This window comes from Actinopolymorpha sp. NPDC004070, from assembly GCF_040610475.1.
Lineage (GTDB): Bacteria > Actinomycetota > Actinomycetes > Propionibacteriales > Actinopolymorphaceae > Actinopolymorpha.
Genome location: NZ_JBEXMJ010000010.1, coordinates 114,152 through 326,420, shown reverse-complemented (window position 1 = coordinate 326,420; position 212,269 = coordinate 114,152). Strand labels below are relative to the sequence as shown.

193 protein-coding genes, 1 tRNA gene and 4 pseudogenes (1 of these 198 only partly in view) are annotated in these 212,269 nt (G+C 71.9%); 112 read left to right on the top strand and 86 right to left on the bottom strand.

Annotation, left to right across the window (positions count from 1 at the left end; genetic code table 11):
* Positions 1-181: 181 nt before the first annotated feature.
* Positions 182-3,205 (bottom strand): polysaccharide biosynthesis C-terminal domain-containing protein, encoded by a 3,024-nt coding sequence (locus ABZV93_RS20090; RefSeq protein WP_354938174.1) that lies wholly within the window; start codon positions 3,203-3,205, stop codon positions 182-184.
* A gap of 63 nt (positions 3,206-3,268) precedes the next feature.
* Positions 3,269-5,233 (bottom strand): hypothetical protein, encoded by a 1,965-nt coding sequence (locus ABZV93_RS20085; protein WP_354938171.1) that lies wholly within the window; start codon positions 5,231-5,233, stop codon positions 3,269-3,271.
* Positions 5,234-5,550: 317 nt separating this feature from the next.
* Between ABZV93_RS20085 and pssD the strand changes: the two genes are divergently transcribed.
* Both pssD and ABZV93_RS20075 read left to right on the top strand, forming a co-directional pair.
* Entirely contained in the window at positions 5,551-6,054 is a 504-nt protein-coding gene (gene pssD / locus ABZV93_RS20080) for a PssD/Cps14F family polysaccharide biosynthesis glycosyltransferase (protein WP_354938168.1), read from the top strand.
* A gap of 15 nt (positions 6,055-6,069) precedes the next feature.
* A complete protein-coding gene (locus tag ABZV93_RS20075) occupies positions 6,070-6,573 on the top strand; it encodes a glycosyltransferase (protein WP_354938165.1) in 504 nt (167 codons plus the stop codon).
* Between the two features lie 2 nt (positions 6,574-6,575).
* On the opposite strand, the gene ABZV93_RS20070 is transcribed toward ABZV93_RS20075, so the two are convergent.
* From ABZV93_RS20070 to ABZV93_RS20055, 4 genes are read right to left on the bottom strand one after another with little or no spacing between them, the layout of a single operon-like run.
* Complete coding sequence (locus tag ABZV93_RS20070) at positions 6,576-7,562, bottom strand: glycosyltransferase family 2 protein (protein WP_354938162.1); 987 nt, start codon at positions 7,560-7,562, stop codon at positions 6,576-6,578.
* Positions 7,559-9,010, bottom strand: a complete 1,452-nt coding sequence (locus ABZV93_RS20065) for a hypothetical protein (RefSeq protein ID WP_354938159.1) — start codon at positions 9,008-9,010, stop codon at positions 7,559-7,561. Before ABZV93_RS20065 ends, ABZV93_RS20070 begins: the two co-directional genes overlap by 4 nt.
* The gene (locus tag ABZV93_RS20060) at positions 9,007-10,260 is read right to left on the bottom strand and encodes a hypothetical protein (protein WP_354938156.1); all 1,254 of its coding nucleotides are present in this window, start codon (positions 10,258-10,260) and stop codon (positions 9,007-9,009) included. Before ABZV93_RS20060 ends, ABZV93_RS20065 begins: the two co-directional genes overlap by 4 nt.
* Positions 10,257-11,735 carry a hypothetical protein gene (locus ABZV93_RS20055; RefSeq protein ID WP_354938153.1) on the bottom strand — a complete coding sequence of 493 codons (1,479 nt, stop codon included), beginning with the start codon at positions 11,733-11,735 and terminating at the stop codon, positions 10,257-10,259. The genes ABZV93_RS20060 and ABZV93_RS20055 overlap by 4 nt, the downstream gene beginning before the upstream one ends.
* A gap of 328 nt (positions 11,736-12,063) precedes the next feature.
* Between ABZV93_RS20055 and ABZV93_RS20050 the strand changes: the two genes are divergently transcribed.
* The 3 genes from ABZV93_RS20050 to ABZV93_RS20040 are packed head-to-tail and all read left to right on the top strand — an operon-like array spanning position 12,064 to position 16,594.
* Positions 12,064-14,910 (top strand): PKD domain-containing protein, encoded by a 2,847-nt coding sequence (locus ABZV93_RS20050; protein WP_354938150.1) that lies wholly within the window; start codon positions 12,064-12,066, stop codon positions 14,908-14,910.
* Positions 14,907-15,650 carry a hypothetical protein gene (locus ABZV93_RS20045; protein WP_354938147.1) on the top strand — a complete coding sequence of 248 codons (744 nt, stop codon included), beginning with the start codon at positions 14,907-14,909 and terminating at the stop codon, positions 15,648-15,650. The genes ABZV93_RS20050 and ABZV93_RS20045 overlap by 4 nt, the downstream gene beginning before the upstream one ends.
* Positions 15,651-15,652: 2 nt before the next feature.
* Positions 15,653-16,594, top strand: coding sequence for a sulfotransferase (locus ABZV93_RS20040; RefSeq protein WP_354938219.1), 942 nt, complete (start codon positions 15,653-15,655; stop codon positions 16,592-16,594).
* Here the strand turns inward: ABZV93_RS20040 and ABZV93_RS20035 are convergent.
* Positions 16,555-18,123, bottom strand: a complete 1,569-nt coding sequence (locus tag ABZV93_RS20035) for an MFS transporter (RefSeq protein ID WP_354938144.1) — start codon at positions 18,121-18,123, stop codon at positions 16,555-16,557. The genes ABZV93_RS20040 and ABZV93_RS20035 overlap by 40 nt on opposite strands.
* Positions 18,124-18,470: 347 nt before the next feature.
* On the opposite strand from ABZV93_RS20035, the gene mfd reads away from it, so the two are divergent.
* The 3 genes from mfd (at position 18,471) to ABZV93_RS20020 (ending at position 24,324) form a co-directional block, all read left to right on the top strand.
* Entirely contained in the window at positions 18,471-22,115 is a 3,645-nt protein-coding gene (gene mfd / locus ABZV93_RS20030) for a transcription-repair coupling factor (RefSeq protein WP_354938141.1), read from the top strand.
* Positions 22,116-22,310: 195 nt separating this feature from the next.
* The gene (locus tag ABZV93_RS20025) at positions 22,311-23,261 is read left to right on the top strand and encodes a hypothetical protein (protein ID WP_354938138.1); all 951 of its coding nucleotides are present in this window, start codon (positions 22,311-22,313) and stop codon (positions 23,259-23,261) included.
* Positions 23,262-23,358: 97 nt separating this feature from the next.
* Complete coding sequence (locus ABZV93_RS20020; RefSeq protein WP_354938135.1) at positions 23,359-24,324, top strand: CAP domain-containing protein; 966 nt, start codon at positions 23,359-23,361, stop codon at positions 24,322-24,324.
* On the opposite strand, the gene ABZV93_RS20015 is transcribed toward ABZV93_RS20020, so the two are convergent.
* Positions 24,315-24,824, bottom strand: coding sequence for a GNAT family N-acetyltransferase (locus ABZV93_RS20015; RefSeq protein WP_354938132.1), 510 nt, complete (start codon positions 24,822-24,824; stop codon positions 24,315-24,317). The two genes, ABZV93_RS20020 and ABZV93_RS20015, sit on opposite strands and share 10 nt — an antisense overlap.
* 213 nt (positions 24,825-25,037) lie before the next feature.
* Here ABZV93_RS20015 and ABZV93_RS20010 point away from each other — a divergent pair, with 213 nt between their 5' ends.
* The gene (locus ABZV93_RS20010; RefSeq protein WP_354938129.1) at positions 25,038-25,868 is read left to right on the top strand and encodes an aldo/keto reductase; all 831 of its coding nucleotides are present in this window, start codon (positions 25,038-25,040) and stop codon (positions 25,866-25,868) included.
* Between the two features lie 113 nt (positions 25,869-25,981).
* Here ABZV93_RS20010 and ABZV93_RS20005 read toward each other — a convergent pair whose 3' ends face one another.
* Positions 25,982-26,569 (bottom strand): TMEM165/GDT1 family protein, encoded by a 588-nt coding sequence (locus ABZV93_RS20005; protein WP_354938126.1) that lies wholly within the window; start codon positions 26,567-26,569, stop codon positions 25,982-25,984.
* Positions 26,570-26,859: 290 nt separating this feature from the next.
* Here ABZV93_RS20005 and ABZV93_RS20000 point away from each other — a divergent pair, with 290 nt between their 5' ends.
* The gene (locus tag ABZV93_RS20000) at positions 26,860-27,255 is read left to right on the top strand and encodes a metalloregulator ArsR/SmtB family transcription factor (RefSeq protein WP_354938123.1); all 396 of its coding nucleotides are present in this window, start codon (positions 26,860-26,862) and stop codon (positions 27,253-27,255) included.
* A gap of 19 nt (positions 27,256-27,274) precedes the next feature.
* Here the strand turns inward: ABZV93_RS20000 and ABZV93_RS19995 are convergent, their stop codons facing one another.
* Together ABZV93_RS19995 and ABZV93_RS19990 are read right to left on the bottom strand one after the other, a co-directional pair.
* Positions 27,275-27,928 (bottom strand): response regulator transcription factor, encoded by a 654-nt coding sequence (locus tag ABZV93_RS19995; RefSeq protein WP_354938216.1) that lies wholly within the window; start codon positions 27,926-27,928, stop codon positions 27,275-27,277.
* Positions 27,929-27,933: 5 nt separating this feature from the next.
* Entirely contained in the window at positions 27,934-29,325 is a 1,392-nt protein-coding gene (locus ABZV93_RS19990; RefSeq protein ID WP_354938120.1) for a histidine kinase, read from the bottom strand.
* A 105-nt stretch (positions 29,326-29,430) separates the two neighbouring features.
* On the opposite strand from ABZV93_RS19990, the gene ABZV93_RS19985 reads away from it, so the two are divergent.
* The 7 genes and pseudogenes from ABZV93_RS19985 (at position 29,431) to ABZV93_RS19955 (ending at position 35,671) form a co-directional block, all read left to right on the top strand.
* On the top strand, positions 29,431-30,045 hold the full coding sequence (locus tag ABZV93_RS19985; RefSeq protein ID WP_354938117.1) for a SurA N-terminal domain-containing protein: 615 nt from the start codon (positions 29,431-29,433) through the stop codon (positions 30,043-30,045).
* A 19-nt stretch (positions 30,046-30,064) separates the two neighbouring features.
* Positions 30,065-31,126, top strand: a complete 1,062-nt coding sequence (locus tag ABZV93_RS19980; RefSeq protein ID WP_354938114.1) for a MazG family protein — start codon at positions 30,065-30,067, stop codon at positions 31,124-31,126.
* 100 nt (positions 31,127-31,226) lie between these two features.
* A complete protein-coding gene (eno, locus tag ABZV93_RS19975) occupies positions 31,227-32,516 on the top strand; it encodes a phosphopyruvate hydratase (RefSeq protein ID WP_354938111.1) in 1,290 nt (429 codons plus the stop codon).
* A 5-nt stretch (positions 32,517-32,521) separates the two neighbouring features.
* Complete coding sequence (locus ABZV93_RS19970) at positions 32,522-33,289, top strand: septum formation initiator family protein (RefSeq protein ID WP_354938108.1); 768 nt, start codon at positions 32,522-32,524, stop codon at positions 33,287-33,289.
* Positions 33,286-33,783 (top strand): annotated as a pseudogene (locus ABZV93_RS19965) (DUF501 domain-containing protein); the annotation flags it as partial. The gene ABZV93_RS19970 and the pseudogene ABZV93_RS19965, both read left to right, overlap by 4 nt.
* Before the next feature lie 24 nt (positions 33,784-33,807).
* On the top strand, positions 33,808-34,803 hold the full coding sequence (locus tag ABZV93_RS19960) for a Ppx/GppA phosphatase family protein (RefSeq protein WP_354938213.1): 996 nt from the start codon (positions 33,808-33,810) through the stop codon (positions 34,801-34,803).
* A complete protein-coding gene (locus ABZV93_RS19955) occupies positions 34,793-35,671 on the top strand; it encodes a uracil-DNA glycosylase (protein WP_354938105.1) in 879 nt (292 codons plus the stop codon). Before ABZV93_RS19960 ends, ABZV93_RS19955 begins: the two co-directional genes overlap by 11 nt.
* 38 nt (positions 35,672-35,709) lie before the next feature.
* On the opposite strand, the gene ABZV93_RS19950 is transcribed toward ABZV93_RS19955, so the two are convergent.
* On the bottom strand, positions 35,710-36,384 hold the full coding sequence (locus ABZV93_RS19950) for a hypothetical protein (protein WP_354938103.1): 675 nt from the start codon (positions 36,382-36,384) through the stop codon (positions 35,710-35,712).
* Between the two features lie 132 nt (positions 36,385-36,516).
* Here ABZV93_RS19950 and ABZV93_RS19945 point away from each other — a divergent pair, with 132 nt between their 5' ends.
* From ABZV93_RS19945 to ABZV93_RS19935, 3 genes are all read left to right on the top strand, one after another.
* Positions 36,517-37,923 carry an NAD(P)/FAD-dependent oxidoreductase gene (locus tag ABZV93_RS19945; RefSeq protein ID WP_354938101.1) on the top strand — a complete coding sequence of 469 codons (1,407 nt, stop codon included), beginning with the start codon at positions 36,517-36,519 and terminating at the stop codon, positions 37,921-37,923.
* Between the two features lie 110 nt (positions 37,924-38,033).
* Positions 38,034-39,329: a cyclopropane-fatty-acyl-phospholipid synthase family protein gene (locus ABZV93_RS19940; RefSeq protein ID WP_354938098.1), complete on the top strand. Its 1,296-nt coding sequence runs from the start codon at positions 38,034-38,036 to the stop codon at positions 39,327-39,329.
* A gap of 53 nt (positions 39,330-39,382) precedes the next feature.
* A tRNA-Leu gene (locus ABZV93_RS19935) sits at positions 39,383-39,460 on the top strand.
* Positions 39,461-39,813: 353 nt separating this feature from the next.
* Here the strand turns inward: ABZV93_RS19935 and ABZV93_RS19930 are convergent.
* Together ABZV93_RS19930 and ABZV93_RS19925 are read right to left on the bottom strand one after the other, a co-directional pair.
* Complete coding sequence (locus ABZV93_RS19930) at positions 39,814-40,797, bottom strand: zinc-binding dehydrogenase (protein ID WP_354938095.1); 984 nt, start codon at positions 40,795-40,797, stop codon at positions 39,814-39,816.
* A gap of 140 nt (positions 40,798-40,937) precedes the next feature.
* The gene (locus ABZV93_RS19925; protein WP_354938092.1) at positions 40,938-41,432 is read right to left on the bottom strand and encodes a nitroreductase/quinone reductase family protein; all 495 of its coding nucleotides are present in this window, start codon (positions 41,430-41,432) and stop codon (positions 40,938-40,940) included.
* A gap of 302 nt (positions 41,433-41,734) precedes the next feature.
* Here ABZV93_RS19925 and ABZV93_RS19920 point away from each other — a divergent pair, with 302 nt between their 5' ends.
* The gene (locus tag ABZV93_RS19920) at positions 41,735-42,538 is read left to right on the top strand and encodes a Bax inhibitor-1/YccA family protein (RefSeq protein WP_354938089.1); all 804 of its coding nucleotides are present in this window, start codon (positions 41,735-41,737) and stop codon (positions 42,536-42,538) included.
* A gap of 69 nt (positions 42,539-42,607) precedes the next feature.
* Here the strand turns inward: ABZV93_RS19920 and ABZV93_RS19915 are convergent, their stop codons facing one another.
* The 5 genes from ABZV93_RS19915 to ABZV93_RS19895 all read right to left on the bottom strand — a co-directional run bounded on the left by ABZV93_RS19915 (position 42,608) and on the right by ABZV93_RS19895 (position 46,434).
* Positions 42,608-43,018 carry a PPOX class F420-dependent oxidoreductase gene (locus ABZV93_RS19915; protein WP_354938086.1) on the bottom strand — a complete coding sequence of 137 codons (411 nt, stop codon included), beginning with the start codon at positions 43,016-43,018 and terminating at the stop codon, positions 42,608-42,610.
* A gap of 59 nt (positions 43,019-43,077) precedes the next feature.
* Entirely contained in the window at positions 43,078-43,308 is a 231-nt protein-coding gene (locus tag ABZV93_RS19910; protein ID WP_354938083.1) for a DUF4287 domain-containing protein, read from the bottom strand.
* A gap of 219 nt (positions 43,309-43,527) precedes the next feature.
* Positions 43,528-44,004 (bottom strand): PPOX class F420-dependent oxidoreductase, encoded by a 477-nt coding sequence (locus ABZV93_RS19905; RefSeq protein ID WP_354938080.1) that lies wholly within the window; start codon positions 44,002-44,004, stop codon positions 43,528-43,530.
* A gap of 67 nt (positions 44,005-44,071) precedes the next feature.
* Positions 44,072-45,313: an acetyl-CoA C-acetyltransferase gene (locus ABZV93_RS19900; protein WP_354938077.1), complete on the bottom strand. Its 1,242-nt coding sequence runs from the start codon at positions 45,311-45,313 to the stop codon at positions 44,072-44,074.
* A 131-nt stretch (positions 45,314-45,444) separates the two neighbouring features.
* Positions 45,445-46,434, bottom strand: coding sequence for an SGNH/GDSL hydrolase family protein (locus ABZV93_RS19895; RefSeq protein WP_354938074.1), 990 nt, complete (start codon positions 46,432-46,434; stop codon positions 45,445-45,447).
* 164 nt (positions 46,435-46,598) lie between these two features.
* Between ABZV93_RS19895 and ABZV93_RS19890 the strand changes: the two genes are divergently transcribed.
* Positions 46,599-47,969, top strand: a complete 1,371-nt coding sequence (locus ABZV93_RS19890) for a cystathionine beta-synthase (RefSeq protein WP_354938071.1) — start codon at positions 46,599-46,601, stop codon at positions 47,967-47,969.
* A gap of 36 nt (positions 47,970-48,005) precedes the next feature.
* Here ABZV93_RS19890 and ABZV93_RS19885 read toward each other — a convergent pair whose 3' ends face one another.
* Together ABZV93_RS19885 and ABZV93_RS19880 are read right to left on the bottom strand one after the other, a co-directional pair.
* The gene (locus ABZV93_RS19885; protein WP_354938068.1) at positions 48,006-48,338 is read right to left on the bottom strand and encodes an SSI family serine proteinase inhibitor; all 333 of its coding nucleotides are present in this window, start codon (positions 48,336-48,338) and stop codon (positions 48,006-48,008) included.
* An 18-nt stretch (positions 48,339-48,356) separates the two neighbouring features.
* Positions 48,357-49,058 (bottom strand): TetR family transcriptional regulator, encoded by a 702-nt coding sequence (locus ABZV93_RS19880; protein WP_354938065.1) that lies wholly within the window; start codon positions 49,056-49,058, stop codon positions 48,357-48,359.
* A gap of 113 nt (positions 49,059-49,171) precedes the next feature.
* On the opposite strand from ABZV93_RS19880, the gene ABZV93_RS19875 reads away from it, so the two are divergent.
* From ABZV93_RS19875 to ABZV93_RS19840, 8 genes are all read left to right on the top strand, one after another.
* Positions 49,172-50,389, top strand: a complete 1,218-nt coding sequence (locus tag ABZV93_RS19875; RefSeq protein WP_354938062.1) for an FAD-dependent monooxygenase — start codon at positions 49,172-49,174, stop codon at positions 50,387-50,389.
* A 153-nt stretch (positions 50,390-50,542) separates the two neighbouring features.
* Positions 50,543-51,949 (top strand): MFS transporter, encoded by a 1,407-nt coding sequence (locus ABZV93_RS19870; protein ID WP_354938059.1) that lies wholly within the window; start codon positions 50,543-50,545, stop codon positions 51,947-51,949.
* 87 nt (positions 51,950-52,036) lie between these two features.
* Complete coding sequence (locus ABZV93_RS19865) at positions 52,037-54,136, top strand: molybdopterin-dependent oxidoreductase (protein WP_354938056.1); 2,100 nt, start codon at positions 52,037-52,039, stop codon at positions 54,134-54,136.
* Complete coding sequence (locus ABZV93_RS19860; protein ID WP_354938053.1) at positions 54,133-55,581, top strand: FAD-dependent oxidoreductase; 1,449 nt, start codon at positions 54,133-54,135, stop codon at positions 55,579-55,581. Before ABZV93_RS19865 ends, ABZV93_RS19860 begins: the two co-directional genes overlap by 4 nt.
* On the top strand, positions 55,578-58,115 hold the full coding sequence (nirB, locus tag ABZV93_RS19855) for a nitrite reductase large subunit NirB (protein ID WP_354938050.1): 2,538 nt from the start codon (positions 55,578-55,580) through the stop codon (positions 58,113-58,115). Before ABZV93_RS19860 ends, nirB begins: the two co-directional genes overlap by 4 nt.
* Positions 58,112-58,486, top strand: a complete 375-nt coding sequence (gene nirD, locus ABZV93_RS19850; protein WP_354938047.1) for a nitrite reductase small subunit NirD — start codon at positions 58,112-58,114, stop codon at positions 58,484-58,486. The genes nirB and nirD overlap by 4 nt, the downstream gene beginning before the upstream one ends.
* The gene (locus tag ABZV93_RS19845) at positions 58,483-59,685 is read left to right on the top strand and encodes a uroporphyrinogen-III synthase (protein WP_354938044.1); all 1,203 of its coding nucleotides are present in this window, start codon (positions 58,483-58,485) and stop codon (positions 59,683-59,685) included. Before nirD ends, ABZV93_RS19845 begins: the two co-directional genes overlap by 4 nt.
* Positions 59,686-59,718: 33 nt before the next feature.
* Entirely contained in the window at positions 59,719-60,054 is a 336-nt protein-coding gene (locus ABZV93_RS19840; RefSeq protein WP_354938041.1) for a YnfA family protein, read from the top strand.
* A gap of 54 nt (positions 60,055-60,108) precedes the next feature.
* Here ABZV93_RS19840 and ABZV93_RS19835 read toward each other — a convergent pair whose 3' ends face one another.
* Positions 60,109-61,383: a helix-turn-helix domain-containing protein gene (locus ABZV93_RS19835; protein WP_354938038.1), complete on the bottom strand. Its 1,275-nt coding sequence runs from the start codon at positions 61,381-61,383 to the stop codon at positions 60,109-60,111.
* Positions 61,384-61,648: 265 nt separating this feature from the next.
* Here ABZV93_RS19835 and ABZV93_RS19830 point away from each other — a divergent pair, with 265 nt between their 5' ends.
* Positions 61,649-61,972, top strand: coding sequence for a hypothetical protein (locus ABZV93_RS19830; RefSeq protein ID WP_354938035.1), 324 nt, complete (start codon positions 61,649-61,651; stop codon positions 61,970-61,972).
* Here ABZV93_RS19830 and ABZV93_RS19825 read toward each other — a convergent pair.
* The 4 genes from ABZV93_RS19825 to msrA all read right to left on the bottom strand — a co-directional run bounded on the left by ABZV93_RS19825 (position 61,969) and on the right by msrA (position 64,310).
* Positions 61,969-62,640 carry a DUF6247 family protein gene (locus ABZV93_RS19825; RefSeq protein WP_354938032.1) on the bottom strand — a complete coding sequence of 224 codons (672 nt, stop codon included), beginning with the start codon at positions 62,638-62,640 and terminating at the stop codon, positions 61,969-61,971. The genes ABZV93_RS19830 and ABZV93_RS19825 overlap by 4 nt on opposite strands.
* Positions 62,641-62,749: 109 nt before the next feature.
* The gene (locus tag ABZV93_RS19820; protein WP_354938029.1) at positions 62,750-63,040 is read right to left on the bottom strand and encodes a DUF6247 family protein; all 291 of its coding nucleotides are present in this window, start codon (positions 63,038-63,040) and stop codon (positions 62,750-62,752) included.
* Between the two features lie 62 nt (positions 63,041-63,102).
* A complete protein-coding gene (locus ABZV93_RS19815) occupies positions 63,103-63,462 on the bottom strand; it encodes a YciI family protein (protein ID WP_354938026.1) in 360 nt (119 codons plus the stop codon).
* A 209-nt stretch (positions 63,463-63,671) separates the two neighbouring features.
* Complete coding sequence (gene msrA / locus ABZV93_RS19810) at positions 63,672-64,310, bottom strand: peptide-methionine (S)-S-oxide reductase MsrA (RefSeq protein WP_354938023.1); 639 nt, start codon at positions 64,308-64,310, stop codon at positions 63,672-63,674.
* A 199-nt stretch (positions 64,311-64,509) separates the two neighbouring features.
* Here msrA and ABZV93_RS19805 point away from each other — a divergent pair, with 199 nt between their 5' ends.
* From ABZV93_RS19805 to ABZV93_RS19775, 7 genes are all read left to right on the top strand, one after another.
* Positions 64,510-65,262, top strand: coding sequence for a hypothetical protein (locus ABZV93_RS19805; RefSeq protein ID WP_354938020.1), 753 nt, complete (start codon positions 64,510-64,512; stop codon positions 65,260-65,262).
* Positions 65,259-66,410 carry a cystathionine gamma-synthase gene (locus ABZV93_RS19800; RefSeq protein WP_354938017.1) on the top strand — a complete coding sequence of 384 codons (1,152 nt, stop codon included), beginning with the start codon at positions 65,259-65,261 and terminating at the stop codon, positions 66,408-66,410. Before ABZV93_RS19805 ends, ABZV93_RS19800 begins: the two co-directional genes overlap by 4 nt.
* A 167-nt stretch (positions 66,411-66,577) precedes the next feature.
* A complete protein-coding gene (locus ABZV93_RS19795) occupies positions 66,578-67,174 on the top strand; it encodes a hypothetical protein (protein WP_354938014.1) in 597 nt (198 codons plus the stop codon).
* A 151-nt stretch (positions 67,175-67,325) separates the two neighbouring features.
* On the top strand, positions 67,326-67,676 hold the full coding sequence (locus tag ABZV93_RS19790) for a nucleotidyl transferase AbiEii/AbiGii toxin family protein (protein WP_354938210.1): 351 nt from the start codon (positions 67,326-67,328) through the stop codon (positions 67,674-67,676).
* A gap of 31 nt (positions 67,677-67,707) precedes the next feature.
* Positions 67,708-68,067, top strand: a complete 360-nt coding sequence (locus ABZV93_RS19785) for a MazG nucleotide pyrophosphohydrolase domain-containing protein (protein ID WP_354938011.1) — start codon at positions 67,708-67,710, stop codon at positions 68,065-68,067.
* On the top strand, positions 68,064-69,527 hold the full coding sequence (locus ABZV93_RS19780) for a glutamate mutase L (RefSeq protein ID WP_354938008.1): 1,464 nt from the start codon (positions 68,064-68,066) through the stop codon (positions 69,525-69,527). Before ABZV93_RS19785 ends, ABZV93_RS19780 begins: the two co-directional genes overlap by 4 nt.
* A gap of 44 nt (positions 69,528-69,571) precedes the next feature.
* Positions 69,572-70,441, top strand: coding sequence for an LLM class F420-dependent oxidoreductase (locus ABZV93_RS19775; protein ID WP_354938005.1), 870 nt, complete (start codon positions 69,572-69,574; stop codon positions 70,439-70,441).
* A gap of 49 nt (positions 70,442-70,490) precedes the next feature.
* On the opposite strand, the gene ABZV93_RS19770 is transcribed toward ABZV93_RS19775, so the two are convergent.
* On the bottom strand, positions 70,491-71,333 hold the full coding sequence (locus tag ABZV93_RS19770) for a GNAT family N-acetyltransferase (protein ID WP_354938002.1): 843 nt from the start codon (positions 71,331-71,333) through the stop codon (positions 70,491-70,493).
* 225 nt (positions 71,334-71,558) lie between these two features.
* On the opposite strand from ABZV93_RS19770, the gene ABZV93_RS19765 reads away from it, so the two are divergent.
* The gene (locus tag ABZV93_RS19765; protein ID WP_354937999.1) at positions 71,559-73,739 is read left to right on the top strand and encodes a hypothetical protein; all 2,181 of its coding nucleotides are present in this window, start codon (positions 71,559-71,561) and stop codon (positions 73,737-73,739) included.
* A gap of 6 nt (positions 73,740-73,745) precedes the next feature.
* Here ABZV93_RS19765 and ABZV93_RS19760 read toward each other — a convergent pair whose 3' ends face one another.
* Positions 73,746-74,786: a hypothetical protein gene (locus ABZV93_RS19760; RefSeq protein ID WP_354937996.1), complete on the bottom strand. Its 1,041-nt coding sequence runs from the start codon at positions 74,784-74,786 to the stop codon at positions 73,746-73,748.
* Between the two features lie 157 nt (positions 74,787-74,943).
* On the opposite strand from ABZV93_RS19760, the gene ABZV93_RS19755 reads away from it, so the two are divergent.
* Positions 74,944-75,927, top strand: a complete 984-nt coding sequence (locus tag ABZV93_RS19755; protein WP_354937993.1) for an ROK family protein — start codon at positions 74,944-74,946, stop codon at positions 75,925-75,927.
* A 163-nt stretch (positions 75,928-76,090) separates the two neighbouring features.
* Positions 76,091-77,626, top strand: coding sequence for an AI-2E family transporter (locus ABZV93_RS19750; RefSeq protein WP_354937990.1), 1,536 nt, complete (start codon positions 76,091-76,093; stop codon positions 77,624-77,626).
* A gap of 94 nt (positions 77,627-77,720) precedes the next feature.
* On the opposite strand, the gene ABZV93_RS19745 is transcribed toward ABZV93_RS19750, so the two are convergent.
* The 3 genes from ABZV93_RS19745 to ABZV93_RS19735 form a co-directional block, all read right to left on the bottom strand.
* The gene (locus ABZV93_RS19745) at positions 77,721-79,331 is read right to left on the bottom strand and encodes an MDR family MFS transporter (RefSeq protein ID WP_354937987.1); all 1,611 of its coding nucleotides are present in this window, start codon (positions 79,329-79,331) and stop codon (positions 77,721-77,723) included.
* A 133-nt stretch (positions 79,332-79,464) separates the two neighbouring features.
* Positions 79,465-79,947, bottom strand: coding sequence for a MarR family winged helix-turn-helix transcriptional regulator (locus tag ABZV93_RS19740; RefSeq protein WP_354937985.1), 483 nt, complete (start codon positions 79,945-79,947; stop codon positions 79,465-79,467).
* Between the two features lie 37 nt (positions 79,948-79,984).
* Positions 79,985-81,478, bottom strand: coding sequence for a cytochrome P450 (locus ABZV93_RS19735; protein ID WP_354937982.1), 1,494 nt, complete (start codon positions 81,476-81,478; stop codon positions 79,985-79,987).
* Between the two features lie 75 nt (positions 81,479-81,553).
* Here ABZV93_RS19735 and ilvA point away from each other — a divergent pair, with 75 nt between their 5' ends.
* The 3 genes from ilvA to ABZV93_RS19720 all read left to right on the top strand — a co-directional run bounded on the left by ilvA (position 81,554) and on the right by ABZV93_RS19720 (position 84,553).
* Entirely contained in the window at positions 81,554-82,816 is a 1,263-nt protein-coding gene (ilvA, locus tag ABZV93_RS19730) for a threonine ammonia-lyase (RefSeq protein ID WP_354937979.1), read from the top strand.
* A 64-nt stretch (positions 82,817-82,880) separates the two neighbouring features.
* Positions 82,881-84,098 carry a hypothetical protein gene (locus ABZV93_RS19725; RefSeq protein WP_354937976.1) on the top strand — a complete coding sequence of 406 codons (1,218 nt, stop codon included), beginning with the start codon at positions 82,881-82,883 and terminating at the stop codon, positions 84,096-84,098.
* Positions 84,095-84,553 (top strand): DUF2089 domain-containing protein, encoded by a 459-nt coding sequence (locus ABZV93_RS19720; protein WP_354937974.1) that lies wholly within the window; start codon positions 84,095-84,097, stop codon positions 84,551-84,553. The genes ABZV93_RS19725 and ABZV93_RS19720 overlap by 4 nt, the downstream gene beginning before the upstream one ends.
* Positions 84,554-84,693: 140 nt before the next feature.
* Here the strand turns inward: ABZV93_RS19720 and greA are convergent, their stop codons facing one another.
* On the bottom strand, positions 84,694-85,200 hold the full coding sequence (gene greA, locus ABZV93_RS19715; protein ID WP_354937972.1) for a transcription elongation factor GreA: 507 nt from the start codon (positions 85,198-85,200) through the stop codon (positions 84,694-84,696).
* A gap of 282 nt (positions 85,201-85,482) precedes the next feature.
* Between greA and mca the strand changes: the two genes are divergently transcribed.
* Entirely contained in the window at positions 85,483-86,385 is a 903-nt protein-coding gene (gene mca, locus ABZV93_RS19710; RefSeq protein WP_354938207.1) for a mycothiol conjugate amidase Mca, read from the top strand.
* 91 nt (positions 86,386-86,476) lie between these two features.
* The gene (locus tag ABZV93_RS19705; protein WP_354937969.1) at positions 86,477-86,776 is read left to right on the top strand and encodes a hypothetical protein; all 300 of its coding nucleotides are present in this window, start codon (positions 86,477-86,479) and stop codon (positions 86,774-86,776) included.
* Between the two features lie 38 nt (positions 86,777-86,814).
* Here ABZV93_RS19705 and ABZV93_RS19700 read toward each other — a convergent pair whose 3' ends face one another.
* The gene (locus tag ABZV93_RS19700; RefSeq protein WP_354937966.1) at positions 86,815-87,621 is read right to left on the bottom strand and encodes a maleylpyruvate isomerase family mycothiol-dependent enzyme; all 807 of its coding nucleotides are present in this window, start codon (positions 87,619-87,621) and stop codon (positions 86,815-86,817) included.
* Positions 87,622-87,908: 287 nt separating this feature from the next.
* On the opposite strand from ABZV93_RS19700, the gene ABZV93_RS19695 reads away from it, so the two are divergent.
* From ABZV93_RS19695 to ABZV93_RS19680, 4 genes are all read left to right on the top strand, one after another.
* Complete coding sequence (locus ABZV93_RS19695; RefSeq protein WP_354937963.1) at positions 87,909-88,715, top strand: uracil-DNA glycosylase; 807 nt, start codon at positions 87,909-87,911, stop codon at positions 88,713-88,715.
* Between the two features lie 101 nt (positions 88,716-88,816).
* On the top strand, positions 88,817-90,718 hold the full coding sequence (locus ABZV93_RS19690; RefSeq protein ID WP_354937960.1) for a penicillin-binding transpeptidase domain-containing protein: 1,902 nt from the start codon (positions 88,817-88,819) through the stop codon (positions 90,716-90,718).
* A gap of 27 nt (positions 90,719-90,745) precedes the next feature.
* A complete protein-coding gene (polX, locus tag ABZV93_RS19685; RefSeq protein WP_354937957.1) occupies positions 90,746-92,551 on the top strand; it encodes a DNA polymerase/3'-5' exonuclease PolX in 1,806 nt (601 codons plus the stop codon).
* A complete protein-coding gene (locus ABZV93_RS19680) occupies positions 92,548-93,993 on the top strand; it encodes an RtcB family protein (RefSeq protein ID WP_354937954.1) in 1,446 nt (481 codons plus the stop codon). Before polX ends, ABZV93_RS19680 begins: the two co-directional genes overlap by 4 nt.
* A gap of 36 nt (positions 93,994-94,029) precedes the next feature.
* Here the strand turns inward: ABZV93_RS19680 and ABZV93_RS19675 are convergent, their stop codons facing one another.
* The gene (locus ABZV93_RS19675; protein WP_354937951.1) at positions 94,030-94,446 is read right to left on the bottom strand and encodes an archease; all 417 of its coding nucleotides are present in this window, start codon (positions 94,444-94,446) and stop codon (positions 94,030-94,032) included.
* 171 nt (positions 94,447-94,617) lie between these two features.
* Between ABZV93_RS19675 and ABZV93_RS19670 the strand changes: the two genes are divergently transcribed.
* Both ABZV93_RS19670 and ABZV93_RS19665 read left to right on the top strand, forming a co-directional pair.
* A complete protein-coding gene (locus tag ABZV93_RS19670; protein WP_354937948.1) occupies positions 94,618-96,990 on the top strand; it encodes a penicillin acylase family protein in 2,373 nt (790 codons plus the stop codon).
* Between the two features lie 59 nt (positions 96,991-97,049).
* Positions 97,050-97,502: a VOC family protein gene (locus ABZV93_RS19665; protein WP_354937945.1), complete on the top strand. Its 453-nt coding sequence runs from the start codon at positions 97,050-97,052 to the stop codon at positions 97,500-97,502.
* Between the two features lie 14 nt (positions 97,503-97,516).
* Here ABZV93_RS19665 and ABZV93_RS19660 read toward each other — a convergent pair whose 3' ends face one another.
* Genes ABZV93_RS19660 through ABZV93_RS19645 form a run of 4 tightly spaced genes read right to left on the bottom strand, consistent with a single transcriptional unit; the run spans position 97,517 to position 100,935 of the window.
* Positions 97,517-98,518: a GNAT family N-acetyltransferase gene (locus ABZV93_RS19660; protein WP_354937942.1), complete on the bottom strand. Its 1,002-nt coding sequence runs from the start codon at positions 98,516-98,518 to the stop codon at positions 97,517-97,519.
* A 32-nt stretch (positions 98,519-98,550) separates the two neighbouring features.
* A complete protein-coding gene (locus ABZV93_RS19655) occupies positions 98,551-99,357 on the bottom strand; it encodes an SDR family NAD(P)-dependent oxidoreductase (protein WP_354937939.1) in 807 nt (268 codons plus the stop codon).
* Positions 99,354-100,127 carry a hypothetical protein gene (locus ABZV93_RS19650; RefSeq protein WP_354937936.1) on the bottom strand — a complete coding sequence of 258 codons (774 nt, stop codon included), beginning with the start codon at positions 100,125-100,127 and terminating at the stop codon, positions 99,354-99,356. Before ABZV93_RS19650 ends, ABZV93_RS19655 begins: the two co-directional genes overlap by 4 nt.
* Complete coding sequence (locus ABZV93_RS19645; RefSeq protein WP_354937933.1) at positions 100,120-100,935, bottom strand: IclR family transcriptional regulator; 816 nt, start codon at positions 100,933-100,935, stop codon at positions 100,120-100,122. The genes ABZV93_RS19650 and ABZV93_RS19645 overlap by 8 nt, the downstream gene beginning before the upstream one ends.
* 133 nt (positions 100,936-101,068) lie before the next feature.
* Between ABZV93_RS19645 and ABZV93_RS19640 the strand changes: the two are divergent.
* From ABZV93_RS19640 to ABZV93_RS19630, 3 genes and pseudogenes are all read left to right on the top strand, one after another.
* Positions 101,069-101,440, top strand: a pseudogene (locus tag ABZV93_RS19640) (L-rhamnonate dehydratase); the annotation flags it as partial.
* Between the two features lie 82 nt (positions 101,441-101,522).
* Positions 101,523-102,101, top strand: coding sequence for an enolase C-terminal domain-like protein (locus tag ABZV93_RS19635; protein WP_354937930.1), 579 nt, complete (start codon positions 101,523-101,525; stop codon positions 102,099-102,101).
* Positions 102,102-102,162: 61 nt separating this feature from the next.
* Positions 102,163-103,323, top strand: a complete 1,161-nt coding sequence (locus ABZV93_RS19630; protein WP_354937927.1) for a phosphotransferase — start codon at positions 102,163-102,165, stop codon at positions 103,321-103,323.
* Here ABZV93_RS19630 and ABZV93_RS19625 read toward each other — a convergent pair.
* From ABZV93_RS19625 to ABZV93_RS19605, 5 genes and pseudogenes are all read right to left on the bottom strand, one after another.
* Positions 103,320-105,626 (bottom strand): heavy metal translocating P-type ATPase, encoded by a 2,307-nt coding sequence (locus ABZV93_RS19625; RefSeq protein WP_354938204.1) that lies wholly within the window; start codon positions 105,624-105,626, stop codon positions 103,320-103,322. The two genes, ABZV93_RS19630 and ABZV93_RS19625, sit on opposite strands and share 4 nt — an antisense overlap.
* Before the next feature lie 152 nt (positions 105,627-105,778).
* A complete protein-coding gene (locus ABZV93_RS19620) occupies positions 105,779-106,003 on the bottom strand; it encodes a heavy metal-associated domain-containing protein (protein ID WP_354937924.1) in 225 nt (74 codons plus the stop codon).
* A 125-nt stretch (positions 106,004-106,128) separates the two neighbouring features.
* Positions 106,129-106,404, bottom strand: a pseudogene (locus ABZV93_RS19615) (metal-sensitive transcriptional regulator); the annotation flags it as partial.
* A gap of 433 nt (positions 106,405-106,837) precedes the next feature.
* Complete coding sequence (locus ABZV93_RS19610) at positions 106,838-107,890, bottom strand: hypothetical protein (protein ID WP_354937921.1); 1,053 nt, start codon at positions 107,888-107,890, stop codon at positions 106,838-106,840.
* On the bottom strand, positions 107,887-109,020 hold the full coding sequence (locus ABZV93_RS19605; protein WP_354937918.1) for a DNA methyltransferase: 1,134 nt from the start codon (positions 109,018-109,020) through the stop codon (positions 107,887-107,889). The genes ABZV93_RS19610 and ABZV93_RS19605 overlap by 4 nt, the downstream gene beginning before the upstream one ends.
* 245 nt (positions 109,021-109,265) lie before the next feature.
* Here ABZV93_RS19605 and ABZV93_RS19600 point away from each other — a divergent pair, with 245 nt between their 5' ends.
* Entirely contained in the window at positions 109,266-111,242 is a 1,977-nt protein-coding gene (locus ABZV93_RS19600; RefSeq protein WP_354937916.1) for an ABC transporter substrate-binding protein, read from the top strand.
* Positions 111,243-111,756: 514 nt separating this feature from the next.
* Here the strand turns inward: ABZV93_RS19600 and ABZV93_RS19595 are convergent.
* Together ABZV93_RS19595 and ABZV93_RS19590 are read right to left on the bottom strand one after the other, a co-directional pair.
* Positions 111,757-112,275: an HNH endonuclease signature motif containing protein gene (locus tag ABZV93_RS19595; protein WP_354938201.1), complete on the bottom strand. Its 519-nt coding sequence runs from the start codon at positions 112,273-112,275 to the stop codon at positions 111,757-111,759.
* A 44-nt stretch (positions 112,276-112,319) separates the two neighbouring features.
* Positions 112,320-113,183 carry a pentapeptide repeat-containing protein gene (locus ABZV93_RS19590; protein WP_354938198.1) on the bottom strand — a complete coding sequence of 288 codons (864 nt, stop codon included), beginning with the start codon at positions 113,181-113,183 and terminating at the stop codon, positions 112,320-112,322.
* A gap of 853 nt (positions 113,184-114,036) precedes the next feature.
* Here ABZV93_RS19590 and ABZV93_RS19585 point away from each other — a divergent pair.
* The 3 genes from ABZV93_RS19585 to ABZV93_RS19575 all read left to right on the top strand — a co-directional run bounded on the left by ABZV93_RS19585 (position 114,037) and on the right by ABZV93_RS19575 (position 117,180).
* Positions 114,037-116,145: a thioredoxin domain-containing protein gene (locus tag ABZV93_RS19585; protein ID WP_354937913.1), complete on the top strand. Its 2,109-nt coding sequence runs from the start codon at positions 114,037-114,039 to the stop codon at positions 116,143-116,145.
* 36 nt (positions 116,146-116,181) lie between these two features.
* The gene (locus tag ABZV93_RS19580) at positions 116,182-116,517 is read left to right on the top strand and encodes a DUF5808 domain-containing protein (RefSeq protein ID WP_354937910.1); all 336 of its coding nucleotides are present in this window, start codon (positions 116,182-116,184) and stop codon (positions 116,515-116,517) included.
* A 63-nt stretch (positions 116,518-116,580) separates the two neighbouring features.
* Positions 116,581-117,180 carry a hypothetical protein gene (locus ABZV93_RS19575; RefSeq protein WP_354937907.1) on the top strand — a complete coding sequence of 200 codons (600 nt, stop codon included), beginning with the start codon at positions 116,581-116,583 and terminating at the stop codon, positions 117,178-117,180.
* Positions 117,181-117,216: 36 nt separating this feature from the next.
* On the opposite strand, the gene ABZV93_RS19570 is transcribed toward ABZV93_RS19575, so the two are convergent.
* Positions 117,217-118,296: an SAM-dependent methyltransferase gene (locus tag ABZV93_RS19570; protein ID WP_354937904.1), complete on the bottom strand. Its 1,080-nt coding sequence runs from the start codon at positions 118,294-118,296 to the stop codon at positions 117,217-117,219.
* A gap of 83 nt (positions 118,297-118,379) precedes the next feature.
* Positions 118,380-119,009 (bottom strand): MBL fold metallo-hydrolase, encoded by a 630-nt coding sequence (locus ABZV93_RS19565; RefSeq protein ID WP_354937901.1) that lies wholly within the window; start codon positions 119,007-119,009, stop codon positions 118,380-118,382.
* Between the two features lie 120 nt (positions 119,010-119,129).
* On the opposite strand from ABZV93_RS19565, the gene ABZV93_RS19560 reads away from it, so the two are divergent.
* The 7 genes from ABZV93_RS19560 (at position 119,130) to ugpC (ending at position 127,633) form a co-directional block, all read left to right on the top strand.
* The gene (locus ABZV93_RS19560) at positions 119,130-119,894 is read left to right on the top strand and encodes an isoprenyl transferase (protein ID WP_354938195.1); all 765 of its coding nucleotides are present in this window, start codon (positions 119,130-119,132) and stop codon (positions 119,892-119,894) included.
* Between the two features lie 372 nt (positions 119,895-120,266).
* Positions 120,267-121,697, top strand: coding sequence for a PhoH family protein (locus ABZV93_RS19555; protein ID WP_354937898.1), 1,431 nt, complete (start codon positions 120,267-120,269; stop codon positions 121,695-121,697).
* A 158-nt stretch (positions 121,698-121,855) separates the two neighbouring features.
* The gene (locus ABZV93_RS19550) at positions 121,856-122,881 is read left to right on the top strand and encodes a transglycosylase SLT domain-containing protein (RefSeq protein WP_354937895.1); all 1,026 of its coding nucleotides are present in this window, start codon (positions 121,856-121,858) and stop codon (positions 122,879-122,881) included.
* Between the two features lie 524 nt (positions 122,882-123,405).
* Positions 123,406-124,662 carry an extracellular solute-binding protein gene (locus ABZV93_RS19545; protein ID WP_354937892.1) on the top strand — a complete coding sequence of 419 codons (1,257 nt, stop codon included), beginning with the start codon at positions 123,406-123,408 and terminating at the stop codon, positions 124,660-124,662.
* A gap of 17 nt (positions 124,663-124,679) precedes the next feature.
* On the top strand, positions 124,680-125,612 hold the full coding sequence (locus ABZV93_RS19540; protein ID WP_354937889.1) for a sugar ABC transporter permease: 933 nt from the start codon (positions 124,680-124,682) through the stop codon (positions 125,610-125,612).
* Positions 125,612-126,427: a carbohydrate ABC transporter permease gene (locus tag ABZV93_RS19535; protein WP_354937886.1), complete on the top strand. Its 816-nt coding sequence runs from the start codon at positions 125,612-125,614 to the stop codon at positions 126,425-126,427. The genes ABZV93_RS19540 and ABZV93_RS19535 overlap by 1 nt, the downstream gene beginning before the upstream one ends.
* Positions 126,428-126,433: 6 nt before the next feature.
* On the top strand, positions 126,434-127,633 hold the full coding sequence (gene ugpC, locus ABZV93_RS19530; protein WP_354937883.1) for a sn-glycerol-3-phosphate ABC transporter ATP-binding protein UgpC: 1,200 nt from the start codon (positions 126,434-126,436) through the stop codon (positions 127,631-127,633).
* A 56-nt stretch (positions 127,634-127,689) separates the two neighbouring features.
* On the opposite strand, the gene ABZV93_RS19525 is transcribed toward ugpC, so the two are convergent.
* The 5 genes from ABZV93_RS19525 to ABZV93_RS19505 all read right to left on the bottom strand — a co-directional run bounded on the left by ABZV93_RS19525 (position 127,690) and on the right by ABZV93_RS19505 (position 132,672).
* Positions 127,690-129,252, bottom strand: coding sequence for a multicopper oxidase family protein (locus ABZV93_RS19525; RefSeq protein WP_354937881.1), 1,563 nt, complete (start codon positions 129,250-129,252; stop codon positions 127,690-127,692).
* On the bottom strand, positions 129,249-129,734 hold the full coding sequence (locus tag ABZV93_RS19520) for a hypothetical protein (RefSeq protein WP_354937878.1): 486 nt from the start codon (positions 129,732-129,734) through the stop codon (positions 129,249-129,251). Before ABZV93_RS19520 ends, ABZV93_RS19525 begins: the two co-directional genes overlap by 4 nt.
* Before the next feature lie 249 nt (positions 129,735-129,983).
* Positions 129,984-130,715 (bottom strand): DUF402 domain-containing protein, encoded by a 732-nt coding sequence (locus ABZV93_RS19515; RefSeq protein WP_354937875.1) that lies wholly within the window; start codon positions 130,713-130,715, stop codon positions 129,984-129,986.
* Between the two features lie 10 nt (positions 130,716-130,725).
* Positions 130,726-131,238 carry a nucleoside triphosphate pyrophosphohydrolase family protein gene (locus ABZV93_RS19510; protein WP_354937872.1) on the bottom strand — a complete coding sequence of 171 codons (513 nt, stop codon included), beginning with the start codon at positions 131,236-131,238 and terminating at the stop codon, positions 130,726-130,728.
* 33 nt (positions 131,239-131,271) lie between these two features.
* Entirely contained in the window at positions 131,272-132,672 is a 1,401-nt protein-coding gene (locus ABZV93_RS19505) for a class II fumarate hydratase (RefSeq protein ID WP_354937869.1), read from the bottom strand.
* Between the two features lie 51 nt (positions 132,673-132,723).
* Here ABZV93_RS19505 and ABZV93_RS19500 point away from each other — a divergent pair, with 51 nt between their 5' ends.
* The gene (locus ABZV93_RS19500; protein ID WP_354937866.1) at positions 132,724-133,998 is read left to right on the top strand and encodes a citrate synthase; all 1,275 of its coding nucleotides are present in this window, start codon (positions 132,724-132,726) and stop codon (positions 133,996-133,998) included.
* Between the two features lie 4 nt (positions 133,999-134,002).
* Here the strand turns inward: ABZV93_RS19500 and ABZV93_RS19495 are convergent, their stop codons facing one another.
* Positions 134,003-135,226, bottom strand: coding sequence for a citrate synthase/methylcitrate synthase (locus ABZV93_RS19495; protein WP_354937863.1), 1,224 nt, complete (start codon positions 135,224-135,226; stop codon positions 134,003-134,005).
* Positions 135,227-135,347: 121 nt separating this feature from the next.
* A complete protein-coding gene (locus ABZV93_RS19490) occupies positions 135,348-136,115 on the bottom strand; it encodes a hypothetical protein (RefSeq protein WP_354937860.1) in 768 nt (255 codons plus the stop codon).
* Positions 136,116-136,263: 148 nt separating this feature from the next.
* On the opposite strand from ABZV93_RS19490, the gene ABZV93_RS19485 reads away from it, so the two are divergent.
* Positions 136,264-136,878: a DUF1707 domain-containing protein gene (locus tag ABZV93_RS19485; protein WP_354937857.1), complete on the top strand. Its 615-nt coding sequence runs from the start codon at positions 136,264-136,266 to the stop codon at positions 136,876-136,878.
* Positions 136,879-136,944: 66 nt separating this feature from the next.
* On the opposite strand, the gene glpX is transcribed toward ABZV93_RS19485, so the two are convergent.
* The 3 genes from glpX to xseA form a co-directional block, all read right to left on the bottom strand.
* Positions 136,945-137,997 carry a class II fructose-bisphosphatase gene (gene glpX / locus ABZV93_RS19480; RefSeq protein ID WP_354937854.1) on the bottom strand — a complete coding sequence of 351 codons (1,053 nt, stop codon included), beginning with the start codon at positions 137,995-137,997 and terminating at the stop codon, positions 136,945-136,947.
* Positions 137,998-138,055: 58 nt separating this feature from the next.
* Positions 138,056-138,307: an exodeoxyribonuclease VII small subunit gene (locus ABZV93_RS19475; RefSeq protein WP_354937851.1), complete on the bottom strand. Its 252-nt coding sequence runs from the start codon at positions 138,305-138,307 to the stop codon at positions 138,056-138,058.
* A 70-nt stretch (positions 138,308-138,377) separates the two neighbouring features.
* Positions 138,378-139,679 (bottom strand): exodeoxyribonuclease VII large subunit, encoded by a 1,302-nt coding sequence (xseA, locus tag ABZV93_RS19470; protein ID WP_354937848.1) that lies wholly within the window; start codon positions 139,677-139,679, stop codon positions 138,378-138,380.
* A gap of 179 nt (positions 139,680-139,858) precedes the next feature.
* Between xseA and ABZV93_RS19465 the strand changes: the two genes are divergently transcribed.
* Positions 139,859-140,833 (top strand): 4-hydroxy-3-methylbut-2-enyl diphosphate reductase, encoded by a 975-nt coding sequence (locus ABZV93_RS19465; protein WP_354937845.1) that lies wholly within the window; start codon positions 139,859-139,861, stop codon positions 140,831-140,833.
* On the opposite strand, the gene ABZV93_RS19460 is transcribed toward ABZV93_RS19465, so the two are convergent.
* Both ABZV93_RS19460 and ABZV93_RS19455 read right to left on the bottom strand, forming a co-directional pair.
* Positions 140,754-142,556, bottom strand: a complete 1,803-nt coding sequence (locus ABZV93_RS19460) for a DUF6542 domain-containing protein (RefSeq protein WP_354937842.1) — start codon at positions 142,554-142,556, stop codon at positions 140,754-140,756. The genes ABZV93_RS19465 and ABZV93_RS19460 overlap by 80 nt on opposite strands.
* A 228-nt stretch (positions 142,557-142,784) precedes the next feature.
* Positions 142,785-144,029, bottom strand: coding sequence for a DNA recombination protein RmuC (locus ABZV93_RS19455; RefSeq protein ID WP_354937839.1), 1,245 nt, complete (start codon positions 144,027-144,029; stop codon positions 142,785-142,787).
* 123 nt (positions 144,030-144,152) lie between these two features.
* Here ABZV93_RS19455 and ychF point away from each other — a divergent pair, with 123 nt between their 5' ends.
* Genes ychF through ABZV93_RS19435 form a run of 4 tightly spaced genes read left to right on the top strand, consistent with a single transcriptional unit; the run spans position 144,153 to position 146,616 of the window.
* The gene (gene ychF / locus ABZV93_RS19450; RefSeq protein ID WP_354937836.1) at positions 144,153-145,226 is read left to right on the top strand and encodes a redox-regulated ATPase YchF; all 1,074 of its coding nucleotides are present in this window, start codon (positions 144,153-144,155) and stop codon (positions 145,224-145,226) included.
* Between the two features lie 36 nt (positions 145,227-145,262).
* A complete protein-coding gene (locus ABZV93_RS19445; RefSeq protein WP_354937833.1) occupies positions 145,263-145,625 on the top strand; it encodes a MarR family transcriptional regulator in 363 nt (120 codons plus the stop codon).
* The gene (locus tag ABZV93_RS19440) at positions 145,537-145,824 is read left to right on the top strand and encodes a DUF1905 domain-containing protein (protein WP_354937830.1); all 288 of its coding nucleotides are present in this window, start codon (positions 145,537-145,539) and stop codon (positions 145,822-145,824) included. The genes ABZV93_RS19445 and ABZV93_RS19440 overlap by 89 nt, the downstream gene beginning before the upstream one ends.
* 57 nt (positions 145,825-145,881) lie before the next feature.
* Complete coding sequence (locus ABZV93_RS19435) at positions 145,882-146,616, top strand: class I SAM-dependent methyltransferase (RefSeq protein ID WP_354937827.1); 735 nt, start codon at positions 145,882-145,884, stop codon at positions 146,614-146,616.
* Positions 146,617-146,628: 12 nt separating this feature from the next.
* Here the strand turns inward: ABZV93_RS19435 and ABZV93_RS19430 are convergent.
* Positions 146,629-146,772: pseudogene (locus ABZV93_RS19430) on the bottom strand (hypothetical protein); the annotation flags it as partial.
* Positions 146,773-146,843: 71 nt separating this feature from the next.
* On the bottom strand, positions 146,844-147,341 hold the full coding sequence (locus ABZV93_RS19425) for a hypothetical protein (RefSeq protein ID WP_354937824.1): 498 nt from the start codon (positions 147,339-147,341) through the stop codon (positions 146,844-146,846).
* 275 nt (positions 147,342-147,616) lie between these two features.
* On the opposite strand from ABZV93_RS19425, the gene ABZV93_RS19420 reads away from it, so the two are divergent.
* From ABZV93_RS19420 to ABZV93_RS19410, 3 genes are all read left to right on the top strand, one after another.
* On the top strand, positions 147,617-148,981 hold the full coding sequence (locus tag ABZV93_RS19420) for an extracellular solute-binding protein (RefSeq protein WP_354937821.1): 1,365 nt from the start codon (positions 147,617-147,619) through the stop codon (positions 148,979-148,981).
* The gene (locus tag ABZV93_RS19415) at positions 148,978-149,946 is read left to right on the top strand and encodes a sugar ABC transporter permease (protein WP_354937818.1); all 969 of its coding nucleotides are present in this window, start codon (positions 148,978-148,980) and stop codon (positions 149,944-149,946) included. Before ABZV93_RS19420 ends, ABZV93_RS19415 begins: the two co-directional genes overlap by 4 nt.
* A 70-nt stretch (positions 149,947-150,016) precedes the next feature.
* The gene (locus ABZV93_RS19410) at positions 150,017-150,853 is read left to right on the top strand and encodes a carbohydrate ABC transporter permease (RefSeq protein ID WP_354937815.1); all 837 of its coding nucleotides are present in this window, start codon (positions 150,017-150,019) and stop codon (positions 150,851-150,853) included.
* 29 nt (positions 150,854-150,882) lie between these two features.
* Here ABZV93_RS19410 and ABZV93_RS19405 read toward each other — a convergent pair whose 3' ends face one another.
* Positions 150,883-151,179, bottom strand: coding sequence for a 4a-hydroxytetrahydrobiopterin dehydratase (locus tag ABZV93_RS19405; RefSeq protein ID WP_354937812.1), 297 nt, complete (start codon positions 151,177-151,179; stop codon positions 150,883-150,885).
* Positions 151,180-151,304: 125 nt separating this feature from the next.
* Between ABZV93_RS19405 and ABZV93_RS19400 the strand changes: the two genes are divergently transcribed.
* The 4 genes from ABZV93_RS19400 to ABZV93_RS19385 all read left to right on the top strand — a co-directional run bounded on the left by ABZV93_RS19400 (position 151,305) and on the right by ABZV93_RS19385 (position 153,890).
* A complete protein-coding gene (locus ABZV93_RS19400) occupies positions 151,305-151,643 on the top strand; it encodes a hypothetical protein (protein ID WP_354937810.1) in 339 nt (112 codons plus the stop codon).
* On the top strand, positions 151,643-152,650 hold the full coding sequence (locus tag ABZV93_RS19395) for a hypothetical protein (protein ID WP_354937807.1): 1,008 nt from the start codon (positions 151,643-151,645) through the stop codon (positions 152,648-152,650). The genes ABZV93_RS19400 and ABZV93_RS19395 overlap by 1 nt, the downstream gene beginning before the upstream one ends.
* Entirely contained in the window at positions 152,650-153,288 is a 639-nt protein-coding gene (locus tag ABZV93_RS19390) for a pentapeptide repeat-containing protein (RefSeq protein ID WP_354937804.1), read from the top strand. Before ABZV93_RS19395 ends, ABZV93_RS19390 begins: the two co-directional genes overlap by 1 nt.
* Before the next feature lie 155 nt (positions 153,289-153,443).
* Positions 153,444-153,890 (top strand): YbaB/EbfC family nucleoid-associated protein, encoded by a 447-nt coding sequence (locus ABZV93_RS19385; protein ID WP_354937801.1) that lies wholly within the window; start codon positions 153,444-153,446, stop codon positions 153,888-153,890.
* 167 nt (positions 153,891-154,057) lie between these two features.
* Here the strand turns inward: ABZV93_RS19385 and ABZV93_RS19380 are convergent, their stop codons facing one another.
* From ABZV93_RS19380 to ABZV93_RS19370, 3 genes are read right to left on the bottom strand one after another with little or no spacing between them, the layout of a single operon-like run.
* Positions 154,058-154,822, bottom strand: coding sequence for a succinate dehydrogenase/fumarate reductase iron-sulfur subunit (locus ABZV93_RS19380; protein ID WP_354937798.1), 765 nt, complete (start codon positions 154,820-154,822; stop codon positions 154,058-154,060).
* The gene (locus ABZV93_RS19375) at positions 154,822-156,636 is read right to left on the bottom strand and encodes a fumarate reductase/succinate dehydrogenase flavoprotein subunit (protein WP_354937795.1); all 1,815 of its coding nucleotides are present in this window, start codon (positions 156,634-156,636) and stop codon (positions 154,822-154,824) included. The genes ABZV93_RS19380 and ABZV93_RS19375 overlap by 1 nt, the downstream gene beginning before the upstream one ends.
* 19 nt (positions 156,637-156,655) lie before the next feature.
* The gene (locus tag ABZV93_RS19370) at positions 156,656-157,450 is read right to left on the bottom strand and encodes a hypothetical protein (protein WP_354937792.1); all 795 of its coding nucleotides are present in this window, start codon (positions 157,448-157,450) and stop codon (positions 156,656-156,658) included.
* A 455-nt stretch (positions 157,451-157,905) separates the two neighbouring features.
* Here ABZV93_RS19370 and ABZV93_RS19365 point away from each other — a divergent pair, with 455 nt between their 5' ends.
* Positions 157,906-160,026 carry a GxGYxYP domain-containing protein gene (locus ABZV93_RS19365; protein WP_354937789.1) on the top strand — a complete coding sequence of 707 codons (2,121 nt, stop codon included), beginning with the start codon at positions 157,906-157,908 and terminating at the stop codon, positions 160,024-160,026.
* A gap of 58 nt (positions 160,027-160,084) precedes the next feature.
* On the opposite strand, the gene ABZV93_RS19360 is transcribed toward ABZV93_RS19365, so the two are convergent.
* Positions 160,085-162,226, bottom strand: a complete 2,142-nt coding sequence (locus ABZV93_RS19360) for a prolyl oligopeptidase family serine peptidase (protein WP_354937786.1) — start codon at positions 162,224-162,226, stop codon at positions 160,085-160,087.
* A 64-nt stretch (positions 162,227-162,290) separates the two neighbouring features.
* Here ABZV93_RS19360 and mshB point away from each other — a divergent pair, with 64 nt between their 5' ends.
* The 4 genes from mshB to ABZV93_RS19340 all read left to right on the top strand — a co-directional run bounded on the left by mshB (position 162,291) and on the right by ABZV93_RS19340 (position 166,338).
* Positions 162,291-163,178: an N-acetyl-1-D-myo-inositol-2-amino-2-deoxy-alpha-D-glucopyranoside deacetylase gene (gene mshB / locus ABZV93_RS19355; RefSeq protein WP_354937784.1), complete on the top strand. Its 888-nt coding sequence runs from the start codon at positions 162,291-162,293 to the stop codon at positions 163,176-163,178.
* 29 nt (positions 163,179-163,207) lie between these two features.
* Positions 163,208-163,642, top strand: a complete 435-nt coding sequence (locus ABZV93_RS19350) for a hypothetical protein (protein WP_354937782.1) — start codon at positions 163,208-163,210, stop codon at positions 163,640-163,642.
* Positions 163,632-164,210: a flavin reductase family protein gene (locus ABZV93_RS19345; protein WP_354937779.1), complete on the top strand. Its 579-nt coding sequence runs from the start codon at positions 163,632-163,634 to the stop codon at positions 164,208-164,210. The genes ABZV93_RS19350 and ABZV93_RS19345 overlap by 11 nt, the downstream gene beginning before the upstream one ends.
* Before the next feature lie 259 nt (positions 164,211-164,469).
* Positions 164,470-166,338, top strand: coding sequence for a VanW family protein (locus ABZV93_RS19340; protein ID WP_354937776.1), 1,869 nt, complete (start codon positions 164,470-164,472; stop codon positions 166,336-166,338).
* Between the two features lie 42 nt (positions 166,339-166,380).
* Here the strand turns inward: ABZV93_RS19340 and ABZV93_RS19335 are convergent, their stop codons facing one another.
* Complete coding sequence (locus ABZV93_RS19335) at positions 166,381-167,451, bottom strand: GNAT family N-acetyltransferase (protein WP_354937773.1); 1,071 nt, start codon at positions 167,449-167,451, stop codon at positions 166,381-166,383.
* Between the two features lie 79 nt (positions 167,452-167,530).
* Between ABZV93_RS19335 and fdxA the strand changes: the two genes are divergently transcribed.
* From fdxA to ABZV93_RS19320, 3 genes are all read left to right on the top strand, one after another.
* Entirely contained in the window at positions 167,531-167,857 is a 327-nt protein-coding gene (gene fdxA, locus ABZV93_RS19330) for a ferredoxin (RefSeq protein ID WP_354937770.1), read from the top strand.
* A gap of 61 nt (positions 167,858-167,918) precedes the next feature.
* Positions 167,919-169,022 carry a succinyldiaminopimelate transaminase gene (dapC, locus tag ABZV93_RS19325; RefSeq protein WP_354937767.1) on the top strand — a complete coding sequence of 368 codons (1,104 nt, stop codon included), beginning with the start codon at positions 167,919-167,921 and terminating at the stop codon, positions 169,020-169,022.
* Between the two features lie 252 nt (positions 169,023-169,274).
* Positions 169,275-170,564 carry a citrate synthase gene (locus ABZV93_RS19320; protein ID WP_354937764.1) on the top strand — a complete coding sequence of 430 codons (1,290 nt, stop codon included), beginning with the start codon at positions 169,275-169,277 and terminating at the stop codon, positions 170,562-170,564.
* A gap of 45 nt (positions 170,565-170,609) precedes the next feature.
* Here the strand turns inward: ABZV93_RS19320 and ABZV93_RS19315 are convergent, their stop codons facing one another.
* The gene (locus tag ABZV93_RS19315) at positions 170,610-171,797 is read right to left on the bottom strand and encodes a PrsW family glutamic-type intramembrane protease (RefSeq protein ID WP_354937761.1); all 1,188 of its coding nucleotides are present in this window, start codon (positions 171,795-171,797) and stop codon (positions 170,610-170,612) included.
* A gap of 151 nt (positions 171,798-171,948) precedes the next feature.
* Here ABZV93_RS19315 and ABZV93_RS19310 point away from each other — a divergent pair, with 151 nt between their 5' ends.
* Positions 171,949-172,626 (top strand): DUF308 domain-containing protein, encoded by a 678-nt coding sequence (locus tag ABZV93_RS19310; RefSeq protein WP_354937758.1) that lies wholly within the window; start codon positions 171,949-171,951, stop codon positions 172,624-172,626.
* Here the strand turns inward: ABZV93_RS19310 and ABZV93_RS19305 are convergent.
* Together ABZV93_RS19305 and dapD are read right to left on the bottom strand one after the other, a co-directional pair.
* On the bottom strand, positions 172,615-173,529 hold the full coding sequence (locus ABZV93_RS19305; RefSeq protein ID WP_354937755.1) for a hypothetical protein: 915 nt from the start codon (positions 173,527-173,529) through the stop codon (positions 172,615-172,617). The two genes, ABZV93_RS19310 and ABZV93_RS19305, sit on opposite strands and share 12 nt — an antisense overlap.
* A complete protein-coding gene (gene dapD, locus ABZV93_RS19300; RefSeq protein ID WP_354937752.1) occupies positions 173,529-174,470 on the bottom strand; it encodes a 2,3,4,5-tetrahydropyridine-2,6-dicarboxylate N-succinyltransferase in 942 nt (313 codons plus the stop codon). Before dapD ends, ABZV93_RS19305 begins: the two co-directional genes overlap by 1 nt.
* 149 nt (positions 174,471-174,619) lie before the next feature.
* Here dapD and dapE point away from each other — a divergent pair, with 149 nt between their 5' ends.
* Complete coding sequence (gene dapE / locus ABZV93_RS19295) at positions 174,620-175,681, top strand: succinyl-diaminopimelate desuccinylase (protein WP_354937749.1); 1,062 nt, start codon at positions 174,620-174,622, stop codon at positions 175,679-175,681.
* 204 nt (positions 175,682-175,885) lie between these two features.
* Positions 175,886-176,704: a TIGR00730 family Rossman fold protein gene (locus ABZV93_RS19290; RefSeq protein ID WP_354938193.1), complete on the top strand. Its 819-nt coding sequence runs from the start codon at positions 175,886-175,888 to the stop codon at positions 176,702-176,704.
* A 39-nt stretch (positions 176,705-176,743) separates the two neighbouring features.
* On the opposite strand, the gene folP is transcribed toward ABZV93_RS19290, so the two are convergent.
* Positions 176,744-177,604 carry a dihydropteroate synthase gene (gene folP, locus ABZV93_RS19285; protein WP_354938190.1) on the bottom strand — a complete coding sequence of 287 codons (861 nt, stop codon included), beginning with the start codon at positions 177,602-177,604 and terminating at the stop codon, positions 176,744-176,746.
* A 213-nt stretch (positions 177,605-177,817) separates the two neighbouring features.
* Between folP and ABZV93_RS19280 the strand changes: the two genes are divergently transcribed.
* Genes ABZV93_RS19280 through ABZV93_RS19265 form a run of 4 tightly spaced genes read left to right on the top strand, consistent with a single transcriptional unit; the run spans position 177,818 to position 180,138 of the window.
* A complete protein-coding gene (locus tag ABZV93_RS19280) occupies positions 177,818-178,249 on the top strand; it encodes a DivIVA domain-containing protein (protein ID WP_354937746.1) in 432 nt (143 codons plus the stop codon).
* Positions 178,246-178,881, top strand: a complete 636-nt coding sequence (locus tag ABZV93_RS19275) for a DNA-3-methyladenine glycosylase I (RefSeq protein WP_354937743.1) — start codon at positions 178,246-178,248, stop codon at positions 178,879-178,881. Before ABZV93_RS19280 ends, ABZV93_RS19275 begins: the two co-directional genes overlap by 4 nt.
* 4 nt (positions 178,882-178,885) lie before the next feature.
* Positions 178,886-179,305, top strand: coding sequence for a RidA family protein (locus ABZV93_RS19270; RefSeq protein ID WP_354937740.1), 420 nt, complete (start codon positions 178,886-178,888; stop codon positions 179,303-179,305).
* A 2-nt stretch (positions 179,306-179,307) separates the two neighbouring features.
* Positions 179,308-180,138, top strand: coding sequence for a GNAT family N-acetyltransferase (locus ABZV93_RS19265; RefSeq protein WP_354937737.1), 831 nt, complete (start codon positions 179,308-179,310; stop codon positions 180,136-180,138).
* A gap of 24 nt (positions 180,139-180,162) precedes the next feature.
* On the opposite strand, the gene ABZV93_RS19260 is transcribed toward ABZV93_RS19265, so the two are convergent.
* Both ABZV93_RS19260 and ABZV93_RS19255 read right to left on the bottom strand, forming a co-directional pair.
* Positions 180,163-181,005 (bottom strand): enoyl-CoA hydratase-related protein, encoded by an 843-nt coding sequence (locus ABZV93_RS19260; protein ID WP_354937734.1) that lies wholly within the window; start codon positions 181,003-181,005, stop codon positions 180,163-180,165.
* Positions 181,002-181,853, bottom strand: a complete 852-nt coding sequence (locus ABZV93_RS19255) for a PaaX family transcriptional regulator C-terminal domain-containing protein (protein WP_354937731.1) — start codon at positions 181,851-181,853, stop codon at positions 181,002-181,004. Before ABZV93_RS19255 ends, ABZV93_RS19260 begins: the two co-directional genes overlap by 4 nt.
* A gap of 318 nt (positions 181,854-182,171) precedes the next feature.
* On the opposite strand from ABZV93_RS19255, the gene ABZV93_RS19250 reads away from it, so the two are divergent.
* A complete protein-coding gene (locus ABZV93_RS19250) occupies positions 182,172-182,339 on the top strand; it encodes a DUF3117 domain-containing protein (RefSeq protein WP_092656719.1) in 168 nt (55 codons plus the stop codon).
* 312 nt (positions 182,340-182,651) lie between these two features.
* A complete protein-coding gene (locus ABZV93_RS19245; RefSeq protein WP_354937728.1) occupies positions 182,652-186,095 on the top strand; it encodes a S8 family serine peptidase in 3,444 nt (1,147 codons plus the stop codon).
* 265 nt (positions 186,096-186,360) lie between these two features.
* Here ABZV93_RS19245 and glgA read toward each other — a convergent pair whose 3' ends face one another.
* Positions 186,361-187,518, bottom strand: coding sequence for a glycogen synthase (gene glgA / locus ABZV93_RS19240; RefSeq protein ID WP_354937725.1), 1,158 nt, complete (start codon positions 187,516-187,518; stop codon positions 186,361-186,363).
* Positions 187,519-187,600: 82 nt separating this feature from the next.
* On the opposite strand from glgA, the gene ABZV93_RS19235 reads away from it, so the two are divergent.
* The gene (locus ABZV93_RS19235) at positions 187,601-188,023 is read left to right on the top strand and encodes an MmcQ/YjbR family DNA-binding protein (RefSeq protein ID WP_354937722.1); all 423 of its coding nucleotides are present in this window, start codon (positions 187,601-187,603) and stop codon (positions 188,021-188,023) included.
* Here the strand turns inward: ABZV93_RS19235 and ABZV93_RS19230 are convergent.
* Positions 187,996-188,541, bottom strand: a complete 546-nt coding sequence (locus ABZV93_RS19230) for a GNAT family N-acetyltransferase (RefSeq protein ID WP_354937719.1) — start codon at positions 188,539-188,541, stop codon at positions 187,996-187,998. The genes ABZV93_RS19235 and ABZV93_RS19230 overlap by 28 nt on opposite strands.
* A 48-nt stretch (positions 188,542-188,589) precedes the next feature.
* Between ABZV93_RS19230 and glgC the strand changes: the two genes are divergently transcribed.
* Positions 188,590-189,819 (top strand): glucose-1-phosphate adenylyltransferase, encoded by a 1,230-nt coding sequence (gene glgC / locus ABZV93_RS19225; RefSeq protein WP_354937716.1) that lies wholly within the window; start codon positions 188,590-188,592, stop codon positions 189,817-189,819.
* Between the two features lie 39 nt (positions 189,820-189,858).
* Here the strand turns inward: glgC and ABZV93_RS19220 are convergent, their stop codons facing one another.
* Complete coding sequence (locus ABZV93_RS19220) at positions 189,859-190,485, bottom strand: O-methyltransferase (protein WP_354938187.1); 627 nt, start codon at positions 190,483-190,485, stop codon at positions 189,859-189,861.
* A 452-nt stretch (positions 190,486-190,937) separates the two neighbouring features.
* On the opposite strand from ABZV93_RS19220, the gene sigE reads away from it, so the two are divergent.
* From sigE to ABZV93_RS19195, 5 genes are all read left to right on the top strand, one after another.
* The gene (gene sigE / locus ABZV93_RS19215; protein ID WP_354937713.1) at positions 190,938-191,615 is read left to right on the top strand and encodes an RNA polymerase sigma factor SigE; all 678 of its coding nucleotides are present in this window, start codon (positions 190,938-190,940) and stop codon (positions 191,613-191,615) included.
* Positions 191,612-192,262: a zf-HC2 domain-containing protein gene (locus tag ABZV93_RS19210; protein WP_354937710.1), complete on the top strand. Its 651-nt coding sequence runs from the start codon at positions 191,612-191,614 to the stop codon at positions 192,260-192,262. The genes sigE and ABZV93_RS19210 overlap by 4 nt, the downstream gene beginning before the upstream one ends.
* 4 nt (positions 192,263-192,266) lie before the next feature.
* On the top strand, positions 192,267-193,466 hold the full coding sequence (locus ABZV93_RS19205) for a hypothetical protein (protein ID WP_354937707.1): 1,200 nt from the start codon (positions 192,267-192,269) through the stop codon (positions 193,464-193,466).
* 59 nt (positions 193,467-193,525) lie between these two features.
* The gene (locus ABZV93_RS19200) at positions 193,526-195,022 is read left to right on the top strand and encodes a trypsin-like peptidase domain-containing protein (protein ID WP_354937704.1); all 1,497 of its coding nucleotides are present in this window, start codon (positions 193,526-193,528) and stop codon (positions 195,020-195,022) included.
* 153 nt (positions 195,023-195,175) lie between these two features.
* Positions 195,176-195,763 (top strand): sec-independent translocase, encoded by a 588-nt coding sequence (locus ABZV93_RS19195; protein WP_354937701.1) that lies wholly within the window; start codon positions 195,176-195,178, stop codon positions 195,761-195,763.
* A gap of 80 nt (positions 195,764-195,843) precedes the next feature.
* On the opposite strand, the gene ABZV93_RS19190 is transcribed toward ABZV93_RS19195, so the two are convergent.
* From ABZV93_RS19190 to ABZV93_RS19170, 5 genes are all read right to left on the bottom strand, one after another.
* Positions 195,844-196,998 carry a P-loop NTPase gene (locus tag ABZV93_RS19190; RefSeq protein WP_354937698.1) on the bottom strand — a complete coding sequence of 385 codons (1,155 nt, stop codon included), beginning with the start codon at positions 196,996-196,998 and terminating at the stop codon, positions 195,844-195,846.
* A 9-nt stretch (positions 196,999-197,007) separates the two neighbouring features.
* Entirely contained in the window at positions 197,008-197,574 is a 567-nt protein-coding gene (locus ABZV93_RS19185; protein WP_354938184.1) for a DUF1003 domain-containing protein, read from the bottom strand.
* Between the two features lie 247 nt (positions 197,575-197,821).
* Complete coding sequence (locus ABZV93_RS19180; RefSeq protein ID WP_354937695.1) at positions 197,822-199,078, bottom strand: CBS domain-containing protein; 1,257 nt, start codon at positions 199,076-199,078, stop codon at positions 197,822-197,824.
* A gap of 82 nt (positions 199,079-199,160) precedes the next feature.
* Positions 199,161-199,835, bottom strand: a complete 675-nt coding sequence (locus tag ABZV93_RS19175; protein ID WP_354937692.1) for a hypothetical protein — start codon at positions 199,833-199,835, stop codon at positions 199,161-199,163.
* 296 nt (positions 199,836-200,131) lie between these two features.
* Positions 200,132-201,265 carry a magnesium and cobalt transport protein CorA gene (locus tag ABZV93_RS19170; protein WP_354937689.1) on the bottom strand — a complete coding sequence of 378 codons (1,134 nt, stop codon included), beginning with the start codon at positions 201,263-201,265 and terminating at the stop codon, positions 200,132-200,134.
* 502 nt (positions 201,266-201,767) lie between these two features.
* Between ABZV93_RS19170 and ABZV93_RS19165 the strand changes: the two genes are divergently transcribed.
* Positions 201,768-202,259, top strand: a complete 492-nt coding sequence (locus ABZV93_RS19165) for a general stress protein (protein WP_354937686.1) — start codon at positions 201,768-201,770, stop codon at positions 202,257-202,259.
* Positions 202,260-202,266: 7 nt separating this feature from the next.
* Positions 202,267-202,842, top strand: coding sequence for a histidine phosphatase family protein (locus ABZV93_RS19160; protein WP_354937683.1), 576 nt, complete (start codon positions 202,267-202,269; stop codon positions 202,840-202,842).
* Positions 202,843-202,855: 13 nt separating this feature from the next.
* On the opposite strand, the gene ABZV93_RS19155 is transcribed toward ABZV93_RS19160, so the two are convergent.
* Positions 202,856-203,734, bottom strand: a complete 879-nt coding sequence (locus ABZV93_RS19155) for an alpha/beta fold hydrolase (RefSeq protein WP_354937680.1) — start codon at positions 203,732-203,734, stop codon at positions 202,856-202,858.
* A gap of 71 nt (positions 203,735-203,805) precedes the next feature.
* The gene (locus tag ABZV93_RS19150) at positions 203,806-204,213 is read right to left on the bottom strand and encodes an NUDIX domain-containing protein (RefSeq protein WP_354937677.1); all 408 of its coding nucleotides are present in this window, start codon (positions 204,211-204,213) and stop codon (positions 203,806-203,808) included.
* An 81-nt stretch (positions 204,214-204,294) separates the two neighbouring features.
* On the opposite strand from ABZV93_RS19150, the gene ABZV93_RS19145 reads away from it, so the two are divergent.
* From ABZV93_RS19145 to ABZV93_RS19130, 4 genes are all read left to right on the top strand, one after another.
* Complete coding sequence (locus ABZV93_RS19145; protein ID WP_354937675.1) at positions 204,295-204,930, top strand: DUF6758 family protein; 636 nt, start codon at positions 204,295-204,297, stop codon at positions 204,928-204,930.
* Positions 204,931-205,116: 186 nt separating this feature from the next.
* Positions 205,117-205,998, top strand: a complete 882-nt coding sequence (locus ABZV93_RS19140; protein ID WP_354937673.1) for a PHP domain-containing protein — start codon at positions 205,117-205,119, stop codon at positions 205,996-205,998.
* Positions 205,999-206,081: 83 nt separating this feature from the next.
* Positions 206,082-207,065, top strand: a complete 984-nt coding sequence (locus tag ABZV93_RS19135) for a PD-(D/E)XK nuclease family protein (RefSeq protein ID WP_354937670.1) — start codon at positions 206,082-206,084, stop codon at positions 207,063-207,065.
* 128 nt (positions 207,066-207,193) lie between these two features.
* On the top strand, positions 207,194-207,466 hold the full coding sequence (locus ABZV93_RS19130; RefSeq protein ID WP_354937667.1) for a hypothetical protein: 273 nt from the start codon (positions 207,194-207,196) through the stop codon (positions 207,464-207,466).
* On the opposite strand, the gene ABZV93_RS19125 is transcribed toward ABZV93_RS19130, so the two are convergent.
* Positions 207,455-208,345, bottom strand: coding sequence for an alpha/beta hydrolase (locus ABZV93_RS19125; protein WP_354937664.1), 891 nt, complete (start codon positions 208,343-208,345; stop codon positions 207,455-207,457). The two genes, ABZV93_RS19130 and ABZV93_RS19125, sit on opposite strands and share 12 nt — an antisense overlap.
* 129 nt (positions 208,346-208,474) lie before the next feature.
* Here ABZV93_RS19125 and ABZV93_RS19120 point away from each other — a divergent pair, with 129 nt between their 5' ends.
* Positions 208,475-209,248, top strand: coding sequence for a L,D-transpeptidase (locus ABZV93_RS19120; protein ID WP_354937661.1), 774 nt, complete (start codon positions 208,475-208,477; stop codon positions 209,246-209,248).
* 16 nt (positions 209,249-209,264) lie between these two features.
* Here the strand turns inward: ABZV93_RS19120 and ABZV93_RS19115 are convergent, their stop codons facing one another.
* A complete protein-coding gene (locus ABZV93_RS19115; protein WP_354937658.1) occupies positions 209,265-210,836 on the bottom strand; it encodes a DEAD/DEAH box helicase in 1,572 nt (523 codons plus the stop codon).
* Positions 210,837-211,188: 352 nt separating this feature from the next.
* On the opposite strand from ABZV93_RS19115, the gene ABZV93_RS19110 reads away from it, so the two are divergent.
* Entirely contained in the window at positions 211,189-211,911 is a 723-nt protein-coding gene (locus tag ABZV93_RS19110; protein WP_354937655.1) for a ferritin-like fold-containing protein, read from the top strand.
* Positions 211,912-212,089: 178 nt separating this feature from the next.
* Here ABZV93_RS19110 and ABZV93_RS19105 read toward each other — a convergent pair whose 3' ends face one another.
* Positions 212,090-212,269 carry the 3' portion of a GlsB/YeaQ/YmgE family stress response membrane protein gene (locus ABZV93_RS19105; protein WP_354937652.1) on the bottom strand. Its footprint extends 84 nt past the window's final position, so the window shows 180 of its 264 coding nt (coding positions 85-264); its start codon lies beyond the right edge, outside the window; its stop codon occupies positions 212,090-212,092.

Sequence of the window (212,269 nt, the reverse complement as noted above, 5' to 3'; positions counted from 1 at the left end):
TGCCTCACCCACGGCACCAGCTACAACGAAGCCACCGCCTGGCCAACCCAAGAAGCCATCGCCGCTTGACAGCTTAGAGCCGTGGGATGTCTAGGCCGCGCAGGATCTCCTGCCGACCGACGACCGACTGGCCCGACGCCCCGGGCGTGCGGGCCAGCGGCGTGCCTACTCCGGTGGGTCCCTAACGGGGCGCGTCGGCTGGACCCGCGCCCCGGATCCCGGCGAACAGGTGCCGGCCGTAGTTGTCGGCGTACGGCGCCACCGCGTCCTCGTCCGGCCCGAGGTCGACCACCCGGTCGAAGCCGGTGTGGGTGGTGAGGAAGCGGCCGACGTACTCGGTGTCCCAGCCGCGCAGCGACCGGGCGAACCACGCCTCGTGCTCCTGGCCGGTGTCGAGGAACAGCACTCGCCCGGTCACCGAATCCAGGAGTTCGGCCAGTTCCTCCGCGGACACGCTCGCCCGCCCGAGGGCGAAGTGGTGCAGGAGGCTGAAGCAGGACACGACGTCCCACCGCCGTCCGGCGTCGCGGGCCGCGCGAAGGAACTCCACCGCGTCGCCCACGGTGATCCTTTCCGGGGCCAGCCCGTAGACGCCGGCGGCGAGCCGCGGGGCCAGCGGGTCGCGTTCGATGCCCTCGGCGGCGAACCCGCGATCACCGAGCTGGCGGACGAACCATCCGTAGCAGCAGGCCACGTCGAGGTAGCTGTGCCCCGGGCCCTCGATGCCCTCGGCCGCCAGCCGGCGTTCCATCATCGCCAGCCGGTCGGTGCAGCGGCGTACGGTCGTCCAGCTGCGCTGCAGCTCCGGCGCGTCGAGCGGCTGGTACAGCTCCTTCTTCCCGCCGATCCAGCTCATCTGCCCCAGCAGGTCCTGCAGCGGCGTCGTCACGGGGACCCGCTTGACCTTGACCGAGGCGGACTCCGCGCCGCGGTGCGCGAGCAGGGCCAAACGGTGGTGGCCGTCGATCACCTGGAAGCAGTCGGAGTCGCGGATCGGCGCCACCAGAACCGGATCGGACGCGCCGCTCTGCGCGGCCCGCGGCGGCTCCCCGCCATCCGACGCCCTGGTCGGCGTCCCGGTCGACGTTCCGGTCGCCGGACCTGTCGTCCCTCCGGCCGACGTGCCGGTCGCCGGCACGGTGCCCGTCGTACGCTCGGTGGCGACGGCGGTTCCCACGGCGGTGCCGACCGCGACCGGTGACGGCACTTCCCCGGAGGAGTCGGTGGCGGCGCGGGCAAGGAACGACCGGGCGACCTCGACGATTCCGTGCTCGTCGGTGGCCCAGAAGTAGCGCCCGGTCAGCCGCAGGCAGCGCCGGGCGTGTTCGGCGTACGGCGAGGCGAGGACGGCCTCGTCGGTCAGCTCGCCGTGCTCGGCCGCCAGCCGCAGCAGGTCGGCGTGCGGACCCCGGGTGACGGGCGTGGACGCCCACAGCAGGTCGTCGAACTCCTCGGCGTAGGTGGACGCGGGTATGCCGTCCTGGATGCCGAGCAGCAGGCGGTCCATCGGTACCCGCGCCAGCCCGGGCCGGCGCAGCACCAGCGTGGACAGCGCGACCCGGGCACCGTGGGGGAGCGGCAACCGTCGCAGGGCGTTCACGCCCGTCAGCACCCCCTGCCCGGCGCCCTGCCGGGCCCGGCCGTGCAGGCGCCGGGCCGGAGCGCCGATCCTGCCCAGAGGTACGCCTGCCAGCGCCGACCGGAACGCACCGAGCTGCAGGTGGTTGCGGCCCTTCCACAACAGCGCGGCGTACAGCACACACATCGGGACCAGCCAGCCGATCACCACACCGACGTTCATCGGCGCCACGAGGCGCACCAGGAGCGGCACCACGCCGAAGCACAGGGCCGCCGCGGCCGCGACCCACAGCACGGCCGGGCCGAACGACATCACGCCGTACGCCCGCCGCACCTGAAGCATCGGCAGCGTGTTGCGGACCGCGAGCGCGGCCGCCCACGCGATCGCCGCACCGGTGATGCCGAGCCGGGGAACCAGGACGACGACGAGCACGAGGTCGACGACGAGGGCGGCGGCGTTGTTGAACAGGCTCTGCCGACTGCGCCCGGCCATCAGCAACACCACGTCCACCGAACCCGTGGCGGTGGTCGCCAGCATGGTGAGGGCCAGGATGACGACCGTGGCCTGGCCGGCTTCGTACCCGCCGCCGAAGACCTTCAACAGCACCGGCGCGGCGACCGCGCTGCAGAGGTAGATCGGCCACGCCAGTGCCATCAGCCACGCGGTCGACGTCGAGAACGACTCGCGCACCCCTGCCAGGTCCGCGCGGGCGAACAGCGCCGCCAGCTGCGGCTGCAGCACCTGCTGGATGGCCTGGACGCCGAGCTGCCCGAGGACGAGGAAGCGGGTCGCGGCGGTGTAGACGGCCGCGTGCCGCGGGGACAACAGCGCGGCGACCAGGACGATGTCGGAGCGCTGCAGCGCGACCTGGCAGACCCGGCCCAGCGCGCGGGGTGCGGTGAACCCCCAGAAGTCCCGGGCGAGGGTGGCCGGCGGGGCGGCGTCCTCGGTGCCCTGGCCGCGGACGTCGCCGGCAGGATGGGCGCGCAGTCCCGCGACGATCGAGCGGTACCACAACGCCACGCCGACCAGGCCGACGGCGTACGGCGCGACCCAGGCCACCGCGAGCCACACCGGACCCGCGCCGACCAGCAGCACGACCACGATGCACAGGATCTGCCCGGGCAGCCGGCCGAGCTTCTCCACGATGACGTTGGGCCGCATCGTCTGGTGTGCCTGGGTGGCGGCTAGGATCGTGTCGTACGCCGTGGCCATCGGCAGGCTCACTGCGAGCACGCGCAGCATCGCCGTCATCGTGGCGCCGTGCTCCGCGTTCGCACCGCCACCTTCGCCGGTGCCCAGCACCGTCGCGAGCCAGGGCGCCACGAACCACATCACCACCGCGGCGGCCACACTCAACCCGAGGACCGGGCGCAGGGCGATCCACACGGTGCGCACCGCGCCGGCGAGACTTCCCACGGCGAGCTGGCGCTGGATGGTGTGTGCCAGGCCGACGTCGGTCCCCAGGCCGGAGATCGCGGTGACGATCAGGAAGAACGACGTGGCCGTGAACAACATCCCGGCGACGTCCTGGGCGACGCCGTTGGCAACCACCACGACCAGGGCGATGCTCGCCGCCCCGCCGACGAGTGTGCCTGCCAGGTTGAGGATTCCGTTACGTGCCATCCGTTGAATGGAAGGCGTACTCGACGTACTGACCGTGCTCACCGCACTCACCGCGTGTTCCCCCTAGGACCGTGGCCGGTCGAGTGGTTCACCGACCGTGGTGTCCGCGGTCGGGTCGGACGACCAGTGGTCGCCGTTGGCCGGATGCGTCCCGGCCGCAGAGGCGGCCCGCGGGCGGGCCGTTCCGGGGTCTTCCGAAGCTGTTTGCCCGGACGCCGCCGGTCCGCTCGTGGGTTGCCCGGTGCCCGCCTGAACGGCGGACCGGGTGGCCGCCTGGGTGGCCGCCGAAGGTGGGCCGCTCGGCCTGATCCGTCGCCGCCGGGTGGTGTCGATCACCGGCGGCGCCTCGGCAGTGCCCTTCCTGGGCCCCGGTCTGGCCCGCGCCACACCCGCACCGAGGCCCTCGACCGTCCGGGCGGCCTCGGGTGAGCGGGTCGGCAGGGAGCGGCCGTGGGTTGACCGGCGGCCGCCTCCCCTGCGTTCGCGGCGCTCCTCCCGGCGCTCCTCCCGGCGTTCGGCGCGGCGGGCGTGCCCGCCCCCACTCCGGCGCGGCGACACACCCTCGACCATCACGACACCGAGCAGGTCGGCGTGGACGTGCTCCAGCGCCGCGGTCGCGACCATGAGCTCAGTGCGGGTGGTGACGCCGACCGCGCCGACGAGAACCACGCCGTCGGCCAGCGAGGCCAGTGCCTGCCCGTCGGCTCCGGCAGCCGGAGGTCCGCAGAGAATCAGGTAGTCGTACCACTCCCGCAACCTGCCCAGGGTTGCCCGCATGGGCTCCGACAGCAGTTGGTCCATCGTCTCCCGGGCGGGATAGCCGAGGGGGAGTACGACGAGGTTGTCCTCGGGCTCCACCAGCAGCTCGGTCAGGTCGGCGATACCGGCGAGGAGTTCGGACAACCCGGGAAGCTGCGAACCCCCGCCCACGAGCAGCCGGGACGTCTCGCCGGTGGTGTCGACGACCGCGACACCGAACCCCGCCCGGGCCAGGCCCACCGCGAGCCCGGCGGCTTCGGGGGCCGCGCCGATTCCGTCCGACATCCCCGTCACCGTGAGCGTCACCGGGGGTGCGTCGGCGCCGGTGATGACCGACGTACGCAGAGCGCGGTAGGGCTCGGACAGGTCGATCGGGTCGGTGGTGGACCGTCGCAGCCGCATTCGCCGCCCCCGGCCGACCAGAGCGAGTAGCCGGACGCCCAGATGCTCGACGTCGTAGGGGTGGTGCAGGCGCAGGTCGACCCGCGTCCGCAGCAGTGCGACGGCCACACCGAGCAGCAGGCCGCCGACCACGCCGGCGGCACCGAGGACGATCGCGTCGCGGAAGCCGGTGCCCGGGTCCGGTGCGGCCGAGCTGATCACCTGGCCGGGCCACTGGTCGCTGGCGGTCAGGGTGCTGGTCTCGGTCTCCAGGCTGGCCAGCTGCGAGGCCAGCGCGCTCAGGCGTTCGGCGAGATAGGCGCGGCGGGAGTCGCTCGTGTCCGAGCGGCCCATCTCGTCGCTCAGTTCGTCCAGCGACCGTTGGGTTCTGGCCTGCTGCTGGCGGATCTTGCCGAGCCGGGAACTGATGATCGAGTTCGCACGTCGTTCGCGGTAGGCAAGGTAGGAGTCGGCGAACGCCTGCGCGCCGCGGACCGCGTCGCGTGCGGAGCCGGCGGTGTACGACACCTTCAGCACCTGGGTGTTGGTGGGATTCTCCACGACGACGTGGGAGCGGATCTCCTCCACGCCCTGCGACAGGTGCAACCTGCGGCGCACGTCGGAGGCCACGCCGTTGGTGCTGACGAGCTGTGCCTCGGTCTGGAGGTTGACGAGTTGGTCGCCGCGGCCGTCGGGGGTGTACGGATTGCCCTGCAGAGGACTCAACAGGATCGAGGCGCTCGCGGTGTAGTGCAGGCCCTTGCGCAGCGCCACCCCGGCGCCGGCCGCGCCGCACACTACGCCGAGAACGATCAGGAGCGCGAGGTGTCGTCGGAGTGCGTCGAGAACGAACGACGTGAGCGCGGACGCGTTGTCGTCGTCGCGCATGAACCCCCCAACTCCCGTGCCGTGCTGGATCGACGGTAGACCAGCAGGCCGTCGTTTCGGTGTCGTTTGGAACGATTGTTGCCGGTCGGCAACAGTCGTGCGCGTCCGGGTGCTTTCCCCAATCTTCTGAGGAACAATTGGTTTACGACGCCCACAAGCGGTGGGTAGTACCTAGCATCAGCAACCATTCGGTCTTCCCGACCCTCTCCGCCACCACGAGGTCCAATCACAGCCCCGCCTCACCTCGGTACTTCACAAGATCAACTTTTTCGGACTTTTCACCACGCATCGTGCTCGGAATCGTCGGGGGGGCGAACATGCACGTGATCAACCAGGCCGCACCGGCCGAAGAGGCGGTCACCACGCACCCGCAGCGCTTGCTCCTGGTGGGGTCCAGCGGCGGCCACCTCGCCCAGCTCCTTGCCCTGAAGCCCTGGTGGGAAGGGCGGGAGCGAACCTGGGTGACGTTCGCCACCCAGGACGCCAAGGCGAGACTTCGCGACGAACACGTCGCCTGGGCCTCCTTCCCGACCACGCGAAACTTCCCCAACCTCGTACGCAACCTTGTGCTGGCCGTGCGCGTCATCACCCGTGAACGCCCCGAACTCGTGGTCTCCACGGGCGCGGGCGTGGCGTTCCCGTTCTTCCTGGTCGCCCGGCTGATGCGGATCCGAACCGTCTACCTCGAGGTGTACGACCGGCTCGACAGCCGCACCCTCACCGGGCGACTGTGCCGGCCGCTGTCATCTCTCTTCTGCGTCCAGTGGGAAGAGCAAGCCACGCTTTACAAGGGCTCCCACGTGGTGGGAACCCTCCTCTGAACCAGGCGGAGCAACATGCGAGTCCTCACCATGGTGGGCACTGACCACCACCCGTTCCACCGCCTCGTTCGCTGGGTCGACGAGTGGAGCAGACGGTTTCCCGCCGATGACTGCGTGATCCAGTACGGCACGTCCATGCCTCCCCGGCATGCCCGCGGCCTGGCCTACGTCGAACCCGACGAACTCAACGCCTGGATGGACCAGGCGCAGGTGCTCGTCTGTCACGGCGGGCCGACCACCATCGTCGAGGCCCGGCGTCTTGGTCGCCGTCCGATCGTCGTTCCGCGACGCTCGCGATGGGGCGAGCACGTCGACGACCACCAGTACCACTTCACCAACCGGCTCGCGCAGACCGGGCAGGTGCTCACCGCGTCCACGCAACACGAGTTCGAGATCCTGCTGGACGCGGCGCTGGCAGATCCGGCGACGGTCCGGCGCGGCGACACCGACGACGACCGGCAGACGGCCGCGACCGTTCAGCGCTTCGGCTCCCTGGTGGCCGGGCTGTTCCAGGCCTGACCCTAGATGCCGCGGCCGGCCGAGTTCGCCAGCCGCATCACCCGGTCGGCGGACGCCAGCCTCAGCGCGACCACGATCGCGGCGTAGGCGCGTGGGTCGCGCTGGTTGAGCCGCAGGGTGTGCCGGGCCCAGCGCAGCGCCGCGCGGCGGTCACCGATCGCGGCGTAGGCGAACGCCTTCCGCCCCTGCTGCCGCGCCTCGGCGACCGGATCGGTGCGCAGCACCTCGTGCTTGGCCAGGCCGTAGTCGATGGCCTCGATGATGGTCGCCCAGCGGTCGGAGAAGTACGACTGGCTGCCCCACAACACCTTCACCAGCGGGCGTTCGACGACGGCGATCGGTCCGGCCTGGGCCGCCCGCAGGATCCAGTCGAAGTCCTCGCCGTAACTGCCGGGGATCTTCTCGTCCACCAGCCCGATGCGTTCGCGCAGCGCCCGCGCCCGCACGAGAACCGTCGACGGGTGGGCCTCCATCACCCGGCGGCGGGCGATCTCGATGGCCACGACGTCGGAGGCGGCCGGGATCCGGGTGATCACGCGGTTCTCGTAGTGGACCTCGATGCCGGACACGGCCACGTCGGCGCCCGTCTCGGACAGGTGCGAGACCTGCAGTCGCAGCTTCTCCGGCAGCCACTCGTCGTCGTCGTCGCAGAAGGCGATCAGCTCACCGGCCGCGGCGTCGATGCCGGAGTTGCGGGCGCCGGCCAGGCCGGGCGTACGGACGTTGCCCACCACCCGGGTCGACCGCTCGGGACCCGCGTGCGCCGAGGCGTCCGCGTCGGTGGCGAGCGTCTGGTCGGGCGGCGTCTGGTCGAACACCACGACGCACTCGATCGGGCCGGCGTAGTCCTGGTCGTGGACCGCCCGCACGGCCCGGCGAAGGAGTTGGGGGCGGTCGCGGGTGGCGATGACGACCGAGACCAGCGGCATGGCCGGCGGTGCAGGTGGAGTGGCCGACGTCGCGGTGGACGGCGTGGACTGACTGTTCATCTTGGGTAGCTCCGTTCGGCACTGGTGTCCCGGTCGCTGACCGCGACGGTGATGACGCGCGGTCCCGCCGCCCGGGTCACCAGGCGGGCGCAGCGGTCGAGTTCGCTTCGGGTGCTGTGTGCGAGGTCGGCCACCAGCACCACCACGTCCGCGGCCCGGGCCAGCGCGAAGGTGTCCCTGTCGTCCGGACGGCTGGTGGGCACGCGGGCGTTCTCCAGCAGGTCGTCTCCGGCGGCGTCGCCCGCCACGGCCAACGCGGTGCGCAGGTGGTCGGCGAGCGCGGCGGTCACCTCGTCCGCGCAGGGACCGGTGACGAGAACGATCGGCGGATCGCCGGCCGGGCCGGTCGAGGTGCCGGCCGTGGTACCGGCCGAATCGGCGAAGGCCTCCGCGTCGAGGAGGAGGCGGACCTGCACGGCGAGCGGGTGCAGGTCAACGGCGTCGCGGTGACCCGCGGGACGGCGCAGTCCTCGCCGGTTCACGACGGCGACCGGAGCCAGGCCGGTGGCGGCGGTGACCTCGCCGACCTCGCGCACCGCCGGGCGAGCCCACTCGCGCACCGCGCCGACCGCCAGTCCGGCCAGCAGTCCGAGCATCAGCCCGGACATCGGCGGCACCTCGGAGTTGTGGCGTTCGGGCCGCTTCGGAAGGGTGGCCGACCGGACGACCGCCGCGGTGTTGGAGCCGGTGAGGGCGGTCTTGGTCAGGGCATCGTCGATCTCACCGATCTGGGCCTGGATCTGACCGCGCGGCACCAGGTTGGCCGGCGCGGGAGTGGGGTCGCCGGAGTCTCGGCCCTCGTTTCGTAAGCTGCCGGGCACCGGGAGGTCGTCCAACAGGTTCTGGAGGTACGTACGACGGGAGTCGAGCGCCGCGGCCACCCGCTCCGCGCGGGCGGTGAGGACCTTCGCCCGGTAGCGGGCGAACTCCACGGCCAGCACCCGCGCGCCCTGCTGGGCTCGCCGGGGGTCGCGATCGCTGAAGCCGATCTGGTACACCCGGGTGGTCGTGGGTACGGAGACCTCGATCCGGTCCGCGAGTGTGGCCGGGTCGGGGTGGCCGGGCAACTGCCGGGCCACCGCGGTGAGCACGGGCTGCGAAAGCAGCAGTGCGGCCTCAGTGTCCTGGGTCCACTCTCGTGGGTCCACGGCGGGCGCCGACGGGTCGACCGAGATCGCGAGGTAGGCCGGTGTCGCCGGCGCGAACACCTCGACGGTCGACCGGTAGCTCGCCGGCGTACGCAACGGACCGAGCAGCCCGATCGCGAACCCCACCAGGCCGAGCAGGCAGCACACCAGCCAGTGCCGGCGGACGAACCGGGAGTACCCCGCCGCCTCGAGCGTGTCCCGGGCGCTCGGCTCCGTGCCGAACGCGGGGTCCGACGCGGTGCCCGATGGAGCGCTTGATGAGGTGCCCGGTGCGGTGCCGGGCACGGTGGTGCCGGTCACCGGCCCACCAGCTCCCTGAGCAGCGCGATCAGCCAGGCGGTCCGAGCACGCAACGGCCTGCCCTCGACGGGCTGGCTGGCAAGCGCGTACCGGCGGGCGAGCTCGACGAGGTACGCCATCTGGACGGCCTCGGGATCGTCACCGGGCGCACATTCGCCGGCGGCGCCGGCGAGCAGTCCGGCACGCGCCCGCTCGGCCGCGGCCGCCTCCCCGTGTGAGCGCAGCACCGCCTGCAGGCGGTAGTGCGCCAGGTCGAAGCCGAGCGGGACGCCGACGGCGAAGCGTTCGAAGTCCCACAGCAGAACCTGGTCGCTGTCCCAGGCCATGTTCCACGGCGTCCAGTCGCCGTGCCACGCGCCGCACGTCAACGGCGTCGACCCGAAGCGCCGCTCCACGGTGGCGACCACCCGGGCGAGGGCGGCCGCCTGGTCCAGGTCGGTCAACGCGGGCGGACTGGCCCGGGCGCCTTCCCACACCAGGCTGCGTTCGAGGGGGCGCCGGCTCGTGCCGAGCCGGCCGCCGAGCTCTGCCATCGCCGCGGTGGGTTCGTCCGGACGGCTCCAGCGGGCGTGGCCGGGCAGCATGGGCTCGAGGACCAGCAGCTCCAGCGAGCGCCACCGGCCGTGGTGCAGCACGCGGGGCGCGTGGACGAGCCGGCCGGGCGGACCGGCCGACCAGTACGCCTCGAGGGCCTCGGCCTCGCCCCGGACGAGCTCGGTGGTCACCGGCCACAACCCCACCTTCACGAAGGCGAGGGTGCGGCCGTCCGGCGTGAGCACCTGCAGAACCGGCTTGCGGTTGGCCCGGGGCGGGCCGACGCCCACGGTGACCATCACCTCGCTGTCCAGCAGGTGCGAGAGGTGGTCCTCGATCGATTCGACCGGACGGCCGGCCGGCGCGCTGACGACGAGCCGGTCCGGAGCGAGCCGGGTCACCGCCCGGTTGCCGGGGCGGGTGGCGACCAGCCGGGCCATCGCGGCGCGGGTGTACCGCTCGCGGCGGGACAGTCCCTGGCTGTACTTCCGGAACAGCTCGGCGGCGACCCGGCGCGCGCCGACGGGCAGCGCAAGGCGAGGTTGACGCCGGTCCGGAAGGAGTGCGTACTCGCGTACCACTTGGTGCCCATGTGGCAGCGAACCCTCGACCCGACTGCAGGCGGGAGCGGGCCACAGCGCCCGGGTGGTCTCCAGCAGGGCTTCCAGCGTGGTCTGGTGGCGGTCCTCGGTGGTTGGGTACGGCAGCTCGCTCATCGTGCACCCACCGCCCTTCGTTCCGCCCGCGTCATCCGGGCCATCAGCCCGATCGCGATCATCACCGTGATCAGCGGGGCGTCCAGGGTGTCGTAGACGAACAGCTCGATGCCCCAGAAGATGAGCGAGACGCAACCCGCGATGCTCAGGGCCGCGTGATCGCGCCAGTGCGCGAAGAACCTCCGGGCGAAGAAGTAGAGGAACAGTCCCAGCCCGGCCAGGCCCTGGGAGAAGACCACCATCCACAGCTGACCCTGCGTGCCGAGCGGCGGCACGCCGCAGGCGGGACAGTCCGGTGTCGAGCCGCCGGCGATGGAGAAATAGCTGCCGCGCACCTTCCGGGTGGACCCGAAGCCGAGGACCGGCGACCCCTCCACCACGTTGCGTACGGTGTCGGTGGCGAGCTGCCCGCGACGTTCGTTGGAGTGCGGGGCGTTGAGCCGCGCCTGCACCATCGTGCCGAGCGGACTGGCGACGAACGCGATGGCGCCGAGCAGGATCGCCGCCACGATGGCCTGCAACGCCCACACCCTGCCCATCGCCGCGAGCCGCAGCGCGAGATAGAGCACGCCGACGCCCAGGGCGCCCCACAGCCCGCGGTTCAGCGAGTAGACCACGGGCACCAGGCTGAGCAACACGACGAACGGTGCCAGCCGGCGCCGCCAGCCCGCGTCGGGGCCGAACCACGCCAGCAGGAAGAACGGCAGATACAACGAATAGTTGGCTCCCCAGGAGTTGGCGAACGCGAACGGCGCGATCGGCCGACCCTCCTCGTACCCCAGGATGTTCTGGGTCTCGGCCGCGGCCGGATGGATCATCGGGTTGATGAAGGAGTTGCCGGCCAGCCCGTGCGGAAGCACCAGCTCCAGCACCGAACGGAACTCCAGCGACGGCGCCACGACTCCGAGCAGTCCGCCACACGTGGTGACGACGAACATGAACCCCAGCAACCGCAACACCCGCCGGGTCGGCAGCCGGCGCTCGTCGGCATTGACGACGTAGAGCAGGAAGACGGTCGCGGCGAGGTACATCGCGGCACGGAAGCCGAAGACCATCAGCCGCCCGCCCCCTCCGCCGCCGGGCTCGCCGGTGGGTGCGTCGCTCCACAGCATGGTCACCCCGGCCAGCGTCCAGGCGAGGAACAGCAGCCAGGTGCCGAAGCCGCGGGGTACGCGCAGGGCGCGCCGGCGGAGAAGCTCGACGGCGAGTGGCACCGCGAAGATGACGAAGGCGAACGTCGTGAGGCCGAACACCCACCACAACGGAAACAACAGGAACAACGCCGTCAGCGGCCATCCGGGCCGGAACACCTTCGGAGCGGTCCACGAGCCGACCGACCCGGTGCCCGCCGGAGGTGTCACCGTCGCGGTCGTCACCGTCGCGGTCGTCGCCGGTGGGTCGGCTGCCGGAGGAGGTGTCACCGGACGCGTCGCGAGCATGGCGTTTCGCGCACTCTCGTGCTGCTCGTCCCGCACCGGGTGACCTCCAGGGTGGCTCGCGCGAATGACCGACCGGTCCGCCGTCGGGAGCAGGGAAGTTGCACCGTCTCCACGCTGTGGGGAACTGCACGGATCTGCCCCCGATTATCCCCCGAGGATACGAGACCGGCCTGGGGGTCGGCGTCGTTCAAGAAGATTCGGTGTCGTTCAGAAAGATATGGTTACTTTTCTGGTCGTGGGGGACTTGTGCTGGCACCATGCACACATACGCGGCGTCGTGCCGCGCTGGCCGACATCCCACTTCGGACCCTGGGACGCCGGCGGGGGCTTCGTTCCTTGGGGGGAACTCGTGTTGCTGCGCCGCATGCGTGTCGCCGCTGCCCTGATGCTGGTCGCCCTCGCGACGGTCGTGTTGCCTTCGCAGGCGGCGGCCGTCCAGGTGCCGCAGTCGAAGGTCGTCAGTGCCGACCCCGTCAACTGGACGCCACACGTGCTGGACGGCCGGGTCATGTCGATCGTCCAGGTCGGCGGGACGATCATCTTGGGCGGGGAGTTCTCCCAGGTGAGTTCGGCCGACGGAAACACGATCTACAACCGCGCCAACCTGGTCGCGTTCAGTGCGACGACCGGAGCCGTCAGTACGACGTTCAATCCCCGCACCGACGGCGAGGTGACGACACTCATCGTGTCCGCCGACGGTTCCACGGTGTTCGCTGGCGGCTTCTTCAACACCGTCAACGGCCAGGCCGCGAAGAGCATTGCCAAGATCAACGTCGCCAACGGCCAGTTGACATCGGGCTTCTCCAGCCCGGCGCTCAACGGACGGATCAAGGACATGCGGTTGGTCGGCAACCGGCTGTGGATCGCCGGCACGTTCGCCACCGTCAACGGGAACGCCCAGCCGGCGCTGGCGACGATCAACGCCACCACCGGCGCGTACGACCCGTTCGACCGGGTGCAGTTCGCCGCACCGCAGAACGGCGGCGTGCTGCAGGTGTTGAAGATGGACATCAGCCCGGACCGCTCGACGCTGGTCGCCATCGGAAACTTCACCCTCGCCGGCGGGCAGTCCCGTTCGCAGATCGCGATGCTGGACATCGGGGGCACGGCGGCCTCGGTCACCAACTGGCGGACCGACTTCTATCCCATGGTCAAGAGTGACGGCACGCCGTACTGTTCGGCGTCGGTCGACTCCTACATGCGCGACATCGACATCTCCCCGGACGGCACCTACTTCGTGGTCACCACGACCGGGGCCTACGCAGGCGGTCCGCCCAAGTCCTGTGACACCAACAGCCGGTTCGAGACCCGTGCGCGCGGCACCGGCATCACCCCGACCTGGGCCGAGTACACCGGCGGCGACACGACGTACGCCGTGGCGGTGACCGGCGCGGCGGTCTACGTCGGTGGCCACTTCCGCTGGCACAACAACCCGTGGGCCGGGGACAAGGCCGGCCGGGGCGCGGTGAGCCGGGAGGGCATCGCCGCCCTGGACCCGCAGACCGGTCTGCCGTTCCGGTGGAACCCCGGCCGCACCAAGGGCGTCGGCGTGTTCGACATGCTGGCCACCTCCGCGGGACTGTGGGTGGGCAGCGACACCGACCGACTGGGCAACTGGGAGTACCACGCCCGGATCGGCTTCATGCCGCTCGCCGGCGGCACCACGCCGCCGCGGCCGACGGTCGGAACGATTCCCGGTGACGTCTACGCCGTACCCACGACCGCCACCCACCCGGTCGTCCGGGCCGTCACCGAAACGTCCTCCGGCCCCAACCGGGACGTCCCCGCCGGCGGCATCGACTGGACGAGCGTGCGCGGAGGCTTCATGCTCGGCGACCAGATCTACACCGGCTGGTCCAACGGGCTGTTCAACCGGCGCACCTTCGACGGCACGAACTACGGCACGGCCACGCCGATCAACCTCGCCGACCAGATCGTCAACGACGCGCCCTGGCACACCGACGTCGCGGCGGCGACCGGGATGTTCTGGAAGGACGGCCGGCTCTACTACACCGTCAGCGGCCAGACGTCGCTGTACTACCGCAGGTTCACCGTGGAGAGCTACGTGGTGGGCGCACAGCGGTTCACCGCCACCGGGAGCTCGGCCCAGATCGACTTCTCCAAGGTGACCGGGATGTTCTTCGCCAACGGCCGCCTCTACTGGGGCAGTTCGGTCGACGGCAACCTGCGCCGGGTGGACTTCGCGAACGACCAGCCGGCGTCCGGCACGGTCCGCATCATCAGCGGTCCCTCGGTCGACGGGCTCAACTGGCGCTCGCGGGCGATGTTCCTGTCCACCAGGGGTGCCCCGGCTGCCAACGACCCGCCGGTGGCCGTGGCCACGGGCGAGTGCCGGTACCTCGTGTGCTCGTTCAGCGGCGCGTCCTCGCGCGACTCCGACGGCACGATCGCCAAGTACACCTGGGACTTCGGCGACGGCTCCACCGGCGACGGCGCGACGGTCTCGCACACCTTCGCCACCGCCGCCGACCAGACCGTCCGGCTCACCGTGACCGACGACAAGGGCGCCTCCTCGACCACGAGCTACACCGTGACGACCACGACGGTGCCAACCGGCGTGGAGTTCGTCGGGGTGGCCGGAGCCAACGCCAACGCCACCACCCACCAGGTGACCGTTCCGGCGGCCGTCCGGGCCGGCGACCGGCTGCTGTTGCTGGCCTCGTTCAACGACGTGACGGCGACCGTGTCCGGGCCCACCGGCGTCACCGGCTGGTCCAACGTCGCGCCCCAGCAGACCAGCGGCATGGTCACCCGCGGCTGGCAGAAGGTGGCGGCGGCCGGCGACGCCGGAACGGCGGTCACGGTGACGACCTCCGCCTATGTCAAGGGCGACTTGACGCTGCTCGCCTACCGCGGGAACAACCTGGTGATACTCGGCGCCGCGGGCAGGGCGGAGACCACGTCCGGAACCACCCACACCACCCCGACGGTCCAGGTGCCGGACGGCACCGCGCCGCGGCTGGTCAGCTACTGGGCGGAGAAGTCCTCGGGCACCACCGCGCTGACCGCACCGGCCGGGCAGGGGGTACGCCGCAGCGCGACCGGCACCGGCGGCGGGCACGTCACCACGCTGGCGACCGACAGCACCGTCGCAGCCGGCACCGGCACGGCGGGCGGGCTGACCGCGACCGCCGACACCGCGAGCGCCCAGGCCACCATGTGGTCCTTCCTGATCGGAGCCCAGCCGTGATCTCCCACGAGAACATCGAGACCCCGCCGAGCCGGGGCAGGAGTGCCGGCGAGAAGGTGTGCGCCCTGCTGGCCGTCTCGGTGCTCGCCGTCGGACTCGGGGCGTGCTCGAACTCCTCCGGCGACATGGAGGCCGGGCGCCCGGCGAGCACCCCGGCCACGCCGACCGCCACGCCCGAGCCCACCGCGACGCCGACTTCCTCGGTGCGGGTCCGGCAGGTGTCGAAGGACGACGAGTCCGAGCCGAAGGCACCCCCGCGCAGACGTGAGCAGCCCGCGCCGACCACGGCTCCGAGCCCGGAGCCCGTACCCCCGCGGGTGTTCAGCGTGAAGCCGCGGACCAACACCAGCACCGCCCGGGCGCGGCTGGTCGGGCTCACCACCGCGCGGGGGCGCGGGATGGAGTCCGTGACGTTCCGCTTCGCCGACACCAAGGTGGTGCCGAGGTACGAGGTTCGCTACGTCGACGTCGTACGTGCGCACCCCGAGGACGACCCGATCGCGGTGGAGGGGAACGCCTTCCTCGAGGTGTCGTTCAAGCTGACCAACCCCAACGTCAGCGGCCGGCTGGCGGTCCCGTCGGACCTGACGCCCGGGCAGCCGCAGGTGCGCGAGATCCTGTTGGTGCACAACGTCGCGGGCAGCCTGAAGTTCGGCGTCGGGGTGAACCGCCGCGCGGAGTTCCGCCTGCACGAGAACAAGGGGGAGGCCAGCCTGGTGCTGGAGGTACGCGACCGGTGAGCATGCAGGGAACCGACACGGCCAGGAACCCGCTGCGCTCGTCCGCACCGCAGTGGGCGAAGGAGTCGGGCCGGAAGGTGAGCGTCACCCTCGGGCGGCTCACCGCGAGCCGGCGGTTGCTGCCCTCGTTCCTGGTGATCGGCGGCCAGCGGTGCGGCACCACGGCGCTGCACCGCGCGCTGATCGCCCATCCCGTGGTCGCCGGACCGGTCCTGCACAAGGGGATCAACTACTTCGACCTCGGCTACCACCACGGTCCGGCGTGGTACCGCGGCCACTTCCAGCTGCGGGCCACCGCCAGGCGGCGCGCGGCCGCCGCGCAACTCCCGCTTGCGGGCGGTGCGTCCGCGACCCCCGAGCCGCAGGCGATGGAGTCCAGCGGCTACTACCTCTACCACCCGCTGGCGCTGCCGAGGATCAGACACGACCTTCCGGACGTCCGCCTGATCGTCATGTTGCGGGATCCGGTCGAGCGCGCGTACTCCGCCTACAAGCACGCGGTGGCGCGCGGTTTCGAGACCGAGCCGACGTTCGAGGGAGCGCTGGAGCTGGAGGAGAGCCGGCTCGCCGGTGAGGAGGAGCGGCTGCGTACCGACCCGCGCTACGTGAGCCACTCACACCGCCACCACGCCTACCTGACGCGTGGACGCTACGCCGAACAGCTGCGGCGGCTGTACGACGGGTTCGACCCCGGGCAGGTGCTCGTGGTCGCGAGCGAGGACTTCTCCACCCGGCCCGAACCCGTCTTCGCGGGCATCCTCGACTTCCTCGGCCTGCCCGCCTGGCGGCCGGCGTCGTTCGAGCGGTACAACGCCCGGCCGGGCAGGCCGCTGCCCGAGTCGCTCCGCCGCCGCTTGGACGACCACTTCGCGCCGTACGACGAGGAGCTCGGTCAGCTGCTCGGTCAGCCGCCGGTGTGGCGGCGTCCGCCCGTATCGGCGTAGTCGGCGTAGTCGGCGGAACCCGGCGAGCTCGGCGATCCTGGCGGACCCGCGGGCTGACGTCCGCCGAAGGCCCGCCCGCGCCGTGGGAGCAGCACCAGCCCGGCGGCCGCGGCGGTGGTGACGGCCGCCGCTGCGAACGCCGGCCCGGTCGGCAGTGCGCTCAGCACGGCGACCCCGAGCGCGCCGCCCACCTGCAGCATGGTGTTGAGCACGGCCGACATCCCGCCGGCGTCGCCGGGCTGCACCCCGTCCATGGCAGCGAGGGTGAGGGGTACGAACGCGAGCTCACGGCACACGGCGATCAGCGTCATCGGGCCGAGCAGCCCGGTGAGGTAGTGCGTACCCGTGCCGGCCAGTGCGAGCCAGGCCATGCCGGCCGCGCAGCCCAGCCCGCCGAGCCCGCCCAGCAGCCGTGCGGGCAGCCTCCCGGCCAGGTGCGCGGCCAGTGGTGCCCCCGCCAGCAGTCCCAGACTGAACGGCAGGAACGCGATCCCGGCTAGCAGCGGTCCGTACCCCAGCAGGTCCTGCACGAACAGCGTGAGCACGTACGTCGTGGCCAGCAGGGCTGCGCCGGTCGCGAACATCATGCCGCAGACCGTCAGCCGATCGCGGTCGCGCAACGGGGCGTACGGCAGCAGCGATCTTGTGGACCGCGGGTCGACCCGGGCGAACACCGCCAGCAGGACGCCGGCCGGCCCGAGGAGGGCGTAGGCGCCCGGGTCGGTCCAGCCGTCGGTGGTGAGCCGGGACAGCGCGAGCAGCAGTGCGACCAGCCCGCCGACCGAGGTGGCCGTCGACACGAGCGGGGCGACCAGCGCGGAAGGCGGCGTCGATCTCCGCGCCGGACCGCGAGGGGGCGCGGCGGCCTCGGTGGGCAGTCGCGCGGGAACGAGCGCGACGGTGATCACGCCGAGCGGCACGGTGAGCAGGAGGGTCCAGCGCCAGCCGTACGCCGTCAGCGCTCCGCCCAGCACCATGCCCAGCACGCCACCCATTCCGGACACCAGCACCAGCACGGTGAACGCCCGGGTGCGTGCCGGTCCGGCCGCGAACCCGATGGTGACCAGCGCGAGGGCGGCCGGTGTGGCGACGGCGGCGCCGGCGCCCTGAGCGACGCGGGCGGCGATCAGCCATCCGCCGCTCGGTGCCAGCGCGCCCGCCAGCGACGCGGCCGTGCACGCCACCGCTCCGCTGACCAGCACCCGTCTGCGGCCGAGCAGGTCGCCGGCGCGACCGAACGGCAGCAGCAGACTTCCGAACGCGAGGGCGTACGCACTCAGCACCCAGGCCAGGCCCGCGGAGGACAGTGCGAGGTCGCGCTGGATCCGGGGCAGCGCGATGGTGACGGCGGTGCCGTCCAGGACGGCAAGCAGCTGGGTGGCGCCGATCAGGGCAAGCAGCCGGCGCTGACCGGGCAGGCCGGCCGGTGGTCGTGGTGGTGCGGACGACATGACGACTCCGGTCACGAGGTGGGGCGACGGGACGGAGTGGGAGGAGATGCGGCCGAGCAGGCCAGAGGAGTACGCCACGGAGGCGTACGGAGAGAAACACGGAGAGAAAGAAGACCGGTGCGGCGGAAGGAAGTGACCGGCGAGGCGGCGGCCGCGGTGATCAGGCAGTGATCCGGCGGTGATCCGGCGGCACAGCCCGGTCCTGCGCCCGACCCTAGGCCTCGGTGCGCTGTGCCCGCAAGCGGCCCGGACCCCGGCCCGGGGCCGTCACGAGCGGCGGCCGGGCTCCCGCCACGAGGATGGCTGTCGGTGGGCCGCGCTAGCCTGGACGGGCAACCCCGGTTCGCGTCGCGAATCGGGGCGTTCGTGGTGCTTCGTGCCGCCCTCAGGCGGCCGCGGCACCTCCTCCGCACGCGAAGGAACCCATGAGCCTCACCGGACTCGTCGAGCTCGTCGTCGCCGATCCCGCGCTCGCCGCCGCAGTGGAGAACGCCCGGGCGGGCGCCGGCGCACCGCTGGATCTGACCGCACCCAAGGCGCTGCAGCCGTTCGCGATCGCCGCCCTGGCCGCCGCACCCGACCACGGCGGTGCCGGCCGTACCGTTCTCGCCGTCACCGCCACCGGCCGGGAGGCCGAGGACCTCACCGAGACGTTGCAGAGCCTGCTCGGCGACGAGCGGGCCGCCGCCTACTACCCCGCGTGGGAGACGCTGCCGCACGAGCGGCTGTCCCCGCGGTCCGACACCGTGGGCCGCCGGCTGGCCGTGCTGCGCCGACTGGTGCACCCGACGGAGGAGACGCCGGCGCCGAAGGTCGTGGTGGCGCCCGTACGCAGCGTGCTCCAGCCGCAGGTGAAGGGTCTCGCCGACCTGGAGCCGGTGTGGCTGCACGTCGGTGACGAGATCGACCTCGACGACCTGGTGCGCCGGCTGGCCGCCGCCGCCTACACCCGGGTCGACCTGGTGGAGCGGCGTGGAGAGTTCGCGGTGCGCGGTGGCATCGTGGACGTCTTCCCGCCGACCGAGGAGCACCCGCTGCGGGTGGAGTTCTTCGGCGACGAGGTGGAGGAGATCCGTTCGTTCAAGGTCGCCGACCAGCGGTCGCTGGACAGTTCGGGGCAGCAGCGCCTGTACGCACCGCCGTGCCGCGAGCTGCTCCTCACCGACCAGGTGCGCGAACGGGCTGCCACGCTCGCCGCGGCCCACCCGGAGCTGGCCGAGCTGTTCGAGAAACTCGCGAACGGCCACGCGGTGGAGGGGATGGAGTCGCTGGCCCCGGTCCTGGTCGACGACATGGAGCTGCTGGTCGACCTGATGCCCGAGCGCACCCACGTCGTGGTGGCCGACCCCGAGCGGGTCCGCAGCCGGGCGCACGACCTGGTGGCGACCAGCCAGGAGTTCCTGGAGGCCAGCTGGGCGGCCGCCGCCGGGGGCGGTGAGGCGCCGATCGACCTCGGCCCGGCGGCCTACCGCTCCCTGGCAGACGTACGCCGGCACGCTTTGGACACCGACCTGGCCTGGTGGAGCGTGTCGCCGTTCGCCCTGGAGCCCGAGGACGCCCCGCCGACCGCGCCCCTGCGCACCGAGACCGGTGAGATCGTCGCGCTGGACGTCGACGTCGACACCGGCGCAGTGGAGTCGCACGCGATCACCGCGCGGGCGGTCGACACCTACCAGGGCGACACCGAACGCGCGCTCGCGGACGTGCGCGACTGGATCGCGCGGGGCTGGCGGATCGTGTTCGTCACCGAGGGCCACGGGCCGGCCAACCGGATGGTGGAGGTGCTGCGCGGCAACGACGTGCCCGCCCGCCTGGACGAACGCCTCGACCACACGCCGGAGCCGTCGGTCGTCCACGTCACCTGCGGCCGGATCGACCACGGGTTCGTGGCGTCCACCGCGCAGGCCGTCGTCCTCACCGAGGCCGACCTGGCCGGGCGGTCCGGCGCGTCCACCAAGGACATGCGGCGGATGCCCGCGAGGCGCCGGCGCACCATCGACCCGCTGGAGCTCACCCCGGGCGACTACGTCGTGCACGAGCAGCACGGCGTGGGCCGCTACGTCGAGATGTCGCAGCGCACGGTCGGCACCGGCCAGCACCGCACCACGCGGGAGTACCTCGTCGTCGAGTACGCCCCCTCCAAGCGGGGCCAGCCCGGCGACCGGCTGTTCGTCCCGACCGACCAGCTCGACCAGGTGACCCGCTACGTGGGTGGCGAGCAGCCGAGCCTGGACCGGATGGGTGGCTCGGACTGGGCCAAGCGCAAGGGCCGGGCCCGCAAGGCCGTGAAGCAGATCGCCGGCGAGCTCATCAAGCTGTACGCCGCGCGCCAGGCCACCCAGGGCCACGCCTTCGGCCCCGACACTCCCTGGCAGCGCGAGCTCGAGGACGCCTTCCCCTACGTCGAGACGCCGGACCAGCTGGCCACCATCGAAGACGTCAAGCTGGACATGGAGAAGACCGTCCCGATGGACCGGCTGATCTGCGGCGACGTCGGCTACGGCAAGACCGAGATCGCGGTGCGGGCGGCGTTCAAGGCGGTGCAGGACGGCAAGCAGGTCGGCGTCCTCGTACCCACCACGCTGCTCGTCCAGCAGCACTACTCCACCTTCGCCGAGCGGTTCGCGCCGTTCCCGGTGACGGTGCGGGCCCTGTCGCGTTTCCAGACCGACAAGGAGGCCGAGGAGGTCCTGCGCGGCCTGTCCACCGGGGAGATCGACGTGGTGATCGGCACCCACCGGCTGCTCGGCCAGGAAGTGTCGTTCAAGGACGTCGGCCTGATCGTGGTCGACGAGGAGCAGCGCTTCGGCGTCGAGCACAAGGAGAAGCTGAAGGCTCTTCGGGCCAGCGTCGACGTGCTCACCATGTCGGCCACGCCGATCCCGCGCACGCTGGAGATGGCGATCACCGGCATCCGGGAGATGTCCACGATCATGACGCCACCGGAGGAGCGGCACCCGGTCCTGACCTTCGTGGGGGCGTACGACGAACGCCAGGTGGTGGCCGCCATCCGCCGCGAGCTGCTGCGTGAGGGCCAGGTGTTCTTCGTGCACAACCGGGTGAACACGATCGAGAAGGCGGCGGCCCGGATCCGGCAGCTCGTGCCCGAGGCACGGGTCAGCGTCGGCCACGGCCAGATGGGCGAGCACCAGCTGGAGGAGGTCATCTCCGACTTCTGGGAGAAGCGCGCCGACGTGCTGGTGTGCACCACGATCGTCGAGGCGGGCCTGGACATCTCCAACGCCAACACGCTGATCGTCGAGCGCGCCGACCTGTTCGGGCTGTCCCAGCTGCACCAGCTGCGCGGTCGGGTGGGTCGTGGCCGGGAGCGGGCGTACGCCTACTTCCTCTATCCGGCCGAGCGTCCGCTCACCGAGACCGCCCACGACCGGTTGGCCACCCTCGCCCAGAACACCGAGCTCGGCGCCGGCATGGCGGTGGCCATGAAGGACCTGGAGATCCGGGGCGCGGGCAACATGCTGGGCGGTGAGCAGTCCGGGCACATCGCCGACGTCGGGTTCGACCTCTACGTCCGGCTGGTGGGCGAGGCGGTCGCCGAGTACCGCGGCGACAGCCCCGAGGAGGAGAACGACGTCAAGGTCGAACTGCCGATCGACGCCCACCTGCCACACGACTACGTCGACAGCCAGCGGCTGCGGCTGGAGATGTACCAACGCCTGGCCGCGGTCCGCGACGAGGCCGAGGTCGACCAGGTGGGGGAGGAGCTCGCCGACCGGTACGGCACCCTGCCCGAGCCGGTGGTCAACCTCCTGGAGGTGGCCAGGTTCAGGCTGCACGCCAAGCGGGCCGGGCTGACCGACGTGACGCTGCAGGGGAACCAGATCCGGTTCGCGCCGGTCGACCTGCGGGAGAGCCAGGAGCTGCGGCTGATGCGGCTGTATCCCCGCACGATCGTGAAGCGGCCGGCGCGCACCATCCTGGTTCCCCGTCCGGCCACGGCCCCGATCGGCGGGCTGCCGCTGCGCGACGTCGAGCTGCTGAAGTGGGCACACGACCTGGTCGAGGCGGTCCTGCTGGACGCCCCGGTGGGCGCGTCCTCGACCGGCTGACCGCGGCTGCGCCCGACGGCGGCACGGCCGACCGCGGACCGGCCGGCCGTGCCCGTTATGTCCGAGTAGTCCAGTTGTGACGCACTGTGCCCGGAAGGCGCCATTGCGGCAATCGGTTATGGTTGCGACGGCTTTGGACCCGTGGCCGTGGGGAGGACGGCCCCGGGGTATTCGTACCTTCCTGGAGTAGTGCCGATGCCTGACGACCATCAGTCCGCCTCGCGGCCGCACGACGACCTCGCGGGACCCGACGCGAGCGAGCTCGCCTCCGTGGAGAGCTCCGACCGGTGGCGGCCCGGCCGGCACCGTCGGCCCCGGCCGACGTTGGTGGTCGCCTCGGTGCTCTCCAGCGTCGTCGCCGCGGGTGTCGCCGCGACCGGCGTGGGGTGGTACCTCCTCGGCGGGGGCCACCACGATCCGGGTGTCCTGGCCGCCTCGACCCTCCGTCCCGGCGGGCCGACCGACAGGCCGGTGCCCACCAGAGCCGTACGAGACCCCCTCGGGTCCACCGCCCACACGCCGGGGTCGGGTTCCGGGCAGATGTTGCCGGCGCCGTTCCTGCCCGCCGCCCAGCGTCTGGGCGAAGCCGGCGTGAGCCTGGCGTTGCTGGGGCTGCCGGTCACGCTTCCGAACGCTCTTCCCAACGCCCTTCCGAACCCGGTTCCCGGCGCGCCGACACCGACGGAGATCCCGCTGGTGAAGTCGCCGTTCGTGCTCGCCGCCGGCCCGCCGGCCGCCGCGGGAGTGACCGATCCCGCCACCGTCGCGGCGCGCACCGAGACGCCGGGACCGACCCGGGCGCCCGGTGGCGACGACCACACCGGAGACCCGACGCCACCGGGCACGCCCACCCCCACGGGCACGGCGACCCCCACGGACGAGCCGACGCCCACGGACACGCCGAAACCCACGTCGACTCCGACGAAGGACCCCACGCCCACGCACGAGCCGACGCCCACCAGGACGCCGACGCCCACCTCGACTCCGACGAGGGATCCCTCGCCGACGAGTACGCCGACGCCGACGGGCACCCCGGAGCCGACGCGGTCACCGACCAGCGACCCGACGCCCACCCGGAAACCGTTGCCGAAGCTGCCGCTGCCGCTGCCGAAGTCGCCTACTATTCCGGTGCCGGACCTTCCATAACGTCCATACCCGCACATCCGGGACACCGGCCGCCCACCGGGCCGAAACCGACCGACCGATCATCGACCGCCAGCAACTCGAGGACCTGGGAGAAGCCGTGGCCCGCGACGAGCGAGACGTACTCCACCACGACGACGGACGCGACCACGGCCACTGGGACGAGGAGGAGGACCAGCCGCGCCACCGGGGCCGGCGGCCGCTCTCGCGCCGGCTGATGGTGCCGGCGCTGGTCGCCACCGGGGTGCTCGCTCTCGGCGGCGGTGCGGTCTCGCTGGCCGGCTACCTCCAGCCCGACGACCCGACTCCCCAGGCCGGCGGCCGGGAGCGCGTGGTCGCCGATGCGCCGCGGGGCGCCGACACGTCCCGGCGAGCCGCCGAGGCGCCGGCCGCGAAGCCGACCCCCACGCCGAGCAAGCCGGTGAAGGCGCGGCCCGCGGCCACGCCGGAGCGCACCGTCACTCCGAAGAGCGCCGCCCGGGCGGAGAAGCCGGCCGCTCCGGAGCCGCGCAGGGGCGAGGCCGCGGGCAACCCCGAGCCGAAGGCGGCCGAGAAGGCCGGGCAGCCCAGGTCCGAGCCCGACTCTCCGCGTCCCCGGCGTACCACCCTGCGCACGCGTGAGCCGGCCCCGCCCGCGCACACCGCCAAGCCGGACACCAACTCGGGGTCCACGACCACCAGCCGGGAGAGCTCCTACGAGGACCAGGTGGTCCGGCTGACCAACGAGGCCCGGGCGCGCGCCGGCTGCGCGCCGCTGCGGGTGGACGACCGGCTGCGGTCCGTCGCGCACGCGCACTCCTACGACATGGCCGCCCGCGGCTACTTCGGGCACGACACCCCGGACGGCAGGACCCCCTGGGATCGCATCCGGGCCGCCGGGTACGCCTACCCCGCCGCGGAGAACATCGCCCGCGGCCAGCAGACGCCGCATGACGTCACCCAGGCCTGGCTGAACAGCCAAGGCCACCGCGAGAACATGCTGAACTGCAGGATCAAGGCGATCGGTGTCGGTGTCCACATCGGATCCGGTGGCCCGTGGTGGACGCAGGACTTCGGCTACAACTGAGCCTCGCCCACCTGCTCCGGCACCGGTTCGGTGACCGGCAGCGACCTGGCGTAGCACCGGTTGCCGGGAGAGTCGCGGTGCAGACCGTACGACGGGATCGGCGTGTAACCCGCGGACAGGTAGAGCGCGATCGCCTCCGGCTGGGCGACTCCCGTCTCCAGGACCATCCGGGTCCTCCCGGCGGCGGCGGCATCGCGTTCCAGGGCGGCCAGCATCCGGCGGGCCAGGCCCCGGCCGCGCGCCTCGGGTGCGACGTACATCCGCTTCACCTCGGCGTCACCGGGCAGCAGCAGGGAGTACGGCGGAGTACGCCAGCCCGCGCAGCCGACCGGCCGGCCGTCGAGGTAGCAGACCAGGAACAACCCTCCCCGCGGGTCGAACTCGCGCGGGTCGATCGGTGAGCGGTCGATCCCGCCGTAGCGGACGACGTACTCCTGCTGCACCTGCTCGGTCAGCGTCTGGGCGTCGGGATGGTCGAAGCCGACCGTACGCAGCTCCACGCGGGCAAATCTAACCGGCGCGGGTCCGCCCACCGCCGCCACCCGCCGACCACCCGGCCCCCGGCCGCCCGCACGTGCCACCCGCCCAGGTCGGCCCCGACTCGCCGCTAAGTGGCCGCTGTGGTCTGATGTTTGGGATGCCCGGTCGGTCGTGACCCCACGTGAGGCCGACGCGACCGGCACACCAGTGCACTCCCATGGAGGTTCACGCGCATGTCCGCAGTACCCAACGTCACTTTGAACAACGGTGTGGAGATGCCGCAGCTCGGCTTCGGCGTCTGGCAGGTGCCCGACGAGGACGCCACCGCCGCCGTCCGCACCGCGATCGAGGTCGGTTACCGCAGCATCGACACGGCCGCGATCTACGGCAACGAGGAGGGCACCGGCAAGGGAATCGCCGAGTCCGGCGTCTCGCGCGAGGAGCTGTTCGTCACCACCAAGCTGTGGAACGGCGAGCAGGGCTACGACACCACCCTCGCCGCGTTCGAGGAGAGCCTGCGCCGGCTCAAGCTCGACTACGTGGACCTGTACCTCATCCACTGGCCGGTGCCGAGTCAGGACAAGTACGTCGACACCTGGAAGGCGTTCGAGAAGCTGTACGCCGACGGGCGGATCCGCTCCATCGGCGTGTCCAACTTCAACCCGCACCACCTGCAGCGGCTGTTCGACGAGACCACCGTCGTCCCGGCGCTGAACCAGATCGAGGTCCACCCCTACCTCATCCAGGAGAAGGTGCGGGCGTTCAACAGCGAGCACGGCATCGCCACCGAGGCGTGGAGCCCGCTGGCCCAGGGCGGCGAGCTGCTGAAGGACCCCAAGGTCGGCACGCTGGCCGAGAAGTACGGCAAGACCCCCGCCCAGATCGTGCTGCGGTGGCACCTCCAGGTCGGTAACGTCGTCATCCCGAAGTCGGTCACTCCGTCGCGCATCGCGGAGAACTTCGACCTGTTCGACTTCGAGCTGTCGGCCGGGGACCTGGGCGCCATCACCGCCCTGAACCGCGACGAGCGGACCGGCGGCGACCCGGACACGCTGGGTTCCTGATCCCTGGGCGTGTCCCGCTGGGGCACCGACGTGAGAACGGCGGCGGCCCGTCCGGTGAGGACGGGCCGCCGCCTGTTTCTTCCGTCGTGTCGTTCGCCGTGGTGGCGGGACGGTCAGCGCAGTTGGATGATCACCTCGACCAGCAGCCAGACGCCGAAGACGGCGAACAGGGCCGAGGCGCCGTACCGGATCGCGCGTTCGGGCAGTCGCCGGCCGAGCTGCTGGCCGATCACGATGGCGATGGCGTCGGCGACCACCATTCCGACGGTCGACCCGAGCCAGGTGCCCAGCCAGCCGTGCTGGGTGGCCAGGGTGATCGTGGCGAGCATCGTCTTGTCGCCGAGCTCGGCGAGGAAGAACGCGAGGGAGACCGCGACGACCGCGGACCGCTTCGCCCGGCGGGCCTTCTGCTCCTCGTCCTCGGAGAGGCTGTCGCCGCGCAGCGTCCATCCGGCGAAGCCGAAGAACGCCAGCGCGGCCACCAGCGAGATCCATGCGGTGGGGATGGTTTCGCCGAGGCTGTAGCCCACGCCCACCGACACCGCGTGCACCACCGCGGTCGCGAGGGTGATCCCGACGAGTACGGGGAGCGCGCGGTAGCGGGTGGCGAAGGTCAGGGCCATCAGCTGGGACTTGTCGCCCAGCTCGGCCACGAAGATGACGCCGAAGCTCAGGAAGAAGCTGGCCGTCAGGGCATCCATGGGAAGTGTCGCTCCTCGATCAGGCCGGACCGAGGGATGCGCGACCTCGACCCGGGCGTTTCGCCTGGTCGAAGGTCTCGCCCGCCTGATGGAGGCTGCCGGGCCGGGCGCCGCGCGAGGCGGCTGCCAGCGTGTCGACCGCGGCATTGGGGGCTACTCCCCTTCGCGTCGTACAGCATGGCGCGGACCGGCTCGATTGTCAACCAGTTGCGCAAGTGACGAACTATTGTGGGCCACCTCACATGCGGCCGTTCCGCTCACCTCGCGGATACGGAAGAATCGGCGGCGTCATGGTCAATCCAGCCGATCCGCCCGCGCAGACCGGGTCCTCAGAGCCGACCGGGCTGCAGGTGCCGTCCGGACCGCAGCTACGAGCGGCGGCGGAGACGTTCGACCTGCTGTCCTCACCCACCCGGCTGCACCTGGTGTGGCTGCTTGCCCGGCACGAGTACGACGTCGGCACGCTCGCGGAGAGCACCGGCGCCAACGTCGCCGCGGTCAGCCAGCACCTGGCCAAGCTTCGGCTGGCCGGTCTGGTGACGGCGCACCGGGAGGGCCGGCGGCAGATCTACGCGGTGGAGGACCCACACGTCCTCACCCTGGTGGACCAGATCTTCGAGCACATCGCCCCGGACGGCTCGCTGGCGCCGGACCCGCCGACGCCACGCCATCCGCGCCGCACCTGAGACGGGTTCGCCGCCACTCTCAGGGGATCGTTTCGCCTGACTCCCAGACCCACGCGGCGATCCCGACGCGGTTGCGTACTCCCAGCTTCCGCTGGATGTTCGCGGTGTGGGTCTTGGTCGTGCCCGCGGAGATGAACAGGTCGGCGCCGATCTCGGCGTTCGTCTTGCCGGCGGCGACCAGCCTGGCCACCTCCACCTCCCGGTCGGTCAGCGGCTCGACCGGGGGAGCGGTGCGGGTACGCCGCTGCTGGGTGACGTGACGCAGCAGGCGGACCGTGACCGACGGACTGATCAGCGTGTCGCCGGCCATCGCCGCGCGCACCGCCTCGACCAGCAGCGTCGGGCCGGCCCGCTTGAGCAGGAACCCGCAGGCGCCGTACGCGAGCGCGGTGTGGGCGTACTCGTCCAGGTCGAACGTCGTCACCACCACCACCCGCAGCGGGTCCGCGACGTCCGGCCCGGCCAGCGCCCGGGTGAGTTCCAGGCCGTCCAGCCGCGGCATCCGGATGTCGGCGACCACGACGTCCGGGCGCAGGTGCCGGGCCTGCTCCAGCGCCGAGACGCCGTCCGCGGCCTCGGCGACGACCTGCATGTCCGGCTGGGAGTCCAGGATCAGCCGGAAGCCGCTGCGGATGTTCTCCTGGTCGTCGGCGATGAGAATCCGGGTGGCCACGTCGATCATCGTTTCATCGTGTCGCCGCCCAGGTCACCCAGGCGGTCGGTTCGGCCGGCTCGGTCGGTTCGGCCGGTGCGGTCGGTTCGGCCGGTGCGGCCGGTTCGGTCGGTGCCCCCGGACGCCAGCGGGAGGACCGCGGTCGTACGCCATCCCGCCCGGCCGTACGGGCCCGCGGTCAGCGTGCCGCCGAGGGCCTGGACCCGTTCGCTCAGGCCGACCAGGCCGAGGCCGCCCCGGCGGTCGCCGCCGTCGACCGGCGTGTCCGTACGGTCCGGATCGCCCGGCTGGTTGGTGATCTCCACGGTCAGCGTCGGGCTGTCGTGGTCGCCGGCGCCGTCGCTCCTGGCGAGCGTGACGGTGACGGCGGAGTCCAGCGGTGCGTGCCGGCGTACGTTCGTCAGCGCCTCCACCACCACCCGGTGGACGGTGGAGCCGATCTCGCGGGGGACCGCGGCAGCCAGGTCGGGCGGCAGGTGCAGCCGGACCGGCCCGGAGCCGCCGGCTGTGAACCGGCCGAGGAGTTCGGGCAGGTCACCGACGCCCGGCGCGGGCGCCCGGCCGGCGTCCTGGGCGTACGACGACTCCGGGCCCTCGGCCGAATCCGTGGGGGAGCCCTCGTCGAGGTCGTGCAGCATGTGCACCGTCCGGTCCATCGAGGACAGCGCCGCGAGCCCCGCCTCCTCGATCCGCGCGAGCGCGTCGAGGACCGCCTCCGGCCGCTGTGCCGCCACCGCCCGCGCGGCCTGCGCCTGGACCACGATGCCGCTGATGTCGTGTGCGACGAAGTCGTGCAGGTCGCGGGCCAGCGCCAGCCGCTGCGTCCGGCGAGCCTCGCGAACAGCCCGCTCGCGGGTGCTGTCCAGCGACCGCAGGTAACCCCCGCCGAGCGCCGAGCACACCGCGCCCAGCGCCCAGAAGCCGACCGACCCCACCTGGTCCAGCAGGGACAAGCCGTGCACCGCGCGCAGGATCATCGTCGCCTGCGCGGCCGAGGCGAGCAGCCCGACAGCGAACGCCTGCCGGGCCGGTGCGAGCCGGACCACCAGGACGATCAGCCACAGCAGCCCGGCCAGTTCGAACAGCCCGAACCACTGGACGCTCGGCGGCAGCGACTCCGGGATGAGGAGCGTGGCGGCGAGGGAGACGAGCGCGGCGGCGACGGCGACCGGCACCAGGGCGGCCCGGTGCGCCGGCCCGGCCACCAGCAGTCCGGCCAGCCCGCCGGAGGCCACGCCCGCCGGGACGCTGACGAAGGGGCTGACGAGGAACGCCGCCGCACAGCCGGCGACAACGAACAGCCCGGCGACGGCGAGCCCCGCCCGGAACCTGACCGTGCTGGTTCCTGCTGGGCCGGTTCCGGCTGGGCCGGTTCGTTCGGAGATGGGGCCGGACATGGGACGAGAGTAGGGTCCGGCCCGTCGGGCCGCCGCCGGAACGGGCTGCGTACGATCGGGTGCGACGTGGCTGGTATCCGTTGCGAACGTGCGAGAAGAGGTCCCGTGGTCGGTCGAAGGCACGCTGGTCGAGTCGCCGCTGTCGCTCTGGTCGCCGGGCTGGCGCTGTCCGGCTGTGGCGCGGTCTCCAACCCCGGAGCCGCGGCCCAGGTCGGTGACCGGACGATCTCTGTGTCCTACCTCCAGAAGCAGTCGCGCGACATCCTGGCCAAGGCCGGGCGGTCCGATCTCGGCGACTCCGAGTCGACCAAGCTGCAGAGCGACCTGCTCCAGCAGCTCGTCGACGACGAGCTGATCGTTCCCACCGCCAGGCGGTCGGGTGTGAGTGCCAGCCAGGCCGACATCGACGAGGTCAAGTCGCAGATCAAGGCGCAGCGTGTGGTGATCCCGCCGGACATGCTGGACGGCTTCGCGCGGTGGGTCGTCCTGCGCCGCGGCCTCAACACCAAGCTGCTCGGCCGGGAGCCCTCCAGCCAGCAGGAGCAGGCCAAGGCCGACCAGCTGGTCGGGCGGGAGATGTCCAGGACCGCCGAGCAGGTCGGGGTCAAGGTCAACCCGCGCTACGGCACCTGGACGGGTTCGGCGGTGAAGCCGGGTGGCCAGCTCGTCACCCCGGAGCCGACCGCGCCCGAGGCTCCTGCCGTACCCCAGATGCCCTGATCCCACGGTGGCCCCGCAGATGACGGCCGGTCGTGTCGCCCTGCTGCTGACCAGCCCGCGGGTGGCGCCGGGCCTGCTCACCTGGCCGGCCTGGGAGCTGCTGCGCTCGGCCGACGAGGTGCTCACCGGCGACGCCGACCACCCGCAGCGCGCGCCGGTCGAGGCTGCCGGGATACGGGTCGCCGTCGTGGCCGATCCGCTCGCGCCCGGCGAGCTGGCCGACCTCCTCGTGACCAGGGCTCGCGCCGGCGCCGAGGTGGTGTGGCTGGCCTCCGACGACGGCGACCCGGCGCTCGGCCGGGCACTCGGCCACCTGCTGGCCACCGCCGCCGAGTCGGGCACGCGGGGCCTGCCCGCCCTGGAGGTGGTGCCCGCCTCCTACGACCTGCCAGGTGCCCGGCTGCTGGACCTGGTGTCGGTGATGGACCAGCTGCGCGACCGCTGCCCGTGGGTGCGCGACCAAACTCACCGGTCGCTGGTGCGGTACCTCGTGGAGGAGTCGTACGAAACCGTCGAGGCGATCGAGGCCGGCGGCCGGCAGCATCTGCGCGAGGAGCTCGGCGACCTGCTGTTCCAGGTGGTGTTCCACGCCAGGCTGGCCGAGGAGGACGCGGAGACGCCGTTCTCCATCGACGACGTCACCGCCGACCTGGTGGAAAAGCTGATCCGGCGTAACCCGCACGTCTTCGGCCCCGCCGCGGGTGGCCCGTCCGGGACCGCTGAGTCGACGGCGGCGGAGGTGGAGAACGTCTGGGACCAGCTGAAGGCCGAGGAGAAACAACGCACCTCCGCGGTCGAGGGCGTGCCGCTGGCCCTGCCCGCGCTGACGCTCGCCGACAAGCTGCTCGGGCGTACGGCACGGTCGGGTGTCCGGGTCGACGGGCCCGATCCGGCCGTACTCTCCGAGGTCGCCGGCGACCCCACGGCCGGGACCGAACGCCTCGACGCCGACCGGCTCGGCGCCGCGTTGCTGGCCCTGGTCGACCGCGCGCGGTCCGCGGACCTCGATCCCGAGCAGGCGTTGCGCGACGCCTGCCGGCGCTACGTCGACGCCGTTCGCGCCGCCGAGCGCACCCGTTGATCTCCAGGATCCGGGTGGTGCGCGGGTCGGTTCGCCGTACGCACAGGCGGCGCCGCTAGGCTCGGGGGGTCCATGACCTGAGTTGTCTGGGAGGCAGCACGTGGCAACGATCGAGGCCCTCACCGCCCGCGAGATTCTGGACTCGCGCGGCAATCCCACCGTCGAGGTCGAGGTGGGTCTCGACGACGGCACCATCGCCCGCGCTGACGTACCCTCCGGCGCGTCGACCGGCGCGTTCGAGGCGGTGGAGCTGCGCGACGGCGACGACAAGCGCTTCGTCGGCAAGGGCGTCACCAACGCCGTGCGCGGTGTGGTCGACGTGATCGCCCCCGAGCTGGTCGGCTACGAGGCCAGCGAGCAGCGGCTGATCGACGCCCGGCTGATGGACCTGGACGGCACGCCCAACAAGGCCAAGCTCGGCGCCAACGCGCTCCTCGGCGTGTCCCTGGCCGTCGCCCGCGCCGCCGCGTCCTCGGCCGACCTGCCGTTGTTCCGCTACGTCGGCGGGCCCAACGCGCACCTGCTCCCGGTGCCGATGCTCAACATCGTCAACGGCGGTGCGCACGCCGACAACGACGTCGACTTCCAGGAGTTCATGATCGCCCCGATCGGGGCGGCGACCTTCGCCGAGGCGCTGCGCTGGGGTGCCGAGACCTACCACGCGCTGAAGGCGGTCCTGAAGAGCCAGGGCCTGTCCACCGGGCTCGGCGACGAGGGTGGCTTCGCGCCCAACCTGCCGTCCAACCGTGCGGCGCTGGACCTGATCGCCACCGCGGTCGGCGCGGCCGGCTTCCGGTTCGGCACCGACGTCGCGGTGGCCATCGACGCCGCGGCCACCGAGTTCTACGACGCCGACACCGACCGCTACCGCTTCGAGGGTGGCGACAAGACGTCGGAGGAGATGGCGGCCTACTACGCCGAGCTCCGTGCGTCGTACCCCCTGGTGTCCCTGGAGGACCCGCTGGCCGAGGACGACTGGTCCGGCTGGGCCGGGCTCACCGAGACCCTCGGAGGGAAGGTCCAGCTGGTCGGCGACGACCTGTTCGTCACCAACCCCGAGCGGATCGCCCGCGGCATCGCCGAGCAGTCGGCCAACGCGGTGCTCATCAAGCTCAACCAGATCGGCACCCTCACCGAGACCCTCGACGCGGTGGACATGTCCCACAGGGCGGGCTTCCGCACGATGATCAGCCACCGGTCGGGTGAGACCGAGGACACCACGATCGCCGACCTCGCGGTGGCGACCAACGCGGGGCAGATCAAGACCGGTGCCCCCGCGCGCGGCGAGCGGGTGGCGAAGTACAACCAGCTGCTGCGGATCGAGGAGGAGCTGGACGACGCGGCCCGGTACGCCGGACGGACGGCGTTCCCGCGGTTCACCTCCGAGTAGGTCCGGTGAGCGACGCACGGGGTGGTCGCAACGCCCGGCCCGCAGGTCGCGGGCAGGGTCCTGGCCGGGCCAAGCCCGGCGCTTCCGGACGTGGCGCGCGGGGTGGTGCGGGTTCTTCCCGGACCACCCGCCGCTCCGCCGGGGCCGGCCCGACCCGTACGGCCGGCCGGGGCGAGGCGCGTCCGGAGGCGGCGGTCCGGCCCGGGGTGGCCCGGGCCACCACCGGCACGGTGCCGAACGCTCGCCGCGACCCCGGCCGGCCCGACACCGCCAAGCCCACCTCGCGGCGCAACGCCAACGTCACCGGCCGGGCGGCGATCCTGGCTCTCGTGATCGCGGCGCTGGTCATCTCCTACGCGTCCAGCCTGCGGGCCTGGGTCGAACAACGCAGCCAGATCGCCGCGCTGCGTACCGAGGAGACCCGGCGTACCGACCGCGTGGCCTCCCTGGAGAAGGAGCTGCGGCGCTGGCACGACCCGGCGTACGTCGAGGCGCAGGCCCGCGAGCGCCTGCGCTGGGTGAAGCCGGGCGAGACCGGCTACGTCGTGGTCGGCGAGGACGGCTCGGTCGCGAAGGCGCCGGCCGTCGCCGGTGCGGCAGCCGTCCCCACCGGGCCCCAGCAGGCCTGGTGGTCCAGCCTGTGGGGGAGCGTCGAGCGGTCGGGTGTGCAGCCGACGACGACGCCCGTCGGCAGGACACCCAGCACGCCGAAGCACGAGCCGCCGAAGACCATCGACCCCAGCCCCACCCAGACGCCGCGACCGAACCGATGACCGCACCCGAGCCCGAGGACCCTGCCGACTCCGGGGATCCAGTGGCCGCCGCCGACGTGGCCGCGGTCAGCGCCCAGCTCGGCCGGCCGGCCCGTGGCGTGCACGGAGTCGCGCACCGGTGCCGCTGCGGGTTGCCGGACGTCGTGGAGACCGAGCCGCGGCTGCCCGACGGTACGCCGTTCCCGACCACCTTCTATCTCACCTGCCCGCGTCTGGCCGCCGAGATCGGCCGACTGGAGGCGAGCGGACTGATGCGGGAGTGGACCGAACGGCTGACCACCGACCCCGACCTGGCAGCCGCCTACCGGCGCGCCCACGAGCACTACCTCACCGCCCGCGAGCGGCTCGGCCACGTACCCGAGATCGCCGGGATCTCCGCAGGCGGCATGCCCGACCGGGTGAAGTGCCTGCACTCGCTGGTCGGCCACGCGCTCGCGGCCGGGCCGGGAGTGAACCCGCTCGGGGACGAGGCGCTGGCGCTGCTGCCCGACTGGGCGGCGGAGGGGCGTTGTGTCGAGATCGACCCGCCGGTACGCGTGGCCGCCGTCGACTGCGGCACCAACTCCATCCGGCTGCTGGTCGCCGACATCACCACCGAGCCGGCCACCGGGGCGCGGGCCCTGCACGAGCTGGACCGCCGGCTGGAGATCGTCCGCCTCGGGGAGGGTGTGGACCGTACGGGCCGGTTGTCCGAGCAGGCCCTGGCGCGGACGTTCGCCGCCTGTGAGCGGTACGCCGAGCGGATCCGCGAGCTGGGTGCGGAGCAGGTGCGGTTCGTGGCCACCTCGGCCTCCCGTGACGCCGGCAACCGGGACGAGTTCGTGGCGGGTGTGCGAGACATCCTCGGCGTCGAGCCCGAGGTGATCATCGGCGCGGAGGAGGCCGACCTGTCCTTCGCCGGCGCGACCCGCGAGTTGGCCGGGCGCCGGATCCCGACGCCGTACCTCGTGTTCGACATCGGCGGCGGCTCCACCGAGTTCGTCCTCGGCGGCGCGCGGCCGGAGGCGGCGGTCTCGGTCGACATGGGCTGCGTACGACTCACCGAGCGGTACCTCACCGACGACCCGCCGACGCCCGCGCAGGTGGAGCAGGCCCGGGCGGAGGTCGAGCGCCGCCTGGACGAGGTGGCGGGGGAGGTGCCGCTGGAGCGCGCCCGTACCCTCGTCGGCCTGGCCGGCACGGTGACGACGGTGGCGGCGATGGCGCTGGACCTGCCGGCGTACGACCGCGACCGGATCCACCACGCCCGCATCCCCGCGGCCGAGGTGCACGCGGTCACCGACCGGCTGTTGTCGATGACCCACGCGCAGCGGAAGGCGCTGCCGTTCATGCATCCGGGCCGGGTGGACGTGATCGGCGCCGGCGCGCTGATCCTGGACCGGATCCTCGCCCGGGTCTCGCCCCACCTCGCCCGTGGCGAACTCGTGGTCAGCGAACACGACATCCTGGACGGCATCGCGTGGAGTGCCGCTTCGAGGTCGCGGGCATCCCGTCGGGACGCCGATGACCGCTGAGCGGCGTCCGCATCCGGTGACCGGTGCGGCGTTCGCCAGTCCGGTTCCGCCGGGCACCGGCTGGCCCGACGACCCGGCCGAGACGGACACACCGGTCGCACATGACGCCGCCGACGTGGAGCGGCTCGCGGCCACCGCGCCGGACCTGGAGGAACTCACCGCCCGGCAGTCGGTGTGCCGCGCCTGTCCCCGCCTGGTCGAGTGGCGCGAGGGCGTCGCCGCCTCGCCGCGCCGGTCGTTCGCCGGCCAGCCGTACTGGGGCCGCCCGGTGGCCGGGTGGGGCGATCCGGCGCCGGCCGTGATGATCGTGGGGCTGGCACCCGCAGCGCACGGCGGCAACCGTACCGGCCGGATCTTCACCGGTGACCGGTCCGGCGACTGGCTCTTCGCGGCACTTGCGCGGGTGGGCCTCGCGGTGCAGCCGACGAGCGTCTCCGCCGGTGACGGGCAACGGCTGCTCGGCGTCCGCGTGGTCGCCGCGGTTCGCTGTGCGCCGCCGGAGAACAAACCGCTGCCGGCCGAACGCGACGCGTGCTTCCCCTGGCTGCGCAGGGAGTGGGAGCTGTGCGCACCGACGGTCCGCTCGGTCGTCGCGCTCGGGTCGTACGGCTGGACCGCCGCCGTTCGTACTCTCGCCGCGCTGGGCTACCGGATTCCCCGCCCGCGGCCGAAGTTCGGTCACGGTGCGGAGGTGCTGCTGGCGCCGCCGGATCGGTCCGCGGCCGACTGGCCGGAGGTGCTCCTCATCGGCTCCTACCACCCGAGCCAGCAGAACACCTTCACCGGCAAGCTCACCGAGCCGATGCTCGACGCCGTCCTCACCCGCGCGGCCGACCACGCCGGCCTACCTCGCCTGCCGGCGAACTGAGCGTGCGCAACGGCGCTTCGTCAGCTCCAAGCGTTACGTCAGCGGCCGAGGAGGTTCGCGACGCGGATGACGGAGTCCACGGCGGGCAGCACCCGGGTGGGCTCCATGCGGCCCTGCCAGTACACCAGCAGGTCGGTGCCGTGCAGGCTCCAGTTCGGCGCCATGCCGGCCAGGTGGGTGCGCACCAGCGCGGGCCCGATCACCTGGCGTACGAGTTCGGGATGGGTGCTGTGGACGCGGAAGTCACGGTCGAACTCGTCGATGCCCACCTCTTCGGCCTGGTCCGGGCCGTTGAGCCAGCGCCACATGCGCGAGCCGGACCCGCGGCCGGCCACCTCGATGCCGGGGTAGGTGTAGGGGAGATGTACGACACAGGCGACGATGTCGTGGTGGTCGGTGGTGACCTGGGTTTGCCCGTTCACGTAGGTCGTGTGCGTGGTCTGGTACGTGTACTCCGCCATGCTCACGGGTAGTTCGCGATAGATGCCGGTGAACAGGCAGCGGACACCGCGTGGGTTCGCTCCGGGAAGGCGAGCGGTCCAGGGCACCTCGACGCTGCCGGCGTAGGTCGTCCACCCGATCGACGACGCCCAGGCGGCAAGCCCCTCGAGTCGGCGCTGTTCGCGGCGCTGGACGAGCGCGACGAGCGGCACGGTCAGCGCTACTGCTGCGACGACGAGGGCGATGAGGATGACAGCGAAGATCGCGCCCACGGCCCCTCCCTCGTTCATTCGAGCTTAGGGCGTGTCATGCGAATCGTGTGACGTTCCCGACAGCGGCGTTCGGTCCTTGTGAACGAATTCACGAGCGACTAGCCTGAACAACGACCTAGGAGGTGAACGGACGTGAACACACGGCACGTCCTCATCGCCGGAGGCGGCTACGTCGGCATGTATGCCGCCTTCCGGCTCCAGAAATCCCTTCGCAAGGAACTCCGTCGAGGCGAGGTCACGATCACCGTCGTGGAGCCCCGTTCGTACATGACCTACCAGCCCTTCCTCCCCGAGGCCGCGGCCGGCAACCTCGAGCCCCGCCACGTCGTCGTGCCTCTACGGCGGGTCCTGCCCGCCGTGCAGGTGATCACCGGGCGCGTCGTGGGCATCGACCACGCCGAGCACACCGCCCGGATCGAGCCGCGCGCCGGCGCCACGTACGACGTGCACTACGACGAACTCGTCGTCGCCCTCGGCTCGGTCGCCCGGACCCTGCCCATCCCCGGCCTCGCCGAGCAGGCGATCGGGTTCAAGCAGGTCGAGGAAGCCATCCAGCTTCGCAACCACGTGCTCGACCGGCTCGACGTCGCCGAGTCCACCGCGAACGAGGAGACCCGGCGACGGGCCTTGTCGTTCGTGTTCGTCGGCGGCGGCTACGCCGGCGTAGAGGCGCTCGCCGAGCTCGAGGACATGGCCCGCTACGCCTGCCGCTACTACCGCAACTTCCGCGCCGAAGACATGCGCTGGGTGCTGGTGGAGGCGGCCGGGCGGATCCTGCCCGAGGTCGGGGAGGACATGGGGCGCTACACCGTCGAACGCCTGCGCAAGCGGCACATCGACGTGAAGCTGAACACCCTGTTGGAGTCCTGCGTCGACGGGCACGTGGAACTCTCCGACGGCACCCGGCTGGAGTCCGACACCATCGTGTGGACCGCCGGAGTCAAGGCCAACCCGGTCCTCGCCGCGTCCGACCTGCCGCGCGACGACAAGGGCCGACTGCCCACCGAGCCCGACCTGCGGGTCGTCGGCGCCGAGCACGTCTGGGCGGCCGGTGACTGCGCCGCCGTGCCTGACCTGACCGGACCGCCGAACGCGGTGTGCAGCCCCTCGGCCCAGCACGCCGTACGCCAGGCCAAGGTACTCGGCGACAACGTGGCCCGCGCCCTCAAGGGCAAGCCGCTGCAGAACTACAAGCACAAGCACGTCGGCTCGGTCGCCAGTCTCGGCCTGCACAAGGGCGTGGCGCAGGTCTACGGCATCAAGCTGCGCGGCTGGCCGGCGTGGTTCATGCACCGCACCTACCACATCAGCCGGATGCCCACCCTCAACCGCAAGGTCCGCATCGTGGCCGACTGGACGCTCGGGCTGTTCTTCCCCCGCGAGATCGTCTCGCTGGGCAGCCTGCAGCGCCCGCGGGAGGAGTTCGAGCGCAGCGCCCTGCCGCGCCAGTTCTCCCCACCCGCGAGCAGGTCGCCCGAGCTCGAACCCGTTCATGCTGGTGGAAGGGCCGAGCCGAGGCCGGAGCAGGACGGGCGGTAGCGGAAGGGCGCACCCTGGTCCGGGCCGACCCAGGTCTGATCCGGCAGTGGCTCGATCGTCCCCGGGGCGGGTAGAACGTCTCGGGGACGACCGGACGAGAGGGGGGTGCCGTGGCCGGTCCCGTGGTCGCCGAGCGGCTGCACGACATCCTGCTGCGGTTGTTCGGTCTGGAAGCGCCCGTCCGCCTGTACGCGTGGGACGGCTCGATGGCCGGGCCGACCGAGGCCCCGGCCGTGCGCGTGCACTCCCGGCGCGCCGTCCGCCGGCTGCTGTGGCGGCCGGACGAGCTCGGCCTGGCCCGGGCGTTCGTCGCCGGCGAGATCGAGGTCGACGGACCGATCCTCACCGCCCTGGAACGCCTCGCGCCGTTCGGCCGCTCGATCGGTGCCCGCCCCGAGCTGACCGCCGCCGACCGCAGCGAGCTGATGCGGGCGGCAGTCTATCTCGGCGCCGTGGGCCCGGCGCCCAAGCCGCCGGAGGAGGAGATCACCGGGGCCGAACGCCGGCATGCGCTGGACCGCGACACCGCGCCGAGCGGGTCGCCGGACAACCCGGTCGGTACGCACTTCCTGGCGCGGGTGTTCGGCCGGAGGCTGATGCTGGGCGCGGGCTACTGGGCCGAGCCGGGCATGTCCCTCGACGACGCGCAGCGCGCCGGCCTGCAGCTCGCCTGCCGCAAGCTCGGGCTCGCCGACCTGGGTGCGGGAGAACGCGGCACCCGGGTGCTCGACGTCGACTGCGGCTGGGGGACGTTCCTCCTGTACGCCGCCGAGCACCACGCAGTGAGCGGGCTCGGCATCACCTCCTCCGCCGAACAGGCCGAGCAGGCGACCAAGCGGGCCGTCGACGCCGGCCTCGCCGGGCGGGTGGAGTTCCGGGTCGCGGACTGGCGTGAGGTCGAGGCGGACCCGTTCGACGCGGTCGTGGCGTACGGGCTGGCCGACTACGTGGGTGCGGACCGGCTGGGGGAGTACGCCCGGACGCTGCACGGCCTGCTGCGCCCGGGCGGCCGGCTGCTGGTCAACCAGGTCGGCCGGCGCGGGGAGCCGCTGGCGCAGGAGCGCTCCTTCCTGGACGCCTACGTCCACCCCGGGGCCGAACTCCTCCCGATCGGAACCGTCACCAACGTCCTCGAGAGCGCGGGCCTGGAGGTCCGCGACCTGGAGACGATGCGCGAGCACTACGCCCGCACCCTGCGGGCCTGGGTCGCCAACCTGGAGGATGCCTGGGACGAGTGCGTCCGGCAGGCCTCACCGGGGCGGGCCCGGGTGTGGCTGCTCTACCTCGCGGTGTCGGCGCTGGCGTTCGAGGCTGCCCGGATCTCGGCGTACCAGCTCCTGGTCGTCCGCCCGCACACCGACGGCCGGGCACCACTGCCCGCCACCCGGAGCGCGTGGCAGCACTAGACCCTAGGGTTACGTCGTGCGGTCAGGCGACGCCGGTCGGTCCTCCGCGCAGCGCCCCCGTAGCCCAACTGGTCGAGGCGGCCCACTTAAAATGGGTGTCAGTTTTGTGGGTTCGAATCCCACCGGGGGCACAGCGTGATCTCTCAAGAGATCGGAATGGCTTGAACCTGGGCCGGAAGCTCCGGCCGGTTGTGCCGGGTCGTCCGTGAGTCCCTGGTCATCGTGAACGCTCCTGCGGGGGTGGCTTCGCTGTGCGATCAGGTCGGCGATTGTCGTCCGTGACAGGTTGTTCCTCCAGGCGAGTTCGGCGTCGCGCATGATCTTGGCGATGCCACACGGCTGTTTGCACTGCGACGCCGACAACGGGACGGGGCCGCGCTGACGGATCTCGGTGCAGCGGAACATGCTGCGGCTCCCGTCGCGCTCATCCGCCAGGCGATCGGCATCGCGCTGCCCGCACTCTCCGGCTCGGGTCCCGCCATCCCTATGCCGGCGCCGGCTCGGGCCGCGCTTCCGGCCGCACTTCCAGCAACGTCTTGCCGACGGTGGCGCGCGCCTCGATCGCCGCGTGTGCCTCGGCCGCCCGGGTCAACTCGAACCGTTGGCCGATCACCGGTTTCACCCGGCCCTCGGCGGCCGCCCGCAGCACGCTCTCGGTGAGTTCGCGAACGCCCGCCGGGTTCAGGGCCGGCCGTAGCAGTCGTACCCCGCGCTGCCGCGCCTCCGCCTCCGGCACCTCGGTCCAGCTGCCGCTCGCCAGCCCGAAGCTGAGCATCCGGCCGCCCTCGCCCAGCAGGTCGAACGCCGACCTGCCCAGCGCACCCCCCACGCCGTCGAGTACGAGGTCGACCCCGCCGACGGCCTCGCGTACCCGATCGGTCCAGTCCGGACGGCGATAGTCGACGCCGACCTTCGCGCCCAGCCTCACCGCCAACGCGACCTTGCGGTCACCGCCCGCCGCCGCGACGACCTGCGCGCCGGCCGCCGCGGCCAGCTGCACCAGCAGGGTCCCCACCCCGCCGGCAGCGGCCGTCACCAGCACCCGGTCATCGGGCCGGGCCTCGCTCGCCCGGATCAGCCAGGTGGCGGTCCGGCCGTCGGCGAGCAGCGCCACCGCGTCGTCCAGCCGGAGCGTGGCCGGCACCTCCACCAGCCCGTCCGCGGGCACCGCGACGAGTTCGGCGTACGCACCCGAACCCCCGGTGCTGGTCACCACCCGCCGGCCGGCTAGGCCCGGATCCACGCCGGGGCCGACCGCGCGGACGGTCCCGCCCACGCCGTTGCCGGGGATGGTCGGCAGCGTCGGTGTGATGGGCCCGGTGCCGGACCGGAGCTGGGTCTCCACGAACGTGATGTTGGCGTACGCCACCTCCACCAGGACCTGACCGGGCCCGGCCTCCGGGGCCGGCGCCTCACCCGGCACCAGCACCTCCGGCCCGCCAAACTTGTGGACCCACACCGCACGCATCCGCCGACCTCCGGGCTCGTACCGACTATGGGTTCAGACGTCTGTGACCAGCCTGCGACCTCTACCGAGGTTCAGGTCAACAGCGGACGAACGAGGAGACGAAGTGCGGGCGTGGGTCACGAGCGGGGGGAGTGTCGGCTTCAGCCGTCACGCCGGGACAGCACGAACACCGGGTGACGCGGAGCGATGCGGGCGAGTTCCTCCGCGGAGGAGTCGGCGTTCACTCCGTCGAAGAACACCCCGACCTCGGCCTTCCACCGGCGAAGATAGGCGCGCAGTACCGCCGGCTTGTCGGCGTCGGCGACCTCGGTGGCCAGCCAGTGCTCACGCCGCCGGCCGAGGAGCAGGTCGAGCCGGCCGTCGGCGGCGCGCACGTTGCGTACCCACTGGGCCTGGCCGCGAGGCGCGACGAGGTACTGCCGACCCTCGTGGGTGAGCAGGTTGACCGGCACCTGACGGGGCTGTCCGCTGCTGCGCCCCTGCACCTCCAGCACCCGGCTGCCCCACACGCTCAGCCCGGCCCTGGTGGCCGCCGCCACCAGTGGGTTGAACACCCGGCGGGTGAACCACCCCGGCGCTCGGTAGTGGCTGCCACCCGGCGACCGCTCACCTGCCGGCTGCATGCTGTCCGCCATCGCGTCCCTCCCCGTCCTGGCCGATCCGGGCCGGTCGGCTCACAGCGAGTCCGACCGGTGCCCGGCCAGACGTCATCTTGCCCATCCTGCGCGGCCGCGCCCACCGGATTACAGGACAAGACCGGACATTCGCCTCGGAATCTCCGTTCGGGGAGGACAAAGACTTTGCCGAGTCATTACTATTGGCGTCACCGCCGCCGGCCTGACCGGCCCGGCGCTGTTGTGGACGATATTCCGCAGCAACCGGCCCGCACCCGCGGGCCGTCGACCGTCACCCGCCGCCGGCGGAGGAGGACCCCAGGATGCAGAGCAAGAACCCGGTGTTCCGGCGCAGCGACGCGTTCCAGTCGGCCGGCGCCGGCGCCGCGGGCCCGAGCGCCGACCAGTTGCGGGAGATGTACGACGCGCCGTCCTACTCCGGCCCGCGCCGCGACCGGATGACCATCGACGACGTGGTGGCCCGCACCGCGATGACGCTCGGCACCCTGATCGTGGTGGCCGGCGCGACGTGGTTCCTCACCGGACCGGTGCAGCCAGCGCACTTCGGCTGGCTGATCGGCGCTGCGCTGGTCGGAATGGGCCTGGGCTTCGTCATCGGCCTGAAGCACATCACCAACCCGGCGCTGATCCTCGGCTACGCCGCGGTCGAGGGCGTGTTCATCGGCCTGGCCAGCAAGGTCCTGTCCGCCTACGCCGGCAACACCGACATCGTGATCCAGGCGGTCCTCGGCACGATGTGTGCCTCGGCCGGCATGCTCGCGGTCTACAAGTTCAGGATCATCCGGGTGACCCCGAAGTTCCAGCGGTTCGTCGTCGCCGCCACTCTCGGGTTCTTCCTGATCGTGCTGGTCAACCTCGTCCTGCGCATGTTCGGCCTCAACCTCGGCGTCAGCGGCCTGGGCGGGCTGGGCCTGGTGTTCGCGATCATCGGAGTGGCGCTGGCCTGCTTCAACCTGCTGCTCGACTTCGACTACGTGGAGAAGGGCATCGCCGCCGGTGCGCCGAGCAAGGACGCGTGGTTCGCGGCGTTCGGGCTCACCGTCACGCTGGTGTGGCTCTACATCGAACTGCTGCGGATCCTCGCCATCCTGCGCGGCGGCGACTGACGAGCCGAAACGAAAGGGCCGCCCGAGACATCTCTCGGGCGGCCCTTTCACATGTCAGCCGTACGCGGGTCAGCCGGACACCGACGGGCCCACCCGGTCCATGCGGATCCGGATCAGGCAGCGACGGTCGCGTTCCATCGCGGCGCGGTAGTCGGCCCAGTCCGGGTGTTCGCCGGAGACGTCGCGGTAGTAGTCGACCAGCGGCTCCATCGCGTCCGGTAGCGACAGGATGTGCGCCTCGCCCTCGACCTGGACCCACTCGCCGTAGAACCCGTCGGGGAAGACGCAGAGGCTGGCCCGCGGGTCACGCCGCAGGTTTCGCACCTTGTACGCCGGCTCGCGGGTGCTGATCACGGCGTACCCCTCGGCGTCCACCCCGACCGTGACCGGGGAGAGCTGGGGCCGGCCGTCCCGGCGAAGCGTGCCGAGCACGGCATGATGATGTTCGCGCAGAAACGCCTGCGCTCGCGTCACGTCCATCGGTGCCACCGGCCCTCAGTGCCGGGACCCGGCCGCGACGCTCACCGCGTCGGCGGGGCTCACCCGAAGTTGCGCTGCGCGCGGCGGAGGTCCTGCTCGTGCACGATCGCGGTGGCGTGCCCGTGGGCGATGCCGTACTCGCTGCGCAACCAACTGACCCGATCCTCGAAGCGGAGGAAGGTGGGCCCCGCCTCCAGCACTCTGATCCACTCTTGGAGATCTCGTCCGGTCGCCTGCGCCAGCCGGGCGCAGAGGTTCTGATGGGTCTCTTCGGAGTGGTGCAGAGCCATGTCGCCCTCCCGAGATCGGGGACAGTCGGATCAGTGGTGGACCATGCCCCCGAGCCTGCCTGACGTGCGAGCCGTACACAACCCCCCGCGCGCACCTACCTCGGGCGTCCACCGGACCATCGGGAGAGATCCCTCATGATCGCCCCGTTTCCGTAACCCCGGTTGACGTCTCGCGTCACATCGGCGCGTTCGGGATGGTTCGGCGTACGGGCGGATGGGTCAGCTTTCGTCGGACTGGACCACCCGCGCGGGGAAGCCGCCGCGGGCGACCGGGCCCCACCTGTCGATCTCCATCTCGATCACGCACTTGCCCTGCCGCTGCATCGCCTCGCGGTATTCGTCCCAGTCGGGATGCTCGCCGCTGATGCACCGGAAGTACTCCACGAGCGGCTCCACCGCGTCGGGCAGGTCGATGACCCGGGCCGTCCCGTCCACCTGGACGTACGGGTCGGAGAAGCCCTCCGACATCACGCACACACTGACCCGCGGGTCGCGGCGGACGTTGATCGCCTTGGCCCGCTCGGGATAGGTGGACACGACGATCCGGTCGTCGGAGTTCAGGCCCAGCGTGACCGGCGAGATCTGCGGCCGGCCGTCGCGCCGGGTGGTGACGAACACGCCCTGGTGGCGCGTACGGAGGAACGACAGCAGGTCGGCGCGCTCGAGGCGCTCGGTGGTGGCGATGTACGGGCTCATGGCCGGTCAGCCTACGGCCACCGGGCCGGTCGTTCCGGAGGTGCCGGACGCGGACGGGTGTTCCGGGTCAGGACAGGCGTTCGAGGACGATCGCCATGCCCTGCCCGCCGCCGACGCACATCGTCTCCAGGCCGAACTGCGCGTCCCGGCTGCGCAGGCCGTTGAGCAGGGTGGTCATGATGCGGGCGCCGGTCATCCCGAACGGGTGGCCGAGCGCGATCGCCCCGCCGTGGACGTTCAGCTTGTCCCAGGGGATGCCGAGGTCCTCGGCGGAGGGAACGACCTGCGCCGCGAACGCCTCGTTGATCTCCACCAGGTCGATGTCGCCGATCCCCAGGCCCGCGCGGGCCAGCGCACGCCGGCTGGCCTCCACCGGGCCGAGGCCCATGATCTCCGGGGACAGCGCGGAGGCGGCGGTGGCGACGATCCGGGCGAGCGGGGTGATGCCGAGCCGGCGGGCCTTCTCGGCACTCATGATGACCACGGCGGCGGCGCCGTCGTTGAGCGGGCAGCAGTTGCCGGCGGTGACTGTGCCGCCGGGGCGGAAGACCGGGTCCAGAGCTGCGACCTTCTCCAGGGTGGTGCCGGCGCGCGGCCCGTCGTCGGTCCCCACCAGGGTGCCGTCCGGCAGCGGGTAGGGCGTGATCTCGCGGGCGAAGAACCCGCTGCGGATCGCCTCCTCGGCGAGGTTCTGCGACCGTACGCCGAACTCGTCCTGGACTGCCCGGCTCACCCCGCGCGCGGTGGCGACGTTCTCCGCGGTCTGGCCCATCGCGATGTAGATGTCGGGCAGCTGGTCGTCGGCGCGCGGGTCGTGCCAGACGTCGTTGCTCTCGGCGTACTTGCGAGTGCGCGCCTCCGCCTCGGCGAACAGCGGGTTGTGCGTCTGCACCGGGTCGACGCCCGCGCTGCCGAAGCCGGCGTACCGCGAGACGCACTCCACTCCGGCGGAGACGAACACGTCGCCCTCGCCCGCGCGGATGGCGTGGAAGGCCATCCGCGCCGTCTGCACGCTGGAGGCGCAGAACCGGTTGACGGTCACCGCCGGCAGAGTGTCCAGGCCGAGCTGTACGGCGACCCGGCGGGCCATGTTGCCGCCGTGCTCGTCGCGGGGTTCGGCGCAGCCGAGGTACAGGTCGTCGATCTCCGCACGGTCCAGCTGGGGGACCTTGCCCAGGGCCGCGTCCACCGCGAACGCGGCTAGGTCGTCGGGCCGGACGTCCTTCAGCGAGCCCTTGCCCGCGCGCCCGATGGGGGTACGCGCGGCGGCGACGATCACGGCGTCGTTCGGGGCGCTGACCTCGGACATTGCGGCCTCCCTGTCTGTTCCCGATCGTCCGGCCGACGTGGTTACCGGCCGGTAATCTCGAGGCTAGTACGCCCGGCCGCACCGGTGCCAGCGGTCCGCCCGATCGGGGCGTTCACGGGGAGCGCCACCGCTCAGCCGGTTTTCTCGCGCAGCTCCACCTGACGGTGCGGCCGCCGGCGCAGCAGCGCCCACCGGCCCCGCGGCCCGCGTTCGTGGCCGGCCACGTCGGTCGCGGCCACCTCGGTGCCGGCCGAGCGTGCGGCGCGCACGGCGGCATAGGAGATCGGCAGGATCTGCCCCTCGCCCAGCGGCGTGTCGGCGTCCTCGTCCTCGGGCCAGTAGCCGATCGCGGCGGCGATGGAGGGGAGCAGCGCCACGGCCGCGCTGGCGTACCCGGCGGCCGAGGGGTGGAAGCGGTCGGGGCCGAACAGCTCCCGCGGCGCCGCGGCGAACTCCGGCCCGAGCAGCGAACCCAGGGAGACGGTGCGGGCGCCGTTCTCCACCACGGCGATGGTCTGCGCCGCGGCCAGCCGCCGGCTCCAGGTCCGGGCGAGCTGGCGCAGCGGGAACGCCAGCGGCTCGACGGTGCCGAGGTCGGGGCAGGTGCCGACGACGACCTGGCAGCCGGCCTCGCGCAGCCGGCGGACGCCCTGCACGAGCAGGCGTACCGAGTCCGACGGAAGGGTCCGGTGGGTGACGTCGTTGGCGCCGATGATCACCAGGGCGACGTCGGGTTCGACCGCCAGCGCCTGGTCCACCTGGTCCTCCAGGTGCTGGGTCTCCGCACCGGAGAAGGCGGCGACGCTGAGCTGGACCGGCCGGTCCGACAGCGACGCCAGGCCGGCGGCCAGCAGCGCACCGGGAGTCTCCTCGGCGGTGTCGACGCCGAGCCCGCAGGCGGTGGAGTCGCCGAGGACGACGAACGAGATCGGGTCGCCGGCCCCGCCGCCGTAGATGCCGTCGGCGTCCGGCGCCTGGCCGGCAGGTTCGCCGATGGTGCGCTTGGCGAGCATCGCCTCGGCGAAGAGGATCGCGATCACGGTGCCGCCGAGAAGTCCGGCGCCGCCACCGCCCAGCGCGGCGGCGGCCGCCCACTTCCGTGCGGCGCGAGCCTTGCCCACCTGGACCTCCTCCGAGGTCTTGCCCGTCCGAGGGCCGGTCGAGGGACCGTCGGAGGGCTCCGGTTGTTGCTCCTACCCCGAGAGGAGCCGGAACTCTCCCGTTCGCACCGCGTGGCGATGGCGTCGGGATGCCTCACCCGGCCCCTACCACCTAGAGTGCACCCGTGCGGTATCACGAGTCCCTGCAGTCCCTTGTCGGCAACACCCCGTTGGTCCGGTTGACCCGGTCCGCCGAGGGTGTCCGTGGCCTTCTGCTGGCCAAGGTCGAGTACTTCAATCCTGGCGGCAGCGTCAAGGACCGGATCGCGCTGCGCATGGTCGAGGCGGCCGAACGCGAGGGCGCCCTGCGCCCCGGCGGGACGATCGTGGAGCCCACCAGCGGCAACACGGGTGTCGGGCTGGCCATCGTGGCGCAGTCGCGTGGCTACCACTGCGTGTTCGTCTGCCCGGACAAGGTGAGCGAGGACAAGCGCAACGTCCTGCGGGCGTACGGCGCGGAAGTCGTGGTGTGCCCGACCGCCGTCCCGCCCGAGCACCCCGACTCCTACTACTCGGTGTCGGACCGCCTGGTGAAGGAACGCGAGGGCGCCTGGAAGCCGGACCAGTACTCCAACGTCAACAACCCCCAGTCGCACTACGAGGGCACGGGCCCGGAGATCTGGGACCAGACCGAGGGCAGGATCACCCACTTCGTCGCGGGTATCGGCACCGGCGGCACGATCAGCGGTGTCGGGCGCTACCTCAAGGAGGTCTCCGACGGCCGGGTGCAGATCGTCGGCGCCGACCCGGAGGGCTCGGTCTACTCCGGCGGAACCGGCCGGCCCTACCTCGTCGAGGGCGTGGGCGAGGACTTCTGGCCGACCACCTACGACCGGACCATCTGCGACCGGATCATCGCGGTGTCCGACCACGACTCGTTCACGATGACCCGCCGGCTGGCCCGCGAGGAGGGCCTGCTGGTCGGCGGCTCCTCCGGGATGGCGGTGGTCGCCGCGGCCCAGGTCGCCCGGGAGGCCGACGAGGACGCCGTGGTCGTGGTGCTGCTGCCCGACGGCGGCCGGGGGTACATGTCCAAGGTGTTCGACGACGCCTGGCTCGCCCACTACGGCTTCCTGCGTGGGCAGAGCAACGACACCGCGGGCGACGTGCTGCGGCGCAAGACCGGGACGATGCCCTCGCTGGTGCACACCCACCCCAACGAGACGATCGCCGAGGCGATCGACATCCTGCGGGAGTACGCCGTGTCGCAGATGCCGGTCGTGCGGGCGGAGCCGCCGGTGATGGCGGCCGAGGTCGCCGGCGCGGTGCACGAACGCGACCTGCTGGAGGCGTTGTTCTCCGGGCACGCCAAGCTGTCGGACCGGGTGGAGCAGCACCTGTCCCCGCCGCTGCCCCAGCTCGGCGCCGGTGAGCCGGTCGCCTCCGCGGTACGCCTGCTGGAGAGCGCCGACGCCATTCTCGTCCTCGACGACGGCAAGCCGGCCGGCGTACTCACCCGGCAGGACCTGCTCGAGCACCTCGCAGCGGGGGCGTAGCGGCGAGCCGGCGCCCACTCTGGCTCCGGCCTGGGGTCACTCCGGGTCGAGGACCGCGCCGAGCGCCTTCCACCGGGCGATCTCGCACCCGTTCTTCTTGTCGTACGACGCGTGGACGCGCTGTCCACGCCACACGCCCTCGATGACCGCCCGCTGTGGCCCGCCGTAGATCTGGGTGCACATCGCGTCCCGGGGTACCGGCTCGAACGGCCGCGGCGCCGCCTCGATCGCGGCGACCGCCGCCTCGGGCCGCGGATGGGTGCCGGCCGGCGGGTCCTCGGTGAGCTCGAACCTCCGGGGCTCGGCGTCGGCGCTGTCCCACACGGTGACGGTGAGCCGGGTCTGGAACGGGGTCTCGGGTGTCGGCATGCGTCCCATTGAACTGCCCTACCGAACCAGGTGGGGGAGGACCGCGCCGAGGATCACCTCGATCCGCCGGCGGAGCTCGGCCTCGTCCACGCCCGGCCCGCCGCGGATGATCTGGTCGTGGAGCAGGCCGTCGAGCAGCGCGACCAGCAGCGGCCCGTCACGGTCGGCGTCGGCGGGAGGAGCGCCGGCGGCTGCCAGGAGTTCGCGCGCGCCCCCGACGAACTGCGCGCTCGCGGTGTCCAGCAGGTCGTGCAGTTCCGCGTGGTGGCGGCCCTCCAGGTAGAGCGCGTAGCGGGCACGCAGGCGCCGGCGACCGGGCCCGAGCCAGTGGGCGAACAGCCGGGCCCAGCCCTCGGCCATCCGGGTCAGGTCGGTGGCCCGGACCGATGCCTCGTCGTCGAAGGGGAGGTACGTCGCGGAGTCGGCGGCGTCCAGGTCGATCAGCCGCTGCAGGATCGCCTGGAGCAAGGCCACCCGGGTGCGGAAGTAGTAGCTGGTCGAACCCGCCGGCACCTGCGCCCGGGCGTCGACCGCGCGGTGGGTGAGGCCGCGCAGCCCGGCATCGGCGACCACCGCGATGGCCGCGTCCAGCAGCGCTTCGGCCCGGGCCGTCCGGGCGGGCTCGCGAGCGGGTCGTCGGCGAGCGGATCCCTGGCCAGGTCCCTGGGCAGCAGGTCCCTGGGAAGGTCCCTGGGCAGGTCGCGGTGAGTCGGGCTTCACGTCCGGAACCCTACCCACGGCCCCTCTACAGCTGTAGTGTGAGCACGGCACCTCTACAGCTGTAGAGGTGTGCTGGGACAGCCGATCGGTGAGCGCGGGGAGCGGAGGACCGGATGGGTACGCAGCGGCGCAGGGCGGTCGTGGTCGGCGCCGGTGTCGGCGGGCTGGCCGCTGCGGGCGCACTGGCCCGCGACGGCTGGCGGGTCAACCTGCTCGAACGCCGGCCGGAGATTCGGCCCGTCGGCGCCGGCCTCTCGCTGTGGCCGAACGCCCTGCGGGCGATCGCCGCCGTCAACCCGGCCGCCGTCGACAGGTTGCGCGGCCACAACGAACTGCAGGACATGGTCGGGCTGCGCAGGCCGGACGGTCGCTGGCTCAGCCGGGTCGAGCCCGGCGCGGCCGGAGCCGGGGCCGGAGAAGGTGGCGGAGACGTTGCCGCGGACGCCTTCACCGTTCCGCTGATGGTGACCCGGCCGAAGCTGTACGACGTACTCCGCGACCTCGTGCCCCCCGAGTCGCTCCACCTGGGTCGGACCGTGACTGGCGTGGACACCGGGCCGGCCGGCACGGTCGTACGCACCGACGACGAGGAGTACCCCGCCGACCTGGTGGTGGCCGCGGACGGCATCCACAGCCGGCTACGGACCCTGGTCGACCCCCGGACCCGGACCCGTGGCGCCGGCTACGTGACCTGGCGGGCCCTGATCCCGCCGGAGTCCGCCCCCACACTCCAGTCGGGCAGCGAGACCTGGGGACGCGGCCAGCGGTTCGGCTGCATTCCGCTGGCCGACGGGGGCATCTACTGGTACGCCACGCTGGCGCACGCCGACCCCCGCTACCGCGCCGACGGCATCGAGGACGTGCCCGGGCTGTTCGCCGACTGGCACGACCCCGTTCCCCGGCTGCTCGCGGCCACCCCGCCGGACCGGATCATCCGTACCGACATCGAACTTCTGTGGCCGCTGCCGCGCACGTTCGTCCGCGACCGGCTGGTGCTCCTCGGCGACGCCGCGCACGCGATGACCCCCGACCTCGGCCAGGGTGCGTGCCAGGCGCTGGAGGACGCGGTGGAGCTCGCGACCGTCGTCCGCGCCGCCGAACCCGGCGAGGTGCCCGCGGTGCTGCCGGAGTACGACCGGCTCCGCCGGGCGCGTACCACCGGCCTCGCCAAACAGGCCCGTCTGCTCGGGAAGATCGGCCAGGTGCGCAACCCGTGGGGCGCACGGCTGCGGGACCGGTTGGTCTCGCTGGTGCCGGCGAACCAGGCCAGCCGGAGCCTCACCTCGCCGACCACCTGGGAGCCGACGGAGCCGGCCTCCGTTCGGCCCTAGCGCCGCGCGATCCTCACCACGACGTCCGCCGCATGTGCGGGCTCTGTTACCGCGCCACGGCCTTCGGGTGACCTCGCCTGAAACAGGGCCTTCCTAGCGTCACCACGACCGGATAACCGTGCCCCGCACCGGGCGCCGTCGTGGGAGGACGCCGTGAGCACAACGCAGACGCCGACAGATACGTCAGCAGGGACGCCGCCCAGTACGCCGCCAACGGCCGAGGGCCGGCTCGGCGGTCGGTGGATCGACCGGTGGGAGCCGGAGGACGCGGCGTTCTGGCAGCGCACCGGCCGCCGGGTGGCGACCCGCAACCTGCTGGTGTCGGTCTTCGCCGAGCACCTCGCGTTCTCGGTCTGGCTGGTGTGGAGCGTGACGGTGGTGGCGCTGCCGGCGGCCGGGTTCGCGTTCTCGGTCGACCGGTTGTTCTGGCTGGTGGCACTGCCCAGCCTGGTGGGCTCGCTCCTGCGGCTGCCGTACACCTTCGCGGTGCCGAGGTTCGGCGGCCGCAACTGGACCGTGGTGAGCGCCCTGCTGTTGCTGGTGCCGACGGTGGCGATGGCGCTCGCGGTGAGCGACCCGGCCACGCCGTACTGGGTGTTCCTGCTCGTGGCCGCCGCGGCCGGGGTCGGCGGCGGCAACTTCGCCTCGTCGATGACCAACATCTCCTTCTTCTTCCCCGAACGCGCGAAGGGGCTCGGCCTCGGCCTGAACGCCGCCGGCGGGAACCTGGGCACCAGCACGGTGCAGTTCCTGGTGCCTGTGGTCCTCGCCGCGGGTGCGGGGACACTCGCGTACGCCGGACTGATGTGGGTGCCGTTGATCGCGGCCTCGGCGGTGCTCGCGTGGTTCTGGATGGACAACCTGACCGTGTCGAAGGCGCCGGTCCGGGGTCAGCTGGCGGCGGCCAAGCGCCCACACACGTGGGTGATGTCGCTGCTCTACATCGGGACCTTCGGTTCGTTCATCGGGTACTCGGCGGCGTACCCGCTGCTGGCGAAGACCGTGTTCCCGGACTCGAGTGCGACGAAGTACGCGTTCCTCGGCGCCCTGGTCGGCTCGCTGGTACGGCCGGTCGGCGGCTGGCTGGCCGACCGCTGGGGCGGCGCCCGGGTGACCTGCGCGGTCTTCGCGGCGATGGTGGCCGGGATGGCGGTGCTGCTGGTCGCGGTGAACGCGGGGTCGCTCGGGCTGTTCGTCACGGCGTTCGCGGTGCTGTTCGTCGCCAGCGGGGTGGGGAACGGCTCGACGTACCGCATGGTCCCGGCGATCTTCGCCCGGCAGGGCGAACGCGACGAGCGGGCTGGTGTCGCCGGTGCCCGGCGGGCGGCGCTGACCGAGGCCGGCGCGGCGGTCGGGATCATCTCCGCGGTCGGGGCGTTCGGCGGGTTCCTCATCCCGCGGGCGTACGGCGCCTCCCTCGGCGCGACCGGATCGGTCGCCACGGCGGTCGTCGCGTACGCCGCCTTCTACGCGCTGTGTCTCGGCGTGACCTGGTGGTGCTTCCTGCGCCGGCACCTGCTGACCGCCCGGATGCCGAGCCTCGCCGAGGCGGCGGTCTGAGCGATCCGGGGACCGGTGAGCGTGCGTTGACAGACTCGAAACAGAGGGGACCCAGGCGTGAAACGGTGGGACCGCAGGCTCGACGACATGTCCGATTCCGCTCCGGTGGCGACGCACTGTCCGTACTGCGCACTGCAGTGCGGGATGGGGCTGAGCGCGGTGCGGGCCGCGGGGGAACAGGGCTCGGAGAACGTGGTGGTGGCTCCCCGCGCACACGGGGACAACGCCGCCGCCCTGTGCCAGAAGGGCTGGACGGCGGCCGAACTCCTCTCCACCACCGACCGGCTGCGCACGCCGCTGATGCGGGCCTCGCGGGATGAGCCGCTCGCGCCCGCGTCGTGGGAGAGGGCGTTCGGCACCGTCGGCGCGGCGATCGCGCGGGTGCAGGCCGAACACGGGCCCGGTGCCGTGGCGGTGCTCGGCGGCGGGGGCCTGACGAACGAGAAGGCCTACATGCTGGGGAAGTTCGCCCGGACGGTCCTGCGCACGCCGAACATCGACTACAACGGCAGGTTCTGCATGTCGTCGGCGGCCGCGGCCGCCAACCGGGCCTTCGGGCTCGACCGCGGTCTGCCGTTCCCGCTGGGCGACATCGCCGCGGCCGACGTGGTCCTCCTCGTCGGTGGCAACGCGGCGGAGACCATGCCGCCGTTCCTGCGCGTGCTCACCGCATCGCGGCCGGACACCGGCGGGCTGATCGTCGTCGACCCGCGGCGTACGCCGACGGCCGAGCGTGCCCGGCTGCACCTGCAGCCCACGCCGGGCACCGACCTGGCGCTCGCGCTGGGATTGCTGCACATCGTGCTGGTGGAGGGGTACGCCGACAGCGAGTACGTCGCGGCCCGCACCACCGGTCTGGCCGACGTCCGGCCGATCGCGATGACCTACTGGCCCGAACGCGTCGAGCGGGTCACCGGGGTGCCTGCGGCCCAGCAACGGGAGGCGGTCCGGCTGCTGGCCACCGCTGACAAGGCGATGGTGCTCACCGGACGCGGCGCGGAGCAGCACGCCAAGGGAACGGACACGGTGAGCGCGTTCGTCAACCTGGCCTTGGCACTGGGGCTTCCGGGCAAGCAGGGTTCGGGGTACGGCTGCCTCACCGGGCAGGGCAACGGGCAGGGCGGCCGCGAGCACGGGCAGAAGGCCGACCAGTTGCCCGGCTACCGCCGCATCGACGACCCGGCGGCCCGCGCGCACGTGGCGGGTGTGTGGGGTGTCGCCCCGGACGACCTACCCGGTCCCGGGCCGAGCGCGTACGAACTTTTGGACTCCCTCGGCCGGCCGAGTGGGCCGAAGGTCCTGCTGGTGTTCGGCACCAACCCGGTCGTGTCGGCACCCGCGGCCACCCGGGTCGAGGAACGCCTGGCCGGGCTGGACCTGCTCGTGGTTGCCGACCTGGTGCGCTCGGAGACCGCCGACCTCGCCGACGTGGTGCTGCCCAGCGCCCAGTGGGCCGAGGAGGACGGCACCATGACCAACCTGGAGGGGCGGGTGATCCGGCGCCGCCGGCTGCGTCCGCCGCCGGCGCAGGTGCGCACCGACCTGGAGATCCTGGCCGGGCTCGCGGACGCTCTCGGCCGTGGACCTGCCGTGGAGACCGACCCGGGCCGGGTCTTCGCCGAACTCGGCCGGGCCAGTGCGGGTGGTCCCGCCGACTACGCGGGGATCAGCTACGAGCGCATCGACGCCGAGGGCGGGGTCTTCTGGCCGTGCCCGGGGCCCGCCCACCCCGGGACACCGCGGATGTTCCTGGAGCGCTTCGCCACACCGGACGGCCGGGCGAGGTTCGTGCGGGTCGACCACCGGCCAGCGGTGGAGGACGTGGACGAGGCGTACCCGGTCTACCTCACCACCGGCCGGGTGCTGGCGCAGTACCAGAGCGGCGCCCAGACGAGGAGGGTCCCGGCACTTGCGAAGGCGGCGCCCGGGCCGTTCGTGGAGGTGCATCCGGTGCTGGCCGAACGCCACGGCCTTGCCGAGGGCGACGACGTACGGGTGGTGAGCCGGCGCGGCGTCGCCGTGGCACCCGCCCGGCTGACCGAGACGATCCGGGTGGACACGGTGTTCATGCCGTTCCACTGGCCGGGTGCGGGCCGGGCCAACGTCCTCACCAACCCGGCGCTGGACCCGACGTCGCGGATGCCGGAGTTCAAGGTCTGCGCGGTCCGGCTGGAGGCGAGCCGATGAGCGTCGTGGTGGCGGGCAACGGGATGGCCGGTACGAGGTTCGCGGCCGACCTGCGCGCACTCGACCCGCACCGTCCGCTGGTCGTGTTCGGTGCCGAGCCCGGCCGGGCGTACAACCGGATCCTGCTGCCGGAGCTGCTGTCCGGCCGGCTCGCGCCGGACGACCTCGCGTTGCCCGAACCGTCCGGTGCGCTGGACCTGCGCACCGGGGTCTCGGTCACCGCGATCGACCCGGGTCGGCGCGTGGTGTACGCCGACGACGGGAGCCGGACGCGGTACGACGTGCTGGTGCTCGCCACCGGAAGCCGGCCGGTCGTCCCCACGGTGAAGGGGCTGTGCCACGACGACGGTTCGCTCGTGGAGGGCGCAGCCGTGTTCCGGACCCTCGCCGACTGCCGGCGGATCCTGGCCGCGGCGCGCGGGGCTCGCGACGTCGTGGTGCTCGGCGGCGGTCTGCTCGGCCTGGAGGCAGCGCGCGGCCTTGCCCGGCGGGGACTTCGGGCCCGCGTCGTGCACGCCCGCGGTCACCTGATGGAACGCCAACTCGACCTTGACGCCAGTCGCATCCTCACCGGAACGCTTGCCGAGTTGGGGGTCGAGGTGCTGGTCGAGGCGGCGACGGCGGCCGTCGTCACCGATGAGGACGGGCACGTGTGTGGCGTCGTACTGGAGGACGGCACCCGGATCCCGGCCGACCTGCTGGTGGTCGCGTGCGGCGTACGGCCCGACACCGGGCTCGCTGTCAATGCCGGCTTGCGCACCGGCCTCGGGATCGTGGTGGACGACCGGATGCGTACCTCCGACCCCGCGATCCTCGCCCTCGGCGACTGCGCCGAGCACCGCGGCCGGGTGTACGGCCTGGTCGCGCCCGCGTGGGAGCAGGCCAGGGTCGCGGCCAGGGTGGTCGCCGGGCACGGCGGGACGTACGCCGGGTCGAGGCTGGTCACCCGGCTCAAGGCGCCCGGCGTCGACCTCGCCACCATGGGCGATCCACACGTGCGCGACGAGGCCACCGAGGTGGTGACCTTCGCCGACCCGGCACGGCACGTCTACCAGAAGGTGCTCATCCGCGAACGCCGGCTGGTCGGCGCGATCCTGCTCGGCGACAACCCGAGCGTCGGCACGGTCACCCAGCTGTTCGACCGGGACGCGCCGGTGCCGGCGGACGCGCGGTCGCTGCTGTTCGCCCGCCCCGGCGCCGGTCCGGCCGCGAGCGGATCGGCGGGCGGGCCCGCCGCCGGCGACACGCTGTGCCGGTGCAACGGCGTCACCGCCGGCGGCATCGCGAGCGCGTGGCTGGCCGGTGCGCGTACTACCGAGCAGGTCGCGCGGGCCACCCGCGCAAGTACAGGTTGCGGTGGCTGCCGCGACACCATCGAGGGGTTCGTCGCCGCGCTGTCCGCGGGCCCGGCGCACGTCCCCGCGCCGGAGGAGGTGGTCGCATGAAGCTCGTCGTCGTCGGCAACGGCATGGTGGGGCAGCGGTTCGTGGAGGCGTTGCGCGCCCGGGACACCGAGGGCCGGTGGGAGGTGACGGTGCTCGCGGAGGAGAGCCGGCCCGCGTACGACCGGGTGGGCCTGTCGGCGTACTTCACCGGCACCTCGGCGGAGGAACTCTCCCTGGTGCCCGAGGGGTTCTACGACGACGCCGCGGAGGTGACCCTACGTCTGGGTGAGCCCGCGTTGTCGGTCGACCGGGACCGCCGGGTGGTCACCACCGCGCGGGGCGAGTACGCCTACGACGCGCTGGTCCTGGCCACCGGGTCGTACCCGTTCGTGCCCCCCGTGGCCGGCAGCGACCTGCCGGGCTGTTTCGTGTACCGCACGCTGGAGGACCTGGAAGCGCTCGCGGCCCACTGCGCCGGACGCCACGCGGGCGCGGTGGTGGGCGGCGGCCTTCTCGGCCTGGAGGCAGCGAATGCACTTCGCCTGCTGGGACTTCGCACCCACGTGGTGGAGTTCGCGCCGCGGCTGATGCCGATGCAGCTCGACGAGGCCGGCGGCGCGATGCTGCGCCGGCACGTCGAGGCGCTCGGACTCACCGTGCACGCCGCGACGAGGACCGAGCGGCTGGAGGCCGGGCCGGACGGCTGCGTGCGGCGGATGGTGTTCGGCGCGGATGATGTCGACAGCACCGACGAGCCCACTGTCACCGAACCGGGCATCGACGTGGACACCGTGGTCTTCGCGGCCGGCGTCCGTCCCCGTGACGACCTCGCCCGTTCGTGCGGCCTGGAAGTCGGCCCGCGCGGTGGCGTCGTCGTCGACCGGACCTGTCGTACGTCCGATCCGGACGTGTACGCGATCGGGGAGTGCGCGAACGTGGACGGGCGGGTGCACGGCCTGGTGGCACCCGGCTACGCCATGGCCGAGGTGGTGGCCGGTCGACTGCTGGGCGGCGACGATACGTTCGCGGCCGCCGACACCTCGACCAAGCTCAAGCTGCTCGGCGTGGACGTGGCGAGTTTCGGCACACCGGCCGGCGAACTGGACGTGGTCTACTCCGACCCCGCGCACGGCATCTACGCCAAGCTCGCGCTCACCGACGACGCGCAGACTTTGCTCGGCGGGATCCTGGTCGGCGATGCCTCGGCCTACGCCGTGCTGAGGGCCAGTGTCAACGGCCCCTTGCCCGGGAAGCTGGCGGACTTCCTCGGCTCCGGGGAGGTGTCCGGCGACCTGCCCGGCGGTGCGCAGGTGTGCTCCTGTCACGCGGTCACCAAGGACGACATCCTCACCGCGGTGGGGGACGGGCACAGCGACGTCGCCGGGCTGAAGGCGTGCACCCGGGCGGGCACCGGTTGCGGGTCGTGCGTACCCCTGCTGAAGACGCTGCTCACCCAGGCGGGCGTGGAGCAGTCGAAGGCGATGTGCGAGCACTTCTCGCACTCCCGGCAGGAGCTCTTCGACCTGGTGCGGGTGCGCGAGCTGCGCACCTTCTCCCGGATCGTGGCGGAGTTCGGCACCGGGCGGGGATGCGACGTCTGCAAGCCCGCGATCGCCTCCATCCTGTCGAGCCTGGGCAACGGGCACATCCTGGACGGTGAGCAGGCCGCGCTGCAGGACACCAACGACCGCTTCCTCGCCAACCTTCAGCGCAACGGCACCTACTCCGTCGTCCCACGCATCCCGGGTGGTGAGATCACGCCGGACAAGCTGCTGGTGATCGCCGAGGTCGCCCGGGACTTCAACCTCTACACGAAGATCACCGGTGCGCAGCGCATCGACCTGCTCGGCGCCCGGGTGGAGCAGCTGCCGCTGATCTGGCGCCGGCTGGTCGACGCGGGGATGGAGTCCGGGCATGCGTACGGCAAGGCGGTCCGGACGGTGAAGTCCTGTGTGGGCACGACCTGGTGCCGCTTCGGCGTACAGGACTCGGTGAGTCTCGCCGTCAACCTGGAGTTGCGCTACCGCGGTCTGCGCTCCCCGCACAAGATCAAGGCGGCGGTGTCGGGCTGCGCACGCGAGTGTGCCGAGGCGCGAGGCAAGGACGTCGGCGTGATCGCGACGGAGAACGGCTGGAACCTCTTCTTGGGCGGCAACGGCGGCTTCCGCCCCAGGCACGCGGACCTGTTCGCCACCGACCTGGACACCGAGACTCTCGTCCGCACCATCGACCGGTTCCTGATGTTCTACGTACGCACGGCCGACCGGCTCCAGCGCACCGCCGCCTGGATCGAGGGCATGGACGGCGGCCTGGACCACCTCCGGTCGGTGATCGTCGACGACGCGCTCGGTATCTGCGCCGATCTCGACGCGGCCATGGAACGCCACGTCGGCAGCTACAGCGACGAGTGGGCGGCGACCCTGAACGACCCGGAGAAGCTCGGCCGCTTCGTGTCGTTCGTCAACGCGCCCGGAACGCCGGATCCGTCGATCGAGTTCGTCACCCAACGCGGCCAGGCGGTACCCGCCGACGCGCCCGTCCTCGTCGCCGGCCCCACCCTGGCGACGCGCACGCAAGGAGAGGTTGACAGATGACAGCAGTGCTGAGCGAACCCGCGGGAACGACGTGGAACCACACCTGGGTCGCGGTGTGCGCCGAGTCCGACCTGGTGCCCGAACGCCCGGTCGCGGCACTGGTCGGCGGGGAACAGGTCGCCGTCGTCCGCACCCACGACGGGCAGGTACACGCCGTGGGCAACCGCGACCCGTTCTCCGGTGCGTACGTCCTGTCCCGCGGCATCGTCGGCAGCGCCGGGGAGGTTCCGGTGCTCATCTCGCCGATGTTCAAGCAGGCGTTCGATCTGCGGACCGGGCAGTGCCTCGGCACCCCGGGGGTTGCCGTGCCGACGTACGCCGTCAACTGTGACGGCGGCGTGGTGTCGGTCGCCCTCGGGGACCGGCGATGACACCGATCCGGCAGGGCGAGGCCCCGGCCGCGGGGTTGCCGCCGCCGGCGGCGGGGGCGAGCGCCGAACCGCCGCGGGCCGCGGAGGTCTCCACGGAGCTGCGGCCGCTCACCGGCTTCACCGTCGGGGTGACCGCGGCCCGCCGCCGGGAGGAGCTCGTGGCGTTGCTCGAACGCCGGGGAGCGCGGGTCGTCGAGGCCCCGGCCATCCGGATCGTCCCGCTGGCCGACGACCGGGCGCTGCAGGCGGCGACGCGGCTGTGCCTGGCGCAGGGCATCGACGTCGCGGTGGCCACGACCGGGATCGGTTTCCGGGGCTGGCTGGAAGCCGCGGAGAGCGCCGGCCTGGCCGACGGGCTGCTGGCCGCGCTGGCCGGTGCCCGGTTGCTCGCGAGGGGGCCGAAGGCGCGTGGTGCGATCCGCGCGGCCGGGCTGACCGAGACCTGGGCGCCTGAGTCGGAGTGTTCGCAGGAGGTGCTCGACCACCTGCTGGCCGGCGGCGTACGCGGTCTGCGGATCGCGGTCCAGTTGCACGGCGAGCCGCTGCCGGATTTCGTCGCGGCGCTGCGGTCCGCGGGCGCCTCGGTGGTCGAGGTGCCCGTCTACCGCTGGGTGCTGCCCGAGGACGTGGCTCCGCTCGTCCGGCTGGTGGAGCTGGTGAAGCTCCGCTACGTCGACGCGGTCACGTTCACCAGCGCGCCCGCGGCGGCCGCTCTGTTGGAGGTCTCGGGTGCTGAGGAGGGGGCCGTACTCGAGGCGTTCCGGAGCGGGGTGCTCGCCGCCTGTGTGGGCCCGGTGGCCGCCGGTCCGCTCGCCCGGCGCGGCGTGCCCACGCTGCAACCGGCCCGGGCCAGGCTCGGCGGACTGGTACGCACCCTGACCGACCGGCTGCCCGCGCACCGCACCCGCCACGTCGCGGTGGCCGGTCACCGGCTGGAGATCCGCGGCCATGCTGTCGTCGTGGACGGGGAGATGCGGATGCTCGCCCCGGCCCCGATGGCCGTGCTCCGGGCACTCGTCGAGCATCCGGGCCGCGTGGTGTCCCGGGCCGACCTGCTCCGCACCCTGCCGCGCAGCGCGGACGGGCACGCGGTGGAGATGGCGATCGCGCGGCTGCGGGCCCGGCTGGGGGATTCCCACATCGTCGGAACGGTCACCAAACGGGGATATCGCCTCGCGGTCGACCCGGACGGCCGGTGAGCGGCACCACCGCGGTGCCGTAGCGTCCGGTGGGTGACGGTGGCACGGTCCCTGGTCCTGTTCGTGGTCGCGGCGCTCGCCGAGATCGGCGGCGCCTGGCTGATCTGGCAGGGCGTTCGCGAACACCGGGGCGTGCTCTGGATCGGCGCCGGCATCGTCGCGCTGGGGGCGTACGGCTTCGTCGCCACCCTCCAGCCGGACCCCAACTTCGGCCGGATCCTGGCCGCGTACGGCGGAATCTTCGTGGCCGGCTCACTGGCCTGGGGCGTCGTCGTCGACCGCTTCCGCCCGGACCGGTGGGACCTGCTCGGCGCCGCGATCTGCCTGGTGGGCGTGGCGGTGATCATGTACGCGCCGCGCGGCCGCTGACCCTGGCCGGCCGGCGCTGACCTCGGCCGGCCGGGCGCTGACCCGGCTGACCGCTCAGTCGTCGGACAGCGGAGTGCGCGCGATCACCGCGGCCGCCAGCAGCTGGGCGTCGGCCGGCCGGCCCGGGTCGAGCCTGGTCAGCTTCGCCACCCTGTTCAGGCGGTAGTCGAGGGTGTTCGGGTGCACGTGCAGCTCGGCGGCCGCCTGCCGGCGGTTGTGGCCGCTGCGCTGGTAGGCGAGCAGCGTCTCCACCAGGTGCGGGTGCCCGTCCAGGCAGTCGAGAATCCGGGCCAGCCGGTCCCGTCCCCGCCCCGGCCGGGTGAGCTGGTACTCCAACAGCACGTCGGAGAGGACGTACGCGCCGGGCGGGCGGCCCAGGCCGTACGCGAGGTGGGCGATCTCGTCGGCCTGGTCCACCGCGTCCGGGATCGCTGCCAGCTCGACCGCGCGTTCGGCGCCGACCAGGACCGGGGTGGTGAGCGCCGCGCCCAGGCGCTCGGCCAGGGACACGAGGCCCAGCTCCAGCGACGGCAGGGCGTCGCCAGGTGCGGGGACGAGCGCGACGCCACGCCGCCCGTCCAGCACGGTGAGCACAGGGGACCCGGCGTAGGCGTCCAGCTCTTCCTGGATCAGGTGGCCGACCTTCTCGGGGGCCACGTCGTCCGGCCCGCTGATGGTGAACACCAGCACCAGGTGGTTGGTGGTGAGGCTGATCCCGGCGCGTTCGGCGTGGGCCGAGGCGGGTTCGCCCGCCAGGAGCGCCCTGGTGAGCGCCCGCCGGGCGGTGTTCTCCTCGTCGTTGAACTGCTGGTGCCCCTCGACGTAGCCGCTGGACACCGCGCCCGTCACCGACCGCACGTAGGCCAGCAGGTGGTCGCTCCACCGGCGCAGCTCACCGGGGTCGTCCGCCGAGACGACCTCCTCCCAGCCTGTCCGGGCGCTCAGGTGGTACGCGGCGAGCAGGTCGGCGATGGGGATGTCCGCGCGGGCGTGGCGGGCGGCGTCCTCGCGTACCTCCGCGAGCTCGGCCCGGCTGGGCAGCCGGTGCTCGTCCGCGGCGCGGAGGTAGCGGTCCACGTTTTCCCTGATCACTGCCGCGAGCGCGTCGTACGACCCCTCTGCGGGCGGCGGCGACCCGGGCGCCGGCGGGTCGGCACCGGCGGCCTGGGGCGGGCCGTGCTGGCGTGCCCGGGGCCGGGCCTGCGCCGGCGAACCGGTGTCCGGACGCTCGAAGACGACGGTCGGAACCTCGGCGGCCAGCTCGTCCAGGGCGCGCCGGGCCGCCGCGGGTCCCCGCGATGTCCACCGGTCCTCCGGCGTGCCGTTCACCAGGTGATTGTCATGCGTCACAAAGGGGCCGTGCAAATCAGGCGATTCGCGCGCGGCGTCGGCGTATTGTCTGCATACTGATCACCGTTGCGGTGAACCCGACTGCCGGCCGGGCGGCGACGGGGATCACGTGACGCGGTAGGCACATCCACGACGAGAAGCAGTGCGGCGGCGGATGGGTCGCCGGAACCGGCCTGGTGCCGGTCACGCCGACCCGTCGCGCAGGGAACAGGGATCCGCGGCCCGCGCCTGAGGAGACCACGGCATGAAGGTTGCACACGGAGACCGAATACGCACCACGGTCGAGATCCGCAGCGGTTTCCAGGTCATCGAAACCGGGACCGAGGGAGTCGTCTTCGACACCCACGACAAGCCCGACCGGTCCTATCTGATCGACCTCGGCGCGGACAGTGACGTCCGTTACACCGTGCTCTTCCCCGGGGAGTTCGAGGTGACCGCGAAGGCGGCGAACCCTGGTTGCCCCGAGGCCGAGGCGCACGCAGCGGAGGCGGCTGGTCAGGCCGGCAAGGACTCCGAGACGGGCAAGCCCGCGGAGGCACCCGTTCCCGCAGCGGCCGCCCGCCGCTAGCAGGCCGGTTCTCGGCCGGCGGCGCCTGATCGGTGCCATCGTCCAGCCCGCGCCAGGCGTGGACCGGATGAGATCGTGACCCGCCTCAGCCCGTACGGCTGGGACATCCGGCGCCGAAGTCGTTGACCTGCCGCGCCCGGGCCGGATCGGTCGCCTGCCACACCCGTCCGGGGAGAGGACTCTCGCCAGCTCGCCGTTGGGTCAACTTCGTCGAGGCAACTGACTGGCCTGGGCTCTCTCGCACGGCATCCCGTGGGTTCTCCAGCAGTTCCATCAGGCGTTCCAGGAGGGCGCCGTTTCGCACGCCGATTGGCAGCCGCCCGTTCAGCTCGTAGAGAGCCCGCGTGGAAGCCGTCGAACTTGTAGGTCACAAGCCGGCCCGCCCAGTCGGGTGGGATGTAGCGGACAAAGGCGTCTTCCCGACCTTCGACACCGTCCTGTATGGCCTCCCGATATCCGGGCCGGGCGTAGGCCATCGCCCGCAGGCGCCACTGCCGCAGGAGAGTCCTCACCTGCGTGAACCGGGCAAGGTCGTGTGCCGCATCGAGGGCTTGGTCGTACTCGGCACGGAACTGGGCGCGATGTGACGCCGGAAGCAGTTCGAAGATAGCGGCCGGATCTTCCCCAGGGTCCGGCGATCCAACGGGTTCCGGGGGACTGGCAGTCATGCGCTCAACTTACAGCTGCGACCAGCGCCCGAGCAGGGAGCGCCACAGTCGTGCGTGGCTACGTATCGGAGAACTCGCGTCGGCCAAGACAGTGGGGATTTCCCGGCAGTCACCTGCAGTCGGGCCATCTCGGAGACGCATCGTCCATCGGAACGAACTCGCCGCGCCGGTCCTCGCGTACGGCCCGCTCTGCCACCTCGAAGGCAGGCCTGGAGACCGCACCTGCATGCAGTCCCCAGGTCCGCAACATCTCCTGAAGCCGCGCGAACCGAGTGAGATCATGCGCCGCGTCGAGAGCGGCGTGGTACTCGCTCAGGAACTGCGCGTGCCACTTCTCCGGGAGCGCCCGCAGGATCTCCGCCGGGTCGTCCGCGACCCTGTGAACCGGTTCGACAGGCATGCGCCGAACCTAGGGCACAGCTCAGACATGCTCCTCCGGGCATCGCCGCGCCGACGGGGTCCTCAGAAGACCGGCCGTCGTGGCTTGAACCGACGAACCTCCTGGGGCCAGCCGCAGGCTTCCGCGACCTTGCCGGCCCACAGCTTCGCGGCCTCGTCGTCGGCCACGTCCACCACGGTGAACCCGCCCAGGAACTCCTTGGTCTCGACGTACGGCCCGTCGGTGATCATCAGAGTGCCGCTGGTCGCGTCGGCGCTGAACGCCTTCTCGGGTTCCTCCTCCAGCCCACCACCGAACACGTACACGCCGGCGGCCTTCATCTCGTTCACGACCGCCATGGAGAGGGCCCCACGCCCGCGGTACCACTCCTCGGGGTGGTCGCCGACCCACTGCTGGTTGAAGAAGATGAGGTACTCGGCCATGTCTGCTCCTCCCGCCGTGGCGGACCGGGTGCCCGCCTGCACCCCCTCGACGATCGGCGAGAGGCGAAATCGACACGATCATGCGGCAGCGGCGGAGGTGGCACGCCATCGGGTTCCCAGAGTTGTCTGACGTCCACGCGTCGTCGTCGTACTCCGGATGGCCACGGTATGCGCCGGCGATGGGACGTCGCTCCTCGGTCCCCGGCGCTCTATGCGGGGAACGGCACTCCGGTGTTGGCGTGGCAGCGGTAGCCGTGCGGATTCTTCGCCAGATACTGCTGGTGCCCGTCCTCGGCGAGGTAGTACGTCGGCGCCGGCGCGATCTCGGTGGTGATCTCGCCGTACCCCCGGTCGGCGATCGCCTTGCCGTACGCCGTGCGCAACTGCTCGGCGACCTCGGCCTGCTCGGGCGTCGTGTAGTAGATCGCCGAGCGGTACTGCGTGCCGATGTCGTTGCCCTGGCGCATCCCCTGGGTCGGGTCGTGCACCGTGAAGAACGTCTTCACCAGATCGGTGTACGACACCATGGCCGGGTCGTAGACCACCCGTACCGCCTCGGTGTGCCCGGTGCGGCCGGAGCAGACCTCCTCGTACGTCGGGTTCGGGGTGGTGCCGCCCGCGTACCCGACGGAGGTCGACCACACGCCCGGGGTCTGCCAGTAGATCTCCTCCGCGCCCCAGAAACAGCCCAGGCCGAACAGCGCGACCTCATAGCCCTCGGGCACCGCGCCCTCCAGCGGGTTGCCGAGCACGAGATGGCGCGCCGCGACGGGGAAGGGGCGCTCGGGCCGGCCGGGCAGGGTGTCCTGCGGGCTGGGCATCTCGGTCTTTCGGTGGAACAAGCTCATGAGCCACCCTCTCCTCGCTGAGACCTGCGTACTCGACCGGGGTTTCCGGCGGATCACCGACGGGATTCCCCGAATGGCTCAACGCGGGCCCTCGGGTGCCGAATTCCCCGACCACGCGCCCGGGCCCCGGCGGCCTGGCGGCTCGCCACTGGTGGAACCCGGTGGAACTTCCGGCCGAGCGTGGCGCAGGCTCGGACCCGTGCGCAACGATCACGACCGCTCCATCGACCAGGACCAACCGCCCGGCGATCACGACCAACCGCCCGGCGATCATGCGCGACGTCCCAGGGACGCCTCGGGTCCGCTGGCGGCGCTGCGTACCGGCCGGCTGGGTCGGCGACTGCCCCAGTTGTACGCCGGGCTCGCGTTGTACGGCGTCTCGATGGCGCTGATGATCCGCGGTGACCTCGGCCTGGACCCGTGGGACGTCTTCCACCAGGGCCTGGCCGTACGCGTGCCGCTGTCCTTCGGGACGATCGTGATCCTGGTCAGTCTGGTCGTCCTGCTGGCCTGGATCCCGCTGCGCCAGTGGCCCGGGCTGGGCACGGTGAGCAACGCGCTCCTCGTCGGGGTGGCGGTCGATCTCACCCTGGCGGTGCTTCCGGCCCCGGACCCGATGGTCGCCCGGATCGCGTTCATGGCCGGCGGGGTCGTCCTGAACGCCGTCGCCACCGCCGCCTACATCGGTGCCCGCCTCGGACCGGGACCGCGGGACGGTCTGATGACCGGGCTCGTGGGGCGTACCGGGGGATCGGTCCGGGTTGTCCGTACCTGCATCGAGGTGGTCGTGCTCGCGATCGGCTGGCTGCTCGGCGGCACGGTCGGCGTCGGCACGGTGGTGTACGCGCTCGGCATCGGCCCCCTCGTGCACCTGCTGCTGCCGCGACTCACCGTCCCGACCGGGCCTGGTCCCCGCCGCCGGGAGCCATCCCGGATAGCCTCGAGGCCATGAACGAGCAGCACCGCGGCTTCGAGACCCAGGCGATCCACGCAGGTCAGGAGGCCGACCCGGCGACCGGCGCGGTGATCACCCCGATCTTCGCCACCAGCACCTACGCGCAGGACGGCGTGGGGCGTCCCCGGCAGGGCTACGAGTACTCGCGTACGCAGAACCCCACCCGCGCCGCGCTGGAGGAGTGCCTGACCGCCCTGGAGCAGGGGGTTCGCGGGTTCGCGTTCGCCAGCGGCATGGCCGCCGAGGACACCCTGCTGCGGACCGTGTGCCGGCCCGGGGACCACGTGGTCATCCCGAACGACGCCTACGGCGGCACCTACCGGCTCTTCGCCAAGGTCGCCCAGCCGTGGGGGGTCGAGCACACGCCCGCGCACGTGTCCGACGTGACCGCGGTCCGGGCTGCCGTACGGGCCCGGCCCACGTCCGTGCTGTGGGTGGAGACGCCCACCAACCCGCTGCTGTCGGTCGCCGACATCGCGGCACTGGCCGACGTCGCGCACGAGGCGGGCGCGCTGCTCGTGGTCGACAACACCTTTGCCTCGCCGTATCTCCAGCAGCCGCTCACGCTGGGCGCCGACGTGGTGGTGCACTCGACCACGAAGTACTGCGGCGGCCACTCCGACGTCGTGGGCGGCGCGCTGGTCACCAACAACGCCGAGCTCGGCGAGCGGCTGGCGTTCCACCAGAACTCCATGGGAGCGGTGGCCGGGCCGTTCGACTCCTGGCTGGTGCTCCGCGGACTGAAGACGTTGGCCGTACGCATGGAACGCCACTGCGACAACGCCGAGCGGATCTCCTCCTTCCTGCAGGCGCACCCGAAGGTCCGCCAGGTGCTCTACCCCGGACTGCCCCAGCACGCGGGCCACGAGGTCGCGGCCAAACAGATGCGGAGGTACGGCGGAATCGTGTCGTTCCGGCACGCCGACGGCGCCGAGGCGGCCGCGGAGGTCTGCGAGCGGACGCGGGTGTTCACCCTCGCCGAGTCGCTGGGCGGCATCGAGTCGCTGATCGAGCACCCGGGCCGGATGACCCACGCCAGCGCCGCGGGCTCGCCGCTGGAGGTGCCCGACGACCTGGTGCGTCTCTCGGTCGGCATCGAGACCGTCGACGACCTGCTCGAGGACCTCGCCCACGCCCTCGGCTAAGGGCGGGTGCTGGCCGTCTAGGCCGAAGGGCCCCGTACGAATGCTGGACGCGAGGCGAAGTGTGGAGACCGACGGTGGTCATAGGACCCCCGTATCCCTCCACACTTCCCGACCGGACCCTCGCCGAGCCGGAAGTGTGAAACCTCACGGTGTCCCGGCTTTCTCTCATGGCGAGGGCGTCCGAGTCAGCCACGAAGAAGATCCTGGCTCGACTGCCGGCGACATTCACCTACTCCGAGGCGCACGCGGGCGGGCTGTCGAATCGACGGTTGTACACGCTGCGGGACGAGGGAAAGATAGGACAACTCGGGCGCGGCCTCTTCCGCCAGCTCGATGCGGCAGGTGGAGCTGATCCGGATCTGCTGGAGATCGCGTATCGCGCGCCGGAGGCCACACTGTGCCTGACGACCGCGCTCGCACGTCACGGGCTGAGCGACGTCATACCCGCTCACATCGACGTCGCTCTCCCGCGTGGCAGGCGGCCTCCGCGTATCCAGGCTCCGGTCGCCTGGCACGCTTTCGCCCCCGACACCTTCACCATCGGCCGTGACGAACTGACGCTGACTGCGCAGACGAGCATCGGCCTGTACAGCCCGGAGCGATGCATCGTCGACGCCTTCCGACTCCGCCACCTCGAAGGACCCGAAGTGGCAGTAGAGGCGTTGCGACGCTGGTTACGACGTCGCGGCGCGCAGCCCGCAACGCTTCTGAGAATGGTCCGGTCGTTCCCCCAGGCCGAACCCGCGCTGCGCGACACCTTGTAGACACTTCAATGACTGCTGCCCGCCGGCCCACCCGAGCCACCGTCGAGGGTCGCGCATATCTGGATCTGCAGAACCTCGCCCGTCGTCAGCATCGTCCCACCGATGAACTGCACTAGCTCTACGCCCTGGAAGGCTTCCTCTACGCGAAAAGATCACCACCGCGCTACAGCGCGGGACCGTCAACACGCGCTGGCGTGACTTCGCCGACTTGTACCTCCTTTCGGGGCTTCACCCTGTCGAGGGGGCCGAACTACAGGGCGCCATTGCCGAGGTCGCGGCCTTCCGCCACGCCGAGTTGTTGCCGCTTGCCGACGTTCTCAACGGTTACGCCACGCGGGCACAAAGCCGGTGGGTGGCCTGGAGGCGCAAACAAGGCCTGGCCGACCGTCTACCGTCGTCCTTTCTCGAACTGCTCGGCGCAGTGATCGCCTTTACCGACCCAGCACTGACAGGGACCGCTGCCAACAGCAAGTGGGACCCGAGGACACGGAGATGGAGCTAGCTCCGACACGAGGGGCATCTACGCTGAGGCGATGACCGGGGACCGGCTGAATCTCGACCAGCTCACCGACCGCGCGATGCGGGTGCACGCGCTCTACGACCAGCTGAACGAGCAGGAGCGCGGGCGTACGTGGAACCGCGAGGAGTTCATGCTCGGCTTCGTCGGCGACGTGGGTGACCTGGCCAAGCTGGTGATGGCCCAGGAGGGTGCGCGGAACATGCCGGGCGGCCGGGAGGCCCTGTGTCACGAGCTGGCCGACTGCCTGTGGTCGGTCCTGGTCCTCGCGAAGCTGTACGACGTCGACCTGGATGCGGAGTTCCGGCGTACGGTCGACGAGCTGGAGAAGAAGATCTCCGCCAGGCTGTCGGACTCGCCGGTGGGAGCGCGGTGAAGGACGCCCCACCCGGATGCGGCGACGCGCGGCCCGAGCCGCGGCGGGTCCTGTGCGTCGACTTCGGGTCGACGTTCACCAAGGCCGCGCTGGTCGACGTGACGACCGGACACCTGGTCGCCACCGGCAGCCACCGCACCACCATCGGCACCGACCTGATGGAGGCGCTGGACGTCCTGCGTACCGACCTCGCGGAGGCGACCGGTGAGGAGCCGAAGTGGCCGGTCCGCGCGTGCTCGAGCGCCGGCGGCGGCCTGCGGATAGCGGTCGTCGGCAACGAGCGACTGGTGACCGTGGAGGCCGGCGAACGCGTCGCCACCTCCTCCGGCGGCCGGGTGGTCCACGTGGCGGCCGGCGTCCTCAATGCCACCGCGCTGACCGCGCTGGCGGCGTCCGCACCCGACCTGGTCCTGCTGGTCGGCGGCACCGACGGCGGCAACACCGCGGTGCTGCGCGCCAACGCGCGGGCGCTGGCCGACGCGGCGTCCACGTCAGCCTCCGACTCGACCTCGGCCCTGACCGTCCCGGTCGTCGTGGCCGGCAACGCCGCTTGTGGCCCGGAGGTCGCGCAGGTGCTGGCCGACGCCGGCGTCGCGGCGTTGGTCACCGACAACGTTCTGCCGCGCATCGGCGTGGTGTGCCCTGACCCGGCCAGGGCCTCGATCCGGGACATGTTCGTCCGGCACGTGATCGGCGGCAAGCACCTGTCCCGGCGGGACGAGTTCGCCCGCATCGTCGTGGGCGCCACGCCCGACCTGGTGCTGCGCGGGGTGGAGGTGCTGGCCCGCACCTGTGGTGTGCCGGGCGTGGTCGTGGTGGACGTCGGCGGGGCCACCACGGACGTGCACTCGGTGGTCGAGCCCGACCCGGAGGACGCCGGGCTGGGCCGGGAGGTCGTCGCCACCCTGCCGGTCAGCCGCACCGTCGAGGGCGATCTGGGCCTGCGGTGGAACGCGCCGGAGATCGTCCGTGCCGCCGTCAAGGCTCGGTTGCTCGACGAGGCGGAAGGGACCGAGGCCGCAACCCTGCGGACAGAAGCCGAACACCGTAAGGCGAATCCGGGGTTCGTCGCCACGACGCAAGCAGAGATTGACGTCGACGTACGGCTGGCCGAACTCGCCGTCAAGCTGGCCCTGCGCCGGCACGCCGGACGTTCTCAGGTCGTCACCGGCCCGGCGGGTCCGACGGTCGACCGGGCCGGCAAGGACCTGCGCGAGGTGGGCCTGCTGGTGGGCTCGGGCGGGCTGCTGCGGCACCTCGACCCAGAACTCGCCCGGACGGTCGTGGCCGCGGGGCTGGCCGGAGCCGCCGGGCACGGCCGGCTGGTCCCCGAGCACCCGGACCTCGCCGTCGACCGAGACTACGTACTCGCCGCCGTGGGACTGCTGGCGCCCGACCACCCCGACGCGGCCGCCGCGCTGGCCGCCCGGCTGGTGCCGGCCGCAGGACCCCGCGCGTGAACGCCCCCTCGCCGGTTCGGGGCCGGGCGCGGTAAGACTGGCGCATGACTTCTGTCGCGGACAACTCCTCGGGGCTGCGAGTCGGACTCAAGCTCGCCCCCCAGAACACCACGGTCGACCACCTGCGCAGCGTGTGGAAGCTGGCCGACCAGGCCGGTTTCGACAGCGTCTGGAACTTCGACCACTTCGCCGCCATCCACGGCGACCCCGAAGGCGACGTCCTCGAGGGCTGGACGCTGCTCGCGGCGATGGCCGAGAGCACCCAGCGGGTGCGGATCGGCTGCATGGTCACCGGCGTCACCTACCGGCACCCGGCCGTCCTGGCGAAGATGGCGGTGACCGTCGACCACCTGTCCGGCGGCCGGCTGGAGTTCGGCCTGGGCGCGGCGTGGGCGGAGATCGAGCACACCATGCTCGGCATCGACCTGGGCAGTGTGAAGGGACGCCTGGACCGGTTCGAGGAAGCCTGCCAGGTGATCAGGTCGCTGTGGACCGAGCCGAAGACCACCTTCCACGGTGAGCACTACCACCTGACCGACGCGCTGGCCAACCCCAAGCCGGTGCAGAAGCCGGGGCCACCGCTGTGGATCGGCGGCAGCGGGCGCCGGCGGACCCTGAAGATCGTCGCGCGGTACGCCGACGCCTGGAACGCCGCGGGCGGCTCCGTGGAGGAGATCGCCGAGCTGTCCGGGGTGCTCGACCGGCACTGCCAGGACGTGGGCCGGGACCCGGGCCAGATCCGGCGTACGGTCCAGATCCGTGCGGACGAGGGCACCGACCACCTGCTGCGGCAGGCCGAGGCGTTCGCCGGGGCCGGCATCGGCGAGGTGATCGTCGTGGTGCGCGGCGACGACGCCGTGGCGCGGGCCGAACAGGTCGCCGAGGTCCTGCCCAAGCTGCGCTCGGTCGGCTGAGGGCCGGTCTGCCGGGGTTCCCGAGCGGACAGGCCTGCGTCCCGGCTGCTCAGACGTCGCGGCGCAGGCGGTAGTACGCGGTGTCGTGCGGTACGTCCTCACCCGCGGGTGACGAGGGCACACGGCACGACACCGCGACATACCCCTGGCCCAGGGCGTGCTCCAGCGCGTCGCGTACCGCCGCCCGGACCCGGGCCGCCCTTCCCGGCTCCGGCTCCGTCCGCGACCACGTCCGGGGTACGCCGAGCAGCAGGTCGTCCCCGGCCGGAACCGCCTCGCCCCACGCCGGCAACCGACCCGCGACGGGCTCCGGCGACGGGCCCGCACCCGGTGACGGCGTGCCGGTCAGGTCCCACTCCACGACCAGTCGGTCGGTGGGTTCGGCGGGCCCTTCGTGGCTCGGTCCCCGCGCTTCCGGGCCGTACAGATCGCGGACGAACCACCGTCCCCGCGCGCCGAGCACGTCCAGGTTGAAGTGTGCGTTGCGGGCGCGGACAGGGTCGTAGGCCCAGCGCATCCGAGTGAGCCCGGTGGCCAGGACGTACTCCCGCTGCCCCTGCTTCAGTGCCCGGCCGACGCCGCGCCCCTGCCACGCCCGGTCGACCACGGCGGCCTGCGAATAGTGGTACACCTCGCCGGTCCCCGCGTCCCGGCCGACGTAGCCGTACGCGAAACCCACCAGCGTGTCCCCGGCGTACGCGCCGATCACCGAGCCGCCGTTGTGGACCAGTCCGGCGAGCAGCCGGGGACTCACCGCCGGGTCGCCGGACGGCAGGTCCAGCACCGCGCGGTAGAGGTCGACCGCCTCGGGCAGTCGCGCCGGGTCCTCGATCGGCCCGACCGTGACCGGTCCGGAGCCGCTCGCGCGGTGGGGGTTCACGTCGTTCGTCACCGGAGGAAACCTGCCCCGCGGCGGTGCCCTGCAAAGGCGTCAGGGCGTGCCCGGCGAAGGTGCCCGGCGAAGGTGCCCGGCACGCGATCACACACTGCGCGTTCGTGATCGACTCCGCTAGGCTGCTCTGGATCTTGTTCCTTTCCGCGGTCCTGGTCTCTGTCCCCGGCCGAGGGTCGCCTGACGCCCGACCACGTGGTGCGCCCGGAAGCCGGAGGATCCTCAGTGCAGACGAACGCGTCCCGGGCTCATGGCGCCCTCGAGGCGATGTTCCGCGAGGAGTCGGTGTTCGACCTGTACTCCCGGGGCAGGTGGCAGGTCCCCGACGGCCTTGTCGCCGCGGTGACCGAACGCGTGGACGCACTGGCCGAGGACCCGCGTTCGGCGCTGCTGGTGGTCGACGAGCACCCGGCGTTGCGCACGCCGGTGCCGGCCGTCGTCGCCGACGTCCTCGGCATCACCGCCTTCCTGTGCGGTGACGTCGCCGTCCGCTCCGGGTCCTGGCGGCGGCTGGAGCACGACCTGGTGAGCTCGCACCTCGCCGGCGCGGCGCAGGGATCACCCGGTCGGGACGGGCTTGGTGGGCTCCGCACCGGGTGGGTCGCGTCCGCGGCTCCGTGGCGGCCACCGGGTGGAGACCTGTTCCGGGCGGCCGGTGACGACCGCGGCCTCCGTCGGCTGGCCTGGGAGCTGACGGCGGAGATCCTGCGGGTGCTGGCGGGCATCGAGTCGCTGGAGGACCGGCGGCAGGGTCTGCTGACGCTGTACGAACACGCCGCGGCCGACCACGACCTGGTGGAGGCGACCCTCTCCGCACCGAGTACGCCGGCGGGCTGGGCTCAGCTGCGGGAACGCTGGGCGGACGCGGCCGGAGACGACCTCGTCGCCGTCCTCCCCGAGCTCACCGGCAACGTCGGTTACCTGAGCTGGATCGTCGACGGCTGGTGCGCGGCGCACCGGCTCCTGGCCGACGCGGTGCCGGGCGGGGACGACCTGTGCACCGCGCTCTCCTGCCTGCTGGTGCAGGCCGGGCTCACCGTCGTGCCGCCCGAGCTCGCCGTCGGCGTCCGCGGTGATCTGTACGCACAGGTGGGTGCTCGGCTCGCCGAGGACGTGCGCACGTGGGACGCCGGCGCATGGCGCCACCAGGTGCGGTCCTGGCTGGCCGGAGCGCTGGTGGCGGGGGAGTTCGACGTGGCCCGGACCTGGCTCGACCTCGCGGTCCGGCTCACCGGGGTGGTGCAGGGCCTGCCCGGTGACGCGGCGACGCCGGATCCGTGCCTGGTTCCGGTGGGGGAGTTCCAGGACGACGTACGCCGGCTGTTCCGGGTCCGGCGGGTGCGCCATCCGCTCGCCGGCGCGGCGTCGGCCCCCGCCTGGCTCGCCACGGAAGACGTTTTCCCGCCGGTCGGGCACCGTAACGGCCCCGTACGCGACACCGTGCCCGCGCCGGGCCGGCGTCCGGACGAGACGCCGGACCGGTCCGCCGGAGCCCCTCCCGACCTGGTGGACGGAGCCGGATGCGCCCGGGCCTCGGCGCTGGCGCAGGCCACCGCGATGATCGACCGGATCGTCGGGCAGCCGGCCCTGGTCGCCGTACTCCGCGAACTCGTGGACATGCCCGCCCAGGACCTCCGGTTGCTGGTGACCGGCCCACCGGACGTGGGCACCAACCTCGCCGTCGACGTCCTCGCCCGGCTGATGACCATGCGCGGCTTCGACGGGACCGCGGTGTGGCTGCACCACGAGCAGTTCGCCCTGCTGGACGCCGACAGCGCGGTCGCCCAGCTCCGCGATCGGGTGGAGGGCTGCGACGGCGAACGCCTGATCGCCGTCGACGGGCTCGACCGGCTGGTGAGCCACGAGCGGATCGGCCGCCCGCTGGCGCAGGAACTGCACCGGCTGATCAGCGCCCACGGCGCGCAGGTCCAGCTCGTCGCGTTCGGCGGGCCGGACGGCTACCGCCGGCTGGTCGACGCCTGCCCGTCGCTGGCGGCCTGGTGGCGGGTGGTCCGCACCCGCGAGTTCACCGCCGGCGACTTCGCCGTGTTGTTCGGCCGGGCGCTCGACCGGCGCGGTGCGACCGCCACGCCGGGCGCGCTCCGGGCGGCCGGCGACCTGCTGGCGGAGACCAGGGCAGCGGCGGCCGAGGAGGAGCGCAACGCCGGGCTCGCCACCCGGCTGGCCGACCTCGCCGTCGCCGCCGCACGCCGGCGGACGAACTGGGCGACCTCGCCGGTGGTCGACGTCGTCGACCTTCCCACCGAGTACGCCGAGCCGGAGGATGGCGGGTCGGAGGATGGCGGGTCGGAGGACGTCGGGTCGGAGGACGTCGGGTCGGAGAATGCCAGGTCGGAGAATGCCGGAACGCCACGGCACGTCCAGCGAGCCGAGCTCGGACGCTGAGCACGCTCAGAGCACAGCGCAGACCCCGAGGAAGTTCTCCCACCTGTCCGCCAGCCGGATCGGTAGCTCCACCGGCCGGCCCGACGACCCGCCGGTGGTGAACCGCATGGTCACCATGGCAGCGCTGTCCACCGGGAGCCGGCAGTCGTTCGGTTGGAACGGAAGCGGGATGGTTCGCTGTCCGCCCACCGGCACCACCACTGACGGATGCGCGTCCCCGCCGACCTTTCGGGACGGATCAGCGGCGATCACGGTCTCGCGGTAGGTCAGCGGGCGGCCGCCGACGTTCTGCACCGAGACGACGGCCTCCAGCCCGGAGCCGACGAGTGCGGGCGGAACGACCTCCACCAGGCGGGGCCGGCCCGTGTCCGGGTCGGTCGTACAGACCGAGGGCAGCAGGTCCCGCTGCACGCCGACGGACAGCCGGAGCGTGCTCCGCGCGCCGCCGGCGCCGGCCACCCGCAGCGGCACGGCGACCTCACGCTCGCCCGCGGCCAGGGCGGGCGCGCAGTCGCGTACCTTCCAGAACAGCGAGAACTCACGCTGCCCGTGCCCCGGCAGCTGGATCGGCCGCCACTCCACCCGCCCCTGGACCGTCATGTCGGTGACGCCGTTCACCCCGGCGAACTCCAGACCGGGCAACGCCGGCGGCTCCGGCGGCAGGACGACCTGCGGTCCGCCGACCCGGCTCCGCACCGTGACGTCGACCCTGGCGGTGAAGTTGTCGACGAACCGCGGCCGGCTCGCCTGGACGTCCGCGTCGGGTGCGGTGAGCCGGGTCAGCGCCAGCCAGCCGAGCACCAGGGCGGCCGCGACGCCGAGGGTGAACCGCACCCATCGCGGGAGGCGGCGTTGGGGTGAGCCGACCTCGGCGACGTCGGCGTCGGTCCCGTCGTCGAACGACGTACGTGCGTACGGATCCGCGTAGGGGGAGTCGTCCCGGTGGGATCGGTCCCGGTCGGAACGAAACCCCGCGGACGGCGGGGGAGGCTCGCTGACGGCCGGTGGCTTACGGTCGGGCCTGGTCGGTCCGTCGTACCACTGCATGCGCGAAGCCTCCTCGTCGCGCCGACCCGCGTCGGCCCGGAACCCGGTCGCCGTCGATGCCGGCGTCGGTCGTTTGGCCTGACGGGTCATGGAGGCCGCTGCGCCGAAGCTTCGTCCTCATGTCCGGCGTTGGCAAGGGACCGGGCAAGATGCGTGCATGACCGACCTGCAAGCCGGCCGCCCGGCAGACGCACGCACCGAACCCGTTCTCGCTGTCGACATCGGAGGCACCAAGATCGCCGCCGGAGTGGTCGACGCCGACGGCCGGGTGCTCGTGAGCGATCGCGCGCCCACGCTGGCCAGCCACGACGACGACGCGGACGCGATCTGGGCGCGGCTGCACGCACTGTGCGAGTCCGTGCTGGACGCGGCCGGCCGGCCGGCGATCCAGGGAGTCGGTGTGGGCTGCGGTGGTCCGATGCGGTGGCCGGAAGGTGCTGTGTCGCCGGTCAACCTGCTGCCGTGGAGGGACTTCCCGCTGCGCGCCCGGCTGGCCGCGGCGTACCCCGGCCTGCCGGTCCGGGTGCACAACGACGCGGTGGCCGTCGTGGTCGCCGAGCACTGGCAGGGCGCGGGGCGGGGTGTGGCCGACATGCTCGGCATGGTCGTGTCCACCGGGGTGGGCGGCGGCCTGATCCTCGGCGGCCGACTGGTCGACGGCGGCAGCGGCAACGCCGGGCACGTGGGGCACATGGTCGTCGACCCGCAGGGTCCGCCGTGCGGCTGCGGGTCCCGCGGCTGCGTGGAGGCGTTCGCTCGCGGGCCGGGCCTCGCCGCCTGGGCGCGTGAGCAGGGCTGGCGGCCGAACGACCCGGCGGCGAACGCCCGCGACCTCGCCGACGACGCGCGGGCCGGCCACGAGGTGGCCCGGGCCGCGTTCGAGCGGGCGGGCTGGGCACTCGGCCTGGGTATCGCGTCCGCTATGGCGTTGTGCGACGTCGACCGCGTCGTACTCGGCGGCGGGGTCTCCCAGGTAGGGCCGCTGCTGTTCGAGCCGCTGGAGCGCACGCTGCGGGAGTACGCCCGGATCGAGTTCGCCCGCCGCGTGAAGGTGGAGCGGCCCATCCTCGACCAGGACGCCGGCATCGTCGGCGCCGCCGGGTTCATCCTGCGCGGTGACCGCTACTGGTCCGCCGACTGACGAGGACCGCTGCCGTGCGCGGCGGACCGCTGCCGTTACGCGGGTCCGCCCGGTGCCGCCTCGTGCGGCCCGGGACGCCGGCTGCGATGCTGGCGGGCAAGGCGACCGGCATGGCGTACCGGAAATGGGTATGTTGTCGCCCTCGTTCAACGGGTAGGTACCCGTGGTGATCAACGAGGGTGGGGGCACGGAGTCCGGGGGAGGCACCGCGGGCACGGCCGGCGCGACCGGGCCGGGTGGTTCGCCGCGCGGCCGGTTGCTGAGCGCGGTCCGGCGACTAAGGACGAGTCGTTCCGCAGCCCGCGACCAGACCGGTCAGGGGGACACCGAGACCGATCCCGCGCGGGCGGTCCAGGGCGAAGCCACCGCGGACCACGAGGAGGTCGTTCCGCACGGGCTGCGGGTGGCCAGCGAGTGGACCTGGCGGCTGTTGCTGCTGGTCCTGGGTGGACTGGCCATCGGTTACGTCCTGATCCAGCTCAGCGTCGTCGTGGTGCCCGTCTTCATCGCGGTCCTGGTGACGGCGCTGCTGGTGCCGGCGACCGGGGCGATCAGCAGGGCCGTCCCGCGCAGCCTGGCGGCCTTCCTCACCCTGCTCGGGCTCTTCATCGTCATCTTCGGGCTGCTCACGTTGGTCGGCCAGCAGATCGCGGTCGGTTACCAGGGCCTGGTCAAGCAGGTGATCAGCGGCGTCGCCGAGATCCAGGCCTGGCTGGTCCACGGCCCGCTCCAGCTGTCGCAGTCGGAGATCACCCGGACGTTCAAGAACCTCGGGCAGGCCCTGTCCACCAAGCAGATCACCGCCGGCGCGCTCCAGGTGGGCACGACCGTCGGCCACGTGGTCGCCGGGCTGTTCATCGCGTTGTTCACGACGTACTTCTTCCTCTACGAGGGAGAGCGCATCTGGGCCTGGCTGGTCCGCCTGCTGCCGCGCGCGAGCTGGGAACGCGTCGACACCGCCGCCCGGCAGGGCTGGGTGTCCCTGACCGCCTTCGTCCGGGCGACCGTCCTGGTCGCCCTGGTGGACGCGATCGGCATCACCCTCGTCGCGGTGGTCCTGCGGGTCCCGTTCGCGCTGCCGATCGGTGTCCTGGTGTTCCTCTCCTCGTTCGTGCCGCTGATCGGTGCCTTCGTCTCCGGCTCGGTGGCGGTGCTGGTGGCGCTGGTGGCGCAGGGGCCCGTCGTGGCTGCGCTGATGCTGCTGGGGGTGCTCGCCGTCCAGCAGATGGAGGCGCACCTGCTGCAGCCGTTCCTGTTGGGACGGTTCGTCCGGCTGCACCCGCTGGCCGTCCTGCTGGCGATCGCCGCCGGCGGCTACCTGTTCGGGATCGTGGGCGCGTTGTTCGCGGTGCCGCTGACCGCGGTGACGAACGGTGTCGTACGCAGCATCACCTCCGACAACCGGTCACGGCGTACACCGCCGTCGGGAACCCCGCCGACCGGTCCACCCGGCACCGGACCGGAGCCCGGGGAGCCGGGGACCGGCCCCTCCAGCCCTTCCACCGAGGCGGCCGGGTCTTCCAGAGCTGAGCAGGCCGTGGGGGAGGCGAGCTCGCCGGTGGCGCCATCGGCCGAGGAGGCGCCGCCGCCCGACCAGGTGCCGCCGCCGGAAGCGACGACCTCGCCTCCACCTGGCGAGGAGACATCCGGTTCGGACGAGGAACCGGACTCGCCGCACGAGCCGCGCACCGACAGGTAGCCTGCCCGCATACGACGAAGGAGCCCCGGCGGATCGCCGGGGCTCCTTCTCGTTGCTCCTACCTGAACGTCGTACCCGTGCTCGGTAGGCCTGCTCAGTGCGTGGCGCTCGGAGCGAACTCCGCCTCGACCTCGCCGGTGCCCTCCGCCGGCGGGCGCCCGGTGGCCAGCGGAAGCTCCTTGAGGAAGAGCGCCACCACCATCGCCAGGAGCGCGAACGGCGCGCCGGTGAGGAACACGTCGTGCAGCGTACGGACGAACGCCTCGATCACCGGCGCCTTCAGCTCCGGCGGGAGCTTCTGGATCGCGGTGACGTTCTCCACCGCGCCGGCCGGGATCTTCGCGGCTGCCGCCGGCGGCAGCACCTCCGCCAGGTGGGTGCCCAACCGGCTGGTGAGGATCGCCCCGAAGACGGCGGTACCGAGCGCGCCGCCCATGCTCCGGAAGAAGGTCGTCGCGCTGGTGGCCGTGCCCATGTCGCGGAAGTGCACGGAGTTCTGCACCGCCGTCATGATCGTCTGCATGGTGAGGCCGAGACCGAAGCCGAGGACGTACTGGTAGACCCCGATCGTCCACATCGAGGACCCCGAGCTCAGCCGGGACAGCAGCCACACCGCCAGCGCCATGAACAGCGCGCCCAGGATCGGGTAGATCTTGTACCGGCCGGTCCTGCTGATCAGCCGGCCGGCACTGATCGAGGACGTGAAAATGCCGGCCACCATCGGCAGCATCGCGAGGCCGGAGGCGGTGGGGGACAGGCCGTGCACCACCTGCAGGTAGAGCGGAAGGTAGATGATCGCGCCGAACATCACGAAGCCCGCGATCAGGCCGAAGACGTTGCTGATCGTGAACACCGAGTTCCGGAACAACCGCAGCGGCAGGATCGGCTCGGAGGCCCGCGACTCGACGAACACGAACACCACGGCGAGCGCGATGCCGGCGCCGAGCAGGCCCAGCGCCCCACCCTCGGTCCAGCCGTAGGACTGACCCCGCCAGGACAGGTAGAGCAGGATCGAGGAGACCGAGGCGACGATCGTGGCCGCGCCGAGGTAGTCGATCTGGTGGTTGCGCCGGACCGTGGGCATCCGCAGCGCGTACGTCGTGACGACGAGCGCGGAGAGGCCGATCGGCAGGTTGATCCAGAAGATCCACCGCCAGCCAGGGCCGTCGGTGAACCAGCCGCCGAGCAGGGGCCCGGCAACGCTGGAGATGCCGAACACGGCACCGAAGTAGCCCTGGTACCGGCCGCGTTCACGCGGCGGGATGATGTCGCCGATGGTGGCGAAGGCCAGTGCCATCAGGCCACCGCCGCCGAGTCCCTGGATCGCGCGGAACGCCACCAGCTCGGGCATGTTCTGCGCGAGGGCGGCCAGCACCGAACCGACCAGGAAGGTGCCGATCGCCGCCTGGAAGATCAGCCGGCGGCCGTACAGGTCGGAGATCTTTCCCCACAACGGGGTGGAGGCGGTGGAGGTCAGGAGGTACGCCGTGACCACCCAGGACAGCTTGTCCAGGCCGCCGAGGTCGCTGACGATGCGGGGCAGCGCGGTGCCGACGATGCTCTGGTCGAGCGCGGCGAGCAGCATCCCGGCCATCAGGCCGCCGAGGGTGATCAGGATCTGCCGGTGGGACAGGTAGGAGGGGCCGTCCACGGGCGCGGGGGTCGTCTCCGCGCTCGCCGACGGCTCGCGTTGGGGTTCGCTCATGGGAACTGCACTCCGTGTGACTTGGTGTTGCCTGGTGAACCAGCGCTTCTTCGCCGGCGCGCGGTGGCGCGCCGGCGAGTTCGCTTTGTGCCGGTGAGGTTCTGGTGGTGCGGCCATGGCGTCGTCCTCCGGGTCAGGGCCCCGGCGGCGCGGACGTCTCGGCCTCCAGGTCCTTGCCGAGTCGGTCGAGCAGCCGCTCGAGGGTGTGTACGTCGTCGGCCGGCCACTGGGACAGCACGGCGTCGAGCCGGGCGCGCCTGCGGGCGGCGGCCTCCTCCAGGACGCGGTTGCCGACCTCGGTGACCGAGACCAGGGCGGCCCGGCGGTCGTCGGGATCGCTGGCGCGTCCGAGGTAGCCGGAGGTCTCCAGCGCGCGGACGTGCCGGCTCACGGTCGACACGTCGAGCTGCACCTGCCCGGCGAGATCGGACAGCCGGGTCGGCCCCGAGCACGCGACGGTGTGAAGAACGTAATGCAGAGCGGGTTCGATCGGCGCGTCATTTCCGCGCTTGACCAGGCGCACCAGCCGCATCAGGGCGACCAGCAACGTCTCTGGTGCCGGAGTGGAGGCGGCGGTGGTTTCGCCGGTCTGCGGGTGACAGCCAGTTGCTTGCACGCCGCAAGCATACAGGTTTGCATGCGCCATGCAACCATTACCGACGGCCGTCCGGATCTCGCTCACGGTTGTGCCCACCGGCGCCCGGTGACCGCTCGCGGAGTACGACCGGCATGCCGCCGGCGGGCCGCAGGGTGACCGCCGCCTGGGGCCTGACCCGGTGCCCGGGTGCCAGCTGGGGAGCCCACCGGCGGGCGAGCGTGGCGAGGACGAGCACTCCCTCGGTCCAGGCGAAGCCCAGCCCGACACAGATCCTGGCGCCCGCGCCGAACGGCACGTAGGCGGCCCGCGGCTGGCCCGGTACGCCCTCGCCGAAGGCTCCGTCGGGCCCGATCCAGCGTGCGGGCGCGAAGGCGTCCGGGGCCGCCCAGAACCGCGGGTCGCGGTGCAGGGCGTACTGGCTGGTCACACACAGCGAGCCCGCGGGCAGCGTCCAGCCGTCCAGCTCCACGTCCACGAGCGTGCGCCGGCCGAGAATCCACGACGGCGGATAGAGCCGCATCGCCTCCGCGAGCACCGCTCTGGTCCGCGGCAGCCGGTCCAGGTCGGCGTAGGTGAGCCGGACGGGCTCGGTGACCACGGCGTCGACCTCGGCGTGCAGCCAGGCCGCCGCCTCCGGATTCCGGTCCAGCAGCCACCACGCCCACGACAGCGCGCTGGCCGTGGTCTCGTGCCCGGCCAGCAGTAGTGTCATCACCTCGTCCCGCACGACCGTGTCGGCGTCGGTCGTCCCGGCGTCGGCAGCCGCCGCCTCGAGCAGCGTGGACAGCAGGTCGGGGCCGGGCGGGCGGTCGCGCCGTTCGGTGATCATGGTCCGCACCAGGGCGTCGAGGCGGTCCACGGCGGCGAACAACCTGGCCCGGCCGCGGGTGGGCACCGACAGCAGTAGATCCGCGCCCGGCAGCATCCGCCGGGAGAACCCGTCCATCAGCTCACCCAACGCGTCGGCCACCTCGGGGCTGCGGTCCCGCAGGTCGGTGCCGAACAACGTCTCACCCACCACCGCCACCGTCAGCGCGGACATCTCCCGGGCCAGGTCGACCTGCCGGCCGTCCTGCCAGTCGGCCGCCCGGTCGCGCGCCGCCCGCACCATCACCGGCGCGTACGCCCGCAGCCGGTCGCCCTGCAGTGCGGGCTGGATCAGCCGCCGCTGGGAGCGGTGCCACTCGCCCTCGCTGGTGAGCAGCCCCTCGCCCAGGAGGATCCGGATCCGCTCCAGCGTCCGGCCCTTGCGAAGATCCCGCCCGCGTGTGACGAAGAGTTCGTGTACCAGGTCGGGATGGCTGAGGACGTAGACGTGCTCCCCGCCGAGCCGCAGATGGGCCAGCCGGGGATGTCCGCGGGCGATCCGGAGGAAGTACGCAGGCGGGTCGCGGTGCAGGGCGAGACCGGCGTACAGCAGCGCGCCGGGCGGACCGGGCGGGCGCGCCACCCGGCCGGGCCCGCCCGGACGTCGGTGCGGCCCGGGCCCCTTCGGACTCCCGTCGCCGCGCGGCCGGCCGGTGCGGTCGGACGGAGGGCTGGTGGCCATGACCCTGTTCTACGTGGTTTCCGGGCCGGCGGGCGCCCGGTCGGCGCGGCTCGCCGAAGGTGCCAGACTGCGGCCATGACCGCTGCCAGCCCGCACGACAGCACACCCGACGGTGCACGCGACGGGGCGGACCTGGCCGCCCTGCTCGCCGACATCGAGGACGCCGAACGCACCCTGAGCGGGATCGCCCGGACCACCCCGATGGAGGCGTCCCGATGGCTGGCGGACCGGGTGGGCGGGCCGGTGCACCTGAAGTGCGAGAACCTCCAGCGGGCCGGGTCGTTCAAGATCCGTGGCGCGTACGTACGGATCTCCCGGCTGAGCCCGGCCGAACGCGCTCGTGGCGTGGTGGCCGCGAGCGCCGGCAACCACGCACAGGGGGTGGCGCTCGCCGCCCGCCTGCTGGACACCCGGGCCACGGTGTTCATGCCGTTCGGTGCGCCCATCCCGAAGGAGGAGGCCACCCGCTCCTACGGCGCCGACGTGCGGTTCCACGGCCACACCATCGACGAGGCCCTGGTCGCCGCGCGGCAGTACGCCGAGGAGACCGGCGCGATCTTCATCCACCCGTTCGACCACCCCGACATCGTGGCCGGGCAGGGCACGCTCGGCCTGGAGATCCTGGAGCAGTGCCCGGATGTCGCGACGGTCCTGGTGTCGACCGGCGGCGGCGGGCTGGTGGCCGGAGTGGCGGCCGCGCTGGCCGGGCGGGGCTCCAAGGCGCGGGTCGTGGGAGTCCAGGCGGCCGGCGCGGCGGCCTATCCGCCGTCCCTGGCGGCCGGCCGGCCGGTCCCGGTGGAACGCATGCAGACGATGGCCGACGGAATCGCGGTCGGCTGCCCGGGCGGGGTGCCGTTCGAGGTCGTCCGGCGCTGGGTCTCCGGGGTGATCACGGTCTCGGAGGAGTCGCTGTCGCGGTCCCTGTTGCTGCTCCTCGAACGCGGCAAGCTGCTGGTCGAGCCCGCGGGCGCGGCGGCCGTCGCGGCCGCGCTCGACGCCCCGGGTGCGTTCGAGCCACCCGTGGTCGCGGTGCTGTCCGGAGGGAACATCGACCCGCTGCTGCTGATGCGGGTGCTGCGCCACGGCATGATCGCCGCCGGGAGGTACATGTCCCTGCGGGTGTGCGTGCCCGACCAGCCGGGCGGGCTGGCCGCCCTCCTGCGCCAGCTCGCCGAGGTGGAGGCGAACGTCCTGGACGTCGTACACCAGCGCACCGGTGCCGGCCTGCACCTCGGAGACGTCGACGTGGCCCTCCAGCTCGAGACACGAGGCAAGCAGCACCGCGAGGAGATCCTGCACCGATTGCGATCGGCTGGCTACACGGTCAACTTTTCGTAGGTCAGATATCAGGTTCTGTAAAGACTGCCTTGACACTCCATCATTCGCGGAGTGAAATCGACCCATGCCTGAGAACACATCTCCCGAATCGGACCCCTGGGCCGAGGCGACCGACGCCGTGCCGACCCACCGCGACGCGCCCGCCCCCACCGCGCCGGGGCACGAGTCCCACGGCGCCCACGATGCACACGCCGGCCACGAGGGTTCCGCGGCCACGCCCGACCCGGCGGCCGAGCAGGTGCGCGCCGAGGCCGAACGCCGCCAGCGGGAGGCCGCCGAGCGCGCGGAGCAGGCGCAGGCCGCCACCGGTGATGCGATCCGGGCGGCCGAGCACGCGGCCGGCCCGCACGGCAACGGCGAGTACCCCACTCCCGAGCCGCCCACCCCGTCCACGCCACCGACGCCTCCCACGCCGCCCACGCCGCCGGAGGGCGACGACCCCGTCCGCCGGATCCTGGCCGACGTCGCCGCCGGGCGGCTCGGCCCGGAGGAGGCAGCCGCCCGCCTGGACGAGGCCCGCCGATCCGCCGACGCCGGGTCCACCCCGTCCGGAAGCGGGTCGACCGCGGCCCCGGGCGGTACCAACGCAGGCAGTGCGGGCGACGCCGGCACGTCCGGGCAGCGGACGCTGCCCACGGCCTCCGCGACCGAGCCGACCAACCGGGTGCGGGTGCGAGCTGTCGGCCGCCGGGTCCGGATCATCGGCGAGCCGTTCGTCTCCACGGTGGCCGTCGACGGCCCGCACGTCGTACGCCAGGAGGGCGACACGCTGGTCGTCACCAGCGAGGGGGAGTTCGGAGCGTCCCTGGACGGCTTCACCCTGATGCGCACCCGGTCGCTGCGCGACGTGCAGGAGCGGGTCTTCGACCTCGGGCGCGAGCTGTCCGTCCGCGTCAACCCCAGCTTGGCGGTGGAGATCGAGGTCACCGCGGGCAGTGTCAACTGCGAACGCATCCCGAGCCTGGAGCAGGTGCGGGTGACCGGCGGCTCCGCGCGGGTCCGCGACGTGGAGGGCCCGATCGACGTACTCGTCCAGGCGGGTTCGGCGCAGGTGGAAGGCCGCATCCACCGGGGCAGGTCGCGGCTGCGCGCGGAGTCCGGCTCCCTCCAGTTGCGGCTGCTGCCGGGTTCGAGCGTCCGGGTCCGTCCCGACGTCCAGCTCGGCCGGGTGCAGTGGGAGCCGCCGGGCGCCGACCGTGACGAGCACGTGATCGGCACCGGCGACGGCCAGCTCGACCTGGAGGTCGTGATGGGGATGGCGACCGTCAAGCAGGCGCCGTGAGCGTGGCGTACGGCACGGGTGGATACGCCGGACACGCAGCCCACGCGCACCGGCCGCCGCGCGACTGCCCGGTCTGCGGCGCCGGTCTGCAGGTGACCCGGCTGAGCTGCGACGCGTGCGCCAGCGAACTGTCGGGAGTGTTCGAGTCGTGCGGGTTCTGTGGCCTCACCGACGCCGAACGCGACCTGCTGCGCGTCTTCCTGGTCTCCCGCGGCAACATGCGCGAGGTCGAGCGGCACCTCGGCGTGAGCTATCCGACGGCCCGGCAGCGCTACGCCGACCTGCTGGCGAAGCTGGGCCTGGAAGGCGCCGGGTCGCCGGCCGCCTCGGTGGCCCAGGCGGCTCCGACGGGTTCGAACGAGCCGGAGCAGAGCCGGGAGGACGTGCTGGCCATGCTCGCCCGGGGCGAGCTCGACGTGGACGCGGCCGCCGACCGGCTCCGCCAGGTCGGTTGACCGAATCCGCGGCGACTTGCTGGCAGGTCCCGCCGGATCCCCGGCCTGGCCTTCGTACGAAGAAACCCACGATGCGCGGCGTCACCGCGCATCGTGGGTTCTCGCTGTCCGGGCGGCTGCCCGGCCGGTAGGCCTGGTGCTCAGCCGAACGGCACGGCGTCGACGATCTCCACCGTGACGTTGCGGCCGTTGGGCGCGGAGTAGGTCGCCTGGTCGCCCTTGCGCTTGCCGCTGATGGCGCGGCCGAGCGGCGACTCGGGGGAGTAGACCTCGAGGTCGACCGAGGAGTCCAGGGACAGCAACTCGCGCGATCCGAGCACGAACGTCTCGGTGTCGTCGTCGCCTTCGAAGCGGATGGTCACCTTCATGCCCGGCTCGACGATCCCGTCGTCCGCCGGGGTGGCACCCACCCGGGCGCGGCGCAGCATGTCCTGCAGCTTGCGGATCTGCGCCTCGACCTTGCCCTGCTCCTCCTTGGCGGCGTGGTAGCCGCCGTTCTCCCGCAGGTCACCCTCGTCGCGGGCTTCACCGATCCTCTTGGCGAGTTCCGCGCGCACAGTACCCGTGAGATGGTCCAACTCCGCCTTCAGACGGTCGTAGGCGTCCTGCGTGAGCCAGATGACGTTCTCGTCGGTCGACTGCGTCACAGCTTCGCTCCTTGGTCATGCGGGGGCACTTCGGTCATTCGGAAAAGATCCGGTCATTTCCGCGGGTGCGCTCTCGGTGCGTGTCCGGAACTGTACGGACTGACCTATCAGGCTAACAACGCGCGGCTCTCCCGGCCATCCCACGTCGGTACGTCGAGGTCGGTGAGCAGAATGTCGGTCGTCTGAGCCACCATGGTGGTCGCGCGCTCATTTTGCAACCCGCGCCGCCGGACAGAGGAGATAACTACGGTGCCATCCACCGCACCCGCACCGCTACGGCTGATGCACGTGCACGCCCACCCCGACGACGAGTCGAGCAAGGGGGCCGCCACCACCGCCCGTTACGTCGCGGAGGGTGTCGAGGTCCTGGTCGTGACCTGCACCGGCGGTGAGCGCGGATCGATTCTCAACCCGCACATGGACCGGCCCGACGTCCTGGAGAACCTCGCCGACATCCGCCGCCAGGAGATGGACCGGGCCCGGGAGATCCTGGGCATCCGGCAGGAGTGGCTCGGTTTCGTCGACTCCGGTTTCCCTGAGGGCGACAACCCCGGCCCCCTGCCGGAGGGGTCGTTCGCGGCGACGCCGGTCGAGGAGTCCGCCGGCGTGCTGGTTCGGGTGATGCGGGAGTTCCGCCCGCACGTCGTGACGACCTACGACGAGAACGGCGGATACCCCCACCCCGACCACATCATGTGCCACAACGTCACCATCGCGGCGTGGGAGGCGGCCGGTGATCCGGACGCCTACCCCGAGGCCGGCGAGCCGTGGCATCCGCTCAAGCTCTACTACCACCACTCGTTCCACTGGGAGCGCACCAAGGCGCTGCACGACGAGATGGTGCGCCGAGGTCTGGAGTCGCCCTACGCCGAGCGGCTGAAGGAGTGGAAGCCCGACCCCGCGCACGCCGCCAGGGTGACCACGCGGGTGCCGTGTTCGGACTACTTCCCGGTCCGCGACAAGGCGCTGCTCGCGCACGCCACCCAGATCGACCCCGAGGGGCCGTGGTTCGCCTGCCCGCTGGAGGTGCACGTCGCCGCGTGGCCGACCGAGGACTACGAGCTGGCCCGCAGCCTGGTGGAGGCACCGGTTCCGGAGGACGACCTGTTCGCGGGGCTGCGTGATCTCGTCGAGGACGCGCCGGGCCGGCACGGCGCCGGGCGGCTGGCACCGGAAGCCTCCTGAGGTCGTGCCCCCAGCGTCGGCTGCGACAATCGGTTGACGGGCCCGTGCACGCCGCGGACCACGAACACCCAGGTGGGAGAAGGTACGTCCAGTGCTGTACATGATCGTCGAGGCGGCCGCGCCGCAGGATGACTCGGCGTGGGTGGGCCCCGGTCTACTCGGCTTCGTGGTGATCATGGCGATCGGCGTCGCGACGGTGCTGTTGTGGCGCAACATGAACAAACAGTTGCGCAAGGTGCGGTTCGAGGAGCCCGACCCGCGTCGCCGGCCGGGACCCGGACAGCCGCCCGCCGGCGGTGACCGACCGGGACCGATCGACGGCCCGGGCGGCACCGCCGACGACCGTGGGCCGGGCCCGGACCGGCCCGACGCGGAGGATCGCCGCCGCTGACCCCGGCGCGGGCTGATGCGTTGGTCCGCTCGCTCTGGTCAGGGGACCACGCGGACGTCGAGCACGGCCCGGGCCGCGGCCTGGTCGCCGTCGACGGTGAACCGGCAGCCGTGCTCGGTGGCCGGCAGCCGGCGCCACAGCGCGAGCAGCAGGTCGCCGGCCGTTCCCGCGACGGTGGCGGTCGCGGCCGCCACCTCGGTGTCGGTGAGTGCCGGGCCGATCCCGACCGGCACCCCGTCCGGTTCGGCCGGAGGGCTGACCAGCCAGCGGTCGGGATGGTCGGTGTACGTCAGCAGCACCGGCGCGACGAGCCGATGCGGTCCGAAGCGCTCCGACCTCGGCATCATCACCTCCACGACCTCGCCCACGCCGTCGGCGGCCAGGCCGGGGTCGACGACCGGCCGGACTCCGATCGCGAGTTCGGCGTCGGCCCGGTGGATGCACACCTCGTGCGTCTGCCGGCGGGACCAGAACTCCGCGGTGCCGCCGTCACCGAACGCCCAGGTCGGCCGGGCGGGGTCGGTCGCGGCCAGCTGGTCGAGCAACACTTCGACCGACTCGGCGTACCACGGTCCGAGCTCCGGCCCCACCGGTGCGGGCACGGTGCTCGAACCTCCGCCGGGGAACTCTCCCGTCCGCACGATCCGCGCCGCCCACCTGTGCACCCGGCCGGTGTGCGCCACCAGGTCGGCGAGCGACCACTCGGGGCAGGAGGGTACGCGGGCGGTGGCCGGTCCGGTCTGGTACGCAGCCAGCAGCCGGGCGGCCTCCGCCCGGATGAACGCGGCGTAGGCAGGTGGGTCGAACGCGCCGTGCAGCGGAACGGAGTCGGCGGGGTTGTTCATGAGCTCAACCTAAAGTGTCCCGTCCCTCCGGTGATCACGCGGCGTGAGGTGAGTGGGGCATCCGCGCCCGTCCGGCAAGGCGGAGCCAAGGTAGAGGAGGAGCGCGTAGCGGGGTTCTACGCGCGACGACGACAACGCCGCCGGGCGGGATGCGGGGCCCTGCTCAGCGGCGCGGCGGGTGGATCCGGCGTTGAGGGTGCGGTCCCATAGGCTCGGTCGGCACAGCAGGGGCCAGGGCGAAACCGCCCTGGGAACGGCCGGGTCCAGCGACAGCCCAGGAGGTAGGCATGAGCGAAGCGGCCCAGGCACAACTGAACGATGTCGTCGACGGCACCACCCACGACGCAGCCGTCACCGAGGACACGGGCCTCACCGAGGGCACCGGCATCCGGCCCGCGAGCGAGCCGCAGGCCACCGACGGCCGCGGATCGCTGGCCGAGCTGGTGGCCGCGGGCTGGGAGGACGCCCTGGCCCCGGTCGCCGGCCAGATCGCCGCGATGGGCGACTTCCTGCGTGCCGAGCTCGCCGCCGGGCGGCGTTATCTCCCGTCCGGCCCCGACGTCCTGCGGGCGTTCCAGCAGCCGTTCGCCGACGTGCGGGTCCTCATCGTCGGCCAGGACCCCTATCCCACGCCCGGGCACGCCGTGGGGCTGAGTTTCTCGGTGGCGCCGCACGTGCGCCCGATCCCGCGCAGCCTGACCAACATCTACCGCGAGTACGCCGCCGACCTCGGCCATCCGCTGCCGTCCAACGGCGACCTGTCGCCGTGGTCACGGCGCGGCATCCTGTTACTCAACCGGTCGCTGACCGTCGAACCCGGCCGCCCCGCCGCCCACCGCGGCAAGGGCTGGGAGGCTGTCACCGACCAGGCCATCAGGGCGCTGGTGGCCCGAGGCAAGCCGCTGGTGGCAATCCTGTGGGGGCGGGACGCGCAGAGCCTGCGGCCACTGCTGGGCACGGTGCCGAGGATCGAGTCCGCGCACCCGAGCCCGATGTCGGCCGACCGGGGCTTCTTCGGTTCCCGGCCGTTCAGCCGGGCCAACGCATTGCTGACCGAGCAGGGCGGGGAGCCCGTCGACTGGGCGCTCGACTGACCTGCATCGACCGACCTGCGCCCACTCACCTGCACCGACCGACCTGCCCACTCACTGACGTGCCGACCAACGTGCACCGACGCACCGCACCGGGGGATCTCATGCGTACACGCCTGGCCGCGGCGGTCGTCGCGTTCGGAACGCTGTCGGGGGCGGCAGCCTGCACGTCGGGCCCGCCGGAGGAGGCGTCCCGGGCGGTCCGTGCGTTCGCCGAAGCGTGGTCGTCCGGCACGCTCGGCGCCACCGTCGACGCGCGCACGGCCAAGGCCGCCGGGCGCGACCTGGCGGCGGACACGCACGCGGTGCGCGCGCGGAAGACTTCCGTACGCCCGGCCGGTGAGCTGACCTGCCTCGACAGCGACCAGGCCGCGAAGCTGAAGGCCGACGGGAAGGTCTGCCGCCAGCCGCTGGCCATCACCCACAGCCTCGTCGGCCTGGGCACCTGGCGCTACACCACCGCCGCCGAGGTACGCGAGGACGACCAGGGCAGATGGAAGGTGTGGTGGACGCCGCAGACGTTCCACCCGAAGCTCACGGCCGCAACGTCGCTGCACCTGGAGCGTGAGCTACCGGCCCGGGCGTCGATCGTGGACCACGCGGGCAAGCCGCTGACCAAGGAAACTCCGGTGGTCCGGGTCGGGGTGGAGCCGCGTCGGGTCAAGCCCGACGTCACCTACGCCAAGCTGCGGCAGGTCCTCGACGTCGACCCGAACGCCCTGCGCAGGCGGGCCGAGGCCGCCGACCCGACGTACTTCGTCGACGTGCTGACGCTGCGCGAGCCCGCCTACCAGAAGGCGCGCGCCCGGCTGGACGCCATCCCCGGGGTGGTGACCCGCGAGGACACCATGTCGCTCGGTCCGTCGTCGTCGTTCGCCCGCGGTGTCCTCGGTGTCGTCGCGCCGGCGACCGCGGACTCGCTGAAGAACGCGGGACCGCTCGCGGCCGACGGCGACGCGGTGGGCGCGAGCGGCCTTCAGGCGGCGTACCAGAAGCAGTTGGCCGGAAGTCCGGGCGGCCGGATCGACGTGGTGCGCACCGCCGACGACCACCGGGTGACCACGGTGTTCTCGCGGAAGCCGGTGCCGGGCAAACCGCTGCGCACGACGCTCGACCCGGACGTGCAGAACGCCGCCGAGGACGCGGTGGCCGGCCAGGCGAAACCGACCGCGCTGGTAGCGGTCCGGGCCGGCACCGGCGAGGTGCTGGCCGCGGCCAACGGCCCCGGCGTGACGTCGTACAACCGCGCCTTCGTCGGCCGCTACCCACCAGGCTCGACGTTCAAGGTGGTGTCGGTGTCGGCACTGCTGGCGGACGGGCTGCGTCCCGGCGACATGGTGACCTGCCCGTCCGACACGTCCGTGGGCGGCAAGCACTTCAAGAACGCCTACGACTTCTCGTTGCCGGACGGGCCGATGACCGACGCGTTCGCGCACTCGTGCAACACCACGGTCGTCGAACGCGCCCGCGACCTCGACGACGGCGAACTGGTGGCGATGGCCGAGCGGTTCGGCATCGGTACGAAGTGGAAGCTCGGGCTGCCCGCGTACTCCGGCTCGGTGCCCGAGCCACGCGACCTGGTCGACCTCGCCGCCAGCATGATCGGCCAGGGGCGGGTGCAGATGAGTCCGCTGGGCATGGCGCTGGTCGCGGCGACGGTGGACGCCGGACGGCCGTACAAGCCGGTGCTCCTGCCGGACGTGGCGCCCGGTGGTCCCGCGGGTGACAAGCTTCCGGCCGGGTTGGTCACCCGGATGCGGGGGCTGATGCGGGCGGTGGTGGCCACCGGCTCGGCCAAGGAGCTCGACCTGCCCGGCCCGGACGTCTACGCCAAGACCGGGACGGCGGAGTACGGCAGCGACGATCCGCCGCGCACGCACGCCTGGATGATCGGCTACCGCGGCGACATCGCGTTCGCGGTCCTGGTCGAGGACGGCGGCGCCGGCGGCAAGGACGCGGGACCGGTGGCGCGGTCGTTCCTGCGCGGCATCAACTTCCTGGAGTAGCGCGGGCCAGACCCTAGACTCGAACCCATGGCGCGACCGAACGAGCAGGTGGGCGCGCTCCTGCAGGAGTACGCCGACCTGGTGGCGATCACCGGCGGCGCACCGTACCGGGCACGGGTCTACGAGAAGGCCGCGCGCTCGGTCGCCGGGCATCACCAGGACGTGTCCACCCTCGACGCCGCCGGCCTGCGTGCGATTCCCAACGTCGGTGACTCGATCGCGGCGAAGGTGGTCGAGTACTTCCGAACCGGCCGAATCGAGGAGGTCGAGCGGCTGCGGGCGCGGATCCCGGCGGGCGTGCGCGAGCTGACGCGGATCCCCACGCTGGGCCCGCGCAAGGCGATGATGCTGTACGACGAACGCGGCATCGCGTGTGTGCAGGACCTGCTGGACGCGCTGGACGCCGGGCGGCTGAAGGGCCTGAAGGGGTTCGGGCCGAAGACCGAGGAGAACCTCCGGCACGGCATCGCCCTGGTCCGCCAGGCCGGTGGCCGGGTCACCCTGGACGTGGCCATGGCGCTCGCGGAGGAGATCGTCGCCGCCCTGTCCGCGCTGCCGGAGTGCGAGCGCTGCACCTATGCCGGGTCGCTGCGCCGGATGCGCGAGACCGTCGGCGACCTGGACATCCTGGCCGCGTCCACGAAGCCGCGGCCGCTGATGAAGGCGCTGACGGAGTTGCCGCTGGTGTCGGAGGTGATCGCGCACGGCGACACCAAGACGTCGGTGCGCACCACCGCGGGAATGCAGGTCGACCTGCGCGTCGTGCCCCCGGAGTCGTGGGGTGCCGCGTTGCAGTACTTCACCGGTTCCAAGGCGCACAACGTGCGCACCCGCGAGATCGCGGTACGCCAGGACCTCAAGCTGTCCGAGTACGGACTGTTCACCGTCCCGCCGGCCCAGCGAAGGCAGCGGCCGGCCGAGGAGCCCGAGGACTCAGGGCCTCCCGAGACCGGTGAACTCGTGGTGTCGAAGTCGGAGAAGGAGGTGCACGCCCGGATCGGGCTGCCGTGGATCCCGCCGACCCTGCGGGAGGACCGCGGCGAGATCGAGGCGGCGCGTGACGGCACGCTGCCCGACGTCGTGACCGAGCAGGACATCCGGGGTGACCTGCACACCCACACCGACCTCACCGACGGGGTGGCGCCGATGGCGGAGATGGTGGCGGCCGCGGCCGAGCGTGGCTACGACTACTACGCGGTCACCGACCACGCGCCGAACCTCTCCATGCAGCGGATGACGGATGAGAAGATGCTCGCCCAGCGCGAGCAACTGCACGCCCTGGCGAGGCGCTACCCGGCGATGACGCTGCTGCACGGCACCGAACTCAACATCGACCCCGACGGCGAGGTCGACTGGCAGGCGGACTTCCTTGCCGGGTTCGACATCTGCGTCGCGTCCGTGCACTCCCACTTCACCCAGACCAGGGCGCAACTCACCCGTCGGCTGGTCCGGGCCTGCGAGAACCCGCACGTCCACGTGATCGGGCACCCGACGGCACGGCTGATCGGCCACCGGCAGCCGATCGACGTGGACCTCGAGGCGGTGTTCGAGGCGTGTGCGCACACCGGCACCGCGCTGGAGGTGAACGCCTCACCGGACCGGCTGGACCTGAACGACGAGCACATCCTGGCCGCCCGCCGCCACGGGGTGAAGTTCGCCGTCGACACCGACGCGCACGCGGTCGCCCACCTGGACTACCTGCGCTACGGCGTGGGCACCGCCCAGCGGGGGTGGCTCACCGCGGACGAGGTGATCAACACCTGGCCGCTGCGCCGGCTTCGGACGTTCCTCCGCAAAGGCCGGGCAGCACCGAGAGGACGGGAGAAACCGTGACCCAGGCGAGCACACCCGCACTGGTCCAGGAGACGCCGTACCGCTACCGGATCGAGGCCACCGGGCGGATGCGGGTGCCCGGCGTGGTGTTCGCCTCGCCCGGGTTGCTGCCGGACGTGGGTGGAGACCAGGCGCTGCAGCAGGTGGCGGACGTGGCGACGCTGCCGGGGATCGTGGACGCGTCGTATGCCATGCCGGACGTGCACTGGGGCTACGGCTTCCCGATCGGCGGCGTGGCCGCCACCGACATCGCCGAGGGTGGCGTGGTGTCCCCGGGCGGTGTCGGCTTCGACATCTCCTGCGGTGTTCGGTTGTACGCCGCGGACCTGGACCTCGCGACCTTCGCGCCGAGGAAGGAGGCGGTGCTGGACGCACTGGGCCGGTCGACGCCACGCGGCATGGGCAAGGGCGCGGTGTGGGAGCTGTCCGGGGCCGGCCAGCTCGCGAAGGTGCTGGCGTCCGGCGCGAAGTACGCCGTCGAGCAGGGGCACGGCGTGCAACGTGACCTTGACAGGTGCGAGGACTTCGGCGCTGTCGACGACGCAAACCCTTCCGGGCTGAGCGAACGCGCTGTCAAGCGCGGCTTGCACCAGTTGGGGAGTCTGGGTTCGGGCAACCATTTCCTGGAGGTGCAGGTCGTCGACGCGGTCCGCGACCAGGCGGCCGCGGAGGCCTACGGGCTGCGGGCCGGCCAGGTGTGCGTGATGATCCACTGCGGTTCGCGCGGCCTCGGCCACCAGATCTGCACCGACCACGTCCGCGCGATGGAGCAGGCGATGGCGGCCTTCGGCATCACCGTGCCAGACCGCCAGCTGGCATGTGTGCCCGTCGACTCCGGCCCCGGACGCGCCTACCTGCAGGCGATGGCGGCGGCCGCCAACTATGCCCGGGCAAACCGGCAGTTGCTCGGCCAGGCCGCACGCGGGGTGTTCGAACGCCTCACCGGTGCCGGCCTCGATCTCGTCTACGACATCTCCCACAACCTGGCCAAGGTGGAGACGCACACGGTGGCGGGGCGGTCGCGGCGCCTGTGCGTGCACCGCAAGGGCGCGACCCGCGCGCTCCCACCCGGCCATCCCGACCTGCCGGCGGACCTGCGCGAGGTTTCCGGCGTGGGCCAGCCGGTGCTGATCCCGGGGTCGATGGGCACGGCGTCGTACGTCCTCACCGGCGTACCGGGCGGGCCGGCGTTCGCCTCCACCTGTCACGGCGCGGGTCGCACGCTCAGCCGGCACCAGGCCGTCCGGTCCGTCCGGGGGCAGGAGCTTCGCCAACAGTTGGAGAGCAGGGGGATCTCCGTGCGCGGCGCGTCCTGGCGCGGACTCGCCGAGGAGATGCCGGAGGCGTACAAGGACATCGACGCGGTGGTCGAGGCGGCCGAGGGTGCCGGGCTGGCCCGGGCGGTGGCCCGGCTGGTGCCGGTCGGGGTGGTCAAGGGCTGAGGTCGCGGAGTCCGGGAGCGGACGCGTTCGGTCAGCTCAGACGTCGAGGGTGGCGGTGCACGACCAGCCGTCGGGTCCCTGCTCGAACCGCAGCCCGTGCAGCGAGACCGCCTTCGGGACCGCGCCGACCAGCTCCACCTCACCGGTTCCGGCGACCTCGAAGTGCACGTCGTACCCCTCCTCCAGCGCGGGTTCGACCCGCGTCGTGAGTGGGATCACGTCGGCGGTGTCGAGGAGGTAGACGACCTCGTCCAGCACCGCGACCAGGAGGTCCTCGTCGGTGTCGGCGGTGACCTCGAAGCTCGCGGAGTCGGTCGGCCGGGCCGCCGAGGTGTCGGCGAACGTCTCCACCATCGCGGTCACCGCCTCGGCCACGCAGGCCTCCCGGGTCGGGGCCCAGGCCTCGATCCGTGCGTCCGCGGTGTGCGGGACGCTTCGGTGTCCGCGGTGCATCGTCCCCGTCCCGTTCGGCCGGTCTCGTACGTCTCGCCGGGCACGCTACGCGACCGCCTTCCTGCGCGCTGTGCACCGCGCGGACGCCGAGGCCGGCAATTTCGCGGCCTGCTCCGGACGGAACCGCCGCGGCGGGGAAACCCGTTCGACCGGGACGGGACAATCGGACCCGTGAGCAACCTCAGCGAGACCTGCGAAGAGCAACGGATCGAGGCGGTGCCCGGGCTGTCCGCACCGGTGGAGATCGTCGTCGACACCTGGGGAGTTCCGCACATCTACGCCGAGAACGCCGGCGACGTGTTCTTCGCCCAGGGGTTCAACGCCGCCCGGGACCGGCTGTTCCAGATCGACCTGTGGCGCCGGCGGGGGCTGGGCCGGCTGGCCGAGGTGTTCGGGCCGGACCACCTCGAGCGCGACCGGGCGGCCCGGCTGTTCCTTTATCGCGGTGACCTGGACGCCGAGTGGGCGTCGTACGGCACGGATGCGCGGTCGACCGTCAGCCGGTTCGTGGAGGGTGTGAACGCCTACCTGGACTGGCTGGAACACCACCCCGAGGCGCTGCCGCCGGAGTTCGGGATGCTGGACTACCGGCCGGCGCGCTGGAGCCCTGAGGACGTCGTACGGATCCGCAGCCACGGCACGGCGTACAACCTGCTGCAGGAGGTGGCCCGGGCCCGGGTCACCCACGCGGGCGGCTGGGAGTCCGACCTCGTACGCCAGTCGCTGCGGCCGCACCGTCAACCCCACCTTGCCGACGGGCTGGACCTGGACCTGCCCGACGACGTGCTGCGGGTCTGGGAGCTCGCCACCACACCGGTGGTGTTCACCGGTGACCCGCGTGTACCCCTCAGCACCGAACTCCCCGCCGACAACCCCGCCGCGGCCGGGAGAGCCGCGGCAAGCGGGGACCTCGACGGTGGCAGCAACAACTGGGTGGTGGCCGGATCCCGCACGGCGACCGGGCGGCCCATCCTCGCCAGCGATCCGCACAGGCCCTTCGCCACGCCGTCACTGCGGTACTTCGCGCACCTGTCCGCGCCCGGCCTGGACGTGATCGGCGCGGGCGAACCGGCGGTGCCCGGGGTGACGCTCGGGCACAACGGCCAGGTGGCGTTCGGCTACACGATCTTCCCGATCGACACCGTCGACCTGTACGTCTACGACCTGGACCCGGACGACCCGACGCGTTACCGCTACGGCGACGGCTGGGAGCCGATGCGGACCGAACGCGAGACCGTGCCCGTGCGCGACGCGGAGCAGTGTCAACTCGAACTTGCCTTCACCCGGCACGGCCCGGTGATCCACGTGGACGCGGGACGCCTGCGTGCGTACGCCGTGCGGTCCACCTGGTCCGAGCCGGGTACCGCTGCCTACCTGGGCAGCCTGGAGTACCTGCGCGCACGTGACGGCGAGGAGTTCCGTGCCGCGCTGCGCGCCTGGGGCGGGCCGGGGGAGAACCACGTCTTCGCCGACACCTCCGGTCACGTCGGCTGGCAGGCCGCCGGTCTGGCGCCGCGGCGGACCGGGTGGGACGGCCTGTTGCCGGTGCCCGGCGACGGGCGCTACGAGTGGACCGGCTTTCACACTCCGGAGGAGCTGCCCGGTCTCGCCGACCCGGCCGCCGGGTACGTGGCCACGGCAAACGAGTACAACCTGCCGCCGGACTTCCCGGCCGACCGGCAACTGTCGTACGAATGGTCCGACCCGGCCCGGCAGCAGCGGATCACCGAGGTGCTCGACCGGCCCGAACCGCACCGGCTCGAGGACTCGATGCGGCTGCAGAACGACCGTCGTTCGGTCGGCACCCGGCAGGTGCTGGCACTGGTGGCCGGGCTGCGCCCGAACGGCGACCGGCGGCTGGCGACGGCGCTGGGGATGCTGCGCGACTGGGACGGTGTGGAGGCGCCGGAGTCCGCCGCGGCGGCGTTGTACCAGGTCTGGTTCTCCCGGCATCTGCTGCCGGGCTTCGCCGAGGCGGTGCTGCCGCCCGGCGTACCACCTCTGCTGCCCACCTTCGACCAGGCCGCCGTACGGTCCGCCCTGTCCGACCCGGCCACGGTCTGGGCCGGCAAGGGGAACGGGGACGAGGACGGGGACACCGAGCGGCGCCGGGACGACCTGCTCCTCACCACCCTGCGCGCGGCGGTCGCCGACGTGGAGGAACTGCTGGGACCGGACCCGCGTGGTTGGAGCTGGGGTGCACTGCACCGCAACCACCAGCCGCACCCGCTGGGCTTCCTGGATCCGGCACTGGACGTGGGACCGTTCCCGGCCGGTGGTTCGGCGAGCACCCTGAACGCCGCGCCGTACCTCCCCGGCGACTTCGTACAGACCATCGGCGCCTCGGCCCGGGTGGTGGTCGACGTCGGGGAGTGGGACAACTCGGTGTTCGTCAACACCCCGGGCCAGTCCGGGGACCCGCGCAGCCCGCACTACCGCGACCTCGCCGAGCGGTGGCGGAACGGGGAGTACGTCCCACTGCTGTACAGCCGCGCGGCGGTGGAGCGGTCCGCCACGGCCCGGATCCGGTTGCTCCCCGCGTGACGTCCGTGGGCGTCCGCGGGACGCCCACGGCTGTCGGTGGTGGGTCCTAGGGTCGGCGCATGGCCGTGAGATACAAGGTGTGCATCGACTGCTCCGACCCCCACCTGCTGGCGCGCTTCTGGGCGCAGGCGCTGGACTATGTGGTCGAGGACCACTCGCCGCTGATCGAGTCGCTGCTGGCCGAAGGCGCGCCGATCCGCGACCATCTGGTCGAGGTGGACGGGCGGAAGGCCTGGCGGACCGCGGCCGGGATCCGCGACCCCGAGCACCCGGTCAACGCCGAGACCGGGGTCGGGCAGGGCGGCCGGATCCTCTTCCAGACCGTTCCCGAACCCAAGCAGGCAAAGAACCGCCTGCACCTCGACCTGCACGTCGGGGCCGACAGGGTGGACGCGGAGGCCGAGCGCCTGTGCGGCCTCGGCGCGAGCCGGCTGGGCGAGGGCCACGAGGAGGGCGGGTCCCGCTGGATCGTCCTCGCCGACCCCGAGGACAACGAGTTCTGCGTGGCCTGAGTCTCTGCGTGCCTTCAGGCGGTCAGGTCCAGCACCCGGGACTGATCGGTGATCTGGTAGCCCAGGCTGGTGTAGAGGTTGATCGCCGTGGTGTTCGGGCCGAAGACGTTCAGTGCCAGCACAGAGTCGCCGGCCGCGAGGACCGCCCGCTCGCCGAGCCGCATCACCGCCCGGCCCAGGCCGCGGCCACGGCGTTCGGGTACGACCGAGACGCCGAAGACGAACGCACGGCCGGCCTCCAGGTGGTGCCGCAGCCAGATCTCCGCGGAGTACGTCGATCCGGCCGGTTCGTCGCCGGTCTCCAGCACCCACACGCTGTGCTGGGCAGTGGCCAGGCCGTCCGGCAGCAGCTCGTCGAACTCCGCGTCGGCCTGACGCAGCGCCTCCTCCGGCGACAGCGCCCGGGCGACCGCGATCTCCTCGGCGTAGCCCGCGACGGACCCCTCCCGCCAGGCCGGAAACTCTGCCTCGGTCATCTGCCGGCCGACCAGGCCCGCGGGGAGTTCGGGCAGCTCTGCCAGCGTTCGTTGCATGCGCTGGGAGGAGGTCGTGTACGACCCGAACAACCCCGCCTGCGCCGGGTCGTTCGGGTCGATGGTGGCCGCCACCCGCGGCAGGTCGTTGGCCCTGGCCCAGTTCTCGACGTGTGCGCGGGCCGCGCCGCCGACCCCGCGTCCGCGCTGGTCCGGGCGTACCCAGATGTCGTCGACGATCACCCGTCGGCCGGTCGGGGCCGCGGGACTCGACGCGGCCACGTATCCCACCACGCCGTCCTCACCCGAGCGGAGCGTCCACACCGGGCGCAGTGCGGCATCGGCCCGCATCCGGTCCAGGCGCTTCAGGTGGCCCGCGACGTCATCGTCGGCCAGGCCGTGCCGGCGCCACTGCTCGCCGCGGCGGTCCAGCCACCCTTCGTGCCACCGCTTCTCGTCCTGTGCCGACGCCTCCTCGACCACGATGTCGCTCGCGGTGTTGCTGCTGTCGCTGGTGCCGCCGATGCCGCTGGTGTCGCCCACGCCCGCCTCCCCGCCTGCCGATCTCGCCGTGTCTACTGCAGGTTGACGAACATACCGCCGTCCACGAGCACGTCGGAACCGTTCATGTACGCCGACTCCGGCTGGGACAGCAGCCACAGCACTCCGGCGACGTCGGCCGGCTCGCCCATCCGGCCGGCGGGGATGCGCGAGCGGAAGTAGTCGACCTTCGCCTGGTCGGTCCAGTCGGCCCTGTTGATGTCGGTGGCGATCGCGCCGGGGAGTACGGCGTTGCAGGTGATGCCGTGCGGGCCGAGCACGATCGCGAGGCTCTTCATCAGCGAGCTGATCCCGGCCTTCGTCGTGCAGTAGTGCACCTGCTGGGAGCCGCCGACCCAGGCCGAGATGGACGACACCGACAGAACCCGGCCGCCGCGCCCGGCCTCCACCATGGCCCTGGTGAATGCCTGCGTCACCAGGAACGCCCCGCGCAGGTTGACGTGCTGCACGCGGTCCCACAGCTCCACGTCGATGTCGAAGAAGTCGGCGAACGGGCAGATGCCGGCGTTGTTGACCAGCACGTCCAGCGGGCCCCATGCGGCGTGCACGGTCTCGGCCATCACCGTCACGGCGGCCGGGTCGGCGACGTCGGCCTCCACCAGCAGGGGTGTCCCGCCCTCCTCGCGGACCAGCGCACCGGTCTGCTCGGCGTACTCGCGTTCGCCCGGCGGGTGGTTGACCACCACCCGGGCACCCTCGCGGCCGAACCTCGCCGCGGTCGCCCGGCCGATGCCGCGCGCCGCGCCGGTCACCAGCACCGTCCGGCCCGTGCCGCCGCCCACACCACCGATGCCGCTCACGCCGCCCACATCGGCGCTCATGCCACCCTCCCGTCGGGGAAGCGTTCCAGGTTGCCCGGGTCGTACAGCGGGACGATCACGTCGGCGGTGCGGCGTACCCGCTCATAGGCGGCGATCGCCTCGTACATGTTCTCGTTGATCCCGATCGGGATGTTCTTCTCCACGTTGTCCAGCACGAAGAAGCTGTCCGAGATCGCCACCACGCCACGTGAGGTGTCCGCCTCCACCACGACGGACGCGCGGTGGTGGACGCCGCTCCACCACGTGCGCAGGCCGGGCGCGAGTTCGTCCTCGTCGGCGAGCAGCCGCACCCGCGGCCAGGCCTCGGTGACCAGGTGGACGAGCACGTCGTCGGGCAGCGACGTCGCCCGGTTGTCGTGCGGGTGCGCGTGCGTGGTGTGGAAGTGCACCCAGCCGCGTTCGGCGACGCAGATCGTCGCGTTGGTGAACAACGCGACGTTGCTCACCGTGTAGAGCTGCAACGGCGTGAGCACGACGTGGGTGACGTCCTCCGGAGTGAGGCCGAAGCGTGCCAGTTGGTCGACGACGAACTCACCCGGCTCACGTCGCATCCGGGCACGCGCGCCGAGCACCTTCTCCCAGTGGGCGTTCATGGGTTCGAGGTCGCGCGCCGGACCGGTGTTGACCAGGGCGACGACGCCGTCGCCGCGCAGCAGGACCGACTGGAACAACAACGTGTGCCACTCGTCCCAGCCGCTCATCCAGAACAGCTCCGGTCCCGGGACGTCGCCCCGGCCGAGCGGCAGCACGTCGACGCGGAACTCACTCATGGGCGGTCACCACTCCTTGCAGATCCGTCCTGCGTTCACGTCCGTAGCCCAGTGCGGCCGACAACCGGTGCGCCGCCTCGGTCAGCAGCCGGTGGGCGTTCTCCCGGTGGGCCGGCGTGCAGCGGATCGCCGGGACGGACACGCTCAGCGCGGCGACCGTACGCCGGCTGACGTCGTACACCGGCACGGCGACACAGCGGATGCCCAGGGTGTACTCCTCGTTGTCGACGGCGAACCCGCGCCGGGCCACGGTGCGCAGCTGACCGAGCAACCTGGCCTTGTCGGTCACCGTGTGCCGGGTGAACGCCGGCAGCGGACCCGCGGGCAGCCGCGCCTCGAGGTCGTCGCGGCGAAGACCGGCCAGCAACACCTTGCCGACCCCGGTGGCGTGGGCGGGCAGCCGGCGGCCGACTTCGGACGCGAGGGTGAGCGTCTGGCGTCCGTCGACCTTCGCGACGTAGACGTTGTGCAGCCCGTCGAGCACCGCCAGCTGAACCGTCTCGTCGATGGTGTCGCGGATGCGTTCCATCAACGGCAGGGCGCGTTCGACCAGCCCCAGCGTGCGCGTGTAGGCGTTGCCGGCCTCCAGGGTGCGCAGGCCGAGGGAGTAACAGCGCAGGCCGGAGTCGAACTCCGCCCAGCCGCGTTCCACCATCGTCCGCAACAACCCGTGCAGGCTGGAACGCGGATACCGCAGGGTCTGCGCGATCGCGGTGAACGTGAGCGGCTCCTCGTGCCGGGTGAGCAGCTCCAGGATCGCGAGCGTGCGTTCGGCCGACTTCACCACGCCGGCGGTCGGGTCGTTCACGGGTGACCTCCGGACGCCGGTCGTTCGGATACGTGAACTCAGGTTCACCGAGCTGAAACTCCGCATAACCTACGCCGACAGGGCGACCCGAGTCAGGGCTCGTGTCCGCCCTTGGCAGGAGGGAGTGAGTGCGATGGGCATGCCGAAGGTGCGTGAGGTCCGGGCGTACGTCGTGCGCGGCGGAGGTGCGGACTACCACGACCAGGCCGAGCAGCACTGGATCGACGACCACGTGGCCACGCCGATGGCGTACTACCCCGACTACCGCGACAGCCGGCAGAAGTTCGGCCTCAACGTGCTCGGCACGCTCGTGGTCGAGGTGGAGGCCGACGACGGGACGATCGGGTTCGCGACCACGACGGCCGGCGAACCCGGTGCGTACATCGTGGAGAAACACCTTGCCCGCTTCGTGGAGGGCGCCCCGGTCACCTCGATCGAGAAGATCTGGGACCAGATGTACGCCTCGACGCTGTACTACGGCCGCAAGGGCATCGCGGTCAACTGCATCAGCGCCGTCGACCTCGCGATGTACGACCTGCTGGGGAAGATCCGTCAAGAACCGGTCCAACCTCGACAAGCTCGCCTCGATGCGCGAGCGGGTGAGCGAGGACTTCTTCCTCAGCTGGGACTGCTGGATGTCGCTGGACCTCGACTACGCCACCCGGCTCGCCCAGCGGTCGGCGGAGTTCGGCCTGCGCTGGATCGAGGAGGCCCTGCCGCCCGACGACTACTGGGGGTACGCCGAGCTCCGGCGCCGGGTGCCGACGGGCATGTGGGTCACCACCGGCGAGCACGAGTGGACGAGGTTCGGGTTCCGCATGCTGCTGGAGATGGGCTGCGCCGACATGATCCAGCCGGACGTGAACTGGTGCGGCGGCATCACCGAGCTCGCCCGGATCAGCGCGCTCGCCGACGCGCACGGCGTGCCGGTGATCCCGCACGGGTCGAGCGTGTACTCCTACCACTTCGTGCTCACCCGGCGGAACAGCCCGTTCTCGGAGTTCCTGATGATGCATCCGCAGGCGAGTGAGGTGGTGCCGATGTTCCACCCGCTGCTGCTGGACGAGCCGGTGCCGGTGGGTGGGCGGCTACGGGTGCCGGAGACGCCGGGGTTCGGCGTACGGCTGAATCCCGACTGCGCGCTGCACCGGCCCTACACGCACTGACCGGCGCCCCACGTCGAAACGCCCTGGCCACACCGGCGCCGGACGCTGGACACTGACCCGCATGGAACTTTCCGGTGCCGGTTTCGGGGTGTCGCCCGAGGTTTCCGGCCAGGTCGCCACCGCACTGGGCCGTACGGCCGAGGAGGTCCTGGCGGCCGAGGTCGACCTGCTGGCCGCGCCCGCCGTGGACGGAATCGCCACCGTCGGCATCTGGCGGGTGCGCGGCGGGGACTGGTCTGCCGTGGTCAAGGTGCTCCGCCACGTCGAGGACGGCGGCCTGTCGGTGTGGCGAACGGAGGAGGACCCGGCGCACCCGTTCCACTGGCGGCGGGAGGCCGACGCGTTCGCCGACGGCCTGCTCGGCTCGCTGCCCGGCGACCTGCGCGCACCGGCGTGCTACGTGGTCCTACCCGGCCCCGACGGCACGCTCGCGATCTGGATGGAGGACGTCGCCGGGTGCGAGGGGTCGACCTGGGCGATGCCGCGCTACCGGCGGGCTGCCGAGCACCTCGGCCGGGTGCAGGGCCACCTGGCGCTCGCCCATCTGGCCGGTGACCCCGTGCTGGACCGGGGGTGGCCGAGCCGGGGCTGGTTGCGGATGTACGTCGAACGCCGCGCCGCCCGGGGTGCCGCCGAGGCCGACCCCGCCGACCCCCGGGTCTGGTCACACCCGCTGGTGCGGCGGCTGGTACCGGCCGACCGGGTGCCGGCGTACCAGGCGCTGTGGGCGGATCGCCACCGGCTGCTCGACGTGGTGGACGGGCTGCCGCGCACGCTGTGCCAGTTGGACTTCCACCCGCGCAACCTGTTCGACGTGGCCGGGCAGACCGTCGTGATCGACTGGGCGTTCGCCGGGGTGGGCGCGCTGGGGGAGGACCTCGGCAACCTGGTCGTCGACGCGGTGACCGACTTCCACCTGCCGCCGTCGAGGCTGCCGGAGTTGTTCGAGACGCTGGTGGGCGGGTACGCCGACGGGCTGGCCGCCGCCGGGTGGCCGGGATCGGAGTCGGAGCCGGGGGCGGAGGCCGGGGATCCGGTCGACGTTCGCCGGATGATCGCCGCCGGGGCCGCCGCGAAGTACGGCTGGCTGGCCCCGGCGATTCCCGCGGTGGTGGCCCTGGGCCGCACCACGCTGAACGGCCGCCCGATCGAGGAGGCCGCACGGGCGTGGGTGGCCTGCGGGGACTTCCTGGTGGAGCTCGCCGACCTGGCCCTGGGCTAGCCAGCCGCTCGACGTGTCCTAGGTGCTCGCCCGGGCGTGAACCGGCGCAGCCGCAGGCTGTTGGTCACCACGAACACCGAGCTGAACGCCATCGCCGCCCCCGCCACCATCGGGTTGAGGAACCCCAGCGCGGCCAGCGGTAGCGCGGCGACGTTGTATGCGAACGCCCAGAACAGGTTGCCCTGGATCGTGCGCAGCGTCGACCGCGACAACCGGATCGCGTCGGCGGCCACCCGCAGGTCACCGCGGGCGAGGGTCAGGTCGGACGCCTCGATGGCGACGTCGCTGCCCGAACCCATCGCGATCCCGAGATCGGCCTGGGCCAGCGCGGCCGCGTCGTTCACCCCGTCGCCGACCATGGCGACCACCGCGCCGGACTCCTGCAGGGCACGAACCGCTGCCACCTTGTCGGCGGGCAGGACTTCCGCCCGTACATCCTCGGCGGCGATCCCCACCTCGGCGGCCACCGTCCGGGCGGCACGGGCGTTGTCGCCGGTGAGCAGCACCGGCCGGAGCCCCAGCGCCCGGAAGTCCGCCACCGCGGCGGCGGAGGTCGACTTCACCGTGTCGGCGACCACGAGCACGCCGGCGACCCGGTTGCCGTCGGCGACCCAGATCGGCGTACGCCCGGACTCCTCGGCCCGCTCGGCGTCCGCACGCAATGGCTCGGCCGGCTCCTCCACGCCTTCGGACCGCAGCCAGCTGAGCCGTCCGGCCCGGACGAACGACCCGTCGGCGCCGTCCACGCTGTCGGCGCCGCCCACCCCACCGACGCGGCCGGACACTCCGAGTCCCTCGGTGTTGCGGAAGCCGGCCACCGGTGCGGGTTCGGTGCCGCGTTCGCGGGCACCCGCGACCACCGCCTGGGCGATCGGGTGTTCGGAGGCGTTCTCGACCGCGGCCGCCAGCCGCAGCAGAGTCGCCTTGTCGGTCGGTGAGGCCGGGAACACGTCGGCCAGGCTCATCTGCCCGGTCGTCACCGTCCCGGTCTTGTCCAGCACGATGGTGTCCACCCGGCGGGTCGACTCCAGCACCTGTGGTCCCTTGATCACGATGCCGAGCTGCGCACCGCGACCGGTGCCCACCATCAGCGCGGTGGGCGTGGCCAGTCCGAGCGCGCAGGGGCAGGCGATGATGAGCACCGCGACCGCCGCGGTGAACGCCGCCGTCACCCCGCCGCCGGAGCCGAGCCACAACCCGAAGGTCGCGACCGCGAGCACGATCACCACCGGGACGAAGATGCCGGACACCCGGTCGGCGAGGCGTTGTACGCGGGCTTTGCCGTTCTGCGCGTCCTCCACCAGCCGGGCGAGCTGGGCCAGCTGGGTGTCGGACCCGACCCGGGTGGCGCGCACGACCAGCCGCCCGCCGGCGTTCACCGTCGCCCCGACCACGTTGTCGCCGGGGCGTACGTCGACCGGAACCGACTCGCCGGTGAGCATCGACGCGTCCACCGCGGAGGTGCCGTCGACGACCACGCCGTCGGTGGCGACCTTCTCACCGGGGCGGACGACGAACGTGTCGCCGACACCGAGCCGTTCGACCGGGATCCGCGTCTCGGCGCCGTCCCGTACGACCGTGACCTCCTTGGCGCCGAGCTCCAGCAACGCGCGAAGCGCCGCACCCGAACGCCGCTTCGCCCTCGCCTCGGCGTACCGGCCGGCGAGGACGAACGTCGTCACCGCCGCGGCCACCTCGAGGTAGATCTCGTCCGCCCCGGATCCATGCCTGGGCAGCAGCGAGAACTCCATCCGCATGCCGGGTGTGCCCGCCGTGCCGAGGAACAACGCGTACAGCGACCAGAGGTAGGCGGCGCCCATGCCGAGGGAGATCAACGTGTCCATCGTCGCCGCGCCGTGCCGGAGGTTGGTCCACGCCGCCTTGTGGAACGGCCACGCGCCCCACACCGCCACCGGCGACGCCAGGGTGAGTGCCAGCCACTGCCAGTTGGTGAACTGCAGCGGCGGCACCATCCCGAGCACGACCACCGGAAGGGCGAGGACCGCGCTGGTCAGCAGGCGGGTACGCAGCGCCCGGGTCGGGTCGGTCGAGGCCGGTGTGGCCGTACCGGACCCAGCTCCGGCCGCCGCGCCGTCTGCGGTGGTGCCCGGCGACGGCGCGGGCGGGGCCGGCAGGGTCGCGGTGTAACCGGTGGCCTCGACCACCCCCACGAGGTCCTCCGTGGTCACCGTCTCCGGGGCGCTGACCTTCGCCTTCTCGGTGGCGTAGTTGACGGTTGCCACCACGCCGTCCAGCTTGTTCAGCTTCTTCTCCACCCGGGTCGCGCAGGAGGCACAGGTCATCCCGCCGATGAGGAGTTCGAGGTCCCGGGTGGAGGGTGCGGTCGGCTGGGCACTGGCCAGCTGGGCGCCGGTCGGCTCGGCACCGGCCGGCTGGGCACCGGCCGGCGCGGTGTCGGTCGGCTGCGCGCCGGTCGTGACCGGCGCGCCGGTGCTCACGAGGTGACGAGGCGGTAGTCTCCCGCCTCGTCCAGGGCCTCGGCGAGTGCCTCGGGTGAGACCTCGGTGCTGCTGGTCACGGTGACGGTGGAGTGTCCGCCGGGCACCAGGGCGACTGCGACGTCGGACACACCGTCGAGGGCCTTGATCTCGCTGGTGACCGCCGCCACGCAGTGCTCACAGGTCAGGCCGGACACGGTGTAGGTCGAGGTGAGCGCCACAGGAGTCTCCTTCTGCAATCTGGGTTCTGGATGCGATGTGTGTCGTGGTGGTGGCACTGAGCGCCACCGCGGGGATCGTCAGGAACCGACGAGCTCAGGAACGGACGAGCTCAGGACGCACGGGCTCAGGAACGCACGAGGCGGGCGATGGCCGCCGAGGCCTCCTTGACCTTCGCCTGCGCGTCCTGGTCGCCGCTGACCAGCGCCTCGCTCACACAGTGGGCGAGGTGTTCGTCGAGCAGGCCGAGCGCGAACGACTCCAGGGCTCGCGTCGCCGCCGACACCTGGGTGAGGACGTCGATGCAGTACGTGTCGTTCTCCACCTGGCGCTGCAGCCCGCGGACCTGGCCCTCGATCCGGCGCAGCCGCTTGAGGTGCGCGTCCTTCTGATCGAGGTAACCCGGCGGCCGGTGGCCTGCGTGCGGGCTGGGGGACTGGACGGCATCGGTGCCGGCGGCGTCGGTAACGTCGGCGGCCGGGTCCGCTGCGTCCCGAACGCCGCGTACGTCCGCGTCGCTCGGTGTGCCGGCTTTGGACCGGCGGGAGGGTGTGCTGGCCATGGCGGTCTCCCTGCTACCCCAAGGGGGTATCTCGTCGGGCGTGCTCAACCATACCCCAGCCAGGTATGTGATCAACCCGTTCCCCGTGTGAGCCGTCCCACTCTCCGTCCCGGGGCCGGACGCATCGGACTGGTTGTGACCGCGGGCGGCCGGCTGTGACCGAGGGCAGCTACGCGCCGCTCGTGGAGATGACCGTGCGGCTGCGGGCCGGTGACACGCCCGGCTCCGGCCCTGGTGCTGCGCCTGGGCGGCACCTGAACCGCGCAGCCGAGGATCAGCCGGAGCCGAACACCTCGCCGAGGGTGCGGACGGCTCGCACCGCCTCCGCCGCCGCCGCCGCGGACCGGTCGCGTAGCGCCCGGCGCAGGTTGCGTTCGACCTGCTCCGACACCAGGTCGGGGTCGGCCTGGTCGCTGTGGATGCGCAGGAAACGGTGCCAGTCCTGGATCCGGATGCCGAGCACCTCGAGTTCGTTCGAGGCGTCGATGAACTCGTCCATCATCCCGCGGACCCGGGCGACCCGGCCGAAGTTCTTCCCGCCGTCGTAGACGGGCACGTCGGCGATCTGGGCGTCCCGGGTGGGATAGGGCCGCGCGTCGGCGGGGTGGCGGATGCCGCGGTCGGTGCCGCGGGCGGCGTCGCGGGCGTGCTGCCAGTAGTAGGTGCGGTAGTCGGCGGCCCAGCGCGCGGACGCGACATAGGGCTGCGCGGCCACGGGGGAGCCGGACAGGACGTTGTCGAGGTACCACGGCACGACCACCAGCAGGTCGTGGTCTGCGCAGGCGCCCGCCGTGGTGGTGAACCGGAAGCTCGGCTCGCCCTCCTTGGCCAGCAGGAACCAGCCCTTCAGCTCGATCCCGAGCGCGATGGCCGGCCCGCCCGTCGAACTCTTGCGGACCAGGCGTACGTCGGGAAACCGTTGGGACTGGCGTTCGAAGGTGTACCCCAGCCATTCGTTGTCCGGATCCCACAGCGGGCGCTGCTGGTTGAGCGCCTTCACCACCTGGCCCTCGATCGAGGTGCCCAGCAGGGTGTTGAGGCTGTGCAGGTCGGTGGCGTTGACGCCGGCGACGTGGTTGCTGAACTCGAAGTACGCCGGCAGGCCGAGCAACAGGGTGCGCAGCCGTGTCTGCAGGCGGGTCAGCGGGTCGCTCGGGTCGAGGTCGGGCTCTGCCGGTGCGCCCGGCCCGAGGATCTCCGGCTCGGCGGCGAACAGCCCGTCCGCCTCCGCGGCGGCGGCTTCCGCGTCGGGGTCGCCCGCGTCTCCGGGGCCGCCCGTCCGCTCCTCGATGCCGTGCGGGCCGAGGCCGTGCGATCCGGCGGTCACGGTGCCTCCTGAGTGGCCGGCGTGGTTGGCCGGCGGTGGTGTTCGGCGGGTACGGCTGCCTCCTCCGCGGACGGGTCGGCGGTGGCGTCGGCGACCCGGAGCCGCTCCCGGGCAAGCTTCGCGAAGCCCTTGTCGCGTTCGGCCACGTAGGCGCGCCGGCCCAGCGCGACGGCCGCGACCGAGCCGGACGCCAGCCCGCCGAACGGCTCCCACACCACGTCACCCGGCTCGGTCACCGCGCGGACCAGTCGCTCCATGAACTCCAACGGCTTCTGGTTGAGGTGGGCGGAACTGCCCGCGGTCGGTTTGTAGACGCGGGGCGCGGCCCGGCGCAGCGTTCCCTTGAGGCGTTCGTCGTCGTGCAGCGGCCCGCGGTGCCAGACGTTGGTGAGGCCGTGCTGGTGGTTCCAGCGGTATCGCAGGCCGTCCCACTCCTTCGCGGTGACCATCGTCTCGCCGTCCAGGCTGAAGTAGGGCCAGCCGGTGCGGGCGCCGTGCTCGTTGGCGTACGTCGCGAGCTTCTCGAACATCTCACCCGGCGGCCAGTACCACAGCCAGTCCTGGGTGAGGTACTTGCGCGTGGCGGCGTTGCGTACGCCGCAGGCCTCGTTGGCGCGGTAGAGCGGCAGCCCGCTGCGGACCCACTCGTGCCGCAGCCACCGGCGTACCGGCATCGGGCCGTCGGGGGTGTCGATGGCGAACCTGCGTTGGTAGAGCACGCAGACCTCCGACACCACCGGGAACCTGCGGATCGTCTTGCCGTTGACGTTGCCGGCGACGTGGGCGATGCCCTTGTCCCAGGTGATGGTCTGGACGTACTCCCAGCCGTGCTCGACCAGCAGCGGGTGGATCGTCGCCCAGCCCACCTCGGTGTTCCACACCCACAGCGTGGTGGACGGGTGTGCGGCCGCCGACCAGGACTCCACGTGCGGGCGGTACCACTCCACGAGTCCTTCGGGGCCGGTCGTGTCGCCGTGGAACCCCCGCACGCCGTAGGCGCCGTCGCTGATGATCGTCGTCGGGGTAGGCCAGCGCGGGTAGGCGCGGGCGACGTCGCCGGTGTACAGGTCGTACGCCCGGGGCCCACGCCGGCCCGGCCGCGGCGCGCGGGTGCCACGGTCTTCTTCCACGCCCCGCAGGCTATCCGCCGCCACCGACACCACTCCTCCGGCTCGCCCGGGCACCTCCCACCCGGACCCCCGGCCCCACCCGCAACCGGTCGGGTGACCGGAGCAGGACGCTTCGGAGTCGGTTCGTGGCGGCCCGCAGCGTCGTGTGCGATCTTGTGAACCCTTGGTAAGCGCATTCCCGGAGTGTCGACCCGGCGGCCGTCCCGGCGAGGCGCCGGACACACACGCAGAAGCAGGGAGTCGCCATGGGTATCCAGTACGACGACCAGTCCCGGCGCGTGAGCCGGCGTGACCTGCTGGCCTGGGGAGGCGGCGCCCTCACGGCGCTGTCGGCGCTGTCCCTGTCCGGGTGCAGCCTGCTGTCCACCAACCCGACCGGCAAGGCCGGCAAGGGTGGCGCCGGTGGCGGCCCGCGCACCAAACAGGCGCCGAGCCTGGCCGCCCAGGCGAAGGCCGGGAAGCTTCCGCCGCTCGGGCAGCGGCTGCCGAAGAAGCCGCGGGTGATCAAGCCGGTCGAGAAGCTCGGCACGTACGGCGGCGACTGGCGGACCGCCCTGCTGGGCCCGGGCGACACGGCCTGGGCGTACCGCACGGTGGGTTACGAGCAGTTGGTGAACTGGGATCCGGGTTGGACGAAGCCGATCCCCAACATCGCCGAGTCGGTGGAGACCGACTCGACCGGCAGGGAGTACACCTTCCGGCTGCGGGCCGGCATGAAGTGGTCGGACGGCAAGCCGTTCACCGCCGACGACCTCGTCTTCGCCTACGACGACGTCTTCATGAACAAGGAGCTCAACCCGCAGCCCCCGACGTGGCTCGTCACCGACGGCAAGCCGGGCAGGCTGGAGAAGATCGACGACGGCACGGTGAAGTTCGTCTTCAGCGCGCCCAACGGCCTCTTCCTTGCGAACATCGCCCAGCCCGCGGGCGAGGGCCTCACCAACAAGCCGCGCCACTACCTCGAGCAGTTCCACAAGAAGTACAACTCCGACGTCGCCACCCTCGCGAAGAAGCAGAAGTTCGACAACTGGGTGGACCTGTTCGGTGCGATGGCCGATCCCTGGAACCACGTCGGGCTGCCGAGGATCACCGGCTGGGTCGTCAAGGACGCGCTCGGCACCGGCTCGCGGATGGTGGTCGAACGCAATCCGTACTACTGGAAGGTCGACACCCAGGGCTCGCAGCTGCCCTACATCGACCGGGTGATCTTCAACGTGATCAACAACGAGGAGACGATGGTCCTCAAGGCCGTCAACGGCGAGCTGGACATGCAGGAGCGCACGATCAACACTCCGCAGAACAAGCCGGTTCTCGCCGCCGGCCGGGACAAGGGTGAGTTCCACTTCGTGCCCGAGACCGGCAGCTCCATGAACAACCTGATCGTCGCACTCAACCTCACCCACAAGAACGCCGCGCTGCGTGAGGTCTTTCAGAACCGCGACTTCCGGATCGCGCTGTCACACGCCATCGACCGCAAGGAGATGATCAGCGCGGCGTTCCAGCGGCAGGGCAAGCCGTGGCAGGCGGCACCGCGGCCCGAGTCGGACTACCACGACGAGGAACTCGCCACCCAGTACACGGAGTACGACGTCGCGCTGGCCAACAAGCTGCTCGGCCGGGCCGGCTACAAGCGCGGCGCCAACGGTGCCCGGCTCGGCCCGGACGGAAAGCCGATCGCCTTCCAGGTGGACGTCGCCGTCCCGTCGGCGCTGTGGACCGACGGCATGGAGCTGATCAGGAAGTACTGGCAGGAGGTCGGCGTGAACATCCGCGTCAACGGCATCGACCGTACGCTGATGTACGACCGCAAGACGGCGAACTCCCAGGACGCCAACGTGTGGGGCGGTGACGGCGGTCTCGCCGACGGCATTCTCGACCCGCGGTGGTATTTCCCCTTCAGCGGCGAGTCCAACTACGCGATCCCCTGGGCGAACTGGTTCAACAACACGGCGCCGAAGCAGAAGCCACCGAGTGCCGCGCTGCAGCAGATGGAGCTGTACCGCAAGTTGATGATCACGCCGGACGCCGACGGGCGGGACGAGATCTTCCGGCAGATCCTGAAGATCGCCAAGGAGCAGTTCTACGCGATCGGGACGGTGCTGCCGCCGAAGGGATACGCGATCGTACGCAACAACTTCCACAACGTGCCGAAGTCGTTGTTCAACGCGTGGATGTATCCCGGTCCCGGTCCGACGATGCCGGAGCAGTACTTCATCTCCTAGAGCTGTTACGGGATTGGGCCCGGCGATCCAGGTCGGCAAAGTTACCCTTTCCCAGCCCCTCTCTGTCTCCGGCCATGTCGATGAAACATCGGTGCCACGTTGACTGATTGACGACAGAACTGCGCCCCAGTCGACCTGCCGTGCACGCGCGGCACCGATTTCTCCAGTGGCAACGACGATTCCGTCCGCATGGATCTGGAGCTCCTCGCCGGCTTGGCGGTCCGGGGTGGCGGCATATTCTGCATGATTTCGTCATGATCGAAGAGATCCTCGCCAGGGTCCTCGCGCTCGAAACCTCTACGCACTTCGAGTACGAAGTTGCTGATATCAGCGACCTAGACGAGAGAACTCATCAGGTCTCCTTGTGCTCAACAGCACGACGGTTTTCACAGGGTTCTCTGGTCGTCGGGCTCTCGCAACCTGGTTGGTTGCACAGCCGAGGTCCGCAGGGCCCATTATCGCTGAGCCGGAAGCACGCTACCCGTCTCCACGCGAGGTTGCGGCGGGCCCTTCCTCAGAACGGTGGCAGGTCGTCCTCGGCCGACGTACCTGCCGTGGCGTACACCCGTTCGGTAGGTGCTGGGTCGGTGAGGGAGGGTGCTCGGCTTGCGTACTGGCGGCCGAAGGGGTCGGTGAGGGTGTGTTCGCCGGGCCCGGTCTGCTTCAGTTTCCAGTCGCGTTCGGTTTTGGCCTTGTGGTGGCGTGGGCACAGCGGTGCGATGTTGTCCACGCCGGTTTCCCCGCCGTCCCGGTATTCGGTGTTGTGGTCCAGATGGCAGGTCGCGGCCGGGCGTCGGCAGGTGGTCCACACGCACCGCTGGTCGCGGGCATGCACCAGCTCGGCTTGTAGCCCGCGCAGGAACCTCGCCGGTATCGGATGCAGATGCAGGAGGCGTCCGGTGACCGGGTGGGTGATGCCGACGGTGAATCTGGCTTCGGGGTTCTCGAGGTGGTTCGCCACGATCCGGCTGGCGACTTCGGTGATGACCGGTCCGAACCCGCCGAGTTCTCCGGGCCGGGTGGACAAGCCCATCAGCGTGGTGAGCGGCATGTTGAGCTGGATCTTGGCGCGCGTCTTTATCGGACCCCAGCTCGGCTGCGTGGAAGTCCAGGGCGGTGGAGGTGGCAGGTCAGAGTTGCCGGCCGGGGAATCAGGCCGCCCCGGCGGCTCGGGTTGCCCCGGCGGGTCGGAGTCGGCCGGCTCGCCGGCTCGATGGTTCCGCTGCGGGATCTGCCCCACGGCGGGACGACCGGCAGTGAGAGCGTCGTCATTGTTGGCGTCGGTCGCATCCCCGGCAGACGGGTTCTGGCCCGCCACGTTCTGGCGGGCTGTGTTGCGGGCGCCGGTGTCGTGGACCGGGACGCCGTTCTTCGCGGCCGCACCACACACCTTGCACCTGGCGACCGACACCGGGGAGCAGTCGCCGCACTCACACCAGCTGTCGTGCAGGTCGTGGTCGGGGAACCGGTGAACGGCACAGTGATCCTGCTCGTGCTGCGCATCCCCGGCCGGTTCCTCCGCTGCCGTTCCCTGCTCAGCGTTGCCCTGCTCAGCGTTGCCCTGCTCAGCGTTGCCCTGCTCAGCGTTGCCCTGCTCAGCGTTGCCCTGCTCAGCGTTGCCCGGCTCAGACTGCTCCGGCTCAGACTCTTTCTGAGCCGCCTGGTCCGCCTGGTCCGCCGCAGTCTCGTCCTGCTCGGTTTCGCCGCGCGTCTGGTCGGTCTGGCTGGGTGCGGAGCAGTCGGTGATGTCGGCGGTGCCGGCGAGCAGGGAGTAGGCGACGTCGGCGCGGAGTTGGCTGAGCTTGCGGGAGTCGCCGGAGGACTTGACCGCGCGGGCGATGGCGTCGATGTAGCCGTACGCCTCGGCGGCCTGGTCCGCGGACAGTCCGCGGATGGCGAGGTCGGCAACTCCGTCGACGGCCGGCCAGATCGCCACGTCACGATCCGATCGCTTGGCCTTGTGCCGCTTGGCCGCGGCTTCGGGGTCGGCCCTGACCACCTCGGCCTCCACCTTCGCGCGCAGCAGACCGCCGCGCAGTTCCAGCACCTTGGGGAAGATCGCGTCCTCGATCGCGCCCCACAGATGCGGTTTGGCGTCGGTGATCCGGTCCACGATGATGCGGACCTCGGGCAACTCCAACTGTCCCGAGGCCAGCGCCTGCCGCACCCGGGGTAGGCGGGGAAGGGTGGTGGCCAGCGTCAGATACCAATCGGCGTGATAGCCGGACCACCCCAGCAGAGCCTCCAGAACGACCTGGGTCATCGAGTCCAACTCGACACTGCGTTGCGCCGGCTCCTCAGGCATACCGGGGGCGGTGTGTGCCAGCTCGTTCACATCGGACAGGCACTCGGCCTCAAGCCAGCCGATCAGCTTCCGACGCGCCCTGACCAGCTCCTCCAGCTCGAACCCGTTACACAAAGCCCGGTCGACCGAGGCAACCAGCACCGCAAGCCGCGGCCCGGGCGGCATGTCCGCCAACCCCGCAGGCAGCACCCGGCGGCGACCCGGGCCTTCACCCGCGTCGCCGCCGAAGGACTGACCACTGTCGCTCATGCGTTCGATTCTACCCGAAAAGATCAACCAGTTCCCGCCGGAAACCCCTTACCTGCAAGAAGGATCGGCGTCAACTTCGACTTGCTCGATGGTGCCCCGCGCCGCCGCGGGTGTGGCCGGAAGTCGTTCGTCGGCGACAAGGTGATGCGCACGTCGTGCTTGCCCTGAAGCGAGCCGGCACCAAGCGACCAGCGCGGCCAGGTGGGGCGAGTGTCCGTGCTCGTGCGTAGGTTGGGAGGCGTGAACCGTCTCGCGAACGCCACCAGCCCGTACCTCCGCCAGCACGCGGACAATCCGGTCGACTGGCACGCCTGGGGGGAGGAGGCGTTCGCGCAGGCGCGCGAGCGCGACGTCCCGATCCTGCTGTCCGTCGGCTACTCCGCCTGCCACTGGTGTCACGTGATGGCGCACGAGTCGTTCGAGGACGACGTCACCGCGGCGTACATGAACGAACACTTCGTCAACATCAAGGTCGACCGCGAGGAGCGGCCCGACGTCGACGCCGTCTACATGGAGGCCACCCAGGCGATGACCGGCCAGGGCGGCTGGCCGATGACCTGCTTCCTCACGCCCACGGGCGAGCCGTTCTACTGCGGCACCTACTTCCCGCCGACGCCGCACCACGGGCTGCCGTCGTTCGCGCAGGTCCTGGAGGCGGTGGAGCGAACCTGGCGCGAGCGGCGCCAGGAGGTCGTGCAGTCGGCGGAGTCGATCGTCGCCCAGCTCGCGGGCTCGGGCTTCCCGACCGGCGGCGCGCCGGGCGCGGACCGGCTGGACGCGGCGGTCGAGGTGCTGCGGCACGACTTCGACCTCCGGAACGCCGGCTTCGGTGGGGCGCCGAAGTTCCCGCCGTCGATGGTGCTGGAGTTCCTGCTCCGGGCCGCCGTACGCCGCGGTGAGCAGCCGGCTCCCGCCACCGGCGAAGACGCCGGCGAAGACGCCGGCGAAGACACCGCTGACACCGCCCTGGCCATGGTCGAGCAGACCTGCGACCGGATGGCCCGCGGCGGGATGTACGACCAGCTCGCCGGCGGCTTCGCCCGCTACAGCGTGGACGCGGGCTGGGTGGTGCCGCACTTCGAGAAGATGCTGTACGACAACGCGCTGCTGCTGCGGGTCTACGTCCACTGGTGGCGGCTCACCGGCGCTCCGCTGGCGGAGCGGGTGGTCCGCGAGACCGCCGACTTCCTGCTCCGCGAGTTGCGTACCGCCGAAGGCGGCTTCGCCTCCGCCCTGGACGCCGACAGCGAGGGCGTGGAGGGGAAGTTCTACGCCTGGACGCCGGACCAGTTGCGCGAGGTGCTCGGCCCGGACGACGGAGCCGCCGCCGCGCGGACGTTCGCGGTGACCGAGCAGGGCACGTTCGAGCACGGTGCCTCCACCCTGCAGTTGCCGCGCGACCCCGAGGACGCGCGGTGGTTCGCCGACGTGCGGGCGCGGCTGGCGCGGGCCCGGGAGGAGCGCGTACGCCCCGGTCGCGACGACAAGGTGGTCGCGGCGTGGAACGGCCTCGCGATCGCGGCGCTGGCCGAGGCGGGCGCACTGCTGGAGGTGCCCGATTACGTCCGGGCGGCGACCGAGGCGGCCGACCTGCTCGTACGGCTGCACACCGACGCGGCCGGACGCCTCGTCCGCACGTCGCGAGACGGCGTGGCGGGGGACAGCCCCGGCGTCCTGGAGGACTACGCCGACGTGGCGGAGGGGTACCTCGCCCTGCTCGCAGTCACCGGCGACCCCGTCTGGCTGACCCGCGCCGGCGGTCTGCTGGACGTCGTACTCGACCGGTTCGGCACCGGTGACGGCGGGTTCTTCGACACCGCCGACGACGCCGAACGCCTCGTCCGCCGTCCGCAGGACCCGACCGACAACGCCGTTCCGTCCGGACGTTCGGCCGCAGCCGGCGCGCTGCTCACCTACGCCGCGCTCACCGGGTCCGACCGCCACCGGTCGGCCGCGGAAAGCGCCCTCGCGGTGGCGGGCCGGCTCGCCGACCGTGCGCCGAGGGCCGCCGGGTGGGGGCTCGCGGTCGCCGAGGCGCTGATCGCCGGTCCGGTCGAGGTGGCGGTGGTCGGTACGCCGGACGACCCGGACCGTGAGCGGCTGCACCGGCTGGCACTGCGCTCGCCCGAGCCCGGCCTCGTGGTGGTCGTCGGCGCGCCGGAAGCGCCGCCGCGCGACTCAACTCCCCGAAACGGCCACAATGGCGACGGTCAGGTCCCGTTGCTGGCGCATCGGGGACTCGTCGACGACCGGGCGGCGGCCTACGTCTGCCGCGGGTTCGTCTGCGAACGCCCCCTCACCGACCCTGCCGAACTCGCCGGGCGGCTCGGCGTACGCGGGACCACCTGACATTGGATCCAGCAGGCGATCAGGAGTGGAGGAAGCATGGCGAAGCGGAAGAAGAAGCGCGGCGGTCGACTGGACTCGCTGGTCTGGGCGACGACCGGAGCCCTCGTGGCCGCGTCGGTGACCCGGGAGCTGCGCCGCCCGTCGGCGGAGCGGACCTGGCAGGGCCGGATCGTCGGCGTTCCGTATGACTACCGCGTGCCGACCGTGGACAAGGTGCGGTCCGCCTGGTGGGCTCCGGAGGACCGGCGCCTGTTCATGCCGAAGGTGTTCGGTGTGGGCTGGGACGTCAACTTCGGGCGGGTCGTCACGCTCGGCAGGCAGAAGATCGCCGAACGCAAGGAGCGCCAGTCGGTCGGCGGTACGTCCGCCTGACTTCCCGCCGATTGCCCCTTCGGCGGCCTTGCTCGGTCCCCGTAATGGTGTAATCATCGTTACATGACACGGCAGGAACGCGAGGAACGCATCCGCGGCTGGCTCTCCGGGCGGATCCCACAGGAGTGGTTCGAGTTCGTCGAGCTCACCACCGACCGGGAGGAGATCACCGTCGTCGGGACGCTGACCGCGCCCCGCCACGACGGCGAGGTGTCACCGGCCGAGCGGGCGGCTGCCGAGCTGGGCAGGATCAAGGAGTTCCGGGAGCGCACGCGCGAGGACCGGATCCGGATCGCCCGCGAGCTCGAGCACGCCACCGGCCAGAAGGTCGCCTGGGGTGCGCTGTGCGGGGAGGCCCGGGAGACCTTCACCACGCTGTCGGTGCCGGTGATGACCCGGCTGCGGCAGTCCGAGCGGAGGGTGCTCGACACCCTCGTGGAGTCCGGGGTCGCCCGGACCCGTTCGGAGGCGCTGGCCTGGTGCGTGAAGCTGGTGGGCAAGCACGCGGAGAGCTGGCTCGGTGAGCTGCGTACGGCGATGGCCCACGTCGAACGCGTGCGCGCGGAGGGGCCGGACGCCACCTCGGCGGACGACCCGCTCGCCGCCGAGGACCGGCCCGAGGACCGGCCCGAGGGCAAGCCCGGGGAGGAGCCGAAGAGCTGAGCGGGGGCCCCGGCCCGCCGCCGGCCCCGGTCGGCGTCAGCCGCGAGGCTTCCTGGCCACCAGCACGTCCCGCAGGATGGCCTGGTCGACCCGGTGCCGGAAGCCGAGGTACGCCGTGTCGTCGCACACCTCCAGGCCGGCCGCGGTCAGCGCAGCCGCGGCGTCCTCACGCCGGGCCACATGGGTGTTCCACGACATCCCCAGTGCGCCGCCCGGCCGGAGCAGGTCCACCCAGCCGGGCAACGCGGCGGACAGCAGGTCCAGCGGCGACCGGGACAGCTCGCCCGGCCCGCCGGACCGGCTTCCGTGCTGGACGCCGTACGGGGCGTCGGTGACGATCGCGTCGAAGGAACCGGAGCGGAAGAAGTCGCGTGCCCGCCGGGTGTCGGCGTTCACCACGGTCAGGTCGAGCGCGTCGCCGGACTTGTACGCCGCCTTGTCCGCGGCCAGCGTCACGTGGAACCTCCGGCCCAGCACCTTGCGGTCGCGCCGGATCGGCGTCAGCTCCGCCTGGTGCTTGAGCCGCTTGCGCTTCAGGTACGTGCGCAGGAATCCGGAGTACGCCTCGACGTCCTTGCCGTCGATTTCGATGCCCGCGGCGTCCCAGCCGTACATCAGCACCTGGTTGAGCGTGGTGCCACGCCCGCACAGCGGGTCCAGGATCCGCAGCCGCCGGTCCAGCATGTCACCGGCGGAGGCCGAGGCCAGCACGGTGACGTTGAGCAGGAGCTTGGTGAAGAACTCGTTGGTCTTCCCGACGTACTTCTGGATCGTCAGCAGGTCGTCGTCGAACTGGTCCAGCGGCGTCAGCGTCACGGGGCTCAGCACCGGTGCGCCGCTGCCCTCGCCGCTTAGCTCGCGTTGCTCGCGTAGCTCGAACAGCGCGTACTCCGAGGAGAGCTGCGAGAGATACGCCACGTCACGGGCGCCCAGCGGCTCGGCGACCCCGAACGTGACGTACGGGACCCCACCCAGCCGCTCCTCGGCGACGTCGGTGAGCCGCCCGTCCAGCACGGCCGCGGAGAAGACGCCGAGCTCGGCGCGGGTGAGGTCGATCGAGGCCTCGGCGTACACCCGGTTGGTGGCGGGCAGCACGAGCAGGGCATAACGCGGCATGGGCTCCACGATCCCAGGTCGGGCTTCCGCCGCGGCCCCCAGGCCTGCGGGCAGGCCGGATGCCGGCCCCGGCACCGACCCGGTCAGATGTCGATCGACCCGCCGGACGCGAGCCGGCGGAACTCCGACCCGGCCTGCTCGGCCATGCCGCCCACGAGGTTGTCCACCAGGCCCAGCCCGATGTCGTTCAGCAGGCCGTCGTGCACCGACAGCGCGAGCCGCGGCCGCACCGCGCGGATGTAGTCGATCGACTCCGAGGACTTCAGCCACGGAGCGGACGTGGGCACCATCAGGGTGTCGACGGGCCGGTCGGGCACCGTGAACGCGTCGCCGGGGTGGAAGAAGGAGTCGTCGACGAAGAAGCCGATGTTGGGCACCGGCGGCAGGTCGGGGTGGATCACCTCGTGCAGCTCGCCGTGCACGCCCACCTCGAAGCCGGCCGCGATGAAGCTGTCCCCGGCGGCGACCACGTGCAGCCGGTCGGGGTCGACGTCGGTCAGCAGGGAGGCGACCGCGGCGTTGGTCCAGATCTGCAGGTCGGGGTGCCGGGACAGCTTGTCCACGTCGAGGTGGTCGGTGTGCTCGTGGGTGATCAGGACGGCCTCGGCCCCGTCCAGCGGCTCCTCCTCGCTGAACGAACCGGGGTCGATCACGAGCGCCCGGTCGCTCTTCTCCAGCCGGACCAGGGAGTGGGTGTACTTGAGGATCCGCATGCGGGAAGTTTAGGGACTGTGCCACCGAGACGGCGGGACATCCCGGCGCCGTACCGGCCGGTCACCGAGCGGAGCCGAAGGTGGCGGCGGTAGCCTCGGTCCAGCGTTTCGGAGGTGACGATGGCCCTGCCCGGCCTGCTGTACCGCATCTACCAGCGCCGCCTGACGGCATCGATCCCGTCCGAGCGGGTGCCTCGGCACGTCGCGGTGATGATCGACGGCAACCGCCGGTGGGCGCGCGCGGCGGGTGCCGACGACGTGCGCTTCGGCTACGACGCCGGCGCCGCCAAGGTGCCGCACTTCCTCGGCTGGTGCGAGGAGGTGGGCGTTCGCGTCGTCACGATCTACATGCTCTCCGCCGACAATCTCCGCCGCCCGGCGGAGGACGTCGACCCGCTGCTGGAGGTCATCGGGGGGCTCGTCGGCGAGCTCGCCGCGACCGGCCGCTGGCGGATCCACCCGGTCGGCGCGCGCGACCTGCTGCCCGAACGGATCGCCCAGGTGCTCAAGGACGCCGAGGAGACCACCGCCGCGGTGGACGGCCTGCTGGTCAACGTCGCGGTGGGGTACGGCGGCCGCCGCGAGGTCACCGAAGCGGTGCGGGCGCTGCTGCACGAGCACGCCGGCAAGGGCACCACCATCGAGGACCTCGCGGAGGTGCTCGACGTCGAACACATCGCCGCCCACCTCTACACCAAGGGCCAGCCCGACCCCGACCTGGTGATCCGCACGTCGGGGGAGTTGCGGATGTCGGACTTCCTGTTGTGGCAGAGCGCCTACAGCGAGTTCTTCTTCTGCGAAGCGCTCTGGCCGGATTTCCGGAAGGTCGATTTTCTCCGGGCGATCCGGGCGTACGCCGCCCGAAACCGCCGCTACGGCCTTTGACGAATTCGCTCGCCGGCAAGGCGGGCGCAACACGGGCTTCATCCACCGGCTTGCGTGTCCCCCTGTTCGGCCGCCCGCTCGGCACGTACCGTCGAAGCTGACGGGCCGGATCATCCCCGGCCGTCCGGGAGGCCCATCGATGCGTGTGCAGCAGTCCTCCTCCCGCCGACAGGCGGGGCGGGCCACGCACGACGATCGCGCCCCGGGGTCGCACAGCCCCGGCGCGAGGCGGGCCGGCACCCGGCCCTGCGGCCGGTACCGGCCAGTCGCTCGCACTCAGGACCGGGCGCCGGGTGCGCGCCGCGGGTCCGAAGGGGGCCGAACGTGGCTGCATCTGCGTCGTCCGAGCGGTCGATGTCGACGATGTCGACGATGGCGACCTCGACCGAGGCTGTGGACACCTCCGCTGGTCACCCGAACGCCGGTCGGTCCAACGCTGGCCACCCGGACGAGCACGACCTGACGGCCCGGACCGGCCCGGTGTCGAGCGAGGATCCGCTCCCGGATCCGAACGCCAACCGCACGTACGTCATCGACACCAGCGTCCTGCTCGCCGACCCGAACGCGCTGCGGCGCTTCGAGGAGCACGAGATCGTGCTGCCGGTGGTGGTGGTCACCGAACTCGAGGGCAAGCGCCACCACCCCGAGCTCGGCTACTTCGCCCGCACCGCCCTGCGCCTGCTCGACGAGCTTCGGGTACGACACGGCCGGCTGGACGAGCCGGTGCCGATCGGTACGTCCGGAGGCACTCTGCGGGTCGAGCTCAACCATGCCGATCCGGAGGTTCTTCCGGTCGGTTTCCGGCTGGGCGACAACGACACCCGCATCCTGGCGGTGGCACTCAACCTGGCCGCGGAGGGCCGCGAGGTCGTCCTCGTCTCCAAGGACCTGCCGCTGCGGGTGAAGGCGTCGGCCGTCGGCCTGGTCGCCGAGGAGTACCGCGCGGAGCTACCGGTGGAGACCGGGTGGACCGGCATGGTGGAGGTCGACCTTGCCGGCGCCGACCTGGACACGCTGTACGCCGAGGGGACGGTCGACCTCGAGGCCGCCCGTGAGCTGCCCACCCACACCGGCCTGGTGCTGTTGTCCGAGCGCGGCAGCGGCCTGGGCCGGGTCACCCCCGACAAGCGCGTACGCCTGGTCCGCGGCGACCGTGAGGCGTTCGGCCTGCGCGGACGCTCGGCCGAGCAGCGCGTCGCCCTCGACCTGCTGCTGGACCCCGACATCGGCATCGTGAGCCTCGGCGGGCGGGCCGGAACCGGAAAGTCCGCGCTGGCCCTGTGTGCCGGTCTGGAGGCGGTGATGGAGCGCCGCCAGCACCGCAAGGTGGTGGTCTTCCGGCCGCTGTACGCCGTCGGCGGGCAGGATCTCGGCTATCTGCCGGGCAGCGAGGCGGAGAAAATGGCGCCTTGGTCACAGGCGGTGTTCGACACGCTGGGCGCCGTGACCAACGCGAACGTCGTGGAGGAGGTCATCGACCGGGGGATGCTCGAGGTGCTTCCGCTCACCCACATCCGCGGCCGGTCCCTGCACGACGCCTTCGTCGTGGTCGACGAGGCACAGTCCCTGGAACGCAACGTACTTCTCACGGTATTGTCCCGGATTGGTTCCGGTTCCCGAGTTGTCCTGACTCACGACGTTGGTCAGCGGGACAACCTGCGAGTCGGGCGCCATGACGGAGTAGTGGCAGTGATCGAGAAGCTCAAGGGGCATCCGTTGTTCGCGCACGTGACGCTGACCCGTTCGGAGCGTTCTCCGATCGCCGCCCTCGTGACCGAGATGCTCGAGGACATCTCGTTGTGAGGACGGCCGGGGTGGCCGCCTGAGGTGACGACCCCGACACCACCGCGAGGTGGCCCAAAGCCTCCACTTCGTTGCGTACGGTAGGGGACCGTACGTACGCACTGTAGTCCGACGCGGTGTGGCTCCGGCCCGGCCGCGAGAGATCTCTGGAGGCGTGTGTGGCGAGCAACGCCGGTAAGCACCGGGCACCCGCGAAGCATCGGGCGCGCGGACGCGGCGCAGGATTCACGACCCGGCTGACGGCCCCTCACCCCGGGGGTTCACGACGGGCCGACGCCACTCCGAAGGTCGCGCAGGCCTCGCCGGTCGCGGTCGCGATCCGTGAGCGGACCGGGCCGGAGCGCGAGCTGGTCGACCTGCCCGCGGCGATCGGGGATCGCGAGGCCGTCGACGTACGCGAGGCGGTCGTGAACCGGGAGCCGGAGGCGATCGCGCTCCCCGCAGCGCCACCGGCGGCGGATCCCGAGCCGCCGGCCCGCCGCGGGTTCCGGATCAGCCCCGCCTTCGCCGCGGTCACCGCGGCCAGCCTCGGGGTGACCGGGGCGGTGGGTGCGGGCGTCCTGGTGGCCGGGAGCCACCGGACCGGCGCGATCAACAACCTCGCCGTCTCCGACCTCGGTGGCCGCGGCGCGCTGACGGCGAAGCGGGCCGCCGAGCTCAAGCCGAAGTCCGCCAAGCCGCGGCACACCACGCGCACCGTCACCCCGAAACCGAAGCCCACGGTGTCGGAGAAGCCGGAGAAGGTCGTTCCCGCCACGGGTGAGGACGTCATCGACCGCACCGCCGTCGAGCGGCTTCGCGCCGCCGAGCGGGCCTCCCGCGCCGCCGAACGCGAGGCCCTCGCCCGCGAGCGGGCCGCCAAGGAGCGGGCGCGGATGGAGAGCGGGTCGCCGAAGGAGATCGCCGCCCGCCTGGTGGCTGCCCGGGGCTGGAGCGACGCGCAGTACCAATGCCTGGTGACCATGTGGACGCGGGAGAGCAGCTGGAACCACCACGCGGTCAACGCCAGCTCCGGCGCCTACGGCATTCCGCAGGCACTGCCCGGCAGCAAGATGGCCGCGTACGGCTCGGACTGGCGCGACAACCCCACCACGCAGATCAAGTGGGGCCTCGCCTACATCGAGTCGCGCTACGGCACACCCTGCGGCGCCTGGTCGTGGTGGCAGGCCCACAACTGGTACTGAGCCGGTCGGCTTGATTTCGGAGCCGAGCCATCAGACTAATCCACCAGGCTCGAGCCACTGAGCCCGAGCGCCTCCGCGAGACCTGAATCACAGCTCGCGTTTCGTCCGGAGTGCCCGGCATTCGCCTGTCAGGGAACGGTTTCCGGGCTGCCGTCGCCAACGACGCAAGCACACCTTGCCTGATACTCTCCCCGGGTTTCCACAGCCCACGGTCGCGGGATGCGGCCCAGCGGCCTGCGATCTCGTGGTGTGGCGTGTTGCGGAATCGGTCAAGTGCGACAGGATGAAGGAACGGGGCAAAAGTCCTCCTCGACCCATTCGTTCATCCTGTCTGATCGTGACCTGACCGAAGGAACGTGCAGACGAGTCGACCTGGAGGCGCAGTGCGTGACGCAGCCGGCCGAAAGGGCCGGAGATCGCAGTCGAAGAATGCCGGACGCCGACGAGCGGGGCTGTTCGCCGCACTCACCCTGACGGCCGCAGCGGCCTTGGCCGGGTGCGGGAGCGACTCCGGTCCGCCGGTCGTGACGTGGTACATCAACCCCGACAACGGCGGCCAGGCGAAGCTGGCGGCCAAGTGCACGAAGCAGGCCGGCGGCAAGTACCGCATCGCCACCGCCCTGCTGCCCCGCGACTCCACCGCCCAGCGCGAGCAACTCGTCCGCCGGCTCGCCGCCGGTGACACGGGCATCGACCTGATGAGCCTCGATCTTCCCTATCTCGCGGAGTTCGCCAACGCGGGCTTCCTGCACAAGTTCCAGGGCAGCGAGGCGACCGGGCTCACCAAGGGCATGCTCGCCGGGCCGCTGGAGGCGGCGAAGTGGAAGGACGGGCTCTACGCCGTCCCGTTCAACACCAACACCCAGGTGCTGTGGTACCACCGGTCCGTCGCGAAGAAGGCCGGCCTCGACATCGGCCCCAACTCCGACGTGACGTGGAAGCAGGTCATCTCCGCGGCGGAGAAGTCCGGCACGACCGTGCAGGTGCAGGCGTCCCGCTACGAGGGCTACACCGTGCTGATCAACTCGCTGGTGGCCTCGGCGGGCGGGAAGATCCTGAAGAACCCCGAAGCGGGCAAGGACGTCACGCCCGCCATCGACTCCGCCGCGGGCCGCGCCGCCGCGGACGTGCTGCGCACCCTCGGTCGTTCGAAGGCCGCCTCCTCCGACATCAGCAACTCCGACGAGGGCACCAGCCAGGCCGGGTTCAACGCCGACAACGGCGGCTTCATGACCAACTGGCCGTTCGTCTACACCGCCGAGACCGGCACCCTGAACGACCTGAAGGCGCAGCGCAAGAGCGCCCCGGCGGGCAATCGGGCCGCGCTCGACAAGCAGATCAAGGAACAGCAGGCAAAGGTGGACGACTTCGGCTGGGCCCGCTGGCCCGGCGTCGTCAAGGGCAAGCCGAGCGCGCCGCCGCTGGGCGGGATCAACCTCGCCGTCGGCGCGTTCAGCAAGCACACCAAGGAGTCGGTCGAGGCGGTGCGGTGCATCACCTCTCCGGCCAGCCAGAAGGAGTACATGCTCGGCGAGGGCCTGCTGCCCACCGTGGAGTCGGTCTACGCCGATCCGGAGATCCGCAAGGCGTTCCCGATGGCCGACCTGCTGCGCAAGTCGGTCGACCAGGGCGCGCCCCGGCCGATCACGCCGTACTACCCCGACATCACCGCGGCCGTCCAGCGCTCCTGGCACCCGGCGTCGGCGGTCAACCCGAGCAAGACGCCCGGGGTCACCGCGCGGCTGATCGTCGCGGTCCTCCATGACAAAGAGCTGATCTGAGGCGGAAGGGAGGAACCATGACGACAACCACACTTGAGAAACCGGCTCCCTCGACCGCCCGCCGCAGGCTGACCGACCGGGCCCGCCACGAGCAGCGCCTGGGGTGGTACCTGTGTGCGCCGGCCTTCGTGGTGATGCTGGCGGTCACCGCGTATCCGATGCTGCAGGCCGTGTGGCTTTCCATGCAGAGCTACCGGATCACCGACCCCGAGTCCCGGCGGTTCGTCGGCCTGGCCAACTACACGATGGTGCTGAGCGACGGGCTGTGGTGGCGCGACGTCGGCGTCACCGTGCTGATCACGATCATCACCGTCGTGGTGGAGCTGATCATCGGCTTCGCGTTCGCGATGGTGATGCACCGCATCCTCTTCGGGCGGGGCATCGTCCGCACCGCCATCCTGGTGCCCTACGGCATCATCACGGTGGTCTCGGCGTTCGCCTGGAAGTTCGCGTTCGCCCCCGACTCGGGGTTCGTCAACTCCTGGTTGCACCTGCAGAACTACGACTTCTTCGCGCAGTTCGGCTCCTCGGTCGCGGCGATCTCGATGTCGGAGATCTGGAAGACGACGCCGTTCATGTCCCTGCTGTTGCTGGCCGGGCTGGCGCAGGTCCCCGAAGACCTGCAGGAGGCCGCGAAGGTCGACGGCGCCACCTGGTGGCAGCGGCTGTGGAAGGTCACCATCCCCAACATGCGGGCGGCGATCATGGTCGCGCTGCTGTTCCGCACGCTGGATGCCTACCGCATCTTCGATAGCGTGTTCGTGATGACCAACGGCGCGCAGGGCACCGAGACCGTGTCCTTCCTGGCGTACCGGCAGATGATCACCCGAACGGCGGTGGGCCTCGGCTCGGCGGTGTCGGTGCTGTTGTTCCTCACCGTGCTGATCATCGCCTTCGTCTTCATCAAGCTGTTCCGGACGGACCTGTCCCAGGTGCGAGGTGATCGGTGATGAACGGCCGCAAGGTCTGGTGGGCGGTCGCCGGGCTGCTGATCGTCGTCTACACGTTGTTCCCGGTGGCGTGGATCCTGTCCCTGTCACTGAAGAAGGACGCCAACACGCCGGGCTTCTTCCCGACCGAGGCCACCTTCGACAACTACCGCACGGTGTTCGACTCGGGGCTGTTCCTCAGCGCCCTGCGCAACTCCGTCGGTATCTCGCTGATCTCCACCGTCGCGTCGGTGGTGCTGGCCACGCTGGCGGCCTACGCGATCGCCCGGCTGGAGTTCCGCGGCAAGAAGGTCGTGCTCTCGATGGCGCTGGCGATCGCGATGTTCCCGACCATCTCGCTGGTGCCGCCGCTGTTCGACATGTGGCGGACGCTCGGCCTGTACGACACCTGGCTGGGGCTGATCATTCCCTACATGTCGTTCACCCTGCCGCTGGCGATCTGGACGCTGTCGGCGTTCTTCCGGGAGATCCCCTGGGAGATGGAGCAGGCCGCCCAGGTCGACGGGGCCACGCAGTGGCAGGCGTTCCGCAAGGTGATCGTCCCGCTGGCGGCTCCCGGTGTGTTCACCGCCGCCATCCTGACGTTCTTCTTCGCCTGGAACGACTTCGTGTTCGGCATCTCGCTGACCGCCTCCGACGCGGCCCGGCCGGTGCCGGCGGCGTTGGCGTTCTTCACGGGTGAGTCGTTCTTCGAACAACCCACGGCCGCGATCGCGGCGGCCGCGGTCGTCGTCACGATCCCGGTGATCGTGCTCGTTCTCTTCTTCCAGCGCAAGATCGTGGCCGGGCTGACGTCCGGCGCGGTGAAGGGTTGATGCGCAGTGGCAACCATCGAGTTGAAGAACATCGTCAAGGAGTACGGCGATGGGTATCCGGCCGTCAACGACGTGAGCCTGGAAATCGCCGACGGCGAGTTCATGATCCTCGTCGGACCGTCCGGGTGCGGCAAGTCCACCTTGCTCCGGATGATCGTGGGGCTGGAGGACATCACCTCCGGCGACCTGCTGATCGGTGGTGAGCGCGTCAACGACAAGGCGCCGCGCGACCGCAACCTCGCGATGGTCTTCCAGAACTACGCGCTCTACCCCCACCTCACCGTCTACGAGAACATCGCGTTCCCGTTGCGTCTCGCCAAGCGGTCCGAGGAGGAGGTGCGGGAGAAGGTCGAGCGCGCCGCGGACCTGCTCGAGCTGCGCGAGCACCTGCAGCGCAAGCCGAGCCAGCTGTCCGGTGGCCAGCGCCAGCGGGTGGCGATGGGGCGGGCGATCGTCCGGGACGCGGAGGCGTTCCTGTTCGACGAGCCGCTGTCCAACCTCGACGCCAAGCTGCGTGGGCAGATGCGGACCGAGATCTCCCGACTGCAACGTCAGCTTGACACCACGACCGTCTACGTCACCCACGACCAGACCGAGGCGATGACCCTCGGGGACCGGGTTGCCGTTCTGCGCAAGGGCGTCCTGCAGCAGTGTGCGTCCCCGCGCGAGCTGTACGAGCAGCCGGTCAACCTGTTCGTGGCGGGCTTCATCGGTGCGCCGCCGATGAATTTCCTGCCGGCGGCAGTGAAGGACGGCCGGATCGAGCTCCCGTTCGCCACCGTGCCGCTGCCCGACCACTACGACGCGGCGGCCCTGGACGGCCGCCTGCTGGTCGCGGGCATCCGGCCGGGATCGTTCGAGGACGCGGAGTACGTCGACTCGGCCAAGCACCCGCGCGGTGAGACGTTCGAGGCGACGGTCGACGTGATCGAGTGGCTCGGCAACGAGCAGTACGCCTACGTGCCGTACGAGTCCGAGCAGGAGATCCGCGCCGAGATCGACACCCTCGCGCAGGAGCTCGACATGGAGGCGATGCGCCCGCAGCTCATCATCTCCCTCGACCCAGCCAGCCGGATCCGCGAGGGCCAGCAGGGCAGGTTCTGGGTGGACGTGTCGAAGATCCACCTGTTCGACCCCAAGGACGGCGCCAACCTCGGGTTGACGCGGCAGTCGAACGCGACGAGCGGCGAGCCCACGCCCGCCTGAGGCTTCCTGCGTGGCACTCCTGGCAGGGGCGAGTTGGATGATGGCCGGCTTCGAGGTCAGACGACCTCGAAGTTGGCCATCATCGCCATGTCCTCGTGTTCGAGGTTGTGGCAGTGCATCACGTACCTTCCGCGGTAGCCGTCGAACCGGGCGATGATCTCCGCCGTCTGGGCGGGGCGCAGGTCGAGGGTGTCCTTGCGGCCGAGGTCGGCCTTCGGTGGTTCGCCGTCGAGGGTGAGCACCTGGAACTGCACCAGGTGCAGGTGCACCGGATGGGCCACGTCACTGGTCAGCCGCCACACCTCGGTGGCGCCGAGCCTGGGACGCGCGAGGAACTTGGCCGGGTCGAACGCCTCGCCGTTGACGGTCCAGCCGTCGTGCCCGTGCACGTCCCCGGACTCGAACGCGAACTCGCGGGTGACGCTCGCCTTCGCCGGGTCGAGCCGCTCGACGTTCGCCAGCCGGGCCGGCACGTGGGTGGTGTCGCGTTCTCGGCGTACGACCCGAAACCTCATCACCCGACCGGCGCCGCCCTCGCCGGCGGCGTTGGCGAGTACCACCGTCGTACCCACCGGAAACCTGCCGAAGTCGACCACGACGTCGACGCGCTCGGCGGGGGCGAGGGTGAGCGTGGCACGGGGTACCGGGCGAGCCAGCAGGCCGCCGTCGCTGCCGATCTGGACGAACCCCGGCTCCCCGGCGGGTGTGGGCCGCAGCGTCAGCTCGAAACGCCGGGCGTTGGAGGCGTTCAGGATCCGCAGCCGGTAGCGCGTGGCGCTCACGTCGAGGTGCGGCCAGGGCGCGCCGTTGACCAGGATGACGTCACCGAGCACACCGCCCATGTACGCGTCCCGCACCCCGGGCCGGTCGCGCAGGTGCGGGTCGAGTGCGGGGTAGAGCAGGTTGCCCTTGGCGTCGAAGGACCGGTCGCAGATCATCAACGGGAGTTCGCGTTCGCCCCGCGGCAGGGGCAGCGCGTCCTCCTCGTCGTCGCGCACGAACCACATCCCGGCCAGGCCGCGCCACAGTTGCGGCGCGGTGAAGTCCATCCGGTGGTCGTGGTACCACAGCGGCGCGGCCGGCTGGTCGAGCGGGAAGTCGTACGTCCTGCTGCCGCGCGTGACCCGCGCGTGCGGGTCGGCCATGCCGCCCTTGCCGGCCGGGAAATCGCCGTGCCGGGGGAGTAGCAGGTCGGTCGGGTAGCCGTCGTTCGCCGGTGGCGTACGCCCACCGTGCAGGTGGGTCGCCACCGGCACCGGAAGCTCGTTGGTCTGGTGCACGACCACCCGGCGGCCACTGCGCGCGTTCACGGTGGGCCCGGGAAACCGCCCGGCGTATCCCCAGATCCGCGTGCGGGTGCCGGGCAGGATCTCCTGCTCGGCGACTCGCGGCGACAGGTCGTAGTGGTCGGTGGTGGCGGTGGTGCGGAGCGGCCGGGCCACCGGCGGGATCGGCAGCGGCACACGGAACGGCGGCGGCAACTCGGCCGTGCTGGGCAGCAGCCGGGGCTCGGGGCTACGGGTGCCCAGCAGGGAGCAAGCCGAGGTTGACGACGCCGCCAGTGCGCCGAGGGCGCCCGCGCCGAACAGCCGCAGCGCCTGCCGGCGGGACAGGCTCACGATCCGGACGTGGAGGCTGAGGCGGCGAGCGCGCCGCCGCCCGGTCGCGACCACGCCCGCATGACCATCACGATGACCCCGCCGAACAACGCCACCCCGAGCGGGACGTGCAGCAGCTTCTGGTGTTCACCGCCGAGGACGGCCTGGACGACGATGAGGACCAGCATGATCGCGCTGGGCACGATGACCCGGGCCGAACCGCCACCCGGCTTCCAGACCAGGATGGCGGCGACCACGGTGAGCAGGGAGAACGCGAACGCCAGGGTGGCCGTGCCGCCGTGCAGGTCCTTCGCGCCCGACCGGCCCGCGACGACCATCCCGGCGGTGATCGCCTGGACGAAGATCGAGACCGCCTGCAGGGCGACCAGCGTGCGGAACGCCGTGAACGTCCAGGCCTTCCCGGGAGCCGAGGCCGTCCCGCCGGCCCCCGGCCCGCCGGTGCTGGTCGTCCTGGTGCCCGCCGATGCGTCGTGTGTCGCCATGACCTGAGCCCTTCCTGCCCTGGGCGGCCGCGGCTGCTCCGCGGCTCGTTGCCGCCGCGGCTGCTCCGCGGCTCGTCCCGGTCAAGCGTGGCCGAGTGGGCCGGTCGCCCGCGTCCTTCCGCGGAAGGTCTCGCGACTACCGCGGTCGGCGTACTCGGAGGGCGATCAGGTCGCCGAGGAGCGTAGGCCTGTGGACGCCGTGTGCTCTCGGCGGTCCGGCGAGCTCGGCGTCGCGCGCCCGTGGGTCGGTCAGAAGTCGGCCTGGACGTCGGGCGGCAGGGTGGGGACGGGCCAGCTCAGGTCCGGGCGCCAGTCCTCCCAGCCGTCGCAGAACGGCGAACCCCACCGGGCCACCACCTCCTCGACGGCGTGGGCGTCCTTCTCGAACTCCGCGGCGTCGGCGGCGTCGTAGCGGCCCCAGCGCACGGCGGCGGCGAGTTCGTCCTCGTCCTTCCAGCGCACGCTTCGGTCGGGCTGGACCACGACGTCGAGGACGTGGTCCTGGGTGACGACCCGGTGCTCGTCGCGGACGTGGACGTCCTCGAGATTGACGTACCAGTTGCGGAACGTTCCGTCGGGCAACCAGAACAGCCAGACCGACCAGGGAACTCCGGTCGGCGCGACCTTGAGGATGCCGGGTCCGCGCCAGGCGTCCTGCTTGAGCGCGCGGTCGTCGCGGACGCGGTACCAGTCGTCGACGTGCACGGCACGCAGGTCCCGCCCATCGGTGAGCACCGGCCGCAGGACCGGCGTGCCCGGTGCGAGCCAGGCCACCAGGCCGTCGGCGTCGTCGCGTACGACGGTCATCGGCCGGACGGTCTCCGGACTCCCCGGCAGCCAGGTGCGGCGGCGGTAGTGCCACCAGATGTGCGCGCCCGGCCGCCAGTACGGAGGCGGGCCGGACGGGCGCATCCCGGCGGTCCCGGGGCGCTGCGCGGGCAGGTCGCCGGGCTCGGGAGTCGTGGCGGAGGAAACGTTCACCGTCGCGATCCTAGTCGCGAACGATCACCCGTACCCGCCTCGTGGGCATCCTCGGCCACCCGATCAGCCGGCTCGGCGACACCGGCCTGGCCCGGGATTCTTCCGCGGAAGAATCTGCGTGGCCGGCGCCACGCAGGATCGGGGCGATCGCCGGCGCGGAGAATTCCGGCCCCTTGACCACCTTGCCGTCCGCGCGCAGGATCGGCCGACCGTCCGGGCCGAGCTTGCTCATGTTGGACCGATGAACCTCGGCGAGTACGGCATCCAGCGGGATGCCGTACTCGCACGCCGTTCCGTAGATGACGTACGTCATGTCGGCCAGCGCGTCGGCCACAGCCACCAGGTCACCGGCCTCGGCAGCCTCGACGTACTCCTCGAACTCCTCACGCAGCAAGGCGATCCGCAGCCGCCAGGAGTCAGGACGGGGCACCGGAGCGTCCGCCGCACCGAGCCCGAACGCCTCGTGGAACTCCCGCACCAGCGCGGCGACTCCGGCCGCCGGCCGGTGTTCCTCGTCGAGCATGGGCGATCCAGGGCCAGGTCCAGATCGGCAGGGTCAGGGGTGCGTCATCGACAAGACGTCGAGCGCCTTGTCGAGTTGCTCCTCGGTGAGGTCGCCGCGTTCGACGTACCCCTGCTCGATCACGACCTGCCGGATGGTCTTGCGCTCGGAGAGCGCGGTCTTCGCGACCTTCGCGGCGTTCTCGTAGCCGATGTAGCGGTTCAGCGGGGTGACCACCGAGGGCGAGGACTCGGCGTACTCGCGGCAGCGTTCGGCGTTGGCGGTGATCCCGGCCACCAGCCGGTCGGCGAACAGCACGCTCACGTTGGTGAGCAGCCGGATCGACTCCAGCAGGTTGCGCGCGATCACCGGCAGCATGACGTTGAGTTCGAAGTCGCCCTGCGAACCCGCGAACGCCACCGCCGCGTCGTTGCCGACGACCTGCGCCACGACCTGGCGGGCCGCCTCGGGAATGACGGGATTGACCTTGCCGGGCATGATGCTCGACCCCGGCTGCAGGTCGGGCAGCGAGAGCTCGCCGAGGCCGGCGCGCGGGCCCGAGCCCATCCAGCGGATGTCGTTGGCCGCCTTGTAGAGGCCGACCGCGATGGTACGGAGCTGACCGGACAGCTCGACCAGCGCGTCGCGGGCGCCCTGCGCCTCGAAGTGGTTGCGGGCCTCCCGCAGCGGCAGGCCGGTCGTCTCGACGAGCTCGGCGATCACCTTCTCGGCGAACCCGGGCGGGGTGTTGATGCCGGTGCCGACCGCGGTGCCGCCGAGGGGAAGCTCGCCGACGCGGGGGAGTGTGGACTCCACGCGCTCGATGCCGTACCGGATCTGCGCGGCGTACCCGCCGAACTCCTGGCCGAGCGTCACCGGCGTGGCGTCCATCAGGTGCGTACGCCCCGACTTCACCACCTCGGCGAACTCGGCCGCCTTCGTCTCCAGCGCGTCGGACAGGTGCGACAGCGCCGGGATCAGGTCGTTGAGGACGGCGTACGTCGCGGCGATGTGGATGGAGGAGGGAAACACGTCGTTGCTGGACTGCGAGGCGTTGACGTGGTCGTTGGGGTGGACGGGCCGGCCGAGCGCCTCGGTGGCCAGAGTGGCCAGCACCTCGTTGGTGTTCATGTTGCTGGAGGTGCCCGAGCCGGTCTGGAACACGTCGATCGGGAAGTGTGCGTCGTGGGTGCCGGTGGCCACGGCGGCGGCGGCCTCCTGGATCGCCTTGGCGAGGTCGGCGTCGATGACGCCGAGCTCGGCGTTGACCTTCGCCGCCGCGCCCTTGATCAGGGCGAGTGCTCGGATGTGCTGGGCCTCCAGCACCGAGCCGGAGATCGGGAAGTTCTCCACCGCGCGCTGGGTCTGTGCCCGCCACTTCGCATCGGCGGGAACCCTGACCTCGCCCATGGTGTCGCGTTCGATCCGGTAGTCCTGCTCTCGCTCCTGCGCCATGGGCCGACTCTATTCCGCCCGCCTCGTCGTGGATGTGATGAGGTTGCCGATGTGAGCGAGTCCACCCGCTGGATGACCACCGCCCAGGCTGCCGACCTGCTCGGGGTGAAGGCCGAGACGGTGTACGCGTACGTGAGCCGGGGCGTGCTGACCCGCCACCCGGGTGCCGACCGGCGGTCGTCGAGATTCGACCGGATCGAGGTCGAACGCCTGGCCCGGCGGAACCGCCGCGGCGGGAGGGCGGGCGCGCTGGAGGTCGTGGTCGACACCGGGCTGACGCTGCTCGACCCGGAGGGCGCGCTCTACTACCGGGGGCGCGACGCGGTGGTGCTCGCCCGGACGGAATCGTTCGAGGACGTCGCCGCGCTGTTGTGGGAGAGCGCAGACACCGACCCGTGGCGGGCATCCCCGGCGGCGATCGAGGTGGGCCGGCAGGCCCAGGCTGCGCTGCCCGCGTCCACCCGCCCGGTGGACCGGATGCGGGTCGTGGTGGCAGCGCTGGCCGCCGCGGACCCGATGCGCGACGACCGCCGGCCGGCAGCGGTGGTGGCGGCCGCCCGCGCGCTGGTCGCCGGCATCGTCGACTCCCTGCCCGAACGCTCGCCCACCGTCGGGGCGTCGGTCGCCGAGCGGCTGTGGTCGCGGCTGGCCGACCGTGCACCCGGGCCGGGTGAGATCCGGGCGCTGAACGCGGCGCTGGTCCTGCTCGCCGACCACGAGCTCGCCGCCTCCACTCTCGCCGCCCGGGTCGCCGCGTCGGTGTGGGCCGACCCGTACCTCGTGGTGCTCACCGGGTTGAGTGCCGGTGGCGGGATCCTGCACGGTGCGAGCGCGTCCGGGCTGGAGGCGTTGCTGCGTACGACGACCGACCCGGCGGAGGTGCCCCGGGTGGTCGGTGACCGGCTGCGTGGCGGGGAGCCTCTGCCGGGCTTCGGCCACAAGGTCTACACCGGCCGGGATCCGCGCGCGGACGCCCTGCTGGAGCTGGTACGCGAGGCCGGTGGGGACCCCGCGCGGGCCGGTGTCGATGGCGTCACCGGCGTCGATGGGATGGACGCCGTGGTCACCGAACTGGTGCGGGTGGTCGGCCGGCACGGCGGCCCGGCACCCAACGCCGACCTGGCGCTGGCGGCCCTCGCTGTCAAGTTTGGGTTGACAGAAGGGTCCGGCGAGATGATCTTTCTCCTCGGCCGGGTCGCGGGGCTGGTCGCGCATGCCCTGGAGGAGTACCCCCATCGGCTGCGGTTCCGCCCCCGCGCCCTCTACACCGGCCCGCCGCCCGGCAGCACGCCGAGCACCCCAGGCGCCCCGGGCGCCCCGGGCTGAGCGGTCAGATCTCCGGCACCGGCTGCGGGGGAGGCGCACCGACGTACCTCGCGTCCGGCCGGATGATCTTGCGGTCCCGGGCCTGCTCCAGCACGTGTGCCGACCAGCCGATCACCCGGCTGGAGGCGAACGTCGGGGTGAACATCGTCCGGGGCAGCCCGCACAGCTCCATCACCACGCCGGCGTAGAACTCCACGTTGGTGTGGATCTCGCGGTCCGGCTTGAGTTCGGCGAGCAGTGCGAGCACCCGGCTCTCCACCTCCGTCGCGAACTCCACCAGGTCGCCGCCGAGTTCCCGGGCCGTACGACGGAGCATCCGCGACCGCGGGTCCTCGGTGCGGTAGACCGGGTGGCCGAACCCCATGATCCGCTCGCCGCGCTCGATGCGTTCGCGTACCCACGGGTCGATCCGGTCCGGCGTACCGACCGCGTCCAGCGCCTCCAGCGCGCGGCTCGGCGCACCGCCGTGCAGCGGACCGGACAGGGCGCCGACCGCACCGACCAGGCAGGCCGCGAGGTCCGCGCCGGTGGAGGCGATCACCCGGGCGGTGAACGTGGAGGCGTTGAAGCCGTGGTCGATGGTGGAGACGAGGTAGCGCTCGATGGCCCGGGCGTGCTCGGGACGGGGCTCGGTGCCGGTGAGCATGAAGAGGTAGTTCGCGGCGTACGGCAGATCCGCGCGCGGCGGGACCGGCTCCTCGCCCCGCGCCAGCCGGTGCAGCGCGGTCAGCAGCGTGGGCACCTGCGCGCACAGGCGAAGCGCGTCCTCGCGCCGGGCCGCCTCGTCCAGGTCCCACAGTGGCCGCATGCCCTGCGCAGCGCCGGCGAGGGAGAGCGCGGTCCGCAGGCCGTCCAGGGGCGCGGGCGCCGCCGCGGCGATCGCGGGCAGTACGTCCCGCACCCCGGCCGGCACCTCGCGGTACCCGGTGACGCGAGCGGTGAACTCCGCGCGCTGGTCGCGGTCGGGGAGCTCTCCGGCGAACAACAGGTGCCAGACGTCCTCGACCGTGCGGCGCTCGGCGAGGTCGACGGCGGAGTACTGGCGGTAGTGGTAGAAGCCCTCCCGCCCGCGTACGTGGCCGATCGAGGTGTCGGTGACGCTCACCCCGGCAAGGCCGCGCGGAACGACGATCGGGCCCGGGGCGTCGGGGGCCGCCGGGTTGCCGGGGTTGCCGGGGTCGCCGGGGTCGCCGGACCGGGCGCGCGAGGTGGTGGCGGTGGACGGCATGAGTTACCTCCCGTGAATGCGGATGAGAGGAGCGTCCGGCCGAAGGAAATACATTGTCAATGTTGATTGGATCAACCCAATAGGTTGCTACGCGGGAAGATCCGTACGGAGGTGACGCGTCTCACGCCCCGGTGCGGTCGGCGCGGCTGGCGTAGAGGTAGTAGTCGAGCCGGCGACCCTCCCGGGGAACCACCCGGTGGATCTCCTCGCAGGACCCGAACTCCCGCTCCAGCCGGCGGCGCAGAGCTGTGGACCGGGTGGCCGACCACACGGCGACCACCCCGCCCGGCCGCAGGGCGCGGCGGACGACGCCGAGGAACGGGCGTTCGTACACCTCGGTGTTGGCGCGGTGCACCAGGAAGTCCGGGCCGTTGTCGACGTCGAGCAGGATCGCGTCGGTGCTGCCCGCGGGCAGCGTCGGCAGCCAGCCGCGGACGTCGGCGACGTGGGCGTGCACCCGCTCGTCGGCGAGGATCCCCGCGGTGGGCGGGACGAGCCCGTCGCGGACCCAGCCGACGACGGCGGGTTCGAGTTCGATCACGTCGACCCGGGCGACCCGCGCGTCGGCGAGGAGCTCACGCACCGTGAACCCCAGGCCCAGTCCGCCGACGACCACCGACCAGGCGGCGCCGGCCGGTGCGTACACCAGCGCGGCCTGGGCGAGCAGACGCTCGGTGGTGGTCTCCAGCGTGTCCATGACGAACGTGCCGTTGGTGATCAGCTCGTACACCTCACCGGCACCGGCGGGGTCCAGCGACCGTCGGCGCAGGGCGACCGAGCCTCGCGGCGTCTCGTCGGCGGCCAGGGTCACCGGCCGCGTCGGGTCGAATGCCTGACCGGGGTCGGGAACCAGGCCGGGACCGGGGCTGGGAACGGGGTCGGGCAGCACGGCCTCAGCCTAGGCCGGGACCGCGAGGCTGCCTGTCGGGGTGACGCGTACTCGCCCGACGCCTCCTGTCGTTCGTCGGGAGGAGGCCCCGGCCGCGCCGAGCGGCTAACCTTCACAGGGCCGTGACTGTGAGGTCGAAGGAGTGACCATGAGCAACACCCCGTGGGCGGCCGGCGGCTCCGGTGAGCTCCGGGCCTCCGACGCCGACCGGGAACAGACCGCCGAGGTGCTCAGGCGTGCCGCCGGGGCGGGCCGGCTGGACTTCGACGAGTTGGAGACCCGGCTCGAACGCACCTTCGCGGCGAAGACCTACGGCGAGCTCGTGCCGCTGACCGCGGACCTGCCCGAAGCCGCCGAACGGCCGGCACGTCCGCGGGGCGGCAGCACCGCGAACGCCCCCGCCCGTCCCGGGCCCGCGGAGGTGAACGCCCTGCTCAGCTCGCAGAAGGTGATCGGCCGCTGGCTGGTGCCGCCGCGCCTGTCCGCCCGCGCCTATCTGGGCGACGTGACGCTGGACTTCACCGAGGCGGCGATCCCGCACGAGGTCGTACTCGACGTCCAGGTGGGCCTCGGCCAGTTGACGCTGATCGTTCCCGACGACATCGCCGTGGACTTCGAGCGGGGGACGACCGTCCTCGCCGAACGCAAGAACAAGACCCGTGGGGTGCAGGGGCCCGGCACGCCGGTGATCAGGGTGCGCGGGACCGTCGTCCTCGGTGAGCTCACGGCCAAGCCGCCGCGCCGCGGGTGGTTCCGCCGCTGAGCGGCGGGAGCACCCAGCCGGCGCAGCCGAGCGTAGGTGCTCAACCGGCCCCGCCGAGCGAGGGTCTCAGCCGGCGCGGCCGAAGTCGATCGAGGAGTAGGCCCGGAGCTTGCTGAGCGCGTGCTCGGACATGATGGACCGGATCGTGCCGCTGCGGGCCCGCATCACCAGCGAGTGCGTCGTCGCCCCGTCGCCGCTGTAGCGGACGCCCTGGAGCAGTTCGCCGTCGGTGATGCCGGTGGCGACGAAGAACACGTCGTCGCCGGAGACCAGATCGTCGGTGGTCAGGACCTTGCCGATGTCGTGGCCCGCGTCGATCGCCTTCTGGCGTTCGGCATCGTCCTTGGGCCACAGCCGGCCCTGGATCATGCCGCCGATGCACTTCATCGCGCAGGCGGCGATGATGCCTTCGGGCGTGCCGCCGATGCCGGCCAGCAGGTCGACCCCGGTGCCGGGGCGGGCCGCCATGATCGCGCCGGCCACGTCGCCGTCGGTGATGAACTTGATCCGCGCGCCCGTCGCCCGGACCTCCTGCACCAGCTCCTTGTGCCGGGGCCGGTCGAGGATCACCACGGTCACGTCCTCGGGCGACTCGCGCTTGGCGCGGGCGACCCGGTGGATGTTCTCGGTGATCGGCGCGGTGATGTCGATGGCGTCGGCCGCCTCGGGACCGGTGGCCAGCTTCTCCATGTAGAAGACCGCGGACGGGTCGTACATCGCACCGCGCGGTGCCACCGCGAGCACGGACACGGCGTTGCTCATGCCCTTGGCGGTGAGGGTGGTGCCGTCGATCGGGTCGACCGCGACGTCGCACTCGGGCCCTTCGCCGGAGCCGACCTCCTCGCCGTTGTAGAGCATCGGCGCATTGTCCTTCTCGCCCTCGCCGATGACCACCACGCCGTGCATGCCGACGGAGGCGATGAGCGTGCGCATGGCGTTGACGGCCGCCCGGTCGGCGCCGTTCTTGTCGCCGCGGCCCACCCACCGGCCGCCGGCCATCGCGGCCGCCTCGGTCACCCGGACGAGCTCGAGGGCGAGGTTGCGGTCGGGTGCGTCCGCGTCGGTCCGCAGCGGAGCGGGCACGCCGTCGCTGCTGGCGGTGGTGCTCGTGCTGGCCATGGTCTCCCTGCTGTCCTTCACCGGCGTCCGATGTCGGTCTCCGCGCTGGTCCGCGGCGCTACTCGTCCTCGTCGAGATCCTCGATCTCGTCCTGCTCCTTCGACGCGCGAGCGGCCTCCAGCCGGGCCCGGGCGCCGTCGAGCCAGCCCTGGCAGATCGCCGCGAGCTCCTCGCCGCGCTCCCACAGGCGCAGCGACTCCTCGAGGGTGGTGCCGCCGGCTTCCAGTTGGCGTACGACGTCGACCAGCTCGTCTCGGGCCTGTTCGTACGACAGTGCGGTCTCGGGCTCGCGGGTGTCGGGCTCGCTCACCCTCCAGACCCTATCGACGCCCACCCCCGCGCAGGTGCCGATGGTCCGAACCCGGGCGGCCTCATCGGCCTCATCGGCGTGTGCCGGTCGCGCGCGCCGACTCCGACTTCGCCGCGGTATCCGCCCCGGCGCTCGACCCGGACGTGGTGTCCGACGCGTCGCCGGCGTCCTCTACGCGGACCGAGAACTGCCCGGCGGCCACCCGGGCGGCCAGAAGCTCGCCCCCGCTCACCTCCGCGGGGTCGCGGACCGCGTGCCCGTCGGCCTTCTGCACGACGGCGTAGCCCCGGTCCAGCGTCGCCTTCGGAGACAGCGCACGCACCCTGGCCAGCTGGTGGTGCAGGTTGTCGTCGGCGCGGTCCAGCAGCTGTCCGACGCAACGGTCGGCGCGGGCGCGCAGCGCCACGATCTGCTCGGCGCGGCGTCCCAGATCACGATCCGGGTCGCCGAGCGCCGACCTCGCCCGCAACGTGTGCAGGCCGGTCAGCTCGCGGTCCAGCCAGGCGCCGAACAACTGGCGGGCGCGGCCGCGCAGTGCGTCGACCCGAGCGGTCTCCTCGCCGACGTCCGGCACGATCCGCCGAGCCGCGTCGGTCGGTGTGGACGCGCGTACGTCGGCCACCAGGTCGAGCAGTGGTGAGTCCTGCTCGTGCCCGATCGCGCTCACCACCGGCGTACGGCACTCCGCCACGGCGCGGATCAGGCCCTCGTCGGAGAACGGCAGCAGATCCTCCACCGAACCACCGCCGCGGGCCACCACGATGACGTCCACGGTCGCGTCGGCGTCCAGCCGCCGCAGCGCCTCCATCACCTGGCCGGCGGACTGGGGCCCCTGGACGGCGACGTTCTCCACCCGGAATTTCACCGCCGCCCACCGGCGCCGGGTGTTCTCGAGCACGTCGTGCTCGGCGGCGGAGTTGCGGCCGCAGACCAGCCCGATCCGGGTGGGCAGGAACGGCAGCGGGCGCTTGCGCTCGCGGGCGAACAGGCCCTCCGCGGCCAGCAGCCGCTTGCGGCGTTCGATGCGGGCGAGGAGGTCACCGAGGCCGACGGGGCGAATGTCGGACGCGGCCAGGGACAGCGTGCCTCTCGGAGCGTAGTAGGCCGGGCGGGCGTGGACGAGGACGCGCGCGCCCTCCACCACCGGCGGGTCCACGATGTCGAACACCCGGCGCGGGCAGGTGACCTGCACAGAGATGTCGGCCACCGGGTCGCGCAGCGTCAGGAAGACCGTGGAGGTGCCGGGCCGCCTGGTCAGCTGCGCCACCTGGCCCTCGACCCAGACCGCGCCGAGGCGGCCGATCCACTGGCCGATCAGGTTGGCGATCTGGCGTACTGGCGCGGGGCTTTCCGGCGACGTCTGCAGGGCCATGGGCAGACCCTACGGGCCGGCTCCGACGTCGCGGCGGAGGTGCCCCTTTCGTCCCTTTCCGCGGCCCGTCGCACGAGGAGGCGCCCGCCGTCGCGGGCGGTCGGCGAGGTGTGGCCCGGGGTGGACGTGGGACGCCTCACCCCGGCGGGCGGGCATCGTCGCCGGCCGGGCCACCTACCATGAGTGGCATGACGTCGAGCGAACGCCGAGTCCTGCTCGCTGCCCCGCGCGGTTACTGCGCCGGAGTCGACCGGGCGGTGATCACGGTCGAGAAGGCCCTGGACAAGTACGGGCCGCCCGTCTACGTCCGCAAGCAGATCGTGCACAACAAGCACGTGGTCAGCAGCCTCGAAGCGCGTGGCGCGGTGTTCGTGGACGAGCTGGAGAGCGTGCCGGAGGGCGCGACCGTGGTGTTCTCCGCCCACGGCGTCTCACCCGCCGTGCACGCGGAGGCCGAGGAGCGTTCGCTGCGGACGATCGACGCGACCTGCCCGCTGGTGACGAAGGTGCACAACGAGGCCCGCAGGTTCGCCGGCGGCGGCCAGGACATCCTCCTCATCGGCCACGCCGGCCACGAGGAGGTCGAGGGCACTGCCGGGGAGGCCCCCGACCACATCCAGCTCGTCGAGGGACCCGACGACGTGGACCGGATCGAGGTTCGTGACCCGTCCCGCGTGGCCTGGTTGTCCCAGACGACGCTGTCGGTCGACGAGACCATGCAGACGGTCGACCGGCTCCGGGAGCGGTTCCCGCAGCTGATCGACCCGCCGAGCGACGACATCTGTTACGCCACCCAGAACCGCCAGGTCGCGGTGAAGGAGATCGCCGCCCAGGCCGACCTGGTGATCGTGGTGGGCTCGGCGAACTCCTCCAACTCCGTACGCCTCGTCGAGGTCGCGCTGGAGGCAGGTGCTCGTGCGGCCTACCGCGTGGACAACGCCGAGGAGATCGAGGAGGCCTGGCTGGACGGCGTGCAGGTGGTCGGCGTCACCAGCGGTGCGTCGGTCCCGGACTCACTCGTCGAGGGTGTGCTCGACCTGCTGACCGAGCACGGCTTCCCCGCCGCCGAGGAGGTCAGGACCGCCGAGGAGAGCCTGATCTTCGCGCTGCCCCCGGAGTTGCGTACGCCTCGGCGGGCCGCCTCGAGGCGCTGACCCGGGCGCGGCGCGCGTACACCAACCGCACCGCGATCGTCACGAGCGCCACGGCACAGCCGGCGACGATCGTCCACGACTCCCACGCCAGACCGACCAGTACCGCGCGTACCGGCGACGTGGTGGTGGCGATCCGCTTCGGGTCGACGGCCGCGACCACGACCAGGCTGGCCAGCGCGGCGAACGGCGGCAGGACTCCGGCGGGAAACATGCCGGTACGGCGTACGCCGGCCGCGACACCGAACGCGGTCAGGACGAAGCACAGGCTGAACAGCAGGCCGACCCCGCCGGTCACCAGGATGTCCAGGAACGCGCCGAGCACGCTGCCGCCGACGCCCACGAGCACCGCGACGAATGCCGGCATCCCCATCTCGCGCGGATCGGTGTTCCGTCGACCAGCGCGACCCTGCGCCGGGTTCGCGGACCCTCGGGGGTCCGGCTGTGGGCGCGCCGGGGGCCGGGCCGCCTGCCGTCGGGTGTCCGTCACGGTCTGTGAACCGCTCTCCTCGGTGTCCTCTGCGCGGCGCAGGCCCCTCGGGCGAAGGTCCTGCGGAATGCCGGCGTGGTCGACAGGCCGGCGCGTCCCGGGGGACAGATCCTGAGGCTGGTCACGCCCGGGGGTGTCGCCTTCGGTGGTGCCGCGTTCTGGTGTGCCGCGTTCCGGGGTGTCGTGTCCGGCGGCGTCGGTCGGGGGGCGATCCGTCGACGGAAGCTCGGACCGCGCCGGCTCCGGTCGCTGGGCCAGTACGGACCGCCAGTGGGATTCGGTCTGCCACACCGGTTCGGCCTGCTGCGCCGGCTCCGGTCGCTGGGCCAGTACGGACCGCCAGTGGGATTCGGTCTGCCACACCGGCTCGGCGTGCCGCGCCGGCGCGGCCGGTGCCGGGTCGGCCCGAGGTCGTTCGGCGGGGGCGAGGTCGCGCGGTCCTGATCCGGCCGACTCTGGGAGTACGGGTCGCCAGGCCGGCTCGGTGGTTGCTCCGGGCGAGTCGTCGGTACGGCGGCGCCTGCCGGCTGTGGCCGAGTCAGTCCCTGCCTCCCGCGCGTCCGGCGACAGATCGGCGGGGACTCGCCGACCGCTGGCGGGCGGCGGGCCGAGGTCCGCTTCGAATGCGTGCTCGTCGCTCAGCGCGACCGGCAGCGGGCGCGCCCGGTGTGCGTCGGCCCGGGGCAGGCGGGGGAGTACGCCCTCCTGCTCGTCGAGGTCCACGTCCGGCTTCCCACTCGGGTCCGCCGCAACCAACGCGGACGACGCGGACGACGCAGGCGGTGCCGGGGTGGTGGGTAACTGGTCGGCCGTCGGGTCCGGAACCGGCGAGGTGACCCTGGCCCGCCTTCCCGGGCGACCAGGGCCGCCGTCCGCCGTCGGACCGGGCTGGATGGCGCCGGTCGCCGGGGGCGGCCAGGCGGCCCGCTCCGCGCGCGTGGGCAGGTCGGCCGGCAGGGGGAACGCCATCCGGCGACCGCGCACCGCCGGGCGATCCGGCGACGGCGGGACCTCGACCGCCGACGTGGCGACACGTCGGCCGGCGGGCCGCCGGCCGACCTCGGCCGCAGGACGCTGCCGCCAGGTCGCGTCGACCGGCGGGCGCTCCCGGCGCGGCGGCTCGACCGGCGGACGCTCTCGGCGGGGACCCCCGGTCGGTGCGCGTTCGGCACGGGGCGGTGGCGGGCTCGACCCGTCGGCGTGGTCCCGGCCGCGCCGGTCCTCCTCGGCTGCCACATTCGCGGACCGCCGGTCCACGAGCGGCACTGCCCATGACCTCGCCTCGGCCGGCGCCGAAGGCGAGCGACCCTGCACGCGTGACTCCTGCACGCCAGAACGATATTGGGGCGACCGGTGCGGCGTCATCCGGCCCGGCCGAAACGATCATGAGAGTTATCGAATGGTTCGGGCCGGGTTCGGCGGTCGGGTCCGGCCAGGAACCGCTCAGCATCGCGAAGGACCAGGTCAGCCCTCGCCGACCCGGCGGACCGCACGTGCCTCGGCGGCCGCGCCGACCAGTTCGGCGGCGGCGAGGGGCCGGACCGCCTGCTCGACCGGGGCGGGTGCCTGGAGGTCCTCGTCGGTCACCTTCAGCTCGTGCAGCCGGCGGGCGCTGACCAGCACTCTCGTCTCCAGCGACCCGACGGCCTCGTTGTAGGAGCCGACGGCGCCGGTCAGCGATCGTCCCAGTCGGTCGAGATGACGGCCGAGCCGGCCGAGCCGCTGGTAGAGCTCGCGGCCGAGTTCGAAAACCTCCCGGGCATTGTGGGTGAGGGCCTGCTCGGTCCAGGCGTACGCCACCGTCCGGAGCAGCGCGATCAGGGTGCTCGGCGTGGCCAGGATCACCCGGCGTTCGGCGGCGTACTCCAACAACGTGTGGTCGGCCTCGAGCGCGTGGGACAGGAACGCCTCACCCGGCATGAACAGCACCACGAACTCAGGAGTCGCCGGCAACCGGCGCCAGTAACCCTTGCCCGCGAGCGCGTCGACGTGATGGCGGACGTGCCGGGCGTGCCGGGCCAGCCGCTCCGCGCGGGTACGGTCGTCGCCCGCCTCGGCCGCGTCCAGGAATGCCTCCAGCGGCACCTTGGCGTCGACCACCACGTGCTTTCCGCCGGCCAGGTGGACCACCAGGTCGGGCCGGTGAACAGCGTCGGTGTCACCGTCGGTGTTGGTCGCACTGTGCTGGAAGCTGGTGTCGACGTGGTCGACCAGGCCGGCGAGCTCGGTCACCCGGGCGAGGTGCAGCTCGCCCCAGCGCCCGCGCACCTGCGGCTTGCGCAGCGCCGCGGCCAGCGCGCCGGTCTCCCGGCGTAGCGCCTCACCGGTGAGGCGGACCGCGTCGACCTGCTCGCGCAGGGACGACTGCAGCGCCACCCGGGACTCCTCCAGCTGGCGCAGCCGCCCGTCGAAGCGGTCCAGGCTCTCCTTCACCGGCGCCACCACCGTCTCCGCGGCCCGCACCCGGGCGTCGGTGAGGTCGAGCAGCTGCCGGCTGGACTGGGCGAGCGCGTCGGCGGACAGGGCCTTGAACTGCTCGGCCAGCGAACGCCGGTCGGCGGTCAGCTCGGCCAGCCGGCTCTCCGCGGCGTCCCGCTCGGCGCCGGCCCGGGCGAGCGACTCCGCGATCCGGACCCGCACCAGCAGTGCGCCGATGGCCAAGCCGACCGCGATCCCGACGACGAAGGCGAGGAAGATCGTCCCGTTCATGGCGACCACTGTGACGGAGACCACCGACAAGTCCCGCTCCGCCGCGCCGGGCCACCGCCCGGGGGAGAGGCCGCTGCCGTGCGCCCGCCGAGCCGGGTGCGCGCTCGCGTAGGCTTGCGGCCCGTGGCCTTGTCGATCGGAATCGTCGGACTCCCCAACGCCGGGAAGTCGACCCTTTTCAACGCTCTCACCGCAAATGACGTGCTCGCCGCCAACTACCCGTTCGCGACGCTGGAGCCGAACGTCGGCGTGGTCGGCGTACCCGACCCACGGCTGGACGTGCTGGGCCGCATGTTCGACTCGGCGAAGTTGGTGCCGGCGACGGTGCAGTTCGTCGACATCGCGGGCCTGGTGCGCGGCGCGTCGGAGGGTGAGGGGCTCGGAAACCAGTTCCTGGCCCACATCCGCGAGACCGACGCGATCTGCCAGGTGACCCGGGCGTTCCGCGACCCGAACGTCGTTCACGTCGATGGCGAGGTCTCGCCGGCCGGTGACATCGGCACGATCACGACCGAGCTGATCCTCGCCGACCTGCAGACCATCGAGAAGGCGCTGCCGAGGCTGGAGAAGGAAGCCCGGCTGAAGAAGGACCTGGTCGAGACGATCGAGGTCGTACGCCGGACCCAGACCGCCCTGGAGAAGGGGATCACCGCGTTCGCCGCCGGTGTCGACCTGGCCGCGCTGCGCGAACTCAACCTGCTCACCGCCAAGCCGTTCATCTACATCTTCAACTGCGACGAGGGCGAACTCTCCGACGAGGCGATGCGCGCCGAGCTGACGGAGCTGGTGGCACCCGCGCAGGCGATCTTCCTGGACGCCAAGATCGAGTCGGAGCTGCTGGAACTCGCGCCCGAGGAGGCCGCGGAGCTGCTGGCCTCGACGGGGCAGGAGGAGTCCGGGCTGAAGATGCTGGCGACAGTCGGTTTCGACACCCTCGGGCTGCAGACCTTCCTGACCGCGGGGCCGAAGGAGTCGCGGGCCTGGACGATCCGCAAGGGATCGACAGCACCGGAGGCCGCGGGTGCCATCCACACCGACTTCCAGCGCGGGTTCATCAAGGCCGAGATCGTGTCCTACGACGAACTCGTCGACGCCGGCTCGATGAACGAGGCGCGGGCACGCGGGAAGGTACGCCTGGAGGGCAAGGACTACGTCATGGCCGACGGTGACGTGGTGGAGTTCAAGTTCAACGTCTGAGCCCCTGCGACGTCTGAGCCCCGGGCCGGAGAATGCATGGTGCGCTACCTGGTTCGGCTGGGAGAGCATCGATGCATGCACACGCAGGTATCTCGGTTCGAGGTGACGCCCGGCGCGGCGGTCTGCGAACCACCCGAGCTGCGGGTCAGTGAGCTCGCGCAGCGGGTTGGGCTGAACCAGAGTTCCGAGACGCGCCTGGTGAGCCGGCTGGAAGCCAAGAATCTGGTGCGCCGATCCGGCGGACGTCGGGTCGGGACTGACGCCCGGACCGGGCGCGCCGCCGGAGCGGGGCGAACCTATTCTGTGCCGCGTGCATCTGGAGTTCAGCGGCGAGCTGTGGTTCTGGCGCGGGCCGGCGCCGTGGCATTTCGTCACCGTTCCCGAGGAGGAGTGCGGTGAGCTGGCGGCGACGTCGTCGTACGTCACCTACGGCTGGGGGATGATCCCCGTCACCGCGCGAATCGGGGCGACGGAGTGGACGACGTCGCTGTGGCCGAAGGACGGCCGGTACATCGTGCCGGTCAAGGCGTGGGTACGCCGGGCCGAGGGGCTCGAGCTCGGCGACGTGGTGACGATCGGTCTGGACGTCGGCGCCTGACCCCGACGGCACCGACGGTCCCCGGCGTCCCCGAGGGATCCTGGCTACGGTGTGATCGTGCCCGACGCGCTGTTCGCCGACTCCCGGCTCGCCGAGATCTACGACTGGGTGGACGCCGACCGAAGTGACCTGGACGTGTACGCCGCGATGGTCGCCGAGTTCGGCGCCCGCAGCGTGCTGGACGTCGGATGCGGCACGGGCACCTTCGCCTGTCTGCTCGCCGAGCGGGGAGTCGAGGTCGTCGGCGTCGATCCGGCGGCGGCTTCCCTGGACGTGGCGCGGCGCAAGCCGGGGGCCGACCGGGTGCGCTGGCTGCACGGGGACGCCACCGCCCTGCCGCCGCTGCGGGTGGACCTCGCCACGATGACGGGCAACGTAGCGCAGGTCTTCGTGACCGACGACGAGTGGGCGGCGACCCTGCGCGGGGTTCGGGCAGCGCTCCGGCCGGACGGCCGGCTGGTGTTCGAGACCCGCATACCCGAACGGGAGGCGTGGCGGGAGTGGAACCCCGAGCAGACCCGAACCCGGACCCACGTCCCGGGGATCGGGTACGTGGAGACGTGGACCGACACCGCGGAGGTCGACGGACAGCTGGTCAGCTTCCGCGGGACCTACGTCTTCGAGTCCGACGGCGCGGTGCTCACCTCGCACTCCACGCTGCGCTTCCGCGGCCGCGAGGAGGTCGAGGACTCCCTGACCGCGGCGGGGTTCACCGTGGACGAGATCAGAGACGCACCTGACCGGCCCGGGCGGGAGTACGTCTTCGTCGCCCGCCCGGGCGGCCAGGGGTGACGCACGCGGCGGTCAGCCTTCCTCGATCTGGCGTACCTCGGCGCTGACCGTCCAGTTCTTCGGGTGGATCTCCAGGAACCGACGTGCCCACTCCACTGCCTCGGCCCTGTCCGCGTTCTCGGTGATGGAGTAACCACCGACGACCTCCTTGGTCTCGGTGAACGGGCCCCCGCATCACTCCCGAAACTTTCTCGAGGACTTTCCCGTACCGAACCGGCCGGGCCCTCCTAGTCGGGTGCCAGCCGGCGGAGGTGCCGGTCGCCGAGATGTTGGTCGCCGGGATGTTGGACCCGGGGGTGTTGCTCACCGGGCCGGGCCTTCGGCAACCGGAGCCGGGCGCGTACTCCGTGCCGCCGACCGGAGTCGGTCAGCTCGGTCGCCGGTGGCCCCCCACCGAGGTCGCGGTCCCGTGGCCGGCTCAGGTCGGGTCGGCCCAGCAGAGCGATGGCGACCGGCTTCGCGGTCGAGACGTCGACGTCCGCACCCTTGAAGACGCGTACGCGCACGCTTGCGACGAGCCGGGCGGAGTTGGCCCGCTCGGGCTTGCCGAAGGCATAAATTTGGCCGCTGGTGAGGCGGCCTCGGTAGTCGAGAATCCAGCTCTCCATCAATCCGCGAGCGATGGATTCGGGGTCTCGGCTGAACCAGCCGGTGCGGATCACGACCGGCGTCCATCGCCCCTCAGGAGTCGTGGACGCGATCTCGTAGGTGTAGAGCTCCCTCATGAGAACCCCCTCGGGTTCGCGGTCGGCACGCTTCGTCGGGAGCCGTGACCGTCGCCTGACACCAGCATCGGCGCGAAATGACCGACAGGTCAACGCGTTAACCGAAGAGATATCTGAGCGCGTATTCATCGAGCGGGCGGTTTCACACCACGTCGACAGCCCGCGCATGCCTACGCGATGGCTGCCTTCGGTCACGGCCTGTCCTCGCCTGATCAACATCAATTAGATTCGGCGCGCCATTGCCACCCACGTGTCGTCCGAAGCCGGGGAGGAGCATGGGAACCCGCCACGTCCGCCGGACCGACCGGACCGGCCGCCGGACCGACCGGATCAGCCGCCGGACGTTTCTTCGCGGCGCCGCGCATGCGGCGGGAGGTGTCGCGGCCGTTGCCGGAGTGGCCGGCGCGGGGACTCTGGTGGCCGGTTGCGGGCTGGACCGCGACGGCGCGCTGGGAGACGGCACCGGTGAGATCACCGTGTGGACCTGGCCCGACAACGACCGGATGTTCCTGCAGACGATCCCGTCGTTCGAACGCCGGTATCCGCGGATCAAGGTCCGCGTGCAGGGATTCAGCGGGACGTTCAACAGCAAACTGCTCGGCGCCCTTGTGTCCGGCACCGGACCGGACGTCGCGATGGTGGAGATCACCAACGTCTCGAATTTCAAGAGCAAACCGGGGTTCGTCGACCTGTCACGCAAGCCGTTCGGGGCCGGCTCGATGGCCGGGAAGTACGCCGACTTCTCCTGGAAGTACGTAGCCGACGACCGGTCCGGCCGCATCTTCGCGTTGCCCAAGAACACCGGCCCCGGTGGCATGTTCTATCGCCGGGACCTGTTCCAGGCGGCTGGTCTGCCCACCGAACCCGCGGACGTGCACGCGGCGATGCGTGACTGGCCGACGTTCGTGTCCGCCGGCCGCAAGCTCGCCGTGAAGGGCGAACGCTGGCTGCTGGACGACCCTGGTCAGCTGGTCGCCGTTCTGCGCAACCAGGCAGGTGTGTCGTACTTCGACGAATCCGGTACGCCGCAACTGGACAGCGACATCGTGGCGAACGCGCTGGAGTTCGCGGTCGGGCTGCAGAAGGACGGGCTGCTCGCGCCCGACATGTCCTCCCAGGAACGCGGCGCGGCGATCAACGAGGGCGCGATCGCGACGTTCTTCTCCGGCAACTGGTTCGGTGGTCTGCTCAAGGCGCAGTACGCGCCGAAGAGCGCGGGGAAGTGGGGCGTGGCCCTGGCGCCGGCCACCGACGGCGTGAGCGCGTTCAACTACGGCGGTGACTTCATCGGCGTCCTGCGGGCCAGCAGCAACCAGTTGGCCGCCTGGGAGTTCGTCAAGTGGGTCACCCAGGATCCGGTGAGCCTGGCGGCGATGTACGGCCGCGATCTCTACCCCGCCTGGAAACCGGCGTGGAAGAGCGACTGGATCAACAAGCCCGACGCGTACTACGCGAACGAGAACGTCAACACCGTCTTCAGCGAGGTGTCCGCCACGATGCGACCGCCGGTGACGAACCCCAACGACGCGCTGGCCAGCACTGCCCTCACCAACGCCGTCACCGACGTCGTGCACGGCGTCCGGACCGTCGGTGCGGCGTTGCGGAAGGCGCAGGCCGACCTCGAGGACAAGATCTCGTGAACGGGGAACAGGTCGGCACTCGCACCCGGCCGTCCGGTCGCGGCGGCGCCGGGTCCGGTTCGGCGGTGGCGTCGCCGGCAGGGCTGGGCGACCGGGTGCGGGCGCACCGCAACTTCTACCTGATGGTCGCGCCGTTCTTCGTGCTCTTCGGGGTGTTCGGGCTGGTGCCGATCGTGGCGGCGTTCTGGATCGGCTTCACCGACTGGGACGGGCTCGACCCGGCGCACTTCGTCGGGCTGGACAACTACGTGTCCATCGTCACCGACCCGACGTTCGGCAAGGCGGTGTTCAACACCGTCTACATCTGGCTGGGCTCGACGCTGGTGACGGTGGGCGCGGCGTTCGTACTCGCCTATCTCATCAACGAGTACGTCGTGTTCGGGCGGAGCTTCCTGCGGATGGTGTTCCTCCTTCCGCTGCTGGCCGCCCCCGCGGTGATCGCGATCATCATGAGCGTGCTCTTCTCCACGAACGCGGGCCTTGTCAACGCGTTCTTGTCGTTCGTCAGCGGCGACCGGGTGACGCTGGACTGGCTGGCGTCGACGGTGTGGATCAAACCGATCATCATCGTGATGATCACCTGGCGGTTCCTCGGCTTCCACATGCTGTTGTTCGTGGCCGGCCTGCAGTCGATCCCGCGAGAGCTGTACGACGCGGCGCGGGTCGACGGAGCGGGCGGGCGGCAGGTGTTCGCGCGGGTGACGGTGCCGTTGATGCTGCCGATCATCTTCTTCAGCGCCACGTCGTCGACGGTCGGCGCGTTCCAGCTCTTCGACGAACCCTTCGTGCTGACCAACGGCACCGGTGGCACCGACCAGTCCGCCGAGGTGCTCGGCACGATGCTCTACCGCACGGCGTTCACCGACTTCCGCTTCGGTACGGCGTCGGCGCTGTCGTGGGTGATGTTCGCGCTGATCGCGGTGTTCACCATCGTCAACAGCAGGTTGCTGCGGGTGCGGACATGACGGCGACTGGCTTGCCGACGTCGCCGACGTCGCCGACGTCGCCGACGTCGCCGGCGTGGAGGGGAGTGGGATGAACGGTACGGGATCGCCGGTGGCCCGCCGGGCCATCACGGTGCTGATCTACCTCGTGGTGCTGGTGTTCGTCCTGCCGTTCTACTGGATGGTCGTACTCGCCACGCACGACAACGCCTCCATCTACCACTTCCCGCCCCCACTGCTGCCGGGCGGGAACCTCTCGGCGAACTGGACCCGGCTGGTCGAGGTCGTTCCCGTACTCCGCGCGATGGGGAACAGCATCCTGGTCGCGGTCACGCACACGGCGCTCGTCCTGGTGCTGGCCTCGCTGGTGGGGTACGGCTTCTCGCGGTTCCGCCAGGCGCCCGGCGCGCGCTGGATGTGGCGGGTTCTGCTGGCGACCATCTTCATCCCGGGCCTGGTCGGCCTCATCCCGTGGTACGTCCTGATCGCCAGGCTGGGCTGGATCGACACGCTGTGGCCGCTGATCATCCCCGGTGCGGCGAACGGGTTCGCGGTGTTCTGGATGCGCCAGGTCATCACCCAGACCGTGCCGACCGACCTGTACGACGCGGCGCGCATCGACGGCGCCTCGGACTGGCGGACCTACTGGACGGTGGTGCTACCGCTGATCCGGCCCGGTCTCGGCGCGCTCGGGGTGTGGACGTTCATGGGCACCTGGACGGCGTTCCAGATTCCGCTGATCGTGCTGAACTCGCAGGAGAACTTCACCCTCCCGCTGGCGATGGCGAACCTGAACACGTTGTACGGACAGGACACGGCCGCGGTGATGCTCGGCAGTGTGATCAGCGTGCTGCCGATCTTCGTGGCGTTCCTGCTGGCGGCGAAGCAGTTCATGGCCGGGCTGACCGCGGGCGCGCTGAAGGGCTGAGTTTTCGGCCGACTCCTCCCGGACGTGTGCTACCCGGGGGTGTCCTCGGCCAGCGCACTGATCCGTCCGGCCAGCTTGACGTCGTTGTCGGTCACCCCGCCCATGGCGTGCGTGGTCAGCGAGAAGGAGATCGTCGTCCAGCGGATGTCGATGTCGGGGTGGTGGTCCATCTGTTCCGCGGCCTGCGCCACCCGGTCGACCAGTCCGATGCCGGCCATGAAGCTGGGTGCGGTGACCGCCCGGAACAACGCACCCGGACGTGCCTCCCAGCCGGGTAGGTCGCGCAGGGCCTCGGTGATCTGATCGTCGCTGAGCAACTGTGCCATGCCAGAACGTTGTCCTGTCCGTGCGTCGCGGTCAAGTTTCCACGGGACACGCGACCGGCGTGGTTTTCCACAGTCCGCGGATCTTGGCCCGCGGTGGGCCCACATCATCTTGTTACCGTTCATGGATGGCCGATGTCCGCGTACGACCGGAGAGCATTCATCTCGCTGCCAAGGACGTGGACTCCGCGGGACAGGACTGGGGTGACTCGGTTCGGAAGCTGGAGTCCGCCATGGAGTCGGTCGGCAGCGCGTTCGGTGGCGACGAGTTGGGTGCAGCGCTGAAGGACATGTACGAGATCATCGGACCCACCGCACTGACCTACTTCACCGACACCGGTTACTGCGTCATCGAGACGGCGGTCGCGATGAACGAGATGGCCAAGGCCTACACCGATGTCGAACGCGACAACACCGCACAGACCGCGAAGGTCCAGGCGATCGTCGACAGCCTCGGGAAACCTTGATGGGACTCCAACTGCCCGACTGGTTGGTCGAGGCTTTGGCCTACGTCGGTTGCACCTGGCCCGAGGCGGACGAAACCAAGCTCTACGACGCGGGAAATGCGTGGCTGAACTTCGCGGACGAGGCCGAGAAGCATGTCGAACTCGCGACCAAGGCTGTCGGCAAGATGGTCGAGGAGGACACCAGCCCGGGCATCACCGCGTTCGAGCATTACTGGGCGAAGGTGTCCGGTGACGACAGCTATCTCGCCGACTGCCGCATCGTCGCCGGCGCGGTCGCCATCGCGTTCCTGTCGGCGGCTCTCCTGGTCCTGGTCCTGAAACTGCTCGTCATCGTCCAACTCATCGCGATGGCGATCATCCTTGCCGCTGCGATCGCTGCCGCGTTCTTCACTCTGGGCGCTTCCCTGGCGGCTGCCGCCGAGGCCGCGGTGTCGGTCAATCGGGCGATCGTGATGGGTGTCAACACCACGATCACGGCGATCCGGGAGCTCGGACCGCCCCTCACCGAACTCGCCCGGGACCACCTGGGCAAGGAGATCCAGCGTCTCGACGGGCGACCGATCCACAATTCCGACGTGGGAGTCCACTCCTACAAGACGCCGGAGGAGAGAGAGCAGGAGGAACGCGACTACCAGCGTCGTAAGAACCAACTGGCATACGACGCCGCGCAGGGACGGTCCACCCCGGACACCGAACGCGAGGCTGAGGTGGCCCTCGGGCTGGAGGCAACCGGAAGAGTCAAGGAACCGGTCACGAACTCCACGGACCCGCGTGCGGACTTCGTGGACGGGAACAACCAGCCCTGGGACGTGAAGGGGTTTCTCACCCATCCCGATCCGAACCGTACCTACAATCGCACGAGGGCGGAGAGGAAGATCCTTGGCGACCTCAACAACGGGGAGTACGTCGCACTCGATACCGGGGGCTTGTCGCAGGCTGATTTCGAGGATCTGAAGGATCTGGTCGCCTCACATCCGGAATGGCGCGGCAAGGTGGTGATCTACTGATGGCGAACCACACTACGCAGAGCGAGTTCGACGCTTTGCTGGAAGAGCACCGTCGGTGGTACGACCTCCGCGGTGGGTCGGGCGGCCGGCTCGATCTCTCCGGCCGTTCACTTCGTGGACTGGACCTGCGGGGCCGCGATCTGAGCGGCATCACGCTGGCCGGCGCCGACCTGTCCGGTTGCGACCTGTCCGGCTGTGACCTGGCGGCCGCCATGCTGGCGGGGGCGAATCTTCGCGGCGCCCGAATGGTGGATGTGGACCTTTACAAGGCCACGCTCGACAACGCCGATCTCAGCGAGGCCGACCTCAGTGGCGCACGGCTGCTCCGCACCGACTGCGCGGAGACGACCATGGTGGAGGCCGTTCTCGACCGCACCAACCTGACCAGGACCTTCCTGTGGCGGGCGGATCTGAGCGGTGCCAAGGTACGTGAAGCGCGGATGGACGCGACCGGGCTTGACGAGACGTTGGTGGCCGGGGCCGACTTCACCGGCACGACCGGAACGGTCTCTCCCGGCGGCACGGTCATCACTACGATCGGCGGCTCGGTGGTGCCGGCGGTCAGGGCCCTCAACGCGGCCGGCGCCCGGGTAAGTGAGTACGAGCCGCCCCGAAAGCCCACGCCGAATGGCGGGTAGAAGTGTCGAGGTGCCTGCGGCTCCACCGTCCCAGGCAGAGTTCGACCGACGACACGCGACGGTGCTTCTGGACAAGGACGGCTCGCCGGTCGACGCAGTGGTGGCACTGACCGACGCGGGAGCCCGGTGACCGGGTACCAACCAAGGGGGGAGTGATGACCGATCCGTGGGGTGCGTCTGCGGACATGGTGGGCCGCCTGCAGGAACAACTTGCCAGGGCGCGTCAGGCGTCCGCCCCGGACGACCCGGACGCCGCCTCCGCCCCTGCCGGGACGGGTGAGGTGCTGGACGGACGGCTGCGGGTCACGCTGACCGCCGGCAGGGTGAGTGCCGTGCACCTCGATCCGCGCGCGCTGAGGTTGCCGAGCGAGGACCTCGCGGCCGCGATCCAGGAGGCGGTCAACGCGGCCATCGACGCGCACAACGAGCAGGCGACCGCCGGCCTGCCCGGAGTGCCGCCGCTGGCCGAACTCAGCCGAACGCTGGACGAGGTGACCGACGCGTCCCGGCGGGCGATGGCGCAGTCCGCGCAGGCGATGCGGGAAGCGCTCGCGGGCGTCCAGCGAGTCTCCGAACTCCACCGGCGACGCCCCGCGGGCTGAACTGCCCCGCGCGGGCTCCAGCCCAGGACCGAGCACCCACGGGATAGTGGTTCGAGATCCTTCCGCGGAAGAATGCCGGACCAGGAACGCGCGAAGGGGCGTGAATTCTTCAGCGGAAGAATTCACGCCCCTCGGCTTCGTCAGCGGTGGGCGTACCGAGCGCGGCCTCAGACCTCTTCGCGCTGGTCGCGGCGGAAGATCTTCGAACCCAGCCAGACCAGCGGGTCGTACTTGCGGTCGACGACGCGTTCCTTCATCGGGATGATCGCGTTGTCGGTGATCTTGATGTGCTCGGGGCAGACCTCGGTGCAGCACTTGGTGATGTTGCACATGCTCAGGCCGGCGGCCGACTGGGCCAGCTTGCGCCGATCGTTGGTGTCCAGCGGGTGCATGTCGAGTTCGGCGTACCGCAGGAAGAACCTCGGCCCCGCGAACGCCGGCTTGTTCTCCTCGTGGTCACGCACCACGTGGCAGGTGTCCTGGCACAGGAAGCACTCGATGCACTTGCGGAACTCCTGGCCCCGCTCCACGTCGACCTGCGCCATCCGCCGCTTGCCGTCGGCGTCCGGAGCGGTCGGCGCGAACGCCGGGACCTCCTTGGCCTTCTCGTAGTTGAACGAGACGTCGGTCACCAGGTCCTTGATCACCGGGAACGTCCGCAGGGGCGTCACCGTGATCGTCTCGGACTGGTCGTACTCCGACAGCCGGGTCATGCACATCAGCTTCGGCCGGCCGTTGATCTCCGCGCTGCACGAGCCGCACTTGCCGGCCTTGCAGTTCCACCGGACGGCGAGGTCACCGGCCTGGGTTGCCTGGACCCGGTGGATCGCGTCGAGGACGACCTCGCCCTCCTCGACCTCGACGGTGAAGTCGGCCAGGGCGCCACCGTCGACGTCGCCGCGCCACAACCGCATGGACAGGTTGTATCCCATCACTTCTCCTCGAAGAGCGCCTTGAGCTCGGCCGGCATCTGCGGAAGGGGCTGGATCGCGAGTTCGACCGAGTCGTCGTGCCGCCGCAGCACGATGTTCTTCGTGCCCCAGTCCTGGTCCGTCATCGGGTAGTCGTCGCGGGTGTGCCCGCCGCGGCTCTCGGTCCGGGTCAGCGCCGCCTTCGCGATGCACTCCGACACCCAGAGCATGTTCTGCAGGTCGATCGCGAGGTGCCAGCCCGGGTTGTACTGGCGGTTGCCCTCCACCGTGAGGTGGCGGGCACGTTCGGCCAGCTTCTCGATCTCGCCGAGCGCCTGCTCCAGCTCGTCCGCGGTGCGGATGATGCCGACCAGGTTGTGCATGACCTCCTGCAGGTCCTTCTGGACGGTGTAGGGGTTCTCGCCGCCCTCCTCCGCGAACGGCGCCAGCGCCGCGTCGGCCGCCGCCTGCACGGCGTCCTCGTCGACGGTGACCGGCGCGTCCTGGGTGCGCGCGGCGTAGTAGGCGGCGTTCAGGCCCGCCCGGCGGCCGAACACCAGCAGGTCCGACAGCGAGTTGCCGCCGAGCCGGTTGGAGCCGTGCATGCCGCCCGCGACCTCACCCGCGGCGTACAGCCCGGGCACGATCGAAACGGCGGTGTCCGGGTCGACCTCCACGCCACCCATCACGTAGTGGCAGGTGGGCCCGATCTCCATCGGCTCCTTGGTGATGTCGACGTCGGCCAGCTCCTTGAACTGGTGGTACATCGACGGCAGCCGCCGCATGATGTAGTCCGGGTCGCGCCGGGAGGCGATGTCGAGGTAGATCCCGCCGTGCGGGGTGCCGCGGCCGGCCTTCACCTCGGAGTTGATGGCCCGGGCCACCTCGTCGCGGGGGAGCAGCTCAGGTGGGCGCCGGTTGTTCTTCTTGTCGGTGTACCACCGGTCGGCCTCCTCGATGGAGTCGGCCGTCTCCGCCTTGAAGAAGTCCGGGATGTAGTCGAACATGAACCGCCGGCCCTCGGAGTTCTTCAGCACTCCGCCGTCACCGCGTACCGACTCCGTGACCAGGATCCCGCGCACCGACGGCGGCCACACCATCCCCGTCGGGTGGAACTGCACGAACTCCATGTTGATCAGGCTCGCGCCCGCCCGCACCGCCAGCGCGTGCCCGTCGCCGGTGTACTCCCAGGAGTTCGACGTCACCTTGAACGACTTGCCGATGCCGCCGGTCGCCAGCACGACCGAGGGCGCCTCGAACGTGATCAGCCGGCCGCTCTCGCGCCAGTAGCCGAAGGCGCCGGCCACCCGGTCGCCGTCCTTGAGGATCTCGGTGATCGTGCACTCCATGAACACGTCGATCCCGAGGGCGACAGCGCGCTGCTGCAGGGTGCGGATCATCTCCAGGCCGGTGCGGTCACCGACGTGGGCGAGCCGGGCGTAGCGGTGGCCGCCGAAGTCGCGCTGGGAGATCAGCCCGTCGTTCGTACGGTCGAACAGCGCGCCCCACTCCTCCAGTTCGAGCACCCGGTCGGGCGCCTCCTGGGCGTGCAGCTGGGCCATCCGCCAGTTGTTCAGCATCTTCCCGCCACGCATGGTGTCGCGGAAGTGCACCTTCCAGTTGTCCTCCGGCCAGGCGTTGCCCATGGCCGCGGCGATCCCGCCCTCGGCCATCACCGTGTGCGCCTTGCCGAGCAGGGACTTGCAGACGATGGCCGTACGGGCGCCCGCGTCGTGGGCGGCGATCGCGGCCCGCAGACCCGCGCCGCCTGCGCCGACCACCACCACGTCGTAGGAGTGCCGCTCGCCTGTGTTGCGGGGTTCGACTGTGCTCATGCGATGTACCTCGGTCTCCTCAGAAGAACCGGACGTCGGTGATCGCACCGGTCGCCAGCAGGTAGACGTAGAAGTCCGCCACCGCGACCGAGATCAGCGAGGCCCAGGCGAAACGTGCGTGGTGGCCGTTCAGCTTCGACACGAACGTCCAGAAGCGGTAGCGCACCGGGTGCTTGGAGAAGTTGCGCAGCCGGCCGCCGGTGATGTGCCGGCAGGAGTGGCACGACAGCGTGTAGAGCCAGATCAGCACCACGTTGACCAGCAGGATCAGGGTGCCGAGGCCCATGTGGCCCCACTCGTGCTGCGGGTTGCGGAACGCGATCACCGCGTCGTAGGTGAGGATCAGGCCGATCAGGAACGCCGCGTAGAAGAACCAGCGGTGGACGTTCTGCAGGATCAGCGGGAACCGCCGCTCACCGGTGTACTTCTTGTGCGGCTCGGGCACCGCGCACGCGGCCGGCGACAGCCAGAAGGCGCGGTAGTAGGCCTTCCGGTAGTAGTAGCAGGTGAGCCGGAAGCCCAGCGGGAAGACCAGGATGACCAGGGCCGGTGAGAACCACGCCGGCAGGAAGCCGATCGGCTGGCCGAAGTCGCTGGCTCCCGATACGCAGTGGGTGCTCAGGCAGGGCGAGTAGAACGGCGAGAGGTACGGCGAGGCGTAGTAGTCGGCGCCGGAGAACGCGCGCCAGGTGGAGTACACGACGAACGCCGTGAACACCGCGAAGGTCACCGCCGGATAGATCCACCAGCGGTCCTGGCGCAGCGTTCCCTTGCCGATGTCCGCGCGTTCGGGACCCAACACTCCCGTTGCCATCTCAGCCCAAATCCTCTCGCGTGCCGGTCCGGCCGCCGGCGAGGCGTCTTCCGGGTGTGCTGCCCGGGCACGAACGCCGACGGTGCGGGTGGGGAGAGTCTGCCGCACGCGTGGCGACCGTGATCGCCCAGGTCGTCACCCCCGGTCAGGAGGAACGCCGTGAGCCGATGTGACGGACGCCACCCGTGAGTCAGCTTCGTCTGGCATGGTGCACCCTTCCGGCAGCACATAGTGGGCGGTGGGGCCAGGTCGGAATGTGTGATCGGCCACACTCCGGCTCCGAGGGTTGCCCGCACGCTGCGTACGTCCTCCGAACGCATGGCGAAAAGCGGCCAGGCCGGGCGTTCGGCCAGTGCCTGACAGGTAGTGTCCGGTCACCTTCTGCCACCGAGCCGGACCCGGGTGTGCCCGGGGTCCCCGGAGGTGGCCCGGACGTGAGCCGCGGAGCTGCCGCCATGACGAGGACGTCACCCTCCCGAAACCAGCCCTCCCGAGTCCAGCCGTCCCGAGTCCACCCGTCCCGACGCGCCTTTCTGGCGGGCGGGCTCGCCGCCGGGGCCGCGGGCGCCTTCCTCGCCGCCCCCTCGCCGGCGTACGCCGGCGAGACGGAGGGGATCTCCTGGCCGGCGCGGCGGGAGTTGCCGGCGTTCACCCGGCCGAGCCACCTGGACGCGCTGATGATGGCCGGCGACACCGCCGAGGACGTGAAGTTGCTGGTCACCACGTTGCAGGGGCTGGTGAACCGCGAGCGGCCCCGCATCTACGTCGTCGTGGGCAAACCCAGCGAGGGCGCGGACACCTGGCTGAAGGACACCCACGTCCCGTACACCACGTTCACCGACCCCTGGCAGGTGCTCGACCGGCACCTGCACCGGGCGAAGGGGATCGTCGTCTACGACCCGGAGGTGGTGGAGACCGTCAACGTGGCCACCACGATCGGCGCGCTGCGGGGCGGGGTGATCGCCAGCCCCGATCTCGCCGGCAAGCTGACCGCCGCGCCGTACGACCTGCCCGTGCTGGACGACCTGCGCGGCCGGTTCGATTCGAACCTGGCGGCCACCACCTGGGCGTTCGAGCACCTGTGGCCGCGGACCAGCCACCGGGTGCTGTTCGGCGTCAACCCCGGCCAGAGTGTCCCGATCCCGCCGGACAACTGGAAGGACTTCCAGGAGGTCGTACGCGAGGACCGGCCGATCCGCGACTCCTCCAACCGCGCCGTGCACGACCTGGACCTGTCGGCGTTCCTCGGCGGCGAGGCCGTCTACCTGCGGTTCACCGACTCCCAGCCGGCCGACGGGTGGGGTCCCGCGGTGCACCGGCTCACCGTCCGGGCCGACGGCACGGTGGTCGCCGACCTCACCGTAGGCACAGACGCGGAGCGGGCGGCGCTGTTCGACAAGGGCGGCTCGACCGTCAAGCCGCAGTCGGAGGGCACCGACGCGCACCGGTTCGCCGACGGGACGAACTACTTCGTCTACCGGCTGCCCGTGCCGGACGGCACCTCGAAGCTGGTCGTCTCGGTCGACATGTGGAACCAGTACCTCGTCTTCGCATCCAAGACCGCGCCCGCCGTCTCCTCCGACGACCGCCGCCCGGCCTCCCAGCAGTTGCGCGACTACGCGGTGGCCACCCAGGCGATGCCGTTCTGGCTGGCGTCCAACGACAGCCCGGAGGAGACCACGCTGATGGAGCGGATCTTCGCCGCGGTCGACATGGGTACGCCGTACCTCGGCTGGTTCACCGACGAGTTCAACGGCGTGCGGCTCGCGTCCCGGCACGGCGTCTACGTGCTGGCCGCGGACTTCCTGGAGAACGCCTCGGTGTTCGGCGGAGTGCGCGCGCCCATCCGGCCGCAGCGGGTGCCGGCCGCGCCGAAGCCGGCGAAGAAGGTCTACCTCACGTTCACCTTCAGCGAGGGCGACAACCTGCAGTACGACCAGCACCGGATGCGGCAGCTGTGGGACCACCCCGACCGCGGGAAGGTGCCGCTGAACTGGTCGGTCAGCCCGCTCCTCGCCGACGTCGCCCCGGTGATGATGAGCCACTACCTGACGACCGCGACCGCGGCGGACACGCTGGTCGCCGGGCCGAGCGGTCCGGGCTACTTCTTCCCGTCTCTGTGGCCGGAGAAGGAGCTGCCGAAGTTCCTCGCCGCCACCCGGTCCTACCTCGACCGGCCCGGACTGGACGTGATGTACGCGCTGGACGACCGGCCGGCGCTGACCGAGGCCTCCGCCGCGGCGTACAACGACAACCTCGACCTGCTCGGCGTCTTCTACAACATGTGGTTCGTACGCAGCGACACCACCGTGATGGACGGCGACCTGCCGGTGTCGACCCAGCTTGCCATCGGCGACCGCGCGGTGATGCGGGACCGGATCCTGGCCAACGCGGAGGACTTCGACGGCAGCGCGCCCGTGTTCGTCGCGGTGGGCGTACCGGCCTGGGACCTCACCCCGGGCGACATCGTCTGGATCGTCGACCAGGTGCGGGCGAAGCTCGGGGACGACGTCGCCGCCGTACGCGGCGACCACTACTTCACGCTGCTCCGGCAGGCGAAGGGGCTGGCGGGCTGACGAAACCGTGGCGCCCGGCCGGCGGAACGCTTCTGCCGGCCGGGTCTCGCGGCTCGGCTCAGCCGAGCGCCTCGCGCAGGAAGTCCAGCTCCAGCAGCAGGAGGTTCTCCGCCACGACCTCCTGCGGCGTCATGTGCGTGACGCCGATCAGCGGCAGCACCGTGTGCCGCTTGCCGGCCGCGAGCAGCGCGGACGACAGCCGCAGCGTGTGCGCGGCCACGACGTTGTCGTCGGCCAGGCCGTGGATGAGCAGCAGCGGCCGCGCCAGCCCGGCGGCGGAGTCGAGCAGGCTGTTGCGGGCGTAGACGTCGGGCTGCTCGTCGGGGTGGCCGAGGTAGCGCTCGGTGTAGCAGGTGTCGTACAGCCGCCAGTCGGTGACGGGGGCGCCCGCGACCGCGGCGTGGAAGACGTCCGGTCGGGCGATCACCGCCAGCGCGGACAGGTAGCCGCCGTAGGACCAGCCCCGCATCGCCACCCGGCCCGGGTCGACGTCGTCGGGGTAGCGCCGGGCGATCTCCTCGACCACCTCCACCTGGTCGTCGAGGGTGCTCACGAAGTCGTTCAGCACCTGGCGTTCCCAGGCCGGCCCGCGGTTGGGTGTGCCGCGCCCGTCCGCGACGACGACGCAGAACCCCTGGTCGGCGAGCCACTGGCTGGCGAGGAACGCCGCCCGCGCCGAGCGCACCCGCTGCGCGTGCGGTCCGCCGTACGGGTCCAGCAGCAGGGGCAGCCGGCGGGAGCCCGGCGTGTGGTCGCGGGGGAAGAGCACGGCGGTACGAAGCTCGCGGGGACCCAGGCGCAGCAGCGTGACGTCGGGGGTGAACGGCGGCTTCTCCTGCCGGGACCCGATCCGTCCGGCCTCGGCGCCACCGCGCAGGACCCGGACGACCGCCCCGTCGTGGTCCAGCGACTGCGACACCAGCAGCACCGTGCCGCCGGCCGCCCGGCCCAGGTGCACGCCCGGCTCGCGCGTGAGCGGCGTGACCGTGCCGTCGAGACCGACCCGGAGCACGTGCTGCTCGGTGGGTTCGGTGGTGGCCGAGACCAGGACACCGTCGGCGTCGAGGTCGAGGACGGCGCCCACCTGCAGGCCGGCCGGCGTCACCGGCTCACCGTCGAACGCGAGCTGCCGGGTCTCGCCGGTGTCCACCGTGGTGAGCAGCCGCCCGTCGGGCAGCCAGCGGGGCGTACCGGAGACGATCTCCACCCAGGCCGGGTCGCTGTCCTCGCGGATGGCGGTGGTCGCCCCGGTGGCCAGGTCGGCGGTCAGCACCTGCGCGGACTTCTGGTCGCGGCTGAGCACCCGCAGCAGGGGTGGGCCGTACGACGTCCAGCTCACGTCGACGAGGTAGGGGTACGCGTCGGCGTCCCAGCGGATCTCGCGGCGCTCACCGGCGAGGTCGACCAGCCACAGCGAGACGTCGGCGTTGCCGGTGCCGGCGGCGGGGTAGCGCACCGGGACCGGCGGCTGGTCCGGCTGGGCAGGGTTGGCGATGTGCCACTGCGGGACCGGCGCCTCGTCGTAGCGTTCGGCCAGCAGCGACGTGCCGTCCGGCGCCCACCAGTAGCCGCGCACGCGGTCCATCTCCTCGGCCGCGACGAACTCCGCCACGCCCCAGGAGACCGTCGTCTCGCCAGGTTCCGGGCCGACCAGCACGCGTTCCTCCGGCGTCTCGCCGGAGGCCTGGGTGTCCACCAGCCGCAGGCCGGCGTTGGAGGCGTACGCGACGTAGCGCCCGGTCGGGTCCGGGCGCGGGTCGACCACCGGCGCCACCGACGGGAGCTCGCGGACCCGGCCGCTGTCGAGGTCGGCCAGCCACAGCCGGGACGACAGCGCGAACGCGGCGTGCCTCACGTCCCGGTCGCAGGCGTACCCGACGATGCCCGCGGCGCCCTCCCGGGAACGCTCGCGGCGGGCGCGTTCGGCCGGGGAGAGGTTCTCCTGGCCGTCGGTGAGCAGGGTCGCGGGGTCGGCGACCCGGTGCTCGGTGCCGGAGGCGACGTCGTAGGTCCACAGCTCGATGCCCCGGTCGGTGCCCGAAGGTGCGCGCAGGAACACGACGCGGTTTCCGTCCGGCGCGATCGTGAACGTACGCGGCGCGCCCAGGGTGAAGCGGAGGGTACGGGCGTTCAGCCGGGGATAGGTCGGGGCGGAGGTGGCGCCCGCGGACTCGGCGGGTCGCGGCTGCGGTGTGGTCACGAAGGTCGATCCTGGCATGCCCGACCCCTGCGGTGTTGGGGGAGCCGGTCCGTATGGTTGGCCTATGGCAGACCGCAGAATCCTGCTCGTGCACGCGCATCCGGACGACGAGACCATCGGCAACGGCGTGACGATGGCGAAGTACGCCGCCGAGGGTGCGCAGGTCACCCTCGTCACCTGCACCAGGGGCGAGGAGGGGGAGGTACTCGTCCCCGAGCTCGCCCACCTGGCCGCCGACCGCGACGACACCCTCGGAGACCACCGGGAGAAGGAAATGGCCGCGGCCATGGCCGAGCTCGGTGTCACCGACCACCGCTGGCTCGGCGGCGTCGGCCGCTACCGCGACTCCGGCATGATCGGGACCCCCGCCAACGAGCGGCCCGAGTGTTTCTGGCGGGCCGACCTGTGCGAGGCGTCCGACCACCTGGTGGCGGTGATCCGCGAGGTTCGTCCGCAGGTGCTGGTCACCTACGACGAGTTCGGCGGGTACGGCCACCCCGACCACATCCAGGCCCACCGGGTGGCGACCTACGCACACTTCCTGGCCGGTGCGCCGTCGTACCGCCGCGACCTCGGCGACGCGTGGAGCATCCCGAAGGTCTACTGGGGTGCGATGCCGGAGTCGATGATGCGCGAGGGGCTGCGCCGGCTGCGCGACATGGGCGAGACGGCGTTCGAGGGCATGGACCCCGACGGCGAGCTGCCGCGGACGTTCGTCCCCGACGAGCTGATCTCGGCTCGCATCGACGGCAACCACCACGTCGAGCGCAAGCTGGCGGCGATGCGGGCGCACGCCACCCAGATCGCGGTCGACGGGCCGTTCTTCGCGCTGTCCAACAACCTCGGCAACCAGGTCTGGGGCACCGAGTGCTACCGCCTGGTGCACGGCCGCCCGGGCCCGGCCGACCCGGCCACCGGCCAGGAGAACGACCTGTTCGCCGGGGTGGCCTGATCGTTCCGGGAGACGCGTAGGCTCCCGGCGTGGCAGCACTTTCGCGGGTGGCCGGACTGGCCGCCGCCGCGGTCCTCGGCCTGGTGGCCGGGACCTGTGGCGTCGCCGCCTCCCGGGCGAGCCTCACCGTGCTCGGGGTCCGGCTGCCCTACGGCATCGTGCTCGCGCTCGTGGTGGCCGCCCTGCTGTTCGCCCAGTGCAGGTACCTCCTCGGCAAGGGCGGCGGGGTGGCCGCCGCCCTCGGCTGGGTCGCGCCGGTCGCGGCCGCGCTGTGGCCCCGGCCGGAGGGCGACGTGGTGCTCGCCGGTGACTGGTACGGCCTGGGATTCGTACTTGTCGGCCTCTTCCTGGTGGGCTGGCAGGTGCTGCGCCGGGGCGACCGCCGCGCCGGGGACGCCCGGGCCGGCGGGCCGCGTGCCGCGGGGACCGGTGGTTCGACGAGAAGAGGGGACCGTGACCGCTGACCATCAGCCCGCCGACCAGGACCGTGTCGGCGACCGGCCGGACGACCGGGCGCTCGCGCCCGTCGGCGAGGCCGAGTACCGCTCCACGATGGCCAGGTTCGCCACCGGGGTGACGGTCGTCACCACCTGCCTGGACGGAGTGGACCACGCGATGACCGCCAGCGCGTTCACCTCCGTCTCGCTCTCCCCGCCGCTGGTACTGGTCTGTGTCGAGAAGATCGCGAGGTTCCACCCGGCGGTGCTGGCCGCCGGCACGTGGGCCGTGTCCGTGCTGACCTTCGACGCCCACGAGGTGGCCTCCCGGCTGGCGCGCCGCGGCCGCCCGCTGCAGGGCCAGCTCGACGGGATACCGGTGCACCGCGGGCTCACCGGAGCGGCCCTCCTCTCGGCCGCCGCGGCCTGGCTGGAGTGCCGCACCGTCGCCGTGCACGACGGCGGCGACCACTCGATCGTGGTCGGTGAGGTCGTCGGCGCCGACGCCCCGGCCGACCCGGCACCGGCGCTCGTCTACTACGCCGGCGGCTATCACGCCGTCGGGGCCCGGACCGACCCCGAGCTCCAGGTCTGAAACCGGCGCGCGGAGCCGGACACCCGGACACATCGCGGGAAGCCGCACGCCCGGCCGGGTGTCACCGCCTGCACGCCATATGGCCTGAACGCCGTACAAAATCACGCATCCCGGGCAACCGGCACAACGACACGCGGACCGGAAACGCGCCGGGTCCGGTCCCGCCGGAGCGGGGCCACAGCCTCTACCCTTGGCGGAATTGTCACCAGGGGCCCGCCTGCGCGGGCTCGGCCATGCACCACAGCAACGCGGAGGAGCCGTGCGAGACCCGGGCGAACCCGGTCAGCCGACGCCTGAGCCGACCCAGTACCCCTCGGCGCAGCCCGATGCCGAGTCCGGTACGGAGTCCGGCACGGAGTCCGGCACGGAGTCGACACCGAGCCGCGGACGCGTCGTCGTCCTGGCGGCGGTAGGCGTCCTCGTCGTGCTCCTGGGCGGCTACGCCCTGCTCGCGGTCACCCTCGGCGGCAGCGTCCCGCGCGGCACCTCGGTCGGTGATGTCGACGTCAGCGGGCTCACCCGCGACCAGGCCGGTCAGCGGCTGCGGACCCGCCTGCTCCCGAGGGCGGACCACTCGTTCCGGGTTGCCGTGCGGGACAAGACGTACACCCTCACTCCCGCCGAGGCCGGGCTCTCCCTCGACGTGCCCGCGACCGTGGACGCCGTCTACGTCCCCCGCACCCTCAACCCGGTCGAGGTCTCCAGGGCGCTCCGGGGCGGCGGCGACGTCGCGCCCGTGCTCACCGTCGACCACGCCAGGCTGGACGCCGCGGTCGCCCGGCTCGCCAAGCAGGTCCGCAAGGCCGGGAGCCCGGGCGGCATCACGTTCGCCGGCGGCACGGCGAAGGCCGCCGAACCGGTGGTCGGATACCGGCTGGACACCGCGGGGTCGGCCGGCCGCATCGAGCAGGAGTTCCTGCGTACGGACGCGCCGATCGACCTGCCGGTCGCGGAGCAGAAGCCCAAGGTGGGACGGGCGGAGGTACGCCGCGCCATGCGGGAGTTCGCCACCCCCGCGATGTCCGGGCCGGTCAAGGTGCGCGTCAACGACAAGTCGTTCGACGTCTCACCGGCCGAGGTCGGCGCCGCGCTGACGATGGTGCCGGGCCAGTCCGGCCGGCTGACGCCCAGGCTCGACGCGACGGTGCTCGAACGCAGGGTCGCCGACCGGCTGAAGGGCATGCAGATCGAGCCGAAGGACGCCTCGGTACGGATCTTCAACGGCCGCCCGACCGTCGTGCCCGCCACGCAGGGCCAGGCCGTCCCGCCGGCCAACCTCGCGCGCGCCGTGGTGGCCGCGCTGCCGAAGACCGGGGCGGAACGGGTCGCGACCGTCCGGACCGAGCCGACCGACCCGAAGTTCACCACCAAGGCCGCCCAGGGCCTCGGGGTGAAGCAGGTAGTCGGTGAGTTCACGACGTACTACCCGCACGCCGCCTACCGCAACACCAACATCGGCCGGGCCGGCGAGCTGATCAACAACCGGCTCATCAAGCCCGGCGAGACCTTCAGCCTGAACGGCATCGTCGGCGAGCGCACCGAGGCCAACGGCTTCGCCAAGGGGTTCGTGATCGTGGGCGGCCGGCTGCGCGAGGACCTCGGCGGCGGTGTCTCGCAGGTGGCCACCACGACGTACAACGCCGCCTTCTTCGCCGGGATGCAGGACGTCGAGCACCGCCCGCACGCCTTCTACATCGACCGCTACCCCGTGGGCCGCGAGGCCACCGTCTACTGGGGCTACCTCGACCTGAAGTGGCGCAACGACACCCCGTACGGCGTGCTCGTGCAGGCGGTCCACAAGCGGAGCTCGCCCGGCAAGAAGGGCAGCATCACCGTCCGGCTGTGGAGCACGAAGTACTGGACGGTCAAGGGCGAGACCTCGAAGCGCTACAACTTCCGCGAGCCGAAGATCATCTTCGACGACAAGGACGGCTGCGTCCCGCAGGACGGCGTGCGCGGGTTCGACGTGGACGTGATCCGCAAGCTCTACCGCGGCAGCACGCTGGAGAAGACCGAGAAGGACCGCGTGCGCTACAGCCCCGAGGACCGGGTCACCTGCGGCCCCTCGCCGACGCCTCCGCCGTCCACCAAGACGCCGACCCCGAAGCCGCCGCCCGACGGCAACTGACGCGGGCGGCGGCCGGGCCGGCCTGCCGCCGGTCGGCCGGGGCTACTCGCTCGGGCCGTAGTAGCGGTACTGGTGGTCCAGCCGGAAGCCGAGCCGGTCGTACAACGCGAGCGCGCCGGTGTTGTCGGCGGCCACCTGGAGGTACACCCAGGTCGCGCCCAGGTCGCGGCCCCACGTGCCGAGCGCGGCCAGGACGGCACGGCCGAGGCCGCGGCGCCGGTACGCCGGCAGGATCTCGACCGCGCTGAGGCCGAGCCACCGGCCGGTCACCACGCCGCGGCCGATCCCCACCAGCCCGTCCCCGGCCCCGTCGGAGTCGTCCACCGCGTTGGCGGTGAGCCGGGCGAGAGCGACGTGGTCGCCGCCGCCGACGACCTTCCGGGCGGCCGGGCCCGATCGGCCGTACAGGTCCAGCCACGCCTGGTCCGGTTCGCCGCCGAGGCCGACCTTCACCGCCGGTGCGCCGCTACGGGAGAGCACCTCGGCCAACGGCGCGACGCGTACGTCGGTGGTGTCGAAGCCGCGTTTGCCGCTGGCCCGCGGCCGCCAGCCCCGGGCGACCAGCTCGGTCTCCAGCGGCGTACCCACCACCACCTGGATCCGGGACGGGAGGCCGGCGGCGGCGTAGAACCCGGCCACCCGGGCCAGCGCGTCGTCCAGGGAGCAGCCCGGGTCGCCCGCGGGCACGACCGAGTTGGCCCGGCTGGTGAAGCCGTCCGCCGCCTGCAGCAGCCACCCGCCGAGCCGCTCGGTCACGGTCGCGGGCCAGCCCCACGCGGCGACCAGCGCCAGTGCCGCCCCGCTCTCCGGCGCGTCCCCGGCCGGGTCGGCGGGATCAGCAGGATCGGGGTGATCAGCCGGATCAGCCACTTCAGCGTCCGGCGGGCCGCGCCGCGGACGGCGTGCAGGCGCGGCCGGAACCGGCTTCCCCGCCACCACGTCGTCCTCGGCCACCTCGACGAGCTCGCCGTCGCGGCGCCGCAGGGACAGCCGTCCGCCGGCCCACGACTCGAGCACGCCGAGGACGTCGCCGTAGACCGTACGGCCGTGCTCGACGCCGAGCCGGCGGCGGACGACGACCCGGTGGCCGACGTCGGAGGGGGAGAGTGGCACCGTAAATGGACCCTTCGTTGTCACCGGTTGTACCGACCTGGCGATACTAGGAGGGTCAGTTCGACAGAGGAGGAACCCGGTGACCTACGTCATCGCACAGCCGTGTGTGGACCTGAAGGACAGGGCGTGTGTGGACGAATGCCCCGTCGACTGCATCTACGAGGGCAAGCGCATGCTCTACATCCACCCGGACGAGTGTGTCGACTGCGGTGCGTGTGAGCCGGTCTGCCCGGTCGAGGCGATCTTCTACGAGGACGATGTGCCCGACCAGTGGAAGGATTACTACGCGGCGAACGTCGACTTCTTCGACGATCTCGGCTCGCCTGGCGGCGCCGCCAAGACCGGGGTGATCGAGAAGGACCACCCGCTCGTCGCGGCCCTGCCGCCGCAGAACACCGAGGAGTGACATCCGCGGGGGCTCCGCCAGGTGCGGTGGGGCCCCCGACGAGGCGAGCGAGAGGGGCACCGTGCGAAGTCCGCTCCCGGACTTTCCCTGGGATCGACTGATTCCCGACAAAGAACGCGCCGCCGCCCATCAGGACGGCATCGTCGACCTTTCCGTCGGCACTCCCGTCGACCCCACCCCGGAGGTCGTCCGCGCCGCCCTGTGCGACGCCGCCGACGCTCCGGGCTATCCGCAGACCTACGGCACGCCCAGGCTCCGGGAGGCCGCGGTCGGCTACCTGGAACGCCGGTTCGGCCTGTCCGGCCTCGACCCGGACGCCGTGCTCCCGACCGTGGGCTCGAAGGAGTTCGTCGCCTGGCTGCCGACCATGCTCGGCCTGGGTCCCGGCGACGTGGTGGTGATCCCGGAGACGGCCTACCCGACGTACGCCGTGGGTGCCCAGATCGCCGGTTGCACCGTCGTTCCGGCCGACTCGACGTTCGCGTTGGGGCCGGAGCAGGTCAAACTCGTGTGGCTCAACTCACCTTCCAACCCCACCGGCCGCATCCTGCCCGCCGCTCACCTGGCCAAGGTCGTCGCCTGGGCGCGGGAGCGGAACGTGCTCGTCGCCTCCGACGAGTGCTACGCGGAGTTCGGCTGGGACGAGCATCCGGTGTCGGTCCTCGACCCGGAGGTGTGCGGCGGCAGCCACGACAACCTGCTGGCCGTCCACTCGCTGTCCAAGCGGTCCAATCTCGCCGGCTACCGCGCGGGCTTCGTCACCGGCGATTCCGCTTGTGTGCAAGAGCTTCTGGCCGTACGGAAGCACGCCGGGATGATGGTGCCGGCCCCTGTCCAGGCGGCGATGATCGCGGCCCTGTCCGACGACACCCACGTCGACGAGCAGCGGGCGAGGTACGCCGCCAGGCGTGAGGTCCTGCGCGAGGCGTTCACCGCTGCGGGGTTCGAGGTCGACCACTCCGAGGGGTCGTTGTACCTCTGGGCCACGCGTGGGGAGCCCTGCATGGACACCGTACGGTGGTGTGCGGAACTGGGCATTCTGGTCACCCCCGGTGATTTCTACGGAACGGCGGGTGCCCGGCATGTCCGGGTAGCGTTCACCGCGACTGACGAAAGGGTCACCGCCGCGGCGAGCCGTCTGCGGGGCACGCGCGATCGCGGGTGACCCGAGGTTTACCGATCTCCCCACAATCCTGGGGAGTGACCTGACAGCAAATGCGGAGGATGCCGACACGCGAGCCCGGCCGACCGGCGAAGGCTCGCAAGTCGTGGAGATGTGGGACGGGCGTCGTTCGTTGGGACGACAGTTGAGACTGGGCGGCTTCGGCCGTCCCGTCGGGACGGTACGACCCGACTCCCTCCACGGCCGGTGTCGTCCCGCGCCGGGCCGAAACAGGGCAGGACGGAGGACACGAGCGTGACCGACCAACAATTCACGCTGAAGCACGCGAACGGTGAGGTCGAACTCCCGGTCGTGGCCGCGAGCGAAGGTGCTTCGGGCGTGGACATCTCGGCGCTGCTGAAGCAGACCGGGCATGTCACTCTCGACCCGGGTTATGTGAACACGGGTGCCTGCACGTCGGCCATCACCTACATCGACGGCGATGCCGGGATTCTGCGGTACCGCGGCTACCCGATCGCCGAGCTCGCCGAGAAGAGCAACTTCCTGGAGGTGTCGTACCTCCTGATCTACGGCGAACTCCCCACGCAGGCGCAGTACGACGACTTCGCCGAGAACGTCCGCCGGCACACCCTGCTGGACGAGGACCTCAAGCGGTTCTTCGACGGCTTCCCCCGCGACGCGCACCCGATGCCGGTCCTGTCCTCGGCCGTGAGCGCGCTGTCGACCTTCTACCAGGACAACCTCGACCCGGCGGACGCCGAGTCGGTGGAGATCTCCACCGTCCGCCTGCTGGCCAAGCTGCCGACCATCGCGGCGTACGCGTACAAGAAGACCGTCGGGCAGCCGTTCCTGTACCCCGACAACTCCCTCGGCTACATCGAGAACTTCCTCCGGATGACCTTCGGGCTGCCGGCCGAGCCGTACGAGGTCGACCCCGCAGTGGCCGAGGCGCTCGACCTGCTGTTCATCCTGCACGCCGACCACGAGCAGAACTGCTCCACCTCGACCGTGCGGCTGGTGGGTTCCAGCCAGGCCAACCTGTTCGCCTCGATCTCCTCCGGCATCCACGCGCTGTCCGGCCCGCGGCACGGCGGCGCCAACTCCGCCGTCCTGTCGATGCTGGAGCAGATCGTCGCCGAGGGCGGTGACGTCGCCAACTTCGTCGAGCGGGTGAAGAGCCGGGAGAAGGGCGTCCGGCTGATGGGCTTCGGGCACCGGGTCTACAAGAACTACGACCCGCGTGCGGCGATCGTGAAGAAGACCGCCGACGACGTGCTGGACCGGCTCGGCAAGTCCGACCAGCTGCTGGACATCGCCAAGCAGCTGGAGGACGTCGCGCTCAATGACGACTACTTCGTCGAGCGCAAGCTCTACCCGAACGTCGACTTCTACACCGGCCTGATCTACCGCGCCATGGGCTTCCCCACCCAGATGTTCACGGTGCTGTTCGCCCTCGGCCGACTGCCCGGCTGGATCGCCCAGTGGCGGGAGATGGTCGTCGACCCGGCGAACAAGATCGGCCGCCCCCGGCAGGTCTACACCGGCGAGCGCGAGCGGTCCTTCGTCGGGATGGAGCAGCGGTAGCCGAGTCGGTCCACCTGCTGGTCACGACCAACGACTGAGCCGCGGTCAGGCGTCGGTCCGGTCCGGAGCCCGTTCCTCGGGTGACGGCGGGACCGGCGCCTGCGTGTTGGTGGGACCACCCGCCCGCGCGGCCGCCTGGTCCGGGGTCACCGTGACCGGGGCGGGCCCGGCGGGGCGCCGGCGCAGGATGCCCAGCCACAGCACGCCGAGCGCCACCAGCAGGACGAACCCCACGGCACAGGTCACGGCGTACAGCTGGATCTGCACCGCGGACGGCCGGGGGATGAACCCCAGCGAGAGAAGCCGCGGCTCCCAGGTGGTGCCGGTGATGAGCAGGGTGAAGACGATCGCCACGCTGCGCAGGGAGTCCCACAGCGCGTGCAGCAGGCCCACGCCGAGCAGTGTGAAGAGGATGCCCGAGGTCGGCCGCAGGCGACGGCCGCGGGTGGCGGCGAAGATCGTCCCGCCCAGCAGGGCGGTCCACAGCGCCTGGCCGACGGGCCCGACCGGGCCGCGGAGCAGTTCGGTCTCCACCACGGCCCGCAGGGACAGTCCGCTCACGTTCAGCAGCGCCTGCAGGCCGTAACCGGCCGTCTCGCAGGCGCCGAAGCCGAACCCCACCACGGCGCCGAGCACCAGGCCCGACCGCATCGTCCGCGTGGGCAGCCGCCGGGCGAGGTACAGCAGCACCAGGGTCTTGACGATTTCCTCACCGAGCGCCACCCCGACGTACTCGAAGGCGGACGGCGCCCGGAAGTAGCCGGCCAGGAGGGACGCGCAGAGCAGGCCGAGTACGCCGCTGAGGAGGTACGCCCGGACCAGCAGGGGAAGGTCGAGACCGGGCACGGGCCGGCGTTCGTGCACCCACCGGGCATAGGCGAGCGGCCCCAGGAAAGCGCCCAGCACCACCATGACGGGCAGCAACGGCGTGTCCCCGCCGGCGAGGGTGACGACGGCGGCAACCAGCCACAGGGCCAGGATGACCAGCAGGAGCCGGCCCCAGGCGTACGACGTCAGCCCGCGCCGCTGGCCCGGGGGCCGGCCGGGGAGTGCGGGGAGCGACGCAGGCGCGGTGCCGCCCCTGGGTTCGGCAGGTCCGGCAGGTCCGGCGGGTTCGGCGGGCTCGGCGGCTTTGGTGGTGCCGGTGGACTCGACCGTGCCGGTGGGCTCGTCGGTACCGGATGGCTCGTCCGGCCCGGCCTGGCGCGGTGCCTGCCCGGTGACGTCGCTCATGGTGAGGTCTTCTCCACCGGGCCCGCCATCTATGCCTCGCCCGGCACCGCCCGGCACTACCTCGCCCGAGGCCGGCCGAAGTGCCGAGAGTGCGGACTTCGGGCCGGCTGGGTACAACCATGTCCAGGTCCGCTACCCAGGGAGGCGACCGATGTCCGGCAATCCGGGCAGTCCGGGCCCCGACGTCGTGGAGGAAGGTCCGGGGTCCCGACGGCCCGGACCGGCCGGACGGTCCACGACCGGCTCCTCGAGCCAGGCCCGGCCGTCCCGTAAGGCGCCCCGACCCGGCGTGGAGACGTGGGCCCACCTGGCCGCGCTCGGCGGCTGGACGCTGGTCTTCGGTGTGCTGGTGCTGGCCTGGCCGCGGCTCCCGGTGGTGGAGTTCCAGACCCTCGTCGGCGGCTGGTTCTTCGCCGTGGGCACCACCCGGCTGGCCACGACGATGCTGGTGGCCGGCCGGGCCCGGCTGTCGGGCGAGACGGTGTACTCCGCGCTGCTCGGCGTACTCCTCGTCGTGTCCTCGGCCCTGTGCCTGCGCGGCCTGGTGACGACCGTTGTCCTGCTCGTGGTCCTGGTGGCGCTCCACTGGCTGCTGAGCGGCTTCGGCGAGCTCATGGCCGCGCTGGCCGGCCCGCCCGGCGGTCGCGGCTGGCAGTTCGTCGCCGGGCTGGTCGCGGTGGGCGAGGGGCTGGCGTTCCTGTTGCTGCCGGACCTGTCGCTGTCGACGGTGGTGCCGATGACCGCCGTGAGCTCGCTCGGGGCGGCCGGGGTGCAGGTCGTGGCGGCGTTCGCGATGCGGCCGGTCTCAGCCCCGGTATCAGCGCGGTGACCCCACGACGATGCGGACCCGGGTGGGTGCGGCTGCCCGGTCGGTGCGCCACCCGTCCTTGGAGCGGTCCGCGGCCCACGTGCGACCGGCGTAGGAGACCGACGCGATCCCGAACCGCTTGGCGTAGGCCACCGACCACTGCGCGACCGACCAGCCGAACCTGCCTTCGCCGGTGCGGACCGGTACGTCGAGGACCAACGCGGCGGTGTCGTTGACCGAGAGGCCGTCGCCGCCCCGCCCGACGGTCGCACCGGTGACCCGCCCCCGCTCGCTGCCGTACGCCTTGGCGAGCTCGGCGGACAGGTCGGCGGTGGTGGTCGGCCCGCGCTGCTCGGGCGGTGAGAACTCACACGAGAACGCGGCCGGCGTCTGGCCGGTCAGGGCGGAGGCCAGCACCCGGGCGCTGGACTCGTGCTGGGAGTAGGCGCTGCCGTCGGCCGACAGTTGGACCCGTTGCGCGGCCACCGCGATGTCCATGGAGGTGTAACCGGGCACCTTGGCCAGGGCGGAGTAGAACCGGCCGGTGGCGTAGTAGGGGTCCTGGATCTGTTGGACCGTGCCCCAGCCCTGGCTCGGCCGCTGCTGGAACAGGCCCACCGAGTCCAGGTGCCCGTAGTCGATGTTGCGCAGGCCGGACTCCTGGTAGGCGGTGGCCAGCGCGATGCTCGCCGCCCGCGGCGGAAGGCCCCGGCGCACCGACACCGCGGAGATCAGCGCGGCGTTCTGCGCCTCCTCCAGCGGGAGCTCGGTCCGGATGCCGTTGGCGGTGGCGTGGCACGCCTCCACCAGCGGCTGCCGGAAGAGGAACTCCGAGGCCAGCATCGCGCCGGCGACCACCAGCCCACAGGCGATCGCCACGATGGCGGCGATCCTGGCGACCCGCTTCCCCCCGGACGCGGGCATCAGTCGTTGGCGTGCAACGCGGCGTTGAGCTCGACCCCTCCGGTGGTACGAGGGATGGCCTCGAGCGCTCCGGAAATGCTGTTGCGCCAGAAGAGCAGGCCCGGCGTGCCGGACAGCTCCCGCGCCTTGACGATCTCGCCGTCGGGCATCTTCACCTTGGAGTTGGTGGTGACGTAGCAGCCGGCCTCGACCACGCAGTCGTCCCCGAGGGAGATGGCGACGCCGGCGTTCGCGCCCACCAGGCACCGCTTGCCGATGGAGACGACCTCGGTGCCGCCGCCGGACAGCGTGCCCATGATGGACGCGCCGCCGCCGATGTCGGAGCCGTCCTCGACGACCACGCCGGCCGAGATGCGGCCCTCGACCATGGAGGCGCCGAGCGTGCCGGCGTTGTAGTTGACGAAGCCCTCGTGCATCACCGTCGTGCCCTCGGCCAGGTGGGCTCCGAGGCGTACCCGGTCGGCGTCGGCGATCCGCACTCCGGTCGGCAGCACGTAGTCGACCATCCGGGGGAATTTGTCCACGCCGTACACCGTGACCGCGCGCCCGCCGGCCCGCAGCCGCATCCGGGTCTGCTCGAAGTCGTCCACCGCGCAGGGGCCGGCGCTGGTCCAGACCACGTTGGTGAGTACGCCGAAGATGCCGTCCAGGTTGGCCTCGCGCGGGCGGACCAGCCGGTGGGACAGCAGGTGCAGGCGCAGATAGGCGTCGGCCGCGTCCGCGGGTGGTGAGTCCAGGTCGCGGAGCACGGTGCGGACGACGGTCGTGCGGACGCGCCGCGCGTCGTCCTCGCCCTCCAGCGCCGAGAGCTCGGCCGGTGGCTGGTCGTCACCGGGCCCCGGCGCGCCCAGAGCGGGCGTGGGGTACCAGGTGTCGAGGACCTTGCCGTCGTGGGTCGTCGTCGCGATTCCGAAGCCCCAGGCACCAGGTGTGTTGGTCATGTGGTTCAGCCTGCCAGAGCCGGGCAAGCGGGCGAGCCCGGGTCCGGCAAGTGCCGGACGGCTGGATTCGGGCACTTTCGTCGTACGACGGCACCAGTTGTGCACCACCTCGCCGGACGATCGGCGCCGCTCCTGGCAGACTGCGGGCCATGCCGAGCCTGGATCTCCACACCGACGTCGTGAGCCTCACCCGCGCCCTGGTCGACGTCGAGTCCGTGAGCGGGAACGAACGCACGCTCGCCGACGCGGTGGAGGCGGCGCTGTCCGGTCTGCCCCACCTGGAGACGAGGCGGTACGGCAACACCGTGGTCGCCCGGACCTCGCTGTCCCGGCCGGATCGCGTCGTGGTCGCAGGTCACCTGGACACCGTTCCGGAGGCAGCCAACCTCCCGTCGCGGCTGGTCGAGGACCGCGTCTACGGCCTCGGTGCCTGCGACATGAAGGGCGGCGTCGCGGTGGCGCTGCGGCTGGCCGCCACGGTCACCGAGCCGGTGCGCGACGTGACGTACGTCTTCTACGACTGCGAGGAGATCGAGGCGGAGAAGAACGGCCTCGGCCGGCTGGCGCGCACCCACCCGGAGGAGCTGGCCGCCGACTTCGCCGTGCTGATGGAGCCCTCCAGCGCGCAGGTGGAGGGCGGCTGCCAGGGCACGCTGCGGGCCGAGATCGTGCTGACGGGCAAGCGGTCGCACAGCGCGCGGGCGTGGATGGGCGCCAACGCCATCCACGCGGCCGCCCCGGTACTCACCCGGCTGGCCGAGTACAAACCGCGCCACGTCCCGGTCGACGGCCTCGTCTACCGCGAGGGGCTGAACGCCGTCGGGATCACCGGTGGCGTCGCCGGCAACGTGATCCCCGACGACTGCCGCGTCACCGTCAACTACCGCTTCGCGCCGGACCGTACGGAGGCGGAGGCGTTCGCCCACGTGCAGGAGACGTTCGCGGGGTACGTCGTCGAGCTGCGCGACTCCGCCCCGGCGGCGGCGCCGGGGCTGGACCGGCCGTCGGCCGCCGCCTTCGTCGAGGCGCTGGGGGTGGAGCCGCACCCGAAGTTCGGCTGGACCGACGTGGCGAGGTTCGCCGAGCTCGGCGTACCCGCCGTCAACTACGGCCCGGGGGAGTCCGCGCTCGCGCACACCCGCGACGAGTATGTCCGGGTCTCCGAGCTGCACTCCTGCGAGGACCGCATGGGAGCCTGGCTTCGCGGGTGATTTCCCTGGGATCAACCCGGCTGTCGGCCGGGCCGGTTACCCTTCGGTCCCATGTGGCCAGATCAGGACGACCCGTCCACCTCCGCGTCATCGGCGTCATCGGTCCGTACGCCCGACGACCCGGCGCCGGCCGGGAGCGCGCCGGCCCCGGAGAGGCGCACCCCGGAGAAGCAGCGGGGCCGGGTCGTCACGCGGCGTACGCAGGTGGAGACCAGCACCACCGACCAGCGGCTGCTGGACACCCGCGGCCCCTCCGACTGGGTGCACACCGACCCCTGGCGGGTGCTGCGGATCCAGTCGGAGTTCGTCGAGGGCTTCGGCATGCTCGCCGAGCTCGGTTCGGCCATCAGCGTCTTCGGCAGCGCACGCACGCGCGTGGAGGATCCGATGTACGCCATGGCCGAGCGGGTGGGCCGCGGCCTGGCCGAGGCCGGTTACGCCGTCATCACCGGCGGCGGGCCGGGAGTGATGGAGGCCGCCAACAAGGGCGCCAGCCAGGCCGGCGGGGTCTCGGTCGGCCTGGGCATCGAGCTGCCTTTCGAGCAGGGCATGAACCCCTGGGTCGACGTCGGCATCAACTTCCGCTACTTCTTCGTCCGCAAGACGATGTTCGTGAAGTACGCCCAGGGTTTCGTGGTGCTGCCGGGCGGGTTCGGCACCTTCGACGAGCTGTTCGAGGCGCTGACGCTCATCCAGACGCGGAAAGTCACGTCGTTCCCGCTGGTGCTGATCGGTACGTCGTACTGGTCGGGGCTGCTGAACTGGCTGCGTGACACCGTGCTCGCCGACGGCAAGATCAAGCCGGCCGACCTGGAGATGCTGCACCTCACCGATGACGCCGACGAGGCGGTCGAGTTCGTCGTCCAGGCCTCGCGGAGGCCGGTCGTGGACACGGGGAACGGCAGCGGCGCGCTGCAGGTCGCAGGCGGCAACGGTGGGACGGGCGGCAACGGCGCGGGCGGTGGGAACGGCGGGAGCGCGGGAAACGGCGGCGGGAACGGCGGGCCGGTCCCGCCCGACTGACCGGCGGTCCGCCCGGTCCGGCCCGGGCCGCTCGGCTCGTCAGGCGAGCCCGCGGCGAGGACGTGCGGGCGGCCGGACGCCGCGGATCGAGGCCACCATGTCCAGCACCTGGCGGGTCTCGCGTACGTCATGGGCACGGAAGACGCGCGCGCCCTGCCACGCCGACACTGCGGTGGCGGCCAGCGTTCCGGGCAACCGCTCGCCGACAGGCAGGTCCAGCGTCTCCCCGACGAAGTCCTTGCGTGACAACGCGACCAGGACGGGCCAGCCGGTGGCTACGAGCTCGTCCAGCCGGCGGGTGACCTCCAGGGAGTGCCAGGTGTTCTTGCCGAAGTCGTGGGTCGGGTCGACCAGGATCCCGTCCCGGCGTACTCCCGCGGCGACCGCCCGGTCGGCCAGCTCGGTCACCCTGGCCACCACGTCGGCCACCACGTCGGCGTAGGCCACCCGGTGCGGGTCCGTACGCGGGGGCAGGCCACCGGTGTGCGAGCAGACCAGGCCGGTGCCGAACTCCGCGGCCACCTCCGGCAGCTCCGGATCGGCACCGGACCAGGTGTCGTTGATCAGGTCCGCCCCGGCCGCGCAGAGCTCCCGGGCGACCTGGGCGCGCCAGGTGTCCACGCTGATCACCAGGTCGGGATGGCGTGCCCGCACCTCGGCGACGAAGGGCGCGGTCCGGGCGAGCTCCTCGGCCACCCCCACCTCCGCGCCGTGCCCCGCCTTGACCCCGCCGATGTCGACGATGTCGGCGCCGTCGGCGACCACCGCCGCCACCCGGTCCAGGGCCGCGTTCTCGGCGAACGTCGCTCCCGCGTCGAAGAACGAGTCCGGCGTCCGGTTCACGATCGCCATCACGGCGTACTCCCCGGCGCCGAACTCCTGCCCGCCCAGCCGCAACATCCGCACCTCCGTGGTCGGCGTGCCGCCGACCTGCCCGCCACCGCTCGGCTCCCGGCCGAGGATCCGTCCTCGCCCGGGCATCCGCTGAGCTCCCAGCCTGGCAGGCCCGGTTGGGCGACGTCGCGTGGGCGGGGTGGCCGCGGGGTGGCCGGGGCGACGCGGCGGCGTCCCCTACCGGGCCGCCCGGGGGTGGCGCATGGCACGATCGGGCGCATGACCTGGTTGTGGGTCGTTCTCGTGCTGGTCGTGCTCGGATCAACCGCCGCGGTGGCGGTCGGGCGCGGCGGTGCGATGGCGCGCGCCTATCCCGACCGACGGGAGGTCCGGCTGCCCGCCGGCCGTCCGGTCAGCGCGCGCGACCTCGACGACGTGCGGTTCTCCGTCGCGCTCCGGGGCTACCGCATGGACGAGGTGGACGACGTGCTCGCCAGGATCGGCCGCGACCTCGCCGAGCGTGAGGAGCGGGTGGCCATCCGCGAGCGGGAGGTCGCCGAGCGCGAGCACCGGCACCCCGATCACCAGGACCACGGCGAACGCTCCGATCAACCTGCCGGCGAACGCGCCGCCGACCGGAGCGACGACCGATTCGATGATCCAACCGCCGACCGGAGCGACGAGCCGGCCGGCGACCAGGGCGAGCGGTGAGGGCGGTGACCGGTCCGGGCGGGCTCGTGCGGTGCGCCTGGGCGACCTCGGCACCCGACTACCTCGCCTACCACGACCTCGAGTGGGGCCGGCCGATCCGTGACGACCGCGGGTTGTTCGAACGCATGACGCTGGAGGCGTTCCAGTCCGGGTTGTCCTGGCTGACGATCCTGCGCAAGCGGCCGGCGTTCCGAGCGGCGTTCGCAGACTTCGACATCGCCGCCGTGGCCGGGTTCGACGACGCCGACGTGCGCCGTCTGCTGGCCGACGCCGGGATCGTCCGCAACACCGCCAAGATCAACGCCGCGATCCGCAACGCCCGGGCGGCCCACGACCTCGACGGCGGCCTGGCGGCGCTGCTCTGGTCGTTCGCCCCCGACCCGGCGACCCGTCCCGCGCCCCGCACCCCCGCCGACGTACCCGCGACCACCGCGGAGTCGACGGCGATGGCGAAGGCGCTCAAACGCAACGGGTTCACCTTCGTCGGGCCGACCACCTGCTACGCCCTGATGCAGGCGGCCGGCATGGTCGACGACCACCTGCTGGACTGCGTGGCACGTGGGTCGGCCGCCGGCGAGATGCCCGCCGAAGACTTGTCCGCCGGGGCGAGCAGCGCCAAGCCGAGGGAGTGATCAGGTGGCCCGTCGAAGAGTTGCGTCCGGGAACGAACTCGAACGCGAGTACGGCTACAGCCGGGCGGTGTCGATCGGCAACCGCGTGCTGGTCGCCGGAACCGCGCCGGTCTGGGAGGACGGCGAGGTCGACCCCGATCCCGGGGTGCAGGCGTTCCGCTGCATCGAGATCATCCTGACCGCGCTGGCCCAGGTCGGCGCCGGACCCGAGCACGTCGTCCGCACCCGGATGTACGTCACCGACGCGGCCTACGCCGACGTGGTCGGCCGGGTGCACGGCAAGGTGTTCGGGGAGATCCGTCCGGTGACGTCGATGCTTGTTGTCGCCGGTCTTCTCGACCCGCGCTGGAAGGTCGAGATCGAGGCCGAGGCGATGCTGCTGAACGAACGCACCAAGTGGGGCCGGGTGCTCGGCGGCCGCTGATCATGACCGCCGGCCACCGGCCCGGGCCCGGACCCCGCGAGGAGCTGGCCCGGGTGGTCGAGGTGTTCGCGCGGGGCTACGCGTTCACGCGCAGCGCGACCCACCCCTACCTCGCCGAACGCCCTCCCGGACGTTCGGGCGGGACGGCCACCGCATGGGTTCTCCGCGACGCACCGCGGCGCGACCCCCGGCGGTATCGCCGCGAGGAGTGGGTGGGCCACGGCCCCGACGCCGCGAACCTCGACGCGCTGGCTCGGGCACACGCCCGCACGCACTTCGTCCTGTCGGTGGTCCGCGCGCCGGACGAGCCGGACGCGCCGCTGCGCTCGGCGTACAAGTCCCGGGGCTTCCGGTTTGGCGGTGCCGAGCCGCTGATGATCCACCGGCTCGGCGCGGTGCCTGCCCCGCCGGCCGCGCGCACCGCCGAGGGGACGGTCGTGCGGACCACCCGGGTGACCACGCCCGCGCTCGCCGAGCGCCTGGGCGTCGCGACACGCCGGCGGCCCCTCGCGCCGGAGCTGCTCGCCGAGGACAGCCTGGTACGCCAGTACGCCGCGCTCGCCGGCGGTGAGATCGTCGGCTGGGTCGGCAGCGTCGTCGTACGGCTCGACGACGACACGGAGGCCACCTGGTGCGCCGACCTGCACGTGCCGGCCGAGCACCGGCGGCGTGGCATCGCCCGCGCCCTGCTGGCACGGGTGCTGCGCGACGACCGGAAGTACGCATCCACCGGGTCGGTCCTCACCGCGAGCCGGGCCGGCGCCGGGCTCTACCGAGCTGCCGGCTACGAGCAGCTCGGTGAGTTGCTGGCGTTCCAGCCGCGGAAGGACTGAGCCGCGGTACGCGAGGAGCGCCGGTCAGCGGCCCTCGAACTCCGGCCGGCGTTTGGCGACGAACGCCGCCACCGCGTTGGTGTGGTCGGCGGTGGCGCCGCAGCGCCGCATCATCGCGCCCTCGAACTCCAGTGCCTCCTCCAGCGAGCTGTGCGCGGCGAAGGCGAGCGACTCGCGCACCGCCGCGTAGGCGACCGTCGGCCCGGCGGCGAGCTCGCGGGCCACCGCGTTCGCCGCACCCGCCAGGTCCCCCGCGGGAACCACCGACGTGGCCAGTCCGATGCGTTCGGCCTCCGCGGCCGCGATGGTCCGCGGCCGCATCAGCAGGTCCACCGCCCGGGCGTGGCCGACCAGCCGGGGCAGCGTCCACGAGGTGCCGGTGTCGCAGGGCAACCCGATCGCGGTGAACGCGAGGTTGAACCCCGCGGTGTCGGACAGCACCCGGAAGTCGCAGGCGAAGGCCAGCGCGGCCCCGGCACCGGCAGCCACGCCGTTGACCGCCGCTACCACCGGTTTGGGCATGGTCGCCAGGCCCCGCGCGATCGGGATGTAGTGCTCGGGGACAGTGGACCAGACCTCCTCCAGCGGACGGTCACGCAGCGCCGCGACGTGTTCGCGGAGGTCCTGGCCGGCACAGAAGGCCTTGTCACCGGCACCTGTGAGCAGGACGCAACGTACGGAGTCGTCGTCCGCGGCGGTCGAAACGGCGTCCCGCAGCGCCTCCTTGGTGGCGAGGTCCAGGGAGTTCGCGGCGTTCGGGCGGTTCAGCGTGATCGTGGCCACGCCGGACTCCACGGCGTACCGGACCGGCGTGGACTGCCCGGCCGCCGCCTCGGTGGGTGTGCCGGTGGGCGAGTGTGAGGTCATGTCGTTCCTCCGGTCTGGGTGAGGCAGCTGTCGACGAATCGGGCCGCGGCCGGGAGCAACGTCGCGGCGTGGGTGTCGAAGTACGCCGCGGCCGCGTCTCCGGGCCACTCGGCGGGAAGCAGGTCGGGCGGCAGACCGGGGTCGGTGAACAGGAACTTCCGCCACTCGTGGACCAGCCGGCTGCGGGCCGCGAACGCCCGCCGGTCTCCGTCGTCGCCCATCGTGACCTCCTCCACGCCGGCTCCTCCCACGCCGTCGGTCTCCGCGGCGGCGTCCGGGTCTGCCCAGACGTGCGTCCGGGCGTCCCGCAGCCACTGCTGGTACGCCCTACCCAGCGTGGCCAGGTCGAAGGCTCGGGCGGCCAGCTCGCCTGGGTCGCCGAGGTCGCGGGCAGTGAAACTGTCCGGGCGTACGCCGTCCGCCGCGAGCAGGGACTCCGCTTCGCCGGAACGGCGCGGCGCCAGCCAGGTGTCCCCTCCGAGGCGGGCGTACCCGAGGAAGGCGAGGCCTGCGTGCAGTCGCTCGCGCAGGCTCCGGTCGGGCAGGTGGGGGAGGACCAGGAGGTGCCAGGTCCCGTCCCACTCGCTGCCTCGGGTGCGGTAGATGCGGGCAGCGGCCTCGTCGAGCCGGCGCACGGCACGGTCGGTGAGCGCGTAGCCGGGCCCGCCCGCCGTACGGACCGGTGTCAGCCAGCCCTGCCGGACCATCCGGGACACCGCGGTCCGCACCGCCGCGGCGGTGATCCCGAGCGGCGCCAGCAACTGGACCAACGCGGCCACCGGCGCCCGGCCGCCCCGTGACCGGAGGTGGTCGCCGTAGAGGTCGAAGAGCGCCGAACGTGCCCGCATGAGCGAAGTCTGCCGGAAGAGTGCCGATCCGACCGGCTTTGTGTGCCGGCTCGAGTGGCGCTGAGTGGTACGGGGTGGCGCTGCGTGCTGTCCTGTCGCGACCGGTGGCACCCGGTCTGTACGGAGCGCCACCGATCGACACGGAGTGACACCGAGTTGCATCGATCCGGACACGCTGGGCGGCCCCACGGCGATCTTGACTTTCGGTGTCCATGCACGATGCGGGATAATGTCCCGGCGTAACGGCACGCTTCGGCGGCCTCGCACCCCTCGCGGTGTGGAGCCGTCGCGCACGGACGACACGAAAGGAGTGCGCGGATGGCGGCCATGAAGCCGCGGACGGGCGACGGACCGCTTGAGGTCACCAAAGAGGGGCGGGGCATCGTGATGCGCGTGCCACTCGAAGGTGGAGGGCGGCTCGTCGTCGAGCTCTCGGCCGACGAGGCCCGCGAGCTCGGTGACGCGCTCAAGTCGGTCGTGGGCTAGCTCGACCAGGACACCAAGCACCAGCCACACCAGCAACACCAGCCAGCGAGCAACTGCCCCGGCCGGGGCCGCGGTCCCGGCCGGGGCTTTCGTATGCCGGCGCCGTTCCCGGCAGGGTTTCCGACTATTCGGGCTGTACGACACAGTCGCCGGTTCACTTCCCGTACGACCATCCTTGTGGCACGATCACCGCACTCAGTCGAGTACTGCGTCAGGTGACACGGGGGAAGGTTCGCCACCTCAGACCGGAGGCCGTCGGGCTTCGCCCTGCGACCTCGGACCCTCGTGCCTTCAACGGGGGAGGTCTGTGCGTTGAGCGTTTCGAAAACTCGTCTCCGGTCCCTGGCCGTGGGCGGCCTGGTGGCCGGCATGGTCGTGGCGATCGGCCCGGCCGGCTGGGCCGGGACGCCCGGCTCATCGGGGCATGAGGGCGACCGACCGGCGAACCAGCGGACGGCCGTCGCTGGCTCCGCGGACGGCCACGGCGAAGGCGGGGCGTCCAGCCGCCGAAGCCGGCCCGTCTCGGTGACCCTGGTCACCGGCGACCGGGTCCTGCTGCCGAAGGGTGACGCGACCGCCGCTTCGGTCCTGCCGGGCAAGGGCCGCAAGAAGATCACGTTTCTGACCCGCCGCACCGGCGGGCACCTGTACGTCATTCCGTCCGACGCGCTCGGCGCCCTCGGTTCCGGCCGGCTCGACCGGCGGTTGTTCGACGTGACCGGCCTGATGGAGTCCCGGTACGACGATGCCCACCGGGGGACCGTCCCGTTGATCGTCACCTACGCGGATTCCTCGGCGCGGTCGGCGGCCGGAGCACGGCTCTCCGCCGTCGGCGCCCGGCAGGTGCGTACGCTCCCGGCGGTCGGCGGCGCCGCACTGACGGTGGACAAGAAACAGGCAGGGCAGTTCTGGGTCGGGCTGACGACGCCGGGCGCGCGGAGGCTCGGACCCGGCATCGCCAAGGTCTGGCTGGACGGTCTGCACCACCCTGCTCTGGACCAGAGCGTGCCGCAGATCGGCGCGCCGGCTGCGTGGAAGGCCGGTTACACCGGCAAGGGTGTGACGGTGGGGGTGCTGGACACCGGCATCGACGCCACTCACCCCGACCTCGCCGGCCAGGTCAGGCTGGCCCACAACTTCACCGAGGGGCCGGCAGGTGACCAGGTCGGTCACGGCACGCACGTGGCGTCGATCATCGCCGGCACGGCGAAGGCGTCCAACGGCAAATACAAGGGTGTCGCCTTCGACGCGAAGCTGCTCGACGGGAAGGTGTGCGTCGACGAAGGATGCGAGGAGTCCGCAATCCTCGACGGTATGCAGTGGGCCGCGGCACAGAAGGCCACTGCCGTCAACATCAGCATCGGCGGTAGCGACACCCCCGGCGACGACCCGCTGGAGGAGGCCGTCGGCACGCTGACCCGGCAGACCGGCACGTTGTTCGTGATCGCCGCCGGCAACAGCGGCCCGGAGGATCACACGATCGAGTCGCCGGGTTCGGCGGAGGCCGCGCTCACGGTCGGTGCCGTGGACAAGCAGGACAACCTCGCCGACTTCTCCAGCCGCGGGCCGCGGGTCGGTGACGGCGGGATCAAGCCGGACATCACCGCACCGGGTGTGGACATCGTGGCCGCCCGGGCGGCCGGAACCGAGCTGGGTGACCCGGTGGGCGACAAGTACGTACGGCTGAGCGGGACCTCGATGGCCACCCCACACGTTGCCGGCGCCGCGGCTCTGCTGGCCCAGCAGCACCCGACCTGGAAGGCGTCCCGGCTCAAGCCGGTGCTGACCTCCTCGGCGAAGGCCAACCCGGACCTGTCCGTCTACGAACAGGGCGCCGGCCGGGTCGACGTGGCCAAGGCCATCACCCAGACCGTGCTCGGCACCCCCGTCGGTGTGTCGTTCGGGACCGCGCGCTGGCCGCACTCCGACGACACCCCGGTGACCAGGCAGGTCACCTACCGCAACACCGCCACGAAGGCGGTCACCCTCGCCGTCAAGGTCCAGCTCAACCGGCCCGACGGTCGGCCCGCCCCTGCCTCGGCGATGCGGGTCAGTGCTCCCACCGTGACCGTCCCCGCCGGCGGGTCCGCCTCGGTGTCGGTCACCTCCGACACCCGGCACAACGGTCCCGACGGCGCGTACAGCGGCCGCCTCGTCGCCACCGGCCCGGGCGGGGTCTCACTGGGTACGCCGCTCGGGGTGGAGAAGGAGGTCGAGAGCTACGACCTCACGATCAGGCACCGCGACCGCCAGGGCAAGGCCACCACCGAAGCGTTCGACACGCTGGTCGGACTCGACAACTACACCTTCCTCACCCCCGAAGCCGGCGCCGACGGCAACACGAAGCTCAGGCTGCCGAAGGGGACCTACGTACTGGAAGCCGACATCACCGACTTCGAGTCGTCGGACCCGACGATCGTCGAGCTCGTGCAGCCCACCGTCGCACTGACCCGGAACACCACGATCGACGCCGACGCCCGCATCGGCCGGTCGGTGTCGACCACCGTGCATCGCTCTTCGGTGCGCCCGGCACTGGTCGACGTCTCCTACGACCGCACCGGTTCGGTCTCGGGTCTCGGCTCCTCGGTCTGGACCGAATCCTTCGAGGGGCTCTACACCGGCCAGCTGGGTCCCAAGGCTCCGGTCTCGGGGATGCTCTCCCACATCGGCAGCCAGTGGGCCGTCCCGGGCAAGGACGACTCCTTCGCCGACAGCCCGTACTTCTACGGCCTGCTGAACGCCGTGCGCGGCCGGTTCTTCACCGGCTTCCAGCGCAACGACGTCAAGGACAGTCAGCTGAGCAAGGTCGTCTCCCGGTTCGCCCGCCAGCAGCCGGGACGCCAGGCCGTCCGGTCCGTGTTCGGCGCGGCCGATCCCAGTGCGTCGATGTCCTCGGCCGGCCTGGTCCTGGACCTGCCGAACCAGGTGACGAGCTATCTCGACGCCGGTCCGACGACCTGGTCCACCGAGTTCACCGAGTTCGCCGTCGACGAGGACGGCTGGCCGGAGGATCAGACCGTGCTCGGCGCGCCCGATCGCAGCTATCGCGCGGGTGAGGCGTACCAGGAGAAGTGGAACTCCGCGGTGTTCGGGCCGACCCTGCCGGCCGAGCCCGGTTACCCGTCCGTGGGACGGTACGCCGACGAGCTGGTCGTCAGCGTCCCGTCGTACTCCGACGCCGCCGGCCACCCGGGCGACTCCCTGGTGGACACCGCTCGGACCCGGCTCTACCGCGACGGGCACAAGATCGCCGAGTCGGCGTACGCAGGCTTCCTCGACGACGCGGTGGCCGTGCCCCGGGCCAGGGCGGCCTACCGGCTCGAGGTCACCGCGACCAGGCCGACCTACTCCAGGCTGTCCACGAAGATCACCGCCACGTGGACCTTCTCCTCCGGGCACGCCGGGGACGAGGAGCACGGAGTCGCGCTGCCGCTGTCGGCGATCCGGTTCGCCCCGAGGGTGGACCAGTGGAACCAGGACCACCAGCACCGGGTGAGTCTGGTCCCGGTGACCGTCACACCCCAGGCGGGGTCGAAGTCCGGCCGGACGAAGAGCCTCACGGCGTCGGTCTCCTGGGACGACGGCAGGACCTGGCGGAAGGCGCTGGTACGCCACGAGCGGGGCGACCACTGGGTGGTCGTGGTGCCGCCGGCGCAGCACCGGACCGGCTACGTCTCGCTGCGGGGGAAGGCGGTCGACACCTCGGGCAACACCGCCGAGCTGACCGTCCACCACGCGTACGCCATCGGGCAGTGACCCCAGCTCGCGGGAACCGAATTCCACCGTCTTGGATCCGGTGGTTTCGGCTCCCGCGGGTGCGGGGTAGATGTGGCTGCGAGCGACCGGACACGACACCGACGCGGCGGACGGACCACCCACCCCGTACGCGACAGGTCGGCCCGGATCGCCAGTGGAGACGCCCGGTGCCGCTCGACCCGGCGGCGAGCGGCATCGGGTCTCCTCCGCCGGCCAGACCCGTTCGGGGCTCGCTCCGGCTTTTCCGACTCCAGCTCTTCCCGGCTCAGCCGATCAGCCCGGCGTATACGTCGGCGGTCCGCCGCGCCAGCGCGTCCCAGCCGTACTCCTCGACCGCCCGAGCCCGTCCGGCCAGGCCCATCGTCGCGGCCCGCCCCGGATCGGCGACCAGCGTGTTGACCGCCTCCGCCAGGCCTTGCTCGAAGGTGACCGGATCGGCCTCGTCGTAGTCGACCAGCAGTCCGGTCCGGCCGTCCTGGACGACCTCCGGGATGCCGCCGACCGCGCTGGCGACGACGGCCGTCTCACACGCCATCGCCTCCAGGTTGACGATGCCCTGCGGTTCGTAGATCGACGGGCAGCAGAACACCGTGGCGTGCGTGAGCACCTGGATGACATCCTCGCGCGGCAGCATCTCCTGCACCCACACCACTCCGTCGCGCTCGGCCCGCAGCCGGTCGACGGCGGCCGCGGACTCCGCGGCGAGCTCGGGGGTGTCCGGCGCACCGGCGAGCAGCACCAGCTGGGCCTTCGGGTCGAAGTCGGCGGCCGCGCGCAGCAGGTGCGGCACCCCCTTCTGCCGGGTGATCCGCCCGACGAAGGCGACGCTCGGCCGGCCGGGGTCGATCCCCAGCCGGTCCACCACGTCGGTACGCCGGTCGGGGGCGTACTGCACCGTGTCGATGCCGTTCGGGATCACCCGCACGCGCTCGGGGTCCACCGCCGGATAGCAGTCGAGGACGTCGGCCCGCATGGCGGCGCTGACCGCGATGATCGCGTCCGCGCTTTCGTACGCCGTCCGCTCCGCCCACGACGACAGCCGGTAGCCGCCGCCGAGCTGCTCCTCCTTCCACGGCCGGCGCGGCTCAAGGGAGTGCGCGGTGACCACGTGCGGTACGCCGTACAGCAGCTTGGCGAGGTGGCCGGCCAGGTTGGCGTACCACGTGTGCGAGTGGACCACCTGCGCCCGCTCGACCCCGGCCGCCATCTCCAGGTTGGCCGCGAAGATCCGCAAGGCCGGGTTGGCGGCGGCCAGTCGCGGGTCGTCCTCGCTGTGCGCGACGGCGCCGTCGCGGGGAACACCAAGGCAGTGGACGTCGAGGTCGACCAGGGCGCGCAGGGCCCGGCTGAGGTAGTCGACGTGGACGCCGGCGCCGCCGTAGACCTGGGGCGGAAACTCTCGGGTGAGCATCGCGACTCGCATGTCCGGACTCTACGGCCCGGGTGCGGACAGGCGAAGCCCTCGACCCCCGGGTGACCGGCCCAGGCCGTGGCATCATCGGCGGATGACGCGGGATCACGGCAGTTCGCGCGACGACCCGGACGACCCACTTGTGCGGCTGCGGGCGCTGTGCACCGCGCTGCCCGAGGTCACCGAACGCCCCAGTCACGGCGAGCCGACGTGGTTCGTGCGGGACAAGAAGGCGTTCGTGATGTACGCCGACCACCACCACGACGACCGGCTCGGGTTCTGGGCAGCGGCGCCGGAAGGTGTGCAGCAGCTGCTGGTCGGGGCCGAGCCGGACAGCTTCTTCCGGCCGCCCTACGTCGGGCACCGCGGCTGGCTCGGGGTCTACCTCGACGTCGACGTCGACTGGGATCGCGTGGCCGAGATCGTCACCGACGCCTACCGCCGGATCGCCCCCAAGAGGCTGGTCGCCGAACTCGGCCGGACCGGGGCTCAGGAGCCCGAGGTCGGCACCCAGTAGCGCAACTTGCCGTTGCGTTCGTCCTCGAGCACGCCGCCGTTGGCCTCGATCACCTTCCGTGACCCTTCGTTGTCGGTGTCGCAGGTGACCAGCACCGGGTCGATCCCGAGGTCGCGGCTCGTCGGCAGCGCCGCCGCCAGCATCGCGGTCGCGTGGCCGCGGCGCCGGGCGCTCGGGCGTACGTCGTAACCGATGTGGCCGCCGATCTCGAGCAGGAACGGCGTCAGCCGGTGCCGGATCGCCAGCCGGCCGAGGTACTCCTCGCCGTCGACGTACCACAGCGTGGTGGAGGGTACGAAGCCGTTCGGCCGCGGCGTCTCCTCCCGCCCCGCCGCACGCAGGTCCGCGACGTACGCGGCGAACCCGACCGGTGTCGACCACACCGCTGCGTACTCACGGAACTCCCGTCCGATCATGGAGTTGTCCTCCACCGTGCCGCGCCCCTCCGCGAGGAACTCCTGCATCGCTTGGAGGAACGAGACCCGCACCGTGGGTGTCGGCGTGACCAGATCAGGCATGGCGCCCATTGTGACGCGTGTGTAATCGCCGGAGACTAGGGTGCCGGTATGGGTAAGGAACCGCGGGTACTCGGAATCGTGTTGGCCGGCGGCGAGGGCAAGCGCCTCATGCCTTTGACAGCTGACCGCGCGAAACCCGCCGTGCCCTTCGGCGGCACGTACCGGCTCATCGACTTCGTCCTCTCCAACCTCGTGAACGGCGGCATCCGCCGACTTTGCGTACTCACTCAGTACAAGTCGCATTCGCTCGACCGGCACGTGTCCCTGACCTGGCGGATGTCCACCCTGCTCGGCAACTACGTCACGCCGGTTCCGGCCCAGCAGCGTCTCGGCCCGCGGTGGTACCAAGGCAGCGCGGACGCGATCTTCCAGTCGCTGAACCTCATCTACGACGACCGGCCGGACTACGTCGTCGTGTTCGGCGCCGACCACGTCTACCGAATGGACGTCGAGCAGATGGTCGACGCCCACATCGCCGGCGACGCGGGCGTCACGGTGGCCGGCATCCGGATGCCGCGCGACCAGGCGTCGGCGTTCGGCGTGATCGAGACCCACCCCGACGGGCGGTCGATCAGGGCGTTCCTGGAGAAGCCCGCGAACCCGCCCGGCCTGCCGGACAGCCCGGACGAGACGTTCGTGTCGATGGGCAACTACGTCTTCTCCACCGACGTGCTGCTGGACGCGCTGCGGATGGACGCCGACGACGAGGGCTCGGTCCACGACATGGGCGGGAGCATCATCCCGATGCTCACCGACAAGGGCGAGGCGCAGGTCTACGACTTCGCCGACAACGACGTGCCGGGTACGACCGACCGCGACCGCAGCTACTGGCGCGACGTCGGAACTCTCGACTCCTACCACGAGGCCCACATGGACCTCGTCTCGGTCGAGCCGATCTTCAACCTCTACAACACCGAGTGGCCGATCTTCACGAGCTTCCCGCAGTTGCCCGGCGCCAAGCTGGTCGAGGGCGGGCAGGCCACCGAGTCGATCCTGTCGATGGGCTCGATCATCGCCGGCGCCCGGGTGGACCAGTCCGTGCTGTCGCCGGGCACCCGCATCCTGCGGGGAGCCGAGGTGAGCAGCGCGGTGATCCTCAACGGCACGGTCGTGGGCGAGGGCGCTGTGGTCAGGCGCGCCATCCTGGACAAGAACATCGTGGTGCCGGACGGCGCCCGGATCGGCGTCGACCCCGAGCACGACCGGGCCCGCGGGTTCACCGTGACCGACAGCGGCATCACCGTGGTGGGCAAGGGCCGCCGGATCCCCGACAACTAGACGAACAGGGCCGGGCGGTACGCGGGGCCCGCGAACCCGTCAGGGGCGCTTGGTGGCGCAGAGGAGCCCGTCGCCGGCCGCCAGCAGCACCGGGACCACCCGCTCGTCGTCGAGGATCCGCTTGCCGAGCTCGCGGATCGTGACCGTCACCGGGTCACGCTGCGCCGGATCGGCCACCCGGTCGTGCCACAGCGTGTTGTCGATGGCCACCACGCCGCCGGGCCGCAGGAGGCGCAGGGCCTCCTCGTAGTACTCGGCGTACTCGTTCTTGTCCCCGTCGCAGAAGACGAGGTCGTAGGCACCGTCGGTGAGCCGGGGGAGTACGTCCAGGGCGCGGCCGGTGATCAGCCGGGTGCGCTGGGAGGCGATGCCGGCGTCCAGGAACGACTCCCGCGCCAGCCGCTGGTGCTCGGCCTCGACGTCGACGCTGGTGAGAGTGCCGTCGGGACGCATGCCGCGCAGCATCCAGATGCCGGAGACACCGCAGCCGGTGCCGATCTCGACGACTGTCCGGGCGCGGAGCACGGAGGTGAGAAACCGCAGGGCCGCTCCGCCACCTTGTCCGATGGGACTCGCCCCGACCTCGGCGGCGCGCGCCCTGGCCTTCGTGAGCACGTCGTCCTCGGCGACGAAACCCTCGGCGTAGGCCCAGGTGTCGGGCTTCATCGTGGAGATAACTGCCTCCTTGGTGGCGCGCGCACGTCTGGGCGGCACGTCGTTCGCAAAGATCCGGTCCGGGTGGAAGCCTAGTCCCCTCCCGCCCGGAATCTGACTGCAACGCCTGGTCAGGACGGTTCTGGTCGTGGTTCGGTCGCGGTCCGGTCGCGGATCGGACCCGGCCGGGCACTTTGGGTGGCGTTCGGTGACGACGGCGTGACCTGACGGACACGTCCGACCCGCACCCTGAGACCTGGTAAGGGACAAACCCTGAGGTTCCCCAAGCTAAGAAGGGGCTAAGACCAGGGGTGGATCCGAGGCGTTTTGGCCGACCCGCAGGGACAATGGGAAAGCACCGCCGGACCTGCGGCGGGGCGTCGCCTGCTTCGTGCGGGCCGACGGAAGGACGATACCGCGGCGGGAGTGCCCCGGCGCCGGTGGAAGTTGGCGGAGGTGGTCCGATGGCCGACAATCTCGCGGGCACGGTGCCGGCAGAGACCTGGACGCCTCCGTCCTGGGACGAGATCGTCCGCACACACTCCTCGCGGGTCTACCGGCTCGCGTACCGGCTGACAGGCAACCGGCACGACGCCGAGGACCTCACCCAGGAGGTCTTCGTCCGGGTCTTCCGATCGCTGTCCACCTACACGCCCGGCACCTTCCAGGGCTGGCTGCACCGCATCACCACCAACCTCTTCCTCGACCTGGCCCGCCGTCGGCAGCGGATCCGCTTCGACGCGCTGCCCGACGACGCGCCCGAGCGGCTGCCCGGCTCGGAGCCGAGCCCGGCCCAGGCCTACGACGACCGGCACCTCGACGCCGACATCCAGGCCGCACTGGAGGCGCTTCCCCCGGAGTTCCGGGCGGCTGTGGTCCTGTGTGACATCGAGGGTCTGTCGTACGAGGAGATCGCGGCGACGCTCGGCGTCAAGCTGGGCACCGTCCGCAGCCGGATCCACCGGGGCCGGTCCCAGCTGCGGGAGGCGTTGGCCCACCGGATGCCGCCGCGCCGGCCCGAGCCGGATGCACCTGCCGCCGCCACTGTCTCCGGCGTCACCGACGTCACCCCCACCGCCGGGTCCACCGGCACGGCCGACACCGCCGAAAGGACGGTCACCGCCGAAAGGACCTCCTGGTGACCCACGACCGCGCCGTCCTGTCCGCGCTGGTCGACGGGGAACTCGACCACGACGCCCGTGACCAGGTGCTCGCCCATCTCGCCCACTGCGCGGAGTGCCGCGACGCCGTCGAGGCCGAACGCCGGGTCAAGTCGCTGCTGTCGGGGATGCCCGAGCCCGCAGCGTCGGCGTCCCTGCAGGCCGGGTTGCTCGCGCTGGCCGAGCCGGCCCCGGCGTTCGCGGAGGACCCGTCCCATCGGTCCCTCGGTTCCGGCGCGGGCGCGACCACGGGCGGCGCCGCCCGTACGCCGGTCCACACCGGAGTCCCGGTTCCGGTCCGCGCGCCGCGCCTCGGGCCGCCTGCCGCCCATCGTCCACCTGGCCAGCCCGGCACCCGCCGGCCACGCCGCGACGGCCACCCCGCCGGGCGGTCCCGGCGCCGGCTGACCGTCGGCGTCGCCGGGGCCGCGGCGATGGCGACGATGACGTTCGTGGTGGCGTTCGCCGCGGGGGGACAGCCGAAGGAGCCGCCGGTGAGCGTGGTGCCGCCGGTGCAGCGGTACGCCGTCGACCACGCCGGCTCCGCGGCCGAAGTCCCGTTGTCCGATCCCGGTGCCGTGACCGCTTCCTTCGATCGGGGGCTTCTGGCACCAACGGCCGGGCGGTGACGCCATGCCGATCCGTTCGAGCCGTTCGATCCGGCCGATCCGTCCTCCGTGGCCGGGAGCCCGGACCCTCCGCACGCCGTCTGCCGCCTCGGTACGCCTGCTGGTGGTGACGCTCCTCGCCGGCGTACTGCTCGCGGCCGCGGTGCCGGCCGGGTCCGCCGCCGGTACAGCGCGCGGTGCGCGGGATCCGCGGGCGGTGCTGCCCGAATCGCCGAGCGCGCCGGACGACCCCCTGGCGCTGCGCCTGCTGCACCGCGCGGTGGTGGCCGAACACACCGTCGCCTACCGCGGAACGCAGTTCGTGGCCGTCTGGTCCCGGGCTGCCGACAGTTCCGAGCTCGTCGACGTCGCCAACGTCCCTGGTCGTGGGACCACCCTCGCCGGGCGGGGCGGCGACAACCCCACCGCCTTCGTGGACAGGTCCGCGAACGCGCGTACGGACGGCTCGGAGGCCTCCGGCGACCACGTGGAGGGCCTGGATCTGCTCGCGGGCGCCTACCAGTTGCGGCTGGCGGCCCCGAGCCACTCGCTGGGGCGTACGACCGACGTGGTGGAGGCTGTGCGCGCCGACGGTGCCGTCGCGGCGCGGTTCTGGCTCGACCGGCGGACCGGTGTCCTGGTACGCCGGGAGCTCTACGGCCACGACGGGTCCCTGGTCCGGGCCAACGCGTTCGTCGACCTGGACCTCGGCTCGGCTCCCGCTTCGGCCGGGTCCGGTGGGCAGCCCGCGCGGGCGACGCCGAGGCCCGCGGCCGACGACGGGCCGGTCGTGGCGGCGGCCGACTACCCCCGGCTGGCCGCCCAGGGCTGGAACTGCTGCGAGCGCCGGCTGGGCTCCGGCCCGGCCCTGCGTGACGTACGCCGGTCCGACGACGGCGCGAGACTCCACCTGTCCTACACGGACGGCCTGGTGAGCACCTCGGTGTTCGAGCAGCGAGGCGCGCTGAACGAGGCGGGTATGCGCGGTTTCACCAGGCGTAGCACCGACACCGGTGACGTGTACGTGAAGTACGGCCTGTCGTCGTACGCCGTCTGGGCCGGCAACGGCCTGGTTTACACGGCGGTGTGCGATACGCCCCAGGGGCTGGATGCGGTGGTTGCGGCATTTCCCCGCGACCGGGTGACCACCACAGGACCCGGCCTGACGCAACGACTGGACCGGGGCGCCGCCAGGATGGTGTCCTGGTTGAATCCCTTCGACTGACGAGGTGTGGGGCGCGCCGGGCGCCCCGCGGGGTTCGACGAGGGAGGGGTGGGGCCGGGATGACCGAGCGCAGCGAGGCGTACGAAGGCGGACGAGTCGCCCCGGGAGCCCAGCCCCAGGCGCCTCGGTCCGAACAGCCGCAATGGTCGGCTCCGCGCGCCCAGCAGCCCTCGCCGCACGCCCAGGAGCCCTCGCCGCAGGCGCACGCTCCCTCCCCGCCACAGTCCTCGCCGCAGCCGCAGGCTTCGCCGTGGCTCGCGTCCCCGCAGCAGCCGGGGCCGCGCGGCGTCCCGCCGCAGCGGAGCACCCGGTTGCCCGGTTACCCCACCGAACGCCCCGACTTCGAGCCCCCGCCGCCGTGGGCCCGCCCGGCCGCCGGTAGCGGCGCACATCGGGCCGAGCCCGCGTTCGCGCCGTCTCCCACCGGCCCGGCGGGCCGCGACGGCGGTCACGGACGGCTGCCCCGGCGGAACGTCCTGATCGTGGTCGGCGTCGTTCTCGCCCTGCTGGCGGCCACGCTCGGCGCCACCGCGGGCGTGCTCGCCACGCTGCGCTGGGGCCCGGCGCTGATCACCAGCGACCCCCAGGCGCCGGACGACAACCTGGGGGCGAAGGGGTCGGCGTTCCCCAAGCCGGAGAGCGTCGCCAGCGTGGCCAGGGCCTTGCTGCCCAGCGTGGTGCAGATCTCGGTGACCGCCGCGCAGGGGCGGGCCACCGGCTCCGGGTTCGTCCTTCGCCGCGACGGCTACATCCTCACCAACAACCACGTGGTGGCCCCGGCCTCCGGCGGCAACGGCATCAAGGTCACCACCAACGACGGCCAGGAGGCGACCGCGAGCGTGGTGGGCCGCAGCCCGGCGTACGACCTCGCGGTGATCCGGGTCAAGGGCGTCCGCAACCTGCGGCCGGTGGCGCTCGGCAACTCCGACAAGGTGCGGGTGGGTGAGCCGGTGGTCGCACTGGGTTCCCCGCTCGGCCTGGCCGGCACGGTCACCAGCGGCATCGTCAGCGCGCGCAACCGCCCGGTCACCGCGGGCGGCGGGCAGAGCGAGATGTCGTTCATCAACGCGCTGCAGACCGACGCGGCGATCAACCCGGGCAACTCCGGCGGGCCGCTGGTCAACCTGCGCGCGGAGGTGATCGGCGTCAACTCCGCGATCGCGACGATCAGCCAGCGCAGCCCGTTCAGCGGCGACCAGGAGCAGGGCAGTATCGGCCTGGGCTTCTCCATCCCGATCGACCAGGCCCGTCGGACCGCGGACCAGATCATCAAGACCGGCCATGCGGTGTATCCGGTGGTCGGCGCGGTCGTGGACGTCAACCACCAGGGCCCCGGTGCCCGGCTCGGCGAGGTCCAGGCCGGCAGCGCGGCGGCCAGGGCGGGCCTGCAGAAGGGCGACGTGGTGAAGGTCATCAGCGGCCACCGGGTGACCGGGGCCGACGACCTGATCGTCCAGATCCGCAGCCACGTGCCCGGTCAGCGGGTCGAGCTAGTCTACGAACGGGGTTCCGAAGAACACAAGGTGATCGTCACTCTCGGTCAGCAGACCGGCTGAGCCGTACGCCACTTCCGTACCACGCGCTGATCCTCGCTCCGGTCGCCCGCTGCCGCCCTGTCGCCGGCCACCGGCGGGGGAGACGGGGGGCCGGGCCTAAACCGGTCTGCCGGGCCCCGCACGGAGATCAGCGAGGGAGGTTACTCTGGCCCCGTGTTCGACATCGGCGCTCCGGAGCTCATCGTCCTGGCGATCGCCGCGCTGTTCATCTTCGGGCCGGATCGGTTGCCCGACATAGCGCGGCAGGCGGCGCGTGGCGTCCGGCAGGTGCGCGGGATGGCCAACAACGCCCGCCGCGAGCTGTCCCGTGAGCTCGGGCCGGAGTTCGAGGACCTCGACATCGCCGACCTCAACCCGCGTAACTTCGTCCGCAAGCACGTCCTGTCCGGCCTGGACGAGGACGACCTGCGCATCGACCGCGACCTCGACCTGCGCGACGACCTGCGGGTGGACACCGAGTCCAGGAGCAGCCGCAACGGCACGAGCAACGGTTCGGTCGACGACGACCACGACCGGAACTACGGGTCGACGTACGACTCCGACCACGATTCGGACTCCACGGACCCGGTGAACGGCTCGGTCCACGTCGACGACACCGACGACCTGGCCGACACCTACGGCAGGAGTGACGCCGACGACCTGGGCTCCGAGACCGACCGGGCCGACGCGGACCTGACCGGCGACGGCGGGCCGGACCGGCCGGCCGACCGCCGCCCGGTCTTCGACCTCGAGGCGACCTGAGCCCGAAGCGGGTCAGCGCGCACGGACGGCCGGCCGAAGTCCTTCTCAGGGCTTCAGACCGGCCGCTCGGCGGATCAGGATCAGCGCGCGGTCGGGGTGAGTCCCAGCGACCGGCCCACCAGGCTCGGCCGGCGGTCGGCAAGCTGCTTGGCGAGGCCCGCGAGCACGTCCGACGCCGCCGCACCGGGGTCGTCGAGTACGACCGGGCGGCCGGTGTCGCCGCCGGTGCGCAACCGCGGGTCCAGCGGGACCTCCGCCAGCAGCGGCACGTCGTACCCGAACCGCTCGCTCAGCGTCGACGCCACCCGCGCACCTCCGCCGGTGCCGAACACGTCGATCCGGTGGCTCGGCCCGCAGTGCGGGCACGGCAGCCAGGACATGTTCTCCACCACGCCGACGACCTTCTGGTTCAGCATCGAGGCGATCGTCCCGGCGCGTTCGGCCACCTCGGCAGCGGCCTCCTGCGGAGTGGTCACCACCACGACGTCGGCGTTGGCGAGCTGCTGGCCCACGGAGATGGCCATGTCGCCGGTGCCCGGCGGCAGGTCGAGCAGCAGGACGTCGAGGTCGCCCCAGTAGACGTCGGACAGCATCTGGCCGAGGGCCCGGTCGAGCATCGGACCGCGCCAGGCGACCACGTGCTGACGGCCGGGCTTGAGCATGCCGATGCTCATCACCTTCACGTCGTACGCCGGCACCGGCATGATCATCTCTTCGACCCGGGTGGGCCTCTGATCGGCGATGCCCACCATGGCGGGGACGGAGTGGCCGTACACGTCGGCGTCCAGCAGCCCCACCTTCAGGCCCTGGGCGGCCATGGAGACCGCGAGGTTGACCGTCACCGACGACTTGCCGACGCCGCCCTTGCCGGAGGCTATGGCGTAGATGCGGGTGAGGGAGTCGGCGCGGGCGAAGGGGTTCTCCTTCGCCGGTGCGTTACCGCCTCCACGCAGCCGGCCCTGCAGCTCCTGCCGCTGCTCGGTGCTCATCACATCGAGGGTGACCGCGACGTCGCGCACACCGGGCACCGCGGACAGCGCCTTGGTGACGTCGCGGGTGAGCGTCTCGCGCATCGGGCAGCCCGCGACGGTCAGCAGGACGGTGACCTCCGCGGTGCCGTCCGGGCGTACCTGCACCGACCGGACCATGCCGAGCTCGGTGATCGGCCGGCGGATCTCGGGGTCGAGGACGCCGCCGAGGGCAGCGTGGAGTTGTTCCTGGCTAGGCACGGTCATACCTCGATGCTACGGGCTGCCGTCCCGGCCGCCCCGCCCGCGGGAGCGTGACGTACGCGACGTCTGCCCGCTCGCCGGTCCCGGCCGGGGCGCGGTGTCGGCGCGCACGTGCTCGCCCTCGTCGTTCTGCAGGTCCTCCAGGTCGGTGAGCAGCGAGCGCAGCTCCGACCGCAGGAAGTCGCGGGTGGCCACCTCGCCGACCGCGAGCCGTAGCGAGGCGACCTCGCGGGCGAGGAACTCGATGTCGGCGCGGGTGCGGACGTTCATGTCGCGGTCCTGGTCGTACTGCACCCGGTCGCGGGCCTCCTGGCGGTTCTGGGCCAGCAGGATGAGCGGTGCGGCGTACGACGCCTGGGTGGAGAAGAACAGGTTGAGCAGAATGAACGGGTACGGGTCCCACTGGAGGCCGAAGATCCCGACCAGGTTCAGCGCGATCCAGATGATCACGAAGACCGTCATGTACGCGATGAAACGGGCGGTCCCCATGAACCTCGCGAACGTCTCGGCGAACCGCCCGAAGATCTCCGGGTCGTAGTGGGGGCGGAACGCCCGGGCGGGAGCCCGGGGCGTGTCCAGCCGCCGCCGGTCCCGCCTGGTGCCGCCGGACTCCCGGAAGCGGCGTTCGGCCTCGGTGCGGATCTCCTCGTTGCGCTGGTCGGCCTCGCGCTGGCGGTCGGTCTCCCGCTGGCGTTCGCTCTCCTTGCGGCGCTCGTCGTCGCGGCGGCGTTCGCTGGCCCGCCGGCGCTCGAGCGCCCGCCGGCGTTCCAGGGCCCGCCGGCGCTCGCTGTCGCGCGCGTGCTCGGGCTCGGGCTCGCGGGACTCCTCACCCGCCACGGCTCACCTCCGCGAACCGCTCGCGCCAGTCGTCGGGCAGCAGGTGGTCGAGGACGTCGTCGACGGTCACCGCGCCGAGGAGCCGGCCGGACTCGTCCACCACGGGCGCGGCCACGAGGTTGTAGGTCGCGAGGTAGCTGGTGACGTCCTCGAGCGACGCCTCGGGCCGCATGGCCTCCAGGTCGGTGTCGAGCACACCGGAGATCAGGTCGGAGGGGCGTTCGCGCAACAGCCGCTGGATGTGGGCGATGCCGAGCAGCCGGCCGGTCGGCGCCTCCAGCGGCGGCCGGCACACGTAGACCATCGCCGCCAGGGCCGGTGTCAACTCGGGGTTGCGGACCTGGGCGAGGGCGTCGGCGATGGTGGCGTCGGGAGGGAGTACGACCGGGCTGCTGGTCATCAGGCCGCCCGCGGTGTGTTCCTCGTACGTCAGCAGGCGCCGGACGTCCTCGGCCTCCTTCGGCTCCATCAGCCGCAGCAGGTGGTCGGCGGTCTCCTGGGGCAGCTCGGCCATCAGGTCGGCGGCGTCGTCGGGGGACATCTCCTCGATGACGTCGGCGGCGCGTTCGACGTCGAGTGCGCCGAGGATCTCCACCTGGTCGTCCTCGGGCAGCTCCTCCAGGACGTCGGCGAGGCGTTCGTCGGCCAGCGCCGAGGCCACCTCCAGACGCCGCTTGGGCGTCAGGTCGTGCAGAACGGCCGCGAGGTCCGGCGGGCGCATGCTCTCCAGCGTGGCCAGCAGGTGGGTGGCACCCTGGGCCTCCTCGACGATGCCGAGGCCGGTCACCGCGTCCCAGTCGACGACCGACGTCTGGCCGCGGCGCCCGAACCGCTTGCCCCGCTTGAGGATCGCGACCTTGGTCACCTGCCAGTCGCGGCCCCGGGACGCCTCGATGCCGAGGTCGATGACGGTCACCTCCTCGCCGGTCTCACGCAGGGTGACGGTGCGGTCGAGGAGCTCACCGAGGGCCAGGGTCTCGGTCTGGCGCTGCTGGAACCGGCGCATGTTGACCAGGCCGGTGGTGACGATCTGCCCGGCGTCCATGCTGATCACCCGGGTCATCGGGAGGAAGATCCGGCGCCGGCCGAGGACCTCGACCACGAGGCCGAGTACCCGCGGCGGTTGGTTGCGCGGGCGCAGCATGACCACGACGTCGCGCGCCTTGCCCACCTGGTCACCGCGCGGGTCGAAGACCACCGCCGACGCCAGCTTCGCGACGAACACCCTGGTGGGGGTACCGCTCACCACTGGTCCTACCCCTTTCGTCGCCAGGGTCAGGCTAACGTCCCGGGCGCCCTGAGGAGAGCGAGGTCGCGGGCGGGGACGCTCAGGACAGGCGTGGTCGGTGGCGCGGGCGTTTGTGCACCACCCAGGGGAGCCGGCCGGTGGTGGTGGCGGGGCTGCCGGGTGGGCTCGCGGCGGCGCGGTCGGCGGGCATTCTCCCGGGCTCCTCCAGCACCTCACCGCTGGGCGCGAGCCGGACGATCACCGTGGTCCGCGCCCAGCGGGCGGGTAGCTCCGCGGTGTCGGTGGTGTTCAGCCGGTCACCACGCAGCAGGCGTACCGCGTCGTCCCACTCCGGCGTGCCGGGCGAAAGGCGGTGGACGTCGGCGTGCCAGGTGACCAGCCGGGAGCCGGAGTCCTTGGAGCGGCAGGTCACGGTGGCCTCGGTGGCCTCGGCCAGCCCGGGCAGTGCCTGTTCGGGGCGCGCCGCCGGTTGGCCGGCGGGCTCCGGGGGCTCCGGTTGCGGGGTCCGCCCGGTCGTCTCGGCCCGCTGCCTGGTCGGCCCGGTCGGGGGAATCGCGGGGGTCGCTTCGGCGACGACGTACGCCGCGCCGTCGGACCAGACGTGCCACGCCGGCCGGGGCCGGTCCAGCCCGGCGTAGGCCAGCCACAGGACCGAGGAGCGACGGCAGGCCTCCTCGACCAGCGCCGCGCGTACCGCCCGGTCGGAGTCGTCGACCGCCTGCCCGGCCCGCTCCACGTGCTCGGCGTCACTCATGAGGCGAGGTTCTCACACGCGCACGTCCCGATCGCACCACCGCACCACGCCGCGCCCCTGCCATGAGGCGATGAGTTCTGCCGGCCGGTCATGTCCTACCCCGTGACGACTACGGCAGGGAGAGCGCTGACATGTGTCCGTTGTGTATTGCCACCGTGGGGTTGATGGTCTCCGGCGCGGCCGCGTTCGTACGTAAGGCGCGGTCCAGAAGCGAGCAGGAGCGGCTCGACGCCGACCGGCGTGAGGGGGACATCAGCGAGACCCCCGTGGCGGTGTGAGGCCGGCCGCGGCTCGGCTCACAGCCAGCCGTTGCGCTTGAAATAGCGATGGAGGCCGAAACAGATCCCGACGATGAGGGTCATCACCATGTAGTAGCCGTAGCGCCAGTGCGTCTCCGGTATGAACTCGAAGTTCATGCCGTAGATCCCGGCGATCATCGTGGGCACCGCAAGGATCGCCACCCAGGCGGAGATCTTGCGCATGTCCTCGTTCTCGGCGACGGTGAGCTGCGCCAGGCCCGCCTGCAGGATCGAGGTGAGGAGTTCGTCGAACGCCGACACCTGCTCCCGCACCCGGGCGAGGTGGTCCTCGACGTCGCGGAAGTACTCCCGGATCTCCGGAGCCACCAGACGCACCGGGCGTTCGGCCAGCTGGCGCAGCGGGCCGGCCAGCGGGGCGACGGCGCGCTTGAGCTCCAGCACCTCGCGCTTGAGCTGGTAGACGCGCTCGACGTTGCGGGCGCCTCGATCGGAGAAGATCGAGATCTCCAGCTCGTCGATGTCGTCCTGGAGCCGGTCGACGACGGTGAGGTAGTCGTCGACCACCCGGTCGGCGACCGCGTGCAGCACCGCGCTCGGTCCGTGCCGCAGGTGGTCGGGGTTGTCCTGGAGCTGGCGCCGCACCCGTCCCAGCTCGCTGTGGTCGCCGTGCCGGACGGTGACCACGAACTCCGGCCCGACGAACACCATCAGCTCACCGGTCTCGACCACCTCGCTGGAGGCGGTGAACTCCTCGTGCGGGCAGTAGCGCACCGTCTTGAACACCGCGAACAGCGAGTCGCCGTACCGCTCCAGCTTCGGCCGCTGGTGGGCGGTCACCGCGTCCTCCACCGCCAGCGCGTGCAGGTCGAACTCCTCCGCGATCCCGGCGAGCTGGTCGCCGGTCGGCTCGAACAGCCCGATCCAGACGAAGCCGCCGCCGTCCCGGGCGCGGCGTACCGCCTCGGTGTAGGAGGTGACGTCGTCCTGGCGCCTTCCGTCGCGGTAGAAGGCCCAGTCGACGACCGCCGTACGAGGGTTGTCGGTGCGGACACTGCTCTGGTGGCCGTTCAGATGGGTGTCGGGCCGGCGGCGGATGGCGCGCATCATGGCGCGGGCACGGCGTCCGCCGAGGACGGCGTTGCGGTGGTCACGAACACCGGGCAGGGCCATGGCAGGCCACCTCCTTGTCCCGAACTCTTGTCCCGAACGTGTTCGGAACGCGTCCCGAACGTGGGCAGACGGACTCGTCCACCTGGGTGGTGGACGGCGGACGTCCTCCGTGGCCGGGCTACCGGGATGGGCGGGCCGGGCGAACCGCGGCTAGCGCGATGCGGCCGGCGGGCGACGGAGGACGCGGGTACTGCACGGACAGGCAGGTTTCACCCGAGCACCTCCTTCACACCGGCCCCTGGTGAGGGCGGGACCACCTCGAAGGTCGCACACAACCGCGTCCACAGCGCTCACAACGAGCAAATCCGGACATTGGCCAGTGTTCATGGCGACCGACGGACAGGGTATCAGCGGCAAACCGGAAGACGGCGCGCATCCTCGATGGATCCACGGGCATCCTCAGGGGAACGCGTGAACCGCCGGGCGCGGAGCACACTGGTCACAGCGAGTTCCACCGACCACCGGCCGAGCACGAGCAGCCCAGCGACGACGAGGGGTTCCCATGCGCACCACGCCGAGACCACTGCCTGAGTTGCCCAGCGGTGTAACCGTCGGGTCCTACCAGACCTACGCGGAGGCACAGCGGGCCGTCGACTTCCTGTCCGACAACAAGTTCCCGGTGGAGAACGTCTCCATCGTCGGCAACGACCTGCGGCTGGTCGAGCGGGTGACCGGCCGGCTGACCGAGGGCCGCGCGATCGGGGTCGGGGCGGCCGGCGGGGCCTGGTGGGGCCTGTTCGTCGGCATCCTGCTCAGCCTGTTCGCGCCGCGCGGCGCCAACACCGTTCTGCTGCTTGTCTTCGGCATCGTGATCGGGGTGATCTTCGGGATCATCTTCGGCTGGATCGGCTACCGCGCGACCGGCGGCCAGCGCGACTTCACCTCGATGACCCAGGTGGTCGCCGGGACGTACGACGTGATCTGCAAGGCCGACCACGCCGAGGAGGCCCGGCAGTTGCTGGCCAGGCTCGCCCTGCAGCAGGGCGAGCTGTGAGGCGCGAGTGACTGCCCGGCAGCCGGAGCTGTGGCTGGCCCGCCACGGAGAGACCGAGTGGAGCCGGGACGGACGCCATACGGGGAAGACGGACCTGCCGCTGACCGAGGCGGGCGAGCGCGCCGCCCGGGCGCTCGGTGACCGGCTGGCCGGTACGTCGTTCGACCTGGTGGTCACCAGCCCGCTGGCGCGGGCCCGGGAGACCGCCCGGCTGGCCGGCTTCGGTGACCGTGCGGTGGTCGAGCCGGACGTCCGGGAGTGGGACTACGGCGAGTACGAGGGACGGACCACTCCCGACATCCGTACCGAAGTGCCGGGATGGAGCGTGTGGAACGACCCGGTGCCCGGTGGGGAGTCCGCCGAGCAGGTCGGCGCCCGCGCCGACCGGGTGATCGAGCGGATCCGGGACGACGTGGCCGAGCGGGCGCTGATCATCGCCCACGGGCACTTCCTCCGGGTGCTCGGCGCGCGCTGGATCGGCCTGTCACCGCGCGACGGCGCGCACTTCCTCCTCGACGTGGCGACCGTGAGCGTGCTCGGCTGGGAGCGGGAGACCCCGGCGTTCGACCGCTGGAACTCCTGAGCCGCGGTTCGTCTCACAGGTTCCAGGCGAGGAACCGGAGCTGTTCGGGTGCCATCCGGCGCCAGTAGCCGACGGTGTGCGCGCCCGGCTGGAACCCACCGGCCGGGGGCGGCGTCAGCCCGGCGACGAACTCCCGGGTCGCCGGCGCGAACGGGTCGTCGCGGCCACAGTCGACCCGCAGCCGCAGCCCGGCGAGCGGCCGCTGGTCGGCGAACACGTCGTTGGCGGCGAAGTCGGTGGGCCCGTCGAACGCGCCGGGGCGTACGTCCTCCCACTTGCGCCACAGCGCGGGACTGACGACGACCGCCGCGCCCACCACGTCCGGCTGGGCCGCGGCGAACAGCAGGGCACCGAAACCGCCCATAGACCAGCCGATCAGGCCGATCCGATCCGTGCGCAGGCCGCGTTGGGCCACCCGCGGAAGCAGTTCGGTGAGGAGCATCGACTGCGGGTCGTCGCCGTTGCGGCGGCGGTGCCAGAACGTCGCGGGGCCGCCGTCGACGGACACCAGCGCGAACGGCGTCCGCCAGTCGGCGGCGGCCGCGGCCATGAAGCGGTCCAGACCGAGTTCGCCGAACGCGAAGTCGTGGTCGCCGCCGCGCCCGTGGAGCGCGAGGACGACCGGCAGCGCCGCGTCGGTGCGGGACCCGGGCGGGTAGGCGACGGTCCAGACGACCTGGGTGCCGGCCCGCGCCGCGGAGGTGAAGGTGCCGGTGACCTTCGGGCCCGGCGCGACGTCGGGAACGACGCCGTTCTCTCCGGTGAGCCCGAGCGCGGTGTGCATCATCGTCCGGCCGGGTACCAGCCCGGACTCGACCAGCCCGACGCCGGTGGCGCCCGCGGCGAGGGTTCCGATGCCCGCGGACAGGAACGAGCGGCGACTCGGTGGCATGCGCGCAATCGTGGCATGACCGCTCAGAGCATGATCAGGTGGGCAAACGCGGAACATCCGGACGAAGTGGGTCAGTCGAGAACGCCCCAGGCGCGCAGCGCGTCCAGCAGCCCCGGCGTGGTCGGCAGGGCCGCCAACTCGGCCGGGCTCACCCAGCGCACGTCGGCTGCGTCGTCACCCGCGCGCGGCGCCTGGCCCGGCGGCTCCGCGGTGCACACGTAGTCCAGGATCAGGTAGGTGACACCGCCCGGCCCGGGCCGCTCGACCGAGCCGAGCAGCCGCCCGGCGACGACGGACAGGCCGGTCTCCTCGGCCACCTCGCGCATCGCCGCGACCGGCGCGGACTCACCCGCCTCGACCCGTCCGCCGGGCAGTGACCAGCGGCCGACGTCCGGCGGCCGCCCGCGGCGTACCACCAGCAGCCGGTGTTCCTCGTCGCGCATGACCGCACCCACGCACAGCACCCGCCGCAGGTCCATTCGCCCAGGCTATGGCGTCCGGCGTACGACACGTCCGAACGACCCTTGACGCACGAAGCCGGAACGGGAACCGTCGTATCCATGAAGGGCCACCCCGTATGCCCGAGATGCCACCGGGCAGTGCGAGCCCCGTCTGCCTGGGCCGACCGGTGGACCTGTCCGGTGCACGGAGCGGTGCCTCCGCTGCAGCCGTTCGTCCAGCCCAGTGCCGACCTGGTGCGCTGGCTCGCTGCCCGGTCGCGGCTGCCGCTGTGGGTGCCGTGGCCACTTCCGCACTCCTGGGTGATCACCGGTGTCGGTCACGCCGGCAGCGACGTCGAGGGAGTTCGCGCCACTGTCGTGGCCTGCTCGGGCCCGAACCCGCTGGGCGGCGCTGGCGAGCTCCTGCTGGTCGCGGAGGAGATGGGTGTCGGACTCGGTGCGGCGTACGCCGGTATCGACGGCACCGACCCAGGCGGACGTGTCGGCCGGGGAACCCCGCAGGCGAAGGTCGACGCCGACTCCCATCCGACGGCACTGTGGCTGGCCGACACCCCGCCCGACCGCGCGGTCTACGTCGGGGAGTCGGCCGCGTCGTGGCTGTGGCTGGTGTTCCACCCCGACACCGCCGGTGCGCTGCTGCTGGAGCCGATCGAGCTGATGGACGTCCGCGCGCTCGGGCACGAGGTCGACCTGCTGCCCTACGGCGCCCTCACGCCCAGGCTGCGCGACCCCTGACCGGCCGGGCCGTGACAGGCACGGCGCTGACCGGCCGGGCCCTGACAGACGCCGGGCACCGACGCGGGCCGGGCACTGACAGCCCGGGCCGGTTGACACTAGGGTCGGACACGGCCCGAACGATCCGCGCTCATCGCCCGCCGTCCACACCGTCGTGAAGCCGGGCACCCGTCGGCTGGAGATCCGGTGCGTCTCATCGACCTGCACACCCACTCGAACTGTTCGGACGGGACCGACCCGCCGGCCGAGCTCGTACGCCACGCCGCCGCTGCCCGCGTGGACGTCCTCGGCCTCACCGACCACGACACGTTCGCGGGCTGGGACGAGGCGGGTGCCGAGGCGCGCCGCCTGGGCGTCGGCCTGGTCCCCGGTGCGGAGGTGTCCTGCCGGCTGGGCGGGGTGAGCGTGCACATGCTGGCCTACCTCCCCGACCCCGGCGACGCCGACCTCGACCGCACGCTCGCGCGAATACGCGAAGGCCGCAACGCGCGCGTTCCCCTCATCGTCGAGCGGCTGCGTGAGCACGGCATCGACCTGACGCCGGAGGACGTCGCCGCACAGTCCCGCGCGGCCACCTCGCTGGGCCGCCCGCACGTCGCCGACGCGCTGGTCGCGCGAGGATACGCACGCGACCGGCGGGAGGCCTTCGACCGGTGGCTGAGCGAGGGGAAGTCCGGGTACGTCACGCGGTACGCCCCGGAGCCGGCCGAGGTGATCGGACAGGTCTGCGCGGCCGGCGGTGTCTGCGTACTCGCTCATCCGCGTGGGCGTTCCAGCCACCGGGTGCTCACCGACGAGGTGATCGCCGATCTGGCCGGGGCCGGGCTGGCGGGCCTCGAAGTCGACCACCGTGACCACTCTCCGCAGGTGCGGGAACAGTTGCGCGATCTCGCCCGTGCGCTGGACCTCGTGGTGACCGGCGCCAGCGACCACCACGGTGCCGGCAAGACCGACCACGAGCTGGGATGCTTCGGCACCGGCGAGGAGGAGTTCGCCCGGCTGCTGGACCGTGCGCGGTCCGCGGCCGAACGCTCCGGCCGGCAGACGCCGTCGCCGTACCTTCCCTAGGGTCGCCCGGCGGTCGCCGTCCCGTCCCGCTCCCGTCCCGGTCCCGCGGACGGCCTGGGGGTGGTCCTTGGCAGGATGGCCGGATGAGCGCGATGGAGCAGCTGGGTTTCGAGGCGATGCCGCGCCGGTTGTTCCGGGCGACGCCCACCAGGTTGGTGAGCTGGCTGGACTGCCCGCGCCGCTACCGGTTCACCTACCTCGACCGGCCCACGCCGCCGAAGGGTCCGCCGTGGGCACACAACAGCGTGGGCGCGAGCGTGCACACCGCGCTGGCCGCCTGGTGGCGGCTTCCCGTGCAGGAGCGCACTCCCGTCGCCGCAGCCCGGATCGCCTGGCGGGCCTGGATCGACGAGGGTTTCCGCGACGACGCGCAGAGCCAACGCTGGCGCATGCACGCGTGCCGGATGGTGGAGGACTACGCAGCGACGCTGGACCCGGCCGACGAACCGATCGGTGTCGAGCGCACGGTCGCCCTCACCACGTCCACGCTCGCGTTGTCCGGACGCGTGGACCGCATCGACCTGCGTCCGGTCTCCCACGACGGCTACACCGACGAAGGCGACGACATCGAGGACGACGAGGACGACGAGGACGACAGCATCCTCGACGACGAGGCCGAAGGGCCGGACGGCTCCGCCCCCGGTCACGACGACAACGCCCTCGAGCTCGTCGTGGTCGACTACAAGAGCGGCACCCGCGTGCTCACCACCGCCGACGCGCGAAGTTCGCTGGCACTCGCGGTCTACGCCGCCGCGACCGCCCGCACCCTGCGCCGGCCGTGCCGGAAGGTGGAGCTGCACCACCTCGCCTCGGGTGCGGTCGTCGGCTGGGAGCACACCGAGGAGTCGCTGCGCCGGCACCTCCACCGCGCCGACCAGATGGGCGCGGAGGCCGCACACGCCGAGCAGGCGTTCGCACAGGGACTGTCCGCGGCCGACCTCGACGAGGTGTTCCCGCCCCGGCCGGGTCCGCTGTGCCAGTGGTGCGACTTCTCCGCGCACTGCCCGCAGGGCCGCTCCGCCTATCCGTCCAAGCGGCCCTGGGACGGGCTGGACCCGAACGTCTGAGCACATACGCCACCGCCGCGTCCGCCTCCCGCGCGCACGGGCAGCGGCCGGACCCCGGGCAGGGAAGGTGCCGGGATTGTCATCGTGGCCCGCTCGCACCGGCGTAGTGCGGCACCTACGGTATGTACATGGATCTGCTTCGCCTGTTGACCACTCCGCGCAAGTTGCTGGGCGGGGCGACCGTCGTGGCGTCGGCCCTGGCGGCGGTGTGGGTGTTCGGGCAGAACGACGGCAGGCTGCCCGCGGGTCTCGTGCTCCTGCTGCCGGTCGTGATTCTCAGCGTGCTGGCGTGGAAGCAACGCCGGGCCGGCCGCGGCTGGATCTACCTCTTCTTCGCGTGGGCACTGGCCTTCGTGGCCTACGGCGCGTTGTTCCCCGGCGGGCTGCGGCTACCCGGCTGACCCCGCCGCGTCGCGGTGGAGTGAGTTCCAGTACGCCGTGAGCGCTTCCGCCGTGGCGTCGGGCCGGTCCACCGCGGGGGAGTGGCCCGCACAGTCGATCTCGTGCACCGGCGCACCGAGCCGATCGGCCATTTCGCGTTGTACGGAAGGGCTCCACGCGTCGTCGTCGACGCCGAAGGCGACCATTGTGGGTACGCCGGTCGAGACCAGCTCGGCCACCAGGTCGGGCGCCTCGACGAGCTGGCGGGTGAACTCGGTGAGCGAGACGGGGTTGTTGGCGCGGAACCTCCGGGCGAGGAACTCCTCGATGTGTGCGGGTTCCTCGCCCGCGCCGTTCCTGCGTTCGAGCTCGCGTTTGGCGGCGTACACCGCGGCCAGCCCCTGCGTGGGAATGGCCTCCGCCATGAGACTGAGCAACTGCGCCTGCGGACCGCCCAGCCCGGCCGGGCCGGAACCTAGCAGGGTGAGGGACGCGAACCCCTCCGGCCTGGCAAGCACCGCGGCCCGGGCGATCAGGCCGCCGAAGGAGTGACCGACCAGGTGGACGGGTCCGGCGCCGAGGGCCTCGGCCATCGCGTACGCGTCCAGTCCGAGCTCGTTCAGGTCGTACGCCGACGGCTCGTCCGGACCGGCGGTTTCGTACTGCCCGCGCTGGTCGACCGCCACCGCGCGCCGGCCTGTCCGGGCCAGTGCGGGCAGCAACGACAGAAAGTCTTCCTTGCTGCCGGTCCAGCCGGGAAGCAGCAGAACCGCCGAGCCGGGACCGCCGGAACTTCCCTTGGCAGGTGTGGCTTCGAGCACCGCGAACTCACCTCGGGACGTGTCGAGCCGGGCGGAGCGGACACCCGCGGGCAAGTCGAGGAACCTCGGCGTGCTCATGGAACGCCACGCTAGCGTTGCCGGAGTTCGGAGCGGAGACAGGGCGTGAAATTGCGCCACGTAAACGCACTAGGATGGGCGGCCCGCGATCTTCGCGGATTTCCGTTCCCCATAAGGAGAGGTGCTGCCATGAGGCACGCCGCGTCGCGCGAGCGCCAGCGTCCGCGCACCCGGCTTCGTAGGTGGCGGTTGCTCGCGGCGAGTGGTTCCGCGCTCGTGGTCGCCGTCGCACTCCTCGGTGCTGTCGGCGTGTTGCCTCTCGGGGACGTCCGCATGGTCGCCTCGGCCAAGAACTCCGTTCTGGACGATCGCTCGCGGCAGATCGCCGATCGTTCCCAGCGCGCGCCGGGCGAGCCGTCGGTCCACAAGCAGACGGAGACCGCCAAGCCGACGGCGACGCCCTCGCCCAGCCGCAATCCGACCACCAAGCAGGCACCGGCCGGAGTGGCCGACGCGACCGTGGCACTGGACGCGGTGTCGGCGACCGTCGGCGACCAGATGCCCGCGGGCACCGGCGACGGCAAGCGGATCGTCTACTCGCTGTCCGCCAACCGCGTGTGGCTGGTCGACGCGAGCAACACCGTGCGGCGGTCCTACCTCGTGTCCGGCACGAAGTTCGGCCAGGTCTCGCCGGGCTCCTACAAGGTCCTGCGCAAGCGCCGGCACACCACCAGCTACGACGGTGCGGACCGCATGCAGTACATGGTGACGTTCACCCATGGGCGCAACGCCGCGATCGGGTTCCACGACATTCCGATCGTGATCTCCACCGGCAAGGCGATCCAGACCCGGCTGCAGCTCGGTCAGTCGCTGTCGGACGGATGCGTACGCCAGGACCCGGCCGACGCCAGGGCGCTGTGGGGGTTCGCGCCGGTCGGCACGAAGGTCGTCGTCCTGCGCTAGCCCCCTGCGCTGGTCCTCAGTCGGCGGTCGCGTCGGCGGTGCTGTCGGCAGCGGTCGTACCGCTCCCGTTGCCGTCCCCGCTACCGCTGCCGCCGCGCCGGCGGGTCCGCGTACGACGTCGCCTCGGCGCGCTCGCGCCGGACTCGTCGGCACCCGCTTCTGATCCGCCGCCGGTCTGGCCGGCGGCCACCGTCTCGCCCCCGCCGGGCCCGCCGGAACTGTCGGTACTGTCACCGCGTTCGGCGACGACGACGCCGGCACGGGTGCGCCGGCGCTGGCGGCTGCGCCGGGACTTGGGACGGTCGCCGCGCTCCTCGTGCTCGTCGGTGGACTGCCCGGCCTCGGGCGTCCGGCCGCGTCCACCGGCGCGCCCGCCGTCGCCGCCGCCGGACCGGCGCCGCTCCCGCGTACGCCCGCCCGACTCGCGGCTGCCCTCGCGGTCACCGGAACGGGTGCCGCCCTTGGGGGCGCCGACCCGGCCGGTAACCTCCTTGGGAATGCCGAGATCGGTGAACAGGTGGTCGGAGGTGGAGTAGGTCTCCACCGGCTCCTCGAACGGCAGGCCGAGCGCGTTGTTGATCATCTTCCAGCGCGTCAGGTCCGCCCAGTCGACGAACGTCACCGCGATACCGGAGGCGCCCGCGCGACCGGTGCGGCCGATGCGGTGGACGTAGGTCTTCTCGTCGTCGGGGCAGGTGTGGTTGATGACGTGGGTGACGCCCTCGACGTCGATGCCGCGCGCGGCGACGTCGGTGGCGACCAGGACGTCGACCTTGCCCGAGCGGAAGCGCTCGAGTCCCTTCTCCCGGGCGACCTGGCCCAGGTCGCCGTGGATGGCGGCCACGGAGAACCCGCGGTCGGCCAGGTCGTCGGCCAGCCGCTGCGCCGCGCGCTTGGTCGTACAGAAGCACATCACTCGGCCGCAGCCCTCCGCCTGCAGGATCCGGGCGATCACCTCGGGCTTGTCGAGGTCGTGGCACCGGTAGACGAACTGCGCCGTGGCGGGGACGGTCTGGCTCTCGTCGGCCGACTCGGCCCGGACGTTGATCGGGTGGCGCATGTGCCGGCGCGCCAACTGCACGATCGAACCGGGCATGGTGGCCGAGAACAGCATGGTCTGACGCATCTCGTGCGTCTTCGCGATCAGCCGCTCGACGTCGGGCAGGAAGCCCAGGTCGAGCATGCGGTCGGCCTCGTCCAGCACCAGCAGCTTGACGTGGGCCAGGTCGAGCGCCCTGCGGTCGGCGAGGTCGAGCAGCCGGCCGGGCGTGCCGACGACGACCTCCACGCCCTCCGCCAGCGCGTCCAGCTGGGGCTCGTAGGCGACGCCGCCGTAGACGGTGAGGATGCGGGCGGCGCGGACCGACGCGGCGACCTTCAGGTCGGCCGTCACCTGGACCGCGAGCTCGCGGGTCGGTGCGACCACCAGCGCCTGGGGCTTGCCCGGCGCATCGAGGTCGCCGAAGTCACGGTCGGCGGGTACGACGATCCGCTGCAGCAGCGGAACCCCGAACGCCAGCGTCTTGCCCGTGCCGGTTCGCGCCTGAGCGATCAGGTCGGCGCCGGTGAGCGCGATGGGAACCGCCATCTCCTGGATCGGGAAGGGTTCGGTGATCCCGACGTGCGCGAGGGCCTCGACGATGTCGGGCAGCGCGCCAAGTTCTTTGAAGGTCGTCAGAGCTTCTCGCCTCTTGGTTCGTCACACTCGGTGGTGTGCTGGATCTGGACTGTGCGCGTAGGGGTGGGGCTGCGACGTCCGCGCGGCGGCCAGCAGGTGATCAACGGCTGCCGGGACGGCTCCCCGCCACCGTGAGTCTATCCGCCACCTCTCCCGCCCCCTTTACCAGGCGGCCGGACCGGGCTCGCGAGGCGGACGTAGCCGCCCTGATCACAGTCACCCTTCGCCGCCTGATCCACAGGAAACGCCCTAAGCTCGGCCCATGAGCGACAGCCCGGAAAGTTCGCCCGCCCGCACGTCGTCCGCCGGGGTCGCGGCCTACGACGATCCGGTCTACCGGCCCGCGGTGATCGACCTGCTCGGCGTGCTGGCGTACGGCGAGCTGACCGCCTTCGAACGCCTCGCGGACGACGCCACCCTGGCGCCCACGCTGGAGGACAAGGCGGAGCTGGCCGCCCTGGCGGTGACGGAGTTCCACCACTACGAACGCCTGCGCGATCGGCTGCGCGACCTCGGCGTCGAGCCGGTGTCGGCGATGCGGCCGTTCCAGGCGGCGCTGGACACCTTCCACCGGCACACCGCTCCCGCCGACTGGCTGGAGGGGCTGGTGAAGGCGTACGTCGGGGACGGCATCGCCACCGACTTCTACCGCGAGGTGGCCGCCTACGTCGACGCGGACACCCGCGCCCTGGTGCTGGAGGTGCTCGAGAACACCGGGCACGCGGTCTTCGTGGTGGATCGGGTCCGCAAAGCCATCGCGGAGGAACCGCGGATCGGCGGCCGGCTCGCCCTGTGGGGGCGGCGGCTGGTCGGCGAGGCGCTGTCGCAGGCCCAGCGGGTCGCCGCCGAACGCGACGTGCTCACCGCGCTGCTGGTCGGTGGGGTGGACCGCCCCGGCATGGACCTCGCGGCGATCGGCCGGATGTTCGCCCGGCTGACCGAGAAGCACGCCCAGCGGATGGCCACACTCGGCCTGCAGGCCTAACCCCTGGCGAGCGGAAAAGCGAAGGACGCGCCGGCCGGGCCTGGCGGGCCCGGACCTGCGCGTCCTGTCGTTCGGCGTGGTTCGAGTGGCGCTGTGAGCTCAGTAGCGTCCCGAACCGGACTTGCTGAACTGCTGGGAACTCAGACGAGGATTCGTACGTACCTCATCTTGTGATGCATTACCTCCCGCGGCGGCTGGTCAGAGCCGACGCGATCGCCACGAAGATGGCTGCGAGGACGATGCTGATGATCCAGCGGATCCAGTCAGGACCAGACGTCGACGCGACACCCAGCGCGCCGGCGACCCAGTATCCGACCAGGACACCGACGATTCCGCAGATGATGGTCAGCCAGATCGG

What these genes read in the sequence shown, in the direction of transcription:
- glgA (WP_354937725.1), bottom strand. Translation starts at nt 187,518, where the DNA reads ATGCGAGTCGCGATGCTCACCCGAGAGTTTCCGCCCCAGGTCTACGGC.
- ABZV93_RS20070 (WP_354938162.1), bottom strand. Translation starts at nt 7,562, where the DNA reads ATGAACAGTCAGTCCACGCCGTCCACCGCGACGTCGGCCACTCCACCT.
- ABZV93_RS20025 (WP_354938138.1), top strand. Translation starts at nt 22,311, where the DNA reads ATGCCTGACGACCATCAGTCCGCCTCGCGGCCGCACGACGACCTCGCG.
- ABZV93_RS19915 (WP_354938086.1), bottom strand. Translation starts at nt 43,018, where the DNA reads ATGGACGTGACGCGAGCGCAGGCGTTTCTGCGCGAACATCATCATGCC.
- ABZV93_RS19920 (WP_354938089.1), top strand. Translation starts at nt 41,735, where the DNA reads ATGCAGAGCAAGAACCCGGTGTTCCGGCGCAGCGACGCGTTCCAGTCG.
- ABZV93_RS19190 (WP_354937698.1), bottom strand. Translation starts at nt 196,998, where the DNA reads ATGACCGTGCCTAGCCAGGAACAACTCCACGCTGCCCTCGGCGGCGTC.
- ABZV93_RS19650 (WP_354937936.1), bottom strand. Translation starts at nt 100,127, where the DNA reads ATGAGTGAGTTCCGCGTCGACGTGCTGCCGCTCGGCCGGGGCGACGTC.
- ABZV93_RS19815 (WP_354938026.1), bottom strand. Translation starts at nt 63,462, where the DNA reads ATGGCCGAGTACCTCATCTTCTTCAACCAGCAGTGGGTCGGCGACCAC.
- ABZV93_RS19400 (WP_354937810.1), top strand. Translation starts at nt 151,305, where the DNA reads ATGGCCGATGTCCGCGTACGACCGGAGAGCATTCATCTCGCTGCCAAG.
- ABZV93_RS19375 (WP_354937795.1), bottom strand. Translation starts at nt 156,636, where the DNA reads ATGAGCACAGTCGAACCCCGCAACACAGGCGAGCGGCACTCCTACGAC.
- xseA (WP_354937848.1), bottom strand. Translation starts at nt 139,679, where the DNA reads ATGGCCCTGCAGACGTCGCCGGAAAGCCCCGCGCCAGTACGCCAGATC.
- ABZV93_RS20075 (WP_354938165.1), top strand. Translation starts at nt 6,070, where the DNA reads ATGCGAGTCCTCACCATGGTGGGCACTGACCACCACCCGTTCCACCGC.
- ABZV93_RS19385 (WP_354937801.1), top strand. Translation starts at nt 153,444, where the DNA reads ATGACCGATCCGTGGGGTGCGTCTGCGGACATGGTGGGCCGCCTGCAG.
- msrA (WP_354938023.1), bottom strand. Translation starts at nt 64,310, where the DNA reads ATGAGCTTGTTCCACCGAAAGACCGAGATGCCCAGCCCGCAGGACACC.
- ABZV93_RS19980 (WP_354938114.1), top strand. Translation starts at nt 30,065, where the DNA reads ATGACGGCCGGTCGTGTCGCCCTGCTGCTGACCAGCCCGCGGGTGGCG.
- ABZV93_RS19505 (WP_354937869.1), bottom strand. Translation starts at nt 132,672, where the DNA reads ATGGCGCAGGAGCGAGAGCAGGACTACCGGATCGAACGCGACACCATG.
- ABZV93_RS19570 (WP_354937904.1), bottom strand. Translation starts at nt 118,296, where the DNA reads ATGCCGCGTTATGCCCTGCTCGTGCTGCCCGCCACCAACCGGGTGTAC.
- ABZV93_RS19370 (WP_354937792.1), bottom strand. Translation starts at nt 157,450, where the DNA reads ATGGCAACGGGAGTGTTGGGTCCCGAACGCGCGGACATCGGCAAGGGA.
- ABZV93_RS19575 (WP_354937907.1), top strand. Translation starts at nt 116,581, where the DNA reads ATGACACGGCAGGAACGCGAGGAACGCATCCGCGGCTGGCTCTCCGGG.
- ABZV93_RS19785 (WP_354938011.1), top strand. Translation starts at nt 67,708, where the DNA reads ATGACCGGGGACCGGCTGAATCTCGACCAGCTCACCGACCGCGCGATG.
- ABZV93_RS19305 (WP_354937755.1), bottom strand. Translation starts at nt 173,529, where the DNA reads ATGCCCGCGTCCGGGGGGAAGCGGGTCGCCAGGATCGCCGCCATCGTG.
- ABZV93_RS19885 (WP_354938068.1), bottom strand. Translation starts at nt 48,338, where the DNA reads ATGCCGACACCCGAGACCCCGTTCCAGACCCGGCTCACCGTCACCGTG.
- ABZV93_RS19495 (WP_354937863.1), bottom strand. Translation starts at nt 135,226, where the DNA reads ATGCCGTCCACCGCCACCACCTCGCGCGCCCGGTCCGGCGACCCCGGC.
- ABZV93_RS19235 (WP_354937722.1), top strand. Translation starts at nt 187,601, where the DNA reads ATGACGCGGGATCACGGCAGTTCGCGCGACGACCCGGACGACCCACTT.
- ABZV93_RS19580 (WP_354937910.1), top strand. Translation starts at nt 116,182, where the DNA reads ATGGCGAAGCGGAAGAAGAAGCGCGGCGGTCGACTGGACTCGCTGGTC.
- pssD (WP_354938168.1), top strand. Translation starts at nt 5,551, where the DNA reads ATGCACGTGATCAACCAGGCCGCACCGGCCGAAGAGGCGGTCACCACG.
- ABZV93_RS19175 (WP_354937692.1), bottom strand. Translation starts at nt 199,835, where the DNA reads ATGAGTGACGCCGAGCACGTGGAGCGGGCCGGGCAGGCGGTCGACGAC.
- ABZV93_RS19220 (WP_354938187.1), bottom strand. Translation starts at nt 190,485, where the DNA reads ATGAAGCCCGACACCTGGGCCTACGCCGAGGGTTTCGTCGCCGAGGAC.
- ABZV93_RS19630 (WP_354937927.1), top strand. Translation starts at nt 102,163, where the DNA reads ATGGAACTTTCCGGTGCCGGTTTCGGGGTGTCGCCCGAGGTTTCCGGC.
- ABZV93_RS19875 (WP_354938062.1), top strand. Translation starts at nt 49,172, where the DNA reads ATGGGTACGCAGCGGCGCAGGGCGGTCGTGGTCGGCGCCGGTGTCGGC.
- ABZV93_RS19665 (WP_354937945.1), top strand. Translation starts at nt 97,050, where the DNA reads ATGGCCGTGAGATACAAGGTGTGCATCGACTGCTCCGACCCCCACCTG.
- ABZV93_RS19455 (WP_354937839.1), bottom strand. Translation starts at nt 144,029, where the DNA reads ATGAACGGGACGATCTTCCTCGCCTTCGTCGTCGGGATCGCGGTCGGC.
- glgC (WP_354937716.1), top strand. Translation starts at nt 188,590, where the DNA reads ATGGGTAAGGAACCGCGGGTACTCGGAATCGTGTTGGCCGGCGGCGAG.
- ABZV93_RS19860 (WP_354938053.1), top strand. Translation starts at nt 54,133, where the DNA reads ATGAGCGTCGTGGTGGCGGGCAACGGGATGGCCGGTACGAGGTTCGCG.
- ABZV93_RS19405 (WP_354937812.1), bottom strand. Translation starts at nt 151,179, where the DNA reads ATGGCACAGTTGCTCAGCGACGATCAGATCACCGAGGCCCTGCGCGAC.
- ABZV93_RS20005 (WP_354938126.1), bottom strand. Translation starts at nt 26,569, where the DNA reads ATGGATGCCCTGACGGCCAGCTTCTTCCTGAGCTTCGGCGTCATCTTC.
- nirB (WP_354938050.1), top strand. Translation starts at nt 55,578, where the DNA reads ATGAAGCTCGTCGTCGTCGGCAACGGCATGGTGGGGCAGCGGTTCGTG.
- ABZV93_RS19265 (WP_354937737.1), top strand. Translation starts at nt 179,308, where the DNA reads ATGACCGCCGGCCACCGGCCCGGGCCCGGACCCCGCGAGGAGCTGGCC.
- ABZV93_RS19260 (WP_354937734.1), bottom strand. Translation starts at nt 181,005, where the DNA reads ATGACCTCACACTCGCCCACCGGCACACCCACCGAGGCGGCGGCCGGG.
- ABZV93_RS19900 (WP_354938077.1), bottom strand. Translation starts at nt 45,313, where the DNA reads ATGTCCGAGGTCAGCGCCCCGAACGACGCCGTGATCGTCGCCGCCGCG.
- ABZV93_RS19675 (WP_354937951.1), bottom strand. Translation starts at nt 94,446, where the DNA reads ATGCACCGCGGACACCGAAGCGTCCCGCACACCGCGGACGCACGGATC.
- ABZV93_RS19110 (WP_354937655.1), top strand. Translation starts at nt 211,189, where the DNA reads ATGAGCGACAGCCCGGAAAGTTCGCCCGCCCGCACGTCGTCCGCCGGG.
- ABZV93_RS19135 (WP_354937670.1), top strand. Translation starts at nt 206,082, where the DNA reads ATGAGCGCGATGGAGCAGCTGGGTTTCGAGGCGATGCCGCGCCGGTTG.
- ABZV93_RS19955 (WP_354938105.1), top strand. Translation starts at nt 34,793, where the DNA reads ATGACCGCTGAGCGGCGTCCGCATCCGGTGACCGGTGCGGCGTTCGCC.
- ABZV93_RS19410 (WP_354937815.1), top strand. Translation starts at nt 150,017, where the DNA reads ATGAACGGTACGGGATCGCCGGTGGCCCGCCGGGCCATCACGGTGCTG.
- dapE (WP_354937749.1), top strand. Translation starts at nt 174,620, where the DNA reads ATGCCGAGCCTGGATCTCCACACCGACGTCGTGAGCCTCACCCGCGCC.
- ABZV93_RS19565 (WP_354937901.1), bottom strand. Translation starts at nt 119,009, where the DNA reads ATGCGGATCCTCAAGTACACCCACTCCCTGGTCCGGCTGGAGAAGAGC.
- ABZV93_RS19745 (WP_354937987.1), bottom strand. Translation starts at nt 79,331, where the DNA reads ATGAGCGAACCCCAACGCGAGCCGTCGGCGAGCGCGGAGACGACCCCC.
- ABZV93_RS19125 (WP_354937664.1), bottom strand. Translation starts at nt 208,345, where the DNA reads ATGAGCACGCCGAGGTTCCTCGACTTGCCCGCGGGTGTCCGCTCCGCC.
- ABZV93_RS19200 (WP_354937704.1), top strand. Translation starts at nt 193,526, where the DNA reads ATGACCGAGCGCAGCGAGGCGTACGAAGGCGGACGAGTCGCCCCGGGA.
- ilvA (WP_354937979.1), top strand. Translation starts at nt 81,554, where the DNA reads ATGACCGCTGCCAGCCCGCACGACAGCACACCCGACGGTGCACGCGAC.
- ABZV93_RS20090 (WP_354938174.1), bottom strand. Translation starts at nt 3,205, where the DNA reads ATGGCACGTAACGGAATCCTCAACCTGGCAGGCACACTCGTCGGCGGG.
- ABZV93_RS19155 (WP_354937680.1), bottom strand. Translation starts at nt 203,734, where the DNA reads ATGCCACCGAGTCGCCGCTCGTTCCTGTCCGCGGGCATCGGAACCCTC.
- ABZV93_RS20010 (WP_354938129.1), top strand. Translation starts at nt 25,038, where the DNA reads ATGTCCGCAGTACCCAACGTCACTTTGAACAACGGTGTGGAGATGCCG.
- ABZV93_RS20050 (WP_354938150.1), top strand. Translation starts at nt 12,064, where the DNA reads ATGCGTGTCGCCGCTGCCCTGATGCTGGTCGCCCTCGCGACGGTCGTG.
- mshB (WP_354937784.1), top strand. Translation starts at nt 162,291, where the DNA reads ATGGCAGACCGCAGAATCCTGCTCGTGCACGCGCATCCGGACGACGAG.
- ABZV93_RS19555 (WP_354937898.1), top strand. Translation starts at nt 120,267, where the DNA reads ATGGCGACCTCGACCGAGGCTGTGGACACCTCCGCTGGTCACCCGAAC.
- ABZV93_RS19165 (WP_354937686.1), top strand. Translation starts at nt 201,768, where the DNA reads ATGCGCACCACGCCGAGACCACTGCCTGAGTTGCCCAGCGGTGTAACC.
- mca (WP_354938207.1), top strand. Translation starts at nt 85,483, where the DNA reads ATGCACGTGCACGCCCACCCCGACGACGAGTCGAGCAAGGGGGCCGCC.
- ABZV93_RS19145 (WP_354937675.1), top strand. Translation starts at nt 204,295, where the DNA reads ATGAAGGGCCACCCCGTATGCCCGAGATGCCACCGGGCAGTGCGAGCC.
- ABZV93_RS19845 (WP_354938044.1), top strand. Translation starts at nt 58,483, where the DNA reads ATGACACCGATCCGGCAGGGCGAGGCCCCGGCCGCGGGGTTGCCGCCG.
- mfd (WP_354938141.1), top strand. Translation starts at nt 18,471, where the DNA reads ATGAGCCTCACCGGACTCGTCGAGCTCGTCGTCGCCGATCCCGCGCTC.
- ABZV93_RS19540 (WP_354937889.1), top strand. Translation starts at nt 124,680, where the DNA reads ATGACGACAACCACACTTGAGAAACCGGCTCCCTCGACCGCCCGCCGC.
- ABZV93_RS19795 (WP_354938014.1), top strand. Translation starts at nt 66,578, where the DNA reads ATGGCGAGGGCGTCCGAGTCAGCCACGAAGAAGATCCTGGCTCGACTG.
- ABZV93_RS19865 (WP_354938056.1), top strand. Translation starts at nt 52,037, where the DNA reads ATGTCCGATTCCGCTCCGGTGGCGACGCACTGTCCGTACTGCGCACTG.
- ABZV93_RS19625 (WP_354938204.1), bottom strand. Translation starts at nt 105,626, where the DNA reads ATGACCTGTGCCTCCTGCGCGACCCGGGTGGAGAAGAAGCTGAACAAG.
- ABZV93_RS19250 (WP_092656719.1), top strand. Translation starts at nt 182,172, where the DNA reads ATGGCGGCCATGAAGCCGCGGACGGGCGACGGACCGCTTGAGGTCACC.
- ABZV93_RS19520 (WP_354937878.1), bottom strand. Translation starts at nt 129,734, where the DNA reads ATGGCGACACACGACGCATCGGCGGGCACCAGGACGACCAGCACCGGC.
- ABZV93_RS19735 (WP_354937982.1), bottom strand. Translation starts at nt 81,478, where the DNA reads ATGGCCACCAGCCCTCCGTCCGACCGCACCGGCCGGCCGCGCGGCGAC.
- ABZV93_RS19255 (WP_354937731.1), bottom strand. Translation starts at nt 181,853, where the DNA reads ATGCGGGCACGTTCGGCGCTCTTCGACCTCTACGGCGACCACCTCCGG.
- ABZV93_RS19700 (WP_354937966.1), bottom strand. Translation starts at nt 87,621, where the DNA reads ATGAACAACCCCGCCGACTCCGTTCCGCTGCACGGCGCGTTCGACCCA.
- ABZV93_RS19820 (WP_354938029.1), bottom strand. Translation starts at nt 63,040, where the DNA reads ATGCCTGTCGAACCGGTTCACAGGGTCGCGGACGACCCGGCGGAGATC.
- ABZV93_RS20000 (WP_354938123.1), top strand. Translation starts at nt 26,860, where the DNA reads ATGGTCAATCCAGCCGATCCGCCCGCGCAGACCGGGTCCTCAGAGCCG.
- ABZV93_RS19725 (WP_354937976.1), top strand. Translation starts at nt 82,881, where the DNA reads ATGCCTGAGAACACATCTCCCGAATCGGACCCCTGGGCCGAGGCGACC.
- ABZV93_RS19600 (WP_354937916.1), top strand. Translation starts at nt 109,266, where the DNA reads ATGGGTATCCAGTACGACGACCAGTCCCGGCGCGTGAGCCGGCGTGAC.
- ABZV93_RS19655 (WP_354937939.1), bottom strand. Translation starts at nt 99,357, where the DNA reads ATGAGCGCCGATGTGGGCGGCGTGAGCGGCATCGGTGGTGTGGGCGGC.
- ABZV93_RS19130 (WP_354937667.1), top strand. Translation starts at nt 207,194, where the DNA reads ATGGATCTGCTTCGCCTGTTGACCACTCCGCGCAAGTTGCTGGGCGGG.
- ABZV93_RS19930 (WP_354938095.1), bottom strand. Translation starts at nt 40,797, where the DNA reads ATGCGTGCGGTGTGGGTCCACAAGTTTGGCGGGCCGGAGGTGCTGGTG.
- ABZV93_RS19170 (WP_354937689.1), bottom strand. Translation starts at nt 201,265, where the DNA reads ATGGCCCTGCCCGGTGTTCGTGACCACCGCAACGCCGTCCTCGGCGGA.
- ABZV93_RS19910 (WP_354938083.1), bottom strand. Translation starts at nt 43,308, where the DNA reads ATGGCTCTGCACCACTCCGAAGAGACCCATCAGAACCTCTGCGCCCGG.
- ABZV93_RS20060 (WP_354938156.1), bottom strand. Translation starts at nt 10,260, where the DNA reads ATGAGCGAGCTGCCGTACCCAACCACCGAGGACCGCCACCAGACCACG.
- ABZV93_RS19115 (WP_354937658.1), bottom strand. Translation starts at nt 210,836, where the DNA reads ATGGCGGTTCCCATCGCGCTCACCGGCGCCGACCTGATCGCTCAGGCG.
- ABZV93_RS19485 (WP_354937857.1), top strand. Translation starts at nt 136,264, where the DNA reads ATGAGCAACACCCCGTGGGCGGCCGGCGGCTCCGGTGAGCTCCGGGCC.
- ABZV93_RS19755 (WP_354937993.1), top strand. Translation starts at nt 74,944, where the DNA reads ATGACCGACCTGCAAGCCGGCCGCCCGGCAGACGCACGCACCGAACCC.
- ABZV93_RS20040 (WP_354938219.1), top strand. Translation starts at nt 15,653, where the DNA reads ATGCAGGGAACCGACACGGCCAGGAACCCGCTGCGCTCGTCCGCACCG.
- ABZV93_RS19315 (WP_354937761.1), bottom strand. Translation starts at nt 171,797, where the DNA reads ATGAGCGACGTCACCGGGCAGGCACCGCGCCAGGCCGGGCCGGACGAG.
- glpX (WP_354937854.1), bottom strand. Translation starts at nt 137,997, where the DNA reads ATGGCCAGCACGAGCACCACCGCCAGCAGCGACGGCGTGCCCGCTCCG.
- ABZV93_RS19825 (WP_354938032.1), bottom strand. Translation starts at nt 62,640, where the DNA reads ATGACTGCCAGTCCCCCGGAACCCGTTGGATCGCCGGACCCTGGGGAA.
- ABZV93_RS19310 (WP_354937758.1), top strand. Translation starts at nt 171,949, where the DNA reads ATGTCCGGCAATCCGGGCAGTCCGGGCCCCGACGTCGTGGAGGAAGGT.
- ABZV93_RS19510 (WP_354937872.1), bottom strand. Translation starts at nt 131,238, where the DNA reads ATGCTCGACGAGGAACACCGGCCGGCGGCCGGAGTCGCCGCGCTGGTG.
- ABZV93_RS19990 (WP_354938120.1), bottom strand. Translation starts at nt 29,325, where the DNA reads ATGTCCGGCCCCATCTCCGAACGAACCGGCCCAGCCGGAACCGGCCCA.
- ABZV93_RS19775 (WP_354938005.1), top strand. Translation starts at nt 69,572, where the DNA reads ATGACTTCTGTCGCGGACAACTCCTCGGGGCTGCGAGTCGGACTCAAG.
- ABZV93_RS19445 (WP_354937833.1), top strand. Translation starts at nt 145,263, where the DNA reads ATGGTGCGCTACCTGGTTCGGCTGGGAGAGCATCGATGCATGCACACG.
- ABZV93_RS19695 (WP_354937963.1), top strand. Translation starts at nt 87,909, where the DNA reads ATGAGCGAAGCGGCCCAGGCACAACTGAACGATGTCGTCGACGGCACC.
- ABZV93_RS19535 (WP_354937886.1), top strand. Translation starts at nt 125,612, where the DNA reads ATGAACGGCCGCAAGGTCTGGTGGGCGGTCGCCGGGCTGCTGATCGTC.
- ABZV93_RS19390 (WP_354937804.1), top strand. Translation starts at nt 152,650, where the DNA reads ATGGCGAACCACACTACGCAGAGCGAGTTCGACGCTTTGCTGGAAGAG.
- ABZV93_RS19150 (WP_354937677.1), bottom strand. Translation starts at nt 204,213, where the DNA reads ATGGACCTGCGGCGGGTGCTGTGCGTGGGTGCGGTCATGCGCGACGAG.
- ABZV93_RS19925 (WP_354938092.1), bottom strand. Translation starts at nt 41,432, where the DNA reads ATGGCGGACAGCATGCAGCCGGCAGGTGAGCGGTCGCCGGGTGGCAGC.
- ABZV93_RS19420 (WP_354937821.1), top strand. Translation starts at nt 147,617, where the DNA reads ATGGGAACCCGCCACGTCCGCCGGACCGACCGGACCGGCCGCCGGACC.
- dapD (WP_354937752.1), bottom strand. Translation starts at nt 174,470, where the DNA reads ATGACCAACACACCTGGTGCCTGGGGCTTCGGAATCGCGACGACGACC.
- ABZV93_RS19800 (WP_354938017.1), top strand. Translation starts at nt 65,259, where the DNA reads ATGAACGAGCAGCACCGCGGCTTCGAGACCCAGGCGATCCACGCAGGT.
- nirD (WP_354938047.1), top strand. Translation starts at nt 58,112, where the DNA reads ATGACAGCAGTGCTGAGCGAACCCGCGGGAACGACGTGGAACCACACC.
- ABZV93_RS19560 (WP_354938195.1), top strand. Translation starts at nt 119,130, where the DNA reads ATGGCCCTGCCCGGCCTGCTGTACCGCATCTACCAGCGCCGCCTGACG.
- ABZV93_RS19395 (WP_354937807.1), top strand. Translation starts at nt 151,643, where the DNA reads ATGGGACTCCAACTGCCCGACTGGTTGGTCGAGGCTTTGGCCTACGTC.
- ABZV93_RS19280 (WP_354937746.1), top strand. Translation starts at nt 177,818, where the DNA reads ATGACCTGGTTGTGGGTCGTTCTCGTGCTGGTCGTGCTCGGATCAACC.
- ABZV93_RS20085 (WP_354938171.1), bottom strand. Translation starts at nt 5,233, where the DNA reads ATGCGCGACGACGACAACGCGTCCGCGCTCACGTCGTTCGTTCTCGAC.
- sigE (WP_354937713.1), top strand. Translation starts at nt 190,938, where the DNA reads ATGGCCGACAATCTCGCGGGCACGGTGCCGGCAGAGACCTGGACGCCT.
- ABZV93_RS19205 (WP_354937707.1), top strand. Translation starts at nt 192,267, where the DNA reads ATGCCGATCCGTTCGAGCCGTTCGATCCGGCCGATCCGTCCTCCGTGG.
- ABZV93_RS19120 (WP_354937661.1), top strand. Translation starts at nt 208,475, where the DNA reads ATGAGGCACGCCGCGTCGCGCGAGCGCCAGCGTCCGCGCACCCGGCTT.
- folP (WP_354938190.1), bottom strand. Translation starts at nt 177,604, where the DNA reads ATGTTGCGGCTGGGCGGGCAGGAGTTCGGCGCCGGGGAGTACGCCGTG.
- ABZV93_RS19635 (WP_354937930.1), top strand. Translation starts at nt 101,523, where the DNA reads ATGCGCGAGCGGGTGAGCGAGGACTTCTTCCTCAGCTGGGACTGCTGG.
- ABZV93_RS19465 (WP_354937845.1), top strand. Translation starts at nt 139,859, where the DNA reads ATGAGTGGCATGACGTCGAGCGAACGCCGAGTCCTGCTCGCTGCCCCG.
- ABZV93_RS19230 (WP_354937719.1), bottom strand. Translation starts at nt 188,541, where the DNA reads ATGCCTGATCTGGTCACGCCGACACCCACGGTGCGGGTCTCGTTCCTC.
- ABZV93_RS19760 (WP_354937996.1), bottom strand. Translation starts at nt 74,786, where the DNA reads ATGCAGTGGTACGACGGACCGACCAGGCCCGACCGTAAGCCACCGGCC.
- polX (WP_354937957.1), top strand. Translation starts at nt 90,746, where the DNA reads ATGGCGCGACCGAACGAGCAGGTGGGCGCGCTCCTGCAGGAGTACGCC.
- ABZV93_RS19365 (WP_354937789.1), top strand. Translation starts at nt 157,906, where the DNA reads ATGACGAGGACGTCACCCTCCCGAAACCAGCCCTCCCGAGTCCAGCCG.
- ABZV93_RS19905 (WP_354938080.1), bottom strand. Translation starts at nt 44,004, where the DNA reads ATGAGCCCGTACATCGCCACCACCGAGCGCCTCGAGCGCGCCGACCTG.
- ABZV93_RS19690 (WP_354937960.1), top strand. Translation starts at nt 88,817, where the DNA reads ATGCGTACACGCCTGGCCGCGGCGGTCGTCGCGTTCGGAACGCTGTCG.
- ABZV93_RS19380 (WP_354937798.1), bottom strand. Translation starts at nt 154,822, where the DNA reads ATGGGATACAACCTGTCCATGCGGTTGTGGCGCGGCGACGTCGACGGT.
- ABZV93_RS19595 (WP_354938201.1), bottom strand. Translation starts at nt 112,275, where the DNA reads ATGGGCTTGTCCACCCGGCCCGGAGAACTCGGCGGGTTCGGACCGGTC.
- ABZV93_RS19425 (WP_354937824.1), bottom strand. Translation starts at nt 147,341, where the DNA reads ATGAGGGAGCTCTACACCTACGAGATCGCGTCCACGACTCCTGAGGGG.
- ABZV93_RS19830 (WP_354938035.1), top strand. Translation starts at nt 61,649, where the DNA reads ATGAAGGTTGCACACGGAGACCGAATACGCACCACGGTCGAGATCCGC.